211 protein-coding genes, 2 pseudogenes and 1 riboswitch (2 of these 214 running past the window's edge) are annotated in these 226,870 nt (G+C 64.8%); of the genes and pseudogenes, 116 read left to right on the forward strand and 97 right to left on the reverse strand.

Annotated features, from left to right (window positions below):
* The 14 genes from PQU89_RS03070 to PQU89_RS03135 form a co-directional block, all read left to right on the forward strand.
* Positions 1–187 carry the end of a protein YgfX gene (locus PQU89_RS03070; protein WP_272764558.1) on the forward strand. It extends 215 nt beyond the left edge of the window, so 187 of the gene's 402 nt are visible here — the last part of the coding sequence; its start codon lies beyond the left edge, outside the window; it ends in the stop codon at positions 185–187.
* Between the two features lie 6 nt (positions 188–193).
* Positions 194–1,462: a bifunctional tetrahydrofolate synthase/dihydrofolate synthase gene (gene folC / locus PQU89_RS03075; protein WP_272764559.1), complete on the forward strand. Its 1,269-nt coding sequence runs from the start codon at positions 194–196 to the stop codon at positions 1,460–1,462.
* Positions 1,463–1,471: 9 nt separating this feature from the next.
* Positions 1,472–2,230, forward strand: coding sequence for an SPOR domain-containing protein (locus tag PQU89_RS03080; protein ID WP_272764560.1), 759 nt, complete (start codon positions 1,472–1,474; stop codon positions 2,228–2,230).
* Positions 2,227–2,718 carry a CvpA family protein gene (locus PQU89_RS03085; protein ID WP_272764561.1) on the forward strand — a complete coding sequence of 164 codons (492 nt, stop codon included), beginning with the start codon at positions 2,227–2,229 and terminating at the stop codon, positions 2,716–2,718. Before PQU89_RS03080 ends, PQU89_RS03085 begins: the two co-directional genes overlap by 4 nt.
* A gap of 72 nt (positions 2,719–2,790) precedes the next feature.
* A complete protein-coding gene (purF, locus tag PQU89_RS03090; protein WP_272764562.1) occupies positions 2,791–4,335 on the forward strand; it encodes an amidophosphoribosyltransferase in 1,545 nt (514 codons plus the stop codon).
* Positions 4,336–4,424: 89 nt separating this feature from the next.
* On the forward strand, positions 4,425–5,606 hold the full coding sequence (locus tag PQU89_RS03095) for an O-succinylhomoserine sulfhydrylase (protein WP_272764563.1): 1,182 nt from the start codon (positions 4,425–4,427) through the stop codon (positions 5,604–5,606).
* 192 nt (positions 5,607–5,798) lie between these two features.
* Positions 5,799–6,434 carry a TetR/AcrR family transcriptional regulator gene (locus tag PQU89_RS03100; RefSeq protein WP_047966096.1) on the forward strand — a complete coding sequence of 212 codons (636 nt, stop codon included), beginning with the start codon at positions 5,799–5,801 and terminating at the stop codon, positions 6,432–6,434.
* Positions 6,435–6,546: 112 nt separating this feature from the next.
* Entirely contained in the window at positions 6,547–8,922 is a 2,376-nt protein-coding gene (locus tag PQU89_RS03105; protein ID WP_272764564.1) for an acyl-CoA dehydrogenase, read from the forward strand.
* 84 nt (positions 8,923–9,006) lie between these two features.
* Entirely contained in the window at positions 9,007–9,396 is a 390-nt protein-coding gene (locus PQU89_RS03110) for an acyl-CoA thioesterase (protein ID WP_272764565.1), read from the forward strand.
* Positions 9,397–9,551: 155 nt separating this feature from the next.
* On the forward strand, positions 9,552–10,934 hold the full coding sequence (locus PQU89_RS03115) for an OmpP1/FadL family transporter (protein ID WP_272764566.1): 1,383 nt from the start codon (positions 9,552–9,554) through the stop codon (positions 10,932–10,934).
* A gap of 198 nt (positions 10,935–11,132) precedes the next feature.
* Positions 11,133–13,508 carry a 3-hydroxyacyl-CoA dehydrogenase/enoyl-CoA hydratase family protein gene (locus PQU89_RS03120; protein WP_272764567.1) on the forward strand — a complete coding sequence of 792 codons (2,376 nt, stop codon included), beginning with the start codon at positions 11,133–11,135 and terminating at the stop codon, positions 13,506–13,508.
* Positions 13,509–13,575: 67 nt separating this feature from the next.
* A complete protein-coding gene (locus PQU89_RS03125) occupies positions 13,576–14,778 on the forward strand; it encodes an acetyl-CoA C-acyltransferase (RefSeq protein ID WP_272764568.1) in 1,203 nt (400 codons plus the stop codon).
* Positions 14,779–15,049: 271 nt separating this feature from the next.
* Complete coding sequence (locus PQU89_RS03130; RefSeq protein WP_272764569.1) at positions 15,050–17,872, forward strand: valine--tRNA ligase; 2,823 nt, start codon at positions 15,050–15,052, stop codon at positions 17,870–17,872.
* Positions 17,873–17,956: 84 nt separating this feature from the next.
* A complete protein-coding gene (locus tag PQU89_RS03135; RefSeq protein ID WP_272764570.1) occupies positions 17,957–19,621 on the forward strand; it encodes a cytidine/deoxycytidylate deaminase family protein in 1,665 nt (554 codons plus the stop codon).
* A 488-nt stretch (positions 19,622–20,109) separates the two neighbouring features.
* Here the strand turns inward: PQU89_RS03135 and PQU89_RS03140 are convergent, their stop codons facing one another.
* From PQU89_RS03140 to PQU89_RS03160, 5 genes are all read right to left on the reverse strand, one after another.
* Positions 20,110–20,337, reverse strand: coding sequence for a hypothetical protein (locus PQU89_RS03140; RefSeq protein ID WP_272764571.1), 228 nt, complete (start codon positions 20,335–20,337; stop codon positions 20,110–20,112).
* Between the two features lie 240 nt (positions 20,338–20,577).
* Entirely contained in the window at positions 20,578–21,345 is a 768-nt protein-coding gene (locus tag PQU89_RS03145; RefSeq protein WP_272764572.1) for a slipin family protein, read from the reverse strand.
* Entirely contained in the window at positions 21,342–22,700 is a 1,359-nt protein-coding gene (locus PQU89_RS03150) for an NfeD family protein (protein WP_272764573.1), read from the reverse strand. The genes PQU89_RS03145 and PQU89_RS03150 overlap by 4 nt, the downstream gene beginning before the upstream one ends.
* A gap of 453 nt (positions 22,701–23,153) precedes the next feature.
* Positions 23,154–23,282, reverse strand: coding sequence for a hypothetical protein (locus PQU89_RS03155; RefSeq protein ID WP_255348020.1), 129 nt, complete (start codon positions 23,280–23,282; stop codon positions 23,154–23,156).
* A gap of 301 nt (positions 23,283–23,583) precedes the next feature.
* A complete protein-coding gene (locus tag PQU89_RS03160) occupies positions 23,584–23,793 on the reverse strand; it encodes a YMGG-like glycine zipper-containing protein (protein WP_272764574.1) in 210 nt (69 codons plus the stop codon).
* Between the two features lie 223 nt (positions 23,794–24,016).
* On the opposite strand from PQU89_RS03160, the gene PQU89_RS03165 reads away from it, so the two are divergent.
* Positions 24,017–25,048, forward strand: a complete 1,032-nt coding sequence (locus tag PQU89_RS03165) for an META domain-containing protein (protein WP_272764575.1) — start codon at positions 24,017–24,019, stop codon at positions 25,046–25,048.
* Positions 25,049–25,159: 111 nt separating this feature from the next.
* Complete coding sequence (locus tag PQU89_RS03170; protein ID WP_272764576.1) at positions 25,160–25,654, forward strand: hypothetical protein; 495 nt, start codon at positions 25,160–25,162, stop codon at positions 25,652–25,654.
* Positions 25,655–25,771: 117 nt separating this feature from the next.
* On the opposite strand, the gene PQU89_RS03175 is transcribed toward PQU89_RS03170, so the two are convergent.
* The 3 genes from PQU89_RS03175 to corA all read right to left on the reverse strand — a co-directional run bounded on the left by PQU89_RS03175 (position 25,772) and on the right by corA (position 29,594).
* Positions 25,772–26,185 (reverse strand): helix-hairpin-helix domain-containing protein, encoded by a 414-nt coding sequence (locus PQU89_RS03175; protein ID WP_272764577.1) that lies wholly within the window; start codon positions 26,183–26,185, stop codon positions 25,772–25,774.
* Between the two features lie 144 nt (positions 26,186–26,329).
* Positions 26,330–28,489, reverse strand: a complete 2,160-nt coding sequence (locus PQU89_RS03180; protein WP_272764578.1) for a malate synthase G — start codon at positions 28,487–28,489, stop codon at positions 26,330–26,332.
* A gap of 133 nt (positions 28,490–28,622) precedes the next feature.
* Positions 28,623–29,594, reverse strand: coding sequence for a magnesium/cobalt transporter CorA (gene corA, locus PQU89_RS03185; protein WP_272764579.1), 972 nt, complete (start codon positions 29,592–29,594; stop codon positions 28,623–28,625).
* 141 nt (positions 29,595–29,735) lie between these two features.
* Between corA and PQU89_RS03190 the strand changes: the two genes are divergently transcribed.
* The gene (locus tag PQU89_RS03190) at positions 29,736–31,499 is read left to right on the forward strand and encodes an ABC transporter transmembrane domain-containing protein (RefSeq protein WP_272764580.1); all 1,764 of its coding nucleotides are present in this window, start codon (positions 29,736–29,738) and stop codon (positions 31,497–31,499) included.
* Between the two features lie 74 nt (positions 31,500–31,573).
* Positions 31,574–32,581 carry a nucleoid-associated protein gene (locus PQU89_RS03195; RefSeq protein WP_272764581.1) on the forward strand — a complete coding sequence of 336 codons (1,008 nt, stop codon included), beginning with the start codon at positions 31,574–31,576 and terminating at the stop codon, positions 32,579–32,581.
* Between the two features lie 78 nt (positions 32,582–32,659).
* Here PQU89_RS03195 and PQU89_RS03200 read toward each other — a convergent pair whose 3' ends face one another.
* Positions 32,660–33,292, reverse strand: coding sequence for a helix-turn-helix transcriptional regulator (locus PQU89_RS03200; RefSeq protein WP_272764582.1), 633 nt, complete (start codon positions 33,290–33,292; stop codon positions 32,660–32,662).
* Between the two features lie 104 nt (positions 33,293–33,396).
* Entirely contained in the window at positions 33,397–34,365 is a 969-nt protein-coding gene (locus tag PQU89_RS03205; RefSeq protein ID WP_272764583.1) for an ornithine cyclodeaminase family protein, read from the reverse strand.
* 427 nt (positions 34,366–34,792) lie between these two features.
* Here PQU89_RS03205 and PQU89_RS03210 point away from each other — a divergent pair, with 427 nt between their 5' ends.
* A complete protein-coding gene (locus tag PQU89_RS03210; RefSeq protein WP_272757674.1) occupies positions 34,793–35,572 on the forward strand; it encodes a transporter substrate-binding domain-containing protein in 780 nt (259 codons plus the stop codon).
* Positions 35,573–35,676: 104 nt separating this feature from the next.
* Entirely contained in the window at positions 35,677–36,918 is a 1,242-nt protein-coding gene (locus tag PQU89_RS03215; RefSeq protein ID WP_272764584.1) for an NAD(P)/FAD-dependent oxidoreductase, read from the forward strand.
* Between the two features lie 101 nt (positions 36,919–37,019).
* On the opposite strand, the gene PQU89_RS03220 is transcribed toward PQU89_RS03215, so the two are convergent.
* From PQU89_RS03220 to PQU89_RS03230, 3 genes are all read right to left on the reverse strand, one after another.
* Positions 37,020–38,420 (reverse strand): L-serine ammonia-lyase, encoded by a 1,401-nt coding sequence (locus tag PQU89_RS03220; protein WP_272764585.1) that lies wholly within the window; start codon positions 38,418–38,420, stop codon positions 37,020–37,022.
* An 86-nt stretch (positions 38,421–38,506) separates the two neighbouring features.
* Positions 38,507–39,760: a serine hydroxymethyltransferase gene (gene glyA, locus PQU89_RS03225; protein WP_272764586.1), complete on the reverse strand. Its 1,254-nt coding sequence runs from the start codon at positions 39,758–39,760 to the stop codon at positions 38,507–38,509.
* Between the two features lie 249 nt (positions 39,761–40,009).
* Positions 40,010–40,099: riboswitch (glycine riboswitch) on the reverse strand.
* Between the two features lie 181 nt (positions 40,100–40,280).
* Positions 40,281–40,925: an NAD(P)-dependent oxidoreductase gene (locus tag PQU89_RS03230; RefSeq protein ID WP_272764587.1), complete on the reverse strand. Its 645-nt coding sequence runs from the start codon at positions 40,923–40,925 to the stop codon at positions 40,281–40,283.
* A 115-nt stretch (positions 40,926–41,040) separates the two neighbouring features.
* On the opposite strand from PQU89_RS03230, the gene PQU89_RS03235 reads away from it, so the two are divergent.
* The 3 genes from PQU89_RS03235 (at position 41,041) to mmuM (ending at position 45,016) form a co-directional block, all read left to right on the forward strand.
* A complete protein-coding gene (locus PQU89_RS03235) occupies positions 41,041–41,937 on the forward strand; it encodes a LysR family transcriptional regulator (protein WP_272764588.1) in 897 nt (298 codons plus the stop codon).
* 205 nt (positions 41,938–42,142) lie between these two features.
* Positions 42,143–44,014, forward strand: coding sequence for a methyl-accepting chemotaxis protein (locus PQU89_RS03240; RefSeq protein ID WP_272764589.1), 1,872 nt, complete (start codon positions 42,143–42,145; stop codon positions 44,012–44,014).
* Positions 44,015–44,077: 63 nt separating this feature from the next.
* The gene (gene mmuM / locus PQU89_RS03245) at positions 44,078–45,016 is read left to right on the forward strand and encodes a homocysteine S-methyltransferase (RefSeq protein WP_272764590.1); all 939 of its coding nucleotides are present in this window, start codon (positions 44,078–44,080) and stop codon (positions 45,014–45,016) included.
* Positions 45,017–45,267: 251 nt separating this feature from the next.
* Here mmuM and PQU89_RS03250 read toward each other — a convergent pair.
* Positions 45,268–45,453: pseudogene (locus PQU89_RS03250) on the reverse strand (IS3 family transposase); the annotation flags it as partial.
* Positions 45,454–45,929: 476 nt separating this feature from the next.
* Between PQU89_RS03250 and PQU89_RS03255 the strand changes: the two are divergent.
* Positions 45,930–46,286 carry a cupin domain-containing protein gene (locus PQU89_RS03255; RefSeq protein WP_272764591.1) on the forward strand — a complete coding sequence of 119 codons (357 nt, stop codon included), beginning with the start codon at positions 45,930–45,932 and terminating at the stop codon, positions 46,284–46,286.
* Positions 46,287–46,459: 173 nt separating this feature from the next.
* Here PQU89_RS03255 and PQU89_RS03260 read toward each other — a convergent pair whose 3' ends face one another.
* The 13 genes from PQU89_RS03260 to PQU89_RS03320 all read right to left on the reverse strand — a co-directional run bounded on the left by PQU89_RS03260 (position 46,460) and on the right by PQU89_RS03320 (position 59,273).
* Positions 46,460–47,386 (reverse strand): sensor domain-containing diguanylate cyclase, encoded by a 927-nt coding sequence (locus tag PQU89_RS03260; protein ID WP_272757144.1) that lies wholly within the window; start codon positions 47,384–47,386, stop codon positions 46,460–46,462.
* A 213-nt stretch (positions 47,387–47,599) separates the two neighbouring features.
* Entirely contained in the window at positions 47,600–48,208 is a 609-nt protein-coding gene (locus tag PQU89_RS03265; protein ID WP_272764592.1) for an SAM-dependent methyltransferase, read from the reverse strand.
* Between the two features lie 755 nt (positions 48,209–48,963).
* A complete protein-coding gene (locus tag PQU89_RS03270; protein WP_272764593.1) occupies positions 48,964–49,791 on the reverse strand; it encodes a hypothetical protein in 828 nt (275 codons plus the stop codon).
* Between the two features lie 53 nt (positions 49,792–49,844).
* Entirely contained in the window at positions 49,845–51,341 is a 1,497-nt protein-coding gene (locus tag PQU89_RS03275) for a cobyric acid synthase (RefSeq protein ID WP_272764594.1), read from the reverse strand.
* Positions 51,338–52,171, reverse strand: coding sequence for an ABC transporter substrate-binding protein (locus PQU89_RS03280; RefSeq protein WP_272764595.1), 834 nt, complete (start codon positions 52,169–52,171; stop codon positions 51,338–51,340). The genes PQU89_RS03275 and PQU89_RS03280 overlap by 4 nt, the downstream gene beginning before the upstream one ends.
* A 25-nt stretch (positions 52,172–52,196) precedes the next feature.
* A complete protein-coding gene (locus PQU89_RS03285) occupies positions 52,197–53,054 on the reverse strand; it encodes a cobalamin-binding protein (protein WP_272764596.1) in 858 nt (285 codons plus the stop codon).
* Complete coding sequence (gene cobD / locus PQU89_RS03290) at positions 53,051–54,064, reverse strand: threonine-phosphate decarboxylase CobD (RefSeq protein WP_272764597.1); 1,014 nt, start codon at positions 54,062–54,064, stop codon at positions 53,051–53,053. The genes PQU89_RS03285 and cobD overlap by 4 nt, the downstream gene beginning before the upstream one ends.
* Positions 54,061–54,537 (reverse strand): GNAT family N-acetyltransferase, encoded by a 477-nt coding sequence (locus tag PQU89_RS03295; RefSeq protein ID WP_272764598.1) that lies wholly within the window; start codon positions 54,535–54,537, stop codon positions 54,061–54,063. Before PQU89_RS03295 ends, cobD begins: the two co-directional genes overlap by 4 nt.
* Positions 54,534–55,436, reverse strand: a complete 903-nt coding sequence (gene cbiB / locus PQU89_RS03300) for an adenosylcobinamide-phosphate synthase CbiB (RefSeq protein WP_272764599.1) — start codon at positions 55,434–55,436, stop codon at positions 54,534–54,536. Before cbiB ends, PQU89_RS03295 begins: the two co-directional genes overlap by 4 nt.
* Positions 55,430–56,734 carry a cobyrinic acid a,c-diamide synthase CobB gene (locus PQU89_RS03305; protein WP_272764600.1) on the reverse strand — a complete coding sequence of 435 codons (1,305 nt, stop codon included), beginning with the start codon at positions 56,732–56,734 and terminating at the stop codon, positions 55,430–55,432. Before PQU89_RS03305 ends, cbiB begins: the two co-directional genes overlap by 7 nt.
* A 147-nt stretch (positions 56,735–56,881) precedes the next feature.
* Entirely contained in the window at positions 56,882–57,499 is a 618-nt protein-coding gene (gene cobO / locus PQU89_RS03310) for a cob(I)yrinic acid a,c-diamide adenosyltransferase (protein ID WP_272764601.1), read from the reverse strand.
* Complete coding sequence (locus PQU89_RS03315; RefSeq protein ID WP_272764602.1) at positions 57,496–58,245, reverse strand: ABC transporter ATP-binding protein; 750 nt, start codon at positions 58,243–58,245, stop codon at positions 57,496–57,498. The genes cobO and PQU89_RS03315 overlap by 4 nt, the downstream gene beginning before the upstream one ends.
* Positions 58,245–59,273, reverse strand: a complete 1,029-nt coding sequence (locus PQU89_RS03320) for a FecCD family ABC transporter permease (protein ID WP_272764603.1) — start codon at positions 59,271–59,273, stop codon at positions 58,245–58,247. The genes PQU89_RS03315 and PQU89_RS03320 overlap by 1 nt, the downstream gene beginning before the upstream one ends.
* Positions 59,274–59,882: 609 nt before the next feature.
* Here PQU89_RS03320 and PQU89_RS03325 point away from each other — a divergent pair.
* From PQU89_RS03325 to PQU89_RS03335, 3 genes are all read left to right on the forward strand, one after another.
* Positions 59,883–60,467 carry an RBBP9/YdeN family alpha/beta hydrolase gene (locus PQU89_RS03325; protein WP_272764604.1) on the forward strand — a complete coding sequence of 195 codons (585 nt, stop codon included), beginning with the start codon at positions 59,883–59,885 and terminating at the stop codon, positions 60,465–60,467.
* A 122-nt stretch (positions 60,468–60,589) separates the two neighbouring features.
* Complete coding sequence (locus PQU89_RS03330) at positions 60,590–61,699, forward strand: Card1-like endonuclease domain-containing protein (protein WP_272764605.1); 1,110 nt, start codon at positions 60,590–60,592, stop codon at positions 61,697–61,699.
* 215 nt (positions 61,700–61,914) lie between these two features.
* Positions 61,915–62,649: a substrate-binding periplasmic protein gene (locus tag PQU89_RS03335; RefSeq protein ID WP_272764606.1), complete on the forward strand. Its 735-nt coding sequence runs from the start codon at positions 61,915–61,917 to the stop codon at positions 62,647–62,649.
* 58 nt (positions 62,650–62,707) lie between these two features.
* Here PQU89_RS03335 and trpE read toward each other — a convergent pair whose 3' ends face one another.
* Both trpE and PQU89_RS03345 read right to left on the reverse strand, forming a co-directional pair.
* Positions 62,708–64,171 (reverse strand): anthranilate synthase component I, encoded by a 1,464-nt coding sequence (gene trpE / locus PQU89_RS03340; protein WP_272764607.1) that lies wholly within the window; start codon positions 64,169–64,171, stop codon positions 62,708–62,710.
* A 185-nt stretch (positions 64,172–64,356) separates the two neighbouring features.
* Positions 64,357–65,052, reverse strand: coding sequence for a phosphoglycolate phosphatase (locus PQU89_RS03345; protein WP_272764608.1), 696 nt, complete (start codon positions 65,050–65,052; stop codon positions 64,357–64,359).
* 194 nt (positions 65,053–65,246) lie between these two features.
* Between PQU89_RS03345 and PQU89_RS03350 the strand changes: the two genes are divergently transcribed.
* Positions 65,247–66,428, forward strand: coding sequence for a hypothetical protein (locus PQU89_RS03350; RefSeq protein WP_272764609.1), 1,182 nt, complete (start codon positions 65,247–65,249; stop codon positions 66,426–66,428).
* A 336-nt stretch (positions 66,429–66,764) separates the two neighbouring features.
* Here the strand turns inward: PQU89_RS03350 and PQU89_RS03355 are convergent, their stop codons facing one another.
* A complete protein-coding gene (locus tag PQU89_RS03355) occupies positions 66,765–67,493 on the reverse strand; it encodes an SDR family NAD(P)-dependent oxidoreductase (RefSeq protein WP_272764610.1) in 729 nt (242 codons plus the stop codon).
* A complete protein-coding gene (gene rpe / locus PQU89_RS03360) occupies positions 67,490–68,176 on the reverse strand; it encodes a ribulose-phosphate 3-epimerase (protein ID WP_272764611.1) in 687 nt (228 codons plus the stop codon). Before rpe ends, PQU89_RS03355 begins: the two co-directional genes overlap by 4 nt.
* Before the next feature lie 141 nt (positions 68,177–68,317).
* On the opposite strand from rpe, the gene apaG reads away from it, so the two are divergent.
* The 3 genes from apaG to PQU89_RS03375 all read left to right on the forward strand — a co-directional run bounded on the left by apaG (position 68,318) and on the right by PQU89_RS03375 (position 71,388).
* Positions 68,318–68,695, forward strand: coding sequence for a Co2+/Mg2+ efflux facilitator ApaG/CorD (gene apaG / locus PQU89_RS03365; RefSeq protein WP_272764612.1), 378 nt, complete (start codon positions 68,318–68,320; stop codon positions 68,693–68,695).
* A gap of 47 nt (positions 68,696–68,742) precedes the next feature.
* Positions 68,743–70,536, forward strand: coding sequence for an ABCB family ABC transporter ATP-binding protein/permease (locus PQU89_RS03370; protein WP_272764613.1), 1,794 nt, complete (start codon positions 68,743–68,745; stop codon positions 70,534–70,536).
* 87 nt (positions 70,537–70,623) lie between these two features.
* Complete coding sequence (locus tag PQU89_RS03375) at positions 70,624–71,388, forward strand: substrate-binding periplasmic protein (protein ID WP_272764614.1); 765 nt, start codon at positions 70,624–70,626, stop codon at positions 71,386–71,388.
* Positions 71,389–71,422: 34 nt separating this feature from the next.
* On the opposite strand, the gene PQU89_RS03380 is transcribed toward PQU89_RS03375, so the two are convergent.
* The 5 genes from PQU89_RS03380 to PQU89_RS03400 all read right to left on the reverse strand — a co-directional run bounded on the left by PQU89_RS03380 (position 71,423) and on the right by PQU89_RS03400 (position 77,719).
* Positions 71,423–72,136, reverse strand: a complete 714-nt coding sequence (locus PQU89_RS03380) for a 3'-5' exonuclease (protein WP_272764615.1) — start codon at positions 72,134–72,136, stop codon at positions 71,423–71,425.
* The gene (locus PQU89_RS03385; RefSeq protein ID WP_272764616.1) at positions 72,133–74,034 is read right to left on the reverse strand and encodes a DUF294 nucleotidyltransferase-like domain-containing protein; all 1,902 of its coding nucleotides are present in this window, start codon (positions 74,032–74,034) and stop codon (positions 72,133–72,135) included. The genes PQU89_RS03380 and PQU89_RS03385 overlap by 4 nt, the downstream gene beginning before the upstream one ends.
* Positions 74,035–74,106: 72 nt before the next feature.
* Complete coding sequence (gene acs, locus PQU89_RS03390; RefSeq protein ID WP_272764617.1) at positions 74,107–76,068, reverse strand: acetate--CoA ligase; 1,962 nt, start codon at positions 76,066–76,068, stop codon at positions 74,107–74,109.
* 559 nt (positions 76,069–76,627) lie between these two features.
* Entirely contained in the window at positions 76,628–77,242 is a 615-nt protein-coding gene (locus tag PQU89_RS03395) for a UPF0149 family protein (RefSeq protein WP_272764618.1), read from the reverse strand.
* 63 nt (positions 77,243–77,305) lie between these two features.
* On the reverse strand, positions 77,306–77,719 hold the full coding sequence (locus tag PQU89_RS03400; protein WP_272764619.1) for a hypothetical protein: 414 nt from the start codon (positions 77,717–77,719) through the stop codon (positions 77,306–77,308).
* 83 nt (positions 77,720–77,802) lie between these two features.
* Here PQU89_RS03400 and PQU89_RS03405 point away from each other — a divergent pair, with 83 nt between their 5' ends.
* Entirely contained in the window at positions 77,803–78,714 is a 912-nt protein-coding gene (locus tag PQU89_RS03405; protein ID WP_272764620.1) for a pseudouridine synthase, read from the forward strand.
* An 82-nt stretch (positions 78,715–78,796) separates the two neighbouring features.
* On the opposite strand, the gene PQU89_RS03410 is transcribed toward PQU89_RS03405, so the two are convergent.
* The gene (locus PQU89_RS03410; protein WP_272764621.1) at positions 78,797–79,651 is read right to left on the reverse strand and encodes a 23S rRNA (adenine(2030)-N(6))-methyltransferase RlmJ; all 855 of its coding nucleotides are present in this window, start codon (positions 79,649–79,651) and stop codon (positions 78,797–78,799) included.
* 98 nt (positions 79,652–79,749) lie between these two features.
* Positions 79,750–80,511, reverse strand: a complete 762-nt coding sequence (locus PQU89_RS03415) for a pseudouridine synthase (protein WP_272764622.1) — start codon at positions 80,509–80,511, stop codon at positions 79,750–79,752.
* A gap of 148 nt (positions 80,512–80,659) precedes the next feature.
* On the opposite strand from PQU89_RS03415, the gene PQU89_RS03420 reads away from it, so the two are divergent.
* Positions 80,660–82,480, forward strand: coding sequence for a gamma-glutamyltransferase family protein (locus PQU89_RS03420; RefSeq protein ID WP_272764623.1), 1,821 nt, complete (start codon positions 80,660–80,662; stop codon positions 82,478–82,480).
* A 750-nt stretch (positions 82,481–83,230) separates the two neighbouring features.
* Here PQU89_RS03420 and PQU89_RS03425 read toward each other — a convergent pair.
* A complete protein-coding gene (locus tag PQU89_RS03425) occupies positions 83,231–83,608 on the reverse strand; it encodes a hypothetical protein (protein ID WP_272764624.1) in 378 nt (125 codons plus the stop codon).
* 117 nt (positions 83,609–83,725) lie between these two features.
* Between PQU89_RS03425 and PQU89_RS03430 the strand changes: the two genes are divergently transcribed.
* Positions 83,726–83,965 carry a phage integrase N-terminal SAM-like domain-containing protein gene (locus PQU89_RS03430; protein WP_272764625.1) on the forward strand — a complete coding sequence of 80 codons (240 nt, stop codon included), beginning with the start codon at positions 83,726–83,728 and terminating at the stop codon, positions 83,963–83,965.
* Between the two features lie 3 nt (positions 83,966–83,968).
* Positions 83,969–84,715 (forward strand): integron integrase, encoded by a 747-nt coding sequence (locus PQU89_RS03435; RefSeq protein ID WP_272764626.1) that lies wholly within the window; start codon positions 83,969–83,971, stop codon positions 84,713–84,715.
* 280 nt (positions 84,716–84,995) lie between these two features.
* Here the strand turns inward: PQU89_RS03435 and PQU89_RS03440 are convergent, their stop codons facing one another.
* Positions 84,996–86,036: a zinc-dependent alcohol dehydrogenase family protein gene (locus tag PQU89_RS03440; RefSeq protein ID WP_272764627.1), complete on the reverse strand. Its 1,041-nt coding sequence runs from the start codon at positions 86,034–86,036 to the stop codon at positions 84,996–84,998.
* Positions 86,037–86,170: 134 nt separating this feature from the next.
* Here PQU89_RS03440 and PQU89_RS03445 point away from each other — a divergent pair, with 134 nt between their 5' ends.
* Complete coding sequence (locus PQU89_RS03445; RefSeq protein WP_272764628.1) at positions 86,171–86,650, forward strand: Lrp/AsnC family transcriptional regulator; 480 nt, start codon at positions 86,171–86,173, stop codon at positions 86,648–86,650.
* Positions 86,651–87,066: 416 nt separating this feature from the next.
* On the opposite strand, the gene PQU89_RS03450 is transcribed toward PQU89_RS03445, so the two are convergent.
* Positions 87,067–87,441: a hypothetical protein gene (locus PQU89_RS03450; protein WP_272764629.1), complete on the reverse strand. Its 375-nt coding sequence runs from the start codon at positions 87,439–87,441 to the stop codon at positions 87,067–87,069.
* A gap of 619 nt (positions 87,442–88,060) precedes the next feature.
* On the opposite strand from PQU89_RS03450, the gene PQU89_RS03455 reads away from it, so the two are divergent.
* Both PQU89_RS03455 and PQU89_RS03460 read left to right on the forward strand, forming a co-directional pair.
* Positions 88,061–88,354 carry a transposase gene (locus PQU89_RS03455; RefSeq protein WP_272764630.1) on the forward strand — a complete coding sequence of 98 codons (294 nt, stop codon included), beginning with the start codon at positions 88,061–88,063 and terminating at the stop codon, positions 88,352–88,354.
* Entirely contained in the window at positions 88,351–89,217 is an 867-nt protein-coding gene (locus PQU89_RS03460) for an IS3 family transposase (protein ID WP_272764631.1), read from the forward strand. The genes PQU89_RS03455 and PQU89_RS03460 overlap by 4 nt, the downstream gene beginning before the upstream one ends.
* Positions 89,218–89,935: 718 nt before the next feature.
* Here PQU89_RS03460 and PQU89_RS03465 read toward each other — a convergent pair.
* The 4 genes from PQU89_RS03465 to PQU89_RS03480 all read right to left on the reverse strand — a co-directional run bounded on the left by PQU89_RS03465 (position 89,936) and on the right by PQU89_RS03480 (position 94,602).
* Positions 89,936–90,490 (reverse strand): hypothetical protein, encoded by a 555-nt coding sequence (locus PQU89_RS03465; protein WP_272764632.1) that lies wholly within the window; start codon positions 90,488–90,490, stop codon positions 89,936–89,938.
* A 100-nt stretch (positions 90,491–90,590) separates the two neighbouring features.
* On the reverse strand, positions 90,591–92,174 hold the full coding sequence (locus PQU89_RS03470) for an ABC transporter substrate-binding protein (RefSeq protein WP_272764633.1): 1,584 nt from the start codon (positions 92,172–92,174) through the stop codon (positions 90,591–90,593).
* 113 nt (positions 92,175–92,287) lie between these two features.
* Positions 92,288–93,388 carry a GNAT family N-acetyltransferase gene (locus tag PQU89_RS03475; RefSeq protein WP_272764634.1) on the reverse strand — a complete coding sequence of 367 codons (1,101 nt, stop codon included), beginning with the start codon at positions 93,386–93,388 and terminating at the stop codon, positions 92,288–92,290.
* Entirely contained in the window at positions 93,385–94,602 is a 1,218-nt protein-coding gene (locus tag PQU89_RS03480; protein ID WP_272764635.1) for a BtaA family protein, read from the reverse strand. The genes PQU89_RS03475 and PQU89_RS03480 overlap by 4 nt, the downstream gene beginning before the upstream one ends.
* Positions 94,603–94,754: 152 nt before the next feature.
* Here PQU89_RS03480 and zigA point away from each other — a divergent pair, with 152 nt between their 5' ends.
* The gene (zigA, locus tag PQU89_RS03485; protein ID WP_272764636.1) at positions 94,755–95,990 is read left to right on the forward strand and encodes a zinc metallochaperone GTPase ZigA; all 1,236 of its coding nucleotides are present in this window, start codon (positions 94,755–94,757) and stop codon (positions 95,988–95,990) included.
* An 11-nt stretch (positions 95,991–96,001) separates the two neighbouring features.
* Here the strand turns inward: zigA and PQU89_RS03490 are convergent, their stop codons facing one another.
* On the reverse strand, positions 96,002–96,892 hold the full coding sequence (locus tag PQU89_RS03490; RefSeq protein WP_272764637.1) for a LysR family transcriptional regulator: 891 nt from the start codon (positions 96,890–96,892) through the stop codon (positions 96,002–96,004).
* Positions 96,893–97,011: 119 nt separating this feature from the next.
* On the opposite strand from PQU89_RS03490, the gene PQU89_RS03495 reads away from it, so the two are divergent.
* Positions 97,012–97,875 (forward strand): MBL fold metallo-hydrolase, encoded by an 864-nt coding sequence (locus PQU89_RS03495; RefSeq protein WP_272764638.1) that lies wholly within the window; start codon positions 97,012–97,014, stop codon positions 97,873–97,875.
* On the forward strand, positions 97,869–98,564 hold the full coding sequence (locus tag PQU89_RS03500) for a DsbA family protein (RefSeq protein ID WP_272764639.1): 696 nt from the start codon (positions 97,869–97,871) through the stop codon (positions 98,562–98,564). The genes PQU89_RS03495 and PQU89_RS03500 overlap by 7 nt, the downstream gene beginning before the upstream one ends.
* Positions 98,565–98,744: 180 nt before the next feature.
* Here PQU89_RS03500 and PQU89_RS03505 read toward each other — a convergent pair whose 3' ends face one another.
* Positions 98,745–99,923, reverse strand: a complete 1,179-nt coding sequence (locus PQU89_RS03505; protein ID WP_272764640.1) for a branched-chain amino acid ABC transporter substrate-binding protein — start codon at positions 99,921–99,923, stop codon at positions 98,745–98,747.
* Positions 99,924–100,101: 178 nt separating this feature from the next.
* Positions 100,102–101,133: a histone deacetylase family protein gene (locus PQU89_RS03510; RefSeq protein ID WP_272764641.1), complete on the reverse strand. Its 1,032-nt coding sequence runs from the start codon at positions 101,131–101,133 to the stop codon at positions 100,102–100,104.
* Positions 101,134–101,257: 124 nt separating this feature from the next.
* Between PQU89_RS03510 and PQU89_RS03515 the strand changes: the two genes are divergently transcribed.
* Entirely contained in the window at positions 101,258–101,737 is a 480-nt protein-coding gene (locus tag PQU89_RS03515) for an Lrp/AsnC family transcriptional regulator (RefSeq protein WP_272757203.1), read from the forward strand.
* A gap of 98 nt (positions 101,738–101,835) precedes the next feature.
* Here the strand turns inward: PQU89_RS03515 and PQU89_RS03520 are convergent, their stop codons facing one another.
* From PQU89_RS03520 to PQU89_RS03535, 4 genes are read right to left on the reverse strand one after another with little or no spacing between them, the layout of a single operon-like run.
* The gene (locus PQU89_RS03520) at positions 101,836–102,903 is read right to left on the reverse strand and encodes an alkene reductase (protein ID WP_272764642.1); all 1,068 of its coding nucleotides are present in this window, start codon (positions 102,901–102,903) and stop codon (positions 101,836–101,838) included.
* Between the two features lie 28 nt (positions 102,904–102,931).
* A complete protein-coding gene (locus PQU89_RS03525) occupies positions 102,932–103,726 on the reverse strand; it encodes an SDR family NAD(P)-dependent oxidoreductase (protein ID WP_272764643.1) in 795 nt (264 codons plus the stop codon).
* Between the two features lie 53 nt (positions 103,727–103,779).
* Positions 103,780–104,796, reverse strand: coding sequence for an NADP-dependent oxidoreductase (locus tag PQU89_RS03530; protein WP_272764644.1), 1,017 nt, complete (start codon positions 104,794–104,796; stop codon positions 103,780–103,782).
* Between the two features lie 29 nt (positions 104,797–104,825).
* On the reverse strand, positions 104,826–105,743 hold the full coding sequence (locus PQU89_RS03535) for an alpha/beta fold hydrolase (RefSeq protein WP_272764645.1): 918 nt from the start codon (positions 105,741–105,743) through the stop codon (positions 104,826–104,828).
* Positions 105,744–105,846: 103 nt separating this feature from the next.
* Between PQU89_RS03535 and PQU89_RS03540 the strand changes: the two genes are divergently transcribed.
* The 4 genes from PQU89_RS03540 (at position 105,847) to PQU89_RS03555 (ending at position 107,453) form a co-directional block, all read left to right on the forward strand.
* Complete coding sequence (locus PQU89_RS03540; protein ID WP_272764646.1) at positions 105,847–106,290, forward strand: winged helix-turn-helix transcriptional regulator; 444 nt, start codon at positions 105,847–105,849, stop codon at positions 106,288–106,290.
* Between the two features lie 28 nt (positions 106,291–106,318).
* Positions 106,319–106,444 carry an Lrp/AsnC ligand binding domain-containing protein gene (locus PQU89_RS03545; protein WP_272764647.1) on the forward strand — a complete coding sequence of 42 codons (126 nt, stop codon included), beginning with the start codon at positions 106,319–106,321 and terminating at the stop codon, positions 106,442–106,444.
* The gene (locus PQU89_RS03550; protein ID WP_272764648.1) at positions 106,390–106,599 is read left to right on the forward strand and encodes a hypothetical protein; all 210 of its coding nucleotides are present in this window, start codon (positions 106,390–106,392) and stop codon (positions 106,597–106,599) included. Before PQU89_RS03545 ends, PQU89_RS03550 begins: the two co-directional genes overlap by 55 nt.
* 302 nt (positions 106,600–106,901) lie before the next feature.
* The gene (locus PQU89_RS03555) at positions 106,902–107,453 is read left to right on the forward strand and encodes a hypothetical protein (protein WP_272764649.1); all 552 of its coding nucleotides are present in this window, start codon (positions 106,902–106,904) and stop codon (positions 107,451–107,453) included.
* 482 nt (positions 107,454–107,935) lie between these two features.
* On the opposite strand, the gene PQU89_RS03560 is transcribed toward PQU89_RS03555, so the two are convergent.
* Together PQU89_RS03560 and PQU89_RS03565 are read right to left on the reverse strand one after the other, a co-directional pair.
* On the reverse strand, positions 107,936–108,364 hold the full coding sequence (locus PQU89_RS03560; RefSeq protein ID WP_047966329.1) for an Hsp20/alpha crystallin family protein: 429 nt from the start codon (positions 108,362–108,364) through the stop codon (positions 107,936–107,938).
* A 147-nt stretch (positions 108,365–108,511) separates the two neighbouring features.
* Positions 108,512–109,165 carry a GntR family transcriptional regulator gene (locus PQU89_RS03565; protein ID WP_272764650.1) on the reverse strand — a complete coding sequence of 218 codons (654 nt, stop codon included), beginning with the start codon at positions 109,163–109,165 and terminating at the stop codon, positions 108,512–108,514.
* Positions 109,166–109,526: 361 nt separating this feature from the next.
* On the opposite strand from PQU89_RS03565, the gene PQU89_RS03570 reads away from it, so the two are divergent.
* The gene (locus PQU89_RS03570; RefSeq protein WP_272764651.1) at positions 109,527–110,864 is read left to right on the forward strand and encodes a glutamine synthetase family protein; all 1,338 of its coding nucleotides are present in this window, start codon (positions 109,527–109,529) and stop codon (positions 110,862–110,864) included.
* 207 nt (positions 110,865–111,071) lie between these two features.
* A complete protein-coding gene (locus tag PQU89_RS03575) occupies positions 111,072–112,430 on the forward strand; it encodes an aspartate aminotransferase family protein (RefSeq protein ID WP_272764652.1) in 1,359 nt (452 codons plus the stop codon).
* Positions 112,431–112,556: 126 nt separating this feature from the next.
* On the opposite strand, the gene PQU89_RS03580 is transcribed toward PQU89_RS03575, so the two are convergent.
* Complete coding sequence (locus PQU89_RS03580; protein WP_272764653.1) at positions 112,557–113,300, reverse strand: hypothetical protein; 744 nt, start codon at positions 113,298–113,300, stop codon at positions 112,557–112,559.
* 143 nt (positions 113,301–113,443) lie between these two features.
* Between PQU89_RS03580 and PQU89_RS03585 the strand changes: the two genes are divergently transcribed.
* The 12 genes from PQU89_RS03585 (at position 113,444) to PQU89_RS03640 (ending at position 125,198) form a co-directional block, all read left to right on the forward strand.
* The gene (locus PQU89_RS03585; protein WP_272764654.1) at positions 113,444–114,259 is read left to right on the forward strand and encodes a basic amino acid ABC transporter substrate-binding protein; all 816 of its coding nucleotides are present in this window, start codon (positions 113,444–113,446) and stop codon (positions 114,257–114,259) included.
* A gap of 67 nt (positions 114,260–114,326) precedes the next feature.
* Positions 114,327–115,070 carry an amino acid ABC transporter permease gene (locus PQU89_RS03590; protein ID WP_272764655.1) on the forward strand — a complete coding sequence of 248 codons (744 nt, stop codon included), beginning with the start codon at positions 114,327–114,329 and terminating at the stop codon, positions 115,068–115,070.
* A gap of 117 nt (positions 115,071–115,187) precedes the next feature.
* On the forward strand, positions 115,188–117,848 hold the full coding sequence (gyrA, locus tag PQU89_RS03595; protein WP_272764656.1) for a DNA gyrase subunit A: 2,661 nt from the start codon (positions 115,188–115,190) through the stop codon (positions 117,846–117,848).
* Positions 117,845–118,315: a PaaI family thioesterase gene (locus PQU89_RS03600; RefSeq protein ID WP_272764657.1), complete on the forward strand. Its 471-nt coding sequence runs from the start codon at positions 117,845–117,847 to the stop codon at positions 118,313–118,315. The genes gyrA and PQU89_RS03600 overlap by 4 nt, the downstream gene beginning before the upstream one ends.
* Positions 118,312–118,758, forward strand: a complete 447-nt coding sequence (locus tag PQU89_RS03605) for a PaaI family thioesterase (RefSeq protein WP_272764658.1) — start codon at positions 118,312–118,314, stop codon at positions 118,756–118,758. The genes PQU89_RS03600 and PQU89_RS03605 overlap by 4 nt, the downstream gene beginning before the upstream one ends.
* A gap of 25 nt (positions 118,759–118,783) precedes the next feature.
* The gene (gene serC / locus PQU89_RS03610; RefSeq protein ID WP_272764659.1) at positions 118,784–119,869 is read left to right on the forward strand and encodes a 3-phosphoserine/phosphohydroxythreonine transaminase; all 1,086 of its coding nucleotides are present in this window, start codon (positions 118,784–118,786) and stop codon (positions 119,867–119,869) included.
* 141 nt (positions 119,870–120,010) lie between these two features.
* Positions 120,011–121,228 carry an MFS transporter gene (locus tag PQU89_RS03615; RefSeq protein WP_272764660.1) on the forward strand — a complete coding sequence of 406 codons (1,218 nt, stop codon included), beginning with the start codon at positions 120,011–120,013 and terminating at the stop codon, positions 121,226–121,228.
* Positions 121,229–121,354: 126 nt separating this feature from the next.
* Entirely contained in the window at positions 121,355–121,945 is a 591-nt protein-coding gene (locus tag PQU89_RS03620; protein WP_272764661.1) for an O-methyltransferase, read from the forward strand.
* Between the two features lie 3 nt (positions 121,946–121,948).
* Positions 121,949–123,022 (forward strand): prephenate dehydratase, encoded by a 1,074-nt coding sequence (gene pheA, locus PQU89_RS03625; RefSeq protein ID WP_272764662.1) that lies wholly within the window; start codon positions 121,949–121,951, stop codon positions 123,020–123,022.
* 47 nt (positions 123,023–123,069) lie between these two features.
* The gene (locus PQU89_RS03630; RefSeq protein WP_272764663.1) at positions 123,070–123,657 is read left to right on the forward strand and encodes an LOG family protein; all 588 of its coding nucleotides are present in this window, start codon (positions 123,070–123,072) and stop codon (positions 123,655–123,657) included.
* Between the two features lie 49 nt (positions 123,658–123,706).
* The gene (gene aroF / locus PQU89_RS03635; RefSeq protein WP_272764664.1) at positions 123,707–124,726 is read left to right on the forward strand and encodes a 3-deoxy-7-phosphoheptulonate synthase; all 1,020 of its coding nucleotides are present in this window, start codon (positions 123,707–123,709) and stop codon (positions 124,724–124,726) included.
* A gap of 10 nt (positions 124,727–124,736) precedes the next feature.
* Positions 124,737–125,198, forward strand: coding sequence for an OsmC family protein (locus tag PQU89_RS03640; RefSeq protein WP_272764665.1), 462 nt, complete (start codon positions 124,737–124,739; stop codon positions 125,196–125,198).
* 59 nt (positions 125,199–125,257) lie between these two features.
* Here the strand turns inward: PQU89_RS03640 and PQU89_RS03645 are convergent, their stop codons facing one another.
* The 3 genes from PQU89_RS03645 to dapF are packed head-to-tail and all read right to left on the reverse strand — an operon-like array spanning position 125,258 to position 127,307.
* On the reverse strand, positions 125,258–125,821 hold the full coding sequence (locus PQU89_RS03645) for a hypothetical protein (protein WP_272764666.1): 564 nt from the start codon (positions 125,819–125,821) through the stop codon (positions 125,258–125,260).
* A complete protein-coding gene (locus PQU89_RS03650; protein ID WP_272764667.1) occupies positions 125,818–126,456 on the reverse strand; it encodes a DUF484 family protein in 639 nt (212 codons plus the stop codon). Before PQU89_RS03650 ends, PQU89_RS03645 begins: the two co-directional genes overlap by 4 nt.
* 20 nt (positions 126,457–126,476) lie before the next feature.
* Positions 126,477–127,307 carry a diaminopimelate epimerase gene (gene dapF / locus PQU89_RS03655; protein ID WP_272764668.1) on the reverse strand — a complete coding sequence of 277 codons (831 nt, stop codon included), beginning with the start codon at positions 127,305–127,307 and terminating at the stop codon, positions 126,477–126,479.
* A gap of 122 nt (positions 127,308–127,429) precedes the next feature.
* On the opposite strand from dapF, the gene PQU89_RS03660 reads away from it, so the two are divergent.
* From PQU89_RS03660 to PQU89_RS03670, 3 genes are read left to right on the forward strand one after another with little or no spacing between them, the layout of a single operon-like run.
* Complete coding sequence (locus PQU89_RS03660; RefSeq protein ID WP_272757230.1) at positions 127,430–128,008, forward strand: TetR/AcrR family transcriptional regulator; 579 nt, start codon at positions 127,430–127,432, stop codon at positions 128,006–128,008.
* Positions 128,009–128,059: 51 nt separating this feature from the next.
* Entirely contained in the window at positions 128,060–128,557 is a 498-nt protein-coding gene (locus PQU89_RS03665) for a DUF4442 domain-containing protein (protein WP_272757231.1), read from the forward strand.
* 10 nt (positions 128,558–128,567) lie between these two features.
* Positions 128,568–129,380, forward strand: a complete 813-nt coding sequence (locus tag PQU89_RS03670) for a crotonase/enoyl-CoA hydratase family protein (RefSeq protein ID WP_272764669.1) — start codon at positions 128,568–128,570, stop codon at positions 129,378–129,380.
* A gap of 187 nt (positions 129,381–129,567) precedes the next feature.
* Here the strand turns inward: PQU89_RS03670 and PQU89_RS03675 are convergent, their stop codons facing one another.
* Positions 129,568–131,055 carry an aldehyde dehydrogenase gene (locus tag PQU89_RS03675; protein WP_272764670.1) on the reverse strand — a complete coding sequence of 496 codons (1,488 nt, stop codon included), beginning with the start codon at positions 131,053–131,055 and terminating at the stop codon, positions 129,568–129,570.
* A gap of 48 nt (positions 131,056–131,103) precedes the next feature.
* Positions 131,104–131,649 carry a cupin domain-containing protein gene (locus PQU89_RS03680; RefSeq protein WP_047966306.1) on the reverse strand — a complete coding sequence of 182 codons (546 nt, stop codon included), beginning with the start codon at positions 131,647–131,649 and terminating at the stop codon, positions 131,104–131,106.
* A 211-nt stretch (positions 131,650–131,860) separates the two neighbouring features.
* On the opposite strand from PQU89_RS03680, the gene ald reads away from it, so the two are divergent.
* The 10 genes from ald to PQU89_RS03730 all read left to right on the forward strand — a co-directional run bounded on the left by ald (position 131,861) and on the right by PQU89_RS03730 (position 142,454).
* A complete protein-coding gene (gene ald, locus PQU89_RS03685; RefSeq protein ID WP_272764671.1) occupies positions 131,861–132,985 on the forward strand; it encodes an alanine dehydrogenase in 1,125 nt (374 codons plus the stop codon).
* Between the two features lie 17 nt (positions 132,986–133,002).
* The gene (locus PQU89_RS03690) at positions 133,003–133,755 is read left to right on the forward strand and encodes a gamma-glutamyl-gamma-aminobutyrate hydrolase family protein (RefSeq protein ID WP_272764672.1); all 753 of its coding nucleotides are present in this window, start codon (positions 133,003–133,005) and stop codon (positions 133,753–133,755) included.
* 51 nt (positions 133,756–133,806) lie between these two features.
* On the forward strand, positions 133,807–135,141 hold the full coding sequence (locus tag PQU89_RS03695; protein WP_047966303.1) for a glutamine synthetase family protein: 1,335 nt from the start codon (positions 133,807–133,809) through the stop codon (positions 135,139–135,141).
* A 55-nt stretch (positions 135,142–135,196) separates the two neighbouring features.
* Positions 135,197–136,576 (forward strand): aspartate aminotransferase family protein, encoded by a 1,380-nt coding sequence (locus PQU89_RS03700; RefSeq protein ID WP_272764673.1) that lies wholly within the window; start codon positions 135,197–135,199, stop codon positions 136,574–136,576.
* 214 nt (positions 136,577–136,790) lie between these two features.
* Positions 136,791–137,687 (forward strand): flagellar motor protein MotB, encoded by an 897-nt coding sequence (gene motB, locus PQU89_RS03705; RefSeq protein ID WP_272764674.1) that lies wholly within the window; start codon positions 136,791–136,793, stop codon positions 137,685–137,687.
* Positions 137,684–138,436: a class I SAM-dependent methyltransferase gene (locus PQU89_RS03710; protein WP_272764675.1), complete on the forward strand. Its 753-nt coding sequence runs from the start codon at positions 137,684–137,686 to the stop codon at positions 138,434–138,436. The genes motB and PQU89_RS03710 overlap by 4 nt, the downstream gene beginning before the upstream one ends.
* Positions 138,423–139,751 carry a histidine kinase gene (locus PQU89_RS03715; protein ID WP_272764676.1) on the forward strand — a complete coding sequence of 443 codons (1,329 nt, stop codon included), beginning with the start codon at positions 138,423–138,425 and terminating at the stop codon, positions 139,749–139,751. Before PQU89_RS03710 ends, PQU89_RS03715 begins: the two co-directional genes overlap by 14 nt.
* A gap of 2 nt (positions 139,752–139,753) precedes the next feature.
* Positions 139,754–140,557 carry a TrmH family RNA methyltransferase gene (locus PQU89_RS03720; protein WP_272764677.1) on the forward strand — a complete coding sequence of 268 codons (804 nt, stop codon included), beginning with the start codon at positions 139,754–139,756 and terminating at the stop codon, positions 140,555–140,557.
* Positions 140,558–140,654: 97 nt separating this feature from the next.
* Positions 140,655–141,386, forward strand: coding sequence for a pseudouridine synthase (locus PQU89_RS03725; RefSeq protein ID WP_272764678.1), 732 nt, complete (start codon positions 140,655–140,657; stop codon positions 141,384–141,386).
* Between the two features lie 81 nt (positions 141,387–141,467).
* Positions 141,468–142,454: a hypothetical protein gene (locus PQU89_RS03730; protein WP_272764679.1), complete on the forward strand. Its 987-nt coding sequence runs from the start codon at positions 141,468–141,470 to the stop codon at positions 142,452–142,454.
* Positions 142,455–142,579: 125 nt separating this feature from the next.
* Here the strand turns inward: PQU89_RS03730 and PQU89_RS03735 are convergent, their stop codons facing one another.
* On the reverse strand, positions 142,580–143,044 hold the full coding sequence (locus tag PQU89_RS03735; protein ID WP_272757241.1) for a GNAT family N-acetyltransferase: 465 nt from the start codon (positions 143,042–143,044) through the stop codon (positions 142,580–142,582).
* Complete coding sequence (locus PQU89_RS03740; RefSeq protein ID WP_272764680.1) at positions 143,037–144,251, reverse strand: alkaline phosphatase family protein; 1,215 nt, start codon at positions 144,249–144,251, stop codon at positions 143,037–143,039. The genes PQU89_RS03735 and PQU89_RS03740 overlap by 8 nt, the downstream gene beginning before the upstream one ends.
* A 67-nt stretch (positions 144,252–144,318) precedes the next feature.
* Here PQU89_RS03740 and PQU89_RS03745 point away from each other — a divergent pair, with 67 nt between their 5' ends.
* Positions 144,319–144,666, forward strand: a complete 348-nt coding sequence (locus PQU89_RS03745) for a YkgJ family cysteine cluster protein (protein ID WP_272764681.1) — start codon at positions 144,319–144,321, stop codon at positions 144,664–144,666.
* A gap of 40 nt (positions 144,667–144,706) precedes the next feature.
* On the opposite strand, the gene PQU89_RS03750 is transcribed toward PQU89_RS03745, so the two are convergent.
* The 4 genes from PQU89_RS03750 to PQU89_RS03765 form a co-directional block, all read right to left on the reverse strand.
* Positions 144,707–145,777 carry a DUF1513 domain-containing protein gene (locus PQU89_RS03750; protein WP_272764682.1) on the reverse strand — a complete coding sequence of 357 codons (1,071 nt, stop codon included), beginning with the start codon at positions 145,775–145,777 and terminating at the stop codon, positions 144,707–144,709.
* The gene (locus PQU89_RS03755; protein ID WP_272764683.1) at positions 145,767–146,798 is read right to left on the reverse strand and encodes an imelysin family protein; all 1,032 of its coding nucleotides are present in this window, start codon (positions 146,796–146,798) and stop codon (positions 145,767–145,769) included. The genes PQU89_RS03750 and PQU89_RS03755 overlap by 11 nt, the downstream gene beginning before the upstream one ends.
* 47 nt (positions 146,799–146,845) lie before the next feature.
* Complete coding sequence (locus PQU89_RS03760) at positions 146,846–148,258, reverse strand: di-heme oxidoreductase family protein (protein WP_272764684.1); 1,413 nt, start codon at positions 148,256–148,258, stop codon at positions 146,846–146,848.
* Between the two features lie 73 nt (positions 148,259–148,331).
* Positions 148,332–149,516 (reverse strand): imelysin family protein, encoded by a 1,185-nt coding sequence (locus tag PQU89_RS03765; RefSeq protein WP_272764685.1) that lies wholly within the window; start codon positions 149,514–149,516, stop codon positions 148,332–148,334.
* Between the two features lie 142 nt (positions 149,517–149,658).
* Between PQU89_RS03765 and PQU89_RS03770 the strand changes: the two genes are divergently transcribed.
* Both PQU89_RS03770 and PQU89_RS03775 read left to right on the forward strand, forming a co-directional pair.
* On the forward strand, positions 149,659–150,009 hold the full coding sequence (locus tag PQU89_RS03770; RefSeq protein ID WP_272757248.1) for a hypothetical protein: 351 nt from the start codon (positions 149,659–149,661) through the stop codon (positions 150,007–150,009).
* A gap of 292 nt (positions 150,010–150,301) precedes the next feature.
* Entirely contained in the window at positions 150,302–151,429 is a 1,128-nt protein-coding gene (locus PQU89_RS03775) for an HD-GYP domain-containing protein (RefSeq protein WP_272764686.1), read from the forward strand.
* Positions 151,430–151,545: 116 nt separating this feature from the next.
* Here the strand turns inward: PQU89_RS03775 and PQU89_RS03780 are convergent, their stop codons facing one another.
* The 8 genes from PQU89_RS03780 to prpB form a co-directional block, all read right to left on the reverse strand.
* Positions 151,546–152,127 (reverse strand): HD domain-containing protein, encoded by a 582-nt coding sequence (locus PQU89_RS03780; RefSeq protein WP_272764687.1) that lies wholly within the window; start codon positions 152,125–152,127, stop codon positions 151,546–151,548.
* 149 nt (positions 152,128–152,276) lie between these two features.
* The gene (locus PQU89_RS03785; protein WP_272764688.1) at positions 152,277–152,999 is read right to left on the reverse strand and encodes a substrate-binding periplasmic protein; all 723 of its coding nucleotides are present in this window, start codon (positions 152,997–152,999) and stop codon (positions 152,277–152,279) included.
* 206 nt (positions 153,000–153,205) lie between these two features.
* Complete coding sequence (gene prpF / locus PQU89_RS03790) at positions 153,206–154,393, reverse strand: 2-methylaconitate cis-trans isomerase PrpF (RefSeq protein ID WP_272764689.1); 1,188 nt, start codon at positions 154,391–154,393, stop codon at positions 153,206–153,208.
* Between the two features lie 82 nt (positions 154,394–154,475).
* Complete coding sequence (locus PQU89_RS03795; protein WP_272764690.1) at positions 154,476–155,042, reverse strand: 2'-5' RNA ligase family protein; 567 nt, start codon at positions 155,040–155,042, stop codon at positions 154,476–154,478.
* A gap of 7 nt (positions 155,043–155,049) precedes the next feature.
* Entirely contained in the window at positions 155,050–157,653 is a 2,604-nt protein-coding gene (gene acnD, locus PQU89_RS03800) for a Fe/S-dependent 2-methylisocitrate dehydratase AcnD (RefSeq protein ID WP_272764691.1), read from the reverse strand.
* Positions 157,654–157,760: 107 nt separating this feature from the next.
* Entirely contained in the window at positions 157,761–158,912 is a 1,152-nt protein-coding gene (gene prpC, locus PQU89_RS03805; protein WP_272764692.1) for a bifunctional 2-methylcitrate synthase/citrate synthase, read from the reverse strand.
* A 48-nt stretch (positions 158,913–158,960) separates the two neighbouring features.
* Entirely contained in the window at positions 158,961–159,287 is a 327-nt protein-coding gene (locus PQU89_RS03810) for a cupin domain-containing protein (RefSeq protein ID WP_272764693.1), read from the reverse strand.
* A 32-nt stretch (positions 159,288–159,319) separates the two neighbouring features.
* Positions 159,320–160,192, reverse strand: coding sequence for a methylisocitrate lyase (gene prpB / locus PQU89_RS03815; protein WP_272764694.1), 873 nt, complete (start codon positions 160,190–160,192; stop codon positions 159,320–159,322).
* Positions 160,193–160,458: 266 nt separating this feature from the next.
* Here prpB and rpoE point away from each other — a divergent pair, with 266 nt between their 5' ends.
* The 16 genes from rpoE to nagZ all read left to right on the forward strand — a co-directional run bounded on the left by rpoE (position 160,459) and on the right by nagZ (position 172,791).
* A complete protein-coding gene (gene rpoE, locus PQU89_RS03820) occupies positions 160,459–161,058 on the forward strand; it encodes an RNA polymerase sigma factor RpoE (RefSeq protein ID WP_047966280.1) in 600 nt (199 codons plus the stop codon).
* 7 nt (positions 161,059–161,065) lie between these two features.
* A complete protein-coding gene (locus tag PQU89_RS03825; protein ID WP_272764695.1) occupies positions 161,066–161,560 on the forward strand; it encodes a sigma-E factor negative regulatory protein in 495 nt (164 codons plus the stop codon).
* Positions 161,560–162,507: a MucB/RseB C-terminal domain-containing protein gene (locus PQU89_RS03830; protein WP_272764696.1), complete on the forward strand. Its 948-nt coding sequence runs from the start codon at positions 161,560–161,562 to the stop codon at positions 162,505–162,507. Before PQU89_RS03825 ends, PQU89_RS03830 begins: the two co-directional genes overlap by 1 nt.
* A 2-nt stretch (positions 162,508–162,509) precedes the next feature.
* A complete protein-coding gene (locus PQU89_RS03835; protein ID WP_272764697.1) occupies positions 162,510–162,983 on the forward strand; it encodes a SoxR reducing system RseC family protein in 474 nt (157 codons plus the stop codon).
* Positions 162,965–164,380: a DegQ family serine endoprotease gene (locus PQU89_RS03840; RefSeq protein ID WP_272764698.1), complete on the forward strand. Its 1,416-nt coding sequence runs from the start codon at positions 162,965–162,967 to the stop codon at positions 164,378–164,380. Before PQU89_RS03835 ends, PQU89_RS03840 begins: the two co-directional genes overlap by 19 nt.
* Positions 164,377–164,631, forward strand: coding sequence for a glutaredoxin family protein (locus PQU89_RS03845; RefSeq protein WP_272764699.1), 255 nt, complete (start codon positions 164,377–164,379; stop codon positions 164,629–164,631). Before PQU89_RS03840 ends, PQU89_RS03845 begins: the two co-directional genes overlap by 4 nt.
* Positions 164,632–164,694: 63 nt before the next feature.
* Positions 164,695–166,488 (forward strand): translation elongation factor 4, encoded by a 1,794-nt coding sequence (lepA, locus tag PQU89_RS03850; RefSeq protein ID WP_272764700.1) that lies wholly within the window; start codon positions 164,695–164,697, stop codon positions 166,486–166,488.
* On the forward strand, positions 166,489–167,451 hold the full coding sequence (lepB, locus tag PQU89_RS03855) for a signal peptidase I (RefSeq protein WP_272764701.1): 963 nt from the start codon (positions 166,489–166,491) through the stop codon (positions 167,449–167,451).
* Between the two features lie 20 nt (positions 167,452–167,471).
* Positions 167,472–167,840, forward strand: coding sequence for a DUF4845 domain-containing protein (locus PQU89_RS03860; RefSeq protein ID WP_272764702.1), 369 nt, complete (start codon positions 167,472–167,474; stop codon positions 167,838–167,840).
* A 5-nt stretch (positions 167,841–167,845) separates the two neighbouring features.
* Positions 167,846–168,550 carry a ribonuclease III gene (rnc, locus tag PQU89_RS03865; protein ID WP_053068071.1) on the forward strand — a complete coding sequence of 235 codons (705 nt, stop codon included), beginning with the start codon at positions 167,846–167,848 and terminating at the stop codon, positions 168,548–168,550.
* A 3-nt stretch (positions 168,551–168,553) separates the two neighbouring features.
* A complete protein-coding gene (era, locus tag PQU89_RS03870) occupies positions 168,554–169,444 on the forward strand; it encodes a GTPase Era (protein WP_272764703.1) in 891 nt (296 codons plus the stop codon).
* A 21-nt stretch (positions 169,445–169,465) separates the two neighbouring features.
* Positions 169,466–169,822: an antibiotic biosynthesis monooxygenase family protein gene (locus PQU89_RS03875; protein WP_272764704.1), complete on the forward strand. Its 357-nt coding sequence runs from the start codon at positions 169,466–169,468 to the stop codon at positions 169,820–169,822.
* The gene (recO, locus tag PQU89_RS03880) at positions 169,803–170,531 is read left to right on the forward strand and encodes a DNA repair protein RecO (protein WP_272764705.1); all 729 of its coding nucleotides are present in this window, start codon (positions 169,803–169,805) and stop codon (positions 170,529–170,531) included. The genes PQU89_RS03875 and recO overlap by 20 nt, the downstream gene beginning before the upstream one ends.
* Before the next feature lie 25 nt (positions 170,532–170,556).
* Complete coding sequence (gene pdxJ / locus PQU89_RS03885) at positions 170,557–171,291, forward strand: pyridoxine 5'-phosphate synthase (RefSeq protein ID WP_272764706.1); 735 nt, start codon at positions 170,557–170,559, stop codon at positions 171,289–171,291.
* Entirely contained in the window at positions 171,291–171,686 is a 396-nt protein-coding gene (gene acpS, locus PQU89_RS03890) for a holo-ACP synthase (RefSeq protein WP_272764707.1), read from the forward strand. The genes pdxJ and acpS overlap by 1 nt, the downstream gene beginning before the upstream one ends.
* 13 nt (positions 171,687–171,699) lie before the next feature.
* On the forward strand, positions 171,700–172,791 hold the full coding sequence (nagZ, locus tag PQU89_RS03895; RefSeq protein ID WP_272764708.1) for a beta-N-acetylhexosaminidase: 1,092 nt from the start codon (positions 171,700–171,702) through the stop codon (positions 172,789–172,791).
* A gap of 120 nt (positions 172,792–172,911) precedes the next feature.
* Here nagZ and PQU89_RS03900 read toward each other — a convergent pair whose 3' ends face one another.
* From PQU89_RS03900 to dinG, 5 genes and pseudogenes are all read right to left on the reverse strand, one after another.
* The gene (locus tag PQU89_RS03900) at positions 172,912–174,579 is read right to left on the reverse strand and encodes a SulP family inorganic anion transporter (protein ID WP_272764709.1); all 1,668 of its coding nucleotides are present in this window, start codon (positions 174,577–174,579) and stop codon (positions 172,912–172,914) included.
* Between the two features lie 114 nt (positions 174,580–174,693).
* Positions 174,694–176,160: a cyclic-di-GMP receptor FimW-related protein gene (locus PQU89_RS03905; RefSeq protein ID WP_272764710.1), complete on the reverse strand. Its 1,467-nt coding sequence runs from the start codon at positions 176,158–176,160 to the stop codon at positions 174,694–174,696.
* Between the two features lie 176 nt (positions 176,161–176,336).
* Entirely contained in the window at positions 176,337–177,134 is a 798-nt protein-coding gene (map, locus tag PQU89_RS03910; protein WP_047966263.1) for a type I methionyl aminopeptidase, read from the reverse strand.
* A 118-nt stretch (positions 177,135–177,252) separates the two neighbouring features.
* Positions 177,253–177,540 (reverse strand): annotated as a pseudogene (locus PQU89_RS03915) (DUF3579 domain-containing protein); the annotation flags it as partial.
* A 178-nt stretch (positions 177,541–177,718) separates the two neighbouring features.
* Positions 177,719–179,851 carry an ATP-dependent DNA helicase DinG gene (gene dinG, locus PQU89_RS03920; protein ID WP_272764711.1) on the reverse strand — a complete coding sequence of 711 codons (2,133 nt, stop codon included), beginning with the start codon at positions 179,849–179,851 and terminating at the stop codon, positions 177,719–177,721.
* 143 nt (positions 179,852–179,994) lie between these two features.
* On the opposite strand from dinG, the gene PQU89_RS03925 reads away from it, so the two are divergent.
* From PQU89_RS03925 to PQU89_RS03950, 6 genes are all read left to right on the forward strand, one after another.
* Positions 179,995–181,962, forward strand: a complete 1,968-nt coding sequence (locus PQU89_RS03925; protein WP_272764712.1) for an aminotransferase class I/II-fold pyridoxal phosphate-dependent enzyme — start codon at positions 179,995–179,997, stop codon at positions 181,960–181,962.
* 303 nt (positions 181,963–182,265) lie between these two features.
* Complete coding sequence (argF, locus tag PQU89_RS03930; protein ID WP_272764713.1) at positions 182,266–183,189, forward strand: ornithine carbamoyltransferase; 924 nt, start codon at positions 182,266–182,268, stop codon at positions 183,187–183,189.
* A 37-nt stretch (positions 183,190–183,226) separates the two neighbouring features.
* Positions 183,227–184,447 carry an argininosuccinate synthase gene (locus PQU89_RS03935; protein WP_047966258.1) on the forward strand — a complete coding sequence of 407 codons (1,221 nt, stop codon included), beginning with the start codon at positions 183,227–183,229 and terminating at the stop codon, positions 184,445–184,447.
* 105 nt (positions 184,448–184,552) lie between these two features.
* Positions 184,553–184,756, forward strand: a complete 204-nt coding sequence (locus PQU89_RS03940; protein WP_120810039.1) for a DUF2788 domain-containing protein — start codon at positions 184,553–184,555, stop codon at positions 184,754–184,756.
* On the forward strand, positions 184,753–185,373 hold the full coding sequence (locus tag PQU89_RS03945) for a DUF1294 domain-containing protein (protein ID WP_272764714.1): 621 nt from the start codon (positions 184,753–184,755) through the stop codon (positions 185,371–185,373). The genes PQU89_RS03940 and PQU89_RS03945 overlap by 4 nt, the downstream gene beginning before the upstream one ends.
* A 53-nt stretch (positions 185,374–185,426) precedes the next feature.
* Positions 185,427–185,912, forward strand: coding sequence for a YajQ family cyclic di-GMP-binding protein (locus tag PQU89_RS03950; protein WP_047967524.1), 486 nt, complete (start codon positions 185,427–185,429; stop codon positions 185,910–185,912).
* A gap of 135 nt (positions 185,913–186,047) precedes the next feature.
* Here the strand turns inward: PQU89_RS03950 and PQU89_RS03955 are convergent, their stop codons facing one another.
* The 5 genes from PQU89_RS03955 to mnmH all read right to left on the reverse strand — a co-directional run bounded on the left by PQU89_RS03955 (position 186,048) and on the right by mnmH (position 190,554).
* Complete coding sequence (locus PQU89_RS03955; RefSeq protein WP_272764715.1) at positions 186,048–186,326, reverse strand: glutathione S-transferase family protein; 279 nt, start codon at positions 186,324–186,326, stop codon at positions 186,048–186,050.
* Complete coding sequence (locus PQU89_RS17195; protein WP_441372850.1) at positions 186,311–186,415, reverse strand: DUF3309 family protein; 105 nt, start codon at positions 186,413–186,415, stop codon at positions 186,311–186,313. The genes PQU89_RS03955 and PQU89_RS17195 overlap by 16 nt, the downstream gene beginning before the upstream one ends.
* 1 nt (position 186,416) lies before the next feature.
* Complete coding sequence (locus PQU89_RS03960; RefSeq protein WP_272764716.1) at positions 186,417–187,601, reverse strand: DesA family fatty acid desaturase; 1,185 nt, start codon at positions 187,599–187,601, stop codon at positions 186,417–186,419.
* A 631-nt stretch (positions 187,602–188,232) separates the two neighbouring features.
* Entirely contained in the window at positions 188,233–189,381 is a 1,149-nt protein-coding gene (locus PQU89_RS03965; protein WP_272764717.1) for a GGDEF domain-containing protein, read from the reverse strand.
* 138 nt (positions 189,382–189,519) lie between these two features.
* Entirely contained in the window at positions 189,520–190,554 is a 1,035-nt protein-coding gene (mnmH, locus tag PQU89_RS03970) for a tRNA 2-selenouridine(34) synthase MnmH (RefSeq protein WP_272764718.1), read from the reverse strand.
* Between the two features lie 18 nt (positions 190,555–190,572).
* On the opposite strand from mnmH, the gene selD reads away from it, so the two are divergent.
* Positions 190,573–191,613, forward strand: coding sequence for a selenide, water dikinase SelD (gene selD, locus PQU89_RS03975; protein WP_272764719.1), 1,041 nt, complete (start codon positions 190,573–190,575; stop codon positions 191,611–191,613).
* Between the two features lie 74 nt (positions 191,614–191,687).
* Here selD and lysA read toward each other — a convergent pair whose 3' ends face one another.
* A complete protein-coding gene (gene lysA / locus PQU89_RS03980) occupies positions 191,688–192,926 on the reverse strand; it encodes a diaminopimelate decarboxylase (protein WP_272764720.1) in 1,239 nt (412 codons plus the stop codon).
* 289 nt (positions 192,927–193,215) lie between these two features.
* Between lysA and PQU89_RS03985 the strand changes: the two genes are divergently transcribed.
* The 4 genes from PQU89_RS03985 to PQU89_RS04000 all read left to right on the forward strand — a co-directional run bounded on the left by PQU89_RS03985 (position 193,216) and on the right by PQU89_RS04000 (position 197,695).
* Positions 193,216–194,133, forward strand: a complete 918-nt coding sequence (locus PQU89_RS03985; protein ID WP_047967555.1) for a LysR family transcriptional regulator — start codon at positions 193,216–193,218, stop codon at positions 194,131–194,133.
* Between the two features lie 254 nt (positions 194,134–194,387).
* Positions 194,388–196,394: a site-specific recombinase gene (locus tag PQU89_RS03990; protein ID WP_272764721.1), complete on the forward strand. Its 2,007-nt coding sequence runs from the start codon at positions 194,388–194,390 to the stop codon at positions 196,392–196,394.
* 174 nt (positions 196,395–196,568) lie between these two features.
* On the forward strand, positions 196,569–197,327 hold the full coding sequence (locus tag PQU89_RS03995) for a ferredoxin--NADP reductase (RefSeq protein WP_272764722.1): 759 nt from the start codon (positions 196,569–196,571) through the stop codon (positions 197,325–197,327).
* Positions 197,324–197,695, forward strand: a complete 372-nt coding sequence (locus PQU89_RS04000) for a group III truncated hemoglobin (protein WP_272764723.1) — start codon at positions 197,324–197,326, stop codon at positions 197,693–197,695. The genes PQU89_RS03995 and PQU89_RS04000 overlap by 4 nt, the downstream gene beginning before the upstream one ends.
* Before the next feature lie 117 nt (positions 197,696–197,812).
* On the opposite strand, the gene PQU89_RS04005 is transcribed toward PQU89_RS04000, so the two are convergent.
* Positions 197,813–198,133 (reverse strand): cupin domain-containing protein, encoded by a 321-nt coding sequence (locus PQU89_RS04005; RefSeq protein ID WP_272764724.1) that lies wholly within the window; start codon positions 198,131–198,133, stop codon positions 197,813–197,815.
* Between the two features lie 463 nt (positions 198,134–198,596).
* On the opposite strand from PQU89_RS04005, the gene kdpA reads away from it, so the two are divergent.
* The 6 genes from kdpA to PQU89_RS04040 all read left to right on the forward strand — a co-directional run bounded on the left by kdpA (position 198,597) and on the right by PQU89_RS04040 (position 207,805).
* Positions 198,597–200,288, forward strand: a complete 1,692-nt coding sequence (gene kdpA / locus PQU89_RS04015) for a potassium-transporting ATPase subunit KdpA (protein ID WP_272764725.1) — start codon at positions 198,597–198,599, stop codon at positions 200,286–200,288.
* Positions 200,289–200,297: 9 nt separating this feature from the next.
* Positions 200,298–202,424 (forward strand): potassium-transporting ATPase subunit KdpB, encoded by a 2,127-nt coding sequence (gene kdpB, locus PQU89_RS04020; protein WP_272764726.1) that lies wholly within the window; start codon positions 200,298–200,300, stop codon positions 202,422–202,424.
* Positions 202,425–202,476: 52 nt separating this feature from the next.
* Positions 202,477–203,103: a potassium-transporting ATPase subunit KdpC gene (gene kdpC / locus PQU89_RS04025; RefSeq protein ID WP_272764727.1), complete on the forward strand. Its 627-nt coding sequence runs from the start codon at positions 202,477–202,479 to the stop codon at positions 203,101–203,103.
* 94 nt (positions 203,104–203,197) lie between these two features.
* Positions 203,198–205,849 carry a DUF4118 domain-containing protein gene (locus tag PQU89_RS04030; protein WP_308446586.1) on the forward strand — a complete coding sequence of 884 codons (2,652 nt, stop codon included), beginning with the start codon at positions 203,198–203,200 and terminating at the stop codon, positions 205,847–205,849.
* Entirely contained in the window at positions 205,849–206,538 is a 690-nt protein-coding gene (kdpE, locus tag PQU89_RS04035) for a two-component system response regulator KdpE (RefSeq protein WP_189353272.1), read from the forward strand. Before PQU89_RS04030 ends, kdpE begins: the two co-directional genes overlap by 1 nt.
* A 154-nt stretch (positions 206,539–206,692) precedes the next feature.
* A complete protein-coding gene (locus tag PQU89_RS04040; RefSeq protein ID WP_272764728.1) occupies positions 206,693–207,805 on the forward strand; it encodes a PQQ-dependent sugar dehydrogenase in 1,113 nt (370 codons plus the stop codon).
* Positions 207,806–207,887: 82 nt separating this feature from the next.
* Here the strand turns inward: PQU89_RS04040 and PQU89_RS04045 are convergent, their stop codons facing one another.
* Together PQU89_RS04045 and PQU89_RS04050 are read right to left on the reverse strand one after the other, a co-directional pair.
* Positions 207,888–208,241: a TFIIB-type zinc ribbon-containing protein gene (locus tag PQU89_RS04045; RefSeq protein WP_272764729.1), complete on the reverse strand. Its 354-nt coding sequence runs from the start codon at positions 208,239–208,241 to the stop codon at positions 207,888–207,890.
* A gap of 105 nt (positions 208,242–208,346) precedes the next feature.
* Positions 208,347–208,817 carry a MarR family winged helix-turn-helix transcriptional regulator gene (locus PQU89_RS04050; protein ID WP_272764730.1) on the reverse strand — a complete coding sequence of 157 codons (471 nt, stop codon included), beginning with the start codon at positions 208,815–208,817 and terminating at the stop codon, positions 208,347–208,349.
* A 129-nt stretch (positions 208,818–208,946) separates the two neighbouring features.
* Between PQU89_RS04050 and PQU89_RS04055 the strand changes: the two genes are divergently transcribed.
* Both PQU89_RS04055 and PQU89_RS04060 read left to right on the forward strand, forming a co-directional pair.
* A complete protein-coding gene (locus PQU89_RS04055; RefSeq protein WP_272764731.1) occupies positions 208,947–210,284 on the forward strand; it encodes a ferredoxin reductase family protein in 1,338 nt (445 codons plus the stop codon).
* Positions 210,285–210,450: 166 nt separating this feature from the next.
* Positions 210,451–210,750, forward strand: a complete 300-nt coding sequence (locus PQU89_RS04060) for a DUF3861 domain-containing protein (protein WP_272764732.1) — start codon at positions 210,451–210,453, stop codon at positions 210,748–210,750.
* A gap of 135 nt (positions 210,751–210,885) precedes the next feature.
* On the opposite strand, the gene PQU89_RS04065 is transcribed toward PQU89_RS04060, so the two are convergent.
* Entirely contained in the window at positions 210,886–212,040 is a 1,155-nt protein-coding gene (locus PQU89_RS04065; RefSeq protein WP_272764733.1) for a GGDEF domain-containing protein, read from the reverse strand.
* Between the two features lie 453 nt (positions 212,041–212,493).
* On the opposite strand from PQU89_RS04065, the gene PQU89_RS04070 reads away from it, so the two are divergent.
* Entirely contained in the window at positions 212,494–213,054 is a 561-nt protein-coding gene (locus PQU89_RS04070; protein WP_272764734.1) for a hypothetical protein, read from the forward strand.
* A gap of 161 nt (positions 213,055–213,215) precedes the next feature.
* Here the strand turns inward: PQU89_RS04070 and PQU89_RS04075 are convergent, their stop codons facing one another.
* From PQU89_RS04075 to norV, 4 genes are all read right to left on the reverse strand, one after another.
* Positions 213,216–213,740 carry an NUDIX hydrolase gene (locus PQU89_RS04075; RefSeq protein ID WP_272764735.1) on the reverse strand — a complete coding sequence of 175 codons (525 nt, stop codon included), beginning with the start codon at positions 213,738–213,740 and terminating at the stop codon, positions 213,216–213,218.
* A 125-nt stretch (positions 213,741–213,865) separates the two neighbouring features.
* Positions 213,866–214,642: a DUF5602 domain-containing protein gene (locus tag PQU89_RS04080; RefSeq protein WP_272764736.1), complete on the reverse strand. Its 777-nt coding sequence runs from the start codon at positions 214,640–214,642 to the stop codon at positions 213,866–213,868.
* Positions 214,643–214,910: 268 nt separating this feature from the next.
* Entirely contained in the window at positions 214,911–216,026 is a 1,116-nt protein-coding gene (locus tag PQU89_RS04085) for an FAD-dependent oxidoreductase (RefSeq protein WP_272764737.1), read from the reverse strand.
* 23 nt (positions 216,027–216,049) lie between these two features.
* Positions 216,050–217,441, reverse strand: a complete 1,392-nt coding sequence (norV, locus tag PQU89_RS04090; RefSeq protein WP_272764738.1) for an anaerobic nitric oxide reductase flavorubredoxin — start codon at positions 217,439–217,441, stop codon at positions 216,050–216,052.
* Positions 217,442–217,704: 263 nt separating this feature from the next.
* Here norV and PQU89_RS04095 point away from each other — a divergent pair, with 263 nt between their 5' ends.
* Positions 217,705–218,157: an RrF2 family transcriptional regulator gene (locus tag PQU89_RS04095; RefSeq protein WP_272764739.1), complete on the forward strand. Its 453-nt coding sequence runs from the start codon at positions 217,705–217,707 to the stop codon at positions 218,155–218,157.
* Positions 218,158–218,198: 41 nt separating this feature from the next.
* Here PQU89_RS04095 and PQU89_RS04100 read toward each other — a convergent pair whose 3' ends face one another.
* The gene (locus PQU89_RS04100; protein ID WP_272764740.1) at positions 218,199–218,639 is read right to left on the reverse strand and encodes an Lrp/AsnC family transcriptional regulator; all 441 of its coding nucleotides are present in this window, start codon (positions 218,637–218,639) and stop codon (positions 218,199–218,201) included.
* Between the two features lie 128 nt (positions 218,640–218,767).
* Here PQU89_RS04100 and PQU89_RS04105 point away from each other — a divergent pair, with 128 nt between their 5' ends.
* The 3 genes from PQU89_RS04105 to PQU89_RS04115 all read left to right on the forward strand — a co-directional run bounded on the left by PQU89_RS04105 (position 218,768) and on the right by PQU89_RS04115 (position 224,433).
* Positions 218,768–219,664, forward strand: a complete 897-nt coding sequence (locus PQU89_RS04105) for a DMT family transporter (RefSeq protein ID WP_272764741.1) — start codon at positions 218,768–218,770, stop codon at positions 219,662–219,664.
* Positions 219,665–219,778: 114 nt separating this feature from the next.
* Entirely contained in the window at positions 219,779–220,999 is a 1,221-nt protein-coding gene (sbcD, locus tag PQU89_RS04110; RefSeq protein ID WP_272764742.1) for an exonuclease subunit SbcD, read from the forward strand.
* Positions 220,996–224,433, forward strand: a complete 3,438-nt coding sequence (locus PQU89_RS04115) for an AAA family ATPase (protein ID WP_272764743.1) — start codon at positions 220,996–220,998, stop codon at positions 224,431–224,433. Before sbcD ends, PQU89_RS04115 begins: the two co-directional genes overlap by 4 nt.
* A gap of 75 nt (positions 224,434–224,508) precedes the next feature.
* On the opposite strand, the gene PQU89_RS04120 is transcribed toward PQU89_RS04115, so the two are convergent.
* From PQU89_RS04120 to PQU89_RS04130, 3 genes are all read right to left on the reverse strand, one after another.
* Complete coding sequence (locus PQU89_RS04120; RefSeq protein ID WP_272764744.1) at positions 224,509–225,387, reverse strand: transporter substrate-binding domain-containing protein; 879 nt, start codon at positions 225,385–225,387, stop codon at positions 224,509–224,511.
* A 68-nt stretch (positions 225,388–225,455) separates the two neighbouring features.
* Entirely contained in the window at positions 225,456–226,520 is a 1,065-nt protein-coding gene (locus tag PQU89_RS04125; RefSeq protein WP_272764745.1) for an RNA methyltransferase, read from the reverse strand.
* A gap of 189 nt (positions 226,521–226,709) precedes the next feature.
* Positions 226,710–226,870 carry the final stretch of an NADP-dependent malic enzyme gene (locus PQU89_RS04130; RefSeq protein ID WP_272764746.1) on the reverse strand. It continues 2,128 nt past the right edge of the window, so the window shows 161 of its 2,289 coding nt (coding positions 2,129–2,289); the start codon falls outside the window, past its right edge; it ends in the stop codon at positions 226,710–226,712.

Raw genomic sequence — 226,870 nt, forward strand, 5'->3', positions numbered from 1 at the left:
TGTCAGCCTGCAGCCGGCCAGTGTCGCATTGCCGCTGCTGGTGGCGCTGTGCGTGAGCGACGACAACGGCCGCCGCCACCGGCTGCTGGTGTGGCCGGACGCGGTGCCGGCCGATACCCACCGCGCGTTGCGCGTCTATGTGCGCTGGTGCCGTGGCGCCGGCAACCCTGAAACCGAACGGATGTAATCAAGCATGGCAAGTTTTGACACTCTGAACGACTGGCTCTCCCATCTGGAATCGATCCACCCCGCCGCCATCGACATGGGCCTGGCGCGGGTCAGCGCGGTGCGCGAAGCGATGGGCTTGCGGCCAACGTTCCCGGTGGTGCTGGTCGGTGGCACCAACGGCAAGGGCTCGGTCTGCGCCATGCTGTCCACCATACTGGAGCGCGCCGGCTTCAAGGTCGGCACCTACTCCTCGCCGCACATCCTGCGCTACAACGAGCGCGTTGCCATCAATATGCAGCCGGTCAGCGACGAGCGCATCGTGCACAGCTTTGCCGCCATCGAGGCGGCGCGGGGCGACACCACGCTGACCTATTTCGAGTTCGGCACCCTGGCGGCGATGCACACCTTCATCGACGAACAGGTCGATGTCGCGGTGCTGGAGGTCGGCCTCGGCGGCCGTCTCGACGCGGTCAACATCTTCGAGCCGGAAGTGTCGGTGGTGGTCAGCGTCGATCTCGACCACCAGGGCTATCTCGGCGACACCCGCGAGCTGGTCGGCTTCGAGAAGGCCGGCATCTTCCGCGCTGGCAAGCTGGCGATCTGCGCCGACCCCAATCCGCCGCAAAGCCTGCTGCAGCATGCGGCCAACCTTGGCGCCGATCTCAAGCTGGTCGGCAAGGATTTCGGCATCACCCGTCTCGATCACCAGTGGTCGTTCCACATGGGCGAGGTGCACCGCCACGCCTTGCCGGTACCGGCGCTGCGCGGCGAGTACCAGATGATCAACGCCGCGGCGGCACTGGCGGCGCTGGAAGGACTGCGGCCGCTGCTGCCGGTCGGCATCGGCGCCATCAAGCGCGGCCTGCTGGAAGTCGACTGGCCGGGCCGCTTCCAGGTGCTGCCGGGACGGCCGCTGACCATACTCGACGTCGGTCACAATCCGCACGCCGCACGCGCGCTGGCCGACAGCCTGAAGCGCATGGCCTACGCGCAGAACCGCTTTGCGGTGTTCTCGATGCTGTCGGACAAGGACCTGCCGGCGGTGGTGGCGGCGCTGAAGGACGAGTTCGACGAGTGGTTCGTCGGCGGTCTGGATATGCCGCGTGGCCAAACTGCCGCGGCATTGGCAAGCCAGCTGCATGCGCAGGGCGTGGCCAAGGTGAAACCGTTCGCCAGCGTCGCCGATGCGTGGCACGCGGCTTTATCGGCGGCAGGGGAGAATGATAGAATCGTGGTCTTTGGATCATTCCATACCGTCGCCGAAGTGATGGCCGCGAAATCCACTCACGCCTGAGGACGCCAGATGTCTCTTTCCGCACACGATGAACTGCTGATGCTGCGCAAACGGGCGCGTCGCCGCCTGGTCGGCGCCATCGTGCTGGTGCTGGTGGCCACCACCGTGTTGTGGAATGTGCTGGATGCGCTGCCGGAGCAGGAAATGAAGCCCGAGCAGGTAGAGATCTCCGGCCTGCCGGCCTCGGCACCGACGCCGGCCCCGGTCGCACTGCCGCCGGTGGCGGCCTCGGCGCCGCTGGAAACCGACATTCTCGCCACGCTGCCGCCGGAAGACAGCGTGCTGGCACCACCGCCCGCCGCCGAGGCCAGTCGTCCGCCGGCTGTCGTGCCGGCGGCCCCGGTTGCAGCGGTGACACCACCCGTAGTGCCGAAAGCGGCAGAACCGAAGCCGGCCGAGCCGAAACCGGTGGTGCCGAAAGTGGCCGACAAGAAGGCCGAGCCGGTAGCCGCGGAGAAGAAGGCGGCGCCGGACCCTGCGGCGATTCTGGAAGGGCGCGAGGCGGAGGCACCGCGCGCCGTCACGCCAGCGGCGACTGCCGAAAAATACCAGGTACAGCTGGCCGCGCTGTCCGATGCGGACAAGATCAGCGCGCTGAAGCAGCGCCTGTCCGCCGTCGGCGTTGCCGCCCGTTTCAGCAAGGTGCAGACCAGCAAGGGCGAGGTGACACGGGTGCGTGTCGGCCCGTTCGGCAGCCGTGCCGAAGCCGATGCTGCGTTGCGTAAACTGGAACGAGCCGGCGTGTCGGGAATTATCGTCACCAAATGATGCTGACGGCTCTTGACTGGCTGATTCTTGCCATCATCTTTGGTTCCATGGCCGTAGCGCTGTTCCGCGGTCTGGCCGCCGAGCTGCTGTCGCTGTGTTCGTGGCTGCTGGCGTTCTGGGTGGCACGCAGTTTCGCCCCGGATCTGGCCGGCTTCATGCCTTTGGGTGGGCAGGGTATACAGTTGATTGCGGCCTTTGTGGTTTTGCTGTTGCTGACCTGGTTGGCAACAGCGCTGTTTCGCGTGACCCTGACCGCGCTGATTGATGCGGTCGGTCTGGGTGGCGTCAACCGTTTTCTTGGTGTCGTGTTCGGCCTGGCCCGTGGCCTGCTGCTGGTCACGGTGCTGGTGATGCTGGGTGGGATGAGTACCATGCCGCAACAGAGTTTTTGGCACGATGCCTTGCTGGTACAGCCTTTCGAGACGGTGGCGATGGCTGCCCGACCGTGGCTGCCGGATACGCTGGCGCAAGCGGTGCACTTTTTTTAGCAGTACCAAGAGGGGTGATGGCGCGATCCGCTGTCACCCCTTGTTTTTACTCGTGTAGTCTGGGGATGAGCTATGTGTGGAATTTTGGGGGTGGTGGGTCAGTCACCCGTAAACCAGCTGTTGTATGACGGTTTGCAATTGTTGCAGCACCGTGGTCAGGACGCAGCCGGGATTGTTACGGCCAATGGCAAGACCTTTCACATGCACAAGGGCAGCGGCCTGGTGCGGGACGTGTTCCGCACCCGCAACATGCGGTCGCTGTTCGGTAATGCAGGCATTGGTCATGTGCGCTACCCCACAGCCGGCTCGGCATCCAGCCTGGCCGAGGCGCAGCCGTTCTATGTCAACTCGCCGTTCGGTATCGTGCTGGCGCACAACGGCAACCTGACCAATACCGACGAACTGAAGCAGGACATGTACCGCAATGACCTGCGCCATATCAACACCAACTCCGACTCGGAAGTGCTGCTCAACGTGTTCGCGCACGAGATCGCGGCCCGCGTCGAGAACGCGACGCTGACCGCGGATGCGGTATTCGGGGCGGTGGAGGCGGTGCATCGTCGCGTCAAGGGCGCCTACGCTGTGGTGGCGATGATCGCCGGTTACGGCCTGGTGGCGTTCCGCGATCCGCATGGCATCCGTCCGATGGTGATGGGTGCCACCGAGGTCGACGGCAAGGCCGAGTACATGTTCGCCTCCGAATCGGTGGCGCTGGACTGTTCCGGCTTCAAGGTGCTGCGCGACGTGCAGCCGGGCGAGTGCGTGTACGTCACCTTTGACGGCGACATGCAGGCGCGCATCTGTGCCGAGAACACCCAGCTCGCACCGTGCCTGTTCGAGTACGTGTACTTTGCGCGTCCGGATTCGGTGATCGACGGCGTGTCGGTGTACCAGTCGCGTCTGGTGATGGGTGAGATGCTGGCCGAGAAAATCCGTCGCCAGTACGCAGACATCGATATCGACGTGGTGATCCCGATTCCGGATTCCAGCCGCCAGAGCGCGATGCAGCTGGCCAATGCGCTGGGTCTGCCGTACCGCGAAGGCTTCATCAAGAACCGCTATATCGGACGTACCTTCATCATGCCGGGGCAGGCGGTACGCAAGAAGTCGGTACGCCAGAAGCTGAACCCGGTGCCGCTGGAATTCGCTGGCCGCAACGTGCTGCTGGTGGACGATTCCATCGTGCGCGGCACCACCTCCAAGGAAATCGTGCAGATGGCGCGCGACTCCGGCGCCAAGAAGGTGTACTTCGCCTCGGCGGCACCGGCGGTGCGCTTCCCCAACGTCTACGGTATCGACATGCCGACCCGTGCCGAACTGCTGGCCACCGGGCGCAACGACGCGCAGATCGCCGCCGAAATCGGCGCCGATGCGGTGATCTACCAGGAGCTGGAAGCGCTGGAACAGGCGGTACAGAGCCTGAACGGCGAACTGAACGTGTTCGAGGCCTCCTGCTTCAGCGGTTGCTACATCACCGGTGACATCAACGAAGCCTATCTCGATGCCATCGAGGCTGCACGCAAGAAGGGCAAGACGGCCAGCGAGCAGAAAGAGGAAGACAGCAGCAACCAGATGGTCGATCTCAACCTGAATGTTGCCGAACAAAACCTGATCTGAATTTCTATATAACGACAAGGGTTGGCTGTTGCGGCCAACCCTTGTTATTGTTGAAAGTCTTTCAGCCATACGCCGTACGAGAGCCCACCATGTCGCGCGAAGACACCTGTCCCCCCTTGCATCCCGAGACGCTGGCCATCCGCGCCGGCCGCGAAACCAGCGAATACCGCGAACACAGCCAGAGCCTGCACCTGACCTCCAGCTTCACCTTTGATACGGCCGCACAAGCCGCCGCCATGTTCATGGGCGAGATCGAAGGCTACACCTATTCCCGTTTTACCAATCCGACCGTCAGCGCTTTCCAGCAAAGGTTGGCCGCAATGGAAGGCGGCGAGCGCGCGATTGCCACCGCCAGCGGCATGGCCGCGATCCAGGCCACCATGCTGACCCTGCTCAAGGCCGGTGACCACGTGGTGTCGTCGCAGAGCCTGTTCGGCTCCACCATCAACCTGTTCAACGGCATTCTCGGCAAGTTCAATATCGAGACCAGTTATGTCGACGCCTCCGATCCTGAGGCGTGGCGGGCGGCGGTGAAGCCCAATACCAAGCTGTTCTTCCTGGAAACGCCGTCCAACCCGCTCACCGAGCTGGCCGACATCGCCGCCGTCGCCGACATCGCGCATGAAGCCGGTGCCTTGCTGGTGGTCGACAACTGCTTCTGTTCGCCGGCACTGCAGCAGCCGCTGCAGCTGGGCGCCGATCTGGTGGTGCACTCCGCCACCAAGTACCTCGATGGTCACGGCCGGGTGCTGGGCGGGGCGGTGGTCGGCAACGACAAGCTGATCGAACAGATCTACCTGCACGTGCGCACCGCCGGTCCGACCCTGGCCGCCTTCAATGCCTGGGTGCTGCTGTCCGGTCTGGAAACGCTGCACCTGCGCATGGAAAAGCACTCCGCCAATGCGCTGCAACTGGCTCGCTGGCTGGAACAGCAGCCGTCTGTGGCGCGCGTGTTCTACCCGGGGCTGGAAAGCCATCCGCAGTTCGCGCTGGCACAAAAGCAGCAGCGCAGCGGCGGTGCGGTGGTGTCGTTCGAAGTCAAGGGCGGCCGCGAGGCAGCCTGGCGGGTGGTGGACGCGGTGCAGGTCATTTCTCGCACCGCGAACCTCGGCGACGTCAAGACCACGCTGACCCATCCGGCATCGACCACTCACGCACGCATCACGCCGGAGGCGCGGGCGCGGGCCGGCATCAGCGAGGGACTGTTGCGGGTTGCCGTCGGTCTGGAGCATGTCGACGACCTGCAGGCGGATCTCGCTAGAGGCTTGTAATAAAAAACGTTTGTTTCAATCGAACGGCAGTCTAGACTAAGGGCTGCCGTTTTACTTGTGTTTACCGCGGGAGGCTTCAGGAATGCATTTCTTGACAGGCATCAAATTAAAACGTAAGTTTCAAACGCTTGTTCTAAAATCATGATGGACAAGGCGACGCAATTACTCAATCCGATGAAAGTGCAAGACGACATGGAAGTGAACAAACCCGATACCGCAACTCGGATACTCGATGTTGCCGAACGGCTGTTTGTCGAACATGGCTTCGAGGCCACCTCACTTCGCATGATCACACAGCAGGCTGAAGTCAACCTGGCCGCTGTGAACTACCACTTCGGTTCAAAGGATGCGCTGTTCGAGTCGGTATTCATGCGCAGGATCGGTCCGTTTGTGGCTGCCTGTCTGGCCGAACTCGACGCGCTGGAACAATCCGGACAAGCCCTGACCGCCGAGGCACTGGTACTGACCTTCATCAAGCCCTGCCTGATGTTGTCAAAAGACCCAACCAAGGGCGGGGCACTGTTTGTCCGCTTGATGTCGCGCACGCTGGTGGAAAATCACCGCCTGCTGCGCGAGGCACTGAACCAGCAGTACAGCGTGTTTGTACAGCGCTATACCAGTGCCTTCCAGGCAGCTTTGCCGCAGTTTGAAACCGAAGATATTGCCTGGCGCATGCATTTTGCCTTTGGCGTGATGTTCAATGCCTTCGCCGGTAATGATGTGCTGAAGATCTTTGTCCGCAGTCAGGTGGTTTCCGCCCGTGACCCGGACATGGTGGTCAAGCACCTGGTGCCTTTCGTCGTAGCGGGGTTGACGGCGCCCGTCTGATTGACTCCACGAGGTCAACACGAGGGTAACCATAATGACATCTGCTATTGTTCTGATCCTGCTGCTCGGGGCGCTCGCGTATTTCCGCGCTCCCGTTGTGGCATGGACTGTCGTGATCGCGGGCTGGCTTGCCAGCCTGCAGCCGGTTTGGGGCTGCCAGGTCCCGCTTGCGGTGTGGGCGCTGTTTGCCGTCATCGCGCTGGTGCTGAATCTGGTACCACTGCGCCGCGCCGTATTCACCGGTCCGGTGTTCTCCGTCTTCAAGAAAATCACCCCTGCCATGTCGCAGACCGAGCAGGAAGCGATCAACGCCGGTACCGTGTGGTGGGATCGCGACCTGTTCTCCGGCAAGCCGGACTGGAACCGCCTGCTGTCCTTCCCGGACCCGAAACTGACTGCCGAAGAGCAGGCGTTTCTGGATGGTCCGACCGAGCAGCTGTGCAAGATGGTCGACGACTGGAAAATCACCCACGAGCTGAAGGACCTGCCTGAGGACGTGTGGCAGTTCATCAAGGACAACGGCTTCCTGGGCATGATCGTCAAGAAGAAGTACGGCGGTCTGGAGTTCTCCAACTACGCGCACGCCAAGGTGGTGACCAAGATCGCCACCCGCGGCGGCACTGCCGCGGTGTCGGTGATGGTGCCGAACTCGCTCGGCCCTGGCGAACTGCTGCAGCACTACGGTACCGAGGCGCAGAAAGACTACTACCTACCGCGTCTGGCCAGGGGTGTGGAAGTGCCGTGCTTCGCGCTGACCAGTCCTTACGCTGGTTCCGATGCCGGCGCCATTCCCGACTACGGCATCGTTTGCCGCGGCAGCTACACCGATCCGCGCAGCGGCCAACGTTTTGACGACGTGCTCGGCCTGCGCGTGAGCTGGGAAAAGCGCTGGATCACGCTGGCGCCGGTGGCCACCATTCTCGGCCTCGCATTCAAGATGTACGACCCGGATCACCTGCTGGGTGACAAGGAAGAACTGGGCATCACCTGCGCGCTGGTGCCGACCGAGCACGAGGGCGTCTGCATTGGCCGTCGCCACTTCCCCGGTGGCGCCGCGTTCATGAACGGCCCGACCTGGGGCAAGGACGTGTTCATCCCGCTAGAGTGGATCATCGGCGGCCGCGAGTATGCCGGTCAGGGCTGGCGCATGCTGGTCGAGTGTCTGTCGGTAGGTCGCTGCATCTCGCTGCCGGCGATGTCGGTTGCCTCCGGCAAGGTGGCGTCCTACACCACCGGCGCCTACGCCCGCATCCGTGACCAGTTCGGCCTCTCCATCGGCAAGTTCGAAGGCGTGGACGAGGCGATGGCGCGCATCGGCGGCTTTACCTATCAGATGGAAGCATCGCAGGATCTGGCGCTGACCGGCCTCGATATCGGCGAAAAACCTTCGGTGCTGTCCGCGGTGCTGAAGTATCACAACACCGAGCGCATGCGCAAAACGCTGAACGACGCGATGGACATCCATGGCGGCAAGGCGGTAGTGCTGGGGCCGCGCAACTATCTGGCGCGTGCCTACCAGGCGATCCCGATCGCGATCACGGTGGAAGGCGCCAACATCCTGACCCGCTCGATGATCATCTACGGCCAGGGCGCCATCCGTTGCCATCCGTTCGTGCTGCGCGAGATGAAGGCGGCGATGAGCAATGACGCCACCGAGTTCGACAAGGCCATCACCGGCCACATTAACTTCGTGATCAGCAACGTGTTCCGCTCGCTGTGGATGGGCCTGACCGGCGCCAGGCTGGTTGGCAGCCCGAAAGGCGGCGAAGTGGCCGCCTACTACAAGCAGCTGACCCGTTTCTCCAGCGCCTTTGCGCTGCTGTCCGACATGGCGATGTTCAGCCTCGGCGGCTCGCTGAAATTCCGCGAGAAGCTGTCGGCGCGCCTGGGCGACATGCTGTCCAACCTGTATATCGCCTCTGCCTGCCTGAAGCGCTTCGAACGTGATGGCGCGCCGAAGGAAGACCTGCCGGTGCTGCAGTGGGCGGTGGAGAATGCGCTGTACGACCTGCAGCAGGCGATGGATGGCTTCCTGGCCAACTTGCCGAGCCGAACGTTGGCCGCAATCCTGCGCAAGGTGATCTTCCCGTGGGGACTGACCATGAAGCCGGCTAGCGACCACACCGGCACCAGGGTGGCACGGCTGCTGATGGAGCTGGGTCCGACCCGCGAACGGCTGACCCGTGGTATCTTCGCGCCGAGCGATGAATCTGATCCGCTCGGCGTGCTGGAGCCGGCGCTGAAAGCGATGCTGGAGACCGAGCCGCTGGAACAAAAGTTGCGCAAACTGGGGCGTGATGGCAAGTTCAAGACTGTCACCGCGCGTGAGCGGCTGGCGGAAGCGTTGCAGTCCGGCCAGATTACGCAGCAGGAATTTGACGCCGTGACGCGTGCGCGCAAGCTGAAGCGTGACGTGATCATGGTCGATGATTTCGACATGAAACTTGAGCAGCATGATGACAAAATGCTGCAGCGGCTGATCTTCTGATCGGCTAAACAATAAGGAGTCGGGCGGCCACGCCCGTCTCTGTCGATAGCACTCTGTCGACAGAGTGCCATCGAGAGAGACAACATGACCCCATCCCCGCAGCAACAACCCGAAGTTGTTCGCGTGCCGGTGCTGCGCCTGCGCGCTGAGCCGCGCAGTACCAATGCCCACGGTCGCGTCCACGCCGGCTGGCTGATGTTCCAGATCGATACCGCCGGTGCCATCTGCGCCGAAAAGCTGGCCAAGGGACCGGTGACGACGGTCGCGGTCAATGCCTTCCAGCTGACCAGCCCCATCCATGTCGGTGACGTGGTGTCACTGTATGCCGAGTGTTTCCGTCTCGGGCAGAAGTCAGTCACGTTGAAGGTGACGGTGGAGGCGGAGCGCCTTGGCGGCGAAGTGGTGTCGATTACCGAGGTGATTGCCACCTACGTCGCCATCGATACCGATGGCAAATCCAGAATCATTTCCTGAGTGCATTTGATGTGTTGTTTCATTGAAACGAATGTTTGGAACGAATGCTCGAAAAAGCTGGATAACAGCTTCGTCTCTAGGTAGTATCGGGCCAGATCGTCAATCAAACAGGCGTTCGGAACAGCATGAATAACAATGCACAGAGGGAATAACACATGAAACTGAAACACGTCAGCTTGTCCGTCATGATGATGGGTGCAACCACTGTTGCAATGGCTTCCGGCTACCACTTCGGTACCCAGTCGGTCAGCGCCCAATCCACCGCCAATGCCAGTGCCGCCGAAGCGGCCAATGCATCCACTATCTTCTATAACGCGGCGGGCATGACCAAGCTGGAGGGGACCAACTTTTCCGGTGCCTTGAACCTGGTGGCACCGAATGCCAGATACAGTGAAGCCAGCGCCACCTATCCGACGCAGGCGGTAACGCCGGTCAACTCGACGGTCAAAGGCTCGACTAGCGGCAAGATCACGGAAGATCTGGTGGTGGTGCCTCAGCTGTATATGACGCACCAACTGAACGACCAGGTGACGGTCGGCTTGGGTATTTATGTCCCATTTGCCTCTTCCACCGAATATCAGCGTGATTCGGTGTTGCGTTACAACCTGAACTCTACCGAACTGACCACCATTGATATCAACCCAACCGTGGCCTTCAAGCTCAATGACCAGCATTCGGTCGCGGTCGGTGTCATTGCCCAGCACGCCGAAGCGACCCTGCGCCAATACGCCAACTTCGGCTATGCGCTGGCCGGTGGCAACCTGGCGCTACCGGGGTCGGTTGCCGGTAACGGGGCCGCCGACGGCTATGCCGACGTCGAGGGCGATGACTGGGGCTTTGGTTACAACCTGGCCTGGATGTGGGATATCAATGACAACACCCGCGTCGGTGTGAACTATCGTTCGGAAATCGAGCACACGCTGGAAGGCTCGGCCAAGTGGACCAAGCCTGCCGCTGGCTATGCCGCTTTGAATGCCGCTGGTTTCAAAGATTCGGAAGGCGCCAAGGTCGACATCACCACTCCGGAAGCCCTGTCCCTGCACGGCATGCACAAGCTGAACAGCAAAACCAATCTGTTCGCGGACGTAACCTGGACCAAGCACTCTCGCTTTGATAAAGCGTTGCTGGTTTATGAAAATGCAAAAACCGGGCAGGGCAACACGACTTACCTGACCCCGGCCTGGAAAGACACCTACAAGCTCTCGCTGGGTGGCTCCTATCAGTACACCGAGCCGCTGCAGCTGCGTGCCGGTATCGCCTATGACAAGTCGCCGGTGCCGAACGATGATCGCCGTCTGGCGACCCTGCCGGACAACGACCGTATCTGGCTGTCCTTCGGTGGCAAGTACGACCTGAACAAGCAGTCCTCGATCGATTTTGCTTACAGCTACATCAAGATCAAGGATGCCAAGGCCAATGTGAACGGCACCTGCGTGGCTCAGGGGCAAACTGTCTGCGTCTCCAGCCAGACCAAGGGTACCGTCAACTACAAATCCAGCGCCCAGATTCTGGGGGTGCAGTACAACCACCGTTTCTAAGCCGCGAGGCTTTGCGGCCAACGTTTGACGTTGGCCGCAACAGGCACGGCGACTCTGTTGCCGTGTTTTTTTCGGGAAGTGCTGAACCATTATTCAGATACTGTGATTCAGCTGATCTTTCCCGTTGGATGGCTTACCCGGAATCTATAATCCGTGAAGCCGCAACCATGTTTGTTCGTTAAGACAACCGAGGAAACCATGTCTCAGACCAAGTTTATCGTACGCAAGGTCGCCGTTCTCGGCGCCGGCGTGATGGGGGCGCAGATCGCCGCTCATCTGGTTAATGCCAAGGTGCCGACCGTGCTGTTCGACCTGCCGGCAAAAGACGGCAACAAGAACGGGATCGCACTGAAAGCCATCGACGGCCTGAAAAAGCTGAAGCCGTCGCCACTGTCCAACAAGGATGCGGTCAACTACATCCAGCCGGCCAACTACGAAGACCACCTGCACCTACTGAAAGAGTGCGATCTGGTGATCGAGGCCATCGCCGAGCGCATGGACTGGAAAACCGACCTCTACGCCAAGGTGGCGCCGCATCTGGGCGAGCACACCATCTTCGCGACCAACACCTCCGGGCTGTCGATCAACCAGCTGGCCGCCGGCGTACCGGCCGAGCTGGCGCCACGCTTCTGCGGCGTGCACTTCTTCAACCCGCCGCGCTACATGCACCTAGTTGAGATCATCCCGTGCGTGGGCTCCGACGCCGGCATGCTGGACAACCTGGAACGCTTCCTGGTGACCACGCTGGGCAAGGGCGTGATCCGTGCCAAGGACACCCCGAACTTCGTCGCCAACCGCATCGGCGTGTTCTCGATGCTGGCCACCATCGCCAACGCCGACAAATTCGGTATCCGCTTCGACGTGGTCGACGACCTGACCGGCCCGCGCCTCGGTCGTCCGAAGTCTGCCACCTTCCGCACCGCCGACGTGGTCGGGCTGGACACCTTCGCCCACGTGGTGAAAACCATGGACGACACGCTGCCGAACGACCCGTGGCACGCCTACTTCAAGTCGCCGCAGTGGCTACAGCAGCTGATCGCCGACGGTAGCTTGGGCGCCAAGACCAAGCGCGGCATCTACAAGAAGGAAGGCAAGCAGATGTTTGTCTTCGACGCCGCCAAGGGCGAGTACGTGGGCGCCGGCGAGAAGGGCGACGAGGCGGTCAAGGCCATCCTCAAGATCGAGAACCCGGCCGAGAAGTTCAAGCAGCTGCGCACCAGCAGCCATCCGCAGGCACAGTTCCTGTGGGCCTGCTTCCGTGACGTGTTCCACTACATTTCCTACCATCTCGGCGATATCGCCAACTGCGCGCGCGATGTCGACTTCGCCATCCGCTGGGGCTTCGGCTGGTCGGTCGGCCCGTTCGAGACCTGGCAGGCTGCCGGCTGGCAGCAGGTCGCCGGCTGGATCGATGAAGACATCAAGGCCGGCAAAACGTTGGCCGCAGCGGCGCTGCCGGCCTGGGCGCTGGAAGCCGACCGTGCCGGCGTGCACTTTGCCGATGGCTCCTTCGATGCCACCGCCGGCAAACTGGTCGGCCGCTCCACGCTGGACGTGTACCAGCGTCAGCTGGCCCCGGCCAAGGTGCTGGGCGAAACCGCCGGCCTGCTGGGCGAGACCGTGTTCGAGAACGAGGGCGTGCGCGCCTTCACTACCGGTGACGACGTGCTGGTGGTGTCGTTCAAGTCCAAGGCCCACGCCATCGGCCCGGACGTGATCGACGGCGTCAACACCGCCATCGACATCGCCGAAGCCCGCTTCAAGGGCCTGGTGATCTGGCAGACCGAAGAGCCGTTCTCGGTCGGCGCCGACCTGCAGTCGATGCTGCCGGCGTTCATGATGGGCGACTGGGACGCGATCGACACCATGGTGCGCCGCTTCCAGACCACGTCGATGCGCCTGCGCTACAGCCACATCCCGACCGTCGCCGCGACGCAGGGCTATGTATTCGGCGGTGGCTGCGAGTTCGCGATGCACTGCGACAAGGTCGTTGCCGCGCTGGAATCCTACGTTGGTCTGGTGGAGGTTGGTGTCGGCCTGCTACCGGGCGGCGGTGGTTGCAAGGAGTTTGCGCTGCGTGCGGCGCAGAACGCACAGGGCGACGTGCTGGCGGCACTGAAGGACTACTTCATGGCCATCGCCACCGCCAAGGTCGCCACCAGCGGCCACGAGGCGCAGGAAATCGGCTTCTTCCGCAACAGCGACAGCGTGGTGTTCAACGCCTACGAGCTGCTGTACGTCGCCAAGCAGCAAGCGCTGGCGCTGTATGAGACCGGCTACCGTCCGCCGCTCAAGGTCGCCGGCTTCCCGGTTGCCGGCCGCGCCGGTGCTGCCTCGATCAAGGGCCAGCTGGTCAATATGCTGGAAGGTCACTTCATCAGCCAGCACGACTTCACCATCGCCGCGCTGATCGCCGACGTGATGACCGGTGGCGACGTGGAGCAGGGCACGCTGGTCAACGAGCAGTGGATTCTGGATCTGGAACGCAAGGCGTTCATGACCCTGCTCAAGTCCAGCAAGACCCAGGACCGTATCGCCAACATGCTCACTACCGGCAAGCCGCTGCGTAACTGATACCGCCGAACAGCGGCCGGAGGGCAGCGTATGCGCTGCCGCTCCGGCCTGAAGGAGATTGCAAAAAATGGTTAAACAAGTACAGGAAGCTTACATCGTCGCCGTGACCCGCACGCCGGTGGGCAAGGCGCCGCGCGGCATGATGCGCAACGTGCGTCCGGACGACATGCTGGCGCACGTGATCAGCGGCGCGCTGGCACAGGTGCCGACGCTGGACCCGAAACTGATTTCCGACTGCGTGGTCGGCTGCGCCTTCCCGGAAGCGGAACAGGGCCTGAACATGGCGCGTATCGGCGTGTTGCTGGCCGGGCTGCCGAACACCGTCAGCGGCATCACCATCAACCGCTACTGCTCCTCCGGCATCAACGCGGTGCAGATGGCCGCCGACCGCATTCGCCTGGGCGAGGCCGACGTGGTGATCGCCGCCGGTTCCGAATCGATGTCCATGGTGCCGATGATGGGCAACAAGGTGTCGCTGAACCCGGCGATCTTCGCCAAGGACGAGAACTACGCCATCGCCTACGGCATGGGTCTGACCGCCGAGAAAGTGGCGCAGCAGTGGGGCGTGTCGCGTGAAGATCAGGATGCGTTCGCGGTCGAATCGCACCGCCGCGCCATCGCGGCCATCGACGGCGGCAAGTTCAAGAGCGAGATCACGCCGCTGGAAGTGACCTACCGCACGCCGAACCTGGAAACAGGCGAAGTGATCAGCACCACCCGCGTGCTGGACACCGACGAAGGCCCGCGCCGCGAGACCACGCTGGAAGGCCTGGCCAAGCTGAAGACGGTGTTCGATGCCAAGGGCAGCGTCACCGCCGGCAACTCGTCGCAGATGTCCGACGGCGCCGGTGCCGTGATCCTGGTGTCCGAGAAGATCCTGAAGCAGTTCAACCTGACGCCGCTGGCGCGCTACGTGACCTTCGCGGTGAAGGGCGTGCCGCCGGAAATCATGGGTATCGGCCCGAAGGAAGCGATTCCGGAAGCCTGCCGCAACGCCGGCATCACCCAGGATCAGCTGAAGTGGATCGAGCTGAACGAAGCCTTCGCCGCGCAGGGTCTGGCGGTGGCGCGTGATCTGGAACTGGACATGAGCCTGGTCAACCCGCACGGCGGTGCCATCGCGCTGGGTCACCCGCTGGGCGCTACCGGTGCCATCCGTACCGCCACGCTGGTGCACGGCATGCGCAATGCCGGCATGCAGGGCTACGGCATGGTGACGATGTGCATCGGTACCGGCATGGGTGCCGCCGGCATCATCGAAGTGCTGTAAGTCCGCGTTGTGGCCAACGTTGGCCGCAGAGCACCGTGAATGCCCCGCCCTTGGCGGGGCATTTTTCATGGTCGCGTGGGTGATAGCAGTCACCCGTGCCTAGTTGCATCCGGCTGGCCGGCGCGCTGTGTAGCCGTCTGGTACTGGTTGTTGGCTGCCGCTTGCCACCCGATTGTCGCCCGACTGGTGCAACGGATGCTGACGACGCTGTAGCCGATTCGGTTTATAATCGACGACATTTTTCTGCATCGATAAAGACCGAATTCACACCATGACCACTGAACTTGCCAAAAGCTACGAGCCGGGCGACATCGAACGTCGCTGGTACGATCAATGGGAACAGTCCGGCTACTTCAAGCCGCACATGGACACCAGCAAACCCGCCTTCTGCATCCAGCTGCCGCCACCGAACGTGACCGGCACCCTGCACATGGGCCACGCCTTCAACCAGACCATCATGGATGGCCTGACGCGCTACTACCGCATGAAGGGCGACAACACGGTGTGGATTCCGGGCACCGACCACGCCGGTATCGCCACCCAGATCGTGGTCGAGCGCCAGCTGGCCGAGCAGGGCATCAACCGCCACGACCTCGGCCGCGACGCGTTCACCAGCAAGGTGTGGGAGTGGAAGGAACAGTCCGGTGGCACCATCACCAGCCAGATGCGCCGCGTCGGCTGCTCGGTGGACTGGGACCGTGAATACTTCACCATGGACGACGTGCGTGCCGATACCGTCACCGAAGTATTCGTGCGCCTGTTCGAACAGGGCCTGATCTACCGCGGCAAGCGCCTGTCCAACTGGGACCCGAAACTGGGCACCGCCATCTCCGACCTCGAAGTGGTCTCCGAGGAAGAAGACGGCTTCATGTGGCACATCAAGTACCCGGTAGTCGGTAGCGACGAATTCGTGACCGTCGCCACCACCCGTCCGGAGACCCTGCTTGGCGACGTGGCCGTGGCCATCAACCCGACCGACGAGCGCTACCAGCACCTGCCGGGCAAGATGCTGGAGCTGCCGCTCACCGGCCGCCAGATCCCGGTGATCGCCGACGACTACGTCGATGCCGCCTTCGGCACCGGCTTTGTCAAGATCACCCCGGCACACGATTTCAACGACTACCAAGTCGGCAAGCGCCACAACACCCAGCTCATCAACGTGATGTCGCTGCAGGCCACCATCCTCGCCAAGGCGCAGCTGTTCGGCTTCGACGGCACCGCTCAGGGCACCATCGACCTGCCGGCCGCCTACGCCGGCCTGTCCACCGCCGACGCGCGCAAGGCGATGCTGGCCGACCTCACCGCGCAGGGCCTGCTGCTGGAAGCCAAGCCGCACAAGCTGATGGTGCCGCGCGGCGACCGTACCGGTTCGGTGATCGAGCCGCTGTTGACCGACCAGTGGTTCGTGGCGATGAGCAAGGTCGGCGACGACGACGCCACCGGCAAATCCATCGCCCAGAAAGCCATCGACGCCGTCGAATCCGGCGAAGTGCGCTTCATCCCGGAAAACTGGGTCAACACCTACAACCAGTGGATGAACAACATCCAGGACTGGTGCATCAGCCGCCAGCTGTGGTGGGGCCACCAGATCCCGGCCTGGTACGACGAAGACGGCAACATCTATGTTGGCCGCAACGAAGCCGAGGCGCAGGCCAAGGCACCGGGCAAGACGCTGCGCCGCGAACAGGACGTGCTTGACACCTGGTTCAGCTCGGCGCTGGTGCCGTTCTCCACCATGGGCTGGCCGGAAGACACCCCGGAACTGCGTGCCTTCGTACCGTCGCAGGTACTGGTCACCGGTTACGAGATCATCTTCTTCTGGGTGGCACGCATGATCATGATGACCACCCACTTCACCGGCAAGGTGCCGTTCAAGGACGTGTACATCCATGGCATGGTGCGCGACCACGAAGGCAAGAAGATGTCGAAGTCGGAAGGCAACGTCATCGACCCGGTCGACCTGATCGACGGCATCGCGCTGGCGCCGCTGGTCGACAAGCGCACCACCGGCCTGCGCCGCCCGGAAAAGGCACCGCAGATCGCCAAGGCCACCGAAAAACTGTTCCCGGACGGTATCCCAGCCTACGGCACCGACGCGCTGCGCTTCACCATGGCCAGCTACGCGACGCTGGGCCGCTCGGTCAACTTCGACTTCAAGCGCGCCGAAGGCTACCGCAACTTCTGCAACAAGCTGTGGAACGCCACCCGCTTCGTGATGATGAACGTGGAAGGCAAGGACTGCGGCCAGGACGAAAGCCTGCCGCTGGAGTTCAGCTTCGTCGACAAGTGGATCATCGGCCGCCTGCAACAGGCCGAGCTGGACGTCACCGAAGCGCTGGAAACCTACCGCTTCGACCTCGCCGCGCAGACCGTGTACGAGTTCATCTGGAACGAGTACTGCGACTGGTACGTCGAGCTGGCCAAGGTACAGCTGCAGACCGGCAACGAGGCACAGCAACGTGCCACCCGCTGCACCATCGTGCGCGTGCTGGAAGTGGCGCTGCGCCTGACCCATCCGCTGATGCCGTTCATCACCGAAGAGCTGTGGCAGACCGTCGCCCCGCTGGCCAACGCCAAGCACACCGACTCCATCATGGTTGCCGCCTGGCCGGTGGCCGTGCCGGAGAAGATCGACGCCGCCGCCAACGCGCGTATGGACGCCTTCAAGGACCTGGTCAACGCGGTGCGCAACCTGCGCGGTGAAATGGGCGTCGGCCCTGCGGTGAAGGCACCGCTGTTCATCGAAACCGCCGACGCCTCCATCGCCGAGTTCATCCCCTACCTGAAGCTGCTGGCTCGCCTGACCGAAGGCAGCATCGTCACCAAGCTGCCGGAAGACGACTCCCCGGTCGCCATCAGCGGCGACGCTCGCCTGATGCTGAAGGTGGAAGTGGACAAGGCGGCGGAAACAGCGCGCCTGACCAAGGAAATCGGCAAGGTCAGCGCCGAGCTGGAGAAGCTGACGGCGAAACTGGAAAAACCGGGCTACGTCGACAAGGCGCCGGCGCATCTGGTGGAGCGCGACAAGGCGCAGCTGGCGGAGCTGAATGACAAGCTGGAGAAGGTGAAGGGGCAGTTGGCGAAGCTGCAGTAATTGTTTAGAAAAAAGAGCATCCGAATGGATGCTCTTTTTTTGATATTATTATCATGCAAATAACATTATTGGGGTGTAATAAAAATGCTATCTAACTCATCTGGTATTTACCAAGAGCGTGATGATTTTATTTTGATTGGCTTGACTGGTTGGACGGGTAGTGGGTGTTCAACAGCGGCTAATATATTGAGGAATGAGAAATTCCCAAAAATACGTATGCCTGATATTAATTTGCTTGATGGGAACGAGAAACGAAAAGCGTTAATTGTACATAATTACATTAGTAAAAACTGGACGCCATTTTTTTGCATAAAAGTCAGTGCGATTTTGACGGTTATTATGCTGGAAATGGAGCGAGATGTTTTATTGAATTTTTTGAATGGTTTTGGTTTTGAAAATTATCAGCATCTAAATGAACTTTTCCATGAGCATGATGCTATTGTCTATTCTGAAATGGATGTTTTGGATTTTTATGAAGAGGCGGCTAGGGTTAATGCCAAAATTCAGAGTGCTATTGGGCTAGATGATTATACTGTGCTTTATCAGTGTGTTGGTAATTTGGTTCGTTCAGGTGCTGTGCCTTTTGAGAAGAGTGATTGCGTACCTATTCAAATAATACCAAGAAAAATTGTATCAATTGTTGAGTGCCATAAAAAATTAAAGCCGGGTAAAAATTACTATGTGATTGATGCTATTAGAAATCCATTTGAGGCGGTTTATTTGAAGGATAGGTTCTCCGCATTCTATCTTGTTGGAGTGACTGTTGATAACGATGTTCGTAGGGCGCGACTTTTTAAGAAAGGTATGGAATACTTTGATGTTGCTGTAATGGATGTTAAGGAGGGGGTGTCATTAAAGGATATTGATATTTCTCAGGATGAGAAGTTAAGAATAAGTAATCTTGTAAAGGATGATCGAGATAATAAAATCTGTTTGCAAAACATTAGTGCCTGTCTTGAGAAGTGTGATATTTATTTAGAAAATCCAGATGATCCCATATTTTCGCCTGATTACGATAATCCAGCGGAGTTGGCAAAGGGTTTGGCTACTTATGTTTCACTCATGCAGCGGCCTGGACTTATTACGCCAACTGCTATCGAAAGGGTTATGCAGATTGCAGTTACGGCGAAACTAAATTCTGGTTGTCTTTCTAGACAGGTTGGGGCGGTTGTTACTGATGAAGATTATGCTGTTCTGTCTATTGGGTGGAATGATGTGGCAAAAGGGCAGGTTTCATGTCTGTTGAGAAATGCCCAGTACTATGTTAGAGGAAATGATCCTGAGGCATTTAGTGACTATGAGTTGCGTAATGTTGCATTCAGAGAGGCGGTTAAGATAAAGGTTGATGTGGTTTCCGCAAATAAAACTAATGGGCGTGTTTTTTCTTATTGCTTTAAAGATGTTTATAACGATCTGACTAAGCAAAAAAATCAAGTCCACACTAGAGCATTGCATGCTGAAGAAAATGCTTTTCTTCAGTTGGCTAAAAGAGGTGGGGCTGTATCTGGTGGTTATTTGTTTACGACAGCAAGTCCTTGTGAGTTGTGCTCAAAGAAGTCATATCAAATGGGTGTGAGAAAAATTTATTATGTAGATCCGTATCCGGGAATTGCAACATCCAATATATTGGAGAGTGGTGCGGCTAGGCCTGAGTTGGAATTGTTTAAAGGTGCAATTGGTCGAGCATATCATCAGCTTTATCATTCGGTAATGCCCTATAAAGATGAAATGGAACTGCTTCTTAAGTAGATTTATGACTTTCAGATGGGGTACGTTTTTCTGTGAATGACTTCTAAAGGTTGGTCGTAATTCGTTATGGATTTGTAGTTAACCTTGTTTGGAGATGTGGTATCCGCTGCGGGGATGTTTTTTATCTGCCGCTTTCCGCGCGGCGGCGGCTTACTTTCTTTTGCTTCGCCAAAAAGAAAGTAAGCAAAGAAAAGGCGACCCGAAGGGGCAAGAATTCCCGTGCAAACTGCCACCAGCCCGGCGCCGCCCATACGCTGCGCTCAAAAGAGGGCGGCTTGTTTCCGGGCTGGCGGCAGTTTGCACGGCTTGCCCCAACGGGAGGGGTGCGACGGTTCGATTCTGACTGCCGTTTGCCGCGTGCCGTTTCAGGTCTGTAGGGTGCCGTCACCTGGCTTGCCGGGCGACGCACCGTTGATGTTCAAACGTTGGCCGCAAACCGTTTCCGGTTTGCGGCCAACGTTGTTTTGCGATTGATCACATCGCCATGCTCAGGCCAGCAGGCGGGAATGCCATTGCTTCAGATCGGCGGGGATGCCGAGGTCGCGTGGGTTGCCGAAGGGTGGCCACGGGCTGTGTCCTTCGGCCAGCGCCTTGGCGGCTTCTTCCGGGGTCGGGTAGGCGGCGAGTGCCTCGCCCTCGTGCATGATGTGGTAGCTGCCATCGAGCGGCACGATCTCGAAGGGGCCGTAGCGGGTGTCGTAGGTCCAGCATTTCATGATGATGCCCTCCTTATTCTTGATGGTAGTCGACACGGCGCGGCGCGGCAGCCTGCTGCCAAGCGCTGCGATGTCATACTGATCAGGTTTGGGCATCAAGGTTGGCCGCAAGCGCTGGTTTGCTTGCGGCCAAGCTTTTTTTTGCTGCCGCGGTGTTGGCGTTGTGATCGTGGTCTGCCCGCCGGCGTTGCGCCGGTTAGCGGCGGTAGGCTTGGTGTCTTGTCGTCGCTGAACCACGCCTCACTCCGGCGGGGTTTTGCTGCCGCGCAGCGCCTGCAGGATGTCCATCGGGAATACGATGGTGGAGCTCTTGTCGCCGGCGATCTGCGTCAGCGTCTGCATGTAGCGCAGCTGCATCGCTTCCGGTTGCTGCGCCAGCATTTGTGCTGCTTCCAGCAGTTTTACCGAGGCCTGCAGTTCGCCTTCGGCGTGGATGATCTTGGCGCGCCGTTCGCGTTCGGCCTCGGCCTGGCGGGCGATGGCGCGGATCATCGACTCGTTGAGGTCAACGTGCTTGATCTCGACATTGGACACCTTGATGCCCCAGCCGTCGGTCTGCACGTCGAGTGCCTTCTGGATGTCCAGATTCAGCCGTTCGCGCTCGGCCAGCATCTCGTCCAGCTCGTGCTTGCCCAGCACCGAACGCAGCGTGGTCTGCGCCAGCTGGCTGGTGGCCTCCAGAAAGTTGGCGACCTGGATGATGGCGCGTTCCGGATCGACCACGCGGAAGTAGAGCACCGCGTTGACCTTCACCGATACGTTGTCGTGCGAGATCACGTCCTGCGTCGGCACGTCCATCACCACGGTGCGCAGGTCGACGCGCACCATCTGCTGCACGCCGGGGATCACCAGGATCAGCCCCGGTCCTTTCACCCGCCAGAAGCGGCCGAGCATGAACACCACGCCGCGCTGGTATTCACGCAGGATGCGGAACGAGGACGCGATCAGCAGCAGCCCCAGCAGCACCAGTATCAGCATTAGCAAGCCACTGCCCGTTTCGTAAGTCATGATGCTGCTCCTTTGTCGTTATCGTCGCTGGGGCTTACTTCCAGCAGCAGCCCTTGCCGTGCGGTCACCCGCACCGGCTGGCCGCGTTTCAGCGGCGTCGCGCTGTGCACGCGCCAGCATTCACCGCGGATGCTGGCCCAGCCTTCGCCGTTCAGATCGTCGAGCATTTCGCCGCGGCTGCCGATCAGCGCCACCTCGCCGCCGACCTGCGGCCGGCGCCGGGCCTTGAGCGCCATGCCGCTGACCAGAAACACGAACAGGCCGGAGGTGGCGGCCAGCGCCAGGATCAGCCCCAGCGGCACGCCGAGGCCGGGTTGTTCGGTATCGACCAGCATCACCCCACCGATGACGAAGGCGACGATGCCGCCCAGCCCCAGCGTGCCGAAGCTGGGCAGGAAGGCCTCGGCGATCATGCAGCCCACCCCCAGCAGCAGCAGCGCCAGCCCGGCGTAGTTGACCGGCAGCATTTGCAGCGCGTACAGCCCCAGCAGCAGGCAGATGGCGCCGACCACGCCGGGTAGCACGAAGCCGGGGTTGGAGAATTCAAACAGCAGGCCGTAGATGCCCAGCAGCATCAGGATCATCGCCACGCTGGGGTCGGTGATCACGCCGAGGAAGCGGCTGCGCCAGTCCGGTGACAGGGTGATGACTGCGGCGTCGGCGGTGTGCAGCACCCGTGCGCCGCTGGCCATCGGCACGCTGCGGCCGTCCAGCCGCTGCAGCAGGTCGGGGATGTCGCGCGCGGTCAGGTCCACCACCCGCTGTGCCAGCGCATCGCCGGCCGACAGGCTGACGGCCTCGCGCACCGCGCGCTCGGCCCAGGCCTCGTTGCGGCCGCGCAGTTGCGCCAGGCCGCGGATGTAGGCGGCGGCGTCGTTCACCTGTTTGCGGCTCAGCGCATCCTGGTTGCTGCTGGCCGGGGCGCTGCTGTCGGGTTTGCCGGCCTTGTCCGGCGGGCCGCTCATGCCGATCTGCACCGGGGTGGCGGCGCCGAGGTTGGTGCCCGGGGCCATCGCGGCGATGTGGCTGGCGTAGAGGATATAGGTGCCGGCGCTGGCGGCGCGGGCGCCGCTGGGAGCGACGAAGCTGGCGACCGGCACCGGCGAGGCGAGGATGGTCTTGATGATCTGCCGCATCGAGGTGTCCAGCCCGCCGGGGGTGTCCATCTGCAGCACCGCGAGCTGCGCGCCCTCGCGGTGCGCGCGCGCCAGGCTGCGGCCAACATGGTCGGCGCTGGCCGGGCCGATGGCACCGCTGAGCGGGATGACGACGACCGGGGCCGGCGTGGCTGCCGCCGTCAGGCCCGGCAGCAGGCCGAGCCAGATCACGGCGATGAACTGCCACAGCTTGCTCATTGCAGGACTCCGCGCCATGGGGGCGCTGCTTTCAGTCTAGACCATGGCGCCGGCCGCCATGCGCGGGCGCGCGCGCTCTGCCGCGTGGCTTGTGGCCGAGGCTGGGCCAGTTGGGGAGCGGGTGTGCGGTCTGCACGATGCGTTCGTGTTTGTCGGTTGCGCAGGCGCGCAGCGCCCGTTGGCTGGCGGCGTAATCTGCATGGTGTGGTGGGTGACGGACGCGCACGCTCAGCCGTGTGGCCCGGCGGCTTGGGTCGGGTCAGTTCGGGTGTGAGGTTGGCACGATGTGTTCGTGCTTGCCGGTTGCGCAGGCGCGCAGCGCCCGTTGGCTGGCAGCGTAATCTGCATGGCGTGGTGGGTGCGGGTGGCTCGCCTGCGGCTGCCTGGCGCGGGAGTCGTGACCAGGCAGCGTAGGGGCTCGTTACTGGTGGACGGGGTAAAAGCGGGCGGGGTTCAGTGCGGGGGTAGCAGAGGAGGGGTGTCGCCAGCGTGTTTCTTCAGCTGCTTGGCGGCGCGTTTCTCCTTCGGCGTGTGCTGTGCCTGCTTTTTCGCTTCCTTGGTGCTGTGTCGGATTTTGCCCATGATGCTGCTCCTTGGCGAAGTCGCGGCGGGAGGTCGCGGCTCATAACGCAGTATAGCCGCTGATCGCCGGCTGACCATGTGCCGATGCGGTGGCCTGGCGTGCCGGTGGCGTGCTTAATGGTCTGTTCTGTAACGGTTTTCCGGCGCGGCGGCTTGTCGCTTGCCGGCTGTGCCGTGCGTTGCCGCCGTCTGCGGCCAACGTTGGCCGCCATAAACAAAACCGCCGTCACGGCAGCGTGACGGCGGTTTTGTGGCCAGGCACACAACGTGCGCCCGGTGATCGCTTGTACGGCGCGGGTGCTTACTTGATGCCGCCGTTGCCGATGACGCCGCCGACGGCCGCGCCGCCAATGGTGCCGAGGGTGTCACCGCCGGTCAGAACCGAGCCGGCTACGCCGCCGATGGCAGCGCCGATGGCGGCATTTTTCTGGTTCTGGGTCATGCCGGCGCAGCCGGTCAGTGCCGCGATGGCGGCCAGCAGGATCAGCGAACGGGTCAGGGTTTGTTGCATGGTGTACTCCTTGATGGGGCTGGTGGGTGATGGACCAGCTGATGCTGTTCACCGGCTTTAGAAAGCATATTGGCGGCCAAGTTCCGCGCCGCTGGCGAATGGCGGTACTTTTCGCGTCTGCCGGACGCTTGCGCGTGGCCGGAGCGCTGCGGAACGCTCCGCCGCACGGCCGGTCCTAGCCTGTCTCCTGCCATCCCTTTTCATTCCGAACAAGGAGTCTGCGTTGCTGAAATCCTCCCTCCTGCGCGGCCTGCTGCTGTTGCTGCCGTTCACGCCACAGCCGGCGCTGGCGCAGTCGCTGCCCGACTATCCGGCCACCTATCGCGGCGAGCTGCCGTGTGGCGATTGCGCCGGCGTCAGCTGGCAGCTGGACCTGTGGGACGAGCGCTATTACACCCTGCGCCAGGTTTATCGCGGCAAGCCGCAGCCGCTGCAGCACGACCAGATGGGCGTCTGGCGCATGGAGGACGGCCGGCTGCATCTCAGCGCCGCCAACGAGGCGCCGCTGCTGTTTGCGGTGCGCAACAAGCGGCTGACCAAGCTCGACAACGACGGCCGCCTGATCGTGTCGCGCTTCAACTATTCGCTGCGCCGTGAGCGCCAGTTTGCGCCGATCGAACCGCGGCTGCAGCTGAGCGGCCTGTACCAGTACATGGCCGATGCCGGCACCATCGAGCTGTGCGAGCTGGGCATGCGCCTGCCGGTGGTGGCGGAGGGCGACAACGCCGCGCTGGAGCGCGCCTATCTGGCCACGCGGCAGCGGCCGGGCGAGCGCCTGCTGGTGCGGATGGAGGCGACACTGGCGCCACGCCACGACGAGGCTGGCTACCGGCTGAGCGTGATTCCGCAGCGCTTTGGCAGCATCAGCCAGCGTCAGCGCTGTGATGGCGCCGCCGTGCCGGATACCACCATGCAACGGCTGCAGCAGGAACGCTGGCACTTGCGCACGCTGGCGGGCAAGCCGCTCGCCCCCAATGTGGCGCGACCGTATTTCGAGCTGGATGCCGCCACGCAGCGGGTGAGCGGCGTGGCCGGCTGCAACCGCTTCGACGGCAGTTACCGGCTGTCGCCGGCCAAGTTGCGCTTCCGCCAGCTGAGCAGTACGCGGCAGGCCTGCCAGCAGCACCGCGAGATCGCGCCGGCGTTCCTTGCGGCACTGTCGTCGGCGCGGCGCTGGCAATGGCAGGGCGGCGACTTGCTGTTGCTGGACGATCACGGCCAGCAGCTGGCGAGCCTGATGCCGCTGCTGCGCTAGGGTTGGCCGCGGCGGCTGACGCAGGTCATTTCACTGGCATGGTGCTGATGGTATGTTGTGTGCTCGCGCGTCGCGGCCGAGCGGCGCGTGCTTTGCACAAGGGGAGAGAAGATGAGATACCGCTCAATGCTGCTGCTGGCCTTGCTGGCACCGCTGCTGGCACAGGCCGGCGAGCCCAGCCCGGTGGACAATGCCGTGGATGCCAAAATCAAGACCTGCATGGCACCGCTGAAGAAGGTGGCCAGTTTTATCGTCAAGGACGGCGGCCATGCCTCGCACGATATCTGGAATGACAAAGACGCCGACCGCCGGCCGTTTTCCAGTCTGATCGCCAAGAAGTACTCGGATGGTGACAGTCACGTGTCGATGAGCGTCGGCCCGGACAAGTCGGGCAGGTGTTCGGCGGAATACAACGAAACGGCGTACTGGCCGAAGGCCTGCTCCGTGCTGCGCGAGGAAATCTACGGCGAGTTCAAGTATCACGCGTCGCTGAACGAGAGCACCACCATCCTGCGCAACGACGACAAGTCGGTGTACGTGTACCTGACGCCGCAGATGCAGGGCAACGGTTGTCTCAGCACCCGCCGCGAGGTGATTTACTACTGAGCGGCCGGTGCAAGGTTGGCCGCAGCGTTGCGGCCAACCTTGGGCACGCCATGAAAAAACGCGCCATCCCCGGATGGCGCGTTGTCGTTGCTGGACGGCGTGGTGTGGGTGCCCGGCTCAGTTGCCCTTACCACCACCATTGCCGCCGCCGCCGCCGTTGCCCCCGCGCTGGCTGCCGCCGTTTTTGCCCTTGCTGCCGGGGCTGCCCAGATCAACTGTGCTGCTCTTGCTGGCCGGGATGGCGGCCCGCACGCCGGGTATGGCCGGCGCGGTACCGGAACGGGTGGTGACCGGCTCGCCATTGATGGTCAGTGACGAGCGCACGCGGTTGAGATCGCCCTGGGTGATGCCCTTGATCGTCAGCAGGTCACGGCTGCTGCTAAAGGTGGTGGTCAACTGCGCGTCGACGATGCGCTGCGCATCGGCAGTGCTGAAGCCGGCGGCGACCAGTTCGTCGTAGCTGGCGTCGTTGATGTCCAGCGCCATGGCCGGCGCCGCCAGCAGGCTGAGCAGGATGATCAGTTGCTTCATGGTGTCCTCCCGGATAAGCGACAGTGCAGTATAGTTCGCGCCGCCGCGGGCGCACGCCTCGTTGCGCCGTTGCCGCCGCCGGCGCGGCCATGAAAAAACGCGCCATCGGTGATGGCGCGTTTGCGGGGCGGCTGGCAGTGGTGCTTACTGCGCCTTGGCCACCAGGCGCCAGGCGTGCAGCAGCGGCTCGGTGTAGCCGGATGGCTGCGCGCAGCCCTTGAACACCAGGTCGCAGGCGGCCTTGAAGGCAACCGAAGTCTCGAAATTGCCGGCCATGTTCTGGTACAGCGGGTCGCCGGCGTTCTGCTGGTCCACCACCGCGGCCATGCGCTTGAGCGTTTCCATCACCTGTGCCTCGCTGGTGATGCCGTGGCGCAGCCAGTTGGCGATGTGCTGGCTGGAGATGCGCAGCGTGGCGCGGTCTTCCATCAGGCCGACGTTGTGGATGTCCGGCACCTTGGAGCAGCCGACGCCCTGGTCGATCCAGCGCACCACGTAGCCGAGGATGCCCTGCGCGTTGTTGTCCAGCTCCTGCTGGATCTCGGCGGCGGTCCACTGCGGGTTGGCCGCCACCGGGATGGTCAGCAGCTCGTCCAGCACGTCGATGGCCTGGCCTTCAAGCCCTTGTTGCACCTGCTGCACGTTGACCTGGTGGTAGTGCAGCGCGTGCAGCACGGCGGCAGTCGGCGACGGCACCCAGGCGGTGTTGGCGCCGGCTTTTGGGTGGCCGATCTTCTGCTTCAGCATCTCGGCCATCAGGTCCGGCATCGCCCACATGCCCTTGCCGATCTGCGCATGGCCGCGCAGGCCGCAATCGAGGCCGACCTGCACATTGCTGCGCTCGTAGGCGGTGATCCACTTGCTGGTCTTCATGTCGCCCTTGCGGATCATCGGGCCGGCTTCCATCGCGGTGTGCATCTCGTCACCGGTACGGTCGAGGAAGCCGGTGTTGATGAAGGCAACGCGGTGGCGGGCGGCGGCGATGCAGGCCTTGAGGTTGACGCTGGTGCGGCGCTCCTCGTCCATGATGCCCAGCTTCACGGTGTACTGCGGCAGGCCGAGCAGTGCTTCCACCGCGCCGAACAGCTCGTTGGCGAACGCCACTTCGTCCGGGCCGTGCATCTTCGGCTTCACGATGTAGATCGAGCCTGCGCGCGAGTTGCCGCGGCGCTGCTGGTCGTGCAGCGCGATCAGGGTGGTGACCACCGCGTCCATGATGCCTTCCGGAATCTCGCGGCCGTCGCCGTCGAGGATGGCCGGGTTGCTCATCAGGTGGCCGACGTTGCGGATGAACATCAGGCTACGCCCATGCAGGTTCAGCGTGTCGCCAGTCGGCGTCTGGTACTGGCGGTCGGCATTCAGGCGGCGGGTGATGGTTTTATCGCCCTTGCTGACTTCCTCGACCAGATCGCCCTTCATCAGACCCAGCCAGTTGCGATAAACGATCACCTTGTCGTCGGCATCGACGGCGGCGACGGAATCCTCGCAGTCCATGATGGTGCTGATCGCCGCTTCCATCACGATGTCCTTGACCCCGGCAGCGTCCTGCGCACCGATGGCGCTGGCCTTGTCGATCTGGATCTCGAAGTGCAGGCCGTTCTGCTTCAGCAGGATGGCGGTTGGCGCGGCGGCGTCGCCGTTGAAGCCGATGAACTGGTCTGGCTGTTTCAGGCCGCTGCGGCTGCCGTTGTCCAGTTGAACCTGCAGCTGGCCGGCTACCACGGCATAGGCGGTGGCAGCGTGGTGCGAGCCGTTTTCCAGTGCTGCCGCCTGGTCGAGGAAATCACGACCAAAGGCGATCACCTTGCCGCCGCGCACCGCGTTGTAGCCGCCGGCACGGCTGGCGCCGTCGTCTTCGCTGATGGCGTCGGTGCCGTACAGCGCGTCGTACAGGCTGCCCCAGCGCGCGTTGGCGGCGTTCAGTGCGTAGCGCGCGTTCATCACCGGTACCACCAGCTGCGGGCCGGCCTGTTCCGCGATCTCGCTGTCGATGTTGCTGGTGCTGATCTGCGCGTCGGCCGGTACCGGTTTCAGGTAGCCGATGCCGGCGAGGAAGGCCTTGTAGGCGGCCATGTCGGCGATCGGGCCGGGGTGGGCGCGGTGCCAGGCGTCGATCTCGCTTTGCAGGCGGTCGCGCTCGGCCAGCAGCGCACGGTTTTTCGGCGCCAGCGTGTGCACCAGCGCATCAAAACCCTGCCAGAAGGCGGCGGCATCGACGCCGGTGCCGGGCAGCGCTTCCTGTTCGACGAAGTGGTAGAGGTTGGCCGCAACGTGCAGGCGGTGGCTCTGGATGCGCGTAGTCATGAAGTTTCTCTCTGTGTTGTCGTGCGCCGGATGAGGACGCTTTGCTTTAGCGGATGATCCGAGTGTACTGATGTCAGGGTGAGGGTAAAAGCGCCAATAATCGATAACATCTTTTACTTTTAGTTGTGTAATGCTACAGCCAGCCGGCGCGGCGGAAGCGGCGCCACAGCAACACATCAAGCACCACCATGCTCAGCAGTGACAGCGGGTAGCCCAGCGGCGTGCGCAGCTCCGGCATGTAGTCGAAGTTCATGCCGTAGATGCCGGCGATCATGGTCGGCACCGCGAACAGCGCGGCGTAGGCGGCCAGCTTCTTGCTGATGCTGCTTTCGTCCAGTGAGATCATTGCGATATTGACCTGGATGGCGGTGGCCAGCAGGTCGCGCTGCGATTCCACGGTATGCAGGATGCGCGACAGGTGATCGTCCACGTCACGGAAATACTCCGGCAGGTCGTGGCACGGTGGTGGCACGCGGCCGCCGTACAGCCGCGCGGTGGCCTCGTGCAGCGGCGCGGCGGCGTGGTTGACGGTGATCAACTTGCGCTTGAGCGCGTACAGCGCCGCGATATTGCGCCGCGCCGAGCTGCCCTTGAGAAACAGCCGGCCTTCGATGCTGTCCAGCTCGTCTTCCAGCTGGTGGATCACGGTCAGGTAGCGGTCGACCACCGCATCCATCAGCGCGTACAGCACAAAACCGCTGCCGTGCGCCAGCAGATGCGGCTCGCGCTCGCAGCGCGCCCGCACGTCTTGAAAACCCTTGCGCGTCTGGTTGCGGATCGACAGCAGGAAGTTGCGGCCAACGAACAGGTCGACCTCGCCGACGTGGATGCCGTTCTCGCTGTCCGGCTCCAGCGTCTTCATCACCAGAAACAGGGTGTCGCCGAACTCCTCCAGCTTCGGGCGTTGGTGACCGTGCAGCGCGTCCTCCACCGCCAGCGGGTGTAGCGCGAACTGGCGGCCGAAGTGGCTGATTTCGTCCGGGGTCGGCTCTTGCAGCGCGACCCACACCAGGCAGTCCGGTCGTGCCAGGTGTTCGGGAATGGCGTCTACCGAGATGTCGCCTAGTTTTTGGCCTTGATGGTAGGCAACGCAGTTGATCAGCATGACGGGCCTTGTGATGGTCGGCGCCGACCGCCGGCAGGGCAGGCGGCGCCGGGTGGGGAGGGCAATTGCGGTGCCGCTCTTGAAAAAAGCTTACCGTTGCGGCACTTGTTACCCATCGTATGCTAATTGTGGAGTGCTGCCGTGGCTAGCCCAGGTTTATTGCAACGTCTTACCCCGCTGTCCGGGCTGTGGCCGTTTTTGCGGCCGTATCGTGGCCGCGCACTGCTGGCCGCGCTGGCGCTGCTGGTGGCGGCCGCGGCCACGCTGTTGCTGCCGGTGGCGTTCCGCTACCTGATCGACCACGCCTTCGTGCAGCGCGAGGCGGTCGACGGCTACTTTCTGGCGCTGTTGGCGCTGGCGCTGGTCCTGGCGCTGTTCACCGCGCTGCGCTTCTATCTGGTGTCGTGGCTGGGCGAGCGCGTCACCGCCGACGTGCGCAGCGCGGTGTACCGCCACGTAATCCGTATGAGCCCGGAATACTTCGAGACGCTGCAAACCGGCGAGGTGCTGTCGCGGCTGACCACCGACACCACACTGGTGCAGACCGTGATCGGCACCAGCCTGTCGATGGGGCTGCGCAACCTGCTGCTGATGCTGGGCGGGCTGGTAATGCTGGCGGTGACCAGCCCCAGCCTGACCGGCTACATCCTGGTGACGCTGTTGCTGGTGATCCTGCCGATCCTGATCTTCGGCCGCCGCGTGCGCGCCTTGTCGCGCTCCAGCCAGGACCGCATCGCCGATTCCAGCGCCATGGCCGGCGAGACGCTGAACGCGGTGCAGACGGTGCAGGCCTTCGCGCAGGAGGCGCGCGAAACCGTGCGTTTCGACGGCTCGGTGGCGCTCAGCTTCGACACCGCGCTGGCGCGCATCCGTGCCCGTTCGCAGCTGACGGCGGTAGTGATCATGCTGGTGTTCGGCGCCGTGGTGTTCGTGCTGTGGCTGGGCGCACGCGCGGTGCTGGCCGGGCAGATGAGCAGTGGCCTGCTGGCGCAGTTCATCCTCTACGCGGTGGTGACCGCCGGCGCCATCGGCGCGGTGGCCGAGGTATGGGGCGACCTGCAGCGCGCCGCCGGCGCCACCGAACGGCTGATGGCACTGCTGGCGCAGCGCTCGCCGGTCCAGCCGCCGGCGCAGCCGCTGCCCTTGCCGGCCATGGGCGACGGTCTGCAACTGCACGACGTCGGCTTTGCCTACCCGTCGCGACCGGGGCAGCCGTCGCTGTCCGGCATCAGCCTCGCCATCCGCCCCGGCGAGCAGGTGGCGCTGGTCGGGCCGTCCGGTGCCGGCAAGACCACGCTGTTCCAGCTGTTGCTGCGCTTTTACGATCCGCAAGTTGGCCGCATCACCCTCAACGGCGTCGATGTCGCGCGGCTGGACCCGCAGGCGCTGCGCCGCCACATCGGCATCGTGCTGCAGGACACGGTGATTTTCGGCGCCAGTGCGCTGGAGAACATCCGCTACGGCCGGCCTGATGCCACGGACGAGGAGGTGTTCGCCGCCGCCCGCGTCGCCGCCGCGCACGAGTTCATCGAACGCCTGCCGGAGGGCTATCACAGCTATCTGGGCGAGCGCGGTGTGCGCCTGTCCGGTGGCCAGCGCCAGCGCATCGCCATCGCGCGCGCCATCCTGAAAAACCCGCCCATCCTGCTGCTGGACGAGGCCACCAGCGCGCTGGACGCCGAATCGGAACAGCTGGTACAGCAGGCGCTGGAACGTGCCGCCGCCGGGCGCACCACCATCGTCATCGCCCACCGCCTGGCGACGGTGAAGCAGGCCGACCGCATCGTGGTGCTGGAGCAGGGGCGCATCGTGGCGGAGGGCACCCACGCCGAGCTGCTGCAGCGCTCGCCGTTGTACGCCAGGCTGGCTGCCTTGCAGTTCGGGCTGGCCGAGGTGGCGGCCTGAGTTGCGGCCAACCTTGTTGTGGCGGGAAAGGGCGGCGATAATCGCGCCTTGATTGAATGAGGACAGATCCGAGCATGCTGATTAGCGAATCCAGGGTAGAGCGTTTGGTGGTACACCGTGTCGGCAATCCGGCGCGCGGTGAGCCGTTGCAGCTGTCGCACAAGGCCATCGGCGTGGACGAGGCGGTGTCGGCGCTGATTCTGGACGGCTACCTGAAGGGCATCGTCTCCGACAAGAAGAAGTACCAGTTCTTCCACGAGACCGATCTCAACCTCAACGAGCTGTACCACTACACGCGGCAGTTTTTCCGCGGCGACGTCGATCTGCTGGAGGTGTCGCAGCGCATCGCCAAGCACCTGTTCGCGCGCTCGCAGCACCCGAACATCGCCGCCGGCGACCTGCTGGTGATCCTGTTCTCCGGCCTGGGCGAGGCGGACAGCCCGCAGCGCGCGCTGGGCGTGTTCAAGGCGGAAATCCAGGAGGACTTTCTGACCATCGTCGAAAGCGGCGAGGTGTTCGACATCAGCCACGCCAGCGGCATCAACCCGCGCCTGATCGACAAGGGCGCGCTGATCCTGGAAAACGGCCCGCTGCTGTACGCGGTCGACCGCCAGGGCCACGAGGCCAAGTTCTGGCTCGACGACTTCCTGCAGGCGATGCGGGTGCCGGATACCAGCAGCAGCAGCAAGCTGGTGGCCGAAGTGATGGAGCAGATTTCGGAAGAGATCGAAGACCCGCTGGCGCAGGTGCGCTTCAAGGACGAGGTGATGACGCTGTGCAAGACGGTGCCGGAGGTGTCGCCACGGCAGATGGGCAGCATGGCGGAGCGCTACGTCGAGCCGGAGCAGATCGGGCGCCTGTTCGACAGCGCCGCCGAGAATTACGGCTTTGCGCTGGAGAGCGACGTGCGGCTGCCGGCACAGGGCATGGCGCGGCGGCTGGAAAAGAGCTGGAGCAAGGTCGGCGTCGGCCACGGCATCAGCCTGCTGCTGCCGTCCGATCTCAGCCTGCAGAACGTGCAGACGGTGAAGGGCGACGACGGCGAGCTGCAGGTTACGCTGCGCCTGCTGCAGAAACAGTAAGGCGCCGGCCCGCGCGGGCCGCAGACAATAAAAGGTTGGCCGCATCGCTGCGGCCAACCTTTTGCGTTTGACGGGTGTCTATTTCAGCGTTTGCAGATACTTGTACACCGTGGCGCGGCCGAGGCCGAGCACATTGGCGATGTAGTGGGTGGCGCTCTTGCCGTTGAAGGCGCCCTCGGCGTACAGCGCCTCGACCAGCTCCTTGCGATGCTGGCGCGACAGGGTATTGAGCGCCAGCTGCCGCTCCTGCAGCCAGCGGTGCATGAAGGTGTTGATGCGCTCCTGCCAGTCGTCGCGGAACAGCTCCGCCGGCTGTTCCACCAGCCCGGCACCCTTCAGCAGCATACCGAGCATGCCGTGCATGTCCTCGAACACCGCGATGTTGAAGTTGATGCACATCACCCCCAGCGCCACGCCTGCGTCGTCGAACAGCACCGAGCTGACGCAGCGCATCTTGCGGCCGTCCCAGTTCACCTTTTCGTACGGTCCGACGTAGCGTTCGGCGATGGTGCGCTCGATTTCCTCCAGCGCCGATTCGTCGCCAATCTCGCGTCGCGACAGGTTGTTGGCGAGGTAGAGCACGCGCTGCTGCGCCAGGTCGTGGATCACCGCCTCGGCGTAGGGAAAGAACAGCTTGGCGATGCTGTCGGCGAGGTGGCTGTAGCGCGACAACAGCAATTGCTGCGGCGTGGGGCTGGGCGTGGGCGTCATGGTCGGGTCGGGCGCAACGGCAGGGACAGCGATAGTGCCTGATGCGACGGGCAGGGCACAAGCACTGTGCCCGCCGGTCGCCGCCAGATAGTCCGCGGTTGGACTCATTGCGCGGCCTGCGCCTGTTGCAGCAGCGCGCAGGCGATGGCGATGTCCTGAAGCCCCATGCCGATGGAGCGGAAGAACACCGGGCGTTGGTAGTCCGGCAGCGCGCAGCGCTGGCTGACCAGATCGGCCAGATCGCCGACGATGCGTTCGCGCTGCCAGCTGCCCTGCTGGCTGGCGAGCACCATCTCGCCGGCGCTGTCCGGCGTGCTGTGCTTGTGGTCGCAGTACACGTCCATCGCGGCGAGGCGGGCCGGTGGTACCTCGTGCGCGTTGACGGCATTGGTGCTGATCGAGGTGATCAGCGCCGCTTTGCTGAGCGTTGCCGGGTCCAGCACCGCCGCAGCCGAGGAGGTGCACAGCATGATCACGTCGGCGTTGTCACAGGCGGCCGCTACGCTGCCGCTGATCTGGATGCGCGGGTCCAGCGCCTGCAGTTGCTGCTGCAGTTCCGGCTTGCTGGTGAGATCCGGCGCGTACACGCGGATGCGCTGCCAGTCGCGCAGCGGCAGCACGTGGCGCAGGTGTGCCTGGCCCAGTGCGCCGCAACCGATCAGCGTCAGCTGGCGGCTGTCCTGCCGCGCCAGCAGGTCGATGGCCAGCGCGCTGGTGCCGGCGGTACGCTCCGCCGTCAGCAGGCCGGAATCGCAGAACAGCAGCGGCTGGCCGGTGTGCATCGACATCAGGCTGGTCCAGGCGCTGATCACCGGGCGGCCATCGGTGACGATGTACGGCGACAGCTTGGCGCCGAACACGCCGGCATCGGCCAGCACGCCCTGATAGGTGATGACGTCGCCGGCGCCCTGCGGAAACAGGGTCAGCGTCTGCGCCGGCTGCACCGCGCACTCGTGCGCCAGTGCCTGGAACAGCGCGCTCAGCGCGGCCCGTACCGGCAGCGCCGGCAGGTAGTCGCGCACCTGTTGCTGGTTTAGGAGCAGGGGGGCGGCGTGGTGGTCGATGTGGTTCATGCTGGGCTCTCGTGATGGCTGTGGTCGGGCGCTGCCGGGCTGTAGGCCGCGGCGGGCAGGCTTGTTTGTTGTATTAAATTCCATTGTGGAAAAAAAGTCCACAAATTGTGCGGAGACCATTTTCCCGGGGTTTTGCTTGCTTCTTGGTTGATGGCTTGAAAGCAAGTTATTGTTATTCAAGTGATAAATTGTAACTTGCGACATGGTTTTGTCATGGCGTAGCCTGCGTTGGTCGCCGTGCACTGAGGCTGGTGGCCAGGTTTTTTATAAATTAATTGTCTCAAATGGAAATATTGTCTATCTTGTGACCGAGCCAAAGCAAGACGTGAACGCAGCCCCGCCGGCTGCCCAACCACGCAGGCGCCATGGCCTGGCCATGGGCAACGGGACGGGACGTTACCCGCTACAGGAACAAAGGAGACATTTCATGATCAGCAAACGCGTTCGCAATGCCGTTTTCCCCTTGCTGGCCTGCCTCGCCGGTACCGCCATGGCGCAGGGTGCGCCGCTGCGCATGGGGCTGGAGCCGTTCTACCCGCCGTTCGAGAGCAAGCAGGCCGACGGCCAGCTGGTCGGCTTCGACATCGATGTCGGCAAGGCCGTCTGCGAGCGCATGGCCGCCAAGTGCAGCTGGGTGGAAACCTCGTTTGAGGGCTTGATCCCCGGCCTGAAAGCGAAGAAATTCGACGCCATCAACTCGGCGATGAACATCACCGCCAAGCGCCGCGAGTCGATCGACTTCACCGTCCCGATCTACATCGTGCCGATCCAGATGGTGGCACGTCGCGACAGCAAGCTGACACCGACCGTGGCCAGCCTGAAGGGCAAGACCGTCGGCGTGCTGCAGGGCGCCACCCAGGAAGACTTCGTGCGCAAGCACTGGGAGAAGCACGGCGTGAAGGTGGTTGCCTACCGCGACCAGGCGCAGATTTTCCTCGATCTCGCCGCCGGCCGACTGGATGCCGGGGTGCAGGAAGCGCAGACTGCGATGGAAGGCTTCCTCAGCAAGCCGCAGGGCAAGGACTTTGACTTTGCCGGCGGGGTGCTCAGCGATTTCGCCACCCTCGGCGAGGGCACCGGCATGGGCGTGCGCAAGGGCGACCCGCGCAAGGCCGAGCTGGACAAGGCGATTGCCAGCCTGAAGCAGGATGGCACCCTGAGCCGCATTTCGATGAAATACTTCCACCGCGACATCATCGCCAAGTAAGCGGTGTGCAAGCTTGGCCGCAGGCTGCGGCCAAGCTTGCAGATCCCGTTGCCATGGCCGCTGCCCGCAGCGCCCATGGCAACTGCATCTGAAAGAAGCACAACATGGATTTCGACATCATCGTCCTCGGCGCCGGCATGATCGGCGTCTCCAGCGCCATCGCCCTGCAACAACGCGGCCTGCGCGTGGCGCTGCTGGATCGCCGCGCCCCCGGCGAGGAAACCAGCCACGGCAACGCCGGCCTGCTGGAACGCGCCGCCGTGGTGCCTTACGGCTTCCCTCGCGATCTTGCCAGCGTGCTGCGCATCGGCCGCAACCGCTCCACCGACGTGCGCTACCAACCGTCCAGCCTGCTGCAGAGCACGCCGTGGCTGTGGCGCTACTTCCGCGCCTCCGCCCCGCACCGGCTCGCTGCCGCCGCGCGCGACATGCTGCCCCTGATCAGCCGCAGCCTGGACGAACACGCCACGCTGATCGCCGCGGCCAATATGCAGCAGCTGTGCAGCGACGACGGCCTGTACGAGGCCTACCGCACCGAGGCCGGCTTTGCCGCCGAGGCCGTCAACGCGCGCCGCATCGCCGCCGAACACGGCCTGCAACTGCAGATCCTGGACGCGGCGCAGCTGCGCGCCGCCGAGCCGGGACTGGGTGAGGGCTTCGCCGGCGCGGTGCACTGGCGCGACCCGCAGCGCATCAGCGATCCGGGCGCGCTGACCCGCGGCTATGCCCGCTATTTCGAAAGCCTGGGCGGCACGCTGCTGCAACAGGAAGCCACGTCGCTGGTCCCGGATGGCAGCGGCTGGCAGGTACACACCGCCGCCGGGGTACTGCACGCCGCACAGGTGGTGGTGGCGATGGGGCCGTGGTCCGACGACATCTTCCAGCCGCTGGGTTACCGCATCCCGCTGCAGACCAAGCGCGGCTACCACATGCACTACCAGCCACTGGGGCCGGGCCTGAGCTACACCGTGGCCGACGTGGAAGGCGGCTTCGTGGTGTCGCCGATGCAGCGCGGCCTGCGCATCGCCACCGGGGTGGAGCTGGCGCGACGCGATGCCGCCCCCAACTACGCGCAGCTGGAGCAGGCCGAGGCGTTGGCGCGCGGGCTGTTCCCGCTGGGTGAGCGGCTGGACGCCACGCCGTGGATGGGCAGCCGGCCGTGCCTGCCGGACATGCGCCCGGCGCTGGGCGCCGCGCCGCGCCATCGCGGTCTGTGGTTCAACTTCGGCCACGCCCACCACGGCCTGACGCTGGGGCCGGTGTGCGGCCAACTGCTGGCGCAGGTGATCTGCGGCGAGACGCCGTTTACCGACCCGGCGCCGTACGCGCCGGCGCGCTTCCTGTAACGGTTGCCGGACTCGCAATAAAAAAGCCCGCCTATCATGGCGGGCTTTTTGTTGCGGCCAACCTTGCGCAAGGTTGGCCGCAGCTGTTGCGAAAGGCTGGCTCAGCACTCGACGATGTTGACCGGTACCTCGATCACGTTGATCGCCAGCCCGCCGCGCGCGGTTTCCTTGTACTTGGTGCTCATATCGCGGCCGGTGTCGCGCATGGTTTTGATCACGCGGTCCAGCGACACGAAGTGCTGGCCGTCGCCGCGCAGCGACATCCGCGCCGCGTTGATGGCCTTGATCGACGCCATCGCGTTGCGCTCGATGCACGGCACCTGCACCAGGCCGCCGACCGGGTCACAGGTCAGCCCCAGATTGTGTTCCATGCCGATCTCGGCGGCGTTTTCCACCTGCTCCGGGCTGCCACCCAGCACTTCGGCCAGGCCGCCGGCGGCCATCGAACAGGCGGAGCCGACTTCGCCCTGGCAGCCGACTTCGGCGCCGGAAATGGAGGCGTTGAGCTTGAACAGGATGCCGATGGCGCCGGCGGTGAGCAGGAAGCGCACGATGCCGTCATCGCTGGCGCCGGGGATGAAGCGCGCGTAGTAGTGCAGTACCGCCGGGATGATGCCGGCGGCGCCGTTGGTCGGCGCGGTGACCACGCGGCCGCCGGCGGCGTTTTCCTCGTTCACCGCCAGTGCGTACAGGTTGACCCAGTCCAGCACCGTCAGCGGATCGCGCAGTGCGGCCTCCGGCGACGACAGCAGCTTGCGGTGCATGTCGGCGGCGCGGCGCTTGACCTTCATGCCGCCGGGCAGGATGCCTTCACGCTCGCAGCCGCGCTTCACGCAGGCCTGCATCACGTGCCAGATGTTGAGCAGGCCGCTGCGGATCTCGTCCTCGCTGCGCCACGCCAGCTCGTTCTCCAGCATGATCTGGCTGATGCTCTTGCCGTGGCGCTGGCACAGTGCCAGCAGCTCGGCGCCGCTCTTGAACGGGTGCTTCAGCTCGGTGACGCCGGGCGGCACGAAGCCGGCGTCGATCGCCGCCTCGTCGACCACGAAACCACCGCCGACCGAGTAGTAGGCGCGCTTGGACAGGCTGCTGCCGTCGGCGGCAAACGCCTCAAAAATCATGCCGTTAGGATGGTAGGGCAGCGCCTTGCGCTTGTGCAGGATCAGGTGTTCGGCTTCGATGAAGTCGATCTCGTGCGTGCCCAAGAGCGCGATGCGCTTGTTGTTGCGGATGGCGGCCAGCATGCCGTCGACGGCATCGGTATCGACCAGGTCAGGGTGTTCGCCCTGCAGGCCAAGCAGCACCGCCACATCGCTGCCGTGGCCTTTACCGGTGGCACCGAGAGAACCGAACATTTCGGACTTGACCGCGGCGGTCTGCGTCAACAGGCCGTCCTTTTCCAGTCGGGCGACAAATTGCCGCGCCGCGCGCATCGGGCCGACGGTGTGGGAACTGGAGGGGCCGATGCCGATCTTGAACAAATCAAAAACACTGATTGCCATGTTGCTTCTCTTGAGGTGGTGCCTGCGGAGCAGGGCCTGTTTTAACTATAGTCGGGCGCCGTCGGAATGACGGCGCCCGCTGCTGCTTAGCGGTAAACCGGGAAGGCGGCGCACAGCTCCGCCACCTGGCGTTTCACGCGGGCGGCGACATCGGCGTTGTCGATATCGTCGAGGATGTCGCATACCCAGTGCGCCACCTGGCCGGCTTCCGCTTCCTTGAAGCCGCGGCTGGTGATGGCCGGGCTGCCGATGCGGATGCCGCTGGTGACGAACGGGCTTTGCGGGTCGTTCGGGACGGCGTTCTTGTTGACGGTGATGCAGGCGGCGCCCAGCGCGGCGTCGGCAGCCTTGCCGGTGAGGCCCTTGTCGATCAGGCTCAGCAGGAACAGGTGGTCATCGGTCTTGCCGGACACCACGCTGTAACCGCGCTGCTGGACCACCGCCACCATGGCACGGGCGTTGGCCAGCACCTGTTTCTGGTAGTCGACAAATTCCGGCTGCAGTGCTTCGAGGAAGGCTACCGCCTTGGCGGCGATCACGTGCATCAGCGGGCCGCCCTGGATGCCGGGGAACACCAGCGACTGCAGTTTCTTTTCCAGCTCCGGGTTGGATGCAGCGAGGATCAGGCCGCCGCGCGGGCCGCGCAGCGTCTTGTGGGTGGTGGTGGTCACCACGTGCGCGTGCGGCACCGGGTTCGGGTACAGCCCGGCTGCCACCAGGCCGGCGACGTGCGCCATGTCGACAAAGAACCAGGCACCGACGCTGTCGGCGATCTGGCGCATGCGCTTCCAGTCCACCACCAGCGAGTAGGCGGAGAAGCCGGCGACCAGCATCTTTGGCTGGTGTTCTGTGGCCAACCTTTGTACTTCGTCGTAGTCGATCTCGCCGGTCTCCACGTTGATGCCGTACTGCACCGCGTTGTAGATCTTGCCGGAGAAGTTGACCTTGGCACCATGGGTGAGGTGGCCACCGTGCGCGAGGCTCATGCCCAGCACGGTGTCGCCCGGCTGCAGCAAGGCCATGTACACCGCGGCGTTCGCCTGGCTGCCGGAGTGCGGCTGCACGTTGGCGTAGTCGGCGCCAAACAGCTCTTTGGCGCGGTCGATGGCCAGCTGCTCGGCGACATCGACGTGTTCGCAGCCGCCGTAGTAGCGCTTGCCGGGGTAGCCCTCGGCATACTTGTTGGTGAGCTGGCTGCCCTGCGCCTGCATCACGCGCGGGCTGGTGTAGTTCTCGGAGGCAATCAGCTCGATGTGGTCTTCTTGGCGTTGTGCCTCGGCCTGCATCGCGGCCCACAGTGCGTCGTCGAAACCGGCAATCTCCATCTCTTTGGTAAACATCGTGCATTCCTTTTTCTTGGCGCGAACGGCAAAGGTTGGCCGCAACCGCGCTGGTAGTGGCGGCAGGGTCGGGCAGGGCGTTGACGCATGGATGTGCGGCGTAAAGGACAATGGCGCCCGCCCGGCGTCTGCCGGACGATGCCCCCTCTGTCCCTTTGCCTGAGAGATTGCGGCGCACGGTGTCATCACCGGGCCATGCTTCCTTCGGCGAGATCCCGCCTTGCGGCTGATCTACTCTCCAGAGTGCCAGACGTCGCTGCAGTTCTTTTGCCTGAGAGTTTCCGGGGCGATTCCCCTTCGGCGCTGTCAGCGAATGACAGTCTCTCCTGCAGCGGCTTGATTGGCTGGTCGCAATCTAGTGAAGCGGCGCGCGGCTGTCAACGCATCGACGACAGTATTCAATGTGCTATTGCAACAAAAAACCCTGCCGCAAACGCGCTGATCCAGTCGGATCGGGCGTTCGGCAGGGTTTGCACTGCAAAACCGCACACCTATATAAGGTGTGCTGTCGCGGCGTGAATCAGACGCTGGCGGCGGTAAAGCGCTGGCGATGGTGCTGCGGCTGCAGCGCCTCGTCCACCACCGCCACGGCGAGGTCGGCGCCGCTGATGCCGGCCGGTGCCTCGCCTGCCATCAGCAGCTCGTTGCCGCCGAGACGGTACTGTCCGCTGCGTGCGCCCGGTGCCAGCAGCGCCGGAGGCGACACGAACACCCAGTCCAGCAAGGTTTCCTGTTGCAGCAGGTTCAGCGCCTGGCGCGCGCCCTCGGCGCCTTCTTTGTATTCCGCCGGGAAGTGCGGGGTGTCGATCAGCTGCACGCCGGGGGCAACGAACAGGCTGCCAGCGCCGCCGATCTCGATGAAGCGCGGCACGCCGGCGGCCTTGACCCCGGCGACGATGGCCTGGTGGCCGGCGAGGAACAGTTCGCGGATGTCGGCCTTGTCCCAGCCGGGGTTGAAGGCGCTGATCACCACGTCGTGGCCGGCGACGGCACGGGCCACCGCATCGGCGTCGTAGGCATCGGCGGCCACCACGTCAAGGTTGGCCGCAGCGCCGATGCGCTCAGGACGACTGGCGATGGCGGTGACGGCGACATTGCGCGACAGCAGTTCTTTCAGGATGGCCGAGCCGACAAAGCCGCTGGCGCCGATCAGTGCGATTTTCATGAGTGCTCCTTGCTGCCCGCTGACGGGCGGTGATTGATGAGGACAGTGTAATTGCCGATTCACATTCCGATAATCCGGCGTAAAATTGATTGATTGTTAATCTGAAATAATGAATATGGACGAATTGCGCAGTATGGCGGTGTTTGCCCGGGTGATTGAGAAAGGCTCGATGAACGCGGCGGCGCAGAGCCTGGGCATCACGCCATCGGCGGTCAGCCAGCATCTGCGGCGGCTGGAGCAGCGCCACGGTGTCACCCTGCTGCAGCGCACTACGCGCAAGCTGACGCTGACCGAGGCCGGGCAGCTGTTCTACCAGGGTTGTGCCGCGATGCTGGCGGCAGCGCGGCAGGCGGAGCAGCAGCTGTCGGCACTGCGCGATGCGCCGGTGGGCGAGCTGCGCATCTCCGCCCCCAGCGGCCTGGCCGGCGGCGTGCTCAGCAGCGCGCTGGCACCCTTGCTTGAGGCCAACCCCGGCCTCAGCCTGCGGCTGTTCTTTCACGACGAGATGGTGGACCTGCTGGAGTTGCAGATTGATCTGGCGATCCGTGCCGGCAAGCTGAAGGATTCGTCGCTGGTGGCGCGTCATCTGGCCGACTGGCACTTTGTCATTTGTGCGTCGCCCGTCTATGTTGCAAAGCATGGTCTGCCACAAACGCCGGCCGAACTGTTGCAGCACGACTGGGTCGGGGTGGCCGCGCACGAAGGCTTGAGCCGGCTGCAGTTGACGCGCGGCGCGGAAACGGTGACTTTATCGATGCCGCCGCGCATCAGCAGCAACAATATCCTGTCGGCGCGTGCCTTTGTGCTGGAAGGCCTAGGCCTGTCCTTGCAGCCGGAACCGGAAGTGCGCAAGGAGCTGGCCTCCGGTCTGCTGCAGCCGGTGCTGGGCGAGTGGAGCCTGCCGGAGTTGCCGTTGTGGATGGTGACACCGCGGCGCGAGGGGCAACCTGCAAAAGTGCGACATGCAATGTCGGCATTGCAGGCGGCCTTGGGTGGCGAACGCCGTCTTTGACATTGGCAAGGGCGGTTTGTTGCCGGATTATTGCAATATTGTTATGCAAAAATGCCGTGTAATGGAGATTGTACGCAGAATACAAAATTTCGTTGTTAACGAAATGCCATGAAATGGCTTTGTGAATATAAACAAATAATCACATGTGTGCTTAGTAGTACTATGCCGCACCATAACTTACAAAATACAGTGGGGAATACACATCATGATGTCATTGCGTACTCGCCTGATGGCCTTCGTACTGCTGGTACTGACGGTACTTGCTGTCATGTTCTGTGCCGTCGCGTACTGGAAAATGAGCGACGCCCTGTCCAGTGCGATCCGTAACGAAATCAATCAGGCCGCCAACAGCAAGGCGAGCTTTGTTGCCGAGTGGGTCTCCACCCGCCAGAAGATCGTTGCTGCGGCGTTGCCGCGTTTCGGTACTGGTGAATTGCAGCCGGTGCTGGACCAGGCGCGTGATGCCGGCGGTTTTGACGACATGTATATCGGTCAGCCCGACAAGACCATGACCCAGTTCACCGGTGCCGCCAAGGTGCCGGAAGGCTATGACCCGACCGGGCGGCCATGGTATCTGGCGGCCAAGGATGCGACCGGCCCGATCGCCTCGCCCCCTTATATTGATGCCGCCACCAAGCGTCCGATCATCACCTTCGCCCAGGCGCGCAAGGATGGCGGCCAGCTGGTGGCCGTGGCCGGTGGTGACGTGACGCTGCAGCGCGTGGTGGACGAAGTGGTTGCCGCCAAGCTGCCGGGTGACGGCTATGCCTTCCTGGTGACGGGCGACGGTACCGTGATTGCACACCCGGAAAAAGACTCCGGCCTGAAAAAGATCGGCGAGGTAGTGTCCGGCTACGACATGAACGCGGTGAACAAGGATGGCCAGATCATGGACGTGTCGATCAACGGTGACGCCACCCTGACCGCGCTGTATCCGGTGGGCAAGACCGGCTGGTTCCTCGGCGTGATGGTGCCGGTAGCCGCGGCGATGGCACCGGTGACACAGCTGCTGATGGTGATGGTTGGCCTGCTGGTGATCGGCCTGGTGGTGTCCGGCATCTTCGCCTACGTTGGCGTGGCACGCATGCTGTCCGGCCTGTCGGTGCTGCGCAATGCGATGCGTGAAGTGGCCAGCGGCCACGGCGACCTGACTAAGACACTGCCGGTCGGCAACCGTGACGAAGTCGGCCAGATTGCCGAAGCCTTCAACCAGTTCGTGGCCAAGCTGCGCGAGATGTTCCTCACCGTGCGCGACGAGTCCGATTCGTTGGCGCGCGACGCCGCCGACCTGAACCGCGTGGCCGAGCAGATCGCCCAGGATTCGCGTGTGCAGTCGTCGGAACTGTCGTCGACTGCCGCCACCATCGAGCAGATCACTGTCAGCATCAACCACATTGCCGATCACGTTGGCGAAACCGAAGTGCTGGTGTCGCGTTCGCGTGACAACTCGCTGGATTCGCACCGCGCGATGGCGGAAGTGGCGCGTGAGGTGGAGTCCATCGTCGGTGCGGTGTCGTCGCTGCAGAACGTGATGTCCAACCTGTCTGGCCAGTCCGAGCAGATCAAGGGCATTGTCGGCGTGATCCGCGACATCGCCGACCAGACCAATATGCTGGCGCTGAATGCGGCGATCGAAGCGGCGCGTGCCGGTGAGCAGGGCCGCGGCTTTGCCGTGGTGGCCGACGAAGTGCGCAAGCTGGCCGAGCGTACCGCCAGCGCCACGGTACAGATCGCCGAGCTGATCGATACCGTGATCCAGAAAACCGGCGAGGCGATCAACCACGCCGATGCCACCAACGCGAAAGTGGAAACCGGTGTCACCCTGTCACGTGAAGCAGCCAGCAAGGTGGAGCTGATCAAGGGCAACGCCGAAGAGATCTCGACCCGCATGGGCGAAATCACTTCCTCCACCGCCGAGCAGGGCATCGCCACCAACGAAATGGCGCGCAGCGCCGAACGTGTCAACTCGATGGCGCAGCAGACCGACAGCAGCCTGCAGGAAGCGCTGGCGACGATCCAGGTACTGGCCAGCCGAGGCGACCAGCTGAAGGCACTGGTGTCGCAATTCCGTCTGTGATACATCTTGCATGCAGCAAGCCCCGGCCTGTGCCGGGGTTTTTCTTTTTGTGGAGCCTGTTCAATGTTTGCCAATCCTTTTGCCCGCTTTCAGGATGCCCCGGTCGTGCTGGACGGCGCGATGGCGTCCGAGCTGGAACGTCGCGGTTGTGACCTGAATGACGCGTTGTGGTCGGCGCGGGTGCTGATCGAGCAGCCGGAGCTGATCCGCCAGGTGCATTTTGACTACTTCGTCGCCGGTGCCGATGTTGCCACCACCGCCAGCTACCAGGCATCGTTCAGCGGCTTTGCCAAACGCAGCCTGGACGAAGCCGCCGCCGCGGAACTGATGCAGCGCTCGGTGCAGCTGGCGCAGCTGGCGCGCGACGAGTTCTGGGCCGATGCGGCCAACCATGCCGGTCGCCAGCGGCCGCTGGTGGCGGCCTCGGTGGGGCCGTACGGCGCGATGCTGGCCGACGGTTCCGAGTACCGTGGCCACTACGGCCGCAGCGAAACCGAGCTGATGGACTTCCATCGCCCGCGCATTGCCGCCTTGCTGGCCGCCGCGCCGGATCTGCTGGCGTGCGAGACCATCCCCTGCACGGTGGAAGCGCGCGCCATCGCCCGCGTGCTGCAGCAGGACTTTCCGCAGGCGGCGGCATGGATCAGCTTCTCCTGCCGCGATGATGCCAACCTGAGCGACGGCACGCCGTTGCTGGTGGCGGTGACCGAGCTGGAAGCCTATCCGCAGATTGTGGCGGTGGGCGTCAATTGCACCGCACCGCGCCATATCGTGCCGCTGCTGCAAACGTTGGCCGCACAGACCGGCAAGCGACTGCTGACCTATCCCAATTCCGGCGAAGCCTACGACGCGGTGACCAAGACCTGGCACGGCAGCAGCGATCCTATGGCCTTCGCCGAGGCTGCGCGGCAGTGGCGGCTGGCCGGCGCCAGCTGCATCGGCGGCTGCTGCCGCACGTCGCCGGACGATATCCGGGCGCTGGCCGGCTGGCTGCGCGGCTAAGACGGCACGGTGGCAAGCTCGTCTACGGCGATCTGCGGTTATATGGAGTCGGTTACCTATAATAATTAGGGTTCAAAACTGCCGCTTCTGAACCAAGAGGCGGTAGTTTTTTGTCTGTTAGTCATATTGGTATGGAGTGCTATAATTCTCAATATGACTACTGTTCACATTCTCCGTGCCTTGCTGCATCAGGTTGGTGTGGGGACTTGGTCTGTCCCGCTCCCCGTGGACAGCGGGTTAAGCACTAAGCACTAAGCACTAAGCACTGAACGACGGCGTTCGAATTCAACCGGGGTCAAATACCCCAGGGTCGAATGACGTCGTTGGTGATTGTAAAAGCGGATGTAATCAAACACATCTGTACGTGCCTCCTCGTAGCTTCGGTAGTGGGTCAAATAAACCCGCTCTGACTTCAGCGAACGGAAGAAGCTTTCCATAAATACTCAATTGCCACTGGGGGTGGCGCACCCTACACCATTAATTTGTTTGAGGGTACCAATTTTGCAGATGGCAACCAATCTGCTAAAGAGAGCCCCATTGTGCCGTTAACCTAGACAGCTCCTGCAGGAAGGTGGCTAAGAGAAGCTCATTATATGCATGTATATGCGTTATGTATATTTCGCTGCTGAGGTTCGCATTGCTGCCCACATTCCTGATTTAGCTCATTCATGTTGTCGCTCTCACTTCACGCATGCGCTGCATGAAGAGCGTGCCGTCGGTACAGGTGTGAGCGCTGCGACCAACCTTGGCCGCCGTCGCGGCACTCGCAAACCGGTGGCTGCGCGTGCACGGCAGACGGTGCGGGCGGCTGGAGTCCGCGCCCTGGATCTGCTTGAATAGCGCCTTTGCGCCAGGCCGGCGCGCCCCGTGCGGCGCCGCGCCGGTCTGGCATCACCCATCACGGAGCAAGCACATGATCGTCAGAGTGGACGGGCAGCACCTCAGCGCCCAGATCGACTACCCCAATCCGCAGCGGCTGGTGCGCGGCAACCCGCAGCGGCGCACCTGGCCCGCCTACGAAAGTGGCGACGGCGTGTGCGCCGCCGGTATCTGGGCTTGCGAGCCGGGTGCCTGGCGCATCGCCTTTGCCGACAACAAGGAAGAGTTCTTCTGCATCCGCCACGGCCGGGTGCAGCTGATCGACGAAAACGGCCATGCCGAAGCCTTTGGCCCCGGCGACGCCGCAGTGATCCCGGCCGGATTCCGCGGCGTGTTCGAGGTGCTGGAAGCGGTGGAGAAGTACTATGTGATCGTGACGCGGCCGGGCTGAGTGCCTGTTCACTAGCGGGGCGGCTGATCGCGATGGGGCGGTGCGGTATTAAGAAGGCGCTGTGCCTGCTGTAAACGCCGCGGTCGCGGCTGTTTTCGCCGTGTGTCGCGCGAGCGGACGAAACCGTGAAGACGTTCGGGCGCCGGCGGCCAGGGTTGGCCGCAGCGCGGCGCTCAGCTCAGGCTGACGATGGTATTGCGCCCGGTCAGGCGGGCCTTGGCCAACGCCGCTTCCAGCCGGATCTGCAGCTGGCGGGCGTTCTGGTCGGTTTCGTGCCAAGTGCTCAGGCCGATGCAGGTGCTGGTCTCGCAATTGGCGCCATCCGGCCAGAAGGTAAAGCTGCCCAGCCGCTGCTGCAGCCGCTTGGCGACCTTGACCGCATCCAGCAGTGTGGTCTGCCGCAACAGCATCACCAGCGTGCCGTTCTCGTGGCGGCCGACCAGATCGCCGTCGCGGCTGCTCTGCACACACAGATAGCTCACCATGCGGCGGAAATGGGCGCGGTTGTAGGCGCCCAACGGCTCCCGGTTGCGGATCGGCACCACCTCGGCGTGGATCTGCAGCGCCGCCAGCGGATCGTGGTAGCGGCGCGCGTGGCCGACCTCGATGCCGGCGCGCTCCAGCAGCTGGCCGGCGGACAGCACGCCGCTGATGTAGTCGTCCGGATCTTCCGCCATGCCCTCGTCGCTGGCCGGCATCAGCTGCCGCACCCGCTCGAACAGCTCGTCCTTCTTCTTCAGCAGCTCGTTCATCAGCATGTGCTGGCTGTGATCGGAAAAGGTGAAGATCAGCGTCGGGTACGACCAGGCCACCACCCGCGCCGACAGCAGCACCGGGAAGCAGCGGCCGCGAGCCGAACACAGCTCGCCTTCGAGGTTGTAGACCAGATCCTGGCGCTGGATGTCGCGCAGGATGTCGTCCAGCGGCGGCTTGCTGACAAAGCGCGCCAGCGGCTGGCCCAGCAGCTCGGACAGCGGCAGCCCGAGCTGGATCGACGCCAGCTGGTTGGCGGCCATCACCGTCATGTCGGCGCTGTCCGCCATGATAAAGGCACCCTGCAAGGTGTCGATCATGTACTGGAAATTCAGCTCGTCCGGCATAGACCTCTCCCCCTGCCATCGCTTGCCTGCCGGCCACACTCTGGCTGCACCCCATAAAATGGCCGGCTGATTCTTAACATTAGTACATGAGGTGCGACGTGGCGTGCCGCTTGCCACGCGGCGACATGATATTACCGGGGCATGGCGCGGGCGCTGCGGCGGGGCAGGCAAGGGAAGGGCAACGGGGCTGCGGCCAGGGTTGGCCGCAACGGTTTACGGCTTGCGTGCTACCACCTGCAGCACGCTGGCGGTGCCGGTGTGGTAGCTGCCCTCGATCACCTCGCGCTCCAGCTCGACGAAGTGCAGCAGCGCCAGCCCGGCCAGCTCGCCGCGCACGATCTCGGCCTCCAGCAGCATGTCCGCGTCCTTTGGCCCGCCGGTGGCGAACGCCAGCTGGCGCGGAGTGTAGCCTTCCATGATCAGCAGCCCGCCCGGCTTCAGCGCCGCAATCGCGCGCGCCATCACCGTGCGGCGCAAGGCCGACGGCAGGTGGCAGAACACCGACACCACCGCGTCGAACTGCGCCTCACCCGGCTGGTAACGCGCCAGATCGGTCAGCACCGCGGTGATGTCCACCCCGGCCGCCGACGCGCGCGCCAGCAACTTGGCCAGCCCCTCGTGCGAGGCATCCACCGCCGTCAGCGCATGGCCCTGTTTGGCCAAAAACAGCGCATTACGGCCTTCGCCTTCGCCCAGACTCAGCACGCGGCTGCCCGGCGTCAGGCGTGGCGCCTGCTCGCGCAGAAAATCATTCGGCGCCTCGCCGTAGATGAATTCGCTGACGGCAAAACGGGTATTCCAGAAATCGGCGGTATCGCTCATCGGGGTTCCTTGGGGTAATGGGAGGGCGTGGTGGCGTTACGGTAGCGGGGAGGGAGAAGTGAAGCAAGGCTTGCGGCCAACCTTGTGGCAGCAAAGCGTTTTGATTTTTTGCCACGGAAGCACACGGAAGGCACGGACAAAGGCTAAGCGGCGTCGGTCACGAAAAACACGAAAAACACGAAAGCAAAAAGCGCCAAGGTTGGCCGCAGGCATGTCGGGTTACGCTGCGCTAACCCGACCTACGGTGACGTGCGGTTAAGGTTGGCTGCAGCGAGACGCTAGTCGGCAGCCAGCATGTAATCGTCGTGACCACACCCGTTGGCGTAAGCCGTGGAAACTGTCGCCAGCCCGGAAGCAAGCCGCCCTCTTTTGAGCGCAGCGTATGGGCGGCGCCGGGATGGCGACAGTTTCCACGGGAATTCTTGCGCTTTCGGGAAGAGCGGGGATTGGAAAGGGGGATGCGGTATCCCCCTTCCTCGTTCATTCCTTCGCGACGCTACGCTTGCCTCGCTCAGTCACCGGCGAAACCGGCAAAGCAAACAATCATCCGCGCAGCGGAATCCGCAGACTAAACAAAGGTTGGCCGCAAACAGTCATCAGCTTGCAGCCAACCTTCGTGATGCAATCGCGGTAAACGTTGGGCTTCGCAGGCTCAGCCCAACCTACCGTGCTGTCGTAGGGTACGTCACCCCGAAGGGGCGACGTACCGGTGTGGCATAGATTGATGGGTCTAGGGGGAGCGTCGTACAGACGTTTTACGGCGTCCCTCTCGATTGCCGGGTTAGATTTTGTTCTGTCGATGGTTGATTTTCTTTCTCAACAGTCATGAAGAGAGCTGCGCTTAGAGGGAATACTGTAATTTTACGTTCACTATTAACGCGGATGTAAGCATATTCCGGCGAAAGCAGAACTAATTCCCCCTTTGCTGGTGGTGATAGCTTCCCCTCTCGATCTTGAATGGTCACCGTTATACCGCCTCCCACCCCAAAATATCGAAGCCCGAGTTTTAGTGCTGTAGCAAACTGTGTCGAGACAACAGTCGACAGGGAGAAAACAACGAGAATAAGAGCTAGAAATGAGCGGATTTGCTTGCTCGGAGACTTCCACATCAGAAATGAAATGTGAAGGCATATAAAGAAAGCCACGGCGATAATCGTAAGAACTGAAAACCATTCGTCGTTCTTGGATGAAATGGCGGTTACCGTCAAAATGCTCAGGAACAACACATTCATCAAACCGAACATCACAAATAGAAACCAATCGGCTTCCCCTGTGCTTTGTTTTTGCACTATCGGGAGAACTATCCCAAACATTGCAAGTGATGAGGCTACGAGCATTAGTTCGCTTGCAGAGAAAAATACCCTTAATCCGAATTGGCCATGCTCAAAAAAATCGTACGAGAAAAAACCTTCATTTCCCATGTAAATGAGAAATAGGAGTTTTGGGAAAAGCCAAATGAAAATAATACTTAGCAACCAAAGCAAGAGCTTCAGAACCGTTTCTTTTGTCCATCCTGTCAGGTTGATTATTTTTGTGAGCATTGAAAGTATAAAGTGTGATGTACACACCATCGTTGAGTACATCTAGTTTGTGGATGTGCATATCCACGCAGCGTCATGGATATCTTCTTTTCTTTTCAGATACTTAGTGTGTTGTTTGCGCTCGGAGACAAATCCAGCCGGGTATTTGTCTCTGCCAGCCTCTGATACAACCCCTCACTCGCCTCCGCCAACCTCACAATGCTCGCCTCGCGCAGCGCAGCCAAGTCTACCCCCGTGGCATTGTCCATGCCAGCCCAATGTAATAGCGTTTGACATGCATCAGGATGGTCGAACAGCCCGTGCAAATAGCTGCCCATGATCTGGCCGTCGGGGCTGACGGCGCCGTCGACGCTGCCGTCGTCGAGCATGAATACCGGCCGCTCGCAGTCCGCGCCGTGGCTGATGCCCATGTGGATTTCGTAGCCGCTCACCGCGGCGTCGGCGTTGACGAAGCGGCCTTCGCGGCGGGTGAGGGTCTTGGCGGCGGCCAGCGTGGTGTCGATGGCGAGGTAGCTGAGGCCCGTGCTGCTGCCGGGCTTGCCTTCCACCCCCAGCGGGTCGTGGATGTGCTGGCCCAGCATCTGGTAGCCGCCGCAGATGCCGAGCAGCTTGCCGCCGTAGCGCAGGTGGCGCTGCAGGTATTGCGGCCAACCTTGTGCCTGCAAAAAGGCCATGTCGGCGCGGGTGTTCTTGCTGCCGGGCAGGATCACCAGGTCGGCCGGCGGCTTCGGCGCGTCGGGGCCGACGAAGTGCAGGTTGACGCCGGGGTGGGCGCGCAGCGCGTCGAAGTCGGTGTGGTTGCTGATGCGCGGCAGCACCGGCACCACGATGTTGAAGTCGCCTTTTTGCTGCTGCGTCTGCACCGCGTCTTCGGCGTCCAGCATCAGGCCGTGCAGGTAGGGCAGCACCGCCAGCACCGGCTTGCCGGTCTTGGCTTCCAGCCAGTCGAGGCCACCTTGCAGCAGGCTGATGTCGCCGCGGAAGCGGTTGATGACGAAGCCGATCACGCGGTCGCGTTCGGACTGGCTCAGGCAGTCCAGCGTGCCGGTGAGGTGGGCGAACACGCCGCCGCGGTCGATGTCGGCGACGAGGATCACCGGGCAGTCCACCGCCTCGGCAAAGCCCATGTTGGCGATGTCGCGCTCGCGCAGGTTGATCTCGGCCGGACTGCCGGCACCTTCCACCATCACCGCGTCGTACTGCTGGCTCAGACGGCCGTAGGATTCCAGCACCGCCTGCATCGCGGTGGTCTTGTAGTGGTGGTAGTCGCGCGCGTTCATGTCGGCGCGCACCTGGCCGTGGATGATGACCTGCGCGCCGGTGTCGGAGCTGGGCTTGAGCAGCACCGGGTTCATGTCGCTGTGCGGCGCCACGCGCGCGGCGACGGCCTGCAGCGCCTGCGCGCGGCCGATCTCGCCGCCGTCGACGGTGACGGCGCTGTTGAGCGCCATGTTCTGCGGCTTGAACGGGGCGACGCGCAGGCCACGGTCGGCCAGCAGCCGGCACAGCGCGGCGACCACGGTGCTCTTGCCGGCGTCCGAGGTGCAGCCTTGCACCATCAGCGTGGGGTAGGGCCAGGGTTGGGTGCTCATGCCAGCGCTCCGGCGGCGCGGTCGGCGTGCCACTGCCGGATCAGCGCCTGCAGTTGCGGCAGGCCGCGGGTGATCAGGGTCGGGCCGGGGGCGAGGATGTCGGCGGACTTGATCTCGATGATGTGGCCGCGCGCGGCATTCTTGACGGCGGGTACGTCCTGCCAGCCGTCTCGTTCCAGCACCGTTTCCGGGCGGAAACGTTTGCCGCACCAGCTGCCGACGATCAGGTCCGGCGCGCGCGCGGCGACGCTCAGCGGGTCGGCGACGATGCGCTGTTTGGCGCGCACGAACGGTGCGTGCTCGGCGTAGGCGTCGCGGCCGCCGGCCAGCTCGATCAGCTCGCCGACCCAGCCGATGCCGGTGATGATCGGGTCCGGCCACTCCTCGAAGTACACCAGCGGCCGCGGCAGGCCGGCGGCATCGTTGGCCGCGCTCTCGGCTGCGGCGTCGTCGATGGTGGCCTGCAGTGTTGCGGCCAACGTTTGCGCCGCCGCCTCCTTGCCGGTCAGGCTGCCCAGCACCCGCACCATGCGCAGCACGCCGGCGATGTCACGGTGGTTGAAGTGCTGCACGTCGACGCCGGCGTCGACCACTTCCTTGACGATGTCGCTCTGCAGGCTGGAAAACGCCACCACCAGATCGGGATCGACGGCGAGGATCTTCTCCAGCTTGCCGCTGGAAAAGCCGCTGATCTTCGGCTTGTCCTGGCGCGCCTCGGGCGGGTAGACGGTAAAGCCGGAGATGCCGGCGATCAGGTCCTGCGCGCCGAGCAGGTACAGCGTTTCGACGGCTTCGGTGCACAGGCAGGCAATGCGTTGGTAGTGGCTCATGGCGGACTCGGAGGGCGGTTACGGGTTAGCGGCGGGCGAGGTCGAGCTTGGCACACAGCTGGCGCGTGCCTTCGATCATGCGCGGTGTCGGGCGGTTGAGCAGGTCACCGTTGACCTGGTGCAGCTGGCGGTTTTGCACCGCGGCGATACCGGGCATGCGCTGCCAGCGCTTGAGCAGATCGTCGTTGTGGCGCATGGCGGCGGACAGGATCACCTGCGGGTTGGCGGCGATCACCGCCTCGTCGGTGACCACCGGCGCGGTGACCGGCAGCCGGGCGAAGATGTTGATGCCGCCGCACAGCGCGATGGCGTCGCTGACGATGTGCTGGCCGTTGAGGGTGTATAGCGGCTTGTCCCACACCTGGTAGAACACGCTGAGCTTGCTCTTGCCCTGCTGCTGCTGGCGCAGCGCGGCCAGATCCTGTTCGAAGCGGCGCGCCGCCTGTTCCGCCTGCGCGCTGCTGCCCAGCAGCTGGCCGATGCGGCGCAGGTTGGACGGGATGTCGGCAAAGCGCTTCGGCTGGCTGTAGAACAGCGGGATGCCGAGCTGGCGCAGCGGCTCCAGCTGCCGCGCCGACGGGCCGTGCAACCATACCAGCAGCAGGTCGGGCTTGGCGGCGACGATGCGCTCCAGGTCGATGGCGCGGAAGCTGCCGGCCTTGGGCAGCGCCTTGGCGGCCTCGGGGTAGTCGCTGTTGTCGTCGACGGCGATCAGGCGGGCACCGCCACCGGCGGCAAAGGCCAGCTCGGTGACGTGCGGCGCCAGGCTGATCACGCGCTGCGCCGGTGCCGGCAGCGTGACGCGGCTGCCTTGGTCGTCGATGACGCTGACCGGTGCGGCCAGTGCCGGCAGGCAGGCCAGCAGCGGGAGGAGTCGTTTCATGTAGTGAAATCCTTGTCACGAAAGCTGGCCAGCGCGGCGGCCAGCCGTTGCCAGTGGGGTTCGTCGGCCGGCAGGCCGAGGCGGAAGCGCGGCTGCGGCTCGGTAAACAGCCGGCACCAGATGTGTTGTGTCGCTAGATGCTGCTGCAGCGCGGCGGCGGGCGCGTACTCGCCGCCGGCGAACAGGTCGCAGCCGGCGTGCGGCAGTTGCTGCGCGGCCAGCAGTGCGGCCAACCTGGCGCGGCGCGCGGCGAGATCGGCCCGCGCCTGCTGCTGCCAGGCGCCATCGCGCAGCGCGGCGGTGGCGATGTGCTGCACCGCGCCGGGGATGGTCCACGGCCCCAGCTCCTCGTCCAGCTGCTGCAGGATGGCGGCCTCGGCGGCGACAAAGCCCAGGCGCAGGCCGGCGAGACCGAAGAACTTGCCCGGCGAGCGCAGCACGATCAGGCCGGGCAGGCGGCCGGCGTGAGCGGTGACCGACAGCTCGGGGCAGACATCGGCAAACGCCTCGTCCACCAGCAGCCAGCCGCCGCGCGCGGCCTGTTGCTCCGCCCACCGCAGCACGCTGGCCGCCGGGTAGTGCGCACCGGACGGGTTGTCCGGATTGCACAGGATCAGCACGTCGACGTGGCCGGCCAACTCGCCGATGTCGGCGTGGGCATGGCGGCTGACGGCGTGGCCGTGCCGCGCCCAGCGCCAGCCGTGTTCGCCGTAGCTGGGGTGGGCGACGGCGACGCTGCCGGGCGGTCGCAGCCGCGGTAGCGCCTGGATCGCCGCCTGGCTGCCGGCGACGGGCAGAAGGTTGGCCGCACCGTAATAGGCGCAGGCGGCGGCGGGGAAACCGGCATCCGGCTGCGGCAGCGTGTGCCACAGCGCGCTCGGCACGGCCGGCACCGGGTAGGGCCGCGGGTTGAGCGCGGCGGACAGGTCGATCCAGTCGGCAGGCTCGCCGCCGTAAGTGGCGATGGCAGCGTGCAGATTGCCGCCGTGCAGCGGGCGCAGCTTGTTCATGGCAGGAGCCTTTGCATCAGGCAGTTTTCCAGTTGCTGGCCACGCAGGGTGACGATGCGGCGCTGCTGCACGCTGAAACCGTGGCGCAGGAAAAACGCTTCCGCCGCCAGGCTGACACGGGCGTGCAGCGCCGGCAGCCCCAGGCGCTGCGCCTCGTGCAGCAGGTGCTGCATCAGCTGCGTGCCGGCGCCCTGGCCGCCAGCAGCGGGGTGGACAAAGAACAGGTCGATCAGCCCGTCCGGCTGCAGGTCGGCAAAGCCGATGATGCGCGTGCCGTCACACAGCAGCCACGGCTGGCGGGCTTGCAAATGCTGCTGCCAGGCGGTGTGATCGTAGCTTGCCGGCGCCCATGCCGCACACTGCGCCGCGCTGTAATGCCGCGCCGCACGCTGGTGCACGGCGGCATGAAAGATGTTGCGCAACACCGCGCTGTCTGCCGGCTGGTAGCGGCGTAGCGAGTACGGTTGCTTCATAGCGCGATTGCTCCCAGCAGCCACAGCAGCAACGCCCGGTCCAGCAGCTGCGCGGCGCGGGCGATGTCGGCGGCGGCGGCGGGCGTGGCGCCGTCGCCCAGGGTTGGCCGCATTTCCAGCTGGCCGTGGTAGCTGGCGGCGCCGCCCAGGCGGATCGCCAGCGCGCCGGCGCCGGCGGCCATCACGGGGCCGGCGTTGGGGCTGTCCCACTGCGGCGCTTGTGTGCGCCAGCAGCGCAGCGCGAGGCGGGTGTGGCCGGCCAGCGCGTAGGCCAGCGCGGTCAGCCGTGCCGGCACGAAGCCCAGCACGTCGTCGGCGCGGGCGGCGACCTTGCCGAAGCGTTCGAAACGCGGGTTGCGGTAGCCCCACATCGCGTCCAGGGTGTTGGCGAGGCGGAACGCCAGCGCGGCCGGGGCACCGCCGACGGCAAACCAGAACAGCGCGCCGAACACCGCGTCGTGACCGTTTTCCAGCAGCGATTCGGCGGCGGCGAGGGTGACGGCGGCCTCGTCGGCGTGGCGCAGGTCGCGGCTGACGATGCGGCTGGTCAGCGCGCGCGCCTGCGGCAGGTCGCCGGCCAGCAGCGCCGCGCCGATGGGGCGGGTGTGCTCGAGCAGGCTTTGCCGGCCGAGGGTGAAGTACAGCACCGCCACGCTGAGGGCGGTGGCCGCCGGCACCGGCAGTTGCGCCAGCAGCCAGGTCAGGGCCAGTGGCAGCGGCAGCACCAGCAGCAGCCAGGCGAGCAGGCCGCGCGCGATGCGGGCGCGGCCGCGGTTCAGCCGCGTCTCGACCAGGTTGGCCGCATTGCCGAAGCCGACCAGCGGGTGGTAGCGGCGCGGCTCGCCCAGCAGGCGATCGAGCAGCAGCGCTGCCACCATCAGCGCGGCGCCGCTCAGCACGGTGCTGCTCCGCATGGCGGCAGGAGCAGCGCGGCGGCGGCGGCCGGATTGCTGGCGAAGTAGGCGTGGAAGTACGACGCCTGCACGCTGCCGTGGCGGTACACCGCCTCACCACCGGCACGGCCGTCCTTGCGCTGGCAGTGGGCCAGCGGCGCCAGCGGCGTGTCGAAGCTGGAGTAGTGGAAGGTGTGGCCGCGCAGTTCGCCAGCGGCGTGCGGCCAACCCTGGCTACCCAACGCCGCCAGTTTCTTGCCCATGCACACGCTGCCGGGCAGCACGCCGGCCATAGTGTGGCTGTGACCGTCGGTGTCGGTGAGGCTTTCCGTCAGCGCCATCATGCCGCCACACTCCGCCCACAGCGGTTTGCCGCTGGCCGCGAAGGCCTGCACGCTGTGTTGCCAGCGCTGGTTGCCAGCCAGCGTCGCCGCGTGCAGCTCCGGGTAGCCGCCGGGCAGCCAGACGGCGTCGGCGCCGGCCGGAATGGCCTCGTCGGCCAGCGGCGAGAAGAAGGCGAGCGTCGCGCCCATGCCGGTCAGCGTGCGCAGGTTGGCCGCGTAGAGGAAGGCAAACGCCGCGTCGCGGGCGATGGCGATGGTTTTGCCGGCCAGCAGCGGCGGCAATGCCGGCTGCGTTTGCGGCGCTGGCGCAAATTCGGGCAGCGACGCCAGTACCGCGTCGTCCAGCTGCAGTGCGTCGGCCAGCGCGTCCAGCCGCGCGGCGAGATCGGGCAGCTCGGACGGTAGGTGCAGGCCGAGGTGGCGCTCGGGATGCGACTCGGCCTGCCGTGGCAGGTGGCCGACCACCGGCAGTTCTGCCGTGCCGCAGGCGCGGATCATGTCGGCGTGGCCGGGGCTGGCGACGCGGTTGGCCAGCATCCCCGCCCACGGCAGCTGGCCATGGTCGCGCAGACCGCGGGCGATGGCCAGCGCGGTGCCGACCATCGCCGAGCAGTCCAGTACCGCCAGCACCGGCACGCCGAAGTGGCGGGCGAGGTCGGCGCTGGACGGCTGGCCGTCGTACAGCCCCATCACGCCCTCGATCAGCAGGTAGTCGCACTCCCGCGCCGCCTCGGCCAGCAGCGCGTGGCACTGCGCCTCGGTGCACATCCACAGGTCCAGCACGTCGACGCAGCTACCGCTGGCGGCAGCCAGTAGCATCGGGTCGATGAAATCGGGGCCGGTCTTGAACACCCGCACCCGCTGGCCGGCACGCGCGAGCTTGCGGGCTAGGGCGGCGGTGACGGTGGTCTTGCCTTGGCCGGAGGCGATGGCGGAGAGAAGGAGGGCTTTGCAGCTCATGGGCTCGCTTTCATTTCGATGGGCGGGGCAGGTCACGCATTGGTGTGCCGTTGCCGGCGCGATGGTGATGGCCGGCAAGGTTGGCCGCAATGCGGTTGCGGCCAACCTTGCGCCGGAACCGGGCCGGCGTGATGGTGTATCGGGGTGTTACCACTCGATGCCGGGCTGGGCGGCGATGCCGGCGGCGAAGGCGTGCTTCACCAGCGTCATTTCAGTGACGGTGTCGGCGGCGTCGATGATGGCCTGCGGCGCACCGCGGCCGGTGACGATCACGTGCTGCTGCGGCGGGCGGGCGGCGATGTCGGCCAGTACCTGTTCCACGTTGATGTATTTGTACTTCAGCGCGATGTTCAGCTCGTCGAGCAGCACCAGGCCGATGGCCGGGTCCTGCAGCATCTGGCGCGCTATTTCCCACGCTTCGCCGGCGCGGGCGACGTCGCGCTCGCGGTCCTGGGTGTTCCAGGTGTAGCCCTCGCCCATGGCGTGGAACTGCACCTCGTCGGGGAAGCGGCGCAGGAAGCGTTCTTCGCCGGTGGACATCGCGCCCTTGATGAACTGCACCACGCCGACCTGCATCTCGTGGCCCAGGCCGCGCATCACCATGCCGAAGCCGCTGGAGCTTTTGCCCTTGCCGTTGCCGCAGTTGACGATGAACACGCCGCGATTTTCGCTGGCAGCGGCGATCTTGGCATCCATGATTTCTTTTTTGCGCGCCATGCGCTCGTTGTGGCGCTCGGTGCGGCCGTGGTCTTCGGTGTGGCTCATGATGGGTGTCCGGGTAAGAAGCAGGGGTGGCCTGCGTGGTGGAGACGGGTTAGCGGATAGCCGAGCACGGCGGCAAGGTGCTCGGCGCCGAGTTCGGCCAGCGGGTACTGGCGGTGCGTGCCGTGTTCGTCGAGCAGCAGCGCGTGGCTGGCGCAGGCCGGGGCCAGCTGCAGGTCGTGGCTGACCAGCAGCACCGCCTTGCCCTGTGCGCGCCAGCGGCCGATCTGCTGTTGCAGCGCGGCCTGGTGCGCGAGATCGAGCGAATTGGACGGCTCGTCGAGCAGGATCAGCGGCGCGTCCTGCGCCATCACGCTGGCCAGCGCCACGCGCTGGCGCTCGCCGCCGGACAATGCCTGCAGCGGCCGCGTCGCCAGGCGGCCGAGGTCGAAGGCGTCCAGTGCTGCGGCGACGCGCTGCGGCTGGTCACCGGTGTCCGGCCAGGCAAAGCGCGCGGCGGCGACGGCATCCTGCACCGCGTAGTCGAAGGCGTCGTGGCTGGCCTGCGGCAGCAGGGCGAGGCGTTGCGCGCGCTGGCGCGGCGTCAGCTGCGGCAAAGGTTGGCCGCAGAGGTGGATGTGGCCGCCGTCAGCGCGGCGCAGCGCCGCCAGCGTGGCCAGCAGCGTGCTCTTGCCGCAGCCGTTGCGGCCGGCGATCCACCAGCATTCGCCGGCGCGAACTTTCCAATCCAGTGGCTGCAGCAGCGTGCGGCGCCCCTGGCGGAGGGTGAGCTGGTCACAGTGCAGCATCAGGCTAGCCTCCGGCGGGTGCGTTGCAGCTGCCAGAACAGCACCGGCACGCCCAAGAGCGCGGTCAGCACGCCGACCGGCAGCTGCATCGGCGCGACGACGGTGCGCGCCAGGGTGTCGGCCAGCACCAGCAGCGCGGCGCCGCTGAGCACGGCGGCGGGGATCAGCCGGCGCAGGTCCGGGCCGCACAGCAGGCGGCAGGCGTGCGGCACCATCAGGCCGACGAAGCCGATGCTGCCACCCTGGCTGACGGCACTGGCGGTGAGGATGGCTGCCAGCACCAGCAGCAGGCGGCGCAACATGGCCACCGGCACGCCCAGCGTCAGCGCGTGATCGCCGTGCAGCGCCAGCAGGTTGATCGCCGGCGCCTGCCACCACGCCAAGAGCGCGGCCGGTAGCAGCGCCAGCCACGGCCACGGCCGCAGCGGCGTGCCGGCGATGTCGCCGACCAGCCAGAACACCATGCCGCGCAATTGCGCGTCCGGTGCGATGGTGAGCAGCAGCGAGATCAGCGCACCGCAGGCGGCGGACAGCAGCACGCCGGTGAGCAGCAGCAGCACCGTGCCGCTGCTGCGTGCGAAATCGCGGCGCGCCAGCAGGAACAGCAGCGCCGACAGCGTCAGCGCGCCGGCGACCGCGGCGCTGTCCACCTGCCACAGCGCCAGCCCCAGCCACAACGCCAGCAAGGCGCCGACCGAGGCGCCGCCGGAGACGCCCATTACGTAAGGATCGGCTAGCGGATTGCGCAGCAGCGACTGCATCAGCACGCCGGCCAGCGCCAGCGAGCCGCCGGTGACCCAGGCGGTCAGCGCCCGTTCCAGCCGCAGGCTGAGCAGGGTGTCGGCCAACTGGCTGCCGTGGCCGCTGGCGGCCAGCCACAACTCGCCGGCGCCCAAAGAGATGGAGCCGCTGCTGCAGGCCAGCAGCAGGCTGCCGCCACTGAGCAGTGTCAGCAGCGTCAACAGGGGCAGGGTGGGTAAGCGCAGGGCACCGCGCAGCGGGCGGTCCAGCGTCAGGCTGTGGGACATGGGCGCGATATCGGAATCGCGGAAGGGGCAGGCGTCAGGCGCACGGATCAGCAATCTGACCGGATGCCGCCCTCCGCAGCATGTGTCGGGACGCACTGACTGGCAGTGCGCGCGTTCGCCGTGGCCGGTATCCGGGCTGGTTTCGCCGTCTGCCCGCCTTCCCGTGATGACTCACAGTGGCGATGGGCAGGGCGGTCGTGACGGCAGGGCCGGCAGACCTTAGAACCTGTTCAAATCCTCGCGAACTCACGCGAGACAAGGCAAAAACGACTGAGAAAGTGGCATTTGTTACTAATATAAACAAGCATGCCGAAGTCGTTTTTAACGCCGTATCGCCCCATTGAGAGCAGTCGCAGCAGACATTGAACAGGTTCTTGAAGAAACGCACCGTTGCGGGGGCAGCACAGGTTTCACCTGTTTCCCGTTTAACTTGCCGGCGTGGGCCGGCGAAGCACCAAGGCAGTCGGCGATTTTAGCAGATCGGCAGCCCATGCTGCCGGCTTTTATATTTTCAAAAGGAATAACAAAACAAAAAATAATTATTTTTGGAAATATAAAGGCGCAGTTATGGTGACGGCAGAATTTATCCATACCTTGAGGGGCAGCAGCATGGCGCACGATTTTTCCGGTTTCGACTACATCATCCAGCCGGGCTGGAACAATTCCGGCCCCGAGCACTGGCAGAGCCACTGGCAGCAAACGTTGGCCGCAACGCGGGTGGCCAACCACGACTGGCAGACGCCGCAGCTGGACGACTGGCTGGCGGCGCTGGACGCGGCGGTGGCCGCCGCCACGCAGCCGGTGATCGTGATCGCGCACAGCCTCGGTTGCGCCACTGTGGCGCACTACTCGGCGCGCTACGGCAACAAGCTTGCCGGCGCGCTGCTGGTGGCGCCGGCTGACGTCGAGCGCGCCAGCGCCCCGGCCGCGCTACAGCCGTTCGCGCCGCTGCCGGAGCTGGCGCTGCCGTTCCCGGCGCGGGTGGTGGCCAGCGACAGCGACCCGTTCAGCCTGCCGCTGCGCAGCGCGCGGATGGCGGCGCTGTGGCAAAGCCCGCTGCACTGGCTGCGCGACGCCGGCCATATCAATGTCGCGTCCGGTCATAAGCAGTGGCAGGACGGCTTCGCCCAGCTGGCGGCGCTGGTGGCCGATATCCGCCAGCAAGCGCGGCCGCGCGCCGCGGCGTGCGCCTGAGCCGGCGGCCAGCCCTGTCGGGCAAGCACTTGTACTGACGCGCGTGGCGCGGCAATCGGCGTGGCATTTGGGGCGGGCTTGGGCATAGAATTCAGTCATGCCCTGTCCCGCTGGAGCGCGTCATGCACCTGTTGGCCTTTGTTGACCATGTGGTCAGCGACATCATTACCCCGGCGCTGGACCCGCGTTTCGACATCGACCGGGTCACGCTGCTGTGCCACCGCGCCCACCTTGATCTCGCCTTCGACATCCTCGGCGTCTGCCAAAAGCTGCACCTGACCGCGGCGGTGGAGACGCTGCCGGCGGACAGCCAGCCGCTGGCGCTGCGGCAGCGGCTGCAGGAGCTGGTGCAGGGCGGCGTCTGCTTCAATATCAGCGCCGCGTCGCCGGTACAGGCGGCGCTGGCCTACGATCTGGCGCGCGAATACCGGTTGCCGCTGATGGCGGTGGAGCACGACAACGATCGCCTGATCTGGCTGCTCGGCGGCGAGAGCAGCCGCCTGCACAGCGGCACCGAGATCGCCGAAGGGCTGTCGCTGGAGGCCTATTTCGCGCTCTACGGCAGCCGCATCCTCGCCATCCATTACCGGCTGGAGCGGCGCAGCCCGCGTCACGAGCAGCTGGCGCGCGATCTGGCCGAACACGCCGCGCTGCGCCCGAAGTCGTTGTCGCTGCTCAACCGGCTGTGCAACGACCTGGACGAGCAGCAGTTCAGCCAGCATCCGCTGTCCAGTGGCGAACACGTGCTGTACGACTGGCTGCTGGCCAGCGGCATGGTGGAGTTCCGCGACAGCGGCCACATGCGCTGCCTCGATGCGCGGGCGCGCTTCTTTCTCGCCGGCGGCTGGCTGGAGGTGTGGCTGCTGTCGCAGGTGGCCGAGCTGGCGCAGATCCTGCCGATCAGCGATGCCGCGGTCGGCGTCAAGATCAGCCATCACAATGTCGAGAACGAGTACGACGTGGCGATCCTGTGCAACAACCACCTTTACCTGATCGAGTGCAAGACCGCCGCGCCCACCAGCTTTCAGCAGCGCGGCGTGGGGCTGGAGAACCTGTTCAAGCTCAACAGCGTCGCCGGTCTGGGCGGCCTGCACGCCAAGGCGATGCTGGCCAGCCTGTACGTGCCGACCGAAAGCGAGGTTGGCCGCGCCGAATCGCAGCGCATCACGCTGCTGGCCGGGCCGCAGCTGCGCCAGGCACGCGAGTACCTGCGCGAGTGGCTGATGAGCTGAGCAGCCGGGCGGGGGCTCGCGGCAAGGCCGCGCCCTGGCGCATGCGCGGCCGCGCACGTGTCTGCATCCGGCATCCCGCGACGGCCACTGCGGTGCTCGCGGTGGCGGCCGTGCCACAGTGGCGGAATATGTCACTGTGTTTATGATAAAAAGAATTTTTTGTGGCAGGCTTTCTGCTATCTTTGCCGCCGATCCCATTTCACCGGACGGTTGCCATGCGCCTGATCCTGATGCTGCTGCTGGCCGCGGCCAACCTTGCCGGCGCCGACAGCCTGCTGCTTGCCACCGAACACTTCCCGCCGTACCAGATCGAACGCGACCAGCGCGTCAGCGGCTTTGTCGCCGACAAGGTGATCGCGATGCTGCGCCAGGCCAATCTGCCGTACCGGCTGCGTGCCTATCCGTGGCAGCGTGCCTACAACACGGTGCTGGCGACGCCGCAGTCCTGCCTGTTCTCGGTGACGCGCACGCCGGAGCGCGAGGCGTCGTTCCAGTGGATCGGGCCGCTGACGCACAGCGAGTGGACGCTGTACGCGCTGCGCGGCCGCTTCATCTCATTTCGCAGCCTCGACGAGGTGCGCCACCTGCGCATCGGCACCTATTACGGCGACGTGCGCGACAGCTACCTGCGCCAGCATCAGATGAAGGTCGATGCCGCGCCGCAGGACCGCGACAACATCGACAAGCTGCTGCAGCACCGCATCGACCTGTGGGCCAGCGACCGCTTCACCGCCAATGGCCTGCTGCTGCAACGGCAGCTGGATACGCGCATCGAGCCGGTGCTGGCCTTCAACCGCGTCGACTTGTACCTCGCCTGCAACCGCAAGCTGGATGCCGGCGTGGTGCGGCAGCTGCAACAGGCGCTGCGCATGCTCAAGCGTGACGGCAACTGGCGCGGCATTGAGCAGCGCTACGCCCGCTGGCCGGACATGCCGCAACCGAAGCCCTGAAACGCATTACGGCCAACCTTCTTCAAGGTTGGCCGTAATGTTTTTCAGCGGGTGAGACTCAGGCGTCGAGGCCGTGCTGCACCAGCTCGGCGGCCCGGATCACCGCGCGCGCCTTGTTCTGCGTTTCCAGCCATTCCGATTCCGGCACCGAGTCGGCGACCACGCCGGCGCCGGACTGCACGTACAGCACCTCGTTCTTGATTACCGCGGTGCGGATCGCGATCGCCAGGTCCATGTCGCCGGTAAAACCGAGGTAGCCGACGGCGCCGCCGTATACGCCGCGCTTGGTCGGTTCGAACTCGTCGATGATCTCCATCGCGCGCACTTTCGGCGCGCCGGACAGGGTGCCGGCGGGGAAGGTGGCCTTCAGGATGTCGATGTTGGACACCTGCGGCTGCACCTTGCCCTCGACACTGGACACGATGTGCATCACGTGCGAGTAGCGCTCGATGATCATGTTCTCGGTGATCGCCACGCTGCCGGTGTCGGCGACGTGGCCAACGTCGTTGCGGCCGAGGTCCATCAGCATCACGTGCTCGGCGATTTCCTTCGGATCGGCCAGCAGGTCTTCCGCCAGTGCCAGATCCTCTTCGCGCGTCTTGCCGCGCGGGCGGGTGCCGGCGATCGGGCGCACGGTGACGGTGTCGTTCTCGCGGCGCACCAGGATTTCCGGCGAGGCGCCGACGACGTGGAAGTCGTCGAAGTGGTAGAAGAACATGTACGGCGACGGATTCAGGCTGCGCAGCGCGCGGTACAGCGCCAGCGGCGATTCGGCGAACGGCATGCTCAGCCGCTGCGCCAGCACCACCTGCATGATGTCGCCGTCGAGGATGTAGTTCTTGGCGTCGCTGACCGCCTGCTTGAACGCGGCCTCGCCGTATTCCGACACCGCCTCGGTGGCGACCGACGGCAGCGACAGCGGGATGGCCACCGGCTCGCGCAGCTTGGCGCGCAGCTGCGCGAGGCGGGCGTTGGCCTTCTGCAGCGCGTTGGGCACCGCCGGATCGGCGTACACCACCAGGTACAGCTTGCCGGACAGGTTGTCGACCACCGCCAGCTCTTCCGACAGCATCAGCAGGATGTCGGGGGTGCCGACCGGGTCCGGCTTTTGCGTTGCGGCCAACCTTTTCTCGACGTAGCGCACGGTGTCGTAGCCGAAGTAGCCGACCAGGCCGCCGGTGAAGCGCGGTAGTCCGGCGACGGGCGGGGTGTGGAAGCGCTGGCTGAAGGCCTCGATGAAGGCGAGCGGGTCGCCTTCGTGGCGCTCGATCACCTTGTCACCGTATTCCACCTGCACGCTTAAGCCCTGCACCCGCAGCCGGGTGGTGGCCGGCAGGCCGATGAAGGAGTAGCGGCCGGAGCGTTCGCCGCCGACCACCGATTCCAGCAGGTAGGAGTAGGGCTGGTTGGCCAGCTTCAGGTACACCGACAGCGGGGTGTCGAGGTCGGCGAACAGTTCGAGGGTGACGGGGATGCGGTTGTAGCCGGCGCTGGCCAGTTCGGCGAATTGTTGCGGTGTCATGGTCGTTCCAGGGTGTCAGGTCAAAAGGAGCGGGGCGGGGCGGCGTTTAGCGTCGCCATCGCCAACTGGCACGATCGGGCTGGAATCTCATGATGCAGGCTTTATCAAGTGTTGATGCGGAAACAGAACGGCTATTCTTACGCAAAAACGCCTGCGCCGTACAGAGGCAGCAGGCGTGGCGGCGCTTATACGCGCAGGTTTTGCGGCAGTTCGGCGGATTTTTTCAGCAGCGCGAACAGCTCGACCAGACTATCGATCACCAGGTCGGCGTGCAGGTTGCCCGCATCGCGGTAACCGTAGCTGACCGCCACCGGCAGCGCGCCGGCCGCGCGGGCGCACAGCACGTCGTTTTCCGAGTCGCCGACCATCACGATCTGTTGCGGCGTGATGCCCAGCACCTCGGCGACATGCTGCAGCGGCAGCGGCGACGGTTTTTTCTCGGTCAGACTGTCGCCGCCGAGAATCAGGCTGAAGGCGCTGTCGATGCCCAGTTGCGCCAGCAGCGGCACCGCCAGCCGTTCCGACTTGTTGGTAACCACCACCAGCGGCAGGCCGAAGCCGTGCAGCAGGTTGAGGCCCTCGGCAACGCCGGGATACATCTTGGTGTGCACGGTGAGATGACGGTGGTAGTGCTGGATGAAGAAGGTGAAGCCTTTTTCCCACAGCGCCGCGTCGGCCTGGCCGTCGCGGCTGTCGGTCAGCGCGCGGTGTACCAGGCTGGCGACGCCGTCGCCAACGTGGGACTGGATGCGCTCGGCGGCCAGCGGGGCGAGGCCGAGTTCGGCGCGCATGGCGTTGGCGCTGGCGGCGAGGTCGGCGATGGAGTCAACCAGGGTGCCGTCGAGGTCAAAGGCGACGGCTTTGATGTGTGTCAGATTCATGATTCGGCGTGGGCGGACGGTGTCGTGACGGCGGGCGCCACGGGTTGAAGATGGGGGCCGATTATACCGGAAGCCGAGCCTGCCACCGCCATGTGTTGCTTGCAGCGGAAATGACAAATCAGTAGCATGCCCGGTTTTGCCACGTACCTGACGCTCGCGCCGGCGTGGCTGGCTGTTTCTATCGAAAGGACATCATGAAACCTCGTGCACTGGCTGTCGCCGTGACGCTATCCGGCCTGCTGCTGGGCGGCTGCGCCTCGCCGCTGGCCAACAAGACCGCCGATGCGGCGGCGATCCACACCATCGAACAGAACGCGCGGCAGGCGCGCTACAACTTCGACGGTGAAGTGCGCATCAAGGCCATCCGCCTGCCGGGCAAGGTGGAAAGCCTGGTGGAAGGCGATGTGGTCAGCGAAGTGGCGAAGTCGTTCAGCCTCGAGCTGCGCGGCGCGGTGGACATGAGCAAGAGCCGTGTTGAGATGACACCGACCTTCCGCTTCAGCCGGCCGAATGCCGAAACCTGGCTGCGCCTGCCGATGCTGGCCGAGCTGAACACCCTGACGCTGTGGGTGGATGCCTCGGTGCTGGATCTGGCGTTCCCGGTGCTGCGCGGCGAGCACAAGGGCAAGTACGTGATGTTCCAGGCGCCGCAGGACAAGGTGAAGAAGCTGCCGCTGGACGCGGTGTTGGCGGAATTGCCGCAGGTGGCGAAGAACATCTACGCCGCCGTCGACAGCAAGGCCTACACTTTCCAGCCACTGGACGAGGCGGCACGCAAGGTCGGTGCCAGCTATCGCATCCGCCTGACGCTGGACCCGCTGGCCGAGGCGAAAATGAGCAAGCAGGCGGTGCAGGAATTGCTGCAGCTGGCACGCCGTCATGCCGGCGAGCACCAGAAGGAAGTGGAGGAGTTCGCCACCGCCGTCGGCCCGCTGCTGGACGCGTCGCAGGAAGAGTTGCAGACCAGCTCGCAGACCGATCTGCTGGTCAGCCGCAGCGGCAAGCTGCTGGGCATCAGCGAGCTGCGCGAGTTCTCGGTGCCGAAGGAGAAGGAACTGGCGGTGACAGTGGCGTCCACCGTACGCCTGAGCAACCACGAGCAGCCGGTGTTCAGCATGCAGCCGACGGCGAACAATGTGGTCAGCTTTACCGAGCTGCAGCCGCCGTCGTGGCTGGGTGGCAAGCGCCCGAGCGATGACGAGGAAGAAGCGGTCGAGGGTGACGACGAGGCGCCGCTGGACGAGGCCGCCTTGGCGGCGGAAGCGGCCGAGGAAGCCGCTGCCGCGGCACCGGTCGTCAAGAAACCGGCGAAGGCCGCCAAAGCGGTCAAGCCGGCCGCGAAGCGCAAACCGAAACCGGTCGTCCGCGCCCAGTAACACGGCAACAGCAAAACAGCCCGTCACCATGGTGACGGGCTGTTTTGCATTGCGGCCAACCTTGTGTGCTATGACGGCGTAGCGCCGCTAAGAATCTGTTCAATGTCTGCTGCGCTTCGGCGATACGGCGTTAAAAACGCCTTCGGAATGCTCATTTACTGCTTGTAAATTCCGCTTCCTCAGTCGTTTTTGCCTTGTCTCGCTCTAGCTCGCGAGACCTTGAACAGGTTCTAAGAAAACCTCGCAGAGCACCTGAGCCAAGGCGCGCCGACGCAGACAGTACACGTAGTACGGCAAGGAGGCGCAACGCAGGATCAGGGGTTTTGTTAGCGGCGCCTACAGCTGGCGGATGTCCAGCACCGGCACGCTGCCGAACGCCGCGCTGTGCAGGTAGGTGACAATCGCGGCGGCGGCTGCGGCGGGCGAAGTCAGCTGGCCGTCGGCTTTCAGCGCGTCGAAACGTGGCTTACCGGGGAACTGCGCCGGATCGGCGGCGCGGATCTCGCCCTGCATGCCGGTGTCGATCACGCCGGGATACAGCGACACCGCCAGCAGCGGGCGGGCGGCGCTTTGCTGCTCGGCGGCCAGGGTACGGGTGAAGTGGTCTATGCCGGCCTTGGTGGCGCAGTACACACTCCAGCCGGGGTAGGGGTTGGCCGCGGCGCCGGAGGAGATGTTCAGCACGCGGCGGACGCCGCCGTGGCCGGCGCTGTGCGCGACAAAGGCGTCGCACAGCAGTAGCGGCGCGGTCAGGTTCAGCGCGATCGCCTGTTCCGTCGCGCCGGGCGGATAGGCGCCGACCTGCGCGATCGGTTGCACCGTGCCGGCGTTGTTGATCAGCGTCAGGCTGTCGCAGTCGCCCAGTGCCGCCAGCGCCCGTTCCATGACTAGCGGCAGCAGGCTGCTGTCGGCCAGGTCGGCGTCCAGCGTGATCAGCTGCGGGTGTTCCGGCAGCGCGCTGCAGTCGCGCGCGACGGCGACCACGCGGCCACCGTCACGCAACAGCTGCGCGACCAGCGCCGCGCCCAGCCCGCGCGAGGCGCCGGTGACGACGTAGCCGTTCACTTGCGGCCAACCTTGGCCAGTTCGGCGCGCATCGCGTCGATCACCGCCTTGTAGTCCGGCTGGCCGTAGATGGCGCTGCCGGCGACAAAGGTGTCGGCACCGGCGGCGGCGATCTCGGCGATGTTGTCGACCTTGACGCCACCGTCCACCTCCAGCCAGATCTCGCCGCCGTGCTTGGCGGTGTACTCGTCGATGCGCTGGCGTACCGCGCGCACCTTGTCCAGCGTCTGCGGAATGAAGCGCTGGCCGCCGAAGCCGGGGTTGACCGACATCAGCAGGATCATGTCCAGCTTGTCCATCACGTGGTCGAGGTGCGACAGCGAGGTGGCCGGGTTCAGCACCAGGCCGGCCTTGCAGCCGGCGTCCTTGATCAGGCCGAGGGTGCGGTCGATGTGGTGCGACGCTTCCGGATGGAAGGTGATGATGTCGGCGCCGGCCTTGGCGAAGCTGGCGGCCAGCGCGTCGACCGGGGTCACCATCAGGTGCACGTCGATCGGGGCGGTGGTGTGCGGACGGATCGCCTCGCACACCAGCGGGCCGATGGTCAGGTTCGGCACATAGTGGTTGTCCATCACGTCGAAGTGGATGATGTCGGCGCCGGCGGCGATCACGTTGCGGACTTCCTCGCCCAGACGGGCAAAATCGGCGGACAGCAGGGACGGGGCAATTCGGAATTGGCTCATGGCTTTATACGGGGCGGGGCTGGAAATGCCCGTCATTGTACGACATTGCTCCGCCGGACGGCGACGCGTGCGCCGGATCGGCGCTACAATCGGGCTTTGCTGCCGGGCGTGTTGCCCTGCACCATGCCGGAACCGCCACCCATGAACGACGACTACCAGATCACGGTCGAGGCCGAAGCCTTCTACCAGCAGCAATACTCCAACGCCGAAGCCGGCCAGTACGTGTTTGCCTACCGCATCACGCTGCGCAACACCGGGCGCCAGCCGGCCAAGCTGCTGTCGCGGCACTGGATCATCACCGACGCCAACAACGACGTGCAGGAAGTGCGCGGCATGGGCGTGGTCGGCGAGCATCCGCACCTGGAGCCGGGCGAGAGCTACAGCTATACCAGCGGCTCCACGCTGCGCACTCCCTACGGCAGCATGCAGGGCAGCTATCAGATGCAGGCCGACGACGGTACACGCTTCGAGGCGCCGATTCCGGAGTTCCACCTGATCGCGCCGCGCACCCTGCACTGAGACACCGCCACTCCCGTACCTACCCTGTATCTACCAAGACCAGCCGAATGCGACCAGCCGCCCATAGCAATACCCCGCCCCCGACCGACCGGGATGACCTGAAAACGCTGAAAACCCTGCTGCCCTATCTGTGGAGCTTCAAGTGGCGGGTGCTGTTCGCGCTGTCCTGCCTGGTGTCGGCCAAGATCGCCGGCGTGATCACGCCGCTGTTCCTGAAGGACATCGTCGACCAGCTGTCGATCCCGGCCACGCTGCTGGCGGTACCGGTGCTGGCCCTGGTCGGCTACGGTTTCGCGCGGCTGGTGTCCAGCGTGCTGGGCGAATTGCGCGACGCGATCTTTGCGCGGGTGATCCAGGGCGCGGTGCGCTCGGTGGCGCGTTCGGTATTCGCGCACCTGTTCCGGCTGTCGCTGCGCTTCCACCTGGAGCGCCAGACCGGCGGCATGAGCCGCGACATCGAGCGCGGCACCAAGGGTATCGGTTTTCTGCTCAATTTCACCGTGTTCAACATCCTGCCGACGCTGGTGGAGATCGCACTGGTACTGGGCATCCTGCTGTACCGCTACAACGTGTGGTTCGCGGTGGTGACGCTGTCCACCATCGCCATCTACATCGCCTTTACGCTGACCATCACCGAGTGGCGCACCGTGTTCCGCCGCACCATGAACGACCTCGACTCCAAGGCCAACAGCAAGGCGGTGGACGCGCTGATCAACTACGAGACGGTGAAGTACTTCGGCAACGAGCGCTACGAGACCGAGCGCTACGACGGCAATCTGGCGTCGTGGGAGCGCTCCGCGATCAAGAACCAGGTGTCGCTGTCGATGCTCAACGCCGGCCAGGGCGTGATCATCGCCACCGGCGTGACGCTGATCATGTGGCTGGCGGCGCGCGGCGTGGTCAGCCGCGAGATGACCGTCGGCGACGTGGTGCTGGTGGCCACCTTCATTACCCAGCTGTGGGCGCCGCTGCACTTCCTCGGCTTCGTCTACCGCGAGATCAAGCACTCGCTGGCCGACATGGAGCGCATGTTCACGCTGCTGAACGTCGGCGCCGAGGTCGATGACCATCCCGCCGCGCAAACGTTGGCCGCAAAGCAGGTGGCGATCCGCTTCGACAGTATCGGCTTCGGCTACGACGCCAAGCGCCAGATCCTGCACGACGTCAGCTTCGACATTCCCGCCGGCCACACCGTGGCGGTGGTCGGTGCCAGCGGCGCCGGCAAGTCGACGCTGTCGCGGCTGCTGTTCCGCTTTTACGATGTCGGCAGCGGCGCGATCCGCTTCAACGGCACCGACATCCGCGAGCTGACGCAGGACAGCCTGCGCGCACACATCGGCATCGTGCCGCAGGACACGGTGCTGTTCAACGACAGCATCTACTACAACATCGCCTACGGCCGCCCCGGCGCCAGCCGCGAGGAGGTGATCGAGGCGGCGAAATCGGCGCACATCCACGACTTCGTGATGAGCCTGCCGGACGGCTACGATACCACCGTCGGCGAGCGCGGCCTGAAGCTGTCCGGCGGCGAGAAGCAGCGGGTGGCGATTGCGCGCACCATCCTGAAAAATCCGCCGGTGCTGATCTTCGACGAGGCCACCAGCGCGCTGGATTCACGCACGGAGAAGGCGATCCAGACCGAGCTGTTCGACATCGCGGCCAACCGCACCACGCTGATCATCGCGCACCGGCTGTCCACCATCGCCGATGCCGACACCATCATCGTGATGGAGGGCGGCCGCATCATCGAGCGCGGCCACCATCGTCAGCTGCTGGCTGCCGGCGGCCGTTACGCCGAAATGTGGCGTCTACAGCAGGAAAGCGAGCTGGTGGAAGGCTGAGGTGGGGGCGCCGATAGGCGGACCGGCGACGAGGTTGTGTTGTATAATACGAATGGAATAAAAACTTAAACAATCCAGGCTATTGTCATGAATCGACTGCGAATGGCGGTATGGATGTTGCTGGCCGGGGCGCCCGCCCTGGTCGTGGCCAAGAGTTCGACACCAATCGAGCTGCTGTTCGCCGCCGAGGACGACTGGTATCCCTATTCCGGCGTCCGCGATGGCCAGGCTGCCGGCCTGACCATCGACATCATGCGTGCCATCTACCAGCAAAAAGGCGTGGTGGTGCGCTTCCAGCCGCTGTCCTACAGCCGCTGCATGGAAGTGGCGCGCACGGCCCGCTATGCCGGCTGCTTCACCACCTCGCGCAACGACTTCTACGAACCCTACTACCGCTACGCGCAGCTGCCGCTGCTGGAAGGGCAGATCCGCATCTACAGCCGCAGCAACCGTCCGGAGCACGATCTCGACATGAAGTCGCTGGAAGGGCAGGAAGTCGGCGTGGTGCTCAGCTACGGCTACGGCAAGGAGTTCGATGCCAATGCCGCGATCCGCAAGGAGTACTCCACCCGCGAGGTCAACGCCTTCCGCAAGCTGAAAGCGGGGCGTATCCCCTACGTGGTGGCGTGGGAGGGCACCGTCAACCACATGCTGCGGCAGAACCCTGAGCTGCGCGGCTGGGTGAAGCCGGTGGGCCAGCTGGCGCCGGGGCCAGTGTACGTGTCGTTCTCCAGGGCGCACCCCGATGTCGAGCGCCTGGTCAGCCGCTTTGACGAAGGCATGGCGCAGCTGCGCAAGAGCGGCCAGTTGCGACAGCTGGAAAGCCGCTGGCAGACCAATAGCGGCGAGTAGGGCCCGCACCACGATTAAATAACAGGCTCTGGCCCTACCAGCTGTTGCGGCGGCGCAGGCTCTCGCTGGCGGCCAGCGCCTGCGGCGTGTCGATACCGCGTTCTGCCGCCCGTTGCAGCGCCACCTGCAGCAATTGCGCCGTCGCCAGACAGTCCGAGATCGCGTTGTGGCGCTGGAAGTTCTCGATGCCAAAAGTATCCAGCCACTCGTCCAGCGCCACCGTGTTGCAGTAGCGGTCCGGAAACAGCGCCGGCATCAACCACGCCAGATCCAGCCACTTCGGCTGGTAGCGGATCCCCAGAAAGCGGCGCATCGCCTGCGCGATCATCGCCTGGTCGAAATAGGCGTGGTAGGCCACCAGCGGCGTGCGGCCGCTGTATTCCAGAAAGCGCAGCAGCGCCTCCGCCGGCTCCAGTCCTTCTCGCTGTTCCGAGCCGCTGATGCCGTGGATCAGGATGTTCTCGGTGGAGGACACCGTGTCCTGGCGCAGCACCGTCTCGAAGGCGTCGGCGGGATTGATCACGCCGCGATCGAGTGCCACCGCGCCGATGGAGATCAGGTGGTCGCGGCGTATCTGCAGGCCGCTGGCCTCGACATCGACCACCAGATAGCGCGTGCTGCGGCTGTCCTGCTGCCAGTCGTGTGCCGGCAGCGCCTGCCAGTGCCGCAGCCGCTGTTGCTGCTCGTCGCTGAGCCGCGGCTTGCTGTCAGGGCGGAAACGGTCCAGCCAGCCACTCAGCCAGTTCATAGTTGGTACATCACCTTCAGTTTCTGCTGCAGTTTGCGCGCCTGGCGGAACGACTCCTTCAGGATGCGGCGGTCGAGCGGGTTCAGCTTGTCCGGCTGGATCAGGTTGTCGCCGGGGCGGCCGTGCTCGTCTTCCAGATGCTGGTGACGCAGGCGCAGCATCTGGATGAAGTTGAAGGCGTCGATGATGGCGGCGGTTTCCTCCGGCGCCGAGCCGGTCTGTTTCGCCGCGCGCTCCAGCCGCTTGATGGTGCTGCTGGCGGCGATGCCCTTGGCCAGCGCCAGCACGCGCGCGGCGTCGACGAACAGCCGCGCCGCCGATTTTTTCAGGTCGATGTAGCCGCCCTGGCCGTGGTACTCCTCGGTGCTGAAGTCGCGCAGCAGGCCCAGCGGCGGTGCCACCGCCAGCGCGTTGCCGGCCAGCATGCGCTGGAACACGCTGTTGTCCTGGCTCAGCGCGAGCAGGCGCTTGTGCAGCTGGTTGGCGAGGTAGCGCTTGCCGTACAGCGGGCGGAAATCGAAGAAGATCGACGCGTTGAGCAGCGCCACCGGGTCCGGGGCGCGGATCCAGCGCGCGAACTTTTCCTGCCACTCTTCCAGCGTCAGGCACCACTCCGGATTGCCGGCCATGATGTTGCCCTTGCACAACGGGAAGCCACAGCGGTCGAGGTCGGCGTTCACGTCGCGGGCAAAATCCAGCAGCCGCATGCTGAGCTGGTCCTTGTCCATCGCCTCCGGGCACAGGTAGATGATGCCGTTATCCTGATCGGTGCTGAAGGTCTGCTCCTCGCGTCCTTCGGAGCCGAACGACAGCCACGCCCAGTCGACGCCGTACAGGTCGTGCTGCTGCAGGTTTAGCTCGATCACGCGGCGGGTGATGCCGTCGTTGAGCGCGGAGATGAACTGCGTCAGCTGCTCGGCACCGACGCCCTGGCCCAGCATGTTCATGGTGAACTGGCGCAGGTCGCGGCCAACCTGTTGCAGGGTGGCGATGTCGGCGGCGGTTTCCACCGCGTAGCGCAGCTGGCGCAGGCCGACACGCTGCATGGCAAACAGGTCGCGCTCCGAAATCACGCCCAGTACCAGATTGTCGTCGTCGACCGCCAGCACGTGGCGGATGCCGTGCATCGCCATCGCCAGCGCCGCGTCGTAGGCGGTGGCATCCTGCGGCAGGGTGTGCGGCTTGCGCGACATCACCTGCGAGATCGGGCAGTCCAGCGCCAGCTTCGGCAGCACCACCCGTTTCAGCACGTCGGACTGGGTGAAGATGCCCTGTGCGACACCGCTCTCGCTGACGATGACGATGGAGCCGACGCCGGTTTCGCCCATCAGCGTCAGCACCGCTTCCAGCGGGTCGTCGGCGCGGGCGGTGACTGGTGGCCGCTTGCACAGTTCGTGCAGCTTGGTCGCCATCGACTGCTGTTCCAGCGCCCGTTGCGAGAACTGCGCCTGCATCTGCTTGCGCGACTGGCTGAGCAGGGTGGAAATATGGCTGGCGCAGAAGCGGTTGAACACCGGGCTGATCAGCAGCAGCTGCTGGAAGTCCTGGTTGTCCAGCTGGTAGCAGAACACGTCATCCACGGCGCTGTAGGTGCAGATGGTGGCGCGCTGGCCGCTGGCGGCGCCGATCGGGAAACACTCGCCGCTGCTGATGATCACGTTGCCGGAGGCGCTCTCGCCGTCCTCGCGCGACAGCACCTTGCCGCGCTGCACCACGTAGAAATGCGGCGGCGGCCCCATGTCGGGGGTCAGGATCAGGCTGTCTTTCGGGTAGTAGGCGAGCTTGGCGTGCTGGCCGAGGAAGGCCAGTGCCGCGTCTTCCATGCGGTCGAACGGCGAGTGCTTGCGCAGGAATTCAACGGTGGCGCTGACCAGTGTCGCGTTGGCGGTACGGCTCATGGGACGGTTCCCGTCTGGCGTAAAAACGCCCCGGCAGGGCCGGGGCGACTTCAGTTGCGCAGGGTGCGAGGCTTACTGCGGTTCTTGCAGCTGTTGCAGGATCTGCGGGTTTTCCAGCGTCGACACGTCCTGGGTGATTTCCTCGCCCTTGGCGATCGAGCGCAGCAGACGGCGCATGATCTTGCCGGAGCGGGTCTTCGGCAGGTTCTCCCCGAAGCGGATGTCGTCCGGCTGTGCGATCTTGCCGATCTCGTGGGCTACCCAGGCCTTCAGCTCGGCGGCGACTTTCTTCGCCTCTTCGCCGACCGGGCGCTCGCCCTTCAGGACCACGAAGGCCACCACTGCTTCGCCCTTCACCTCGTGCGGTTTGCCGACCACCGCGGCTTCCGCCACCAGCGGGTTGGCCACCAGCGCCGATTCGATTTCCATGGTGCCCAGACGGTGACCGGACACGTTCAGCACGTCATCGACGCGGCCCATGATCCAGAAGTAACCGTCCTGGTCGCGGTTGGCGGAGTCGCCGGCGAGGTAGTACTGGCCGTTGAATTCTTCAGGGAAGTAGGTCTTCTTGAAGCGGTCGGCGTCGTTCCAGATGGTGCGTACCAGCGATGGGAACGGCTTCTTGATTACCAGGAAACCGCCCTTGCCGGCATCGACCGGGCCGCCGGCTTCATCGACGATGTCGGCGATGATGCCTGGCAGCGGCAGGGTGCACGAACCCGGCTTGGTGGCCACCGCGCCCGGCATCGGAGCGATCATATGGCTGCCGGTTTCGGTCTGCCACCAGGTGTCGACGATAGGGCAACGGCCGCCGCCAACCACTTCGTGGTACCACATCCACGCTTCCGGGTTGATCGGTTCGCCCACGGTACCAAGCAGGCGCAGGCTGGACAGGTCGAACTGTTTCGGCAGGTCAGCACCCAGCTTGATCAGCGAGCGGATCGCGGTCGGCGCGGTGTAGAAAATGCTGACCTTGTGCGCTTCGATCATGCGCCAGAAGCGGGCGGCATCTGGGTAGGTCGGCACGCCTTCAAAGATGATCTGGGTGGCGCCGAAGGCCAGCGGGCCGTAGGCGACATAGCTGTGACCGGTGATCCAGCCCACGTCGGCGGTGCACCAGAACACGTCGTCGTCCTTGGCGTCGAAGGTCCAACGGTAGCTGTTCAGTGCGCCCAGCAGGTAGCCGGCGCTGCTGTGCTGGATGCCCTTCGGTTTGCCGGTGGAGCCGGAGGTGTACAGGATGAACAGCGGGTCTTCCGCGTTCATGGTCACCGGCGGGCAGTCGGTGGACTGGCTGGCGGTCAGCTCGTGCCACCAGATGTCGCGCTCGCCCCAGGCTACCTGGCCGTTGGTGCGCTGCAGGACCACCACTTTTTCCACCGATTCGCAGCCGCCCAGCGTCAGCGCCTCGTCGACGGTGGCTTTCAGTGGGATCTGCTTGCCGCCGCGCACGCTTTCGTTGGCGGTGATCACGATCTTGGCACCGGCATCCTGGATGCGGTCGCGCACGGCGCCGGCGGAGAAGCCGCCGAACACCACCGAGTGGATGGCGCCGATACGGGCGCAGGCCTGCATCGCCACCACCGCGTCCGCCACCATCGGCATGTACACCACCACGCGGTCACCCTTGGTGACGCCCAGCGATTTCAGGCCGTTGGCGAAGCGCGACACGCGCTCGTGCAGCTGCTGGTAAGTGATGTTTTCGACGTTGCCGTCATCGGCTTCGAAGATGATCGCGGTCTTGTTGCCCTTGGTGGCCAGGTGACGGTCGATGCAGTTGTAGGAAACGTTCAGCTCGCCATCGGCAAACCACTTGAAGAACGGCGCATTGCTGTCATCCAGCACGGTGGTGAACGGCTTGCTCCAGGTCAGCAGCTCGCGTGCCAGATTGCCCCAGAAGCCGGCGTAGTCCGCTTCGGCAAGTGCGGCTTGGGCGTTGTAGGCTTCCATGCCGGACAGGGTGGCCTTGGTACGGAAAGCGTCGGAAGGAGGGAAGCTGCGGGTTTCTTTGAGCACGGATTCGATTGCTGACATCGTTGGTTTCCTTTTGCTTTGCAGAGTGAGGTCGAGCGGGTGAGGCTGTTTGTTCGACGCGTCGGGTCAGTCGTACTTGTTATGGCCCTGAAAACAGTGTGGGCTTGTCATGGCTTCAGAATGTACGAAAGCGGACGGCGGCTGACCAATCGCAAATTCTGATAGCAAAAATCAACCCGAGCGATGTTGCACTGCAAAAAACGATATTTATCAGTAGCTTGCGTTAGAGTTTTTGCTATTTTCCCACTGTCGGCGTGGCGTGAAAATAGTGCGCGGCGGGTGCTGGCGGGCTGTTGTTTTTGTGGGGTGCTGGCGTGGTGCGGTGGCGAACGTGCCGGTAACGGGGCGGCTGCGGGGCAAAAATGGCGGTGTCGAGCCAGGGTTGGCCGCACGGCGCTGCGGCGGCCACCATCGCGGCGGCATGTGGCAGGGTGCCGCCGGCCGGCGCGGAGCGATGATGCGCTGCAGCGGTGGCCGGCGTATGGGGCAGGGGCGGGACAGCATGAAAACGGCCGCGGCGGCGGGTGCCGGGCGGCCTGGATGGTAGCGGCGGGCGTGCTCAGTCGTCGTTGGCGTCGCTTTCCGCGTCTTCCATTTCCTGGCGCAGGGCGGCGAAAAAGCGGTAGATCTGCGCCACCGAGGCCGAGATCTCGCCCAGCCATTCCGCTTTCTGCTCGGCGCTGGCGCCGTCGAGGAAGGGGCGCATTTCCGGGTCGGGATGGTGCTCGAACGCCAGCGCCATGATCGGCGCCAGCGCGCCGGCGGCCTCGGCATCGTCAAACAGCAGCGTCCAGTCGTCGTACAGGATCTGCATGCCTTCGCTGAAGCCCTCGGCCCAGTCGTTGCCGTGCACCACGCCGTGTTCGTCGGCGTCCAGCCACGGGTAGAAGTCTTCGCCGTTGGCCAGTGTGCGCGCGATTTCCAGCCAGTGGCCCATCACCTGTGTCACGAACTTCTCCAGCACCTTGGGAGAGGCGAAGGCGGCCTCGTCATCGAAGGCGGCGCCGAGGATGGTCGGCAGGCAGTCGACCGGCTTGATCGCCTCCGGCCCGGCGTGCAGCGCCGCGAAAAAGCCGTCCAGCTTTTCCAGCGACATCGCGCCCTGTGGTGCCAGCCGGCTCAGGGTTTCGCCCAGGCGCTGGTAGTCTTGTTCGGTCATCGGTTTGAATTTCATGGTCTGGCCTTGGCGGTAAGCGGTAGGGGCGGCGTGCGGCCAACGTTGGCCGCAGGACAGCGATCAGGGCGGCAGCGGCCGGCCCGGCTTGGTGGACAAGTGGTAGTGTTCCATCAGCACCTGGTGCGCCTGCTCGGCGACGTTGCGCAGCGCTTCGCCGCGCGGGTGGTCGGCGAACTGCAGGCTATCGTCCAAGCTGCGTAGCGCACGGCGGGCGGCGGTGCACAGGTCGACGGCGATGGCGTAGTCGGTGAGGCTCAGTACGCGGCCGTTGCGGATCTTGCGGAAATAGACGCCGCTCATCTGCGCGTATTTCTCGGCCAGCGGCTGCGCGGCGAGGCCGTCGTCGGCCAGCAAGCTGTCCAGTAGCGACCACACCGCGTTGACGGTGACATCGGCACGCGCCAGGCGTTTGGCCAGCTGCGCGTTTTCTTCCTTGTTCGGCTTGGCGGCGGCCGGTTTCTTCTTTACAGCCATGTTTCTGCGCTTTCGCGATGCGGTGAAGCCGGCATTTTAACGCGCCTGCTGCCAACTGGCGCGCATCGCCTTACAATCGCGCGATGAATCAACGTGTTTCCCCCATTTCCGAGCGCGCCGGCGTGGCGCCGAGCTTCCTGCAGCTGCCGGCCGGCGCCTGGCCGGACCTGCTCAGTTTCTTGGTCGCACACTTCGCGCACATCCCCGCCGCGGTGTGGCGCGCGCGGCTGCAGAACGGCGAGGTGTTCGATCACCAGGGCCGCCCGCACCGCCTCGACAGCCCGTATCCGGCCAACCGCCGCATCTGGTATTACCGCGAGGTGCCGGACGAGGTGGCGGTGCCGTTTGCGGCCAAGGTACTGTACCGCGACGAACGCTTGCTGGTCGCCGACAAGCCGCACTTTCTCGCCTGCATTCCCGGCGGCCGCCACCTGCGCGAGACGCTGCTCGGCCGCCTGCGCCGCGAGCTGGACTTGCCGCAGCTGACGCCGATCCACCGTCTCGACCGTGAAACCGCCGGCGTGATGCTGTTCTGCATCGATCCGGCGCACCGCGCCGCCTACCAGGGCCTGTTCCAGACGCGCGAGGTGCGCAAGACCTACGAGGCGATCGCGCCGTGGCGCGACGATCTCGCGCTGCCGCTGGTACACCGCAGCCGCCTGCTGGAGCGCGACAACTGCTTCCGGATGCACGAGGTGGCGGGCGAGGCCAACAGCGAGACGCGCGTTGAGCTGATCGCCCGTGCCGGCGCACTGGCGCACTACCGGCTGTCGCCGCTGACCGGGCGAAAGCACCAGCTGCGCGCGCACCTGACCGCGCTGAGCATCCCCATCGTCAACGACCCGTGGTATCCGGCGCTGCTGCCGGACAAGGCGGTGGACGATTTCAGCCAGCCGCTGCAATTGCTGGCGCGCAGCATCGCCTTCACCGACCCAGTGAGCGGCGAAGCGCGTCAGTTCAGCAGCGAACGCCGGCTGTTGCTGGCGCCGGACTGAGGTCGCGCCGTCTGGCCGTCAAAGGTTGGCCGCAAGCAAATGGCCCTGCGTGTGCAGGGCCATTTTTATGCCAGCCGGAGGATTAACCCTGGCTGTTCTCGCGGTATTCCACGCTGTGCCACGCCCCCTTGTCCACCGCCAGCGCCGCGGTCAGCCACGGCAGTGTGTCGTTCAGCGTCGCTTGCAGTGTCCACGGCGGGTTGACGATGAACATGCCGCTGCCGTGCATGCCGAAGCCTTCCTTCGACGGCGTGCGCACCGTCAGCGTCACGTCCAGCCAGCTCTGGCACGGCAGCGCCTTCAGCTGCGCCACCATGTCCTTGATCTCCGGCCGCTGCAGCAGCGGGTACCAGATGGCGTAGGCGCCGGTGGCGAAGCGCTTCAGCGATTCCTGCATCGCGTTCACCACTCGCTGGTAGTCGCCCTTGTCCTCGTACGGCGGATCGATCAGCACCAGCGCGCGGCGCGGCGGCGGCGGCAGGATGGATTTCAGCGCCTCGAAGCCGTTGTTTTTCTCCACCTTGATGCGGCGACCGGCGTCGGCGAAGCACTCGCCCAGCAGCTGGAAATCGCTGGGGTGCAGCTCGAACAGGCGCAGCTTCTCGCTGCGGTTCATGGTCTCGGCGGCGAACCACGGCGAGCCGGGATAGTGGCGCAACTCACCGTCCGGGTTGATGCTGCGCACCACCTCCAGATAGCGCGCCACCGCCGGCGGCAGATCGTCGCGCTGCCACAGCCGCGCTACGCCATCGACGTATTCGGCGGTCTTGGTGGCGTAGCCCTCGGTCAGGCTGTAGGCACCGGCACCGGCGTGGGTGTCGATGTACCAGAACGGCTTATCCTTCTGGCCGAGGTAGTCGATGATCTGCACCTGGATCAGGTGTTTCAGCACGTCGGCGTGGTTGCCGGCGTGAAAGGCGTGGCGATAGCTAAGCATGGCGGTCGTTCGGACAAAATAGCCGCACATTGTAGCGCAAATCGCCGCCGATCCCGCGGCCTTGCGGCCAGGGTTGGCCGCAAGACTGTCCCGTGGCGTCAGTCACTGCCAGCGCTGGCGTCGCCCAGCCACGCCGCCGACAGTGCCTCGGCCCAGCCCAGCTCGTGCACTAGCCGCGCAAAGTCACCGCTAACGGGCGCGGTGATGGTCAGCGCCTCGCCGCTGTGCGGATGGCGGATGCTCAGCTCCACCGCGTGCAGCAGCATGCGGCCAACGTTGAATTGCTGCTGGAAGAAGCGGTTGTGCACGCCCTTGCCATGGGTGGCATCGCCGATGATCGGGTGCGCGATGTGCTTTAGGTGACGGCGCAGCTGGTGGCGGCGGCCGGTTTCCGGCATCAGCTGCAGCAGCGCGTAGCGGCTTTGTGGATAGCGGTCCACGGCGTAGGGCAGGGTGCAGTGCGCCAGCGTGCGGTAGCGGGTGAACGCTGGCTGCGCATTCAGCTGCGCGTTGCCGTGCACGTACTCGCGCTCGTCCGGCTGGCGGGTGATGGCGTGGTCGATGTCGCCGCTGTCGGCCGGGTGGCCGCGCACCACCGCGAGGTAGGTCTTGGCCGGCTGTTTGGCGGCGAAATCCTGGTTCAGCAGCCGCGCGCTGTCGCTGTCCAGCGCGAACAGCAGCACGCCGCTGGTGCCGCGATCCAGCCGGTGCACCGGAAACACCTGCTGCCCGATCTGGTCGCGCAGCAATTGCACTGCGAAGCGGGTTTCGCGACGGTCGATCTCGCTGCGGTGCACCAGCAGGCCGGACGGCTTGTCGATGGCGATCAGGTGCTGGTCACGATAGAGGATGGTGAGCATGGGCGGGGCCGGCGGCAAAAGCGCGCATTCTAACAGCGCCGCCGCGGCCACGCCGTGCCGATTGGCCGCCACGCCGTGCACGCCGGTTTTCCATTTGGCATGGCATGTGCTATGGCTATAGTTCCCGCCGCCTGACAAGGACCCCACCATGAGCGCCCGTCTGTCCACCGTTGCCCTGTCGCTGCTGCTGGCCGCCTGTGCCGCCACGCCGCCATCGTTCACCTACAGCCCGCTGCCACCGCAGCCGGAAGCCGCCTCCGGCTATCAGGACAAGCCGGGCTGGGCCACCAGACAGTACGCGGTGGCCGCCGCCAACCCGCTGGCCACCGACGCCGGCCGCCAGGTGCTGGCCGCCGGCGGCAGCGCGCTGGATGCTGCCATCGCGGTGCAGATGGTGCTGGGGCTGGTGGAGCCGCAAAGCAGCGGCATCGGCGGCGGCGCCTTCCTGCTGTACTACGACGGCAAGCAGGTCAGCGCCTATGACGGTCGCGAGACCGCACCGGCCGCCGCCGACGAGACGCTGTTCCTCGGCGCCGACGGCAAGCCGCTGGCATTCAACGATGCGGTGGTCGGCGGCCGCTCGGTCGGCGTGCCCGGCGTGGTGGCGATGCTGGAGCTGGCGCACCGCGAGCAGGGCAAGTTGCCGTGGACGGACCTGTTCCAGCCGGCGATCCGCCTCGCCGAGCAGGGCTTCGCCATCAGCCCGCGGCTGCATACGCTGCTGAAGTCCGACGCCTTCCTGAAGCAGGACCCGGTGGCCGCCGCCTACTTCTATCAGGCCAGCGGCGAGCCGTATCCGGTCGGCCACCGGCTGCGCAACCAGCCCTATGCCGATGTGCTGCGCCAGATCGCCGAGCGCGGCAGCAAGGCGCTGCTGCAGGGCACGGTGGCGCAGGCCATCGTCGCCAAAGTGCAGGGACACGCGGCCAACCCCGGCAAGCTGACGCTGGCCGATCTCGCCGCCTACCGGCCGAAGAAGCGTGACGCGCTGTGCAGCGACTACCGCGCCGCCAGCCGCGACTACCGCCTGTGCGGCTTCCCGCCACCGAGCAGCGGCGCCATCGCTATCAGCCAGATCCTCGGCATATTGAACAACACCGCCGCCGCCGGCCTGCCGCTGTCCGCCGGCGCAGACGGCAAGCCGCTGCCATCGCCGCAGTGGCTGCACCTGTACAGCGAAGCGTCGCGGCTGGCGTTTGCCGATCGTGCCAAGTACGTCGGCGATCCGGACTTCGTGCCAGCGCCCGGCGGCAGCTGGCAGACCATGCTGGCGCCCGGCTACCTAGCGGCGCGGGCCAGGCTGATCGGCGACAACAGCATGAAGACGGCGCAACCGGGCCAGCCCGGCGCCATAGCGCTGGCGCTGGGCATCGCCGCGCCGCAGCCGGAGTACGGCACCAGCCACATCAGCATCGTCGATGCCGACGGCCACGCGCTGAGCATGACCACCACCATCGAGGCGCAGTTCGGCGCGCGGCAGATGGTGAACCCGTCTGGCAAGGGTAGTGGCGGCTTCCTGCTCAATAACGAGCTGACCGACTTCAACTTCGCCCCCAACGACGCCGCCGGCCTGCCCACCGCCAACCGCGTGCAGCCGGGCAAGCGCCCGCGCAGCTCGATGAGCCCGACGCTGGTGTTCGACAAGGCCAGCGGCCAGTTGCTGATCAGCGGCGGCAGCCCCGGCGGCGCGCTGATCATCCACTACACCGCCAAGACGCTGTACGGCATGCTCAACTGGGGGCTGAACGCGCAGCAGGCGATCAACCTGCCCAACTTCGGCGCCACCGGCGCACCGACGCTGCTGGAAGAAAAACGCTTCCCGGCCGACACCGTGCAGTGGCTGCAGGCGCACGGGCATGAAGTGCGCGAAACCGACATGACCAGCGGCCTGCAGGCCATCGGCCGCACGGCGGATGGCTACTTCGGCGGCGCCGACCCGCGCCGCGAAGGCGTGGTGATGGGGGAGTAGGGCGCAATCCCCGGAAAACTCAGCCAAACAAGCGGCCAACCCTAGGCAAGGTTGGCCGCTTTTTTTGGGGGGTTGTTTTATGCGCTTGAAACCGGCGGGGGAGCATTTGTCGCCCGGATAAGGCGAAGCCGCATCCGGGGATTCACCAACGTTGGCCGCAAGGAAAAACGTGAGCGAAGGCGATGACCTCAATGCGCCACGGGATTGATTCTTGTGCGGTGGGCAAATCCCCGGATGCGCTTAGGCTTATCCGGGCTACTTGCTGCAAAAACCAAAACCGCACCAACGCGCCCATTCCTGTTGGCGCAAGCCGTGCACACTGTCGCCAGCCCGGAAACAAGCCGCCCTCTTTTGAGCGCAGCGGATGGGCGGCGCCGGGATGGCGGCGGTTTGCACGGGAATTCTTGCGCCTTCGGGAGAGCGGGGATTGAAAAGGGGGATGCGGTATCCCCCTTTCCCGCCGCCGCGCGGAAAGCGGCAGATAAAAAATATCCGCGTAGCGGATGCCCCAGACAAAACAAGGTTGGCCGCAAACCTGTTACGGCTTGCGGCCAACCTTTTCATTCAATCGCGGTAACCGTTGGGCCTCGCAGGCTCAGCCCAACCTACTGTGCTTCCGATATCGACCCAAAGCAGTCGATGCCTTCATGAAAAAGCGGATACTAACGTTGGAGGTAACGTGCAGCCGGAATGCCGCAGACATGGAGGGAACCCAAAGCGCAGCTTTGGGCCGTCACGTTGACCGAAAGGTTATGCACCTGCGTCGATGGAGACAGTTTCTTTATTTGCATACGACCCCTCGTGCGTAATCAGATTAGGAATTGCCGAGATTTTAAGTGCCAAATTTTCAGTAATTGCGCACGATGGAATGGCTAAGCGCCTATAGCAGCGACTACTTTCATTCCAATCAAATACATAAAGCCCTTGAGCTGCAAAGTCATCCCAGACGGTGAAGGTGCCAAAATTTGAGGACTCTAGTGAATCTGAAATTGCATCGTACGCCATGTGGTTCTCAATCACTATTTTTGGAATATCACCAAAGCCTGCCGTAGAGAACAACGCAATTGCGCCAAATTCATCTTTGGCGAACCAATCAAACTCTCGTCCTGTGAGATCAGCGTGTGACATGAAGTGGTGCATAACGTGAAATATACACCTTTGCAGGTGTATATTTGGTTTGTCTGTGTGTATAACTATGTATGATATGCGCATTTATCATTGTTTTACAAGCCATTGGGGTTGCCAATGCCTGAAAGTACACAGCCGGATGGGACTGCCGCGCCACTCTTGCTCGATGTGTTGCGCGAGACGCTGCGAGTCAGGCATTACAGCCTGCGCACCGAGCAGCAATACGTCAATTGGGTACGGCGCTTTTTGCGCTTTCACCATCATCGGCACCCTCGCGAGATGGGGGCTGCGGAGGTCAGTAGCTTTCTCACCCATCTGGCTGTTGAAGGTCAGGTGTCTGCATCCACGCAAAATTAAGCATTGTCTGCGCTTCTGTTCCTCTATCGTGATGTGCTGATGCTGAACTTGCCCTGGCTAGATGAGGTTGTTCGGGCCAGACCGTCCAGGCATCTGCCAGTCGTTCTGACGCGACAGGAGGCCACGGCACTGTTGGCGCAGGTCGATGGGCTGTACGCGCTGCAGCTGCGTTTGCTATACGGCACCGGCATGCGGCTGATGGAGTGCATGCGCCTGCGGGTCAAAGACATCGACTTCGGGCGTGGCGAAATTCTGATCCGCGATGGCAAGGGGGCGAAAGACAGAGTGACAATGTTGCCTCAGAGCCTGGTGGCACCACTACAGGCCCATCTGCAGCGGCGGCGCGCCATCCACGAGGCAGACTTGCAGGCCGGAATGGCTGATGTGTTTTTACCCGATGCGCTGGCACGAAAATACCCGCATGCCGGGCAGGAATGGGGCTGGCAATATGTGTTTGTCACCACTGGTTATGTGCGCGACCCGCGCTCTGGCGCACAACGGCGGCACCATCAGGATGAAAAGCTACTGCAGCGAGCGATGAAGCGGGCGGTAACTGCTGCCGGGATTGCCAAGCTGGCCACACCGCATACGCTACGCCACAGCTTTGCCACCCATCTGCTTGAATCCGGCTACGATATTCGCACGGTGCAGGAGCTACTGGGCCACGCGGATGTCAGCACCACGATGATTTATACCCATGTACTGAACAAGGGAGGCTGGGGCGTGAGCAGTCCGCTGGATAGCCTGTGAGCGCATTATTTGTCGTGCCGGAAGGCACGCGACGATATTCTAATGTCGGCTTTGCTGCAGCTAGCTGCCAATGACATCGATGTTATCGACAGGCAGCTTTGGCCGAGGATCTGCCGGAATACCCACCAGACCGGTAGTAGTGTCGCCTGAGCTGTCTCGGAAGCCCATCATGAGCAATGGCTGCTTTCATACTGGAAAGCAGCCATTGCTGTCGCGGGCAAACAAGGGCGATTCAAAACGCAGTTACGAGCACCCTTCGCGTTGATGTATCGCACGCATCTCAGAACTCCGTGACGACTGTCACGCCTGCAACTTCGAATTTGTCCATATTCATCAGCACATCAATCGACTGCTCAAGATTGATCGTCCGACCGATGAGCTTTTCCGGTGCCAACTTGCCCGATTTCATCATTGCAAACATGGCGTCATAGCGGTGTGCCTGCATGCCATGGCTGCCCAGGATTTCAAGTTCGTGCGCGATGACCTTGCTCATCGGAATGGCCGGGGTGCTGTGCTCTCCCAGCATGAGGCCGACCTGGACATGCTTGCCGCGTTTGCGCAAGTTGCTGACCGAATTGAAACAGGTGACAGGGTGCCCGAGTGCATCCAGGGACACATGCGCACCGCCCCGGGTGATTTCCAGCACGGCTTCGACCACGTTGGTCACTTTTGCGGCGTTGACCGTGGCAACCGCACCGAGGGCGCGGGCGAGATCGAGCTTGTCTTCCGAAATATCAATGGCGATGACATTCGCGCCAATGGCATGGGCAATCATGATGGCGGACAGGCCGACGCCACCGCAGCCATGCACCGCTACCCACTGGCCGGCCGAGGTCTTGCCCTGATCCACCACCGCGCGGAATGAGGTGACAAAGCGGCACCCCAGGCTGGCCGCGGTGGCGAAGTCCAGCGTTTCCGGCAAGGACACCAGATTGATGTCCGCCTGATGAATCGACACGAACTCGGCAAATGATCCCCAGTGGGTGAAGCCGGGCTGAAACTGATGGTCGCAGACCTGATGGTTGCCGGAGTGGCATTCGGGGCAATGACCGCATCCGGCCACAAACGGAACGGTGACCCGGTCGCCCACCCGCCATTTTGTCACCTGCTTGTCCACCGCCTCCACGACGCCCGAGAACTCATGCCCCGGTACATGGGGCAGGCGAATGTCCGGGTCATGACCGACCCAGCCATGCCAGTCGCTGCGGCAAACACCGGTCGCCATGACCTTGATGACCACCCCGCCGGATTCCGGCGTCGGGTCAGGGACAGTCGTTAGTTGCGGCGGGGCAGCAAAGGATTCATAGACAACAGCTTTCATGAGCGGCTCCTGTGTTGAAGTATCCCTTCATTGTGAAGCATTACCGTGAATTTACCTTTCTATTTGCTATTGGAATAACAGGGAATATGAAATAGCATTTCACCAGTGAAAACGGATTGAAAGGTTGTTTCGCCATGACCGCGCTCGACAAAGTGGACATTGCCATTGCCGACCGGCTGCAACAGGATGGCCGGCTGTCCAATGCCCGGCTTGCCGAACAGCTCGCCCTAAGCGAAGCCTCCTGCTGGCGGCGCCAAAAGCGGCTGGAAGAGATGGGGGTGATCGAAGGCTATAAAGCGATACTGAACCGACGCAAGCTCGGGATCGGTGTGATGGCCTTTGTACAGATCGTCTGTACGCAGCACAGCGAGGAGGTCACTGCCGCGTTCGAGAGGATCATCCAGGCCAGCCCCAATGTGCTCGCTTGTCACAACACAACCGGCGAGGCCGACTTTCTGTTGCAGGTAGTTGCCAGGGATCTCGATGATTACAGCCGTTTTGTCGAGAAAGTGCTGAGGAAATTGCCGGGTGTATTGAGTATCCGTACGAATATTTCATTGAGGGAAATGAAAGTGATGAACAAGCTACCGATTACGGATATTGAACTAGGCTAGATACACTCAGAATTTTACCGACAGGATTATGGTAAATCGCTCCTGGACTGCTGGTTGCGTTAATGATTGCTTTAGCAGCGGAAGCAGCTATTTCTCGCCAAAAGTCCGGGTGACTGCTTTGGCCGACGACCAGCCACTACTCCAGGTGGGAAGGCAGTTGGTCGGCCTTAGCGGTTACTGGGATGCGCCCTGAGAAACGTCAGCAATCTGCCTGCTAGCAGCCCGTGGCGAAACAACCAGCCTGAATGACTACTTTCCTCCGCGGCATATGGCCGAACTCGACCCTGAGCGGAAGTAGCCTACGTTGGAATGCCGCCGGTCAGGAGCTTAGAGCTAACGGGTAGCAGTGCTGCAGAGCAGTCACTGAAGAGTACAGTGAGGCAGAAACTCGTAAGCGTGACCGTTTGGATAAATTGCTAGTCGGCAGCAGCAAGATAAAATAGCACCTTGCGTGCGACTACTAGGACGTCTCCAAAGTCACCGACAATGCGACATCCACTAGGCTGCACGACTGAAATACTATCGATGCAGCCATAATCAACGCTACCTTCTGCGTCTATTGCAGGTTTTACTGCATCTTGCCGTAGCAAACCTTGAACAGAAGACACACCTGAAAACTGGATAATACCTGGTCTATAGCAAGCCCAGTCCCCATGAGTAGGTGTAGATGCAGCTGAGTGAGTTCGTTGAAGGCTAGCCAAAACATAAAAGGTTAGCGACTCATGACCACGATGCCAAGCAAGAACAAACGTGTCCTCAAGAAGAATGTTGGAAAGCACGTCAATGTTCATCGGATGGCCTTGACGACACGACAATCACCAGTGAACGTGAGTCAATATCGATGCAAGAATCCCCAGGGAAGTAATCGAAATGATTGTGAGAACCTGATGCTGCATCTGAGTCAAAGTCGAACCACGAAGCAAAATTTTGAAGATTTTCGTCAGCAGCAGATATAACCAGAGTATGGTTCTCTACCGACACCTTCGTCGGGCCGCTACCCCGAATAATGTGTAGTTCGCGTAACGCTCTTGTGTATGGACTAGGGTCACACTCAGAATTTGCCAAATGAGTAAGCGTAGTTTCATTACCACCGACCAAGGCGTGGATTGCTTCAAAAATTTGCTGTAGCTCTGCTATAGAGCCTGAAAGTTCAAGCTCAAGGTCAGACTCTAAAATTTTAATCAATCTGACAACCTATTCTTATGACATGCATGTCAAAGTGGCTGTCACTGGCTGTTTACTTGTACATGACTGTACGTTCCAGTGACTGCATTATGGCGAAGCTGGCGAGTGACTGTTCTTGGCCGTCAGCTATCATGCTAGCACAATAGCATGATAGCATGACTGGTCTGTCCCGCCCCCTGTGGACACTAACTTAAGGTGGATAATCACCACCAAGGAGCAGTGTTCATGACCAAGACCAGACGTACTTTTCCGGAGTCCCTCAAGCGCGAAGCGGTTGAGCAGGTGCACGCCGGGACACCTTTACGGCATGTTGCCCAAGCCTTCGACATTACCGAGTCACTGCTGGGTAAGTGGAAACGTCAGTTCCAAGATGCCGGACCTGATGCTTTCCCGGGCCGAGGCAAACAGAGCGGCGAAACCGCCGAGCTGAAACGACTGCGTGACGAACTGGCTCGCGTCACCATGGAGCGCGATGTCCTAAAAAAGGCGCTCGTCATCTTCTCGCAACCCACGAAGTGAGATTACGCGCGATTCAGGCACTGTCGGGCCGCTACCCGGTGGCACCGATGTGCCAACTGTTTCGCGTGTCCTGCAGTGGCTACTACGCATGGCTACACCGCACCCCTTCGGCGCGAGAGATGGCAAACCGACAACTACTGCGTGAGATTCGCTTGGTTCATGCTGAGGTCAATGGCATCTATGGCCATCGGCGCATTCATGCCGAACTACTAGCGCAGGGTTTCGCCTGCGGGCGGCATCGCATCGCGGGCTTGATGCGGCGAAACGGTATCCGAGTCAGAACCCGTAAACGTTGGCGACCCGTGAGTGGCGGCCAACATCTTCTCCCCGTAGCGCCCAATCTGTTACAGCGACAATTCGCTGCTGGTGACGTCAATCAGCGTTGGGTGTCGGATATGACCTATATCCGGACCGGTGAAGGGTGGCTGTACCTGGCGGTGGTACTCGACTTGTACTCCCGGGCAATCGTCGGCTGGGCCATGCATCACCGAATGCAGCAAGAACTGGTGCATGCCGCCCTGACGATGGCGGTGGCGCGTCGCAAGCCTGCTGGGGAGGTGATTCTGCATTCGGACCGGGGGAGTCAGTACTGTGCCTTTGACTACCAGGCACTACTGAAACGGCATGGGATGGTACCGAGTCACTCCCGCGCCGGGAACTGCTGGGATAATGCGGCGATGGAAAGCTTCTTCCGTTCGCTGAAGTCAGAGCGGGTTTATTTGACCCACTACCGAAGCTACGAGGAGGCACGTACAGATGTGTTTGATTACATCCGCTTTTACAATCACCAACGACGTCATTCGACCCTGGGGTATTTGACCCCGGTTGAATTCGAACGCCGTCGTTCAGTGCTTAGTGCTTAACCCGCTGTCCACGGGGAGCGGGACAGACCAGACAACGTGCTTCGGTTGAGCCACTCGCGTAGGGCCTACGCCCCAAGGCGGCCAATCACGCTTTTGGTCAGAGGGCATTCAGGAGCGCCGGAATTCACCGGATTGGCACGACTTGGCTCGACAGGTCCGGTGGAATGATGAGTTAGGAGGCGGCGTCCTCTAGGCATCAGTAGGGGCTGTAGTAAAATATGCGATGAAGACCAAATAGTCGTTCACTGGAACACTCCGTGCCTTTTTCTCCTTTAGGTACTGCCATTTCTCTGCTTCGGCATCAAAGTCGGTAGTGCACAGCAGGAGCTCAAAGCCTTCCGCGACTTCTGCTGCGGTGCGCTGGACGTAAACAGCCCAAGATTCTCCAAGTTGCCTGGGTCTCGCATCGGCATTCAGCCAGTAGGGTTCGCACCTTCCATCAGGTAGCACCCACTGAAACTGCCCACCCAGGCACGCAAAGCCTTCAGCCGCAGCGCCCCGTAGAACTGCCGGAAAATCGCTGCACTTCCACCCAACCTCATTTCCGGATGGAACCGCTCGTGCTAACAAATGGGAGGGAAGCTCACTGGAAGTCATGATGATTAATGCTTGATGCAACCTAATGGATTAACAAGACTGCCAATGTCAGCTATGCGGCCAGCTCAACGAACGGCAGGTTATGGCCGAAAGCTGCCCCTGAGCGAAAGTTGGTTACTAGCTATGGCAGCAATGATACTACCCACCTATTAGGTATACCCGCCACATGATCTTGCAATCTATCCTGCAGATGTAATGCCGACCATACAGCAGCCGACTCAAGTCCAATGCATTGCTCTTTTGTAGCTGGACTTTCGACACCATCTATGTAAATTGTGTACTGACCCGAAATTTTATCCTTTTTGAAGCGAGGAGTTGCCTGCAGGAGATTTTTAGGAATGTCTGTCACTACCGCTATAGGCTGCCAGCCCGGCTCTTTTGACACATGTTTCATGACCCATAGCCGCCACAATACACCTGATTTCAATATCTCTTGGATGGTGGCATCTGGATTAAAGCAATTGAAAAATGCGAACTCGGGAAACTCTAAAGCCAAAGCAAAGGCAGCTCCCCCATTGCTCAATTTAATTTTGAACAGCCTTCCTGTTTTCCATCGCATCTCAAAGAATCCCGTGTTAAATAGCCAGAGCCAAACTGTTGGTTTAACGGCCGCTTTGCGGTGATGTTTCCAAGTGTCGGCTCCTGGCCGATTGCTGCCACTGTAATGCCAAGGCATAACCGGCCCACATTCACTCCTTCCCAAAACCCCATAAAACCCTGCGGCCAACCTCGTCACCAAGGTTGGCCGCATTTGCTTCAGGCGCCGGATAAAACGCTTACTTCAGCACCACCTTGCTGAAATCCACGCGCCCGAACGGACTGACCTGGTAACCGCTGACCTTGTTGCTGGTGATCACCGCGGCGGTCGGGTGTGCCAGCGGCAGCCACAGCGCCTGCTCCTTGATGATCTGCTGCGCGCGGGCGTAGTTGGCGGCGCGCAGTTTCGGGCTGGCGTCGCGGCGGGCGTCGGTGATCAGCTTGTCCAGCTTCGGGTCGCAGTAGCGGGCGAAGTTGGTGCCGGATTGCACCGCGGCGCAGCTGAATTGCGGGGTGAGGAAGTTGTCCGCGTCGCCGTTGTCGCCGGCCCAGCCCATGAACAGCAGGTCGTGCTCGCCGGCCTTGCCGCGCTTGATCAGCTCGCCCCATTCGATGACCTTGATCTCGGCGCGGATGCCGATCTTGGCGAGGTCGGCCTGCAGCAGTTCGGCGCCGGCTTTCGGGTTCGGGTTCAGCGTGCTGCCGGTGGGGCGGATCCAGATGCTGGTGTCGAAGCCGTTGGCGAGGCCGGCCTCGGCCAGCAGTTTTTTGGCCCGGACGATGTCCTGCGGGTAGTCCTTGATCGCCTTGTTGTAGCCGAAAGTGGACGGCGGGAACGGGTTGCTGGCGGCGATGGCGCTGCCGCCGAATACCGCCTTCAGGTAGCTGGCCTTGTCGAAGGCGAGGTTCACCGCCTGGCGCACGCGCTTGTCGTCAAACGGCTTGTGCTGGCTGTTGAGCGCCACGAAGCCGGTCATGAACGCCGGGGTGGTCAGCACGCTCAGGCGGTTGTCGGCGCTGGCTTCCTGCACATCCTGCGGTTTCGGGCCGATGGCGATCTGGCATTCGCCGGCCTTCAGCTTTTGCACGCGCACATTGCTGTCGGTCGTGATGGCGTAGGTCAGCCGTTCCGCCGCCGGCTTGCCGCCGAAGTAGGTGGGGTTGGCCGCGTAGCGCACCGCGCTGTCCTTGGCGAAGCTCTGCAGCTGGAACGGGCCGGTGCCGACCGGCTGGCTGTTCAGCAGCTCCGGGGTGCCGGCGCGCGCCAGTTGCGCCGCGTATTCGGCGGAGTAGATCGAGGCAAAGCCCATCGACAGGGTCGGCAGTAGGGTGGCGTCCGGCTGGTTCAGCTCGAAGCGCACGGTGCGGGCATCGACGCGCACCACGGCCTTGATCAGCTTGTCGAGCTGGAACGATTTGGCGTGCGGGTAGCCGGTGGGCGCGGTCTTGTGCCACGGGTGGTTGCTGTCCAGCATGCGCTGGAAGCTGAACACCACGTCGTCGGCATCCAGCGCGCGGGTGGGGTTGAACCAGGCGGTGCGGTGGAAGGCGACCTTGTCACGCAGGGTGAAGGTGATGGACAGGCCGTCCGGCGCCACCGTCCAGCGCGTGGCCAGCGACGGCACCAGCTTGCCCTGGCGGGCGTCGTATTCCACCAGCCGGTTGAACAGCACGTCGGCGCTGGCGTTGGTGGTGGTCAGCGAGTTGTAGCGCACCACGTCGAAGCCTTCCGGGCTGGCGTCGGTGCAGACGGTGAGCGGTTTGGCCAGCGCGGTGGCGGACAGGGCGAGCAGGGACAAGGGCAGCAGGGTGCGCAATTGCATGGTGGGTTCCTTTGTACATAACGGTCATGCCAATGGCGCAGCATAACGCCATCAGCATGTTTTATGCCAATCACCATTTCAGCTAAGCAAAGTCCCGATCCGGCTCGCCGTGCTCAGCCGTGGCGGCTGAGGATGGGCCCGGCCATGCGCTGCAGGATGCCGGCCAGCGTGCTCAGCGCCAGCCGCTGCCGCCCCGGTAGGTGGGCGCTGAACACCGCGCTGTACTCCAGCGCCGGCACGCCGCCGCGATGCTGCTTGAAGGCGCCGGCCCCGGAGCTGTAGTGCAGGCGCAGGCCGCGCGCCTGTGCCTCGCGCAGCAGCAGCGCCATCAGCCGCCGGTACAGCCCCAGCTCCGGCGGCAGCGTGGTGTCGTAGCCCAGCAGCGGCGTGGTCAGCCAGCCGTAGCGCTGATACAGGCCGATGACGCCGACGATGCGGCCGTCCAGCCGCAGTGCGTGCAGCTCCAGGAAGCGCTTGTCGAGGCACAGCGCGAAGAATTCGTCGGTGAAATCCGGGTTCAGTACCGAGTGCTTGTCGATGAACAGCGCGCGAAAGCAACGCCGCAACGCCGGCAGCTCGTCGGCGGTCAGCGAGTCCGGGCCGCACAGTTGCAGCTCGGGCTGCGCCAGCAGCTTCTGGTCGCGCTTGACGTTGGGGCTTTGCCACACCGCCGGGTCTTGCGGATCGCAGGTGTAGATCTGCCGCGCCGGCAGCAGCGTCCAGCCCTGTGCGGCCAACCTTTGCGCGAGACCGGGGTTGACCGCGTCGCTGACATTGCGCAGCAGCAGCGGGCTGTCGCAGTGGCGCGCCATCACGGACTCGGTCAGCAGCGACAGGTCGCTGTCCTGCCAGTCCGGGTGCAGGTTGGTGGAGATCAGCCAGTTGTTGATCACCGCCGCCTCGTCCAGCCGCGCGGCGGTGATCAGGCCGGACAGCGGCAGGCCGGCGACCTGCGCCAGCGTGCCCAGCGAGCGGCTCTTGCGCTGCGCTTCGTCCTGCGCGTAGCGCAGCCATGCCGAGCGCGCGCTGGCGACGTAGCTGTCCTGCGCGCTGAAGGTGTGCAGCCGGGTGACCGGGATCGGCGGATTGCCGGCGTCGCTGCAGCAGACGTCGCAGGCGGCATTGCGCACCCAGTGCTGGCCGCCGCTGAGCCGGGCCTGGCTCAGCCAGCTGGCGTGGCCGTCCAGCAGCAGCGCGGGTTTGAGTCGGTTCATGTTTGCTTGATATAGAGGTGGACGCCGCCGTAGATGGCGGCGCGGTCGCGACGGTGCAGCTCGCGGTTGTGGTCGGGGTCGGTGCGCCAGGCGGCGCGCACCTGCGGCGCCAGCCGCGTTTCCAGCGGCGAGGCGCTGCCGCCGGTGCGGAACACCACCCGCGCGCCGCTGGCGGCGGTACGGGTCACTTCGCGCCATAGCGCGTTGAGCTGGGTGTCGTCCATCCAGTCCTGCGCGTCGAGGAATAGGTAGGTGTCCAGCGAGTGCGACGGGCGGTTGACGAGAAAATCGGTCAGCGAACAGTGGTGGCTGTGCAGGCGCGGGCTGTGCTCGCGGATGGCGGCGTAGTGCTGCTGCTGCAGGTACATCGGCAGCGCGCTCTGGCGGCCGGTATCGTAGCGGCGGGCAAACGCCTGCTGCGCGTAGGGGTTGTCCGCCAGCGGAAAATCGCAGGCCAGGCGGCGCATGCGCTCGCGGAACAGCGCCGGCAGGTCGCCGTCGGCGTCGTGCAGCAGCGCGGCGAACTGCGCGGGCGGAATGCCCATGCTGTACAGCATTGCCGGGCGGCGGACGAGGAAGCGCAACAGCGGGTGGTCGAACAGCGGCGCCAGGTGGCGATCGAACAGCGCCTGCTGCTCGTCAAGGTTGGCCGCGGAGGCCAGCCGCGACAGGTTGCCGCCCAGCAGCCGCCCCAGGCCGTGCGCGGCGCCGATGAAGCGGCCGAGCAGGCCGTGGCGGTAGGCGTGGCGCGCGAACAGGCTGTAGCGCGGGCGGCCGCGCCAGTCGGTCTGTTCCCAGTACTGGCGCGCGGCCGGCGGCAGCTGCGGCGCCAGATGCTGGCGGTAGCGCTGCAGGTTGGCCGCATCGTCGGCGCCGCCGAGAAAGGCCAGCAGCGTCGGGTAGTCCGGCAGGCTCTGGAACGCGGCGCGCTTCAGCGCCAGCATCGCCAGATGGCTGGCGTTGAGGTCCACCGCGTGTACCTCCTGTGGCGCGCAGGCGAGGTAGGCCAGCGCATTGCAGCCGCCGGAGGAGATGGTCAGCACCCGCGCGCCGGGCTGCAGCTGCAGCGCGTCGATGTCGACCAGCGGGTCTTCCCAGATCTGCGCGTAGACCAGCTGGCTGAACCAGCGCGCGAACAGTCGGTCGCCCAGCGCGCGCGTGCCGGTGCTGCGGCTGTTGTGTACCGCCTTGTTGATCAGGGTATGGGTATGCATATCGCCTCCGGGGTTGGGCATCCGGGCATTGTGGTGGCGGCGGGTGGCAGGCGTGTGACGGACTGATGTCAGTCGCGTGACGCAGGGCAGGGCTTGACATGTGTGTTATAACGTAATTTTATTGATTGTTACGTTATAACGAAAGGAATGCAGTGTCCCAACCCCAAGATCATCGCCTGCCCGTCACCGTGCTGTCCGGCTTTCTCGGCGCCGGCAAGACCACCTTGCTCAACCACATCCTCAACAACCGCGACGGCCGCCGCGTGGCGGTGATCGTCAACGACATGTCCGAGGTCAACATCGACGCGCAGCTGGTGCGCGACGGCGGCGCGGCACTGAGTCGCGCCGAGGAAAAACTGGTGGAGATGAGCAACGGCTGCATCTGCTGCACGCTGCGCGAGGACCTGCTGGTGGAGATCCGCCAGTTGGCCGCCGCCGGTCGCTTCGACTATCTGCTGATCGAATCCACCGGCATTGCCGAGCCGCTGCCGGTGGCGGAGACCTTTACCTTCCGCGACGACGACGGCCACAGCCTGGCCGACATCGCGCGGCTGGACACCATGGTGACGGTGGTGGACGGCTTCAACTTCCTGCGCGACTACGGCTCGCGCGACAGCCTGACGCAGCGCGGCGAGGCGGCCGGTGCGGACGACGAGCGCACGGTGGTGGACCTGCTGGTGGAGCAGGTGGAGTTCTGCGACGTGATCGTGCTCAACAAGACCGACCTGATGAGCGCCGCCGACATCCGCCACCTGCAGGCGATCCTGGCCACGCTCAATCCGCGCGCGCGCATCGTCAGCAGCCACTTCGGCCGCGTGCCGCTGAACACGGTGCTGGATACCGGGCTGTTCGATTTTGACGCCGCCGCCGAGGCGCCGGGCTGGCTGCAGGAGCTGCGCGGCGAGCACGTGCCGGAAACCGAAGCCTACGGCATCGGCAGCTTTGTCTACCGTGCGCGCAAGCCGTTTCATCCGCAGCGCCTGTATCACTGGCTGCAGCAGGAATGGCCGGGCGTGGTGCGCTCCAAGGGCCACTTCTGGCTGGCGACACGGCCGCTGCTGGTCGGCAGCTGGTCGCAAGCCGGCGCCATGTCGCGTCACGGCCTGGGCGGGCTGTGGTGGGATGCGGTCGATCGCGCCGACTGGCCGGACGACGCGGAAAGCCGCGCGCTGATCGCCAGCCGCTGGCAGGAACCGTGGGGCGACCGCCAGCAGGAGCTGGTGCTGATCGGCATCGACATGGACGCGGCGGCGCTGACGGCGGCCTTCGACGCCTGCCTGCTAACCGACGACGAACTGGCTGCCGGGGCGCCAAGCTGGGCCGGCCTGGCAGACCCGTTCCCGAGCTGGGCAGAAGAGGATGACGGCGTGGACGTGGCTGGCAACTAGCTGTCGCGCGGCTACCAGCGCAGCGTGGTAAAGCGCGCGACCAGAAAATCCAGCAGCGCGCGTACCGCCGGCGACAGGTGGCGGCGCGACGGGTACAGCGCGTAGATGGTCATCGCTGGCGGCTGCCACTCCGGCAGCACCGCCAGCAGCTCGCCGCTATGCAGCAGCCGGTTGGCGAGATAGCTCGGTTGCAGGCTGATGCCGCCGCCGGCCAGCGCCGCGTACAGCAGCACGGTGGCGTCGTTGGCGGTGAAGTGGGTGGCCACGTTGACGGTGTCGGTCTGCGCGGCGCGCTGGAAGCGCCAGCTGCTGCGGCCAACATTGCTGTGCCCCAGGCAGCGGTGGCCGGCCAGCTCGGCCGGCGTCTGCGGCGTGCCGGCGCTGGCCAGATAGCCGGGGCTGGCCACCAGCACCGAATCACACACCGCCAGCGGCCGCGCGATCAGCGCCGGGTCCGGCTCGCTGCTGATGCGGATCGCCAGATCGATGCGTGCCTCCACCAGGTTCAGCGTCGCATCGCCGACGTTGAGGTCGATCTTCAATTGCGGGTGCTGCGCCAGAAAATCGGCCAGCGCCGCCGCCAGGTGGGCATGGCCGAAGGACATGCTGCTGGTCAGCCGCAGCTGGCCGCGCAGCCCGGCATCGGCCGGCGCCACCTCGTCCTCCACCTCCGCCACCAGCGCCAGCATTTGCAGGCAGCGGCGCAGCGCCTGTTCGCCGGCGTCGGTCAGCGTCACTCGGCGGGTAGTGCGCTGCAGCAGCCGCGCGCCCAGCCATTGCTCCATCTCTGCCACATAGCGGGTGACCATCGCGCGCGACATCTGCAGCCGCTCGGCGCTGGCACTGAAGCTGCCGCTGGCGGCGACATCGGCGAATACCCGCATTGCGGTGACTCGGTCCATATTATTTGCCCGATTTGTGCAACAAATATGCGCAGTTTATCCGGTTTATCTGCGCGGATAGAGAAATTATAGTGACGTCCATCAAGCACGCGGCCGTCGCCGCCATGAAAGGACACGCCATGTTTCGAACCACACTGATCGCTGCCTCCCTTGCCCTGAGCGCCACCGCCGCCCACGCCGCCCAGCCGCTGCAGCTGAAGGTCTACAACGCCGGCGAGGGCAGCTTTCACGCCAATGCCGTGGTGGTGAGCGGCGAGCGCGAGGCGATGGTGATCGACAGCGGCTTTACCCGCGCCGACGGCTACCGCATTGCGGCCAACGTGCTGGACAGCGGCAAGACGCTGAAGACCATCCTGATCAGCAATGCCGACCCGGACTACTACTTTGGCGCCGAGGTGCTGAAGCAACTGTTCCCGCAGGCGCAAGTAGTGGCCACCCCGGCGGTGGCCGGCAAGATCCAGGCCAAGCTGGCCGGCAAGCTGGCGTTCTGGGGGCCGAAGATGGGCGCCAACGCACCGCAACAGCCCATCGTGCCCACTGCCCTGAAAACAGACAGCCTGAGCGTGGACGGTGAAAAGATCGAGCTGCGCGGCACCCGTGGCGTGCTGGCGCAGCGCCCGTATGTGTGGATTCCGTCGCTGCGCGCCATCGCCGGCAACGTGGCGCTGTTCAGCGGCCTGCACGTGTGGACCGCCGACACCCAGCAGCCGGCCGAGCGCCAGGCGTGGCTGGCGCAGCTGGACGAGATGGCGGCGCTCAAGCCCGCCATCGTGGTGCCCGGCCACATGGCCGCCGGCAGCGCGCTGGACGCCAGCGCCATCAGCTATACCCGCACCTACCTGCAGCGTTTTGACAGCGAGGCGGGCAAGGCCAACAATGCCGCCGAACTGATTGCCGCCATGCAGCGCGCTTACCCGCAGGCCGGCATGGGGCTGGCGCTGGACATCGGCGCCAAGGTAAACAAAGGGGAAATGAAATGGTAAATGGCGTTCTGCACTACTACTACGACCCGCTGTGCGGCTGGTGTTACGGCGCGGCGCCGCTGCTGGCCGCCGCGGCCAACGTTGCCGACCTCGCCATCGCACTGCACGCCGGCGCGATGATGAGCGGCGCCAATCGCCAGCAGGTAAGCCCGCAGCTGCGCCAGTACGTGATGGGCCACGATGCGCGCATCCAGCAACTGACCGGCCAGCCGTTTGGCGATGCCTACTTTAATGGCCTGCTGCTGGATAACAGCGCGGTATTCGACAGCACGCCGCCGACGCTGGCGATCCTCGCCGCCGAGGCACTGGGCGTGGACGGGCTGGCGATGCTGCACCGCCTGCAGCAGGCGCACTACGTGGACGGGCAGCGCCTTGCCGAGCCGGCGGTGCTGCAGCAGCTGGCGCAGGAAATGGGGCTGGACGGCGCCGCCTTTGCCGCCGAATACCAGCGCCAGCAGGGAGAATTCGCCGCCCACGTTGGCCGCAGCCACCGCGACATGGCCGCGCACGGCCTGCGCGGCTTCCCGTCGCTGCTGCTGGAACTGAACGGCCAGCTGCAGCGGCTGGAGCTGTCGCCGTATCTGGGCAAGCCGCAGGCGTTTGCCGCTTATCTGCGAGGTTTGCTGGGCGGTGCGACCAGCCATGGCGCGACCGATGCGGCGTTCTGCACGCCGGATGGCTGCCACTAGCACCGCCGAACGCCAGACCGCTGCGCCCGTTACCGGACGCAGCGGTTTTTTTTGCGGCCAACGTTGGCCGCAACCAGCCTCGCGCGCGCAAAAAAAGCCAGCACAAGGCTGGCTAAAGTACTTCTTTCAGAGGAAATCAATCTTGTTGCCGGCGTGCACGCCGGCTTCGGGCGTGGCCGCTCAGGCACCGCCGACGGTGGACACCACCTGCCACTTGCCGTTCTTGACCTGGTATACCGTTACCGCGCCGTTGTTGATGTCGCCCTTGGCGTCAAACGACACCTTGCCGGTGACACCGGTGTAGTTGGTTTTGCCGACTTCGGCCAGATACTGCTTCGGATCGCTGGAGCCGGCGCGCTGCATCGCGTCGACTAGCACGCGCACGGCGTCGTATTCATACGGCGAGAACACCTGGATCTCGGTGTTGAACTTGCTCTGGAACTTGGTGTTGAAGGCGGCAAAGCCCGGCATCTTGTCGCGCGGCAGGCCGCAGGCGGAGGCATACAGGCTTTCGGCGGCGTCGCCCGCCAGCTTGATGAATTCCGGGGTCTGCATGCTGTCGCCGCCCATCAGCTTGGCCTTGATCCCCAGCCGCTTCATCTGTTTTGCCATTGGCCCGGCCTGGGCGTCCATGCCGCCGTAGAACACCACGTCCGGCTGAGCGCCCTTGATCGCGGTCAGGATGGCGTTGAAGTCGGTGGCGGTATTGGTGGTGAACTCGCGCTTCACCACCGTGCCGCCTTTGGCGGTGACGGCCTTGGCGAATTCATCGGCCAGGCCCTGGCCGTAGGCGGTGCGGTCATCGACCACCGCCACCGTTTTCGCCTTCAGCGTGTCGATGGCGAACTGCCCCAGCGCCGTGCCTTGCTGCACGTCGTTGGCGATCATGCGGAAGGTGGTCTTGTAGCCTTGCCGGGTGTAATCGGGGTTGGTGGCGGAGGGCGAAATCTGCGGGATGCCGGCATCGGCATAGATGCGCGAGGCCGGGATGGTGGTGCCGGAGTTCAGGTGTCCGACCACGCCGACCACGCCGGCGTCGATCAGGCGCTGCGCCACCTGGGTGCCGATCTTGGGATCGCCCTGATCGTCCTCGGACACCAGCTCGAAGCGCACCTTCTTGCCGCCGATCTCCACGCCTTCGACATTGAGGTCCTCGATCGCCAGCTTGGCGCCGAACTCGACATCCTTGCCCAGATGCGAGATCGGGCCGGTCAGCGGCGATACCTGGCCGATCTTGATGGTCTCGACGCCGGCTGCGGCGGTATGGTCCGGCGCGGTGGCGGCCGTCTCCTGCTTGCCGCAGGCGGTGAGCGACAGGGCCGTAGCAGCAAACAGACTCAGTTTTGCAAAGTTTCTCATGTGTTTTCCTGAATGTAGATCGGGGTTGCCGTGATGCCGGGGCAGGCTGCGTCTATGCGCAGTGTTTTCTCCCGCCGCCCGGTGCTGGGTGGAACGCTTTATTGCAAAACGGGGGGCCGAGCGGAGGCCAGCCGGCTATCCGGGCTGGCCGGGCCGTCTGCCGCCCTTGGCGGTCGTATCAGCGCTGGCCCTCGAAGCCGCGCAGCACGTTCACCGCGTTGACGCCGATGTCGTCGACCATGTAGCCGCCTTCCATCACGAACAGGGTCGGGCGGCCGATGCCGGCGATGGTCTGGCCGATCTTGAGGAAGTCTTCGCTTTCGAGGCGGAAGTGGCTGATCGGGTCGTCCTTGAAGGTGTCCACCCCCAGCGAGATCACCACCGCGTCCGGGGCATAGGCGGCGATGGCGTCGCAGGCGTGGCTGAGTGCCGCGCCGTAGCCGTCCCAGCCGGTGCCGTGCGGCAGCGGGTAGTTGTGATTGAAGCCCAGCCCGGCGCCGGTGCCGGTTTCGTCGCGATGGCCGAGGAAGTAGGGGTAGGAGTGGCGCGGGTCGCCGTGCAGCGAGGTGAACATCACGTCGGCGCGGTCATAGAAGATGCTCTGCGTGCCGTTGCCGTGGTGGTAGTCGACATCCAGCACCGCCACGCGGCGGGCACCGCCGTCGAGGCAGGCCTGCGCGGCGATGGCGGCATTGTTGAGATAGCAGTAGCCGCCCATGTATTCGGCGGCGGCGTGGTGGCCGGGCGGACGGCACAGCGCAAAGGCGCTGTACTCGCCCTGCGCCAGCGCGGCCATGCCGGTCAGCGCAAGATTGGCGCTGCTGCGCACCGCATCCCAGGTGCCGGCGGTAATCGCCACGCCGGCGTCCATCGCGTAAAAGCCCAGCTTGCCGTCGATATGCACCGGCTCGATATCGCTGCGCAGATCGCGCACCGGCCAGATCAGCGGCAGCGCGTCATGCTGGCGGCCCAGCGCCTGCCATTCGCGCCACGCCTGTTCCAGAAAGCGCACATAGCGCTCGCTGTGCACGCGGGCATAACTGGCGCTGCCGAATTCACGCGGTGCGATGACCTCGCCCAGGCCAACCGCCTGTACCCGCGCCAGAATGGTGTCGGCGCGGCTCGGCATCTCGAAACAGGGCTTCAGGACGCCGTCCTTGAGTTCGGTGGCGTGGTGCAGACGATGGGCATTGCTGTAGATGGTAAGCATGACGGTGTGCCGTACAGGGGAAGGTGACGGCAACCAGTATGTGGCGGCGGCCCGGGATTTACTTTGCTTTAAGCGCCCGCCATTCGCTATCCTGCGATATGAATAGACTCTCTTAATGGCAATAATGAGTACGAACAAACCAAGAAACGAACTGGATGCCGCAGACCGGACTATTCTGCGTCTGCTGCAGCAGGACGGCACGCTGTCCAATCCCCGGCTGGCGGAGCAGCTGTCGCTGAGCGTGACGCCGTGCTGGCGGCGGCTGAAACGGCTGGAAGACGACGGCTATATCAAGGACTACCAGGCCAATCTCGACCGCCGCAAGCTGGGGCTGGACGTGCTGGCCTTCGTGCAGATCCGCTTCAGCGCGCACGGCGGCAACGAGCCGAACGCGTTCGAGGCGGCGATGTGCGCGCAGCCGCAGGTGCTGTCCTGTCACAAGATCACCGGTGACGCCGACTATCTGCTGCAGGTGGTGGCCACGTCATTGGACGCCTACAGCGAGTTTGTCGAGAACGTGCTGCGGCAGATGCCGGGGGTGGCGTCCATCCACTCCAGCCTGGCGCTGCGCGAGGTGAAGGCCGGCAGCCGCCTGCCGGTGTAGTTGCATTACGGTGAAAGGTTGGCCGCAAGCGGGTGCAGTGCTTGCGGCCAACCTTGTGGCTTGCCGGCGGGTGAATGGGAGTTGCCCGGGCCGGCGTCTCAGTAGTCGGTGTAACCCTTTTCGCCCGGCGTGTAGAAGGTCGCAAAATCCGGCGCCACCAGCTCCTGGCCCGACTTCAGCTTGGCGACCAGATCCGGATTCGAGATGAACGGACGACCGAACGCCACCAGGTCGCCACGCTGCGCGTCGAGATCGGCCTCGGCGCGGGCGACATCGTAGCCGCCGGAGAGTATGTATTGCCCGTTGAACGCGGCACGCAGCCTGGCTTTCAATTTGGGGCTGACTTCCGGCGCGCCCATCGCGCTGTGATCCACGACGTGGATATAGAGCAGGCCAAGCGCGTTCAACTCGTCGATCAGACGCAGGTACACATCATCCATCTCGGCATCCGGCATCTGGGCATTGAAGACGCCATACGGCGAGATCCGCATGCCGACGCGCCCGGCGCCAATGGCGGCGACGGTCGCCCTGGCGACTTCGACTGCGAAGCGGATGCGGTTTTCGACCGAGCCGCCCCAGCGATCTTGACGCTGATTGGACGCCGTATTCAGGAACTGGTCGATCAGGTAACCGTTGGCCGCATGCAGTTCGACGCCATCGAAACCGGCCTGTATCGCCAGTTTGGCCGACGCCGCATATTCGGCGATGCTCTGCGCAATGTCCACCTCGCTCATTTCGCGTGGTACAGGATGCGGCTGCATGCCGTCGCTGTCAGTCCACATCTCGCCGGGAACGGCGACCGCCGAGGGCGCCAGGACGCTGGCGCCGGGCGGCATGTTCGCGGGATGGCTTACCCGCCCGGTGTGCATCAATTGCACAAAAATCCTGCCGCCGGCCTGATGGACGCCATCGGTCACCCGTTGCCAGCCCTGCACCTGTTCTGCGTTGAACAGTCCGGGGATACGTGCGTAACCCAGGCCGTTGGGTGAGGGCGAGGTGCCTTCGGTAATGATCAGTCCGGCCTCCGCCCGCAGGCGGTAGTACTGCGCCATCAGTTCATTGGGCAGGTTGCCGGGTGCGCGGCTGCGCGTCAGCGGTGCCATGACGATGCGGTTCTTCAGCGTCAGGCGGCCAAGCTCGGTGGGGGTGAAGAGCGTGCTGCTCATGAAAATCTCCAGGGGATGTCGTTCGGTGTCAGAGGGCAAGCAGTCGCGGCGCGGGCTGGCCGGTCTGCATCGTGGTGAACAGCTCGGCGCGTGCCGTGTCGTATCGCTCCCAGAGGCCGGTATCGGCCATGGACGGCAACGTGACCGACTCGCCCTGGTCGAAACCGGCCAAGGCGGCGTCGACCAGATGCTCGGCAGACATCACCGTGTCTGGCGCCAGTGCGGCCAGCGGCACCCCGGAGATGTCCCAAAGATCGGTGGCGGTGGCGGCAGGCAGCACCACCTGGACCCGGACGCCGGTATTCGCCAGTTCCTGCTGCAGGCCGCGGCTGAAATTGAGCACGAAAGCCTTGGTGCCGCTGTAGACGGCGCTGACCGGCAGCGCATGCAGCGCTAGTGCCGAGGCAATGTTGATGATGACGCCATCGTTGCGTGCCTTGAATGCGGGCAGCACAGCATGCGTCAAGCGCGTCAGGGTGGTGATGTTCAATGCGATCTGCGACAGCGAGTCTTGCAGCGGTGCGTCGGCAGCCGGGCTCAGCCTGGCGATGCCGGCGTTGTTCACCAGCACCCGGATGGCGGGATTGCTTGCGAGCACGGTTTCCAGCTGCGTGAGGCCGGCTTCTTGCTCCAGGTCGGCCACCAGCGTTTCGGCCTTGATGTCGTAAGTCTGCTCAAGCTTGGTGGCGAGCGTCTGCAGGCGGTCACCTCGGCGGGCAACGAGCAAGAGGTCATAGCCGCGCCGGGCAAGACGATCGGCGTAGACGGCGCCAATGCCGGATGAAGCGCCGGTGACAACTGCGATTTTTCTGGATGCGTTCATGGTTTTCTTCTGTCGGTCTGGTGGGTAAAAACGGGGGGCTTGATGGAGACGGTTCACAACATCTTGACGACCACTTTGCCCTTGGATCGCCCTTGGGCAAGGTACTCAAGCGCCTCCTTGGCCTGCTCGAACGGAAACACCTTGTCGATCACGGGCTTGATGCGCTGGGTTTCGAGCAGCTTGCCGATTTCGGTGAGTTGGGCGCCGTCGGGGTGCATGAACAGAAACGAGTAGCTGACGTCCCGCTGCTTCGCGAGACGCATGATCTTGCGGCTCATCAACCCGAACACGAACCGCAGCACGAAGTTCAAGCGCTTGGCACGCGCGAAGGCGGCGTCCAGCGGCCCGATCAGCGAGATGATCCTGCTTCCCGGTTTGAGGATGGCGATGGACTTCTCGATCGCGTCGCCCCTGACGGTGCCAAGTACCGCGTCGTAGTCGCGCAGCACGTTCTCGAATGCCTGCTGCTTGTAGTCGACCACCTCGTCTGCGCCCAGGCTGCGCACCAGTTCGACGTTACCGGTACTGGTGGTGGTGCCCACCGTGGCGCCAAGGTGCTTGGCCAGCTGGATCGCAAAGGTGCCGATCCCGCCGGCACCTGCAGGGATGAACACCTTCTGGCTGGCCTGAAGACTGGCGCGTTCCTTCAGCGCTTGCCACGAGGTGAGGCCGACCATCGGGATAGCCGCGGCCTGCACGAAGTCCAGGTTGGCCGGCTTCAGCGCGGCGGCGCGCTCCGGCACCACCGCGAACTCGGCAATGGCCCCTGTGCCGAGGTCGAAGATGCTGGCGAAGACGGCGTCGCCCGGCTTGAAACGGGTCACGTTGCGGCCAACCTCGGTCACCACGCCGGCCAGATCGCTGCCCAGCGTGGCCGGCAGCTGGAAGTGCAGCACCGGTTTGAACATCCCGGTCGGAATCATGTTGTCGATCGGGTTCACGCTGGCAGCGTGGACTTGCACCAGCAGTTCGTCGCCCTTCAGCGTGGGGCGGGGTACCTCGGCGAGCCCGATCCCGGGCGACTTGCCATAGCGTTTGAAGGTGAGGGCTTTCATGGTTTGATTGTTCATCCCTGGTTTTTCATTCTGGTCGGATCAGATCAGTCTGCGAGGAAGTCCAGCACCGCCGGCACAAAGGCCCGGTAGTGCTGGAAGACGCCGCCGTGGCCGGAATCGGGATAGATCGTGAGTCGGGCATTCGGCAGGCGGCGAGCCATGTCGGCCGAATGGCTGCTGTCGACCATCAGGTCACGGTCGCCGTTGGCGACGAAAACCGGTTGCGTGATCACCGACAGGTCGTCGGGCGCACTCAGCCCCGCCGCTCTGATGGCTTGCAGCTGGGCACGCCGGGCCTGCAGGGAAATGGGCTTGTCACGGTTTTGGATGCGTTCCTTCAGCCGGGCGAAATAGTCTTTCGCCGCGCGCTTGCCCTCCGGGGTGCGGGGGAAGAACAGGAAATTCCTCGGATCGCTCCAGGTCAACGCCGCCTTGAGGTAGGCGGTGACGGCAATTCTGGTGATCTTGTCGATACCGCCGCCGCCACGTGGCCCCGTGCCGGCAAGCACGATCCGGCGCACGAGGTCGGGCGCCTGCAAGGCCACCATTTGCGCGACGCCGCCACCCAGGGAGAAGCCGAGCAGATCGACCTTCTGGAGTCCCAAGGCGCGGATGAAGGCGATGGCATCGCGCCCCATCTCCTCGATGGTGTGCGGTACCGATCCGCCCGAGGCGCCGACCCCGCGATTGTCGAAGGTGATCACCCGGCGCTGCGCGGCGATGCCGTCGATCACGCGCGGGTCCCAGTCGTCGAGCACGGCCATCAGGTGGTGCAGGAAGATCACCGGCACGCCGGCGTCGGGGCCGAGCTCACGGTAGGCGAAAGCCACCCCGCCAACGGCTAGCGTGCGGGTCGGGACATCCTTCCATGTCACCTTGCCCATCGGCCGCGCCGCAGTGGCGGCGCCGATGCCTGACGATGCCCCGCTTGCCGGAGCGATACCTGTATTGTTCGTGCCCATCGATGAAATCTCCGTGCGGGTGGATTGCTGGTCGTCGAAGTGTTAGTATCAAACTGATACGAACAATACTACCAATCTGAAAGTAAGTCACTATCAAAATAGTATGGACAATGAAAATAGTTGCGATAACCCGTGCCCGATCGCGCGCAGCCTGGCTGTCGCCGGTGACGCGTGGAGCATATTGATCCTGCGGGACGCCCACGCCGGCCTCACGCGCTTTGACCAATTCCGGAAAAGCTTAGGCATTGCACCGACGATGCTGACCCGCCGGCTGGCGGCACTGACCGAGGAGGGCTTGCTGGAGAAGCGGCGCTACTCGGAACACCCGCCGCGCGAGGAGTATCTGCTGACCGCTGCCGGCCGCGATTTTCTGCCGGTGCTGTTCATGATTGGCGCCTGGGGGCGCCAATACCGGGGCGGCGGCAAGCTGACGCGTTTCTTCGACGCGGAAACCGGCACCGAAATCAAGGCCGTCGCCGTGGATGAGGTCACCGGGGCGAAGATCGGGACCCGCCCCATGCGCATGGTCACGCCGGACGAAAGCTGACCCCGCCCGCCGCAAGCCGGGGCTGGATATGCTGGCCTTCGTGCCGATCCGCTTTGACGCGCACGGCGGCAACGAGCCGAACGCGTTCGAGGCGGCGATGTGCGCGCAGCCGCAGGTACTGTCCTGTCACAAGATCACCGGCGACGCCGATTAGCTGCCGCAGGTGGCGGCCTGTCGCCGGATGTCGACATCGAGTTTGTCGAGAACGTGCTGCGGCAGATGCCGGAGGTGGCATCCATCCACGCCCGCCGGGCGCTGCGCGAGGTGAAGGCCGGCAGCCGCCTGCTGGTGTCGCCGCCGCGGGCGTGAAAAGGTTGGCCGCAAGCGGGGCAGGCTTGCGGCCAACCTTGTTGCTTGCTGGGGGCAGCCGCCTAGCGTGGCGGTGCAGGACTGCAGGTCGGTCAAAGTGGCTTGCCGCAGCGTCGTGACGCAAAAGACAAACAGCCCTTAACCATCAGGCTTTCTTGTGCGGATGTTCTCTCAGAAACTCGCAGAGAGAGGCCGTAGTCCGAGTGCTTGGATTGAGCTATATCTTGGTCAATAGCCAAAGAATCATCCGCTTGCGCGGACCTTCCTTGACACGATGAACCAGATTGGGAGGGCATGGGATCATGTTCAACAAGGATCGTTTTATCCAGGATTGTTTGGGCGCGCTTTCCGGGGGCCATGAGGCGATTAGTGAGCTGGTGGCCGAAGTGGTTTCGGATGGCACGGGTATCATGGCCGAGCTTGGCGAGCCGGAACATGCCGGACTTACGCCGCTATTCAGATCGCCCGACCTTACCGTCATCAGCTTTGTCTGGGCGCCGTGCATGAGCCTGATGCCGCACAATCACCAAATGTTTTCGGTGGTCGGTATCTATACAGGGCGCGAGGACAACGTCTTCTGGAAGCGGACGGGCACGACGATCGCGGCAGTCGGTGCCAAGTCGCTGGGTGCTGGAGATGTTGCCACGCTCGACCGCGACGTCATCCACTCAGTGCTGAATCCGATAGGGAAGATGACTTGTGCGCTACACGTTTATGGCGGTGATTTCTTCGCGCCCCCCGTACCGCGTAGTGAGTGGGACCACGAAACGCTCATCGAACAGCCATGGAACGTTGAGCACGCAAAGTCGCTATTTCGGGAGGCTGAGGCGCGCTTTCGTGCACACCCCGGGTAGCCAGGTGAGCTGGCTACTCCAGGCACCTCGAAATGCGCAACATGCCGTTTTCCCGCGGATTCCATTTATGGCACTGACACGACTACAAGGTCTTCAACACTTGGGCTCTTGAGGCCTCTGCAACGAAGGGTCGGGTCTCGTATCGGCCCATCGCAATGAAGAATTCGCGGCTTCCCAAGAGTCAAAAAGGCGAGCGACACGGCACGCACTCCCTGTCCGGCAGGTCGCTCAAGCAGCCATCCAGATGGCTGTCCTGTCTATCTCCAGAAGGCTGGTTCCCGGCCGATCTCCTTCACTCACTTTCCCGTCGCCCACTATTTCAACGCAGCATGCAAATGCTAACCGTCCGCTGTGCAATTGGCTGCCCAGCGGCGCATGACCCGCGCACCAGCCACCTGCGGCCAACCTTGGCCACTTTTCACCAGCACCACACATGATAAAGCCCGGCCGCCGGGGCCGGGCTTGCTGCGGCCCGCGACTGTCTATTCCACGATCAGGCGCTTGCCGTTGCCGCTGCTGTGCTTCTTCGGCAGCGTCAGTGTCAGCACGCCGTTTTCGTACTTGGCGCTGGCGCCGTCGCGGTCCAGATCGGACGGTAGCTGCAGGCTGCGCGACACCATGCCGTAGTAGCGTTCGCTGCGCAGGTTCTGTTCATCCTTGCTCTGTTTGTCGAACTGTTTCACTTCGGCCTTGATGGTGAGCTGGGCGCCCTCGATCTCGACGTGGATGTCGTCCTTGGATACGCCGGGTAGCTCGGCCAGTACCGTGAAACCGGTGTCGGTTTCCTTGACGTCGAGCTTGATCTGCGATGGCAGCGCATCGCCGTGCAGGGGCTTGATGAAGAAGCCGTGGCCGCTGAAATCGCGGAACAGGTCGTCAAACAGGGTGCTGCGGGAAGGAAGCAGGCTCATCGTACTCTCCTTGGATAATCAGATGCTTAGGGCGGCCGTGGTGGCTGCTCACCCCCGGTATAGTGCCCGTTGGCGCAAACGACAAGGAGGGCTGGTCGGCCGGCTTGATCTGGCGCAAGCGCCGCCGGCCGCGGCAAAGCGCGGCGATCAGCCGGGGCGGCAGCTGAGGCGCAGGTAGCTGCCGGCGGTGCGCAAATCCTGCTCGATGGCGCGGCGCACCGCGTCGGCGTCGCCGGCCTGCAGCGCGTCCAGCAGCGCGTGGTGGGCGTCGTTCATGGTCTTCCACACCGTCAGGTCCTGGTGCAGCTGGTTGGAGATCGGGCCGACATGCAGCCATACCGTCTCGATCAGCGACAGCAGCAGCGGCGAACCGCTGGCGCGGTACAGCTGCAGGTGGAACAGCTCGTTGGCGTCGAGGTAGCCCTTGATGTCGTCCGCAGCGATGGCGCTGTCCATGGCGCGGCACAGCTGCAGCAGCCGCTCGCGCTCCGTTGCGGCCAGCCTTTTCGCGCCGCGGAAGGCGGCTTCGCCTTCCAGCAGGATGCGGTTTTCCAGGATGTCGTCGAACTGTGTCTCGCTAAGCTGCGGCACCTGCACGCCACAGTTGGGGATGTTCAGCAGCGCCTTTTCGGCGGCCAACCGTTGCAGCGCGGCGCGTACCGGCATCTGGCTGACGCCCAGCTCCTCGGCCAGCTGGCGGATCTTCAGCCGCTCGCCAGGCAGCCAGCGCCCCAGCATCAGCCAGTGGCGCAGCGTGTCGTAGGTCTCGTCTTGCAGGGTGGAGGCGGTGCTGGTTTTCATGGTACGCAGTCAGGACAAATTGGCGGCAAGCATAGCAGAAGCCTGCCGCAGTCTGGGCGGTGCACCGGCCTGCGCGATGGTGGTGCCGGGGTGGCGGTGCCGGCTGGCGACGTGCGCGGCTAGTCGGGCGGTGTGTGTGGTCGCCGTTCAGGCGCAAGGTTGGCCGCAATGGTGCGGCCATTTTTGTGGTCATTGCAAATATTTGATCAAATATTGACATGAGTATTTGATCAAATTTACGATGCGCGGCATGACCTGCGTTTTGCAGCGGCGTTCCGAGCTGTCACGGCGATGAGCAAAGCGGGCAAGAACGGTGGGCGACAGGCTACAAATAATCGAGACAGCCCGCAGGAGAACGACCATGAACGAGCAACTGGCCGCGTTTTTACGCGAGCACAACATCCATGAAGTGGAGTGCGTGATACCGGACATGACCGGCATGGCGCGCGGCAAGATCGTGCCCAAGGGGCTGTTTCTGGCCGAGGACACCATGAAAATGTCCAAGGCGGTGCTGACCATCACCGTCAACGGCGAGTTTGCCGAGTTCGAGCGCTTTGCCGGCGCCAACGACCCGGACATGGTGTGCCGGCCGGACCCGTCCACCATCCGCCTGGTGCCGTGGGCAATCGAGCCGGTGGCGGTAGTGATCCACGATTGCGAGGATTTCGACGGCACCCCGGTCGGCATCTCGCCGCGCGCGGTGCTGCGCAAGGTGCTGCAACTGTACGAGGCACGTGGCTGGCGGCCGGTGGTGGCGCCGGAGATGGAGTTCTACCTGATCCGCCAGAACACCAATCCGCACGAGCCGCTACGCCCACCCTCCGGCCGCGCCGGCCGCTCCGAGGTGGGGCGGCAGTCGTTCTCCATCGACGCGGTCAACGACTTCGATCCCTTCTTCCAGGAACTGTCGGCGTTCTGCGAGGCGGCGCAGCTGAAGGTGGAAACGCTGATCCACGAGGTCGGCGCCTGCCAGATGGAGATCAACTTCAGCCACGGCGACGCGATGGCGCTGGCCGACCAGGTGTTCCTGTTCAAGCGCGCGGTGCGCGAGACCGCCTACCGTCACAATATCTTCGCCACCTTCATGGCCAAGCCGATGGAAGGCGAGCCGGGCAGCGCGATGCACATCCACCAGAGCATCGTGGCCTGCGATAGCGGCGAGAATATCTTCTCGCTGCCGGACGGCAGCGCCAGCGAGCTTTTCTTCCACCACATCGGCGGCATGCAGCGCTACCTGCCGCGGGCGATGCCCATGTTCGCGCCGTACGTGAACAGCTACCGTCGCCTCAGCCGCCACACCGCGGCGCCGATCAATGTGCGTTGGGGCTACGACAACCGCACCTGCGGTATCCGCATCCCGCCGTCCAGCCCGGTGGCGCGGCGGGTGGAAAACCGCGTGCCCGGCGTCGACGTGAATCCGTATCTGGCGATGGCGGCGACACTGGCCTGCGGCTACCTCGGCATGGTGAACCGGATCGAGCCGTCGGCACCGATGAATGACAGCGCCTACAACCTGGACTACGAGCTGCCGCGCAGCCTGGAAGACGCGGTGGAGCTGATGCAGGACTGCCCGGAGCTGGCGACGATCCTCGGCGAGGAGTTCGTGCAGGCGTTCTGCGCGGTGAAGGAGAAGGAGTTCGAGACCTTCAACCGCGCCATCACCGCCTGGGAGCGCGAGCACTTGCAGCTGCATGTGTAAGCGCTTTCTGACGATCTGCGGCGCTACGGCGCCAGGTTCGAGCTGGGCGGGCGCCTTGACGACGGCTCAGCGTCGCCGCCCTCGGTCTTTGCCTTGCCGCGCGCTGGCTCGCGAGAGCGTCAACCGCGGCTCCGCGTGGCACCGGATGCATTCACCGCCTGCGGCCAACGTTGGCCGCAGCCGATACAACAATTCAAGGAGACACCCATGATCATCCGCCACGGCATCAACTGGGACAAGGCGCAGGCGTTGCAGATCGCCGAGCGCAACGCCTTCATCGGCCGCATGCCGCGTTCGCGCGAGCTATCGGCGCAAGCCGCCGGCCACCTGCTGTTCGGTGTGCCGCTGCACTGGATGAACGACTGGTCGACGCCGTTCTCGCTGTACGTGGCAGCGGCGCAGGGCGCACGCTTCCAGGACGTGGACGGCCACGACTACGTGGATTTCTGCCTCGGCGACACCGGCGCCATGTTCGGCCACAGTCCCAAACCGGTGGCCGACGCCATCGCCCGCCAGGCGCAGCGCGGCTACACCGCCATGCTGCCCAGCGAGGACGGCGTGTGGGTGGCGCAGGAACTGGCGCGCCGCTTCGGCCTGCCGTACTGGCAGTTCGCGCTATCGGCGTCGGACGCCAACCGTTTTGCCATCCGCTGGGCGCGGGCGATCACCGGCCGCAGCCAGGTGCTGATCTTCAACGGCTGCTACCACGGCACGGTGGATGACGTGTTCGTCGACCTGGTGGCCGGCCAGCCGCAGACCCGCGACAGTCTGCTGGGTCAGGTGTACGACATTACGCAGCATACCCGCAGCGTGGAATTCAACGACCTGGTCGCGCTGGAAGCCGCGCTGCAGGACGGCCAGGTGGCCTGCCTGCTGGCCGAGCCGGCAATGACCAATATCGGCATGGTGCTGCCGCAGCCGGGTTTCTGGCAGGCGGCGCAGACGCTGTGCCAGCGCTACGGCACGCTGCTGCTGATCGACGAAACCCACACCATCAGCAGCGGCCCCGGCGGCTACACCCGCGCCCATGGCCTGCAGCCTGACCTGCTGGTGGTCGGCAAGCCGGTGGCCGGCGGCGTGCCGTGTGCAGTGTACGGCTTCAGCGAGCAGACCGCGCGGCGTGCCGAGGAGGCCAAGCGAACGGCACCACCGGGGCATAGCGGCATCGGCACCACGCTCACCGCCAACCTGTTGGCGATGGCGGCGATGCGCGCGAATCTGGCCGAGGTGATGACCGACGAAGCCTACCAGTACATGTTCGGCCTAGCCGAAAGGTTGGCCGCAGGGCTGCGCGGCGTTATCGCGCAACATCAGTTGCCGTGGTGCGTGACGCAGATCGGCGCGCGCACCGAGTTCCAGTTCTCCGTCACATCGCCGCAGAACGGCAGCGAGGCCGACAAGATTCTGGATAGCGAGCTGGAGCACATCGTGCACCTGTTCCTGCTCAACCGCGGCCTGCTGATCACCCCGTTCCACAACATGATCCTGGTATGCCCGGACACCACCGCGGCGGATGTCGACCGGCTGGTGGTGGCGTTCGGCGACTTCGTGCGGCAGGTGCGTTGAGCGCGTGGCACGCTGCTGTTGGGGTAGGGGTGGCAAGCTGGAATGGCCAAGCTGAAATGGCCAAGTTGCAATAAATACGGCCCGCCAGTTGGCGGGCCGTGTGCTTGCCGTTGTCGGACGAGCGGCTTAGTGCGCCTGACGCCGCGGCTGCTGGTGGCGTCGTGCCTTGGCGCGGGTCTTGCGCGTGGCTTTGCTAACGCTGCTACGCTTGCCGCTGGCGTTCAGCGCGGCTTTGCGTGTCTTGCGCTGTTTGAGGGTTTGCTTGCTGCCGGTGCGGCTGGCCTTGGCCTTTACGTGGGTGCTGCGCTTTGCGGTGTTCGCTGCCGCGTTCTGGCGCTTGCGGGCGGCGAGGCTGCGCTGCCCGGCGCCGGCCTTGCGGCTGGCGACCACTTTGCCATTTTTGGTGCGCTTGCCCACCGTGCGCTGACGAACTGCGGCTTTTTTGCCGACTCGTACCGCCTTGTTGCTGCGCACGCTCTGCTTGCCGTTGCGCAGCTGCTTGCGCGCCTTGCCGGCGCGTTGCGCCGTGGCCGCCTGCTTCAGTTGGCGTGACGATTTCCGGGCGGCCGGCTGGCCTTGGCTGCGCTTGCTGCGGCGCGTTTCTGTCTGGTCGCGGCGCGACTGTACTCGCGGGCTGCTGGTTTTATCTTGAGTGCCGGCCACTGTTGCGGGCTGAATATTGCGCGCAGGTACGTCGTTTGCTTTATTACTGCCGCTACTGGCGGGAGCCGGCTTGCTGACGGTCTTGCTTTGGCGTGGCGGCTGGAAGTCGCCCGGCAGCGGGGCGTCTTCACCGGTGGCAAAGCTGTTGCCGGCGCAGCTCAGAATGAGGGCGCCAAGTGCTGCAGCGCAAAAACGGGACAATGGCATGGTCGGTAATGTCGTTGGCTAAATAATGTAGGTATAAATATCCGGCTGCGGTGCGTTGTGGCACCGTAACGGGCTTGTTATATTAGCACGCGCGCCGTTTCGGGGACGAACGGTCAATACGAGAATCGACGGAGATTACAAGTATGAAGAACACGAGAAGAACGCTGCTGGCGGGGATGTTGTTATCGGTTTTTGCCGTGGCAGGTTGCGGCAAGAAGGCGGAAGAACCGGCAGCATCGGCAGCCAGTGATGCGGCGCCGGCGGTGGCGCAGGTGGCCGAGTACGTGGTGGGTACCGATGCCAGCTATGCACCATTCGAGTTCCAGAACGACCAGAGCCAGATCGTCGGCTTCGACATCGAGGTGTTGAGCGCGGTGGCAGACAAGGGCGGTTTCAAGGTCAAGTTCGTCAATACGCCGTGGGAGGGCATGTTCGCCACCCTGGGTCAGGGCGACCGCGACATCCTGTCTTCGGCGATCACCATCACCGACGAGCGCAAGCAGAGCATGGACTTCTCCGAGCCATACTTTGAAGCGCGCCAGCTGATCGCGGTGGGTAAGGGCGTCACCGACGTGAAGACCTTCCAGGATCTGAAGAACAAGAAGGTGGCGGTACAGACCGGCACCACCGGCGACGAAGTGGTGCAGAAGCTGCTGGGCAAGACCAGCTCCAGCATCAAGCGGTTCGAGAGCATGCCGCTGGCGCTGAAAGAGCTGGAAACCGGCGGTGTTGACGCGGCGGTGGGTGACAATGGCGTGGTGATCAACTACGTGAAGAATAACCCGCAGCACGGCATGACCACGGTGGAAGACCTGCAGAGCTTCGCACCGGAGTATTATGGCTTCGCGGTGAAGAAGGGCAATCAGGAGCTGCTGGCCAAGGTCAACGCCGGTATCAAGGCGATCAAGGCTGACGGCACCTACGACCAGATCTTCAACAAGTATTTTGGCACCAAGTAATCAATTAGCTGCATGAAGAACCGGGCCAGCCTTGAGCCGGCCCGGTTTTTTTGCAGGGGGAAGCAATATGGATTTTCGCTGGGGAATGATCGCCGACTACGCACCACTGTTTGTGGAGGGCGTGCAAATGACGATCATCATTACGCTGGTGGCGGTGGTGTTCGGCACTCTGATCGGCCTGTTCATGGGCATGGCGCGGCTGGCGGATGCGCCGCACGGCCTGAGCCGTTATCTGGTGCGCTATCTGGTGCGCATGCCGGCCGGTGCCTACGTGACCTTTTTTCGCGGCACGCCCTTGTTCGTACAAATCCTGCTGGTGCACTTTGCGCTGATGCCGCTGCTGATCCATCCGGTGGATGGCCTGGTGGTCAATGGCGATATCGCCCGTGACATCCGCCAGAATTACGGTGCCTTCATTTCCGGCCTGCTGGCGCTGACGCTGAACGCCGGTGCCTACATCACCGAGATCTTCCGTGCTGGTATCCAGTCCATCGACAAGGGGCAGATGGAGGCCGCGCGTTCGCTGGGGCTCTCCTACGGCCAGACCATGAAGTTCGTGATCGTGCCGCAGGCGTTCCGCCGCATGCTGCCGCCGCTGGGCAACGAGGCGATCATGCTGCTGAAAGACAGCTCGCTGGTGTCGGCGATCGGTCTGGCCGAGCTGGCCTTCGCCGCGCGCACCGTGGCCGGGGTGTACTCGCGCTACTGGGAGCCGTACCTGACCATTTCCTTCATCTATCTGGCATTGACGATGTTGATGGCGTGGGGGATTTCCCGTCTGGAGAAAAAGCTGCAGATCGGCGCGCGCTGAGCGTTCCCTGCTGCTTGGTAAAAAGGCCGCGACAGCGGCCTTTTTGCTTGTCTGGCGGGCGTCTTGGTGTCATTTCGTGTTAGAATATCGAATATTTTGCCATGATTACGGATTTCCATGACCGACCAGCTTTTTGCCAAGGAAACACTCCCGATTAGCCTGGAAGAGGAGATGCGCCGTTCCTATCTCGATTACGCAATGAGCGTGATCGTCGGCCGCGCCCTTCCTGATGTCCGAGATGGCCTCAAGCCCGTGCATCGCCGGGTGCTGTACGCCATGCATGAGCTTTCCAACGACTGGAACCGTGCCTACAAGAAATCGGCGCGTATTGTCGGCGACGTGATCGGTAAGTATCACCCGCACGGCGATACCGCGGTGTACGACACCATCGTGCGTCTGGCACAGAATTTCAGCCTGCGCTACCCGCTGGTGGACGGTCAGGGCAACTTCGGCTCCATCGACGGCGATAACGCCGCCGCGATGCGATACACCGAAATCCGCATGGCGCGCATCGCGCACGAACTGCTGGCCGACCTCGACAAGGAAACCGTCGACTTCGGTCCCAACTACGACGGCTCCGAGCAAGAGCCGCTGATCATGCCGACGCGCATCCCGAACCTGCTGATCAACGGCAGCTCCGGTATCGCGGTGGGCATGGCCACCAATATTCCGCCGCACAACCTGAACGAAGTGGTCGATGCCTGCTTGGCGCTGCTGGACAACAGCGAGCTGACCATCGACGAGCTGATCGACATCATCCCTGCGCCGGACTTCCCGACCGCCGGCATCATCTACGGTACCGCCGGCATCAAGGAGGCGTACCGCACCGGTCGCGGCCGCGCCATCATGCGCGCCCGTGTCCACTTCGAGGACATCGGCAAGGGCGACCGTCAGGCGATCATCGTCGACGAGATCCCGTACCAGGTGAACAAGTCGCGGCTGCTGGAACGCATCAGCGAGCTGGTGCGCGAGAAGCTGATCGAGGGCATTTCCGACCTGCGCGACGAGTCGGACAAGTCTGGCATGCGCGTGGTGATCGAGCTCAAGCGCGGTGAAATGCCGGAAGTGGTGCTCAACCACCTGTACAAGCTGACCCAGCTGCAGGACAGTTTCGGCATCAACATGGTGGCACTGGTCGACGGCCAGCCGCGCCTGTTGAACCTGAAGCAGATCATCGACGAATTCCTGCGCCACCGCCGCGAGGTGGTGACGCGTCGTACCATTTTCGAACTGCGCAAGGCGCGCGAACGCGGCCACATCCTCGAAGGTCTGGCGGTGGCGCTGTCCAACGTCGACGAGATCATCGCGTTGATCAAGGCTTCCGAAGCCCCGCCACAGGCCAAGGCCGCGCTGATGGGCCGCGCCTGGCGCTCGGAGCTGGTGGAAGGCATGCTGTCGCGCGTCGACCAGAGCTATGCCCGCCCGGATGGCCTAGCGGCCGAGTACGGTCTGCACGGCGACGGCTACCGCCTATCCGAAGTGCAGGCCCAGGCGATTCTGGACCTGCGCCTGCAGCGCCTGACCGGGCTGGAGCAGGACAAGATCGTCGGCGAATACCGCGAGATCATGGACACCATCCTGGACCTGATCGACATCCTGGCGCGTCCGGAGCGCATTAATCAGATCATCCATGACGAGCTGACCGCAGTGAAGCTGCAGTACGGCGACAAGCGCCGCTCCGAGATCGAGCCGTTTGGCGGCGACATCAACATTGAAGACCTGATCACGCCGCAGGAGATGGTGGTGACCCTGTCGCACACCGGCTACCTGAAGGCGCAGCCGGTCGACGACTACCAGTCGCAGCGCCGTGGCGGCCGCGGCAAGCAGGCGGCGGCGACCAAGGACGACGACTTCATCAACACGCTGTTCGTGGCCAATACCCACGACTACGTGCTGTGCTACTCCTCGTTCGGTCGTTGCTACTGGATCAAGGTCTACGACATGCCTCAGGGCGGTCGTACCAGCCGCGGCAAGCCGATTGTCAACGTGCTGCCGCTGGCGGAAGGCGAGAAGATCAACGCCATGCTGCCGGTGAAGGCGTTTACCGGCAACGACAGTGCCGAGCTGGACGACGATATCGAAGTCAGCGACAAGGTCAAGGGCCCGTTCGTGTTCATGTGTACCGCCAACGGCACTGTGAAGAAGACACCGCTGGAAGCGTTCTCGCGGCCGCGCAGCGCCGGCATCATCGCCGTCAAGCTGGACGAGGGCGACAAGCTGGTCGGCGTGGCGCTGACCAGCGGCAACGACCAGATCATGCTGTTCTCCAATGCCGGCAAGGCGGTGCGCTTCGATGAAAGCGGCGTGCGTGCCATGGGCCGTAACGCCACCGGCGTGCGCGGCATGGCGCTGGGTGAAGGCCAGCAGGTGATTTCGCTGCTGGTGGCCAACAGCAACGAGCAGCAGGTGCTGACCGCCAGCGATGGCGGCTATGGCAAGCGTACCCGTGTCGGCGAGTTCCGCCACACCAGTCGCGGCACCCAGGGTGTGATCGCCATGGACCTGACCGACAAGACCGGCTTCGCGCTGGTGACCGCCAGCCTGGTGGAAGACAGCGACGACGTGATGCTGATCACCACCGGTGGCGTACTGATCCGTACCAAGGTCGACCAGGTGCGCGAGACCGGCCGTGCGGCGCAGGGTGTGCGCCTGATCAACCTGGACGACGGCGAGAAGCTGATCTGCCTGGTGAAGGTCGCCGAAAGCGAAGACGACGCCGCGGAAGAGGGCGACGAGGCTGCGGCCAACCTTGAGGCGGGCGAGGGCGCGGCAGAATGACGGAGCAGGCACCGGCCAATGAAAAGCTGCTGGCGACGGCTGGCGCGTTGTTCGTGTCCTTCCCGCACTGCGTGACGCTGGGCATGCAATACCTCGGCAGCGTTGGCCGCAAGCCGACGCTGAAGGTGGAGTGGCGCGACGATCTGGTCGGCAATCCGGCCAGCGGCGTGCTGCATGGAGGGGTGATCACCTCCATCGTCGACACCACCAGCGCCATCGCGGTGACCGCGCACATGACCGAGCTGGAAACCATCGCCACGCTGGACCTGCGCATCGACTACCTGAAGGCGGCCACACCGGGCAAGACCATCTACTGCACCGCCGAGTGCTACCGCATGGCCAGCCAGATCGCGTTCACCCGTGCCGTGTGCTACCACGACAGCCCGGATGACCCGATCGCCCATGGCGTCGCCACCTTCATGCGCGACTCCAATCCGAAACCGATGCTGGTGGAGGGCACGGCATGAGCCAGTTCATGGAAACCTTCCTCGCGCTGCGCGACGAGAAGCGCTTCGCCGACATCATCGCCGCGGTGCCATACGCCCGGCTGATGGGCGTGGAGTGCGGCGAAGACGCCGCCGGCGAGCTGCTGTTCTCGCTGCCTTTTGCCGAGCGCAATGTCGGCAACACCACGCTGCCGGCGCTGCATGGCGGCCTGATCGGCGGCTTTCTGGAAAATGCGGCCTTGCTGCACCTGATGTGGAACCGCGAGTCGCTGGAAGCGCCTAAGATCGTGGACTTCTCGCTGGATTATCTGCGCTCCGGCAGGGCCACCACGCTGTATGCGCAGTGCGAAATCACCAAGCAGGGCAAGCGCGTGGCGCACGTGCTGATCGAGGCCTGGCAGGAAGACCGCCGCAAGCCGGTCGCTGTCGCTCGTGCGCACTTCCTGCTCAGCACTCCTTCCTGATTTTGACGAGAAATAGAGGATAGTCATGGCCAAGGTGTACAACTTCTCAGCCGGTCCTGCCGTATTGCCCCACGAAGTGCTGGCAACCGCCCAGGCGGAAATGCTGGACTGGCACGGCTCCGGCATGTGCGTGATGGAAATGAGCCATCGCGGCAAGGAGTTCATGGAGATCATCCACGATGCCGAGCAGGATCTGCGCGCATTGATGGCGATCCCGGCCGGTTACAAGGTGCTGTTCCTGCAAGGCGGCGCCTCGCAGCAGTTCTCCATGGTGCCGCTGAACCTGGCACCGGTGGACGGCCATATCGACGTGCTGGATACCGGCCACTGGTCGAAGCTGGCGGTCAAGGAGGCGCGCCGCTACACCGGCGTCAACGTGGTGGCCAGCAGTAGCGACAGCAACTACGCCGTGGTGCCGGATGTGGCCAGCTGGCAGCGTACGCCGGATGCCGCCTACTTCCACTACACCTCCAACGAGACCATCGGCGGCCTGCAGTGCCCGTTCGTGCCGGACGTCGGCGATACCCCTTTGGTGTGCGACATGTCATCCGACTTCCTGTCACGCGAAGTGGACGTGTCCAAGTTCGGTCTGATCTACGCCGGCGCGCAGAAGAACATCGGCCCGTCCGGCCTGACCGTGGTCATCGTGCGCGAAGACCTGCTCGGCCATGCCCAGGCGCAGACGCCGACCATGCTCGACTACCGCGTGCACGCAGACGCCGACTCGATGTACAACACCCCGGCCACCTATCCGATTTATATCGCCGGCCTGGTGTTCAAGTGGTTGAAGACGCAGGGCGGCATCAAGGGCATGCAGGCGCGCAACGACGAGAAAGCCGGCCTGCTCTACCACATGATCGACAGCAGCAACGGCTTCTACTTCAGTCATGTGCAGGCGCCGTACCGCTCGAAGATGAACGTGGTGTTCCGCCTGAAGGACGAGGCACTGGAAGACGTGTTCCTTTCCGAAGCGAAAAAGAACGGCCTGATGCAACTCAAGGGTCATCGCTCGGTCGGTGGCATGCGCGCCTCGATCTACAACGCGATGCCGATCGAAGGCGTAAAGGCGCTGGTGCACTTCATGGAAGACTTCGCCCGCCAGCACGGCTGAGCGACAAGGTTGGCCGCAACGCAAAACCCGTCCATGGACGGGTTTTTTCATTGTTCGCAATCCGAATCAGTGTTTTTGCCGTGGCGACTGGTCGTCGGCACATTAAGCAAGCATCATGTCGCTCTTGCTCCGGAGTTTTCCATGACAGCCAATCGCCCCCTGATGTTCTTGTTGCTTGCCGCCGGTACCGTGGTCACCCTCAGCATGGGTATCCGCCACGGCTTCGGTTTTTTCCTGCCGCCGATGACGCAGTCGTTCGGCTGGACCCGTGAAACCTTTGCCTTTGCTCTGGGATTGCAGAATCTGGTGTGGGGATTGGCGCAGCCGTTTTCCGGGGCGCTGGCCGACCGGCACGGCCCCGGGCGCGTGCTGCTGGCCGGTGGCGTGCTCTACGTCGCCGGGCTGGCGCTGATGACGCTGTCCAGTAGCGGGGTGCTGCTTTCTGGCTCCGCCGGCTTGCTGATCGGCCTTGCCCTGTCGTGCACCACTTATAGCGTGGTGTTCTCGGTGATCGTGCGCGCGGTGTCGCCGGAATTCCGTTCCCGCGCCATGGGGCTGACGGCGGCGGCCGGCTCTTTCGGCCAGTTCATCATGGTGCCGATCGAGCGCGGCCTGATCGATGGCCTGGGCTGGATGCCGGCGCTGTTGGTGCTGGCGATTACCGCCGCCTTGCTGCTGCCGCTGGCGGCGCCGCTGGAAAAAGCCTACCGCCAGGCGCCGGCGCTGCCGGTAATGCAGGGCAGCATGCTGCGCGGCATGAGCGACACCTTTGCCATGGCCTGGCAACAGCGTTCGTTCCGCCTGCTGATGATCGGCTATTTTGTCTGCGGCTTCCAGGTGGTGTTCGTTGGTGTGCACCTGCCTGCCTATCTGCGCGATCACGGTCTGTCCGGCGAGGTGGCCAGTCTGGCGCTGGCGCTGATCGGCTTGTTCAATATCGCCGGCACCTACGTCGCCGGTCACCTCGGCAGCAGTCGGCCGAAGCCGATGCTGCTGGCCGGGATCTACTTCCTGCGCAGCATCGTGGTCACCGTCTTCATTCTGGCGCCGCTGACGCCGTGGTCGGTGGCGCTGTTTGCCGCGGCCATGGGCTTCTTGTGGCTGTCGACGGTGCCGCTGACCAATGGCGTGCTGGTCAGCCTGTTCGGCGTGCGCCACCTGGGCATGCTGTCGGGCGCGGTATTTTTCTCGCACCAGGTCGGCAGTTTCCTCGGGGTGTGGCTGGGCGGGCTGCTGTACGATCGTACTGGCAGCTACGACGTGGTGTGGTGGCTGACGGTGTTGCTGGGGCTGCTGGCCACTGCGGCCAACCTGCCGGTGCGCGAGCAGCCGGTGCCGGCGGTGGCTGCGCAATCATGAGCTGGCTGGCGGCGGCGTGCGGTGTGCTGGTGCTGGTGCTGGCGGCGGGTGTGTGGGCGTACCTGCGCCCGGATTTCGTGGTCGATGCGGCAAACCTGATTGCCGCCTGTTTCTGAAGGGGATGGCATGTTGACTGGAGAGCGGCTGGCACGGTTGCAGCAATTGTGGGAAGACAACGAGGCGCACGACCGCCATGCGGCCGCGCGTGCCGAGAAGCGGCTGACCATTACGCCGCAGACCGGGCGCTTCCTGTACCAGCTATCACGCACCCGCCGTGCTCGCATCACCCTCGAAATCGGCACCTCCAGCGGCTATTCCACGCTGTGGCTGGCGCTGGCGGCGCAGGCGCACAAGGGGCGGGTGGTGTCGGTCGATCATTCTGCGCACAAGATCGCGCTGGCGCACGCCAACCTGCAGGCGTTCGCGCTGGAGCCGGTGGTAACGCTGCATACCGACGACGCGTTCGCGGTGCTGGCCAATACCGCCGACGAATCGGTCGATCTGCTGTTTCTCGACGCCGACCGGCAGCGTTATCCCGGTTACTGGCCGGAGATCACGCGCATCCTGGCACCCGGCGCCTTGCTGGTGATGGACAATGCCTTGTCCCATGTCGAAGAATGTGCGCCTTTTGTACAAGCAGTGCTTGCTACGCGTGGCTATCTCGCGGAAACTTACCCCATCGGAAAAGGCCAGTTTGTCATACTGAAAGACTTGTAAATCGTGTCGGAACAACAGCTCAAGCAACACCGCGATGCCATCGACCGCATCGACATCGAGATTCTCCATCTTCTCAACCAGCGCGCCCAGCACGCCCGTGAAATCGGCGAGATCAAGGGAGGCGGTATCATTTATCGTCCTGAGCGCGAGGCACAGGTGCTGCGTCGCATCAAGGAGCAGAATCCCGGGCCGCTGCCCGGCGAATCCGTGGCGCGCCTGTTCCGCGAGATCATGTCGGAATGCCTGGCGCTGGAAAAGCCGCTGTCCATTGCCTATCTCGGCCCGGAGGGCACCTTCAGCCAGTTGGCGACGCTGAAGCACTTCGGCCATGCCGCACGCACCATTGCCTGTTCCTCCATCGACGAAGCCTTCCGGCTGGTGGAGGCGCGGGCGCTGGATTACGTGGTGGCACCGGTGGAAAATTCCACCGAGGGCGCGGTTGGCCGCACGCTGGACCTGATGGTCAGCACGCCGCTGAAAGTGTGTGGCGAAGTGGTGCTGCGCATTCACCACCACCTGCTGCGCAATAGCGCCGGCACCGACGGCATTCGCCGCGTCTATGCCCACGCCCAGGCGCTGGCACAGTGTCACGAGTGGCTGAACAAGAACCTGCCAGCCGATGTCGAGCGGGTATCGGTGGCCAGCAATGCCGAGGCGGCAAGGTTGGCCGCAGAGGATGGCAGCTGCGCCGCGATCGCCGGCCAGGCGGCGGCGGAACGTTTCAATCTGCTGAAGCTGGCGGAAAACATCGAGGACGAGCCGAACAACACCACCCGCTTCCTGGTGCTGGGGCATCAGGATGTCGGCCAGACCGGCCAGGACAAGACCTCGCTGATCGTGTCGGCGCCGAACCGTCCGGGCGCAGTGCACTACCTGCTGGCACCGATTGCCGACAACGGCGTGTCGATGACCAAGTTCGAATCGCGCCCATCGCGTGCCGGGCTGTGGGACTACGTGTTCTTCATCGACGTCGAAGGTCACCACGACGACCCGAATGTCGCCAAGGCGCTGCAAGGGCTGATGGAGCGCACCTCCTTCGTGAAGGTGCTCGGCGCCTACCCGCAAGCCGTTCTCTGAAATATTGCCAGGCCGGCATTGCGCCGGCCGTTGATGGATGACCTCCCATGACTATCCAGTCTATTTGCCTGTTTTGTGGTTCCAACAAGGGCACGCGCGCCGCTTACGAGCAGGCGGCGTGCGAGCTGGGCCGGACGCTGGCACAGCGTGATATCGCCCTGGTGTACGGCGGCGGCAATGTCGGCCTGATGGGCATCGCCGCAGATGCGGCGCTGGCTGCCGGCGGCCGAGTGATCGGCGTGATTCCGGGCTTTTTGCGCGAGAAAGAACTGGCGCATCAGGGCCTGTCCGAACTGCATGTCACGCAAACCATGCACGAGCGCAAGGCGCTGATGGAAGACCTGTCCGGCGGCTTTGTCGCCTTGCCTGGTGGCTTCGGCACCTATGACGAACTGTTCGAGATGCTGACCTGGGGCCAGCTATCGGTGCACAGCAAGTCGATCGGGCTGCTGAATGTGGACGGCTTCTTCGACCCGCTGCTGGCGATGATCCGCCACGGCGTGGCCGAGGGCTTTGTCGCGGAAAGCAATCTGCAGCTGTTCGTGGTGGCGGCAACCATCGACGAGCTGCTGGCCAAGATGAACGCCTACCGGCCGGCACCGGTCAACAAGTGGTTGTCGCACGACCGCATCTAAGTTTGTCGCCGGCCTCGCCGGCTTTTCTGTTTATACGGGGACGGTTTTCATGATTATCGTGATGACGCCAGCCGCCAGTGCGCAAAGCATTGAAGACGTGATCGGCAAGATTCGTGCGGCGGGCTTGAGCGAGCACGTGTCGCGCGGCACAGAGCGCACCATTATCGGCGCCGTCGGCGACGAGCGCTCGTTGCAGCCGAGCATGTTCGAGATGATGCCGGGGGTGGAGCGGGCGCTGCGGGTGCTGAAGGACTACCGCATCGTGTCGCGCGAGGTGCAGCCGGACAATACGGTGGTACACGTCCGCGGGCTGGCCCTCGGTGGTGCCGCGGTGCAGGTGATCGCCGGGCCGTGCGCGGTGGAAACTGCGCCGCAGATGCAGCAGGCGGCCAGGCTGGTGCGCGAGGGCGGCGCCCGCTTGCTGCGCGGTGGCGCCTTCAAGCCGCGTACCAGTCCGTACAGCTTCCAGGGACTGGGTGTGGTCGGGCTGGACTATCTGCAGGAGGCGGCGCGGCAGCAGGGGCTGCCGGTGGTGTCGGAGCTGATGGACATCCGCCTGCTGGATACCTTCCTCGAATACGACATCGACGTGATCGAGATCGGCGCGCGCAATATGCAGAACACCGACCTGCTGAAAGAGGTTGGCCGCATCAACAAGCCGGTGATCCTCAAGCGCGGCTTGTCGGCGACGGTCAGCGAGTGGCTGATGGCCGCCGAGTACATCGCCATCGGCGGCAATCACAACATCATCTTTTGCGAGCGCGGTGTGCGCAGCTTTGATCCGGCCGAACGCAATACGCTGGACGTGACTGCGATTCCGCTGCTGAAGCGTGAGACGCACCTGCCGGTGATCGTCGATCCCAGTCATGCCGGCGGCAAGGCGTGGCTGGTGCCGGCGCTGTCGTGCGCGGCGCTGGCGGCGGGCGCCGACGGCCTGATGCTGGAGGTGCACCCTGATCCGGCGCAGGCGTGGTGTGATGGTGATCAGGCGCTGGATGGTGCGGCGTTTGGCAGTCTGATGGCGCAACTGCGCCCGTTGGCCCAGGTGCTGGGCCGCAGCTTGGCATAAGGGGAGCGTGATGAGTGACCAAGAGCAGGAAATCGTAAGACTGACCCAGATCGACAACTACCGCTTTGACAATCGTTTTGAAGGCGGGGATTACCGGCTACTGACCGACGAACCGGCGCCGCTGGGCGACAATAGCGGGCCGTCACCGTCGCAGCTGCTGGTGGCCGCGGCGGCCAACTGTCTGTGCGCCAGCCTGTTGTTCTCGTCGCGCAAGTACCACCTCGATGTCGCGCCGCTGTCGTGCGAGGCGGTGGCCACCATCAGCCGCAACGAACGCAAGCGACTGCGGGTGACGCGCATCGATGTCGCGTTGCAGTGTGGTAAGCCGGTGCAGGGTCAGCCCAATCTGGAACGGTTGCTGACCAGCTTCGAGGATTTTTGCACCGTGTCGCAGAGCATCGGCCAGGGCATTACCATTGCGCTGACGGTGCTGGATCCGGACGGCACGGTATTGAAGTCGCCCGCCGCCTGAGCCACCTGAGCGCAGCACCAACAAGAAACCGGATGGGGTGACCATCCGGTTTTTTGCATTTACAGGTAGCGCAAGAACAGCGGCACCAGGATCTCGGCGATCCAGCCCAGCAGCAGTGGCGGTACCAGCAGGGCGAACAGGATGGCCCACCATGGCGTGCGCTGTTGCGGGCGGCTGATGGCGAGCAGGGTGCGGTACAGCGCGTAACCGGTGAGCGCGACAAACGGCGGCAGCGTGGCCAGCGCCTGCAGCGGGCGTCCGGCCAGTAGCGGGTTGAGCAGCAGCATGCCGGCCAGCAGGCAGGCCTGGCTGAGGAAGTAGCTGCCCATCTTCAGCGACAGTCCTCGCAGCAGTACGCCGGAGCGGCGGTATTCGCCGCAGCCGAGTAGCGCCAGTGCGCCGGCCAGCCCCAGCCACAGGTAGGCATAGAACAGTGGCAGCCACACCGGCACCAGCGCCAGCGACGGCAGGTACAGGCGAAAGAAGACGGCGCTGACGACATAGGCCGACACCACGGCCAGTACGGCGGTCACGCTGTCGCTGGCGATCAGCCGCCACAGTGCGTGCAGCACATAGAGCAGCAGTGGCGACAGCAGGATCAGGCTGGAGAGGGAGGGCGTCATGCCGCGGCCAGTACCCGTTGCAGCGCCACGGCGATCAGCTCGCCCATCTGCGCCAGATAATGGGTCTGCATGTCCTGCGAGAAGCGTTGGCTGTCCTCGCTGCCCAGTACCAGCAGGCCGAAGGCATCGCCCTGCTGGCGTAGCGCGATGGTGGCGAAGGATTGCAGTACCGGCTGGGTCGGGAACCAGCTCAGGATCTCATCGTTGACGTAAGGGCCGCAGTACGGTGCGCACAGGTTGCCGGCCAGTAGGCGGATATCCTGCTTGGCGTTGTAGAACGGGCTGGGGTTGGCCGCATCGTGCCATAGCCGCAGCGCCACGCGCTGCAGGCCGAACTGCTTGTCGAAGGTGCGCACGATGGCGTCAACCGCCTGTTCCAGGGTGTCGGCCTGCATCAGCGCCAGGCTCAGCTGGTGACAGCGCGACAGGATCAGGTCGTTCTGCTCGCCGTGCCGGACCAGCTGTACCAGTCTGGCTTCCAGCTGGCGGTTCTGGTCTTTCATTTCCAGCAGCTGGCGCTCGGCGAAGGACACCACCACGCGATCGTGGCTGCTTTTCAGGCCGAAGCGCGGCGCGTGCTGGTTGAGGAAGTCCGGGTGGGCATCAAGAAAGGCAAGAACATCATCATTTTGCACGCTGCGACTCCGCTGTCAGGTCAGATTTCAATTTCACCGGTAAATACGGTCACCGCCGGGCCGGTCATCTTCACCGGCTGGCCGGGACCACCCCATTCGATATTCAGGTCGCCACCACGGGTATGCACCAGCACGCGGCTGTCGAGCTGGCCGCGCTGGATGCCGGCCACTACCGCGGCACAGGCGCCGGTGCCGCAGGCCAGGGTTTCGCCCGCGCCGCGTTCGTAGACGCGCAGGCGGATTTCGCCGCGGTTCACGATCTGCATGAAACCGGCGTTCACCTTCTCCGGGAAGCGCGGGTGCGACTCCACCAGCGGGCCCTGCTGGGCCACCGGTGCGCTGTCCACGTTATTGACGACGCAAACCGCGTGCGGGTTCCCCATCGACACCACGGTGACGTCGATCGAGTCGTCGCCGATGGCCAGCGGGTGGGTGATGGCGTCGCCGTCGGCGATGAACGGTATCTCCAGCGACTTCAGTCGCGGCACGCCCATGTCCACCGTGATCAGGCCGTTGCCGTGGTATTCCGGCACGATCACGCCCTTGGCGGTCTCGACGCGGATGGCGCGCTTGTTGGTCAGCTTCTGCTCGGTGACGAACTTCACGAAACAGCGGGCGCCGTTGCCGCACTGTTCCACTTCGCTGCCGTCGTTGTTGAAGATGCGGTAGCGGAAGTCGTTTGTGCCGTCGTGCGGAGCTTCCACCAGCAGCAACTGGTCGAAGCCGATGCCCAGGTGGCGGTCGCCAAGCTGACGCAGGCGTTCCGGCGTCAGGCCTACCGTCTGGCGGATGCCATCCACCACCACAAAGTCGTTGCCGAGGCCGTGCATTTTGCTGAACTTGAGTTTCATGGGAGGTACGCGTGTGAGGTACGGCAAAGTAAAAGGCCATCATAACCGAATAATTTGGCGGCAAACAGCATCGCGACATGGCGTGCATTGACACCTTACTGACCAGTAAGTAGAGTCGCGGAATGAAGCCTGAAACCGACGCCCGTATTACCGATACGCGCAAAAAAATCCTCGACCTGGCGGAAGCGCTGATGCTCTCGCGCGGGTTCAATGCCTTCAGCTACCAGCACATCAGTGCCGAGCTGGGGGTGCGCAATGCCGCCATCCACTATCACTTCCCGAAAAAGAGCGATCTGGGCGTGGCGCTGATCGAGCGCTACTGCCGCCGCTTCGAGCGCTTCACCCAGGCGCAGGCCGAGCTGGCGCCGGGCGAGCAGCTGGAAAAGTATTTCGAGCTGGCCGACCGCTATTTCGGACAGCAGCAGATCTGCCCGAGCGGCATCCTGTCGGCCGAGCTGCAAACCCTGCCCGACGACATGCGGCTACAAACGCAGGCCTTTGTCGCGCTGATGCGCGGCTGGGCGGCGGACATCGTGCGCCGTGGCCGCGACGCCGGGGTGATGCACTATCCCGGCAGCGCCGAGGGCATGGGCGACGTGGTCTTCGCCGCCATGCAGGGCGCGCTGCAGCTGGCACGTTTCGACCAACAGGCGCTGCAATCGGTCAAGCTGCAGATACGGCAGCTGCTGGGCTGCCAGTAGTCATTCAAATAACAAGCAAATAACAACACGACAACACGAGAAGAGGGTTTGATGGAACAACAAAAAAACAGCATGTGCCGCATGGTGGACAAGACCGCGGCGCTGCCGGGCGGGTTGCGCTCCTGGGCGATTACCAAGCTATTCGGCAACTTCGTCCCGTTCCTGGGGACCGCAGGCCTGCGTTTCGACGAGGTCAGCCGCGAGCGCATGGTGGTCAGCATCCGTAACCGCAAGAAGGTGCAGAACCACATCAAGGGCCTGCACGCGGCGGCGATGGCGCTGCTGGCGGAGACGGCGACCGGCTTCGTGGTCGGCATGAACGTGCCGGACGACAAGCTGATGCTGCTGAAATCGATGAAGGTCGAGTACCTGAAGCGGGCGCAGGGCGACATGAAGGCGGTGGCGACGCTGGACCGTGCCCAGGTTGGCCGCATGGCGACGGAAGAGAAGGGCGACGTGCTGGTGGCGGTGGTGGTGACCGACGAATCCGGCGAATCCCCGATCCGCTGCGAGATGGTGTGGGCGTGGGTGCCCAAGAAACGCAACTGAGGGCGACACGATGAGCTATGACACGATCACCGTCGAGGTGCGGCAGCAGGTCGCCCACGTGGCGCTGAACCGCCCGGACAAGGCCAACTCGCTGAACGAGGCAATGTGGCAGGAGTTGCAGCAGGCGATGGAGTGGTGCGACGCCGAGCCGCAGGTGCGCGCCGTGGTGCTATCCGGCAACGGCAGGCATTTCTGCGCCGGCATCGACCTGGCGATGCTGATGAACATGCAGCGTGCCATCGAGGACAGCTGCGAGGCGCGCAAGCGCGACAAGCTGCGACGGCTGATCGTCGGCCTGCAGGCCAATGTCAGCAGCCTGGAGCTGTGCCGCAAGCCGGTGATCGCCGCCATCCACGGTGCCTGTGTGGGTGGCGCGCTGGACATCGTGCTGGCCGCCGACATCCGCCTGGCCGCCGAGGGCGCAGTGTTCAGCGTGCGCGAGGTCGATGTCGGCATGGTCGCCGATGTCGGCAGCCTGCAGCGCTTGGCGCGGGTGGTGGGCGAGGGCAATGCCCGCGAGCTGGCGCTGACCGCGCGCGACGTGCCGGCGGACGAGGCGAAGGAGATGCAGCTGGTCAATCGCGTGTTGCCGGATCGCGAGGCGCTGTTGCAGGCGGCGGAGGCGATGGCGCTGCAGATCGCGGCCAAGTCGCCGCTGGCGGTGCGCGGCACCAAGGAAATCCTCAACTACAGCCGCGACCATAGCGTGGCCGAAGGGCTGAACTACGTGGCGACCTGGAACGCGGCGATGCTGATGTCGGAAGACATCCAGGTGGCGGTGATGGCGGCGGTCAGCGGCGAGCGGCCGGTGTTTCGCGACTAGCTGCACACGGTAGCGTCTGGCAGTAGCGCGCAGAAAGTTGTGCGCCGCGGCCGGCGCCGTTTACGGCTTGCGGCCAACCTTGTAGCCAAGGTTGGCCGCAGTGCTTTTGGAGGTGTGATCGCGGCAAGCGGCCGGGCAATGAAAAACGGGCCACGAAGGCCCGTTGTTGTTGCTGCGGTGAGCAGGCTTACAGCTTGATCAGCGTCGACTTCAGCTCGGTGTACTTTTCCAGCGCGTGCAGCGACTTGTCGCGGCCGTTGCCGGACTGCTTGAAGCCGCCGAACGGGAAGTTCATGTCGCCGCCCTCGTCGTAGCAGTTGACCCACACCGTGCCGGCGCGCAGGCGGCGCGACACCTTGTGCGCGGTGCTCAGGTCGCTGGTCCACACCGCGGCGGCGAGGCCGTACTCGCTATCGTTGGCGATGCGGATCGCCTCGTCCACGTCCTTGAAGGTGATGATGGACAGCACCGGCCCGAAGATCTCCTCGCGGCAGATGGTCATGTCCGGGCCGGTGCAGACAAAGGCGGTCGGTTCGATGAACAGGCCGGTGTCGGTATGTGCGGCCTTGCCGCCGCACACCAGTTCTGCACCCTCGGTCAGGCCCTTGTCGATGTAGGACAGCACCTTGTCGTACTGCACGCGGTCGACGATGGCGCCCATGCTGGTGGCCGGATCCAGCGGGTCGGCCGGCTGGTAGTGTGCGGCCGCCTTCTTGAACTCGGTGATGAAGGCATCCTTGATGTCGTGGTGCACCAGCAGGCGCGAGCCGGCGGTGCACATCTCGCCCATATTGTAGAATATGGCGCCGGCGGCGGTGCGCGCGGCCTTGGCCAGATCCGGGCAGTCCGGCAGCACGATGTTGGGCGACTTGCCGCCCAGCTCCAGCCAGGCGCGCTTGAGGTTGGATTGCGCCGCAGCGGTGGCGATCAGCTTGCCGACACCGGTGGAGCCGGTAAAGGCGATGCAGTCGATGTCCATGTGCTCCGCCAGCGCCTTGCCGACGTCGCCGGCACCCGGCAGCACCTGGAACACGCCGTCCGGCATGCCGGCTTCCTTGGCCAGTGCCGCCAGGCGGATGGCGGTCAGCGGCGATTTTTCCGACGGCTTGACGATCACGGCGTTGCCGGCGGCCAGCGCCGGGCCGAATTTCCAGCTCGCCATCAGGATGGGGAAGTTCCACGGCACCACGGCGGCGACCACGCCGATGGCTTCGCGGGTGACCAGGCCGACGATTTTCGGGTCCACCGGGGCGACTTCGCCGCCGATCTTGTCGATGGCCTCGGCGAACCACTCCACGCAGTAGGCGGCACCGGGTACGTCTACACTGGTGGTGTCGCCGATAGGCTTGCCGGCGTCCAGGGTTTCCAGGATTGCCAGTTCGTCACCATGCTCGCGGATCAGCGCGGCGAAGCGCTTCAGGATGCGGCCGCGGGCCAGCGGCGCCAGTTCCGACCATTTGCCGCTGTCGAAGGCGCGGCGCGCGGCCTTGACCGCCTGTTCCACTTCCGGCGCACCGGCCCAGCTGATGCTGGCCAGGTGCTGGCCGTTGGCCGGGTTGATGCAGTCGAAGGTGCGCCCGTCTGCTGCTGCAACATACTGGCCGTCGATGAAGGCGCGGCCTTCGATGGTGAGCGTGCTGGCAAAAGCTTGCCATTCTGCATGGGTGCGAGCCATGGTGTTTCTCCTTTGTTGTGTCGGGTCCGCCCCGTAGCAGGAGGCGGTTCAGAACGTCGGCGGAGAGCTGGCGCTGACGATCTCGCAGCACTCGTCGCTGACGTTGCGGAAGCGGTGCGGCTGGCGACTGTCGAAGTAATAGGCGTCGCCGGGGCCGAGGATGCGGGCTTCGTTATTGACGGTGATCTCGATCTGGCCGCGAATGATCACGCCTCCCTCCTGGCCGTCATGGGTGAGCATGTCCGGCCCGGTGTCGGCAAACGGTTCGTACACTTCGCGCAGGATGGCGATGTCGCGCCGCTCGTGCGAGGTGCCGACCAGCAACAGCTGGATCTGGTCGTTGCCGAGGTTGGGCAGTTCGTCCTTGTTGTAGAACACGCGTGGTGCTTGCGGGTCTGCGTCGAAGGTGAAAAAGTCGGAAAGAGTCATCGGCAGACCCTCCAGTACTTTTCGCAGTGAACTGATCGACGGGCTGACGCGGTTTTGCTCGATCAGCGAGATCGTACCGTTGGTGACGCCCGCTCTTTTGGCCAGTTCACGCTGCGAAAGACCCATGCGTTCGCGAACCATCCTTAATCGTGCTCCAACATCCATGCTTCCTGTCCAATCTGTATGTTAATAATTTTAGACGTACAACGATGAGGATTTTGACCACTTTAAGCCCGTCTGTTGCGCCGCAATAACGAAATTTCTTTGCAACCCGTGCATTTTATAGTCAAAATCAGTGTGTGAATGCAAGTTTGTTGTATATTTTTTTAAACAACTGTGGCTCGAGGCTTCACGACATCACCCAAAGGAGAGTGCTATGTTAATCGGCGTTCCGAAGGAGATCAAAAATCATGAGTACCGTGTCGGTCTGACACCGTCCGGTGCGCGTGAACTGGTGGCTCATGGCCACAAGGTACTGGTGCAAAGTCAGGCCGGGCTCGGCATCGGCTTTGCCGACGAGCAGTATCTGCAGGCCGGCGCCACCATCGTGTCGCGGCCGGAAGAAATCTTTGCCAAGGCCGAGATGATCATCAAGGTCAAGGAGCCGCAGCCGGCCGAGTGTCGCATGTTGCGACCGGGGCAGCTGCTGTTCACCTATCTGCATCTGGCGCCGGACCCTGAGCAGGCGCAGTTGTTGCTGGAATCCGGTGCCGTGGCCATCGCCTACGAGACGGTGACCGACGAGCGCGGCGGCCTGCCGCTGCTGGCACCGATGTCAGAAGTGGCCGGTCGCATGGCGGTACAGGCCGGTGCCCACGCACTGGAAAAGGCACAGGGTGGCCGTGGCGTGCTGCTCGGTGGCGTGCCCGGCGTGGCGCCGGCGCGGGTGGTGGTGCTGGGTGGCGGGGTGGTCGGCCTCAATGCGGCGCGGATGGCGCTGGGACTGGGCGCCGACGTGACCCTGCTGGACAAGTCGCTGGCGCGGCTGAAAGAGATCGACATGTTGTTCGGCAGCGGCATCAAGACGCTGATGTCCAACAGCAGCAATATAGAGGAAGCGGTGCGCGACGCGGACCTGATCATCGGCGCGGTGCTGGTACCGGGCGCGGCGGCGCCGAAACTGCTCAACCGCGCGATGCTGAAGCAGCTACGCGCCGGGGCGGTGCTGGTGGATGTCGCCATCGACCAGGGCGGCTGCTTCGAAACCAGCCGGCCGACCACGCACCAGCACCCGACCTATATCGTTGACGGCATCGTGCACTACTGCGTTGCCAACATGCCCGGTGGTGTCGCCAGAACCGCCACCATGGCGCTGACCAATGCCACGCTGCCGTACGCACTGGAGCTGGCGGACAAAGGTTGGCCGCAGGCCCTGCAGGACAACGCGCACCTGCGTCATGGCCTGAACATCTGTTGTGGCAAAGTGACTTATGCGGCGGTCGCGCGCGATCTCGGTTACGACTACGTCGATCCGCTGACCGCGCTGAAGACGGCGCTGTAAAACCAACCGAGGTAACCATGCAAGCGATTATCGGCATCCCTTGTGATGTCAAAACCATAGGCCTGTTCCCCTTTCACGCGGTGGGCGAGAAGTACATCACCGCGGCGGTGGGTGCGGCCGGCGGCGTGGCCGTGCTGATCCCGTCGCTGGGTGACGCGGCGCAGCTGGACACGATTATTAATCTGGTGGACGGCATCCTGCTGCCGGGTTCGCCGTCCAATATCGAGCCGCACCACTATCAGGGCGTGCCCAGCCGTCCCGGCACCCTGCACGACAAGGCGCGCGACGCCACCACGCTGCCGCTGGTGCGGCGGGTGATCGACGCCGGCATCCCGCTGTTGGGCATCTGTCGCGGCTTTCAGGAGATCAACGTGGTGCTGGGCGGCGAGCTGCACCAGCACGTGCAGGAGCAGCCGGGGCTGAATGACCACCGCGAGCCGCAGACCGAGGACCTGGACCTGATGTACGGCCCGGCGCACAGCGTGCAGTTCACTGCAGGCAGCTGGCTGCAGTTCTGGCTTGGTCGCGACAGCGCCAGGGTCAACTCCATCCATCAGCAGGGCATCAAGCGGCTGGCCGACGGCCTGATCGCCGAGGCGGTGGCAGAGGACGGGCTGATCGAGGCCTACCGTGTCGGCAGCGCCAGCAACTTTGCCTATGCCGTGCAGTGGCATCCAGAATGGAAGTACTGGGAGAACGACGTGTCCCAGGCAATTTTCGAGGCTTTCGGCGCAGCTTGCCGGGAGCGCCGTATGCGTCGCAACCAATAGACGTACTCGGCAAAACCGCCGGCAAGACCGGTAAAAAAGAGGAAATGCATCATGAATCACCAATTGTTTGAATGGCTGCGCGACAACCGTATCACCGAGATGGAATGTATCGTTCCGGACATGACCGGCGTCGCCCGCGGCAAGATCGTCCCGAAAGACAAGTTTGTTTCCGATCAGGAAATGCGCCTGCCGGAAGCCGTGCTGATCCAGACCGTCACCGGCGACTATCCCGACGACAGCATGCTGGACCTGACCGACCCGGACATGGTGCTGATGCCGGATCCGAACACCATGCGCTTCGTGCCGTGGGCCACCGATCCGACCGCGCAGCTGATCTACGATGCGCTGCGTCCGGATGGCTCGATGGTGGAAGTCGCCCCGCGCAACGTGCTCAAGCGCGTGCTGGCGTTGTATGAGGCCCAAGGTTGGGAGCCGGTGGTGGCACCGGAGATGGAGTTTTACCTGCTGTCGCCCAACCCTGATCCTGATATTCCACTGGCGCCGCCTATCGGTCGTACCGGCCGTGCCGAATTCGGCCGTCGCTCCTACGCCATCGACGCGGTCAACGAGTTCGATCCGCTGTTCGAGGACATCTACGACTACTGCCACGCGCAGAATCTGGAAGTCGACACGCTGATTCACGAAATCGGCACCGCGCAGATGGAAATCAACTTCATGCACGGCAATGCGCTGGACCTGTCCGATCAGGTGTTCCTGTTCAAGCGCACCGTGCGCGAGGCTGCCTTCCGCCACGGCATGTACGCCACCTTCATGGCCAAGCCGATGGAAGCAGAGCCGGGCAGCGCGATGCACATTCACCAGAGCGTGCTGAACAAGCACACCGGCAAGAACCTGTTCTCCGGTGAAGACGGCAAGCCGACCGAGCACTTCTTCCACTTCATCGGCGGTCTGCAGCACTACCTGCCGGAGTGCATGCCGTTCTTCGCGCCGTACGTGAACTCCTTCCGTCGCCTGTCGCCGTACACCGCGGCACCGACCAACGTGGAGTGGGGCTACGACAACCGTACCGTCGGCCTGCGCGTGCCGCACTCGTCGCCGGCCGCGCGCCGTGTGGAAAACCGGGTGCCGGGCGTGGACGTCAACCCGTACATCGCCATGGCCGCCACCCTGGCCTGCGGCTACCTCGGCATGATGAACAAGATCAAGCCGCGCGACCCGCTGGCCAGCGACGCCTACGAGCTGCCGTTCCAGTTCCCGCACGGCACCGAGGAGGCACTGGTGCGCCTCAAGGCCTGCACCGACGTGGCCGAGGTGATGGGGCCGCGCTTCGTCGAGATGTATGTCGGCATGAAGGAGAAGGAATTTGCCGAATACTTCCGCGTCATCAGCCCGTGGGAACGCAAGTTCCTGCTGCTGCACGTGTAATTGAGTAGCAAGCGGGAGGCGCAGACCTCCCGTTATTCAAACCAGGAGAGATTTCATGAAGCATCAGCGCAGCACAGCCCAATGGCGGGAAATGGACGCCGCACATCACCTGCACCCGTTTACCGACACCGCCTCCCTGAACGAACAGGGGGTACGCATGATTACCCATGCGGACGGCATTTACCTGTGGGATAGCGAAGGCAACAAGATTCTCGACGGCATGGCCGGCCTGTGGTGTGTCAACATCGGCTACGGCCGCAAGGACCTGCCGGAAGTCGCCAAGCACCAGATGGAAGAACTGGCTTATTACAATACCTTCTTCAAGACCTCGCACCCGGCGGTGGTCGAACTGTCGCACCTGCTGGCAGAAGTGGCGCCCAAGGGCTTTGACCACGTGTTCTACACCAACTCCGGCTCGGAGTCGGTGGATACCATGATCCGCATGGTGCGCCGCTACTGGGACGTGAAGGGCAAGCCTCAGAAGAAAACCCTGATCGGGCGCTGGAACGGCTACCACGGCTCCACCATCGGCGGCGCCAGCCTGGGCGGCATGAGCTATATGCACGAGCAGGGTGACCTGCCGATTCCGGGCATCGTGCACGTGCAGCAGCCGTGGCACTACAAGTACGGCAAGGGCATGAGTGCCGACGAGTTCGGTCTGCTTGCCGCCAGCTGGATTGAGGACAAGATTCTGGAAGTGGGCGCCGACAAGGTGGCTGCCTTCGTCGGCGAGCCGATCCAGGGTGCCGGCGGCGTGATCATCCCGCCAGCCAGCTACTGGCCGGAAGTGCAGCGCATCTGCCGCAAGTACGACATCCTGCTAGTTGCCGACGAGGTGATCTGCGGCTTCGGCCGTACCGGCCACTGGTTCGGGCAGCAGCAATTCGGCTTCACCCCGGACATCTTCACCACCGCCAAGGGCCTGTCGTCCGGCTACATGCCGATCGGTGCCGTGTTCGTCAACAACGAGGTGGCGGCAACGTTGGCCGCAGGCGGCGATTTCAATCACGGTTTTACCTACTCCGGTCACCCGGTGGCGGCAGCGGTGGCACACGCCAACGTCAAGGCGCTGCGTGATGAGGGTATCGTCGCCGCCGTGCACGAGGACACCGGTCCGTACATGCAAAAACGCTGGCGCGAGGCGTTCTCCCGCTTCGAACATGTCGACGACGTGCGCGGTGTCGGCCTGATCCAGGCGTTCACCCTGGTCAAGGACAAGGCCAGCCAGACGCTGTTCGACAACTGGGGCGAGATCGGCCTGATGTGTCGCGACATCTTCTTCAAGCACGGCCTGATCATGCGTGCCTGCGGCGATCACATCGTGTCGGCACCGCCGCTGATCATCAGCAAGGACCAGATCGACGAACTGATCACCACCGCGGTCAAGTGCATGGAAATCTTTGAGCAGCAGCTGAAGGAACGCGGTCTGGCCTGAGCCTGAGGCCGTGACGACGCGGCTTTTACGAGCAGCAAAGCGGGTTTGATTATACAATCGACCCGCTTTTTTCATTGCCGGACGGCTAGCGCGCGGCCGGCGGCCATGCCAGTGACGTGACTGCGCGGCTGGCAAGCATCGGCGGCTTTGGTTATGCTGATATGGCATGCTGCTATCCTGATACTCCAGACTCAAAACGAGGCCACGGCTGACAATGGCTGACGAATCGCAACGCCCCATCATCGTAAAACGCATCAAGAAAGGCCACGGCGGCCACCACGGCGGCGCCTGGAAGATCGCCTACGCCGACTTCGTGACCGCGATGATGGCTTTTTTCCTGTTGATGTGGCTGCTGGGCTCGACCTCGGCCGGCGCCCTCAGCGGCATCTCGCAGTACTTCCAGATGCCGCTGAAGCTGGCGCTGCAGGGCGGCGAGGGCGCCGGCGACGCCACCGCGGTGATCCCCGGCGGCGGTACCGACCTGACCCGGCAGTCCGGCCAGGTCAAGCGCGGCAATCCGGACCCGACCAGCGGGCAAAAGCGGGCAGAACTGAGCAAGCTGCAGCAGCGCATCCAGCAAAAGCTGCAGCAGAAGATGGAGCAGAGCGCGGTACTGAAGTCGTTCAAGGATCAGGTCAAGCTGGAGATGACGCCCGAAGGGCTGCGCATCCAGCTGATCGACGAGCAGAACCGGCCGATGTTCCAGTCCGGCGGCGCGCTGCCGATGGAACACACCCGGGTGCTGCTGCAGGAAATCGGCCGCGAGCTGAACGAGGTGACCAACAAGATCAGCATCTCCGGCCATACCGACGCCACCCGCTTTGCCGGGGCGGCCACCGGCTATACCAACTGGGAGCTGTCGGCCGACCGGGCCAATGCCGCGCGCCGCGAGCTGATCGCCGGCGGCATGCTGGATGAGAAGGTGTTGCGGGTGGTCGGGCTGGCGTCGGCGGATCCGCTGAACAAGCAGAACGTGTTCAGCTCGGAAAACCGCCGTATCGCCATCGTGATATTGAACGAGGAAACCGAGAGCCAGATTCGTGGCCAGGGGCCGGTCGCGGAAGCGGCGTCGGTGGCAGCTGCGGTTGCAGGAGCACCGGCAGCGCCATGATGCGGCTGGCTGCCTTGCTGCGCCATGCCGGCATCCAGCTGCTGGCGGTGCTGCTGGCCTGGGTGTTCTGGGCGCCGCTGCTCACGCCGCTGCCATGGTTGGCGGCGCAGTGTCTGCTGGCGCTGCTGCTGGCCAGCGTGCTGCGCTGCTCGCTGCCGCAGCGCCTGCTGCATCTGCTGTTCATGCCGCTGGTGGTGCTGGCGCTGTGGCAGCAATGGGCGCCGTGGCTGTATCTGTGCGGTTTTGTGCTGCTGTTTGCGCTCAGCCGCAACGCGCTGACCGAACGGGTGCCCTTGTATCTGTCGTCGCAGGAAAGCATCGCCACGCTGGCGCACTGGCTGCCGCCGGGAGCGGCGGTGCTGGATCTGGGCAGTGGCGATGGCCGGGTGGTGCTGCAGCTGGCGCGGCAACGCGCCGACCTGCAGCTGTGTGGCGTGGAAAACGCGCTGCTGCCGTGGCTGTGGTCGCGCTGGCGCTACCTGCGCGCAGGGCGGCCGGCCAATGTCAGCCTGCGCTACGGCAATTTCTGGGATCTGGACTGGTCACGTTTCGACGTGATCCATGCCTTCCTGTCGCCGGCGCCGATGGCGCGGGTGTGGGCGCACTTCCAGCAGCATGCGGCCAACCATGCGCAGCTGGTGAGCAACAGCTTCGGGATCGCGGCGGTGCCGCCGCAGCAACGGCTGCCACTGAACGGGCCATTACAAAAAGAACTTCTCATCTGGCGACACAATCATGGACATCGCTAACTGGCTGTCATCCCTGTCGGAAAACCGCTGGCCGATCCTGCCGGCCACCGCGGTCGAGGTGCGGCAGATGCTGTCGCTGCCCGGCGATCGCATCGTGTTTTCCGAGCTGGCCAACCTGACCCTGTCCGATCCCTTCTTGCTGCTGGACCTGATGCGGCTGGTTGGTGCGTCGCGCGCCTTGCAGCGCAGCGAGGCGCATCCCACCGTCGAGCAGATGCTGATGATGCTGGGGCTGGAGGTGATCACCGCGCGCTATCGCCAGATTCCGGCACTCTCCACGGTGCACGGCAAGCTGGACCAGGAAGTGGTCGATGCCGTCGGTGACTGGCTGGGGCGTTCGCGGGTCGCCGCCTTTATCATCAAGGAGTGGCTGGCGATCACCGGCGAATACAAGGTCGAAGACTGCTTCATCGCGGCGCTGGTGTACAACCTGCCAGCCTGTCTGTACCTGATCTACCGCAACCGCATTCCGGGCGGGCCGTTGCTGCACGAGGTGTCGGATGTGTTCGCGCTGGATTACCCCAAGATCGTCGAGCAGTTTATCCAGTGCATGCCGTTGCCGTCCGGCCTGCTGAATACCCTCGGCACCGGGCCGGTTAACCGCCGCAAGCAGCTGCTGAAGCTGGCGATTGCCACCGCCAACGCGGTGGACCAGGGCTGGTGGCGGCCGCAGTGGAATATCGGCATCGAGGCCGCGGCCAAGCTGATCGGCTGCCGGGTCGACGACGCGCAGCAGGTGGTGCAGCAGGCGATCCTGCAAGTGGCGCGTCACCCGCGCGCGTTGGGCTACACCTACCCGGCACGGGCCTACCTGTACATTCCCGGCCCGTTTCCGCAGCACAACAAGCAGGACGAGGTTGCCACTCTTACCGGCGAACAGCAGCTGGAAAAGGCGCTGCTGGAGTCGCTGCGCCATCTCGCCAACGACATCCAGTTCGAACGCATCATGTTCCTGCGCTACGACCAGCCTAGCCATTCGCTGAAAATGCGCTACCAGATCGGGCTGGAGGACAACCACCCACTGCGCAAGCACATTGTGGCGCTGGAGCCGGGCTCGTTCTTCGCACTGCTCACCAGCCGGCCGCAGAGCTTCCATGCGCCGGCCTCGACGCGCGCGCAACTGGCGCGCAAATACCAGGACGAATTCTTCACCCATCTCGGCGAAGGCCACTTCGCCTGCATGTCGGTGTTCTCCGGCCACAAGCTGGCCGGTGTCTTCTTTGTTGACAACTATCGCAGCAACAAGGCGATCGACGACGATACCTACCACCGCTTCAAGGAAACGGTATTCCGGGTGTCGCAACTCACTTTCTAGGCATGACATTCCATAAAATCATTACCTCGGCCGCCAATGACGAGATGAAATCGCTGGCGCGGCTGCTGGACAACGCCCGTGAGCGGCGCAAGCAACAACTGCTGGTGCTGGAAGGGCTGCACCTGCTGCAGGCCGCGCTGGACGCCGGGCTGCCGCTGCACGCGGTGTACGTCAACGAGGCGGCGCAGCAGCATCCGGAATGGCTGGCGCTGCACAGCCGCATCGACCGTGCCGTGCCGTGTAGCCTGGTCAGTACCGCGGTGCTGGCCAAGGTCACCGCGCTGGCAACGCCGGCGGAGGTGCTGGTGCTGTGCCCGCGGCCACAGGGCAGCGCCGCCCATCAGGAAGCGGCGGTAATGCTGGACGACGTGCAGGACCCGGGCAATATGGGCACCATCCTGCGCTGCGCCGCAGCGGCCAACGTGCGCCAGGTGTACCTGTCCAAGGGCTGCGTCGACGTCTATTCCCCCAAGGTGTTGCGCGCCGGCATGGGCGCCCACTTTGTGTTGCAGATCCACGAGCAGGCGGATCTCGCCGCCGAGCTGGCGCGCTGGCCCGGCCCGCGGCTGGCGACGCACCTGGAAGGCAGCGTGTCGCTGTACAGCGAAGACCTGCGCGGCGCGGTGGCCTTCGTGTTCGGCAACGAGGGCAAGGGTGTGTCGGCGCAGGTGCTGGCCGCCTGCGACCGCCGCGTGCGCATCCCGATGCCCGGCCACGCCGAGTCGCTGAACGTGGCGATGGCGGCCACCGTCTGCCTGTTCGAGCGCGTGCGGCAGGGCGAGGTCGCGGCCCCCGGCGCCGTGTAATCAGCGCTTTGCCAATCGGGCGGCGCTCACTACAATACGCGGCCTGTTATTACACGCGCGGTGCCGCCAGCGGCCTGACGCTACTCCGGAGTGAAGAATGGAACCCGTACGACTTTCAAAACGCATGGCTGAAATGGGGCTTTGTTCTCGCCGCGAGGCCGACAGCTATATCGAGCAGGGCTGGGTCAAGGTCAACGGCAGCGTGGCGGTGCTGGGGCAGAAGGTGGTGACCGGCGACGACATCCAGCTCGACAAGAAAATGACCCAGGCGCAGGAGCGCCGCGTCACCATCCTGATCAACAAACCGATGGGCTACGTCTCCGGCCAGGCCGAGATGGGCTACCTGCCGGCGGCGGCGCTGATCACGCCGGACAACCACTGGGAAGAAGACAAGTCCGGGCTGCGCTTCTCGCGCGACCACATGAAAGGGCTGGCGCCGGCCGGCCGCCTCGACATCGACTCGGTCGGCCTGCTGGTGCTGACCCAGGACGGCCGCGTGGCGAAAGAGCTGATCGGCGAAAACTCCGACGTGGAAAAGGAATACCTGGTGCGCGTCGAGGGCGAGCTGTCCGACGAAGGCCTGCGCCTGCTCAACCACGGGCTATCGCTGGACGGCAAGGCGCTGATCCCGGCCAAGGTGTGGTGGCAGAACGACGACCAGCTGCGCTTCATCCTGAAGGAAGGCAAGAAGCGCCAGATCCGCCGCATGTGCGAGGCCGTCGGCCTGCACGTGGTCGGCCTGAAGCGCATCCGCATCGGCAAGGTGATGCTGGGCGACCTGCCGACCGGCAAGTGGCGCTATCTGGCAGCGGACGAGCAGTTCTCCTGATTCCTGGCCATGCGGCCAACCTTGTTGGCCGCAATTTCATGCAGCCGGCAGGGATACAGTCACGATAAAGCGGGCAGGGCGATGAGCTTCTTTTTGCAGCGGTGGTTGGGCGGCGGCGGCCCCTGGGGGCGGCAGGAGGTGTCGCAGGCGGTGGAGCGGCTGATCGACGAGGTTGATCCCAAGGTGCGGCTACTGCCGCGCAGCCAGCAACAGCTGCAGCGTGGCGTGCGCGACACCCTGCGCTACGCCAGCGAGCTGATCGAGCACCTGCCGGCGCCGCTGGACCTCAGCCCCGCCGGCTACACCACCGACCGCCGCGTCGGCCTGTTGTTCGCGTCGCCGGAAAGCCTGTGCCGCGTGCTGCAGGGCAGCGAGGCGCTGCAGCAGTACTTTTCCCATCCTTCCAATCCCGACACCGCCTATCTGCTATTGGTGATGCAGCCGCAGGCGCGCCAGCGCCTCGGCAGCCAGCTGCTGCCCGATGGTCAGGTGCAGAACGACGTACCGCAGCAGGTGATCAGCTTCGAGCAGCACCGGGTGGTGGCGGCCTACGACAGCCTGAAAAACCTGCGGCAACTGGCCGGCATGGAGGCATTCAACGCCTTGTGCCGTGACCTGGCGCGGCGGGTGGCGCTGTGCGATGCCCGCCGCCAGCAGCTGGAGGCCGAGCGCCAGCGTGTGCTGTTGCGGCTGGCGGCCGGTGGTCAGACGCTGATCAACGCCGCCGCGCTGCGCGGCCGCGACGACGTCAAGGATGACGAGCTGCCGCGCCGCTTGCAGCAGCTGAACGCGGAGCTGGCGGTGATGGGCAAGCAGCTGTCGCTGCCGGGCAAGCTGGACTACCTGCGCCAGGTGCTACGCCAGCCGCAGCAGTACTTCAAGGCCGGGCTGGAATCGACATGGCTGGATCGCATGGGGGTGGTGACGCCACCGGATCTCGGTGGCGCGCAACTGGATTTCGGCCTGATGAAGCTGGGCGAGGCCGAGGACAGCGTGCGCGAGCGGGTGGTGTTCCCCGGCAGCATCACGCGCCGCGACCTGAAGCAGTGGCGCGAACGTTGGCCGTAATGAGGCGGCCAACGGCGGCCGTCAGGCCGGTCTAGAGCCGCCTGGACCAAGGCGCGCCGACGCAGGCAGTACAGGTAGTCCGGTAAGGCGGCGCCACGCAGGGTCAGGGGTTCTGTTAGTGGCGCTTATTCCTGCGGCAGGGTTGCCTTGCCGTAGTGCAGGAACACCTCGTCGCGCACCCAGCCGCTATTGTGGTACAGCTTTTGCGCGGCCTGGTTGTCGCGGGCGGTGGATAGCTCCAGCCGCACGAAGCCGTTGTCGCGGGCGTAGCGTTCGATGTGGCCAAGCAGGCCGCTGGCAATGCCGCGCTGGCGGTCCTGCGGCCGGGTGAACAGGTCGTACAGCACGTAGATCGGCGCCGCCGCCAGCGAGCAGAACGACGGGTACAGCTGGCAGAAGCCGAGCACCTCGCCGTCACTGTGTTCCGCCAGGAAAATCACCGATTCGTTCTTGGTCATGCGCGCCTGCAGGAAACGTCGTGCCAGCTCACGGTCGCTGCTTTCGCCGTAAAACTGGCGGTATTCGTCAAACAGCACGGCCAGTGCGGTCAGGTCGTTGTGTCCGGCGCGGCGTATCGTCGGGTCACTCATCACTTGCTACTCCTTCTTTTCCGTCAATCACGATCAGCGGCACCATCATCTCGGCGGCGGACAACCCGCCGTGGTTGCCCAGCAGCTTGGGCAGCGGGGCGTCGGCCGGCGAATCCAGCAGCCCCCAGTCCTCTTTCATTAGCAGCACATAGTCGCCGACGCGTGCGGCCAACCTTGGATCATTGGTATCGGCGCCGGGGCCGAACCAGGTCTCGTCCAGCAGCTGCGCCGCCGGTAGGCACCAGGCGGCATGGCCGAGCAGGCGTGCGGCCAGCTGCGGAAACTCCGCCAGCCGTTCCGGCTTGACGTGGCAGAACGCCACCCGTGGCTCGCCGGACAGCGGCTGGCGCAGGCAGGCGGCCAGCTCCGGGAAATCGCGCAGCTGCAGCAGGCGCGGCGGCGGGATGTCCATCTGGCCGTGATCGGCGCTGATGCACAGCACGGCGTCGCGGCCGGGCAGCGCGGCGGCAAAGGCGGCGCAGTGCGCCTCGATACGCTGCAACAGCTGGCGGCAACGCGGGTGCGTGGTGCCCTTGTGGTGCATGATCGAATCCAGGTCCGGGATGTAGGCGTAGACGAACTGCGGCGCGCTCGCCTCGCGCAGCAGCGTGTCCAGCTGGCGGAACAGGTCTTCGTAGGAGCTCCAGCCGTGGCGCTCTGCGCTGCCGCCGTGGTGCAGGCTGTAGGCGGAGTCCAGAATGTAGTTCGGCTGCAGCACGATCTGGCGCCGCGGCCCGGTGAGCGCCGAGGGCGTCTGGTACACGCGGCGTGCCAGTTCGGCCGGGTCGTCCGGGGTGTGGCTGCCGCGGTGGCGCACCGTCAGCGGCAAGGGCGTGACCACGGCGTCGACCTCCGGCGCCGCCAGATGCCAGCCGGTGAGGGTGTGCACGCTGGGTGGCAACCCGGTGAGGTAAGTGGTGATGGCGCTGGTGGTGGTGCTGGGGAACACCGACGTCAGTGCCAGCGTTTGCTGCTGCCGCAACCAGCCGCCGGGCGACAGCTCGGCCAATTGCCGACAGCCCATGCCGTCGATGACCAGCAGGATGATGGTTTGCGCCTGCTCCAGCCGTGCCAGCGACGGGTGCTGTAGCGGCGGGCAGGGGCTGGGGCTGCCGTGCAGGCGGGCGGCGAGGTTGGCGATGCCGTGTTCCGGGTGCGGGAACACCAGGCCGGCGGTACTCAGCTGTGGTCGGGTCGGTTGCGTCACTTGCGGCGATGGCCAGGTTGCGGTAATACCTGTACTTTTACCATTTTCACCGCATTCCAGATAGCTGATGGCTGCTTATCCTGTTTCCTGTACCAGCTGCGGCGCCTGTTGCGCCGCGTTCCGGGTGTCGTTTCACCGCGCCGAACTGGCCGGCCCCGAGCGCCGCGGCGTGCCGCCGGCCATGGCGGTGGTCGAGGTCGGCAACACCATGCGCATGTGCGGCACCGACGAGCACACCCTGCGCTGCGTCGCGCTGCAGGGCACCGTCGGCGAGTCGGTCAGCTGCAGCATCTACGCCGACCGGCCGTCGCCGTGCCGCGAATTCGGCGCGCTGGCCGATGTCGGCATCTACGAGCGTGCCTGCAACCGCGCGCGCGCGCGCCACGGCCTGCCGGCGCTGCCGGTGGACGACTAGGGTCGGCGCCACGGTTAAATCCGTGTTGACCGGCCCCGAATCACAGCAGCACCAGATGGTTGTCCCACTTCACCGGGAAGTGCTGGCTGCGCGCGGCGACGATCTGCAGTTGCTGGCTGTCGATCCACACGATGTCGCCCAGCTCGTTACTGACGATGAAGTGGCGCTGGTCCGGTGTCGCAGCGATGCCGGCCGGCTTGCTCAGCGCCACCGACCCCAGGAATTCGCCGGCACCTGACCAGAACACCACCTGGTCGCCCTTGGTGGCGGTGCAGGCGATGCGGGTCGCCGTCGCAGCCACGCTGGCGGCGTAGCCGTTGCAGGCGCTTGCCAGTTCCGGCGGCAGCGGCAGGCTGCGCAGCCCACTGCTTTCGTGCCACAGGCTGGCCAGCGGTGCGCTGCCTTCGCCCTCGTACTGCAGGGCCACCGCGTAGTGGCCGTCGGCCACCACCGCCAGATGACGCAGCGACAGCTTGTTGTCCGGCAGGCGGAAGCTGGCCACGCTGCGGCCAACCTTGAGATCGACGATGTCCAGGCTGGGCTGCATGCTGTGCACGTTGAGCTTGATTCGGCCGCTTTCCGGCAGCGTCAGGATGCCACCGTTGGCGACCAGGATGCGGCCGCCTTGCAGCGGCAGCAGCTGGTGCGGGCCGATGCCGCCGGACGGTAGCTCGCGTTGCGGTGCCAGCGTCAGCGCGTCGCGCAGGGTCAGCAGGCCGTCGCCGCTGTCGATGTTGCTATCGGTGGTGACCAGCACGCCGCCGGGCAGCACGATGCCGTGGCCGAAGCCGTGACGGTCGTCCGGATAGTCGTACCACGCCAGCGTCTCGCCGCTGTGCCAGTCGAGCCGCGCGATGAAGCTGCCGGGGCGGCGCGCGAACACCAGACACTCGTGCGGCCGGCCGGGTAGCAGCGCGATGTGGTGGCCGCGCTGCGGCAGGGTGCCGGCTGTGCTGCGGCCGGCAGCGCCGACGCGGTGCTCGTTGCGGCCAACGTCGTAGGCCGACAGCAGCTGCAGCGGTGTTTCGCCGGCCAGGCTGCGCAGCGGCCACGCCAGCAGCGCGGCGGCCACGCCCTGCAACAGGCGGCGGCGTTGCGGATCAGTCGCCATCGGATTCATTGAAGCTGAGCGTGATGTCCAAGCTGTCGGCGACCGGGCCTTCCAGCAGGGTCAGCAGCGCGGCCAACGCCTGCACCGCCGCCTTTTCCTTGCCGCTGCGGCCAACCTGTACCAAGTTGTCCGGCAGCTGCGCCAGCCCCTTGCCCACCGCCGCCACCCGCTGGCGCAGCTGCTGCGCCAACGCCGGTTGCGGGCCTTGCGCCAGCAGCTGTGCCAGCGCGAAATCCTTGCCGTTACCGCCGACCAACAACTGTTGCAGCAGGTCGAACTGCGCCTGTAGTAGCCGCTTGCCGCTGTGGCTGCGCTGGCCGCTGACCAGCTCCGGCTTCTGGCTGGAAAGGCGCGACAATTCCTTGTGCAGCTCGTTATTGCCGGCCAGCGTCAGGTTGATGATTTCCTCCAGCGCCTGCTGGCTGGACGGCAGGTCGTCGGCACTTTCGCCGGCAGCAATACGCGCGGCAAAGCGCTGCCACTGGCGCTGCAGTTCGGTGCTGTGTTCGCCGATGTCGTCGGCGTTGCGTTGCAGCCAGGCGCAGACGCCGGGCGTGGCCAGGCTGGCGGCGGGGCGGTACAGCAGGTACTCGATGGCGGTGTAGCCCTTGGCCGCGGTGCCGGTGGTGTCGAAGACGTCGGCCTCGTGTGCGGCGCTGCGGTTGACCGCACTGTCGACCAGCGTGGTACGCGTCGGCTTGAAGGCGATGGTGCGCTGGCTGCGCAGCTGCGCCGTCGGCCCCCAGTTCAGCGCCGCGACGCGCATCCAGCTGCCGTAGGCCTGTTGCCACTGCTGGCGTACCGCCGCCAGGCCCGCATCATCCGGCCGGGCGCAGCTGTGCTGCAGCTGGCTGGCTAGCGCGCGGTTGGCGGCGGCTAGCTGCTGGTAGCGCGGCAGCAGGGTGTCGTTGAGTACGTACTGCACATAGCGCGACGTCGCATCGCGCGGTGCGGCGGTGTCGGCGTGGGCCGCGCCTGCGAGCAGCAGTGCCGACAGGGTCAAAACGGATTTCAGTTGCATGGTCGCTCCGCTGTCGCCGGCACCAGGGCAGGGTGCCGGCTTCGGGGTCAAAGGGATTCGAGGAAGCGCAGCAGGGCGGCGCGGTCGGTCTTGTTGAAAGCCATGAAGCGCTGCTTGGCGGCCTCAGCCTCGCCGCCGTGCCACAGGATGGCTTCGCTCAGGTTGCGCGCGCGGCCGTCGTGCAGATAGCGGGTGTGGCCGTTGACGTCGGCAAACAGTCCGATGCCCCACAGCGGCGGCGTTTTCCACTCCTGGCCGTTGGCCAGCCCGTCGGGGCGGCCGTCGGCCAGGCCCGGGCCCATGTCATGCAGCAGCAGATCGGTGTAGGGGCTGATCTTCTGGCCGGACACTTCCGGCAGACCGCGCAGCGGGCCGGTGGTGTAGCCGGCCACGTGGCAGTTGCTGCACTGTGCCTGGCTGAACAGCCACTTGCCGCGGCGCACCTCGGCGCTGTCGGCCTCGCGCTGCGCCGGCACCGCCAGCGTGCGGCTGTAGAAGATCACCGCGTCCAGCTTGTCCTTCGGGATTTCCGGCTTGCCACCGCGCGTGGCCTGGCGGCAGTCACGCTGCGCGGGCAGGCACTCTTCCTGCGGGAAATGGCGCGAGGTGATGCCGATGTCGCCGTTGAAGGCGCCGGCAGACTGGTGGGCGATGGTGGCGACATTGGCCTTCCAGCCGAAGCGGCCGAGCATGGCCTTGCCGGCATAGGCGTCGGGCACGTAATTGGCGCGGCCGGACACGCCAAGGTTGGCCGCAGCCTGCGCGCGGGCGTTGGCGAGGATGTCCTGCTCGCGGATCGCCTCCAGCAGGCCGAGGCCGATCATCTGCGGCGCGATGCGCGGCGACACCTGCACTTGCGGATGGAGCGGGCCGTAGCCCAGCTCGGTAAAGCGGTACTGCGGCTGCAGCAGCTCGAACGGCTCGCCATCGGGGAAGCTGCCCGTTTGCGGCTGGTAGCTGATCTGCACCTTGCCTTCCGGTTTGACGCCGGGAATGGCGTCGTTGTTGAACTGGCCGCCGTAGTTCGGCTCCGGCTGCGGGCCGTTGCCTCCGGGGACGGACAGGCGGAACAGCAGCGCCATCGGCTGCTCGGCCTGCAGCTGCTTGTCGAACTGCGGCGGTGCGCCACGGCCGTCCAGCGCGTGACAGGCGCCGCAGGAGCGGGCGATGAAGTGCGGCCCCAGCCCGTCGCGGGCGGTGGTCGACGACGGCGCCTCGACCCAGGCCTTCTTGAAGAAGGAGTTGCCGACAAAGAAACGTGTCTGTCGCTCGGACGCCATATTGGCGGCCGACAGCGAGAACGCGTTGCGGCCGGTCTCGTACACGGTGGTGTCGCCGCCCAGCTTTTCATCGCCGTCGTGATACGGCGCCAGCTCCGGCAGCGAGGTAAAGCCGACCAGCCCGCCGAGGATCAGGCCGGCGCAGAGCCACGAGGCGGGGCGCAAAAAAAGTTTTGTCATGGTGCGTTCCGAATAGGCAAAAACCCGCTCGGCGAACCGAGCGGGGGCGGTGTTGGCTGCTGACGGCAGGGGCCTAGCCGTTGACGTTCAGCTTCTTGATGCCGATGGTCTTGGCGGCTTCCACCAGGCTGCTAGCCTGTTTCTTCAGCGCGGCGACAGTGGCCTGCACCCGGCTGCGGCCGTCCTTGTTGACGATTTCCTGGTCGAACGGCGCCTTGATCGCCTCGGCACGGGCCTGGGTGGCGGCCATGTCGGCGGTCACGCGCTCGGCGGCCTTGGCATTGCTGGCGGCGACCAGATCACGCAGGCTGGCGCCCTTGAGCAGGCTGCCGTCCACGCGAGTGTACTCGCCCAGCCACACGTTCTGGATGCCACGGGCGTTGGTGGCGATATCGCGGTGGGTGTTGTCGGAGAAGCAGGAGTGCTCGTCTTCCTGGTTGCGGCTGTCCAGCGCCACTTCGATGCGCTCGCCGGCCAGCTCCGCCCGCGACAGCACGCCGATGCCGACCAGCATCTGGCGCAGCGCGTCCGGTTTCTTCTCGAACTTGGCGCGGAAGTTGTTGCTGTTCGGTTGCCAGGCGGCAACCAGATAGCCCAGGTCGTCGACCAGCAGCTCGGCGGCGGTTTTCAGGTACTCGCGGCGGCGGTCGGCGTTGTTGCCCTGGCCGTCGACAAAGTCGGTGTAGCTGCGCTTGCCGGCGCCGTTGCTGTCGAAGTCCTGGCCCCACAGCAGGAATTCGATGGCGTGGTAACCGGTGGAGATGTTTTCCTCACCGCCGCGCTCGTTCAGCGAGCTGAGCAGCTTCTTGCTGATCACCACCTTGCGGTTGTTGACCACGCCTGCGCTTGGCTTGCCCTTGACGCCATCGATATAGGCTTCGTCCAGCGGCCAGGCGTTGATCTGGCCTTCCGGGCCGCGGGCGTCGTCGATCGGGCCGCCGTAGAAGCGGAAGGCTTCGGTCTGGCCGTACGGCTCGCGTGCGGCCAACCAGGCCTGGCGTGCCTGCTTCAGGCCGGCTTCGCTCGGGGCGGCGACAAAGGCGTTGATCGCGGTTTGCAGAGCCTTGGCGGTGAGCAGCGAATCTTCGTAGCTGGCGAACACGATCTGGCTGTACTGCTGTACTACCGCCTCGCGGCTGATCTCGGCGGCCGAGGCGTGGACAGGAGAGAGCAGGGCGCCGAGCAAGGCGGCCGCGAGCAGGGTTTTGCGCATGATGGAATCCGGCTTGATGAATGGGTGATGAAACGAAGAATTCATGATAATCACTCGCAGTTATCGCGGTCAACTTAATCGAGAATCGTTCTTGTTTTTGTGCCATTTTGTCATATTGCGCGGGCGTTCGCGCCGTGGGCTGGCTTCGTGGTATCCTTGCGCCCCTTTCAAATTACCCCGCCCCGGCATGCGAGACCCCTGCGACCACTACACCATGGACCTAATCGGCGGCAGCCGCGCCAAACCCGGGCGCAAGCCGCTGGGTGAACGCGCGATGACGGCTGCCGAGCGCAAGCGTCGTTCGCGCGAGTTGCGTCGCAACCGCCTGCAGGAACTGTCGGTGACGGTGGAGCTGTCGCGCGACGCGCAAAAGGCGCTCGACAAGATGATCGAGTGGTGGGGTGTCAGCAAGAAAGAGGCGATCAACCGCGCGATGCTGATCGCCTGCCAGTCGCAGACCGGGCGCACCGGCATGCTGTTCGACCTTGATCCTGCCTTTTTGCTGACCGAACGCGGCAGCAAGCGCCGCCAGCGCTGAGGCGGCGGGCGGAAGCATCGTTCGCCCTGACCTGCCGGTCAGACCGTATTGCCCGCTGCCGTTTGCCTGTCTTCGTTTCCGCCTGCCATCGCGGCAAGGTTGGCCGCCGGTCGTTGCACCCGGAAAACCGGATGGCCGTCACGCTGCTGACACCCGCCCCCGTACCCGTTACGCCGCAGTGCCCATGACGTCGCTATATCGCGACAGCCCTCTCCCGTGCTTGACGCAGATCAAGCGAGCCATGCCATTTGGAATTAATAATGGCCGATTGTTTCAATAGGAAGTGGCTGCCATGGCACTCAAACAGCTTTCGCCCGCCGATGTCATGCTGGGCAAACCGCTGGAGCAGGCGGTGTACAACGCGGATGGCCATCTGCTGCTGAACAAGGGCTCGGTGCTGCGCGACCCCGGCGCCAAGCAGAAATTGCTGGCCATGGGCCACAAGGAAGTGGTGCCCGGTGCCGCGCCGGTGGCGCCGGTTGCCAGCACGCCGCGGGCGGAGCAGCTGCGCGAGCCGGTGTTCGCGCTGGTGCAGCACGCGGCGGTGACGCTGAACGCGATGCTGGTCGACCAGCAGGCCGATGTCCACCGCGACCAGTTCATCACCCGAATCCGCTCGCTGGCCGGCCGCCTGCAGGCCGCCTGCCTGCAGGACCCGGAAGCCGCCATCGCCGCTATCCACCTGTTTCACGAAGGCGAGTACGCACTGCGCCACCACCTGTCGGTGGGCGTGGTCAGCGCGCTGCTGGCCGAAGCCGACGGTCGTCTGGACAAGGCACAGCAGCATTCGCTGATCTGCGCCGCGCTCACCCACGATATCGGCATCTACAGCCTGGCCAACCACAGCGGCGGGCTGACCGAGGAAAAACGCCGCGAGATCAACCAGCACCCGATCACCAGCTGCGCCATTCTCAAGGACATCGGCGTCGACGACGAGCTGTGGCTGGAAGCGGTGCTGCAGCACCACGAACGCCAGGACGGCAGCGGCTACCCGCTGTGCCTGTCCGGCGGCGCCATCTCGCTGCACGGCAGCCTGCTGGCGGTGGCCGATGTCTACTGCGCGATGACGCGGCCACGGCCGTACCGGCCCAAGGCCTACTTCCCGATGGCGGCGATGCGCGATTTGTATGTCGGGCAGAGCCAGCAGCTGGACAATGCGCTGATCCAGAAGCTGATCAAGGCGCTGGGGCTGATCCCGCCCGGCACCATCGTCAAACTGAAAAACGGTGAAATCGCGGTGGTGAAGAAGCGCAGCACCAATAACGCGCCGCAGGCGTTCTGCCTGTACAACCGCCAGGGCATGCCGATGGCGTCGCCGGACGCGCGCAATACCGCGCTGCCGGACTACGCCATCCAGGGGCGGGTCGACTACGACGACTGCCGCAATGTCGAGGCCGCGATGCGCCGCATCTGGGCCTGAGTGGATCGGCTTGTTGCGGCCAACGTTGGTCGCAAGCGGAGCCGGCAACAGCAGGCGGCTCACAGACAAACAAGCCCGGCGCAACTACGCCGGGCTTGTCTGTTTTCGGGTTGTGCTCAGTCCGCGCCGAACCAGCCCTGTCGCTGCGCGTGCGCCAGCTGCTCGACCAGATAGTCCCACAGCGCCGGACAGCCGCTCTGGATCGGCGGGCCGATGCGCTGCACCACGCGTGCGTGGCTGATGCCGTTCTCGCGCCAGCTCTGGCCGTTGTTAGCCAGGTTCAGCAGCACCGGCATCGCGCGGTCGGCGGCGTGGGCAAAGCGCGCCTCGGCGGTCTCGCCGTCCTCGAATTCCTGCCACAGCGCCATGAAGCGTTGCGCCTGCGCCGCCGGCAGCAGGCCGAAAATCCGCGTCACCGCCGCCAGCTCCGCCGCCTTGCGCTCTTCCCAGCCGTCCTCGGCGTAGACGATGGTGTCGCCGGTGTCGATCTCGCCGATGTCGTGCACCAGCAGCATCGCTACCACGCGGCTGACGTCGACCGGCTCCGTCGCGTACGGTGCCAGCGACGCCGCCAGCATCGCGATCTGCCAGCTGTGCTCTGCGGAATTTTCCTGCCGCGCCAGCCCCAGCGGTCGCGTCTTGCGGGTGACGCCCTTCAGTTTGTCCAGTTCCAGGATGAAATCGATGATCTGCTGCATGGTACTTTCCTCGTGAACAGTCCGCGATTCTAGCGCCGCGCGGCGTTGCGGTCGAACCGCAGGCGTGCTGTTGCGGCGAGACAAGGGGGTGTTGCCGGGAGTCGCTGTGATGGTGAGCGATGCCGACGGCGTTACCGGGCAGTCGCCGTCTAGCGGTATTTTGCCAAAATGCGTGGCACGGTGTTGTCGTGCTGCAGCCGGGCGATGGCGCGATTGAGTTGCGGCAGGCTGATCTGGCTGAGCCGGGATAGCGCACAGCCGGCACGGTAGCTGTTGAGTACCAGCGGCGGGTGCAGTGCGACCGGTAGCTGCCCCAGTTTCTGCTGGTAGCGCAGGTAGAGCTGGTTGACGGCGGCGTGGTGGGTGCGGCCGGCTTCCAGCTTTTTCAGGTTACTGCTGGCGTTGGGGGCGTCGTCGCGGACAAGGTTGCCGCCGAGGCGGGCTTCCAGTTCCGGGTAGCTGAAGCCGTGAATGGTGCCGATGCTTTGTCCGGCCAGCGCGGCGATGCTGTCGGGGCGTGGCTGGTCGCGGCGGGTGACCAGCAGGTCGGCATTGGGCAGAAACGGACGGGACCAGCGGAACGGGCCGGGCAGCCACTCGGGCAGATACAGGCACACCAGGTCGGCATCGCCATTTTGCAGGCTGCTGCTGATCCGCTTGCGCGGCAACACCCGGAAGCTGGCCTGCTTGCCAAGCTCGCTGGCCAGCGCCTGGCCCAGGTCAAGATGAATGCCGGCCAGCAGCGTGGCGCCTTGCCGGTTGGCCAGTGGCATCTCGGTACTGTCGTCGAGCAGGATCACCAGTTCACCAGGACTGGCGAGGGCCAGTGGTGCGGCCAGCAGCCAGCCGGCCATCCGTAGATATTTTTTCATGGGTAATCGCTGCAGTTGTGCGCTGAGGTGCCGAATCTAACACGCCCGGATCGGCACGAGAATGCTGCTGGCGTGGTATGCGCCGGTGGTCGTCGCGAACAAGACAAAGGCCGGCCCACCTGTGGTGAGTCGGCCTGTTTCAGTCTTGCACTATCGGCAAAGTTGGCCGCAACGGTGCCGGCCGAGGCGTGACGGTTTGCCGCGGCTTACAGGATGTCGCCCGGCACCCGCACCCAGCCTTCCATCAGTACGCGCGCGCTGCGGCTCATGATCGCCTTGGTCACTGCCCACTGGCCATCGACCAGTTTGGCTTCGGCGCCCACGCGCAGGCTGCCGGACGGGTGGCCGAAGCGCACCGCGCTGCGCTCGCCGCCACCGGCGGCCAGGTTCACCAGCGTGCCGGGGATGGCGGCCGCGGTGCCGATGGCTACCGCGGCGGTGCCCATCATGGCGTGGTGCAGTTTACCCATGGACAGCGCGCGTACCAGTAGGTCGATGTCGGCCGCCTTGATTTGCTTGCCGCTGGAGGCGGTGTAGTCGGCCGGCGGCGCCACGAAGGCAATCTTCGGCGTGTGCTGGCGGGTGGCGGCTTCTTCCGCGCTCTTGATTAGCCCCATGCGCAGTGCACCGGCCACGCGGATGGTCTCGAAGCGGGCCAGTGCTGCCGGGTCGCTGTTGATGGCCTCACGCAGCTCGGTGCCGCTGTAGCCGATGTCGGCGGCATTGACGAAGATGGTGGGGATGCCGGCGCTGATCATGGTGGCCGGGAAGGTGCCGACGCCCGGCACTTCCAGCTCGTCCACCAGATTGCCGGTGGGGAACATGGCGCCACCATCGTCGCCGTCATCCGACGGGTCCATGAATTCCAGCACGATCTCTGCCGCCGGGAAGGTGACTCCATCCAGCTCGAAATCACCGGTTTCCTGCACCTGGCCAGCGCTTACTGGCACATGGGCGATGATGGTCTTCTGGATATTGGCCTGCCAGATGCGCACCACGCACACGCCGTTGTCCGGAATGCGCGCCGGGTCCACCAGGCCGGCGTGGAGGGCGAAGGCGCCGGCGGCGGTAGACAGGTTGCCGCAGTTGCCGCTCCAGTCCACAAAGGCCTTGTCGATGGCCACCTGGCCGTACAGGTAGTCCACGTCGTGATCCGGCTGCGTGCTTTTCGATAGGATCACGCACTTGCTGGTGCTGGAGGTGGCGCCGCCCATGCCGTCGATATGGGCGGAGTAGGGGTCGGGGCTGCCGATCACGCGCATGAACAGCGCATCGCGCGCCGCGCCGGGCTGCTGGCAGCTGGCGGGCAGGTCCTGCAGGCGGAAGAACACGCCCTTGCTGGTGCCGCCACGGATATAGGTGGCGGGGATTTTGATCTGTGGAAGATGGGACATGTCTGGCCTTTTCCTGGTTGGGTTTCCCTGCTTGCGGCAAGGGACGACTGTCTGTTTTACGGGTGCGGCGGCGACGATATCGCTACAGCAGGCGCAGTTGCGCATACGGGGATCTGGGCGTCGCCAGCGCCCAGCGCCCAAGCGTCTGGTAGCGGTAAGGCTCGCTGTCGCCGGCCAGCACCAACTGGATTTCATCGATGGTCCAGTCGATGGGGGCGATCACCCGTGACGATAACGACGTTGGTGCCCGGTAGCTGATGGTGACGTGCGGGCGGTGGCTCTGTCTTTCATCCACGCCCTGGGCAATCAGCGCGGACCGAACGGCGCTCAACAACGCCGGAAATCCCTTGGGTTGGCCGCGCGCCCGGAACGCCCAGTGTATTCCCGCCGCCGCCGCATGCTGGCTGCTGATGCGGTTGAGTGTCACCACGCAGCAGTCAGCGGTGATCAGGCTGCCGGCAAGCAGCAGGCGCTCACACAAGCCCGCTTCGTAACGGTAAGGGCGGGACAGCGACTGGTGCCAGTTTTCTGGGGCAAACAGGGCGGCCCCCAGCAGGGTGTGCAGCTGGTGCTTGGTGACTTCCTGCACCATGGCTGACAACACCCCCGGCTGGGGTTTGGCTATCAACAATAGCCGCCGCTCGCTCATGGCTGCCTCAAGCCGTCTGTGCCGACTCCAGGAAGTCCTTGGCAAAGCGCTGCAACACGCCGCCGGCTTCGTATACCGATACTTCTTCGGAGGAATCCAGACGGCAGGTCACCGGTACTTGTACGCTTTCACCGTTGCGACGATGGATCAGCAGCGTCAGCTCGGCACGCGGGGTGAGCTTGCCCTGCACATCGTAGGTCTCGGTACCGTCCAGCTGCAGCGTCTTGCGGGTGGTGCCCGGCTGGAACTCCAGCGGCAGCACGCCCATGCCGATCAGGTTGGTGCGGTGGATGCGCTCGAAGCCTTCGGCCACTATGGCTTCCACCCCGGCTAGGCGTACGCCCTTGGCGGCCCAGTCACGCGAGCTGCCCTGGCCGTAGTCGGCGCCGGCAATGATGATCAGCGGCTGTTTGCGGTTCATATAGGTTTCGATGGCTTCCCACATGCGCATTACCTTGCCTTCCGGTTCCACGCGCGCCAGCGAGCCTTTCTGCACTTCGCCGTCCACCACCGCCATCTCGTTCACCAGCTGCGGATTGGCGAAGGTGGCGCGTTGCGCGGTGAGGTGGTCGCCGCGGTGGGTGGCGTAGGAGTTGAAGTCCTCCTCCGGCAGGCCCATCTTGTGCAGGTACTCGCCGGCTGCCGAGTTCATCAGGATGGCGTTGGACGGCGACAGGTGGTCGGTGGTGATGTTGTCCGGCAGCAGTGCCAGCGGACGCATGCCGCGCAGGGTGCGCTCACCGGCCAGCGCGCCCTCCCAGTACGGCGGGCGGCGGATGTAGGTGGACTGCGGGCGCCAGTCGTACAGCGGCGAGGCGGCCTTCTCGGCGGCACGCTTCTCGAACATCGGGATGTAGATCTGGTTGAACTGCTCCGGCTTCACCGCGCGGGCCACGATGGCGTCGATTTCCTCATCGCTCGGCCAGATATCCTTGAGGCGAATTTCCTTGCCATCCACCACGGTCAGCACGTCCTGCTCGATGTCGAAGCGCACGGTACCGGCGATGGCGTAGGCCACCACCAGCGGCGGGGAGGCCAGGAAGGCCTGCTTGGCATACGGGTGGATGCGGCCATCGAAGTTGCGGTTGCCGGACAGCACGGCGGTGGCATACAGGTCGCGGTCAATGATTTCCTGCTGGATTTTCGGTTCCAGTGCGCCGGACATGCCGTTACAGGAGGTGCAGGCGTAGGCGACGATGCCGAAGCCCAGCGCTTCCAGATCATCCAGCAGGCCGGCTTCTTCCAGGTACAGCTTCACTACCTTGGAGCCTGGGGCCAGCGAGGTCTTTACCCACGGCTTGCGTACCAGGCCGAGCTTGCGGGCATTGCGTGCCAGCAGTCCGGCGGCGATCACGTTGCGTGGGTTGCTGGTGTTGGTGCAACTGGTGATGGCGGCGATGATCACCGCGCCATCCGGCATCAGGCCCTGGGCTTCCTGCTCGCGGGCGGCGGCCAGGTTGGCCGCAATGCCGCGCTCGGCCAGTGCGGAGGTCGGTAGGCGCTTGTGCGGGTTGGACGGGCCGGCCATGTTGCGAACCACGCTGGACAGGTCGAAGCGCAGCACGCGCTCGTATTGTACCTTGCGCAGGCTGTCGGCCCACAGGCCGGCTTCCCTGGCGTAGGTTTCCACCAGCTTTACCTGTTCGTCGCTGCGGCCGGTCAGGCGCAGGTAGTCCAGCGTCTGGCCGTCGATAGCGAACATGGCGGCGGTGGCGCCGTATTCCGGGGCCATGTTGGAGATGGTGGCGCGGTCGCCAATGGTCAGGCTGGCGGCACCTTCGCCGTAGAATTCCAGGTAGGCACCCACCACTTTTTCGCGGCGCAGGAATTCGGTCAGCGCCAGCACCACGTCGGTGGCGGTGATGCCGGGCTGGCGGCGGCCGCTCAGCTCCACGCCGACGATATCCGGTAGCCGCATCCACGAGGCGCGGCCCAGCATCACGTTTTCGGCTTCCAGGCCGCCCACGCCCACCGCGATCACGCCCAGCGCATCCACGTGCGGGGTGTGGCTGTCGGTGCCGACGCAGGTATCCGGGAAGGCCACGCCGTTGTCGGCGTGAATCACCGGCGACATTTTCTCCAGGTTGATCTGGTGCATGATGCCGTTGCCGGCCGGGATCACGTCCACGTTGTCGAATGCGGTCTTGGTCCACTCGATGAAGTGGAAGCGGTCTTCGTTGCGACGATCTTCGATGTCACGGTTCTTCTGGAACGCATCCGGGTCGAAACCGCCGCATTCCACTGCCAGCGAGTGGTCGACGATCAGTTGCACCGGCACCACCGGGTTGACCTTGGCCGGGTCGCCGCCCTGGTCGGCAATGGCGTCACGCAGGCCGGCCAGGTCCACCAGCGCGGTCTGACCGAGGATGTCGTGGCATACCACGCGCGCCGGGAACCACGGGAAATCGCGCTCGCGCTTGCGTTCGATCAGCTGCGTCAGGCAGTCATTGATGATGGCTGGGTCGGCGCGGCGCACGATGTTCTCGGCGTGCACGCGGGCGGTGTAGGGCAGTCCGGCCCAGGCGCCGGGTTTGAGGGCGTCAACGGCGGCACGGGCGTCGAAGTAGTCGAGGGCGGTGCCGGGCAGGGGTTTGCGGTATTGGCTGTTCATGGCATGGGCACGAGGGTGAGGTTGCTGATCACCTTGCGGCCAACGTTGGCCGCAAGGTGCCGGTGCTAATTATTGTATTGAGGTCGCGCCGGGCGCGACCTGCCGGCTTATCGCTTCGCCAGCGGTACGAAGGCCTGGTCTTCCGGGCCGATGTAGTTGGCGCTCGGGCGGATGATCTTGCCGTCGATGCGCTGTTCGATCACGTGCGCGCTCCAGCCGCTGGTACGGGCGATCACGAACAGCGGGGTGAACATGGCGGTCGGCACGCCCATCATGTGATAGCTCACGGCGCTGAACCAGTCCAAGTTGGGGAACATCTTCTTGATGTCCCACATCACGCTTTCCAGGCGTTCGGCGATATCGAACATCTTGCTGTCGCCGGCAGCCTGCGACAGCTCGCGCGCCACTTCCTTGATCACCTTGTTGCGCGGGTCGCTGATGGTGTACACCGGGTGGCCGAAGCCGATCACCACTTCCTTGCGCTCGACGCGGGCCTTGATGTCGGCCTCGGCTTCGTCCGGATTCTCGTAGCGCTTCTGCACCTCGAACGCCACCTCGTTGGCGCCGCCGTGTTTCGGGCCGCGCAGCGCGCCGATGGCGCCGGTGATGGCGCTGTACATGTCGGAGCCGGTGCCGGCGATGACGCGGGCGGTGAAGGTGGAAGCGTTGAACTCGTGTTCGGCGTACAGGTTGAGCGAGGTGTGCATCGCGCGGACCCACTGCTCGGACGGCTTCTGGCCGTGCAGCAGGTGCAGGAAGTGGCCGCCGATGGAATCGTCGTCGGTTTCCACCTCGATGCGCTTGCCGTTGTGGCTGAAGTGGTACCAGTACAGCAGCATGGAGCCCAGGCTGGCCATCAGGCGGTCGGCGATGTCACGCGCGCCCGGCACGTTGTGATCGTCCTTTTCCGGCAGGGTGCAGCCCAATGCCGACACGCCGCTGCGCATCACGTCCATCGGGTGCGAGGCGGCCGGCAGCGCTTCCAGCACTGCTTTCACCGACGCTGGCAGGCCGCGCAGCGATTTCAGCTTCTTCTTGTAGCCGGTCAGCTCGGCCTGGTTCGGCAGTTTGCCGTGTACCAGCAGGTAGGCCACTTCCTCGAATTCGGTATCGGCGGCCAGGTCCAGAATGTCGTAGCCGCGGTAGTGCAGGTCGTTGCCGCTGCGGCCAACGGTGCACAGCTCGGTATTGCCGGCGGCGACGCCGGAGAGTGCGACAGATTTCTTGGCTTTGGGAAGCACTTGGAGTGATTCGGTCATTTCTTCCTTCTCCTGCTGCTGGTATTGACTGGGTTGTGCGTTGTCGAATTATTTTTCGCTGAAAAAAACGGCCAGCCAGACGCTGTCCTGCGCTGGCGTGGTCCAGGCCACGCGGTGCCGGCAATGGGCCGGGATCATCACCGCATCGCCGGGCGCCAGCCGCTGGCGGCGGGGTGGATCGGCGTACGCCAGTTCTGCGGCGCCAGCCAGCAGTAGCACCCACTCGTGTTCGTCCTGGTCGTACCAGAAGTCCTCGAGCGAGGCGTGCCCGCGCGACACGATGCGTTCCACGCGAAAACCGGTGCTGCCGGAGAACAGCGTCTGGAACAGCTCTTGCGGCAGGCTGGCCGGAATGTCCGCGAACAGATTGGGCATGGTGTGCACCGTCGCGCCACTTGCTTGGCCGCTTACTTGCCCTGGCTGAACAGTGCGTCCAGCTTCTGCTCGTAGGCGTGGTAATCAAGGTGTTCGTACAGTTCCATGCGCGTCTGCATGGTGTCGACCACGTTCTGCTGCGTGCCGTCGCGGCGGATGGCGCCGTAGACGTTGAGCGCCGCCTGGCTCATGGCGCGGAACGCCGACAGCGGGTACAGCACCAGCCCGACACCGTTGGCGCCCAGCTGTTCGGTGGTGTACAGCGGGGTGGCGCCGAACTCGGTGATGTTGGCGAGCACCGGCACTTTCACCGCCTCGGCAAACTGCTTGTACATCGCCAGGTCGGTGATCGCTTCCGGGAAAATCATGTCGGCACCGGCTTCGACGCAGGCAACCGCGCGCTCAATCGCCGCTTCCAGTCCCTCGACCGCCAGAGCGTCGGTACGGGCCATGATCACCATGCCGTGCTTGCGCGCATCTACCGCTGCCTTCACGCGATCCACCATTTCTTCCTGGCTGACGATGGCCTTGTTCGGGCGGTGGCCGCAGCGCTTCTGCTGCACCTGGTCTTCGATGTGTACCGCGGCGGCACCGGCTTTTTCCAGGTTGCGCACCGCGCGGGCGATGTTGAAGGCGCCGCCCCAGCCGGTGTCGATGTCCACCAGCAGCGGCAGCTCGGTGACGTCGGTGATGCGGCGCACGTCGATCAGTACGTCTTCCAGCGTGGTGATGCCGAGGTCGGGGATGCCGCAGGAGCAGGCGGCGACACCGCCACCGGACAGGTACAGTGCCTTGAAGCCGCTGTGCTCGGCCAGACGGGCAGCGTAGGCATTCACCGCGCCGACGACTTGCAAGGGTTTTTCGTTGGCAACTGCATCGCGGAAACGTTGGCCGGGTGTCGTCATCGGGTTTCTCCAGTCTTCGGGTTCGGGTGTGAGGTTCTGGTGTTTTGTGTTCTAGAGTGGTTATTCATATTCTAGCAAGTGCTTGGTAAATTGGTAAACGAATTTCTGCGCGCGCTTTTGCTAGATGTGAATAGCTTTGTTATAAGTGCAACGGCTTGTACGGTGAACTTATCCCGGATACGGCAGGTCACAGTTTCTGTCCTGTGTTGGCCCAGCGTTGGCCACAACAAAAACAAGCAGGACGAATCAGGGAGATAACGGCAACGATGAGTGATCGTGATATCGATCAGCAATTGGTCGAGCGTGCGCAGCGTGGTGAGAAACGCGCGTTCGATCTGTTGGTGGCAAAGTACCAGCGACGGCTTTCCCGCCTGTTGTCACGCTTTATCCGCGATTCGGCGGATATCGAGGACGTGACGCAAGAAGCGTTTGTAAAGGCCTATCGTGCACTGCCTTCGTTTCGCGGTGAAAGTGCGTTTTATACCTGGCTATATCGTATTGGCATCAATACGGCCAAGAATTTTTTGACTTCCGCCGGCCGCCGGCCGGTAATCAGCGCCGAGTTCGAGGACGAGGATGGCGAAAGCCTGGACATGGCCTCGCAGGTGCCGGATTACCACACACCGGAAGCCGAGATGATGAACCAGCAGATACTCGCCGCGGTCAATGCCGCGGTGGAGCGACTGCCGGAAGAATTGCGCACGGCCATTTCGCTGCGTGAGATGGAAGGTCTCAGCTACGACGAAATTGCCAGTGCCATGAACTGTCCAATCGGTACCGTGCGGTCGCGGATCTTCCGTGCCCGTGAAGCGATCGCGGCAGAGTTGCGTCCCTTGCTGGATACGGCAAAAAACAAAAGATGGTGAACCGATTATGAAACAAAACCTTTCTTCCTTGATGGATGGGGAGCTGGACGATGCGGCTTCCACTCAGTGTATTCGTGCGCTGGATACTGATCCGGAGTTGAAAGCGGCATGGAATGAATACCATCTGATTGGTGATGCAATTCGCGGCTCTGCGCTGTTGTCGGTCGATGTGCGTGCCGAAGTCGGGCAGGCGCTGCAGCAGGAGCCGACGGTGCTGGCGCCCAAGCCCAAGCGCGGGTCATCGGGCCTGATGCGTTACGCCATGGCGGCGTCCTTCGCGCTGGCGGGGGTGGTCGGCTGGGCGGTGTGGCAGAGCCAGCCGGAACCGGTGCCGGGCCTGATGGCGCAGGCGGTGTCGACGCCGCAGGGCGGCGCGGTGCAGGTGTCGGCCGAGCTGAACTCCTCGCGCAATTCTTATTTGCAGGCCCATCGTGACATGATGGCCGCCGAGGGGCTGGAACGTGTCAATCTGGCGGAACCGGTGTCGGGGGTGGCGCGCTGATGGTCAAGTTTGCCGGTTATCTGTTGCTGGGCATTCCATTGTTGGCGGCCGCGGAGTCGGATTGGGATCTGTTGCAAAAAGCCGCGCAGGCGGGCCGTCACCAGGCGCTGAGCGGTAGCTATACCCACCACGTCGATGACGAGCTGGAAACCTTCCGCCTGTATCGCGCGCAGGAAGGCGGCGTGGTGCGCGAGCGGCGCGAGTCGATGGACGGCATGCCGCGCGAACTGGTGCGCGACGACAACGAGCTGACCTGCTACGCGCCGGACACCAAGGCGCTGAGTGCGGCCAAGGTCAATGCCATCAAGCTGTTTCCGGCGATCCTGCCGGAGCGTTCGCAAGACCTGAAGTCGGCCTACGTGCTGAGCCGCGGCAAGCTGGACCGTGTCGCGCGGCGCGATTGCCAGTGGCTGTTGCTGACACCGAAAGAGGCCAACCTGCGCTACGGCCTGAAGGTGTGCGTGGACCCGGCCAGCGCCTTGCCGCTGAAGACGGTGACCCACGATGCCAAGGGTGCGGTGATCGAGCAGTTTGCCTTCAGCGACCTGACACTGGGCAACCCGAAGGAGCGCGCCCTGCTGCGGCCGCGCTTCAAGTACAGCCTGGCGCTGGGCGCCGCGGTCAGTGCGCCGCAGGAAGTGGTGCCGGCCGATTTCGAGATACGCGGCATGCCGACCGGCTTCCGTCTGTTGCGCTACGCGACTCGCCAGTTGCCGGGACACGACTCCCCGGTGTCACATTTTGTCTATACCGATGGTCTGGCCAAGCTGTCGCTGTTTGTCGAAACCGGCAAGGGAGAGGCGGACTCGCATCCGGCGGTGATTGGTCCCGGCGGGCTGGGGCTGGCGTCGCGCCGGCTGGGTAACCAGGTGCTGACCGTGGTCGGTGACCTGCCGGAGCAGGGACTGGAAAACGTGATCAACACCGTGCGCGTGATCAAGAAATAAGCATGCTGGAAACCGAAGCCCAGGTGGTGTCCATCCATGGCGGCGAAGCCATTGTGCGGCCAGCGCCGCATTCCCCGTGCGGGCAGTGCGACCCGGTGCACGGCTGCCGTTCGCTGTCGCTGGCGCGGATGTTCGTGCTGCGCGAGCCGCTGTTCCGCGTGCGCAATCCGTCCGCAGCCGGCGTCGGCGACAAGGTGATTGTCGCCGTGCACGAGCGCGCGCTGCTGGTGTCGACCGGCCTGTTGTACTGCCTGCCCTTGCTGGCACTGCTGGCGGGCGCGGTGCTGGGGCGGGCGCTGGGCGAGTTGCCATCGGTGCTCTTGGCTTTTTCCCTGTTTGCCCTGACCTTGTGGTGGGTCAAACGCTATGCCGCAGTCGTGACCACCCGGCAGTTCTTCATGCCCAGCATCGTGCGCCGGGTCGATCCGTCTCTGATCATTCAGGAGAAAACAGAAACATGCCGTTCAAGAAACTGATCCTGTGTTCTGCCATGTTGGCCGCACTGGGCGCCACGGCGCCCGCGCTGGCGGCGCCACAGGTGTTGCCCGACTTTACCCAGCTGGTCGAACAGCACGGGCGCGCGGTGGTGAACATCCGTACCGTGCAGACGGTGCGCGAGATGGTGCGCCAGATCCCGGAGGGGATGCAAAACGATCCGTTTGCCGAGTTCTTCCGCCGTTTTGCCCCGCCGCAACTACGTGAATACCGCACCGGCGGCCTCGGCTCCGGCTTCATCCTGTCGGCCGATGGCTACATCCTGACCAATGCCCACGTGGTGGCCGAGGCGGACGAGATGATCGTCACCCTCAGTGACAAGCGCGAGCTGAAGGCGCGCCTGATCGGCTCCGATGCGCGTACCGATGTCGCACTGCTGAAGGTCGATGCGGCCAACCTGCCGACGGTAAAACTCGGCAAGTCGGAAAAGCTGAAGGTCGGTGAGTGGGTGCTGGCGATCGGCTCGCCATTCGGTTTCGAGAGTACGGTGACCTCCGGTATTGTCTCGGCCAAGGGACGTCAGCTGCCGGACGAGAGCTATGTGCCGTTCATCCAGACCGATGCCGCGATCAATCCGGGCAACTCCGGTGGGCCGCTGTTCAATCTGGACGGCGAAGTGGTCGGCATCAATTCGCAGATCTACAGCCGCTCCGGCGGTTTCATGGGTATCTCCTTCGCCATTCCGATCGATGTCGCGCTGAATATCGCCGAGCAGCTGAAAAAGGATGGCAAGGTCAACCGCAGCCGCCTTGGGGTCAGCATTCAGGAGCTGACGCGCGAACTGGCCGCGTCGTTCGGCTTGAAAGAGCCGCAGGGCGCGTTGATCAATTCAGTGGAGAAGGGCGGTCCGGCGGAGCTGGCCGGCCTGCGTGCCGGCGACGTGGTGTTGAGCGTCAGCCGCGAGAATGTGCAGGCTTCGACTGATCTGCCGCGGCTGATCGGCGCGATCAAGCCGGGCTCGCGCGTGGAGCTGGGGGTGTGGCGCAACCGTGCGCTGTCACGGGTGACGGTGTTGACCGTCGCGCTGCAGGAAGAGGATCCGCGTACCGTCGAGCGTGCCTATCACGGCCACCAGCAGCAGGACGGTGACGCGATGAACCGTACCGGCCTGTCGGTGCAGTTGCTGGCGCCGCAGCTGGCACAGCAGCTGGGCGTCAGGTTCGGCCTGCAGGTGCGCAAGGTCGAGGGGCCGGCGCAGCGGGCCGGCATCGTGGTCGGTGACGTGATCATCGGTGTTGCCGGTGCCGAGCTGGGCAGCGTCAAGCAGCTGCAGGATGCCATCGCGGCGACGCCGGCGGGACAGGCGCTGCCGATGCGGCTGTTGCGACAGGGTAATCCGCTGTTCGTGGCACTGATGCCGGAGAAAAAAGCGCAATGAGGCAGCTGACACTCTATTTCCGCGAATACTGCAGCCTGTGCCACGACATGCTGGCGCAGCTGCAGCCGCTGCAGCAGCAACATGGCTTTACGCTGGACGTCGTCGATGTCGATGCCGACCCGCTGCTGGAAGAGAAGTACAACGAGCTGGTGCCGGTATTGATGGAAGGGGCGACCGAAATCTGCCACTGGCATCTCGACCTGCCGCGACTGCTTGCACGATTGGCTGCACAGCCAGGCGAAATCGGCTAAAATCCGCGCCAGTGTGAGTTATCAAGGGCACAAACCAGTGCCCTTAATTTTTGCTGGATTCTGATGAAAAATATCCGAAATTTCTCGATCATTGCCCATATTGACCATGGCAAATCGACCTTGGCTGACCGCTTTATCCAGTATTGCGGTGGCTTGGACATGCGTGAAATGAGCGCGCAGGTGCTCGATTCGATGGACATCGAAAAAGAGCGCGGCATTACCATCAAGGCGCAAACCGCCGCGCTGACCTACAAGGCGCGTGACGGCCAGGTCTACAACCTGAACCTGATCGACACGCCGGGACACGTCGACTTCAGCTACGAAGTCAGCCGTTCGCTGTCGGCGTGCGAAGGCGCGCTGCTGGTGGTCGATGCCTCGCAAGGCGTCGAGGCCCAGACCGTGGCCAACTGCTATACCGCCATCGAGCTGGGTGTGGAAGTGGTGCCGGTACTGAACAAGATCGACCTGCCGGCGGCCGATCCCGACCGCATTGCGCAGGAAATCGAGGACATCATCGGCATTGAGGCGGTAGACGCGGTGCGCGCCTCGGCCAAGTCCGGCATCGGTATCGAGGACATCCTCGAAACCGTGGTCAGCAAGATCCCGCCGCCGGAAGGCAATCCGGATGGCCCGCTGAAGGCGCTGATCATCGACTCGTGGTTCGACAACTACGTCGGCGTGGTGATGCTGGTGCGCGTGATTGACGGCCAGCTGAAGCCGAAGGACAAGATCAAGTTCATGGCCACCCAGGCCGAGCACCTGTGCGAACAGGTCGGCGTGTTCACACCGAAGTCGGTACAGCGTCAGAGCCTGAACGCGGGCGAAGTGGGCTTTGTCATCGCCGGTATCAAGGAGCTGAAATCGGCCAAGGTGGGCGACACCATCACCCTGGTGAACAGACCGGCAGATGCGCCGTTGCCGGGCTTCAAGGAAGTACAGTCGCAGGTGTTTGCCGGCCTGTATCCGGTGGAAAGCCACGACTACGAGTCGCTGCGCGATGCGCTGGAAAAACTGCAGCTGAACGATGCCTCGCTCAAGTACGAGCCGGAAGTGTCGCAGGCGCTGGGCTTCGGCTTCCGTTGCGGCTTCCTCGGCCTGCTGCACCTGGAAATCGTGCAGGAACGTCTTGAGCGCGAGTTCGACATGGACCTGATCACCACCGCGCCGACGGTGATCTACGAAGTGGTAATGAAGGACGGCACCATCAGCGAGGTATCCAATCCGTCGAAGATGCCGGAAGCGGGAAAGTACGAAGAACTGCGCGAGCCGATCATCACCGCCACCATTCTGGTGCCGCAGGATTATGTCGGCTCGGTGATGACATTGTGCAACCAGAAGCGCGGTGTGCAGCGCAATATGCAGTACATGGGCCGCCAGGTGATGCTGACCTACGACCTGCCGATGAATGAAGTGGTGATGGACTTCTTCGACAAGCTGAAGTCCACCAGCCGCGGCTATGCCTCGTTGGACTACGAGTTCAAGGAGTTCCAGGCCTCCGATCTGGTGAAGCTGGATGTGCTGGTCAACAGCGAAAAAGTCGATGCGCTGAGCCTGATCGTGCACCGTGCCACCAGCGTGTACCGAGGTCGCGAACTGGTGTCGAAGATGCGCGAACTGATTCCGCGCCAGATGTTCGACATTGCAGTGCAGGCGGCGATCGGCGGCCACATCATCTCCCGTGAGACGGTGAAGGCGCTGCGCAAAAACGTGCTGGCCAAGTGCTACGGTGGCGACATTACCCGTAAGAAAAAGCTGCTGGAAAAGCAGAAGGCCGGTAAGAAGCGGATGAAGCAGGTCGGCAACGTGGAGATTCCACAGGAAGCCTTCCTCGCGATCTTGCAAGTTGGGGACAAATAAATGGGGGCAAACCTGTTCTGGGTGTGGATGGTGCTGCTGGCGGTCGGTGTGATGCTGATCGCGTTTGGCGGCAAGCGTGATGACGGTACGCACGCTTCGTCCATCGAGTGGGGGTATCTGGCGATTCTGGGCGGGGCTTTCGGTCTGCTCTCCGACCACATGAGTTTCACCGCGGTGATGCTGCTGGTGGTGGTGGTGACCGGTGGCGTGTGGCTGTTCGACAAGCTGGTGCTGGCCAAGCGCCGGCAGCCGGGCGTGGTAGTGCCGCACTACATCGACTTCCCGCGCGGCTTCTTCCCGGTGATCGCGGTGGTGTTCCTGCTGCGAGCCTTCGTGGTCGAGCCGTTCCAGATTCCTTCTAGCTCGATGCGCCCGGGACTGGTGGTTGGTGACTTCATCCTGGTCAACAAGTTCGGCTACGGCCTGCGCGTGCCGGTGCTGAACAAGGTGTTCGTGCCGGTCGGCACGGTCGAGCATGGCGACGTGGTGGTGTTTACCTATCCTGAAAACGAGAAGGTCAGCTTCATCAAGCGCGCCATCGGTTTGCCGGGCGACACGGTGGAATACCGCAACAAGCAGCTGTCGGTGAATGGCAAGCCGCTACCGCGCCTGAGCGTCGGCGAGCACAGCTATCTGGAACAGGGCTTGATGTTGGTGCAGAACCAGCGCTATACCGAAACCCTGGGCAAGGTCAGCTACGATACGCTGGTCATTCCTGAGGCGCCGGTTTATAACCCGGCAGGTGTGCGTTCCTTCGCGCTGCGCGAAAATTGTGAATACCTTGCTGACGGCTTCAGCTGCAAGGTACCGCAGGGACACTATTTCATGATGGGTGACAACCGCGACAATAGCGAAGACAGCCGCTACTGGGGCTTTGTCGAGGACCGCTTGCTGGTGGGCAAGGCGTTCCTGATCTGGCTGAACCTTGGTGACTTCTCGCGTATTGGCAAATCCATCCATTAATCCGGGTGCAGGAGCATGATATGAAGCAGCAACGTGGTTTTTCCCTGTTGGTGGTGCTGGCGCTGGCCATCGTGTTGTCGGTGGTGCTGCTGGCCTTCTTCAAGCTGCTGCCGGCGTATACCGAATATTTTGCGATCAAGAAGACGATCGACGAAATGGTGGTGACCCCGGGTAAAACCGAAGGTGAATTGCGCCGCGAATTCAGGGACCGTACCACGGTGCACGGCATCGTCTCGATCAAGCCGGAAGACCTGCTGATCCTGACGACACCGACCGCGGTCGGCATCGGCGTGCGTTATCGCCGCGAAGTGCCCCTGGTCGACCATCTTGGCCTGATCCTTTCTTTTGAACATGAGGCAGGTACCCCTGTCCTGGAATCGAATCCCTAAACATAGTGAATCAGTCTGATCAACGCTTCCGGCGCCTGTGTACGGCGCTGGATTATTCTTTTAGCCGCTTCGAATTGCTGCGTCAGGCGGTGACCCATCGCAGCTTTGGCGCGCCGAACAACGAACGTTTCGAGTTCGTTGGCGACAGCATTCTCAACTACACCGTCGCCAAGATGCTGTTCGATCACTTTCCGAAACTGTCGGAAGGTGAACTGTCGCGCTTGCGGGCCAACCTGGTGAACCAGAGCACGCTGGCCGAGATCGCGCAGCAGCTGAAGCTGGGTGACTACCTGTACCTGGGAGAGGGCGAGCTGAAGAGCGGTGGTTTCAACCGGCCGTCTATCCTGGCCGATGCGGTAGAGGCCATCTTTGCCGCCATCAGCTTCGATACCGACTTCATGGCGGCGGAGCGTGTGGTGCGCCGCCTGTACCAGGAGCGCGTGGTCGCCATCGACCCCAGCAAGCACGCCAAGGACGCCAAGACCCGGCTGCAGGAGGCGCTGCAGGCGCGCCGGCTGTCTCTGCCGCGCTACAGCATCCTGTCGCAGAGCGGCGAAGCGCACGAGCAGAGCTTTCGCGTGCAGTGCGATCTGGCCGAGCTGAGCATCATTACCACCGGCGACGGCATCAGCCGTCGCGGGGCAGAGCAGCAGGCGGCCGATGCTGCGCTGCTGCTGCTTGAACAACACTTTGCCGCAGGCAAGAAATAAGCCATGACCGATACCGATTTCCGCTGTGGCTTTGTCGCCATCGTTGGCCGCCCCAATGTGGGCAAATCCACGCTGATGAACCATCTCATCGGCCAGAAGATCAGCATTACCTCGAAAAAGGCGCAGACCACGCGCCACCGCGTCAACGGTATCCATACCGAGCCGAACGCGCAGTTCGTGTTCGTCGATACCCCGGGCTTCCAGACCTTCCACAAGGGCGCGCTCAATGCCACGCTGAACCAGTCGGTGAAGGACACCCTGGGTAGCGTCGATTGCGTGCTGTTCGTGCTGGAGGCGATGCGGCTGTCCAACGCCGACCGCGAGGTGATGGCGCTGCTGCCGAAGAACACGCCGGTGATCCTGGTGCTGAACAAGGTCGACAAGGCCAAGGACAGCCTGATGTTGAGCATGTTTATCGACCAGGTTCGCGCCGAGTTCGAATTCGCCGACGCCGAAGTGGTCAGCGCCAAGCACGGCCAGCGTCTGGCCGAGCTGCTGGACAAGGTGCGTCCGCACCTGCCAGTCTCGGTGCCGCTGTACCCTGAGGACATGATCACCGACAAGAGCCAGCGCTTCCTCGCCGCCGAGATCGTGCGCGAGAAGCTGTTCCGCTACCTGGGTGAAGAGCTGCCGTACGAGATGAACGTGGAAGTCGAAGCGTTCGAGGTCGACGGCCACATGTTCCGCATCCACGTCGCCATCCTGGTGGACAAGGAAGGGCAGAAGCCGATCGTGATCGGCCGTGGCGGCGAGAAACTGAAGAAAATTTCCACCGAGGCCCGCCTCGACATGGAGCAGCTGTTCGACTGCAAGGTGTTCCTCGAGGTGTGGGTGAAGGTGAAATCCGGCTGGGCCGACGACGTGCGCTTCCTGCGCGATTTCGGCCTGAACTGAGACTGAGCAAAGGTTGGCCGCATGTTTGCCCGTACCCCGACACCGCCCTACTGGGCGGTGATTTTTAGCAGCCAGCGCAGCGCTGTCGAACAAGGCTACGCCGACATGGGCGAGCGCATGGTCGAACTGGCGGCGCAGCAGCCCGGTTTTCTCGGCGTGGAAAGCGTGCGCGATGCCGACGGCTTCGGCATCACCGTGTCGTACTGGGACAGCGAAGCGGCCATCGCGGCGTGGAAGGCCAATAGCGAGCACCAGCTGGCGCAGCGGCAGGGCTTTGCGCAGTGGTATGCCGGCTTCGAGCTGCGCGTGGCGCAGGTTGGTCGCGTGCACAGCTGGCGCAAGCCGCAGGCAGGGACGGATGCAGCAGGGCAGGGTTGATCGCCAGCCGGCCTATGTGCTGCACACCCAGCCCTACCGCGAGACCAGCCTGCTGGTGGAAGTGCTGACCCGTGATTACGGCCGTTTCACGCTGGTGGCACGTGGCGCGCGGCGGCCACGCTCCGACTTGCGCGGGCTGTTGCTGCCGTTCCAGCCCTTGCAGCTGGCCTGGTTTGGCAAGGGCGAATTGCGCACCTTGCACACCGCCGACTGGCGCGGTGGCGTGCCGCAGTTTGCCGGTGCACGGCTGGTGATCGGTTTCTATCTCAACGAGCTGGTGCTGCGCCTCGCGGCCCGCGACGATCCGTCGCCGGCGCTGTTCAAGCTGTACGATCGCGCGGTGCGCAGCCTGGTCGACCATGCGCTGACCGCCACCGTGCTGCGCCGCTTCGAGCTGGCGCTGCTGGACGAGCTGGGCTACGCGCCGGCGCTGACACAGGATCAGCTGGCGCAGGCCATTGCGCCGCAGGCGCGCTACCTGTGCCGCTTCGGCGCCGCGCCGGCGCTGACTGACGGCGAACAGGCGCCGCGCGGTGCGGCCAACGTCAGTGGCGCCACCTTGCTGGCGCTGGCCGCCGCCGATTTCGAGCAGCCGCAAACCCGGCGCGAAGCGCGCCTGTTGTTACGGCTGTTGCTGGATGAATTGCTGGGCCCGGAGCCGCTGGCTTCGCGCGAACTGCTGACTACCCTCTACGCGCTGTCCGACTGACGGCGCGCCTTGCCGGAGATACAGAATGATACTGCTAGGTGTAAACATCGATCATGTGGCGACGCTGCGCCAGGCACGCGGCACCCGTTTCCCCAGCCCGATCGAAGCGGCGCTGGTGGCCGAATCCAGCGGTGCCGACCTGATCACGCTGCATCTGCGTGAAGACCGTCGTCATATCCAGGACCACGATGTCGATACCATGCGCCGTGTGATCAAGACACGCATGAACCTGGAAATGGCGCTGACCGACGAGATGCTGGCCAACGCGCTGCGCGTGCAGCCGGAAGACGTGTGCCTGGTGCCGGAAAAGCGCGAGGAAGTGACCACCGAGGGCGGTCTCGACGTGATCCGCTACTTTGACCAGGTGCGCGACTTCACCCGTCAGCTGACGGCCGCAGGCAGCCGGGTGTCGATCTTCATCGACCCCGACCGCGAGCAGATCCAGGCGGCGTTCGACGCCGGTGCCCGCGTGATCGAGCTGCACACCGGCGCCTACGCCCACGTCGATTTCAAGCATGACGAGCAGCAGGCAGAGCTGGCCCGCATCCGCGAGGCGGCGGTTTTCGGCAGCCACCTCGGCATGGTGGTCAACGCCGGTCACGGCCTCAACTACCACAACGTCAAGCCGATCGCCGCGATCGAGGAGATCGCCGAGCTGAACATCGGTCACGCGCTGGTCAGTCATGCGCTATTTGTCGGCTTTGCCGAGGCGGTGCGCCAGATGAAGGCGCTGATGATCGAAGGTCGTCAGGGGCTGTAATGATTTACGGCATCGGCACCGACATGGCGCGCATCGAGCGCTTCGATGCGCTGCTGGCACGGCACGGTTTGCGTTGTGGCCAACGTTTGCTGGCCGAGTCCGAGCTGACCGAACTGGCGCAGGCGAAACAGCCGGCGCGCTTTCTCGCCAAGCGCTTCGCCGCCAAGGAGGCACTGGGCAAGGCGCTGGGTACCGGCGTGCGCGCGCCGGTGCTGCTGACCGCGATCGCCGTGGTGCACGATGCGTTGGGCAAGCCGATGTTTGCCTTTTCCGATCCGCTGCAGGCCTTCCTGCACCAGCGTGGCATCTGCGCGGTGCACCTGTCGATCAGCGATGAACAACAACACGCGTTCGCTTTCGTGGTCTGCGAAAGCGCGCTTGCGGCCAACCTTTGATGGCGTCCACTCCATGAACAAGCTTCCCCTGCAATTGCCCCGCGGCCCGGTGATGATCGACGTCGCGGCCTTTACCCTGACCGCTGCCGAGCGCGAGCGCCTGTCCCACCCGCTGGTCGGCGGCGTGATCCTGTTCCGCCGCAATTTCCAGAATATCGAACAGCTGCAGGCGCTGACCGCCGAGATCCGCGCGTTGCGCGAGCCGCAGCTGCTGATCGCCGTCGATCACGAAGGCGGCCGCGTGCAGCGCTTCATCGACGGTTTCACCCGTCTGCCGCCGATGCGGGTGCTGGGCGAGGCGTGGGAGCATGAGGGTGTCTCGGTCGGCCGTGTGGCGACCGAGAACGTGGGCTACGTGCTGGCCGCCGAGCTGCGTGCCTGCGGCATCGACCTCAGCTTCACCCCAGTGCTGGATCTGGACTGGGGGCAGTGCGCGGTGATCGGTAATCGCAGTTTCCATCGCGCCCCAGCAGTGGTGTCGGATCTGGCGCTGGCGCTGCAACATGGCCTGCAGCGTGGCGGCATGGGCAGTTGCGGCAAGCACTTTCCAGGGCACGGTTTCGTCGAGGGTGACAGCCATCACGTGATTCCGGTAGATCAGCGCAGTCTGGCGCAATTGCAGGCCGATGATCTGCAACCGTTCGCCGCGCTGGCGGCGGCCGGCATGGCCTCGGTGATGCCGGCACACGTGGTGTATCCGGCGGTGGACGCGCAGCCGGCCGGCTTCTCGCGGCGCTGGTTGCAGGACATCCTGCGTGGCGAGCTGGGCTTCGATGGCGTGATCTTCTCCGACGACCTGACCATGGAAGGCGCCGCCGGTGTCGGCAACATCGTCGAGCGCGCCCGTGCCGCCTTCGACGCCGGCTGCGATATGGCACTGGTGTGCAACCGTCCGGATCTGGCCGACCAGCTGCTGGCCGAACTGGCCGATCCGCAGTTGCCAGGGTTGGCCGCACGACTGGAGAAGATGGCCGGGCAGGGCGTACAGGCGGACTGGCAGGCGCTGCTGGCTACCGACAGCTTCGCGCAGGCGCGCGCGGCGGTGCAGCAGCTGAGCATGCCCAAGGATGCGCTGGCCGGGCCGGCGGTAGGCGAAGCCTGCTGAGCCCAGACGGGCTTAACCCGTCCGCGGCAAGCGACAAGGGCAGCCAGCTGGCTGCCCTTTTTCACGTCCGCGCTGCAAGAGGCACGGTATACGATGAGTCATCGAACCATCGCGGCGGGCTCAGGCCCACACCACGCCGGCGGTGAGCACTTCCTCCGCGTGCTGTAGCGCGGTGGTCAGATCGGGCTGGATGTTGCGGTTGCCCATCTCGCGGGCGAGGCGTGCCTGCTTCAGCATCTGCATCACCTCGGTGCCGGCGCCGCACAGGATCAGGGTGCGCCCCTGCGCCTTCAGGTGCCGGTTCAGCGCCGACAGCGCCAGCAGGCCGGTGGTGTCCAGCATCACCAGCCGGTGCAGTTGCAGGATGATGACCCGCGCCTCGGGATGGGCATTGGCGATGGCTTCGACGCGGTCGGTGGCGCCGAAGAACAGCGCACCCTCGATGCGGTAGGCGATGCAGCCGTCCGGAATGCGCTTGCCGGCGATGGAGTGACGTTCGTACAGCTGCTGATGTTCGGCTTTCAGCTCCTGCACGCTGGTGCTGCCGGCCATGCGCTGGATGAAGAACACCGCCGCCATCATCAGCCCGATCTGCACCGCGATGGTGAGGTCGAAGATGACCGTCAGCGCGAAGGTCACCACCAGCACCAGCGTGTCGCGCTTCGGAAACTGCGCCGCCTTGCGGATATCCCAGTCGCCCATCTTGACAGCGACCGCGATCAGGATGGCGGCCAGCACCGCCAGCGGAATGTAGGCCGCCAGCGGTGCCGCGATCAGGATCACCAGCAGCAGGAACAGCGCGTGCACGATGCCGGAGACCGGCGTCTTGCCGCCGTTGTTGATGTTGGTGGCGGTGCGGGCGATGGCGCCGGTGGCCGGGATGCCGCCGAAGAACGGCACCACCATGTTGGCGATGCCCTGCGCGATCAGCTCCTGGTTGGCGTCGTGCTTGTCGCCGGTCAGGTTGTCGGCGACCACGGCGCAGAGCAGCGATTCGATGGCACCGAGCAGCGCGATGGTGAAGGCCGGGGCCAGCAGGTCGGACAGGTGCTCCGGGTCGAAGGCCAGGCCGTGCAGCTCGGGCAGCCCTTGCGGAATACCGCCGAACTTGCTGCCGATGGTGGCCAGCGGCAGCGAGAACAGGCTGACGGTCAGCGTGGCCAGCACCAGCGCCACAAACGGTCCCGGCAGTTTCTGGTTCAGTGATTTCGGCCACAGCAGGATCAGCAGCAGCGAGGCGGCGGAGACGGCCAGTGTCAGCGGGTCGAGCTGATTGATGGTGTGGCGCAGGATGTCGACGACGGCGAAGAAGCCGCTGGGCATGCTGCCGATCGGCAGGCCGAAGAAATCCTTCAGCTGGGTGAGCAGGATCAGCACTGCGATGCCGTTGGTGAAGCCGGTAATCAGCGGCATCGGGAAGAACTTGATCACCTGCCCCAGGCGCAGCAGCCCCATCAGCACCAGCATCGCCCCGGCCATGAAGGTACAGATGATCAGGTTGGCGATACCGTATTTGACCACGATGCCGTAGATGATGACGATGAAGGCGCCGGTCGGGCCGCTGACCGAGGTCTTGCTGCCACCCAGTAGCGAGGTCAGGAAGCCGGCGATGACGGCGGTAAAGATGCCGGCCTGTGGCGGCACGCCGCTGGCAATAGCGAACGCCATCGCCAGTGGCAGCGCGACGATGCCGACGGTGATGCCGGCCATCAGGTCCTGGCGCAGGGTGGCCTTGTCGTAGCGGCGCAGGGTGTGCAGCAGGGCGGGGTGGAAGCGGACGGTGGCCATGGGGCGCTCTGGGCGGCAATTGGAGAGCTACAGACTAGTAAAATCCCCATTGCTGCTCAAGGGTTTTATGCAAACACGACGCCGAAAGCGGCAAGGTCTTGCCGCCGGAATGGCTCAGTGGCGTTCGGCGCGGACGTTGATCAGCTGGTAGTAGGCAGTCTGCAACAGCAGGCGGGTAGCCTTGACCGGCAGCACGCCCTGCGGCTGGTGGATCTCGAACTGGCGCAATGCCTGGTACGGCTTGCCGTACATCACCAGCACGTCCTGCGGGTTGAGGCGGGCATTGGCGGCCAGCCGGATCGCGTTTTGTGCCGGCTCGGTGGCGTGGGTGACGACCGGTTTCACCTGGATTGCTTCCGGGTTCTTGCCGACGATCTCGATGCCGCACTCGGTGTCGCCGCACGGACTGTGGCGGTTGATCCAGCGCACCACGCCGAGGAAAGGGTCGCGACCGGGGCGGCGGATCAGCACCAGTTCGCCGCTGCGCAGCGGCATAGTCGGTAGTTGGCCGCGCAGCAGGTAGCCGCTGGCGCTCATATTGCACACCTGCATGTGCGCCACCGGTGGTGGTGTGTCGTCGCTGGCGGCTTGCAATGCCTGCCAGCAGTGGTCGAGGGTGGCGTGCAGCTGAACGAACTCTTCGCTCTTGCTGTGCAGGCGCAGGTAGCGCCGCTGCGGCGGATAGACCAGCTCCTGGCGCAGTTTCAGGATAAGCTGCTGTTCCAGCTGTGCCGCGGCATCCAGTTGCGGGGTGGCCTGGCTTTTTTCTTCCCAGCTCTGCAGCACGCGATGCACACCGAGTAGCAGCTGGGCGTGTTCCTGCCCCGGTTTGCTACGGATGCTGCTGTGGCGCGGTGCGGCGTCACGCTCCAGGTCGACGATGAAGCCGTTGCCGTCGACTGCCGACGCCAGCGGCAGTAGCTGGGCGTGCTTGCCGCCTTCGCGCACCAGTCGCACCAGGCATTCGATGCGGGCCGGGTCCAGCCGGTTGCTGGCGGCGACGCCGAGCAGCAGCAGCTGGCGGTACAGCGCGCCGAGGGTGTCGTTCTTGCCGGCGGCAGTTTTGTTTTCCCAGCCGCCATCGAGCAGGTAGCGGTACAGGCGGTGGCAATCCTGCCAGAAGCCGGGAGGCAGGCTGCTGTAGCCGAGCGCATGGGTGCGCAGCACCTCGATGGCACAGGCGAGACAGTCGGCGCAGGCGTCAATCTTGCTTTTGTTGCTGCTGAAAAAGCCGCTGCGGCCAGCCTCTTGCAGCAGTACCCGTTTTGCCTGGTGCAGCAGGCTGCTGGCGAGAGCCTGGGCCAGTACCATGGCGAACAGCGCCTGCTGTGGCTGCGATGCGTCCAGACGGCGGGCCAGCTCCAGCAACGCCGGCAGCAGGCTGTCGGCCTGGGCTCGCTGTGCCGGCAGCAGGGGCGTGCTGTTGCTGGTCAATGCGGCATGCAGCTCACGCAGCAGGGTCTCGGCGGCGGCAAGGGTCTGCCGCGCGCCTTGCTCGCGGGCGTGCTCGCCACTGGCGCGCATCAGGTCGGCAAATTCGACTGCTTCGGCCAGATCGATGGCCATGACGAGGGTCAGCACATTCAGGGCACTAGCTTGGGAAGTGGGGGGGTGGCGTGCTCTGGGCGCGCCGGCTGCTGGGCATTGTGCCTGCTTAGTGGCGGAAGAAAAGGGGTGTTGGCCGCATTTTGGCGGGAATGTGCATATTCACGCAAAAGGCCGGACATTCAGTCCGGCCTCGTTAACGCTGCTGCGGCTTATTTCCACACCGGTTTCGGCGGGGTGCCGTCGGAGGTGGTCATGATTTCGTAACCGGTTTCGGTGACCAGTACGGTGTGTTCCCACTGCGCCGACAGGCTGCGGTCCTTGGTGACCACGGTCCAGCCATCGGCCAGCAGGCGCAGGTGGCGCTTGCCCTGGTTGATCATCGGCTCGATGGTGAAGATCATGCCGGCTTTCAGTTCCATGCCGGTGCCCGGCTGGCCGTAGTGCAGCACTTGTGGCTCTTCGTGGAACTTGGTGCCGATGCCGTGGCCGCAGAATTCCTGTACCACGCTGTAGCCGGCGCCTTCGGCGTGGCGCTGGATGGCGTTGCCGATGTCGCCGAGGCGGGCGCCCGGCTTGACCTTCTCGATGCCCTTCCACATGCACTCGTAGGTGACCTTGCACAGCCGGCGCGCAAAGTCGCTGACCTGGCCGACGTAGTACATGCGGCTGTTGTCGCCGTGGTAGCCATCCTTGATCACGGTGATGTCCATGTTGAGGATGTCGCCGCTTTTCAGTGGCTTGTCGTCGGGGATGCCGTGGCAGATCACGTGGTTGATCGAGGTGCAGATCGATTTCGGATACGGAATGCCACCATCCGGCGCGTAGTTCAGCGGCGCCGGGATGGTGCCCTGCACATTGACCATGTAGTCGTGGCAGAGCTGGTTCAGTTCGTTGGTGGTGACGCCGGGTTTGACGAAGGGCGTAATGTAGTCGAGCACTTCCGCGGCGAGCCGTCCGGCAACGCGCATTTTTTCGATATCTTGCTGGCTTTTGATCAGAGTGGACATGCGTTCATCGCTTGATGGGTTCAAGCCGTCATGATAGCAAACATCACGTTAGCGGACGACCCGCGCCGTCTGCCTGCGTGCTGCCAGCATGTCAGGCCAGAAACTGGTTCGGGTAGATTTCGTCGATCAGGGTGCGGCAATCCACGATGCGCAGATCGTTGTCCTTGGCAAAATCCATCAGGAAGCGGAATACCTGCGGCTGGTTTTTTTCCAGCTTCTTGTCCACTGCGACGCAGCGGACATTGTCCAGCATCATCGGGCGTACAAACTGGTGATAGGCCAGCTTCTGGTCGTCACCAAACGACGAGAGGATGCCGGCGAGGCGTTCGGCCCAGTCGCTGGGACGGAACGTGCGGCCTTCGGATGTCAGGCCTTGGATAACGATTTCGTATGGATTACAGATCATGGCTTAACCGGGCGCGTTCTTGAGTGGGTGTGGTCTCTTGCCCTGTGCTGAATTGTTATATGGCAGAGCAAACTGTTCTGCGATGTCAGTCACGGTTCGGGTTTACCCTCCATTCTACCGTAAAACCGGGTGGGCATCATCCTGCGCGGGGGTGGCAGGATGGCGGCTTTCCCCAATATCAAATCCGGCGGAATGGTGGCAGGGCGGCCAGCAGGCGTTTGCCATAGTTCTGACGCACGATGCGAGTGTCAAGAATGGTGACGCGGCCATAGTCCTGTTCGGTACGGATCAGGCGGCCGACGGCCTGGATCAGCTTGATCGACGCCTCCGGCACCGTCAGCTCCACGAAGGGGTTGCCGCCGCGTTTCTCTATCCAGCGCGACAGGGTGCGGCCGACCGGGTCATCCGGCATCGCGAACGGCAGCTTGGCGATGATCACATGCACGCAGGCCTCGCCCGGCAGGTCCAGCCCCTCGGAGAACGAGTCCAGCCCGAACAGCACGCTGGCGCGGCCGGCCTGCAGCGCGTCACGGTGATTCTGCAGCAGCACCGCCTTGGGCAGCTCGCCCTGCATCTGCACCCGTTCGCGCAGGTTGGCCGCAAGCCCTTCCGCTACTTCCTGCATCTGCTTGCGCGAGGTGAACAGCACCAGCGTGCCGACCGCCTCGTTGAGGTCGACCAGCTTGGGCAGCCAGTCGATGATTTCGCGGGTGTGGCCGGCCGGGTCTTTCGGGGTGCTGAGCAGCGGCGGCACGTACAGTTCGCCCTGTTCGCTGAAGTTGAACGGCGAATCCAGCGCCACGGTCTGCACCTGCTCCAGCCACTTGAGACCGGTCTGCGACAGCAGCAGGTCAAAGCTGCCCAGAGAGCGCAGCGTGGCCGAGGTCAGTACCGCACCGGCGGCACGGCGCCACAGCGTGGCGGCGAGGCTGCCGGCCGCGCTTACCGGCGAGGCGGAGAACAGGTAGTCGCCCTTGCCGTCGGCGCGGCGGGTCACCCACTTGGCGATCGGCGGCGCGTTTTCTTCCGGTTCCTTCTCGAACAGGTCCCACAACGCCATCAGCTGTTCGCACTTGCCGACCATGAAGCCGACATCGGAGCTGGTCTTGTCGATCAGCAGCGTCTCCTGCTGCTTGTCCTTGCGCAACTGGCCAAGGCCGTCGCTCATGCCGGTCAGGTTCTTGTAGAGCATGCGCGCCGACAGCGCCATGTTGGCCGCAGGGATCTTCATCGATTCCGGCAGCACGCCGTCCTCGACTAGCCACGACGGCTCCAGATTGTCGCTGCTGGCTTCCAGCGACGGCTCGGTCTGCAGCAGCCATAGCCATTCGGTGAGGCTTTCCATGCAGGCTGCCGCCGCCTCGCAGGCGTTGCTGGCCAGCTCCGGCTTGTCGATCAGGCTTTCGACGCGGGTCGCCAGCGGCGTGACCTTGTCCAGCCACTGCATCGCCTGCGCCAGGCTGTGTTCGGCGGCGAACTGGTTGACGGCCTTCTTGGCGAGGTGGTGCGCCTCGTCGATGCAGTAGAAGCTGTTTTCCGGCGCCGGCAGGATCACGCCGCCGCCCATCGCCACGTCGGCCAGCATCAGGTCGTGGTTGGCGACCACGATGTCGACGGTTTCCAGCGTTTCGCGCGCCAGATAGAACGGGCACTCCGGGCGGTTGGGACAGCCGGCTTTCAGGCAGCCGTGGCGGTCGTTGGTGACGCGGCGCCACAGCTCGTCGTTGATCATTTCCGGCCAGCTGTCGCGGTCGCCGTTCCACTTGCGGTAGTAGAAGGCGTCGGCCAGCTGGCGCAGCGCCTCGATCTCGCCCTGTTCCGGCTTGCGCTCCCATAGCGCCAGTGCCGGGTCCTGCGCGATCAGCTCGCCCTGCGCGTTGTCGGCGGTGAGCTGGTACAGACGGTACGGGCACAGGTAACGGCCGCGGCCCTTGGCCAGCGCGAAGGTGGCCGGCAGGCCGCTTTTCTCGATGGCGAACGGCAGGTCGCGATTGACCAGCTGTTCCTGCAGCGCGATGGTGGCGCTGGTGACCACCAGCTTCTTGCCGCGCGACTTGGCCATCACGCCGCCCGCCAGCAGGTAGGCCAGGCTCTTGCCGACGCCGGTCGGGCCTTCGATCACGGCGATGCTCTCGCCGTTGCGCTCCGGCGCGTCGTCGCTGTCCTCGGTCTTGCACAGGGTGTTGCCGAAGGCGTTGGCGACGGTGGCCAGCATCTGACGCTGGGCGGCGCGGGGGCGGAAGCCCGGCAGGTTGTCGGCAATGGCGCGATAGTACTCGCGCAGGGAATCTTTTTCGGCGTCGGTCAGCATCCGCGCATTGTAGCGGATTGGCTGCACGCCTGCTTTGCCGCGTCGCCGGCCGGGGCGGGCTGGCATCGCCGCTGCGCGCCGCTTAGCGGCCTGTCATCGGGGCGGCTAGACTGGGAACACGGCTGGCGCCGCAGGAGGAAACCATGACACCAGTGAGCCGGGTCTTGATCGTCAGCAACGACGCACGCTGGCAGGCCGCCGTGCTGGCGGGGCTGAACGCGGCCGCCGCTAGGCTGCACAATCCGCTGGGCCTGTGTTTTGCCAGTGTCGCCTGCAGCAGCGACGCGCTGGCGCAGGTGGCACACGACGGTGAGTTGCAGTTCGTGCTGCTGGACAAGGGCATGAAGGAGCAGGGGCAGACGCAGCCGGCGGTGGAGCTTGCCAACCAGATCTCCGCGTTGCGGCCGGAGTTGTCGCTGTACATCCTGCTGCAGGACGACGACGAGAAGGTGCTGATGGAGACGCTGGCCAGCCACGCGGTGGACGGTTATTTCTACCGCGACGAGCAGGATTTTCACGGCTGGTTCCGCATCCTCGCCGCCGAGCTGGCGGAGAAGTCGGCGACGCCGTTCTACGACCGCCTCAAGCTGTATGTCAGCATGGCCAAGGACTCGTGGCATACCCCGGGCCACTCCGGTGGCGACTCGTTCAAGAACAGCCCGTGGGTGGGCGATTTCTACGATTTCGTCGGTGAGGAAATGCTGCGTGCCGACCTGTCGGTGTCGGTGCCGATGCTGGACTCGCTGCTGCACCCGACCGGGGTGATCGCCGACGCGCAAACGTTGGCCGCAAAGGCATTCGGCGCGCGCAAGACCTATTTTGCCACCAACGGTACCTCCACCTCCAACAAGGTGATCTTCCAGACGCTGCTGGCGCCGGGCGACAAGCTGCTGCTGGACCGCAATTGTCACAAATCGGTGCACCACGGCGTAATCCTGTCCGGCGCGCTGCCGCTGTATCTCGACTCCTCGGTCAACCGCCACTATGGCATCTTCGGGCCGGTACCCAAGCAGGTGATCTTCGACGCCATTGCGGCCAACCCCGACGCGCGGGTACTGATCCTGACCTCCTGCACCTACGACGGCCTGCGCTACGACCTGCCGCCGATCATCGCCGCCGCCCACGCCGCCGGCATCAAGGTGGTGGTCGACGAGGCCTGGTATGGTCACGCCCGCTTTCACCACGCGTTGCGGCCAACGGCGCTGGAATCCGGTGCCGACTATGTCACGCAAAGCACGCACAAGGTGCTGTCGGCGTTCTCGCAGGCGAGCATGATTCACGTCAACGACCCGGCGTTCGACGAGCACCTGTTCCGCGAAAACTTCAATATGCACGCCTCGACCAGCCCGCAGTACAACCTGATCGCCAGCCTCGACGTGGCGCGCAAGCAGGCGGTGACCGAGGGCTTTCGCCTGCTCGATCGCGCGCTGAAGCTGGCGCAGGAATTGCGGCAGAAGATCAACTCCACCGGCGCCTTTCGCGTGCTGGAGCTGGAAGACCTGCTGCCGCAGAGCGTGTGTGACGACGGCATCCGCCTCGATCCGACCAAGCTGACGGTAGACATCTCGCAAGCCGGCTATAGCGCCGACGAGTTGCAGCGCGCGCTGTTCGAGCGCTTCAACATCCAGTTCGAGAAATCTACGTTCAATACCATCACCCTGTTGCTGACGGTGGGCACCACGCGCAGCAAGGTGTCGCGGCTGTTTGATGCGCTGTTGCGGCTGGCCAAGGAACAGCGCCCACCGCGGCTGCTGGGACGGATGCCGGAGATCCCCGGCTTTACCCGTCTGGCCTGCCTGCCGCGCGATGCCTTCTACGAAACGGGTGAACGCCTGCCGCTGTTCGACGACGAGGGACGCGCTAATCCGCAACTGAGCGGCCGTGTCTGTTGCGACCAGATCGTGCCCTATCCGCCGGGCATCCCGGTGCTGGTGCCGGGTCAGCTGATCGACGACGGCATCATCGCCTACCTGGCGCGGCTGTTGAAAACGCAGAAGCGCATCGAGATGCACGGTCTGGACGAGGAGGGCGGCGAGTACCGGGTACGAGTGCTGACACCGGCGGAACTGGCGGCGTTGCCGGGGCAGGCCGGCGCGGCGGTACGGGAATGAGCACCCGTGCCGCAGTGTTGATTATGCTAAACACCGGAAATTGCCTAGCCGGCTGATTCATATCGGTTTTTTTGAAAAAATGCGTGCGGGCACTGGCGCGCAAATGCCACACAGACTTGTCACCAGATTGGATTTCGGATACATATAACCATGTCGCAATTCTGTAAAACATGAAATGGACATGGGCAGATATTGCGACAATCCGAGCCAGGCAACGCCAGTTTGCGTGTAGTAATGTGCCACTGCGCATGAAAACGCCACGTTTTCACGCTGCCGTGGCATTCATTTTTTCCGGAATTCAACATGACCAAAACCAGACATTTTTTACAATTCAGCGACCTGACAGCCGAAGAGTGCCAGCACATCTTCCACCGAGCACAGGTCCTGAAGCGACGACATGTCTCTGGCGAGCTGTACCGTCCGCTGCTGGGCAAGGTCATGACCATGATTTTCGAGAAGAATTCCACGCGCACCCGCGTGTCGTTCGAGGCTGGCATGTCGCAGCTGGGCGGCCACGCGATGTTTCTCGATGGCAAGAGCTCGCAGATCGGGCGCGGCGAGCCGGTGGAAGACACCGCGCGCGTGCTGTCGCGCATGAGCGACATCATCATGATCCGCACCTTCGAGCAGAGCATGGTGGAAACGCTGGCCGCCAACTCGCGCGTGCCGGTGATCAACGGCCTGACCAACGAATATCATCCGTGCCAGATTCTGGCCGACATCCTGACCTATATTGAACACCGTGGTGACATCCGCGGCAAAACCGTGGCCTGGATCGGTGATGGCAACAACATGAGCCGCACCTGGCTGCAGGCGGCCAAGCTGCTGGGCTTCAAGCTGCAGATCGCCACCCCGGCCGGTTACGAGCTGACGGTGCTGGACGGCCAGGACTACGGTGCGGATTGCTTCGCGGCGTCGCACGACCCGCTGGCTGCCGCGCGCGGCGCCGATCTGGTGACCACCGACGTGTTCACCAGCATGGGCTACGAGGGCGAGGCCGAGGCGCGACGCCAGGCATTTGACGGTTTCATGGTCACCAGCGAGCTGATGGCTGCGGCCAACCCTGACGCGCTGTTCATGCACTGCCTGCCGGCGCACCGCGGCGAAGAAGTGGCTGCCGCTGTCATTGACGGCCCGCAAAGCGTAGTATGGGACGAGGCAGAAAACCGCATGCACGCACAAAAAGCCCTGATTGAATACTTGATGCTGGGTCGTATTGACGACTGATCCGGCGGCAACCCAAGCGTATCTGAAAGAGAAAACGATGTCTGATATCAACAAAGTCGTACTTGCCTATTCCGGCGGCCTCGATACTTCGGTGATCCTGAAGTGGCTGCAAGACACCTACCAGTGCGAAGTGGTGACCTTCACCGCTGACCTAGGCCAGGGCGAAGAACTGGAACCGGCACGCCAGAAGGCGCTGCAGTTCGGCATCAAGCCGGAAAACATCTTCATCGACGACCTGCGCGAAGAGTTCGTGCGCGACTTCGTGTTCCCGATGTTCCGTGCCAACACCGTGTACGAAGGCGAGTACCTGCTGGGTACCTCCATCGCCCGTCCGCTGATCGCCAAACGCCAGATCGAGATCGCCAACCTGACCGGTGCCGACGCGGTATCGCACGGTGCTACCGGCAAGGGTAACGACCAGGTGCGTTTCGAGCTGGGCTACTACGGCCTGAAGCCGGACGTGAAAGTGATCGCGCCGTGGCGCGAGTGGGACCTGCTGTCCCGCGAAAAACTGCTGGCCTACGCCGAGAAGAACGGCATTCCGGTCGACATGAAGCACAAGAACGGTGGCGCGCCATACTCGATGGACGCCAACCTGCTGCACATCTCCTTCGAAGGCCGTCACCTGGAAAACCCGTCGGCCGAGGCCGAGGAATCGATGTGGCGCTGGAGCGTGTCGCCGGAAGCGGCACCGGATGCACCGGAATACCTGGACGTCGAATTCGAGCGCGGCGACATCGTGGCGCTGAACGGCGTGCGCCTGAAGGCCCACGAAGTGCTGGCCAAGCTGAACGAGCTGGGCGGCAAGCACGGTATCGGCCGTCTTGACCTGGTGGAAAACCGCTACGTCGGCATGAAGTCGCGTGGCTGCTACGAAACCCCGGGTGGCACCATCATCCTCAAGGCGCACCGTGCCATCGAGTCCATCACCCTGGACCGCGAAGTGGCGCACCTGAAGGACGACCTGATGCCACGCTACGCCAGCATGATCTACAACGGCTACTGGTGGGCACCGGAGCGCAAGGCACTGCAGACCCTGATCGACTACACCCAGCAGAGCGTCAACGGCTGGGTGCGCCTGAAGCTGTACAAGGGCAACGTGATCGTGGTCAGCCGCGACTCGAAGACCAACTCGCTGTTCGACATGAACATCGCGACCTTCGACGACGACGGCGGTGCCTACAACCAGGCCGACGCCGGTGGCTTCATCAAGCTGAACGCACTGCGCATGCGCATTGCCGGCCGCATGAACAAGTAAGCCGGACTGATCTGGCTCATGAAACCGCACCTCATCGGGTGCGGTTTTTTATTGCCGCTTTTATAATCTGCGGCCAACCTTACCGATCCGTATGCAGGGGACAGCATGAGCGAAGAAGAATTCACCAACTGGTCGATGGGCATCCTGCTCACCGGCCTGATCATTTTCATGGGCTTCATCATCTGGGATCTGGGCAAGAAATCCGGCGCCGGCAAGACCGGCATGATCGCGCTGTTCGTGGTGCTGGGCTTTGGCGTGATGGGCTTCGTGTTCAAGAACATCCTGGTTGAATTCCTGGTGATGAAATGAGCGGCGGCGCGCGACAGGAAAAGGGCGTCATCAGCCGCTGGCAGGAAGAGCGCGGCTTTGGCTTCATCCAGCCGGAGCAGGGCGCGGCGCTGTTTGTGCACGTCAGCGCCTTTGCCGCCACGCCGCGCCGGCCGGCGGTGGGCGACGCGGTGTATTTCCTGCGCGCGCGGGACGACAAGGGCAAGCCGCGCGCCAGCTGGGCCGCGTTCGCCGGTGTGCCGCAGCAGGCGGTGACGGCAAAGGCACTGCCGGACAACACGCCGCGGCCGTGGCTGGCGGTGCTGTTCGTGATCGCGCTGTGTGCGCTGTACGTGCGCGGCCTGCTACCACGCGACGTGCTGATGCTGTACGCGGTGATCAGCGTACTGACGGTGCTGGTCTACCACCGCGACAAGGCGGCGGCGCTGCGCAATCGCTGGCGCACGCCGGAGCGCACGTTGCACTGGCTGGCGCTGCTCGGCGGCTGGCCGGGCGCGATGCTGGCGCAATACTGGTTCCGCCACAAGTCGACCAAGCCGGCCTTTCGCCGCTGGTTCTGGGCGACGGTGCTGGGCAATGGCGCGCTGCTGGGCTGCGGCCTGTACCAGGGCGAGCGGCTGCTGGCGTTGCTGCGCTGACAATTGCCGGGCACGGCGCTAGAATAAGCGGCAATTTTGATAAGGAAGATGTGATGCCGTCATTTGATACCGTTTCCGAAGTGGATACCGTTGAAGTTCGCAACGCGGTCGACCAGACCAGCAAGGAAGTGGCGACCCGCTACGATTTCAAGGGCACCAGCGCCAGCCTGGAGCTGAAGGAAAAAGTGATTACCCTGCACGGTGACGCCGAATTCCAGATCCAGCAGATCATGGACATCCTGCTGGGCAAGCTGGCCAAGCGCGGCATCGACGTGCGTTGCCTGGAGTACGGCGACGTGAAGCAGGTCGGTGGCAACAAGGCCACCCAGACCGTGACCGTCAAGGAGGGCATCGAGACAGAGCTGGCGAAGAAGATCGTCAAGCTGATCAAGGACGCCAAGCTCAAGGTGCAGGCCAGCATCCAGGGCGAAGCGGTACGCGTGACCGGCGCCAAGCGCGACGACCTGCAGGCGGTGATGGCGCTGCTGCGCAAGGAAGTGACCGATTTCCCGCTGCAATTCAACAACTTCCGCGACTGATTGCCGCGCGTTGTCACAAAAAAGGCTGCCCATCGGGCAGCCTTTTTTCATGGTGGCGGCAGTTCAGCGCCGCGCCCGCCGGTGCTGCCGGCAGAGGCAGGTCTGGCCCGCGCGGCAGTCCTGTTGTCGCCGTGCTCAGTGCAGCAGGCTGTACGGCCCGCCTTGTGCCTGCGCGCGCTGGTGGGCCGGGTGGGCGTGGATTGCCAGCAGCCAGGCCAGCAGCCGTGGTTGCCGCGCATCGATAAAGCCGCGTGCTTGCGCAGCCTCCATGAACGCCACGTGCTGACGAATCTGCGGCCCGAGGTAGCTTTTCTGCACCCCCTTGGCGATGGCGCCGGCGAGCGGTCGCAGCAGCCACTGCATCGGCGGCAGGGACAGGCGGCTGAACACCAGATGCATCAGCAGCGGCGGCATTGCCGAGCCAAGCCTGCCGCCGGGGCGTAACCCCTGCTTCGGCTGTGCAGCCAACCGGGGATGGCGCCGAGCTGCAGGATGGTGCCCAGCTCATTTGGTCTCTCCTAACGGCAAGTCGTAGCTTTGCAGCGCGCGTGAGAATTCCCGCAGCGCGTCAATGCCGCTGCCCTCGGCGCGGCGGCACCAGTCTTCCAGCTGGGCGAGCAGCTGCTCCTTCGAGGTGCCGGAGCGGCGCCACAGCGCGGTGAGATCCTGTCGCATCAGTTCTATGGTGTTCAGCTTGCAGTTGTGGCGCAGCGCCTGTTCCAGCGCGGTGCGCTGCGGCAGCGGCAGGACGCGGCTGCCGCGTTGCAGCCACTGGCGCACCGCCGCGTGCGGCAGTGGCGGTAGCAGTGCCGCACCGCGGCCGAGCTCGGACACGGCGACAGGGTGCAGCAGGCGGGCAAAGCGCGCCAGCACGTGATGGCGGTGCACGATCACCGCCTGCAGCGTGTCGGCATCGCACGCCGTCTTGGCGCGGTTGTAGCGCAGCGGCGGCGCCAGCTTGTGCACCGTGGCCAGTCGCAGCGCGGCCAGCAGGCGGATGTACAGCCAGCCGATATCGAACTCCCAGCGCCGGCTGGACAGCCGGGCAGAGCTGGCATAGGCGTGGTGATTGTTGTGCAGCTCTTCACCGCCGATCAGGATGCCCCACGGTACGACATTGCGCGAACAGTCGTCGGGCGCGAAATTGCGGTAGCCCCAGTAGTGGCCGACGCCGTTGATGACGCCGGCGGCAAAGAACGGGATCCACAGCATCTGCACCGCCCACACGCTGAGACCGAGCGGGCCGAATAGCAGCAGGTCGATGAGCAGCATCAGGCTGACGCCCAGCGCGCTGTAGCGGGCGTACAGCCGGCGTTCGATCCAGTCGTCGGGGGTGTGGTGGCCGTATTTTTCCAGCATCGCCGGGTCGGTGGCCGCGCGGCGGTACAGCTCGGCGCCCTGCAGCAGCACCGTGCGCAGGCCGTACACCTGCGGGCTGTGCGGATCGTCCGCGTTTTCGCAGACGGCGTGGTGCTTGCGGTGGATCGCCACCCACTCGCGGGTGACCATACCGGTGGTCAGCCACAGCCAGAAACGGAACAGGTGGCTGACGACCGGGTGCAGCGCCAGCGCGTGGTGCGCCTGGTGGCGGTGCAAAAAGATGGTCACCGCGGCAATGGTGACGTGGGTCAGCCCCAGCGTGACCAGCAGCGTGCCCCACCAGGGCAGATCAAGCAGACCGAGTTGCATCTTCCGCTCCTTTGTAGCCGGGCACGGCATGCGGCCAGTGTCTGCGGCCAACCTTGGACGTGCCATCTGATACTACGACAACGGGCGCCACTGTCTGTTCGCCAGCGCACCGACAAGACCGTGACACTGACCATCCTTGAAACAGTATTCGCCTCGCCGGCGCGTCCTCTTTGCGTACAGCCGGCGACATGAGCAACCGCCCTTGCTGATACCACATGCGGCCGGAACGATGCGGGACGGGAACCGGGCGACCGTGTACCGGCGGGTTCCCGACGCGATAGGGCAAGGCGCCGCGCCCTGCGCCGGGGCGGCAACTTGCCAATGGCTGTAGCGAGCCGCTGCGGGTGGAGGACATCCTGGTGTTCATTCCGCCCCGTTCAACCCCTATGGCCATGTCGCCATCGTGGCGGAGGTGAATGCCCGCGTGGTGATCGTGGTGCAGCAGAACGCTGGGCCGCTGCTGTCGTCGCGAGAGGCGTTTCCGTCCCGGCGTCCCGGCGTCACGGCGCGCGGCTGTGGCTGGCTGATGAGCGGGTGCTGGGCTGGTTGCGGCTGCCGCCGCCCGCGGTGCTGGCCTCGGCCCCGCTGGCACTGGCGCCGGCCGCGCCATTGTCCGCCGCAGCACTCAGCGTTACAGCGCGCTGATGCAAACCCGGTTGCGGCCCTGTTCCTTGGCCGCATACAGCTGCAGGTCGGCCTGCTGGAACAGCTCGCGCAGCGGGGTGCGGCCGCGCGCGGCGACCACCAGCCCGGTGCTCACCGTCTGCTGCAGCGTGTTGCCGTCGCTGGTGGTGATCGGCGCGGCAGCCAGGGTCTGGCGCAGCGTTTCCGCCAGCACCGGTGCGTGCGGCACCGCGCTGCCGCTGAGCAGCACCGAGAATTCCTCGCCGCCGTTGCGGCCGTACACCGCATCGAAATGGCCGAAGTGGCGATCCAGCAGCGTGGCAAAGTGCACCAGCACCTCGTCGCCGGCGAGGTGGCCGTGGCTGTCGTTGACGCGCTTGAACCAGTCCAGATCCATCACCAGCAGCGCCACCGGCGCATCGGGATTGGCCGCCAGCCGCTGCTCGGCCTGCTCGTGAAAGGCGCGGCGGTTGGCCAGCCCGGTCAGGCTGTCCAGCATCGCCTGCTGGTAGAGGCGGATTTCCAGTCGCTCGAAGCAGATGAAGATGAAGCACAGCAGCTTGGCGTACTCCAGCCACATCGCCTGGTAGTCGAGGTAGGCAAACAGCGCTGAATTGGCCAGCCAGCCGCTGCTGACGGCGCTGGAGTACAGCAGGCGCACGCTGTAGGTCAGCATCAGCAGCAGTACGATCAGCCGGCCGAGACGGTAGCCCAGCCGCGCCTGGTGCGGGCTGCGGCGCAGGCTGCGCCACAACAGCGCGTGGAACAGCAGGTAGGCGGCGCTGAACAGCAGGATGCGCCAGGCGAAGGCCTCGGCCCCGAACGGCAGCAGCAGGAACACGCCGCTGACCGCGCCCGCCAGCAGCAGCCCCGGCCGCCACGGCAGCCGCGCGTGCTCCAGCGCCACGCCGCCGATCCAGGTCAGCATCAGCGAGAAAAACAGCAGGCAGTTGGCGAGGCCGACGCCCAACCACGGCGACAGGTAGGGGCGCAGCGCGATCAGCGCGATGCCGGCGCAGGCCAGCACGCCAGCCACGCCCCAGATGCGCAGCGCCTGCTCCTGGCGATAGCGCAGGCCGATCAGTAGCAGGATGGTGGTCATCAGCACAAAGGTGGTGACGTGTCCGACGTACAGGGTGTAGAGATCAAGTTTCATGCGGCCGTTTGCCAGGGCGGGATGAGGTGATGGTAAGGGGTGACGCTGGCGGTGTGCAGACGGGATGGTTGGCGACCAAGCCAGCCAGGGTTGGCCGCAAGCGTGATGCGCTGCGGCCAACCTTGCGACCGGGCGGCCTCAGCCGGCCAGCTGGCTGGCCACCTGCTGCAGCGTGGCGTCGTCCAGTGCCGGTACCGCCAGCGGCTGCACCGCCTGGGTGTAGTGTTTGCCCTGCGAGCGCAGGTACAGCGGGTCGTAGTGACTGGTCAGCAGCTCGCCGACCAGGGTGTCGAAATCGCCGCTGCGCGCCATCGCCGCCCACGCCTCCAGCTGCGCCTTGCCGTGCACATTGCGCAGGAAGCCGAGCTGGGTCACCAGCCGTTCCGGCTCGCGCAGGTAAAAGTCGTAGTCGCGCTTGAGGAAATCCACCCGCGCCGCCAGCGGCACCTCCAGCTGCAGGCAGGCGCTGTCGTGCATGCGGCTGTACAGCGCGTCCGGCAGCGACACGAAGCCGATCTTCTTGCTTTCCGCCTCCACGAACACCGGCCGCGTCGGGTCGAAACCCTGCAGCGCGCTGTCCAGCAGGCTGTCGAAGCGCTTTTGCGACGGCTGCGCCACGTCCGGCAGCCGCCCCAGCACCGAGCCGCGGTGCGCGGCGAGGCCTTCCAGATCCAGCACCTGCGCGCCCTGTGCCGCCAGCGCCGCCAGCAGCCGGCTCTTGCCGCTGCCGGTGGGGCCGCTGATCACGCGGAAGCGGAACTGCTGCGGCAGGGTAGCGAGATCGGCCAGCACCTGGTGGCGATAGGCCTTGTAGCCGCCTTCCAGCTGGTGCGCCGCCCAGCCGATCTGCGCCAGGATGATCGCCATCGAGCCGGAGCGCTGTCCGCCGCGCCAGCAGTACACCAGCGGCCGCCACGACTTGGGGTGACGTGCGAACTGTTCGTCGAGGTGGCGCGCGATATTGCGCGCGACGATGGCGGCACCGACCTTGCGCGCCTCGAACGGCGACACCTGCTTGTACAGGGTGCCGACGCGCACGCGCTCCTCGTCGCTCATCACCGGGCAGTTGATGGCGCCGGGGATGTGGTCTTCGGCAAATTCCGCCGGGGTGCGCACGTCGATGATCTCGTCAAATTGGTGGCGCTGTGCTACGGTCGCGAGCTTGAAAAACATAGTAGGGAGGCGTGGGCCATGACAGGAATCAGATTGACGCAATTGTCGCACGGTGGCGGATGCGGCTGCAAAATTGCGCCGTCGGTATTGCAGGCGATCCTGTCCGGCGCCCGTGACAAGCTGCCGTACCCGGACTTGCTGGTCGGCGCCGAAACCAGCGACGACGCGGCGGTGTACCGTCTCAACGACAGCCAGGCGCTGGTGGCAACCACCGACTTCTTCCTGCCGATTGTCGATGACGCGCGCGACTTCGGCCGCATCGCTGCCACCAACGCCATCTCCGACATCTACGCGATGGGCGCCACGCCCATCATGGCGCTGGCCATCGTCGGCATGCCGGTGAACACGCTGCCGGTGGAAACCATCCGCGACATCCTGCAGGGTGGCGAATCGGTGTGCCGCGAGGCCGGCATTCCCATTGCCGGCGGCCACTCCATCGACGCGCCGGAGCCGATCTACGGCCTGGTGGTGATGGGGCTGATGCATCCCGAGCAGATCAAGCGCAACTGCGACGCCCGTGACGGCGACGTGCTGATCCTCGGCAAGGGCCTGGGCGTCGGCATCCTGGCGCAGGCGATGAAGAAGGGCGAGCTGGACGACGCAGGCTATCAGGCGCTGATTGCCTCCACCACGCAGCTGAACAAGGTCGGCAGCCAGCTTGCTGCCATGGGTCAGGTTCACGCGCTGACCGACGTCACCGGCTTCGGTCTGCTCGGCCACCTGCTGGAAATCTGCCGCGGCTCGCAACTGGCCGCGCATCTGGAGATGGCGCAGGTGCCGGTGATCCGCGAGGCGCAGGCGTGGGCGGAGAAGGGCTACGGCCCCGGTGCCATTGAGCGCAACCTAGCCAGCTTCGGCGAGGACGTGCACACCGCTGACAGTGTTGCCGACTGGCAGCTGCGGGTGCTGGCCGATGCGCAGACCAGCGGCGGCCTGCTGGTGGCGGTAGCGCCGGAGGCGGCCGACAGCGTGCTGGCGCAGTTCCATGCCGCCGGCTTCGGCTACGCCAGCATCATTGGCACGCTGCAGCAGGGCGAGGCGAAAATCCACGTGCGCTGAGCGAGCGCTCCCGAAACGACAAAAGGTTGGCCGCAGCGATGCGGCCAACCTTTTTCATTTGCTTGCTACGGGATTTACAGCAGTTCCAGCGCCAGCAGTTCCTCCACCGTCTGGCGGCGGCGGATCAGGCGGTCGGACTCGCCGTCCACCAGCACCTCAGCGATCAGCGGGCGGGTGTTGTAGTTGCTGGACATCGACGCGCCGTAGGCGCCGGTGTCGTGGAACACCAGCAGGTCGCCGACGCTGGCCGCCGGCAGGCTGCGCGGCAGTACCACGCCGCCGTCGCCCTGGGTGAACACGTCACCGGATTCGCACAGCGGGCCGCCGACCACGGTGTCTTTTTCCGGCTTCTGCACGCCGTCCTGCGGCACCACGGTGATGTGGTGGTAGCTGCCGTACATCGACGGGCGCATCAGCTCGTTGAAACCGGCGTCGACCAGCACGAAGTGGTTGTTGCCGGCGTCCTTGGCGGCGCGCACCTCGGCCAGCAGGTTGCCGGATTCGGCCACCAGGTAGCGGCCCGGCTCGATCTCCAGCGCCAGCGGATGGCCGATCACGGCGGCGGCGTCCTGCCGCGCGGCATCCCACAGCGTGAAGTAGTGCGCGGTGTCGATGCTGGCGTCACCGTCGCGGTAGGGGATGGACAGCCCGCCGCCGGCGGAGATGGCGTGCAGGTCGTGGCCGTGGGCTTTCACCTGTTGCACCAGCTCCACCATGGTGCCGCACACCTGTTGCAGGTGGCTGTAGTCGACGCCGGAGCCGATGTGCATGTGCAGGCCGACCAGCTGCAGGCCGTGCTGGCGGATCACGTCCAGTGCCGCCGGCAGGTCGCTGTGCCAGATGCCGTGCTTGCTGTGTTCGCCGCCGGTGTTGGTCTTGTTGCTGTGGCCGTGGCCGAAGCCGGGATTGATGCGCAGCCACACGCGGTGGCCGGGCGAGGCCTCGCCCAGCTGGTGCAGCATGTCGATGGAGCCGGCGTTCACCGGGATGCGGTGCTCGATCACCGTCGCCAGCGTGTCGCGGTCGATCAGGTCGGCGGTGAACACGATGCCGGACGGCTCGCCGGCGGCGTCATAGCCGGCGGCCAGCGCGCGCAGGATCTCGCCGCGCGACACCGCGTCCACCTTCACCCCCTGTTCGCGCATCAGGCGCAGGATGTGGGTGTTGCTGCACGCCTTCTGTGCAAAACGGATGGTGTCGAACTGGCGCAGCGCGGCGATGCGCTGGCGGATGGTGTCGGCGTCGTACACCCACAGCGGGGTGCCGTAGTGCTGGGCGAGGGCGGCGAGGCGGGCGGTGTCGGGGGTCTGCATCTCGGTGAGTCCTTGGTGGTCTGGTGGCCGGCCCGTGCGGTGCGGGGCGGCGATATCGGGTGCCTAGCGGTGGCAAATTGCGGGTGCGTCCCGCCAGGCTGAGGGTGCCTTCTGTCTCGTCGGCGTTTTGCGGCCTGTTGCGCTTGCGCCAGGGTTGGCCGCAAGGGAGCACGATTGCGGTCTGTGCCGCGTGGCGTGCTCCACCGTTAGCGGCATCATGCCCTTGGTGGGTGATTCAGTAAAATGCTAATATTTTGGCTGGTAATTCATTTTTGATATGGAGTGCGCCGTGAGCATCAGCCATCGTCACATCGAAGTGTTCCGCGCGGTGATGACCAGCGGCAGCGTCACCGGCGCCGCCAGCCTGCTGTACACCTCGCAGCCGACGGTCAGTCGCGAGCTGGCGCGACTGGAGCAGCTGCTGGGCTTTGCGCTGTTCGAGCGCCAGCGCGGCCGGCTGCAGCCGACGGCGCCGGCGCTGGCGCTGTTCGACGAGGTGCAGCGCTCCTATATCGGGCTGGAACGCATCGCCGGCGTGGCGGCCAACCTTGGCCGCCAGGATCGCGGGCAGTTGTCGCTGCTGTGCCTGCCGGCCTTCGCGCATGCCTTGCTGCCGGCGGTATGCCGCCGCTTTGCCGCCGGCCACCACGGTGTCGGCATCGCCATCACGCCGCAGGAGTCGCCGCTGCTGGAAGAATGGCTGTCGGCGCAGCGCTACGATCTGGGACTGACCGAGCACGAGGCCGCGCCGCCGGGCACCCGGCTGCAGGCGCAATGGCTGGCCGACGAGGTGTGCGTGCTGCCGGACGGGCACCCGCTGCTGGCACGCACGGTGCTGGCGCCGCAGGATTTTGCCGGCCAGGCCTTCGTCAGCCTGTCGCCGGACGACCCCTACCGCGTGCAGCTGGATCGCGTTTTTGCCGATGCCGGTGTGGCGCGGCAGATGCTGCTGGAGACGCACAGCGCGGTGGCGGTGTGCGCGATGGTGGCCGCCGGGCTGGGGGTGGCCATCGTCAACCCGCTGACCGCCTTGTCGCTGGCCGGGCAGGGGGTGCAGCTGCGCCGCTTCGCGGTGTCGGTGCCGTTCCGCGTCAGCCTGGTGCTGCCGGAGTTCCGCCCGTCGACGCCGCTGACCGGTGCCTTTGCCGACGCGGTGGTCGCCGAGCTGGCGCACGCCACCGCCGCGCTGGCTGAGGCGTTGGCTTGAGCCTGATGGAGGCGGGTAGCGATTGGTGCTGCATTGCAAAAAATGTTGCGCCACGCTATGTAGTTGATTAAAAAGTAAAAATCCTGATTTTGGTCGGTGCCGTCTGCTGGCCGCCCGCTATCCTGACGGAATTTTCTGGCGCGACGCGCGGTCAGACCCTGTTATACCCTGCAGTTCGTGCCGCCATTGCCCACCGCGGCATGCTCCCATCGCAACGTGTCAAACGTGACGCAAACTGTCCAACGGATGACTGAATGGATCAAATACTTTCCCAATTGGCCAACCGCCAAAGTGATACCCCACCGGTGCCGTATCTGGCACGCCTGGTCGCTCAGGTCCGCCCCGACGACGCCGGCGATTTCGTGCAGGCCACCAGCAATCTGCGCGCGCTGACCTATCTGCTGTCGCGCCACGCGAGCTACCGCGCCGGCCTGCGCCAGGCGCTGGTCGACCTGCTCGGCTCCACCCGCCAGGTGCAGCTGTATACCGACACCGGCACGCTGTCCAACGAGACCTTTGCCCAGGCGCTGCGCCGTCGCATCGGCGAGCGCTTGCTGCCGCCGGCGCGCTCCGGCGCCCACCTGGCCGACCAGTTCGGCGTGATCTTCTGCCAACGCGAGGATTACCGTTGGGTGGCCGCGCTGTCGCAGGAAGTGTGGCAGGAGCTGTGGCAGGCGCTGGCGTGGGACGAGGAGCGGCAGATGGTCGCCAACCCGACACGTCTGCAGCTCTTGGAGGCCGTGCAGGTGCTGACCGCGCGCATCACCGCCATCGGGCTGGAGCCGGAGCTGGTGAAGACCTATCCCGACATCGAACGCTTCGAGTCGCCGTTCCTGCACCTGTCCGCCGAGGCGCAGCGCTATGTTGCCTCGGCGCGCGCGGCGATGGTGGACGAGACCTGCCCCGACGAGGACGACCGCCAGGTGCTGGTGCTGCTGGAGCAGTGCGAGGACGTGATCGCCCGCCTGCGCAAGGCGGCGGCCAACCGTGGCGTGTCGGTAAGCCTGACCTACCACGTCACCCGCCTGCGCCAGCACATCCAGCGCCTGCGCACGTTGCTGGCATTGCTGGACCCGGAGCGCAGCCCGGCGCGCGACGCCACGCTGTTTAGCCTGCTGGCCGAGCTGGTGCGCGCGGAAAACCGCAAGTACAGCCTGCGCGACGTGTTCGCCAGCAATACCGAGCTGCTGGCGCGGCAGGTCACCGAACACGCCGGCCGCCACGGCGAGCACTACATCGCGGAAAACCGCAGCCAGTGGCTGGCGATGGGCAAGGCGGCGATGGGCGCCGGCGTCATCGTCGGCTTCATGGCGCTGTTCAAGCTGCTGATCGCCACGCTGCACCTGCCGCTGATCTGGGAGGCGCTGGCCTTCGGCCTCAACTACTCGCTGGGTTTCATGCTGGTGCACGTGTTGCACTTCACCATCGCCACCAAGCAGCCGGCGATGACGGCGGCGCGCATCGCCGCCGCCATCCACGAGGCCGGCGGCAAGGCCGACATGGCGGAGCTGGCCGAGCTGGTGGTCAAGGTGATGCGCACCCAGTTCGTGGCCATTCTCGGCAACGTGCTGCTGGCGATCCCGGTGGCGTGGGCGATCGCCGAAGCCTGGCTGTGGCTGGCCGGCACGCCGGTGATCGACGAGGCCAAGGCGGCGCACCTGCTGCACGACCTGCATCCGCTCACCAGCCTGGCGCTGTTCCACGCCGCCATTGCCGGTGTGTACCTGTTCCTGTCCGGCCTGATCGCCGGCTACTACGACAACAAGGCGATCTACCGCCAGATCCCGCAGCGGCTGGCCGCGGTGCCGTGGCTGAACCGGCTGCTGGGCGAGGCGCGCACCCGCCGCTTTGCCCACTACGTCGAGCACAACCTCGGCGGCCTGGCCGGCAACTTCTACTTCGGCATGTTCCTCGGTATCACCGGCACCATCGGCTTTTTGCTCGGCCTGCCGCTGGACATCCGCCACATCACCTTCTCCTCCGCCTATCTGTCCTACGCCGCGGTCACCTACGACTACGCGCTGCCACTGGCGACGGTGCTGTGGTCGGTGGCCGGGGTGGCGCTGATCGGCATGACCAACCTGCTGGTCAGCTTCAGCCTGGCGCTGTGGGTGGCGCTGCGCTCGCGCAAGCTGCGCGGCAGCGACGCCTTGCCGCTGCTGCCGGCGGTGCTCAAGCGCTTCCTGCGCGGGCCGAAGGCGTTCTTCATTCCGCCGCGAGAACGGGCGGAAGAGCCGGAGGAGGCCGCGCCACCGGCCTGAGGCTTTGCCGTTTGATGCCGTGTTTGCCGTCACGCCCCGCCTTGAGCGGGGCGTTTTGCTGCCGGCAGCAAGCGGGGCGGGCGGCTTGTCCCTGCTCATGTCAGCGTTTTTATTGTGATGACTAAGGTGTATATTTTAAACATCTTCAATCGTCCGCTTGCGACAGGGAACAAGATGAGCATCGTAGAAACGGAAGTGATCCGCGTGCAGCACTGCTCCGCGCGCGGTGTCAGTCTGCTGACCAGCAAGCCGGAAGGCTTTGCTTTCCAGGCCGGGCATTACGCGCGGCTGTCGGTGCCGGCGCTGGTCGACCCGGTGTGGCGCGCCTATTCCATCGTGTCGGCGCCGCACGAGCCGTGGCTGGAATACTTTTTTACCGTCATCCCCGGCGGTGCGCTGTCACCGCATCTGGGCGCGCTGCAGTCGGGCGACACGGTGCTGATGGCCAAGGCGGCGATGGGTTTCTTCCTGGCCGATAGCCTGGCCGACGGCGAGGTGCTGTGGCTGCTGGCCACCGGCACTGGCATCGGCCCCTATCTGTCGATGCTGCGCCAGCAGGGTGTGCTGCAGCGCTTTGCCCGCGTCAACCTGGTGTGCAGCGTGCGCGAGGCGGCGGATCTGGCCTACGACGCCGAATGCCGCGCCTGGGCGGCGCAGCACGCGCACTGCCACTACGTGCCGGTGGTGACGCGCGGCGAGGTGGCCGGCGGTCTGCACGAGCGCATCCCGACACTGTTGCGCAGCGGCGCGCTGGAGCAGCATCTGGCGATGACGCCGCTTGATCCGCAGCGTGACCGGGTGATGGTGTGTGGCAACCCCGATTTCACCGCCGACATGCGCGCGCTGCTCAACGAGCGCGGCTTCACCCCGTGCCGCCGCGGCCTGAGCGGCAACATGCTGTTCGAAAACTACTGGCAGAAGGCGACGCCATGAGCAGCATCGCCCAGCGCCTCGGCCGCGAGGTGATCGACACCGTCAGCCGCCAGTTTTACGCGCAGATCCGCGTCCATCCGCGGCTGGCGCCGATCTTCGCCGTGGTGCACGACTGGCCGCGGCACGAGACGCACATCAGCCACTTCTGGTGGACGGTACTCGGCGGCGATGTCTACCTCGACAACCAGTACAACGTCGCGCGCAAGCACCTCGACATCGGCGTCACCCCGGCGCTGGTCGACGAATGGCTGGCGCTGTTCGAACCCATCGTGCGCCGCCATGTCGCCTCGCCGGACGCCGACGAATGGCTGCGCAAGGCACGCATGATCGGGCAGTCGATCGCGCTGATGAACACGCCGCTGGACTGAAGCGGTGACTGAAACCGGTGACTGAAACGGGCTTGCGGCCAACCTTGGTCGCAAGCCCGTTCGCCGTGTGAGCGTGGCGGCAGGCTGTCAAACCCTGCGTCCGCCACACCGCCACGTCTAGATACTACCTTCCTGTTCGATCACCAGCATGCGTGCCTCGCCGTGCGGATGGGCGACGTGCTCGCAGCCGGCGCCGGCGTAGAAAATGTCGCCGCACTGCAGCGCGATCACCCGCACGCTGCCGTCCGCGTCGCGCACATGCATGTCCACCGCACCGTCCAGCAGCACGAACACTTCCTCGCCGTCGTTGACATGCCAGCGGTAGGGCTGGTCGGTCCAGTGCAGGCGGGTGCTGATGCCGTTCATGCAGGCGATGGTGCGCGCGCCCCAGGCGCGCTCGGCGGTAAAGCTGGCGGGGCGGATGTGCTGCGTGTTCATGGTGCTCTCCTGTGCTGGCTGACGAATGCCGCCATTGTCCGCGCAGCCGTGGTGCTTGCCACTGGCTGGCTGCGCCAGGATGCGGACCGATCCGGCCGATTTGTGTCACCGTTGTCCCTTGCCTCGCGCCTGCCGTCACCCCCTCCGTCACCACGCCGGTTACGCCAAAAGCATCACATTTTTATATCCCGTTTATATTCCTGCCCGGCCTTTTAACCGCTTTTTTGCACCGCAAAACCTACAGTGGCAGTGTCTGTGACCAACAAGGGGAATGTGATGCAAGACCTGATCTGGCTGGCAGGGTTGGCCGCACTGTATCTGGCAGTGCGCGGCCTGCTGCGTGTGTATGCGACACAGTCGCAGGGGGTGGCGCGATGAGCGTGCTGTCCGGTTTGTGTGGGCTAGTGGCGCTGCTGCTGGCGATATGGCTGCTGTACGCGCTGCTGCACGCGGAGGAGATGTGATGATGACCGCTTTTTTCTGGTTGCTGGCGCTGTTCATGCTGCTGCTGACGCTGAGCGTGCGGCCGATGGGCGCCTGGCTGGCACCGCTGGCCAGCGGCACGCTGCCCGGCCGCTGGCGCGCGTTCGATGCCGCCCTGCTGCGCCGGCTGGGGCTGAACGATGCCGGCATGGGCTGGCACGACTACACGCTGGCGCTGCTGGCGTTCAATGTGCTGGGCGCGGTGCTGCTGTACGCGCTGCAGCGGCTGCAGGGTGACTTGCCGCTGAATCCGGCGGCGCTGAGCGCGGTGGAGGCCGGCTCGGCGTTCAATACCGCGGTGAGCTTTGTCGCCAATACCAACTGGCAGGGCTATGCCGGCGAAACGACCATGAGCCATCTCACGCAGATGGCCGGCCTCGCGATGCAGAACTTTCTGTCCGCGGCCACCGGCATCGCGGTGGCGTTCGCGCTGATGCGCGGCTTTGCGCGGCGCGAGAGCGGCGACATCGGCAATTTCTGGGCCGACGTGCTGCGCATCGCGCTATACCTGCTGCTGCCGCTGTCCGTCGTGCTGGCGCTGCTGCTGGTCAGCCAGGGCGTGCTGCAGAACCTGTCCGGCTACCTGGGCTTCGATGCGCTGGCCGGCCACGGGCAGACGCTGGCGATGGGGCCGGTGGCGTCGCAGGAGGCGATCAAGCTGCTGGGCACCAACGGCGGCGGCTTCTTCAATGCCAACTCCGCGCACCCGTTCGAGAACCCCACCGAGCTGTCCAACCTGCTGCAGATGCTGGCCATCTTTTTGATCCCGGCCGGGCTGTGTCACGTCTTCGGCCACGTGGTCGGTGACCGCCGCCAGGGCTGGGCGATCTATATCGCGATGAGCGTGCTGTTCGTCGTCGCCGCCAGCGCCATCGCCTGGTTCGAGGCGCAGGGCAACCCGCTGTTGGCCGCACTGGGCGCCGATGGCGGCAGCGGCAATCTGGAAGGCAAGGACATGCGCTTCGGCATCGCCGGCAGCAGCCTGTTTGCCGCCGTCACTACCGCCGCCAGCTGCGGCGCGGTCAACGCGATGCACGATTCGTTCATCGCGCTGGGCGGCCTGGTGCCGATGCTGCTGATGCAGCTGGGCGAGGTGGTGTTCGGCGGGGTCGGCTCCGGCCTGTACGGCATGCTGGTGTTCGCGGTGCTGGCGGTGTTCGTCGCCGGGCTGATGGTTGGCCGCACTCCGGAGTACCTGGGCAAGAAGATCGAGCCGTTCGAGATGAAGATGGTGGCGCTGACCATCCTGGTCACCCCGCTGCTGGTGCTGGCTGGCACCGCCGTGGCGGTGGTGGTGGCACCGGGGCTGGCTGGCCTCGCCAATCCGGGCGCGCACGGTTTTTCCGAGGTGCTGTACGCGTTTTCGTCGGCGGCCAACAACAATGGCAGCGCCTTCGCCGGGCTGTCGGCCAATACCCCGTTCTATAACGCCATGCTGGGCATCGCGATGTGGCTGGGCCGCTTCGCGGTGATCGTGCCGGTGCTGGCACTGGCCGGCTCGCTGGCGGCGAAAAAACGGCTGTCGCCGACCTTGGGCTCGATGCCGACCCACGACGGGCTGTTCATCGGCCTGTTGATCGGCAGCGTGCTGCTGGTCGGCGCGCTGACCTACCTGCCAGCGCTGGCGCTGGGGCCGGTGGTCGAACATCTGGCGATCTGGGCGACCCACTAGGAGAACAACATGTCCCATAAAAAAATGGTCTTGCCGCTGCTGGACAGCGCGCTGCTGCGCCCGGCGCTGCGCGACACCTTTCTCAAGCTTGGGCTGCGTGCACAGCTGAAAAACCCGGTGATGTTCGTGGTGTATCTGGGCAGCATGCTGTGCAGCGTGCTGTGGGTGCAGGCGCTGCTGGGGCACGGCCAGGCGCCGGCGTGGCTGACCGGCAGCATCGCGGTGTGGCTGTGGTTCACCGTGCTGTTCGCCAACTTTGCCGAGGCGCTGGCCGAGGGCCGCAGCAAGGCACAGGCGGCCAGCCTGAAGGGCCTGCAGAAGTCGACGTGGGCGAAGAAACTGGCCGCGCCGCAGCGCTACGGTGCCGAATTCGCCATGGTGGAGTCGTTCGACCTGCGCCGTGACGACGTGGTGCTGGTGCAGCACGGTGACGTGGTCCCCTGCGACGGCGAGGTGATCGAGGGCATCGCCAGCGTCGACGAATCAGCGATCACCGGCGAGTCTGCACCGGTGATCCGCGAATCCGGCGGCGATTTCAGCTCGGTCACCGGCGGCACCCGCGTGCTGTCGGACTGGATCGTGGTGCGCATCAGCGTCAATCCCGGCGAGACCTTCATCGACCGCATGATCGCGATGGTGGAGGGCGCCAAGCGCCGCAAGACGCCGAACGAGATCGCGCTGACCATCCTGCTGCTGGCGCTGACGCTGATCTTTTTGCTGGTCACCGTCACGCTGCTGCCGTTTTCCGCCTACAGCGTGAACGCGGCCGGTAGCGGCGAGGTGGTGTCGCTGCCGGTGCTGATCGCGCTGCTGGTGTGCCTGATCCCGACCACCATCGGCGGCCTGCTGTCGGCGATCGGCGTCGCTGGCATGAGCCGGCTGATGGCGGCCAACGTGATCGCCACCTCCGGCCGCGCGGTGGAGGCCGCCGGCGACGTGGACGTGCTGCTCTTGGACAAGACCGGCACCATCACCTTCGGCAACCGCCAGGCGTCCGCCTTTGTCGCTGCAGCTGGCGTCAGCCAGGCACAGCTTGCCGAGGCGGCGTGGCTGGCCTCGCTGGCCGACGACACGCCGGAGGGCAAGAGCATCGTGGTGCTGGCGCAGCGGCTGAGCGCCGGCGCCGGCGGGCATCTCGATGACGACAAGGTTGGCCGCACGCCGCTGGCCGACCTGCACGCCGGGCTGACCCCGGCTGGCGCCAGCTTCGTGCCGTTCACCGCGCAAACGCGCATGTCCGGCATCAACCTCGACGGCCGCCACATCCGCAAGGGCGCCGCCGACGCCATCCGCCGCCATGTCGAGGCGCTGGGCGGCAGCCTGCCGCGCGGCCTGCTGCAGCAGGTCGACACCATCGCCAGCCGCGGCAGCACGCCGCTGGTGGTGGCCGAGGGCGCGCAGGTGCTGGGCGTGGTCGAGCTGAAGGACGTGGTCAAGCCCGGCATCCGCGAGCGCTTCGCCCAGCTGCGGCAGATGGGCATCAAGACGGTGATGATCACCGGCGACAACCGCCTGACCGCCGCCGCCATCGCCGCCGAGGCCGGGGTGGACGACTTCCTGGCCGAGGCGACGCCGGAGAACAAGCTGGCGATGATCCGCGACTACCAGGCGCGCGGCCAGCTGGTGGCGATGACCGGCGACGGCACCAACGACGCGCCGGCGCTGGCGCAGGCCGACGTGGCGGTGGCGATGAACAGCGGCACCCAGGCGGCGCGCGAGGCGGCCAATATGGTGGATCTGGATTCCAGCCCCACCAAGCTGATCGAGGTGGTGGAGATCGGCAAGCAGATGCTGATGACGCGCGGCGCGCTGACCACCTTCAGCCTGGCCAACGACGTGGCCAAGTACTTCGCCATCATCCCGGCCGCGTTTGCCGTCACCTATCCGCAGCTGGGCCTGCTCAACGTGATGCAGCTGGCCAGCCCGGCCTCGGCGCTTCTGTCGGCGGTGATCTTCAACGCGCTGATCATCATCGCGCTGATCCCGCTGGCGCTGAAGGGCGTGCGCTACCGTGCGCTGGGCGCGGCCGAGCTGCTGCGCCGCAACCTGCTGCTGTACGGCGTCGGCGGCCTGTTGCTGCCGTTCGCCGGCATCAAGCTGATCGACATGCTGCTGTCCCTGCTGGGACTGGTCTGACCCCGTTGCCGGGCGCCAGCCGCGCCCGGCGCACCAAACAAGGAGTGCCACCATGGCCACCACGACTTATCATCCCGCAGCCGCCATCACGCTGCCGCGCGCGGCAGTGCTGCGCCCGGCGTTGACGCTGCTGCTGTTTCTCACCCTGTTGCTGGGGCTGCTGTACCCGCTGGCGGTCACCGGCCTTGCGCAGCTGCTGCTGCCGGCGCAGGCCAACGGCTCGCTGCTGCGCGACAGCAACGGCAAGGTGATCGGCTCGGCGCTGATCGGCCAGGCCTTCCACGGCCGCGGCGAGTTCTGGAGCCGGCCGTCGGCCACCGCCGGCAGCGCCTACAATGGCGCCGCTTCCGGCGGCAGCAACCTGGGGCCGAGCAATCCGGCGCTGCAACAGGCGGTCGCCGCGCGCATCGCCGCGCTGCGCGCCGCCCACCCCGGCCAGCACGGCCCGGTGCCGCTGGACCTCGTCACCGCCTCGGCCAGCGGGCTGGACCCGCACATCAGCCTGGCCGCTGCGCTGTACCAGGCGCCGCGCGTGGCGCGCGAACTGGGGCGATCGCTGCCGCAGGTCGAGGCGCTGATCGCCGCGCAGCGCGAGCAGGGCTGGTTCGGCAACGCGCAGCAGGCGCGCGTCAATGTGCTACAGCTGAATCTGGCGCTGCGCCGGCTGGCGGCGGGCTGATGCCGCGGCCGCCGCTGCCGGCGACCGCAACTCTTTGAGCGCCCAAGGTTGGCCGCAACGATTGCGGCCAACCTTGGGCCACGGTGGACGATGAATGATGGATGACGATTTGCGGCCCGATCCGGACGCGCTGCTGGCGACGCTACCGGCGCCGCGCGGCAAGCTGAAGCTGTTCTTCGGCGCCGCGCCGGGGGTGGGCAAGACCTACGCGATGCTGGCCGAGGCGCAGGAGAAGCGCGCCGCCGGGCTGGACGTGGTGGTGGGCTGGGTCGATACCCACGGACGCGCCGAAACCGAGGCGCTGCTGGCTGGGCTGGAGCTGCTGCCGCGCAAGCAGATCAGCTACCGCGGCAAACAGGTGGCGGAGTTCGACCTCGACGCGGTGCTGGCGCGGCGGCCGGCGCTGGTGGTGGTGGACGAGCTGCCGCACAGCAACGCGCCGGGCAGCCGCCACCCCAAGCGCTGGCAGGATGTCGACGAGCTGCTGGCCGCCGGCATCGACGTGTACAGCGCGATGAACGTGCAGCACCTGGACAGCCTCAACGACGTGGTCAGCGGCGTGACCGGCGTGGCGGTGGCGGAGACGGTGCCGGACCACGTGTTCGACCGCGCCAGCGAAGTGCGGCTGGTGGACCTGCCGCCGGACGACCTGCTGCTGCGCCTGGCCGCCGGCAAGGTCTACCTGCCGGAGGTGGCGGAACGCGCCGCCGGGCATTTTTTCCGCAAGGGCAACCTGATCGCGCTGCGCGAGCTGGCGCTGCGCCGGCTGGCCGACCGCGTGGACGGCCAGATGCGCGCGCAGCGCGAGGTGCAAAGCCGCGCGCCAGTGTGGGCGACCTCGCTGGGCGTGCTGCTGGTGCTGGGCCAGGGCGACGAGGACAGCGCGGTGCGGCAGGCGGCGCGGCTGGCGCGCGCGCTGTCGGCACCGTGGCACGCGGTGTGGGTCGATCGCGGCCACGCCAGCGCGGCGGCGCGCAGTCGCGCGCTGTCGGCGCTGGCGCAGGCGGAGGAGCAGGGTGCGCACACGCTGGTGCTGGCCGGGCCGGTGCCGGCCAGCCTGATCGCCGACTACGCGCGGCGCCACAACCTGTCGCTGCTGGCGCTCAGCCAGCGCGGCAACCAGCCGCGCGGGTTCTGGCGCGCCAGCCTGCAGCAGCAGCTGGCGCAACGCGCGCCGGAGCTGAACTGCCTGATCCTGGCTGCCGGCGAGCGCACTCCCGTGGCCGCCGCCGGCTGGCGCTGGCCGCGGGCAGAGGCCGGCGGCTGGTGGCAGAGCACGCTGGCCTGCCTCGCGCTCACCGCCGCCATGTTGCCGCTGCGCGGCGTGCTGGATGCGGCCAACCTGGTGATGCTCTACCTGCTGCTGGTGCTGCTGGCGGCGGTGCGTTACGGGCGCACGCCGGCGGCGTGGGCGGCGGTGCTGTCGGTGGCGCTGTTCGATTTTTTCTTTATCGAGCCGCACCTGTCGTTCGCGGTGTCGGACATCCAGTACCTGATCACCTTCGCCGTGATGCTGACGGTGGGACTGGTCGCCGGCCAGCTGGTGGCCAGCCAGCGGCAGTCGGCGGCGCAGGCCGGCAGGCGCGAGGCACACACCCGCTACCTGTACGAGATGGCGCGCGAGCTGGGCAGCGCGCTCATGCCGGAGCAGGTCGGCGAGATCACCGGCCGCTTCCTGCAGGCCAGCCTCAACGCGCAGATCAGCCTGTGGCTGCCGGACGCCGAGGAACAGCTGGCGGCGCTGCCGGATACGCCGCTGGCGGTGGACGCGGCGCTGGTGCGCTGGAGCTTCGACCACCAGCAGGCGGCCGGGCAGGGTACGCACACGCTGCCGGATGCGGCGCAGCTGTACCTGCCGCTGCAGGCGCCGATGCGCACCCGCGGCGTGCTGGTGGTGGCGGTGCCGGATGCGCTGGCGCTTGCGGACCCGGACAACCGCCGCCTGTGCGAGGCGGTGGCGGCGCTGGCGGCGCAGACGCTGGAGCGGCTGCACTATATTGAAGTGGCGCAGCAGACGCTGCTGTCGATGGAATCGGAACGGCTGCGCCATTCGCTGTTGGCCGCGCTGTCGCACGACCTGCGCACGCCGCTGACCGCGCTGTCCGGCAACGCCGAGACCCTGCTGCTGGCCTTGCAGCGCGGCGGGCGCGCCGAGCAGGAACAGGCGGCGCTGCTGCTCGCGCAGTCGCAGCGCATCACGCGGCTGGTGACCAATCTGCTGGAAATGGCGCGGCTGCAGGCGGGCGGTGTCACCCTGCACCAGGACTGGCTGCCGGCGGACGAGGTGATCGGCAGCGCCATCGCGGCGCTGGGCAGCGTGCTGGACACGCACTCGCTGCAGCTGGACATCGATCCGGCCTGCCCGATGCTGTACGGCGACGCCATCCTGCTGGAGCGGCTGCTGGTCAACCTGCTGGAGAACGCGGCCAAGTACAGCCCGCCCGGCAGCCCCATCCGCGTCAGCGCCGCCGCCGAGGACGGACGCATCCTGCTTCGCGTCGCCGACCGCGGCCCCGGCCTGCCGCCGGGCGATCCGGCGCGGCTGTTCGACGCCTTCAGCCGCGGCGAGCGCGAGTCGGCGATCAGCGGCGTCGGGCTGGGGCTGGCGATTTGCCGTACCATTGCCGATGTCCACGGCGCGCGCCTGAGCGCGGCCAACCGCCACGACGGCGGTGCCTGTTTTACCCTGTCCCTGCCGCAGCGTCCGCCGCCGGCACTGGATTTTGACCCGGAGAACCTGCCCTGATGCACGCCCTGACGGCACTGATCATCGAGGACGAAGCCGCCATCCGCCGCTTCGTCAGAAGCGCGCTGGAAGACGAGGGCTACCGCGTGTTCGAGGCCGACTCCGTGGCGCGCGGCCTGATCGAGGCCGGCACCCGCAAGCCGGACGTGCTGGTGCTGGACCTCGGCCTGCCCGATGGCGACGGCGTCAGCCTGCTGCTGGACCTGCGCAGCTGGAGCAAGGTGCCGGTGATCGTGCTGTCGGCGCGCGTGGACGAGGTCGACAAGATCGCGGCGCTGGACGCCGGCGCCGACGACTACCTGACCAAGCCGTTCGGCGTCGGCGAGCTGCAGGCGAGAGTGCGCGCGCTGCAGCGGCGGCGCAGCGGCGACGGCAGCGAGAGCAACGGCAGTCTGGTGCGCCTGGGCGAGGCGGTGACGGTGGACCTGGCTAACCGCAGCGTCAGCCGCGACGGCGAGCCGGTGCACCTGACGCAGCTGGAATACCGGCTGCTGGCCACGCTGCTCGCGCATCGCGGCAAGGTGCTGACCCACCGCCAGCTGCTGCAGGAGGTGTGGGGGCCGGGCTACGTGGAACACAGCCACTATCTGCGCATCTATATGGCCCACCTGCGGCAAAAGCTGGAGGCCGATCCGGCGCAGCCGCGCTTTTTGCGCACCGAAACTGGCGTCGGCTACCGCCTGCTGTAAGAGCCGCTAACAAAACCCCTGATCCTGCGTTGCGCCTCCTTGCCGTACTATTTGTACTGTCTGCGTGGGCGCGCCTAGTCTCAGGTGCTCTGCGAGGTTTTGTTAGCGGCGCTAACTGGCCGCCGCGGCGCGGCGTCAACGAAGGGAGACAGACATGAGCAATCAAGCACGATGGTCAGCGTGGCCGCTGATACTGCTGGCGCTGGGCAGTCCGGCGCAGGCCGCACCGCGCGCGGAGGTGGTCGCCTCCGGGCTGGAACACCCGTGGGCGGTGGCGTTCATCGATGGCGGGCGCATGCTGGTCACCGAGCGCCCCGGCCGCCTGCGGCTGGTGGGCGCTAACGGCCAGCTGGGCAAGCCGCTGGCAGGGCTGCCGCGCATCGACGCCGCCGGGCAGGGCGGCCTGCTGGACCTGATCACCGACCGCGACTTCGCCCGCAACCGCACGCTGTACTTCTGCTACGCCGAGCCGGCCGCCAGCGGCTACGGCAACTCCACCGCGCTGGCCAGCGCCCGGCTGGCGGACGACGCCAGCCGCCTGGAACAGGTGAAGGTGCTGTTCAGCCAGCAGCCGAAATTCAGCAGCCGCGCCCACTTCGGCTGCCGCATCGTCGAGGCCGCCGACGGCACGCTGTTCCTGACGCTGGGCGACCGCTTTCAGCGCATGGCCGACGCGCAGACGCTGGATAATCACCACGGCAAGGTGGTGCGCGTGCGCAAGGATGGCGGCATTCCGCCGGACAACCCCTTCGTCGGCCGTGCCGGTGCGCGTCCGGAAATCTGGAGCCTCGGCCACCGCAATGTGCAGGGCGCCGCGCTGGGGCCGGACGGCCGGCTGTGGACGCACGAGCACGGGCCGCAGGGCGGCGACGAGCTGAACCGCCCCGAGGCCGGCAAGAACTACGGCTGGCCGGTAATCACCTACGGTGAAAACTACGGCGGCGGCCCGGTCGGCGCCGGCCTCACCCGCAAACCGGGTATGGAGCAGCCGCTGTGGCAGTGGACGCCGTCGATCGCGCCATCCGGCATGGCCTTCGTGCGCGGCACCCGCTACGGCAAGGGCTGGCAGGGCAGCCTGCTGCTCGGCTCGCTGAAATTCCGCCACCTGCTGCGCCTGGAGCTGGCCGGCACGCGCGTGCTGCGCGAGGAAAAGCTGCTCACCGGCCTTGGCCAGCGCGTGCGCGACGTGCGCGAAGGCCCGGACGGCTTCATCTACCTGCTGACCGACGAGGACAACGGCCAGCTGCTGCGGCTGCTGCCGGGCTGAATCCGGGCCGGCGCGGGCGGCAGGCGCAAAAACAAAGCGGCCAACCGACTAGGGTTGGCCGCTTTGTTTCCGATTTCGCTATTTAATCGAACAGTTCTTCCCAGAAGCTCTTCTTGCGCTTGTAGTGGCGGTTGTCGCCGTACTTGTCGTGCTGCGGGTAAGGCTGCTGCTGGTGGGGCTGTTGTTGCTGCTGTTGGTAAGGCTGCTGCTGCGGCTGGCGCGGCGGGTAGCCGGGCTGTGCGGCCTGCGGCGCGACCGGCTGCGCTGCCTGTGGCGCGGCCGTGGCGGCGGCCATATTGCCCAGCGAGTGCTGGATGATCTTGTCCAGCTCGCCGCGATCCAGCCACACCCCGCGGCACTGCGGACAGTAGTCGATCTCGATCCCCTGGCGCTCGCTCATCACCAGCGTCGTATCCTTGCAAACCGGGCAATGCATGGCTGTTCTCCTTTGTTGAGGGTGCCGGCCGCCACTTTGGCGCCGGTGTGTCACAGACCGCGGCGGCCGGGGATGGTTCCGCCGCGGCCAACGTTGGCCGCCGCGCTACTGCGCCAGCTTGGCCAGCAGCGTGGTGAGCTGGCTGATTTCCGTCGCATCCAACCGCTGGCGCAGCCAGTGCCCGGTGTCGGCCACCGTTTCGGCCATTGCCTGCTCCACCAGCGCCGCGCCGGCGGCGGTGAGACACACCGGTTTGATGCGCAGGTCGTCAGCCAGCTGGCGGCGCGTCACCAGCGCACGCGTTTCCAGCTGCAGCAGCACCTTGGTCAGCCCGCCGGAACTGATTACCACCGCGTCCTGAATCATCGACGGGGTCATCTGGTGTGGGGCCGGCGCATTGCGCAACGTGGCCAGCACGTCGAACTTCACCGCGCTGAGTGCGAATTTCTCCAGCATTGGGCGCATGGTTTGCAGCGACTGCGCCTGCGCCCACTGCAGCTGCAAAAACAGCGGTACCGTCTGCGGGTCGAAGCCGCTGTCCCATTGGTGGCTGTCCATCCGGTTCTTGATGCGCATGGTGGGCTTTCTGTCAGGCAATTGTTAACGGCTACGGCAAGATGTTAACGGATGTATAGTTATCTTGCGAGAAAGATATGTGCCGTTTACGCTGGCCGTATCTGAATCCGAACTCGCAAGGTGACACCGATGCGCAAGATTATGTGGTACTTCTGGGGTGGCCTCGCGCTGCTGTCGCTGCTGTGGCTGGCCAGCAACCCGGCGGTGCTGGCCGGACAGCCCAATTTCATCGCCTGGCGCAATGTGCTGAACCAGTACAGCGGCGTGCTGGGCATGGCGGTGATGAGCGTGGCCATGCTGCTGGCGATGCGGCCAACCCTGGCGGAACGCCCGCTGGGCGGGCTGGACAAGATGTACCGGCTGCACAAATGGCTGGGCATCGCCGCGCTGGTGCTGTCGCTCAGCCACTGGCTGCTGGCGCAGGCGCCGAAATGGCTGTCGGCGCTGGGCCTGCTCAGCGGCGGACGCCCGCGCCGCGCACCGTTGCAGCTGCCGGAGGGCAGTCTGCAGCAAACCTTCATGGGCTTGCGCCATACCGCGGAAGGCGTCGGCGAGTGGGCGTTCTACGCCGCCGCGGTGCTGATGGTGCTGGCGTTGCTGAAGCGGCTGCCGTACCGCCGCTTTGTCCAGCTGCATCGCCTGCTGCCGCTGGCCTATCTGGCGCTGGTCTTCCACTCGGTGCTGCTGCTCAAGTTCGACAACTGGGCCACGCCCAGCGGCTGGTTGCTGGCGCTGCTGATGGCCGGTGGCAGCGTCGCCGCCATTCTGTCGCTGTGCCTCCGGCATGGTGGCCAGCCACGCACCGATGGCCGCATCGTGGCGCTGGACTACCAGCCGGCGCTGAAGGTGCTGGCGGTGGACGTGCAGCTGGACCCGGCGTGGCCGGGGCACAAGGCCGGCCAGTTTGCCTTTGTCACCTTTCACCCCGGCGAGGGCGCGCACCCGTTCACGCTGGCCTCCGCGTGGCAGGGCGACGGCCGTGTGCGGCTGCTGATCAAGGCGCTGGGCGACTACACCGCCGCGCTGCCGGCACGGCTCAAGACGGGCGATCGCATCCAGCTGGAAGGCCCGTACGGCTGCTTTACCTTTGACGGCGCGCGTCCGCGCCAGATCTGGATCAGTGGCGGCATCGGCGTGACACCGTTCGTGGCGCGGATGCAGGCACTGGCTGCCGCGCCGGCGGGGCAGAGCATCGACTTCTTTCACGCCACCAGCGACTACGACGCCGGTGTGATGCAGCGACTGAGTCAGGACGCCGCCGCCGCCGGGGTGGACCTGCACCTGCTGTGGCAGCCGCGCGACGGCCGGCTGGATGCCGAGCGGCTGACCCGCAGCGTGCCGGACTGGCGCGATGCCGACATCTGGTTCTGCGGCCCGGCCGCATTTGGCCGCCAGCTGCGCGAACGCCTGCTCGCCCTCGGCCTGCCGGCGGCGCGTTTCCACCAGGAGCTGTTCCAGATGCGCTAATAGCCGCTAACCAACCCCCTGATTCTGCGTGGCGCCTCCTTGCCGTACTGCTGGTACGGTCTGCGGCGGTGCGCCTTGGCTCAGGTGTGCTGCGAGGTTTGGTTAGCGGCGCCAAGCCGTGCCGCCAGCCGGCGGCCACGTTGTCCACTTTTACCGGACTACCCCCATGAAACAACACCAGTACCGCATTACCGTCGAACACCTGGCCCGCGCCGACGGCGGCCCATCCCCGTACGCCGCGCCGTTGCAGTTTGCGGTCGGCAATCACGACGATCTGCTGCTGATCGCGCAGCGCCTGCGCCAGCGCGACGATCTGGCCGACATCAACAGTGACGCCTTCGCCATCGGCCTGAAACTGTTCGGCGAAGTGCTGCTGGAGCACAAGCAGCACCCGCTGTTTGCCGAGTTGCGGCCGCACTTCGCGGCGTTCATGCAGCAGCTGAAAAAGGGTGCGGCGGCGCAATAGCACCGCGCTGCCTACGGATGCGCGATGTCCACCAGCCGGCGCCTGACCGGCAACAACAATAAGGCCCTGCATGCAGGGCCTTGTTTGATTGTGGGGGCGGGCTTGCGGCCAACGTTGGCCGCAAGCGGCAACAGCTCACGGCAGTGCCGGTGCCGTTGTGCTGTCGGTGGATGGCGGAGTGCTTGCCGCCAGTTCGATGCGGTTGCGGCCCTTGTGCTTGGCCAGATACATCGCCTCGTCCGCGCGATGCAGCAGCGCGTGCGGCGCTTCCTGCGGCTGGCGTTGCGCCACACCGATGCTGGCGGTCAGCGCGATGGCGGCCTCGCCGTGGCGCAGCGGCTGCATTTCCAGCGCGCCGCGCAGGCGGCTGGCGATGGCTTCGGCCTGTGTCAGCCGGGCGTTGGGCAGGAAGATCGCAAACTCTTCGCCGCCGAGACGACCGATCACGTCGCCGTCGCGCAGGCAGGCTTGCGCCACCGTCACGAAATGGCGCAGCGCGCGGTCGCCGAACTGGTGGCCCCAGCTGTCGTTGACCTTCTTGAAGTGGTCCAGGTCGATCAGCAGCACCGACAGCGGAAACGTCATGCGCTCGGCGTAGTGGCTGCCCTTGTCCAGTAGGGCCAGGAAGGCGCGGCGGTTGAACACGCCGGTCAGCGGGTCGCGGTCGGCGATGCGGCGCAACTCCAGCGTCACCTGTTCGTTGGCCAGCATCACGATGCCGAACGCCATCAGCACGATGGCGACGATGGATTCCACCACCACCAGGTGGGATACCGCGATGGCTTGCTGCGCGTCGAACAGGCCGTGGTTGTCAACGCGGAACAGCCACGGGCGCAGCAGCAGGAACAGCCCGTGCCCGCCGCTGGCCAGCGCATACAGGTAGCGGGCCGGGTGATCCTGCAGCCGGCCTTGGGCGATGGTGCGCGCGCACAGCAGGAACAGCACACCCACCGCCAGGCTCATCAGCGTGAAGCGTGTCGCCTGCTCGGGCTGCACCACGGTAAACCAGGCCGCGGCCGCCAGCAGCAGGGCGGCGCCCAGCACGCCGTAGCGCCGTGGCACCGGTGCGGCGCCGACATAGGCACGGGTGCCCACCCAGTTCAGCCACGCCATCAGGTAGGCCGACAGCTGCGCCAGCAGCACCAGCAGCAGCTCCGGCGCCACCGCGCGCAACAACAGGTTGACGCAGACCAGCAGCCCGAAGAAATAGGATAGAGTCCAGGCACCCAGCCCGGCGATGCGCGGATTGAAACGCCAGGCAGCGGTCAGCATCAGGGTCATCACGACCATGAGGATTGCGGCAATGGCGACAAGCGTGGGACTGTGCACGTGCGGGGGTTCCTGACAAAGCGGTAGGGCAAGCGGACAGTCACCCAGCATAGCATCGCAATGGTGCACGCATGGCCTTAATCAACGTCATTTTGCCCGGTGTCAAACAATACTATTTGCATATGTGGTACCGGCTGCGCGCCGTGCTGCGGTGCACCCGCCGTGCCAGCGCCACGGGTGCTTGCGGCCAAGCCTGGCGGGTGGCGTGTCCGGCACCGCTGGCCGGTTGCGGTTGCCGGGCCGTCTCCTACACTTAGGGCACACTGGCTGTGCTGCCCGCCTTGTGTTTGCCCGCTCCCGGCTGTCAGCGGGCGACAGTGACAGCTTGCCCCCGTTGTTCCCACCCGCCAGGTGTCATCCGCAGCGCTTGCGGCAGCCGGGTAGACACCCGTTGCATTGCAAGAAGGAGTGATCATGTCGACATCGACCTTGACACACCGTTGTCTGACCATCGCCATGGCGCTTGCCGTCATCGGCCAGGTGCCGGCGGTTGTCGCCGCCAGTGATACACAAATGATCAAGAGCGCGATGAGCGCCGCCCCGAAAAAGGTCAGCGCCGGGGCGACCGTCGTCGCCATGGAGGCCGACGGCAAGATGCGCACCCTGCGCCAGGGCAGTAACGGCTTCACCTGTATGCCGGACAACCCGGCCACCCCCGGCCCGGACCCGATGTGCATGGACAAGGCGGCGATGGCGTGGGCGATGGCCTGGATTGGCCACACCACACCGGTCGTCGGCCAGATCGGTTTCATGTACATGCTGTCGGGGGGCACCGACGCCAGCAATACCGACCCGTACGCGGCGAAGCCGGATGCCGGCAACCACTGGGTGAAGACCGGGCCGCACGTGATGATCGTCGGCGCGGAGCCGGGGTTCTATGACATGTATCCCAAGGATGCCACGCCGGATACCAGCGTTCCGTACGTGATGTGGCCGGGCACGCCTTACCAGCACCTGATGATTCCGGTGGATTAGGCGCCGCGCTGTGTAGTGAGTGATGGCAGGCGGGCAGGCAGTGGCCGCGCTGGCGTGTTGCTGCGTGCCCGCCTTGTCGTCGGCGCTTCAATCCGGCAACTCAACCCGGCAACGGTGGCTCGCCCCGGTGCGGGGCGGGCTGGCGCGGCCGTGCCGTGCGCTTACAGCTCGCCGGCGTCCAGCGCCTGCGCGATGCGCCGCAATAGCGCCGTCTCGCGCACAATCGACAAGCCCATGCCGGCCGCGCCGCGCGCCAGCACCGCCTCGTTGTGGGCAATGGCGGCGTCCACGCCCAGCCAGCGTGGCTGCATGCGGTTGTTGATCTCGTAGGCTTCCATCTGCGGTGCGGCCAACGTTGCCGCGATACGGCACACATAGCAGTAGGACAGCATGTGCAGCACGTCGTAATCGCCGCGCGGCGGACGGAACTCGTCGATCAGACCGAACGGCCGCAGGATGCGGACATCGCGGGCGCCGGTTTCCTCCGCCAGCTCGCGCGCCAGCGCCAGCGCGTGGTCCTCGTTTGCCTCCACCCCGCCGCCCGGCAGGCTGTAGTCGTCGTAGCGGCCGGTATACAGCAGCAACAGCTCGCGTCCGCGTGCCACGATGCCGCGCACCGCCAGTCGTTGCTGCACCCGCGCCGCCGGCGTCGGCTGCAGGTGGTAAATGGTTTGCAGATGGTTCATCTGTCGCCTCTCAAGCAAGGCGCTGTTTGTGCCGCAGCAAGCAGGGCGGCGTCAAGTGGCGGACAAAAGAAAAGCGGCCAGGGTTGGCCGCGTCAGGTATCGTCCGCCGCCCGCCAGGGGCGTCGTCATTGAAATTCGGTCAGTGTCACCTCGTACGATTGGCTGTCGGGGTGGTAGCTCACGCGATAGCTGCCCGGATAGCTGCCCGCCTTGCTGTAGCGGGCCGGGCGCGCCAGCGGTGCGGAGAACACCGGTTTCGACTGCAGGAAAGACAGTGCCACCATCGGCTCGATGAAGGTCTGCTTTTGGTTGTGGTAGCCGTAGATCAGCGTCGCGGTGAATGGCTGTTGCTGGAATTCCGCCGACTGGGTGTTGATGGCGTGCACACCCATCTTCGGGACGGCCGTGCCCGGCGGCAGGATGTAGCCGGCGGGTAGCAGCTCGGCCGGTGGCTGCTGGCTCGGATCGGCCGATTCGTTTTCGTTCTTGAAGTTGATCTTCAGTGTTTCAGCGCGCTTCGCCAGATAGAAGTGAAAGTCGAAGTGCGGCACGTCATAGACCTTGGGCGGCGGGTGGCCGGCGGCCTCCCAGTTGATGACCACGTGGTCGACCACCGTGCGCGGCCCCCTGGCCGGCATGCGCAGCACATAGGCCGGCGCCATGGCGGCGCCCGGCAGCCCGGCGAGCGCCTGTTCACTGAACACGATACTGACGGCGACCGCCTTGCCGGCGGTGTCGGTGCGGACTTCGGTGTGCGCCCGGCCCTGGCCGAAGGGCACCGGCTTGCCGCGGTAAGTGGCGGACAGATCACCGGCGCTGGCCAGCAGCGGGCTGGCGGCCATCACCACGACGGCCAGCCAGGCCCATGGCACCGGCCTGGCGGATGCTTGCAGTGTCTTCATATTGCGTGCCTCTTGCGGGTGAGAGAGAGGAATGCGGAGCGTGGCACCAGCAGCTGGTGTGTTTGCATCTTAGTGAATGGGCCTGCTTTTGCCAGTGCCGGGTGGGCGTAGCGTGACGGTGGCGGCCGGCGGGTGTGCATTGCGGCAAACCTTTGGGTTTGCCAAGGGGCCGGCCTTGGCCTGCTGGTGCGTATCAGCAGGTGCACGGAGGGATGCCGGCCGGCGCACAGTCGGCCCCGGCCGTGCCGGCGCACCCGGTTCAGCCGGTTCAGCCGGCCAGGCTGGGCAGCAGGCTGAAGCCGTTGCGGCTGCCGGTGGTGACGTAGCCGACCAGCTTGCTGTCGCGATGGGCGAGCGCGGTGAGACCGTCGTCGCCCTCGCTGATCTGCCAGTCCAGCGCCTGCCCGTGGGTGACGCCCGCCAGCTGGATCGGATAGTGCGGCGTTTTCACCGCCACCGGCAGCGGGCCGAAGCGCACCGGCTGCGGCGCACCGGCCAGGGTGCTGGCCAGCGCCCGCGCCGACAGCGTGATCGGTTGCAGGAAGGGCAGGATCTGGCCCTCGATCTCTGCACAGTCGCCCAGCGCATAGACATTGGCTTGCGAGGTGCGCAGGTAGCGGTCGACGGTGATGCCGCGTGCGGTGGCCAGCCCGCCGGCCAGCTCCAGCCGCGGTTTCAGCCCCGCCGCGCAGATCACCGCATCCACGTTAAGGGTTTCGCCATTGCTGAGCTTCACGTGGTAGCCCGTCGCCGCGCGGTCGACGCGGTCCACCGCGGTGCCGAAACGCAGCGTTACCTGTTCCATGGCACGGTGCAGGCGCTGGCTGACCACCTCCGGCACCAGTCGCTCCAGCAGCCGGCTGCCGATGTCCACCAGCGTCACCTGCTTGTGGCGCGCGATGTCGTGGGCGATCTCGGTGCCGATCAGGCCGCCGCCGATGACCAGCACGCGCTCGCTGCGCCCAAGCTGCGCGAAATAGCGGCGGTACTGCTCCAGGTTGTTCAGGGTCAGGATGTCCTGTGTCGCGTCGCCGCGTATGGCCGGCACGAATGGCGCGGCACCCACCGCCAGCACCAGGTCGCTGTAGGGGATCTGCGCCGCGCCGGCATGGACGAGTTTGGCGTCGAAGTCGATCGCGGTGACGAGGGTGTTGGGCCGCACCATGATTTTCAGCTCGGCGGCGATGGCGGTGGCGTGCTGCTGCACCAGCTGCTCGGCCGCCATTTGCTGGCCGAAGCCATGGCTCAGCTGCGGCTTGGGATACTGCTCGCCGCCGTCCTGGGTCAGGATGATGACGGGAGTGCTGGTATCAAGCTGGCGGAATGCCCGGGCCAGCGTGTAGCCGGCGTGGCCGCTACCGATGATGACGAGGGGTTTTTTCATCAGGAATCTCCGGGAATGCCCGCTTAGGCGGGAACAAAGTCGCTTTTGCCCATGAAGCACACCGGGCACAGGAAGCTTTCCGCGACATCCGGCCAGGCGGTGCCGGCGGCCACGCCTTGCGAGGCTTCTCCCTGCTCCGGGTCGTAGGCCCACGAGCAGGTCTTGCAGCGCATCTTGCCGCTGCCACAGCTGCCGCTGTCACTCGCCGCGAGTGGTTCGCGCCGGCCCAGTTGCTCGATGATGGCCTCGCCAAAGCGCACCGCCTGGGAAAGCGCGTCGTCGGTCGGCCGCCATTCCGCGGCGATGCCCTGGTTGAGTACACGGAAGCCGGCATCGTCCAGGCGCTTGGCGATGCGTTCCACCGCGCCGCCGCTCCAGCCGTGGGTGCCGAAGGCCGCCGCCGCCTTGTTCTTGAAGCGCAGGCCGGTCATTTCCTCCAGCAGGGCGGCGACGTGCGGCAGCATTACGTTGTTGACGGTCGGGCTGCCGACCAGGATGGCCTTGGACTTGAACACGTGGGTGAGGACGTCGTTCTTGTCGCTGTTGGACAGGTTGAACAGCTTGATCACCACATCCCGGTCGGCATTGCGGATGCCCTCGGCAATCGCCTCCGCCATCATGCGGGTGCCGTTCCACATGGTGTCGTAGACCAGGGTGATCTGGTTTTCCTGGTAGTCGTCGGCCCATTTCAGGTATTGCTCGACGATCTGGGTCGGCTTGTCGCGCCAGATGATGCCGTGGCTGGTGGCGATCATGTCGATCGGCAGGTTCAAGGCCAGCACTTCATGGATTTTCTGGGTCACCAGCGCGCTGAACGGGGTCAGGATGTTGGCGTAGTACTTGATGCACTCTTCCTGCAATTCGACCGGGTCGCACTGGTCGTTGAACATCTGCGCGCTGGCGTAGTGCTGGCCAAAGGCGTCGTTGCTGAACAGTACGGCGTCGTCGGTCATATAGGTGGCCATGCTGTCCGGCCAGTGCAGCATCGGCATTTCGACAAATACCAGCTGCTTGCCATTGCCGAGATCAAGGCTGTCGCCGGTCTTGACGATCTTGAAGTTCCAGTCCTGGTGGTAGTGGCCACGCAGCGACTTGGCGCCGTTGGCTGTGCAGTAGATCGGGGTGTCCGGGATGCGCGCCATCAGCGCCGGCAAGGCTCCGCTGTGGTCGATCTCGCCGTGGTTGGCGATGATGTAGTCGATGGCACCGAGGTCGACTTCTTTGGCCAGGTTGGCGACGAACTCTTCGGCGTACGGCGCCCAGACGGTGTCGATCAGCGCGATCTTTTCTTCCTTGATCAGGTAGCTGTTGTAGCTGGAGCCGCGGTGGGTGCTGTATTCGCTGCCGTGAAATTCGCGCAGCTCCCAGTCCTGTTTGCCGACCCAACGGATATTGTTTTTGACGGTGAAAGCCATGGTGGTGCTCCTTGAGGGGGTATAAGATTCGTCTGAGATGAATCTTATACCCTATAACATTCATAGAAAATGAATGTTATGAAGCAAAGCGCATTCGCTTGAGGCGCATCAAGAACGCGCGTTTCCGGCCTGCTTTTACCGCAACGGCAGGCCGGCGTGACGCAAACCGCCGCAACCGGGCGCTGGCCGGCAGGGTAGAATGGCGGCCCGAGTCCGGCTGCATAAGCTGCCGGATTGAACAACACTATGGAATGGTCCCGATCGTGCGATTGACCGCCTTTACCGACTACTGCCTGCGGGTAATGATGTACAGCGCGCTAGCGGGCGAGCGCCTGGTGACCATCAACGAGATCGCCCACGCCTACGACATCTCCGCCAGCCACCTGACCAAGGTGGTGCACTTTCTGGGACAGCAGGGCTATCTCACCACGGTGCGCGGCAAGGGTGGCGGCATGCGGCTGACGCACGCGCCGCAGCAGGTCAACCTCGGCCAGCTGGTGCGGGCGGCGGAGGCCGATAACGTGCTGGTCGAGTGTTTCGATGCGCAGCACTCGCACTGCCGCATCGCCGCGTGCTGCCGCCTGTACCGCGTGCTGCATGCGGCGCAAGAGGCCTTCTACGGCGAGCTGTCACACCACACCCTAGCCGATCTGCTGATCCAGCCGGCGGGGCTGGGGCGCGCACTCGGCATCGAGATCCATCCCGTCTCCGGCTGAGCGGCACGGCTTGCGGCCAACCTTGCCCGGCCGCTGTTCTGTTACGGCAGCAGCGGCGGCAGCCGGCGCAGCACCGGGCTGGCCTTGACGATGCTGGTGGCGGTGGTGGCCAGCTCGGCAAAGCCGTCCAGTATCTCGTCCAGCTGGCCGATATCGCGCAGCAGCAGGCGGGCGATGTAGCAGTCTTCGCCGGTGACCTTGTCGCACTCGGTGAACTGCGGCGTGGCGACGAGGCGCGCCTCCAGCGCCTTGAGCTGCCCCGGCAGCGGGCGCAGCCGCACGATGGCCTGCAGGGTGTAGCCCCACTGCTGCCAGTCCAGCTCCGGGGTGTAGCCGCGAATCGCCCCTTGCTCCTCCAGCCGCTTCAGCCGCTCCGACACGCTGGGTCCGGACATCTTCAGCTGCCGCGCCAGCTCGGCGATGCTCTGCCGCGCGTCCTGTTGCAGCAGCCCCACCAGCTGCACGTCGATCCAGTCTTTCATTGCAGGCAATCCTGTCGATTTGGCGATATTTACAAGGTAGCAAGCCGATTCTGCCTTGCAAAGTCCATTCAACCGGCTGCGCAGGCTGCGTATGCTGTTGCACACTAGCCTGCAAGGAGAGCTTGATCATGACACAACAGAATTTACGTACCGGCGTGCTGCAGATGCTGGCCGCCATGGCGCTGTCCGGCACCATCGGCTGGTTCGTGCTGCAATCCGGCCAATCGGTATGGAACGTGGTATTCGTGCGCTGCGTGCTGGGCGCGCTGGGGCTGGGCTTGTACGCCTGGTGGCGCGGGCTGTGGCAGACGTGGCCGTTTACCCGTGCCAGCCTGCTGTGGTGCATCGCCGGCGGTGTGGCGCTGGTGGGCAACTGGCTGCTGCTGTTCAATGCCTACCACTACAGCTCGATCGGCATTGCCACCGTGGTGTATCACACCCAGCCGTTCTGGCTGCTGTTGCTGGGCCGGCTGCTGCTGGGCGAGGCGCTGACGGTGCGCAAGTTGGCCGCGGTGGCGGTGGCGTTTGCCGGCATGCTGCTGATCGTGCAGCCGGGGCAGGGTGGCGGCGGGGCGCTGCTAGGCATCCTGCTGGCGCTGGGCGCCGCCATGCTGTACGCGGTGGTGACGCTGATCAGCAAGCAGTTGCCGAAGACGCTGGCGCCCACCCACATCGCCAGCGTGCAGACGCTGACCGGCGTGCTGCTGCTGTGGCCGCTGCTGGACAACGCCAGCCTGTGGGTGGCCGGCAGCCACTGGGGCTATCTGGCCACGCTGGGGCTGGTGCACACCACGCTGATGTACATCATCATGTACGCCGCCTTCCGCCAGCTGCCCACCCACTGGATCGGCCTGCTCGGTTTCAGCTACCCGGTGGTGGCGCTGCTGGTGGATTACCTGGCCTACGGCCATCTGCTGGATGGCTGGCAGCTGCTGGGGGTGCTGCTGATTGTTGCGGCCAACGTGTGGGGGCTGCAGCGGGTGCCCACCGTGGTCGCCCCGCAAGCGGCAAAGGCCGGCGCCTGATCCCGGGCTAATCACGTCGCAGCGTGGCGGCAGGCGGGCAATCCGTCCGCCGCCATGCTGCCGGCACGGCGGGCTTGCTACAATTGGCCACATTGCCAACGCCCCCGTATCCTCATGCGCATCCTCCACACCTCGGACTGGCACCTCGGCCAGCACTTCATGGGCAAGACCCGCCAGGCAGAGCATCAGGCCTTCATCGACTGGCTGCTGCGGCAAGTGCGCGAGCACGCCGTCGACGCCGTCATCGTTGCCGGCGATCTGTTCGATACCGGCGCGCCGCCCAGCTATGCGCGCGAGCTGTACAACCGTCTGGTGGTGGACCTGCACGGCAGCGGCACCGCGCTCGTGCTGCTGGGTGGTAACCACGACTCGGTGGCCACCCTGGGCGAGAGCCGGCCGCTGCTGACCTGCCTGGGTACCAGCGTCATCCCTGCGGTGGAAGCCGATCTCGAACAGCAGGTGCTGGTGTTGCCGCAGCGCGATGGCACGCCCGGCGCCATCGTCTGCGCCATCCCCTTCATCCGCCCGCGCGACGTGATGCAAAGCCAGGCCGGGCAGAGCGCCGAGGAAAAGCAGCTCACGCTGCAAGAAGCCATCCACCGGCACTATCAGGCGCTGTACCGGCTGGCCTGCGCCAAACGCGACGCGCTGCGGTTGCCGCTGCCCATCATCGCCACCGGTCACCTCACCACCGTCGGTGCCAGCGCCAGCGAATCGGTGCGCGAGATCTACGTCGGCGCGCTGGAGGCGTTTCCGACCAGCGCCTTTCCGCCGGCCGACTACATCGCGCTGGGCCATATCCATCGCCCGCAGCAGGTGGGTGGACTGGAGCACATCCGCTACAGCGGCTCGCCGATTCCGCTGAGCTTCGACGAGGCCGGCCAGCAAAAACAGGTGCTGCTGGTGGATGTCGACGCCATCGGCCTGCTGGGGGTGACGCCGCTGCCGGTGCCGCGCTTCCAGCAGCTGGTGTCGGTGAGGGGGGATCTGGCTACGTTGGCCGCCGCCATTCGTGATGCCGCCACGCTGGGCACTGCCGAGCAGCCAGTGTGGCTGGAGGTGCTGGTGCAGGGCGACGACTACCTGTCCGATCTGCAGGCGCGCATCCAGGGCATGGTCGCCGAGCTGCCGGTAGAGGTGCTGCGCATCCGCCGCGAGCGCGGCAACGCCGTGGCCACCCTGCAGGCCGCGGCGCGCGAGACGCTGGACGAGCTGACGCCGTTCGACGTGTTCGCCAAGCGGCTGCAGCAGGAAACACTGGACGAAACGTTGGCCGCACAGCTGCAGGCGCGCTACCGCGACATCGTTGCCAGCCTGCAGGAGGGCGAGGCATGAAGATCCTGACCCTGCGCCTGAAGAACCTCAACTCGCTGCAAGGCGAGTGGAAGATCGACTTCACCGCGCCGCCGTTCAAAGACAATGGCCTGTTCGCCATCACCGGCCCCACCGGCGCCGGCAAATCCACGCTGCTGGACGCCATTTGCCTCGCGCTGTACCACGAAACGCCGCGGCTGAAGACCATCTCCGCCAGCAGCAACGAGATCATGAGCCGCCACACCGCCGATTGTCTGGCCGAGGTGGAGTTCGAGGTGAAAGGCCAGCTGTACCGCGCGTTCTGGAGCCAGCGCCGCGCGCGCGACAAGGCCGACGGCCAGCTGCAGGCGCCCAAGGTGGAGCTTGCCGACGCCAGCGGCACCATCCTCACCACCCACATCAACGACAAGCTCAAGCGCATCGAGGCGATCACCGGGCTGGATTTCGCGCGCTTTACCAAGTCGATGCTGCTGGCGCAGGGCGGTTTTGCCGCCTTCCTCAATGCCAGCGCCAACGAGCGCGCCGAGCTGCTGGAAGAGTTGACCGGCAGCGACATCTACGGCCAGATTTCGCAACGGGTGTTCGAACAGGCGCGCGACGCCAAGCAGGCGCTGGAGCAGTTGCAGGCGCGCGCCGACGGCGTGGAGCTGCTGCCGGCAGAACAGCGGCAGACGATGCAAGAGCAGCTGGCGGATTTCGATCGCCAGCTGGCCGTGCAGCAGGCCGAGCGCGCGCACAGCCAGCAGCTGCGGCAGTGGCGCCACGAGCTGACCCAGGCCGAGCAGGCCGAACAGGCTGCCGCGGTTGCCGAGCAGGCGGCGCAGCAGGCCATCGCGCAGGCGCGGCCAACGTTGCAGCGCCTGCAGCTCAGCGCGCCGGCCGAGGTGCTGCGCCCATTGCAACAGGCGTGGCAGCAAGCGGCCGAGCGCCTGCAGCACACCCGCAGCGCAACGGCACAAGTCCAGCAGCAGCTACAGGCTCGCCAGCAGCAAGCCACGGCCGCGCACTGGCAGGCCACGCGCATTGCCGCCGGCCTGGCCGCCGGCGAGCAACAGCAGTGGCAGCAGCTGCAGACCGCGCAGCAGCAGTTGCAGCACTGGCTGGCGCAGCACCAGCACTTTGCTGGGCTGGGCGAGCAGCTCAGTGGCTGGCATGGCGCCTATCAGCAGATCTGCCAGCGGCACGATACGCAGCGGCAGCAGCAGGTGCAGGCCGTCAGCCAGGCGGAGGCGTTGACGGCGGTCGCCAGCCGGCTGGCGCAGCAGCAACAGCAGATGCAGGCGGCGCAGGCCGCACAGCAGCAGGCCAGCGCCGCGAGTGCGCAAGCCGCCGCCGCGCTGGCGGTGCTGCTGCAAGGCCAATTGCTGCCGGCGCTGCGTACGGAATGGCTGCACAGCCAGGAAGCGCTGCAGCGCTGGCGGCAGCTGCAACAACACGCCGCGCAACTGCGGCAGCAGTCGGCGCAGCAGGCACAGCTGGAACAGGCACTGGCCGATGGCAACACACAACTGGCAGCCCAGCACCACGCGCTGGCCGCGCTGCGCCACGACTACAAACAGCTGAAAGAGCAGGTAGCCGACAAGCGGGCGCTGCTGGCGCAGGAGCAGCGCATCCAGAGCCTGGAAGCGCACCGCGCCGCGCTGCAGCCGGGCGAAGCCTGCCCGCTGTGCGGCTCACAGCAGCACCCGGCGATACAGGCGTATCAGGCGCTGGACGTATCGGCCACCGCGCTGGCGCTGCAACAGAAGGAAGCCGCGCTGCAGCAGCTGGAGGATAGCGGCAACCTGGCCAAGAACCGGCTGGCGGCGCTGGAGGCGACGCGCGAGCAACAGCAGCAGACGCTGCACACGGTGCGCCAGGCATGCCTGCAGGCGGTGGCCGACTGGCAGCAGCTGGCGCACGGCCTGCCGCTGGACGATGGCGACTGGCAGCAGTCGGCGACGTTGCAGCAGCACGCGGCGGCGGCCGAGGCGCAGGAAGCCGGCCTGAAACACACCCTGCAGCAAGCCGAAGCCGCCGAGCAAACGTTGGCCGCAACCCGGCAACAGGAGGCCGCGCAGGCCAGCCTGCTGCAACAGGCCAGCCAGCAAGGCGCGCTGCTGCAACAGGAGCACGCGCATCTGCAGCAGGCGACGGCCGAACTGCAGCGCCAGCTGGATGCCACCAGGCAAGCCATCGCGCAGGCCGAGCAGGCGCTGGCCGCTGCCATCGCTACTGCCGGTTTCGGCACCGCCGGGCCTGCCTTGGATCACGATATGGCGCGGTGGCTGGCCGCGCGCCAGCACGACTGGCAGCACTGGCAGGCGCAGCAGCAGGCGCAACAGCAGCAACAGGGCGAGCTGCTGCAACAGCAGGCGCGCAGCGAGCAGGCCGCCAGCGTGGCGCAGACGTGGCAGGCGCGCTGGCAGGCGCTGGAGGTTGAGCACGAGCCAGCGGACGAAGAAGTGGCGATCAACGCGCAGGCACTGGCGCAGTGCGCGGAGCAGGTCGATAGCCTGACGCGGCAGATTGCCGGCCTGCAGGGCCAGCAGGCGCAGCTGGCGGCCGAGCTGCAGGCGCAGCAACAGCAGCACGCGCAGGCCGAACAGACATGGTTGGCCGCACTGGCCGCCAGCCCGTTTGCCGATCCGGCCGCCTTCCTGCAGGCGCTGTTGCCGGCAGAGGAACGCCAGCAGCTACAGGCGCAGCAGCAACAGCTGGAGCAGGCGCTGCAACGCAGCCAGGCGGTGCGGCAGACCGCGGCGGCGGCGCGGCAAGCGCTGCAGCAACAGGCACTTAGCCCGCTGTCGCTGGCCGAGCTGGATGCCGCGCTGGCGGCGCTGGATGCGCAGCGCCAGGCGCTATCCGGCCAGCAGGGCGCGTTGCAGGCACTGCTGCACGACGACGCGCAGCGCCGCGACAAGCAGCAAGCGCTGTGGCTGCAGATCGAACAGCAGGGCGCCGATGTCGATATCTGGCAGCGGCTCAACAGCCTGATCGGCTCGAAAGAGGGCGACAAATACCGCAAGTTTGCCCAGGGGCTGACGCTGGACCACCTGATGCACCTCGCCAACCGCCATCTGGCACGCCTGCACGGCCGCTACCTGCTGCAGCGCAAGGCCAGCGGCGAGCTGGAGCTGGAAATCGTCGATACCTGGCAGGGCGATGTGGCGCGCGATACCCGCACCCTGTCCGGCGGCGAAAGCTTCCTGGTGAGCCTGGCGCTGGCACTGGCGCTGTCCGATCTGGTGAGCCACAAGACCTCCATCGACTCGCTGTTCCTCGACGAGGGCTTCGGCACGCTGGATGGCGACACGCTGGAAGTGGCGCTGGACGCGCTGGATGCCATCAACTCGACCGGCAAATCCATCGGCGTCATCAGCCACGTGGCCGGCATGCAGGAGCGCATCGCCGTGCAGATCGCCATCCGTAAGGCCAGCGGGCTGGGTGCGTCGCGCATCGAGATCAGCTGCTGAGCGGCTGGATATGAGAAACCGCCTGCCGGTAAGGGCGGGCGGTTTTTTGTCGTCTGCGTCCGCCGCGAGAGCGGCTTAGTTAGCCGGTGTCTTGCCGGGTGTGGGCAGCGGGCGGTACCACCACGGCGAATCGGCCGGCAGCAGGTTGGCCGCATCGAGCATCGGGTTGGGCAGTTCGATGACGCGCCGTTGCGACAGTCTGGCACGGCGCAGCAGTGGGTCGAAGTGGGCATGGAACAGGCGGTCGAAACTGCCGTCAGCCTGGGCGCGCAGCAGGCCCTGCCAGATGTGTTCGGCCAGATAAGGCTTGCGCGGCGTGACAAAAAAGTATTCGGCGGCCGGGTAGTGCAGCACGATGAAACGGTCTACCGTCAGGCCCAGTCCGGGGCGGGCATCCACCTCGCCCCAGGCCTCGGCCACCCCGCGCGGGAAGTAGTCGAAACGTTTGGCCACCAGCATCCTGAACAGCGACTCGTACTGGCCGGCGCTCATCACCGGCAGGCCGCTTTCCCGCAGGATGCGGGTGTCCGGCCAGTCGTGCTCCTGGCCGGCGGTGAAGTAGCGCAAGTCCTGCACCGAGCGCACATTGGCAAATTGCTCCGCCTTGTCCTGGCGCACGATGGCGATCCGCCAGCCGAGCAGGCCCTTGTCCACGGGGAAGCGCACCGGCAGCAGCAAGGCTTCGCGTTCGCGGGTGGTCATGGTCCACAACACATCGATGTCGCCGTCAGAACCCATGGCGCGCGCAATCGAGCGCCCTTGCAGCATCTCCGGCAACACGGGCGTCAGCTCGTAGTCCTGGCCGCTTTTATCCAGTGCCAGTTGCAGCGCGGCACGGAAGAAGTGCTTGTTCGGGTCCGGATAGTCGGGAAAGCGCACGATTTCCGTCGCCGGTGCGGTGGCTGCCCAGCAAACGGCCAGTATCCATAGCACCCGGTGAACAAGCTTGCGCATGGCGAGGCATTCCGATCAGAGTCTGCTTCATCATATGGCGATAGCAACCATACCGCCAGGCGGGTTGCTCAGTCCGCTTGCCCGGCCTGCCCGCTGCGCTGGCGGCGCAGCAGACGGCTGTGGTCGATCACGTCGGCGGCACGGGCGCGTAGTTGGCCGCAGCCGCCGTCGATGTCCTGTCCGGCGGAATCGCGCACCTTGGTCAGCACGCCGTTATCGTGCAGGTAGCGCTTGATCTGCTGGATGCGCTCGGCGGACGGGCGCTGGTAGTGGTCGCCGTCCACGCTGTTGTACGGGATGATATTCAGCACGCCGTACTTGCCGCGCAGCAGCTGCACCGCGGCGTCCATTTCCTCGTCCGTGTCGTTGACGTCGGCCAGCAGCGTCCACTGGTACTGGATCGGGTAGCCGACGCGGCGCGCGTAGTCCTCGCCCAGCGCCACCAGCTCGGCCGGCTGGTAGCGCGGCGCGCGCGGCAGCAATTGCGCGCGCAGCTCGGCATTGGTGGTGTGCAGCGACAGCGCCAGCGCCGGCTTCACCCGTTGCTGCGGCAGGCGCTCGAACACGCGCGGATCGCCCACGGTGGAGAACACCAGGTTCTTGTGGCCGATATTGCCGTCGGTGCCCAACAGCTGGATGGCGTCCAGTACGTTGTCGATATTGTGCGCCGGCTCGCCCATGCCCATGAACACCACCTTCTTCACCGGACGGATACGCTGCGCCAGCGCCACCTGCGCCACGATCTCCGCGCTGCCCAGCTGGCGCAGCAGCCCGCTCTTGCCGGTCATGCAGAAGGTACAGCCCACCGCGCAGCCCACCTGGCTGGACACGCACAGCCCGTCGCGCGGCAGTAGCACGCTTTCCACCATCTGGCCGTCGTTGAGCGCTACCAAGAGCCGCAGCGAACCATCCTCAGCTGGATGCTGCGATTCGATGCGCGCCAGCGCGTCCAGCTGAGCCACCAGCGGCGGCAGGCCGTTGCGTACCGACAGCGGAAAGTAGTGCTCGCCCTTCTGGTGACGGGTGCCGGCGTCCAGCGGCTGGCCTTTCAGCCACGCGCGGTTGATACGGCCGATATGGCAGGGGCGGGCGCCGAGCTCGGCGAGGGCTTGGTGAAAATCCGGAATACGCATGGCAAGAGGGCAGGCAGGGCGGCGAAGGCCGCCGGGTTGATCGCAAGGCGCACAGGGTACAGCAAGCAGCCGGGCGACGGAACGGCGTTGCGGCCAACGTTGGCCGCAACGTGTCGGGGCACACGGGCCACACGCAAAAACGGCTGCCCCCGTAGCGGGAGCAGCCGTTGTGGTGGCGCGAGGCGTGGCTCAGCCCTGGCGGTTGGCTTCCATCACCGTCAGCGCCGCCATGTTGATGATGCGGCGCACGGTGGCGCTGGAGGTCAGGATGTTGACCGGTGCATTGGCGCCCAGCAGGAAGGGGCCGACCGCCACATTGCTGCCGGCTGCGGTTTTCAGCAGGTTGTAGG

Source organism: Vogesella indigofera (assembly GCF_028548395.1).
GTDB lineage: Bacteria > Pseudomonadota > Gammaproteobacteria > Burkholderiales > Chromobacteriaceae > Vogesella > Vogesella indigofera_A.

Coding starts and splice junctions, on each gene's coding strand:
- folC (WP_272764559.1), top strand. CDS start 194: ATGGCAAGTTTTGACACTCTGAACGACTGGCTCTCCCATCTGGAATCG.
- PQU89_RS03080 (WP_272764560.1), top strand. CDS start 1,472: ATGTCTCTTTCCGCACACGATGAACTGCTGATGCTGCGCAAACGGGCG.
- PQU89_RS03085 (WP_272764561.1), top strand. CDS start 2,227: ATGATGCTGACGGCTCTTGACTGGCTGATTCTTGCCATCATCTTTGGT.
- purF (WP_272764562.1), top strand. CDS start 2,791: ATGTGTGGAATTTTGGGGGTGGTGGGTCAGTCACCCGTAAACCAGCTG.
- PQU89_RS03095 (WP_272764563.1), top strand. CDS start 4,425: ATGTCGCGCGAAGACACCTGTCCCCCCTTGCATCCCGAGACGCTGGCC.
- PQU89_RS03100 (WP_047966096.1), top strand. CDS start 5,799: ATGGAAGTGAACAAACCCGATACCGCAACTCGGATACTCGATGTTGCC.
- PQU89_RS03110 (WP_272764565.1), top strand. CDS start 9,007: ATGACCCCATCCCCGCAGCAACAACCCGAAGTTGTTCGCGTGCCGGTG.
- PQU89_RS03115 (WP_272764566.1), top strand. CDS start 9,552: ATGAAACTGAAACACGTCAGCTTGTCCGTCATGATGATGGGTGCAACC.
- PQU89_RS03120 (WP_272764567.1), top strand. CDS start 11,133: ATGTCTCAGACCAAGTTTATCGTACGCAAGGTCGCCGTTCTCGGCGCC.
- PQU89_RS03125 (WP_272764568.1), top strand. CDS start 13,576: ATGGTTAAACAAGTACAGGAAGCTTACATCGTCGCCGTGACCCGCACG.
- PQU89_RS03130 (WP_272764569.1), top strand. CDS start 15,050: ATGACCACTGAACTTGCCAAAAGCTACGAGCCGGGCGACATCGAACGT.
- PQU89_RS03135 (WP_272764570.1), top strand. CDS start 17,957: ATGCTATCTAACTCATCTGGTATTTACCAAGAGCGTGATGATTTTATT.
- PQU89_RS03140 (WP_272764571.1), bottom strand. CDS start 20,337: ATGAAATGCTGGACCTACGACACCCGCTACGGCCCCTTCGAGATCGTG.
- PQU89_RS03145 (WP_272764572.1), bottom strand. CDS start 21,345: ATGACTTACGAAACGGGCAGTGGCTTGCTAATGCTGATACTGGTGCTG.
- PQU89_RS03150 (WP_272764573.1), bottom strand. CDS start 22,700: ATGAGCAAGCTGTGGCAGTTCATCGCCGTGATCTGGCTCGGCCTGCTG.
- PQU89_RS03155 (WP_255348020.1), bottom strand. CDS start 23,282: ATGGGCAAAATCCGACACAGCACCAAGGAAGCGAAAAAGCAGGCACAG.
- PQU89_RS03160 (WP_272764574.1), bottom strand. CDS start 23,793: ATGCAACAAACCCTGACCCGTTCGCTGATCCTGCTGGCCGCCATCGCG.
- PQU89_RS03170 (WP_272764576.1), top strand. CDS start 25,160: ATGAGATACCGCTCAATGCTGCTGCTGGCCTTGCTGGCACCGCTGCTG.
- PQU89_RS03175 (WP_272764577.1), bottom strand. CDS start 26,185: ATGAAGCAACTGATCATCCTGCTCAGCCTGCTGGCGGCGCCGGCCATG.
- PQU89_RS03180 (WP_272764578.1), bottom strand. CDS start 28,489: ATGACTACGCGCATCCAGAGCCACCGCCTGCACGTTGCGGCCAACCTC.
- corA (WP_272764579.1), bottom strand. CDS start 29,594: ATGCTGATCAACTGCGTTGCCTACCATCAAGGCCAAAAACTAGGCGAC.
- PQU89_RS03195 (WP_272764581.1), top strand. CDS start 31,574: ATGCTGATTAGCGAATCCAGGGTAGAGCGTTTGGTGGTACACCGTGTC.
- PQU89_RS03200 (WP_272764582.1), bottom strand. CDS start 33,292: ATGACGCCCACGCCCAGCCCCACGCCGCAGCAATTGCTGTTGTCGCGC.
- PQU89_RS03205 (WP_272764583.1), bottom strand. CDS start 34,365: ATGAACCACATCGACCACCACGCCGCCCCCCTGCTCCTAAACCAGCAA.
- PQU89_RS03210 (WP_272757674.1), top strand. CDS start 34,793: ATGATCAGCAAACGCGTTCGCAATGCCGTTTTCCCCTTGCTGGCCTGC.
- PQU89_RS03215 (WP_272764584.1), top strand. CDS start 35,677: ATGGATTTCGACATCATCGTCCTCGGCGCCGGCATGATCGGCGTCTCC.
- PQU89_RS03220 (WP_272764585.1), bottom strand. CDS start 38,420: ATGGCAATCAGTGTTTTTGATTTGTTCAAGATCGGCATCGGCCCCTCC.
- glyA (WP_272764586.1), bottom strand. CDS start 39,760: ATGTTTACCAAAGAGATGGAGATTGCCGGTTTCGACGACGCACTGTGG.
- PQU89_RS03230 (WP_272764587.1), bottom strand. CDS start 40,925: ATGAAAATCGCACTGATCGGCGCCAGCGGCTTTGTCGGCTCGGCCATC.
- PQU89_RS03235 (WP_272764588.1), top strand. CDS start 41,041: ATGGACGAATTGCGCAGTATGGCGGTGTTTGCCCGGGTGATTGAGAAA.
- PQU89_RS03240 (WP_272764589.1), top strand. CDS start 42,143: ATGATGTCATTGCGTACTCGCCTGATGGCCTTCGTACTGCTGGTACTG.
- mmuM (WP_272764590.1), top strand. CDS start 44,078: ATGTTTGCCAATCCTTTTGCCCGCTTTCAGGATGCCCCGGTCGTGCTG.
- PQU89_RS03255 (WP_272764591.1), top strand. CDS start 45,930: ATGATCGTCAGAGTGGACGGGCAGCACCTCAGCGCCCAGATCGACTAC.
- PQU89_RS03260 (WP_272757144.1), bottom strand. CDS start 47,386: ATGCCGGACGAGCTGAATTTCCAGTACATGATCGACACCTTGCAGGGT.
- PQU89_RS03265 (WP_272764592.1), bottom strand. CDS start 48,208: ATGAGCGATACCGCCGATTTCTGGAATACCCGTTTTGCCGTCAGCGAA.
- PQU89_RS03270 (WP_272764593.1), bottom strand. CDS start 49,791: ATGTACTCAACGATGGTGTGTACATCACACTTTATACTTTCAATGCTC.
- PQU89_RS03275 (WP_272764594.1), bottom strand. CDS start 51,341: ATGAGCACCCAACCCTGGCCCTACCCCACGCTGATGGTGCAAGGCTGC.
- PQU89_RS03280 (WP_272764595.1), bottom strand. CDS start 52,171: ATGAGCCACTACCAACGCATTGCCTGCCTGTGCACCGAAGCCGTCGAA.
- PQU89_RS03285 (WP_272764596.1), bottom strand. CDS start 53,054: ATGAAACGACTCCTCCCGCTGCTGGCCTGCCTGCCGGCACTGGCCGCA.
- cobD (WP_272764597.1), bottom strand. CDS start 54,064: ATGAACAAGCTGCGCCCGCTGCACGGCGGCAATCTGCACGCTGCCATC.
- PQU89_RS03295 (WP_272764598.1), bottom strand. CDS start 54,537: ATGAAGCAACCGTACTCGCTACGCCGCTACCAGCCGGCAGACAGCGCG.
- PQU89_RS03305 (WP_272764600.1), bottom strand. CDS start 56,734: ATGAGCTGCAAAGCCCTCCTTCTCTCCGCCATCGCCTCCGGCCAAGGC.
- cobO (WP_272764601.1), bottom strand. CDS start 57,499: ATGAGCCACACCGAAGACCACGGCCGCACCGAGCGCCACAACGAGCGC.
- PQU89_RS03315 (WP_272764602.1), bottom strand. CDS start 58,245: ATGCTGCACTGTGACCAGCTCACCCTCCGCCAGGGGCGCCGCACGCTG.
- PQU89_RS03320 (WP_272764603.1), bottom strand. CDS start 59,273: ATGTCCCACAGCCTGACGCTGGACCGCCCGCTGCGCGGTGCCCTGCGC.
- PQU89_RS03325 (WP_272764604.1), top strand. CDS start 59,883: ATGGCGCACGATTTTTCCGGTTTCGACTACATCATCCAGCCGGGCTGG.
- PQU89_RS03330 (WP_272764605.1), top strand. CDS start 60,590: ATGCACCTGTTGGCCTTTGTTGACCATGTGGTCAGCGACATCATTACC.
- PQU89_RS03335 (WP_272764606.1), top strand. CDS start 61,915: ATGCGCCTGATCCTGATGCTGCTGCTGGCCGCGGCCAACCTTGCCGGC.
- trpE (WP_272764607.1), bottom strand. CDS start 64,171: ATGACACCGCAACAATTCGCCGAACTGGCCAGCGCCGGCTACAACCGC.
- PQU89_RS03345 (WP_272764608.1), bottom strand. CDS start 65,052: ATGAATCTGACACACATCAAAGCCGTCGCCTTTGACCTCGACGGCACC.
- PQU89_RS03350 (WP_272764609.1), top strand. CDS start 65,247: ATGAAACCTCGTGCACTGGCTGTCGCCGTGACGCTATCCGGCCTGCTG.
- rpe (WP_272764611.1), bottom strand. CDS start 68,176: ATGAGCCAATTCCGAATTGCCCCGTCCCTGCTGTCCGCCGATTTTGCC.
- apaG (WP_272764612.1), top strand. CDS start 68,318: ATGAACGACGACTACCAGATCACGGTCGAGGCCGAAGCCTTCTACCAG.
- PQU89_RS03370 (WP_272764613.1), top strand. CDS start 68,743: ATGCGACCAGCCGCCCATAGCAATACCCCGCCCCCGACCGACCGGGAT.
- PQU89_RS03375 (WP_272764614.1), top strand. CDS start 70,624: ATGAATCGACTGCGAATGGCGGTATGGATGTTGCTGGCCGGGGCGCCC.
- PQU89_RS03380 (WP_272764615.1), bottom strand. CDS start 72,136: ATGAACTGGCTGAGTGGCTGGCTGGACCGTTTCCGCCCTGACAGCAAG.
- PQU89_RS03385 (WP_272764616.1), bottom strand. CDS start 74,034: ATGAGCCGTACCGCCAACGCGACACTGGTCAGCGCCACCGTTGAATTC.
- acs (WP_272764617.1), bottom strand. CDS start 76,068: ATGTCAGCAATCGAATCCGTGCTCAAAGAAACCCGCAGCTTCCCTCCT.
- PQU89_RS03395 (WP_272764618.1), bottom strand. CDS start 77,242: ATGAAATTCAAACCGATGACCGAACAAGACTACCAGCGCCTGGGCGAA.
- PQU89_RS03400 (WP_272764619.1), bottom strand. CDS start 77,719: ATGGCTGTAAAGAAGAAACCGGCCGCCGCCAAGCCGAACAAGGAAGAA.
- PQU89_RS03405 (WP_272764620.1), top strand. CDS start 77,803: ATGAATCAACGTGTTTCCCCCATTTCCGAGCGCGCCGGCGTGGCGCCG.
- PQU89_RS03410 (WP_272764621.1), bottom strand. CDS start 79,651: ATGCTTAGCTATCGCCACGCCTTTCACGCCGGCAACCACGCCGACGTG.
- PQU89_RS03415 (WP_272764622.1), bottom strand. CDS start 80,511: ATGCTCACCATCCTCTATCGTGACCAGCACCTGATCGCCATCGACAAG.
- PQU89_RS03420 (WP_272764623.1), top strand. CDS start 80,660: ATGAGCGCCCGTCTGTCCACCGTTGCCCTGTCGCTGCTGCTGGCCGCC.
- PQU89_RS03425 (WP_272764624.1), bottom strand. CDS start 83,608: ATGTCACACGCTGATCTCACAGGACGAGAGTTTGATTGGTTCGCCAAA.
- PQU89_RS03430 (WP_272764625.1), top strand. CDS start 83,726: ATGCCTGAAAGTACACAGCCGGATGGGACTGCCGCGCCACTCTTGCTC.
- PQU89_RS03440 (WP_272764627.1), bottom strand. CDS start 86,036: ATGAAAGCTGTTGTCTATGAATCCTTTGCTGCCCCGCCGCAACTAACG.
- PQU89_RS03445 (WP_272764628.1), top strand. CDS start 86,171: ATGACCGCGCTCGACAAAGTGGACATTGCCATTGCCGACCGGCTGCAA.
- PQU89_RS03450 (WP_272764629.1), bottom strand. CDS start 87,441: ATGAACATTGACGTGCTTTCCAACATTCTTCTTGAGGACACGTTTGTT.
- PQU89_RS03455 (WP_272764630.1), top strand. CDS start 88,061: ATGACCAAGACCAGACGTACTTTTCCGGAGTCCCTCAAGCGCGAAGCG.
- PQU89_RS03465 (WP_272764632.1), bottom strand. CDS start 90,490: ATGCCTTGGCATTACAGTGGCAGCAATCGGCCAGGAGCCGACACTTGG.
- PQU89_RS03470 (WP_272764633.1), bottom strand. CDS start 92,174: ATGCAATTGCGCACCCTGCTGCCCTTGTCCCTGCTCGCCCTGTCCGCC.
- PQU89_RS03475 (WP_272764634.1), bottom strand. CDS start 93,388: ATGAACCGACTCAAACCCGCGCTGCTGCTGGACGGCCACGCCAGCTGG.
- PQU89_RS03480 (WP_272764635.1), bottom strand. CDS start 94,602: ATGCATACCCATACCCTGATCAACAAGGCGGTACACAACAGCCGCAGC.
- PQU89_RS03490 (WP_272764637.1), bottom strand. CDS start 96,892: ATGGACCGAGTCACCGCAATGCGGGTATTCGCCGATGTCGCCGCCAGC.
- PQU89_RS03495 (WP_272764638.1), top strand. CDS start 97,012: ATGTTTCGAACCACACTGATCGCTGCCTCCCTTGCCCTGAGCGCCACC.
- PQU89_RS03500 (WP_272764639.1), top strand. CDS start 97,869: ATGGTAAATGGCGTTCTGCACTACTACTACGACCCGCTGTGCGGCTGG.
- PQU89_RS03505 (WP_272764640.1), bottom strand. CDS start 99,923: ATGAGAAACTTTGCAAAACTGAGTCTGTTTGCTGCTACGGCCCTGTCG.
- PQU89_RS03510 (WP_272764641.1), bottom strand. CDS start 101,133: ATGCTTACCATCTACAGCAATGCCCATCGTCTGCACCACGCCACCGAA.
- PQU89_RS03515 (WP_272757203.1), top strand. CDS start 101,258: ATGAGTACGAACAAACCAAGAAACGAACTGGATGCCGCAGACCGGACT.
- PQU89_RS03520 (WP_272764642.1), bottom strand. CDS start 102,903: ATGAGCAGCACGCTCTTCACCCCCACCGAGCTTGGCCGCCTGACGCTG.
- PQU89_RS03525 (WP_272764643.1), bottom strand. CDS start 103,726: ATGAACGCATCCAGAAAAATCGCAGTTGTCACCGGCGCTTCATCCGGC.
- PQU89_RS03530 (WP_272764644.1), bottom strand. CDS start 104,796: ATGAACAATCAAACCATGAAAGCCCTCACCTTCAAACGCTATGGCAAG.
- PQU89_RS03535 (WP_272764645.1), bottom strand. CDS start 105,743: ATGGGCACGAACAATACAGGTATCGCTCCGGCAAGCGGGGCATCGTCA.
- PQU89_RS03540 (WP_272764646.1), top strand. CDS start 105,847: ATGGACAATGAAAATAGTTGCGATAACCCGTGCCCGATCGCGCGCAGC.
- PQU89_RS03545 (WP_272764647.1), top strand. CDS start 106,319: ATGCTGGCCTTCGTGCCGATCCGCTTTGACGCGCACGGCGGCAACGAG.
- PQU89_RS03555 (WP_272764649.1), top strand. CDS start 106,902: ATGTTCAACAAGGATCGTTTTATCCAGGATTGTTTGGGCGCGCTTTCC.
- PQU89_RS03560 (WP_047966329.1), bottom strand. CDS start 108,364: ATGAGCCTGCTTCCTTCCCGCAGCACCCTGTTTGACGACCTGTTCCGC.
- PQU89_RS03565 (WP_272764650.1), bottom strand. CDS start 109,165: ATGAAAACCAGCACCGCCTCCACCCTGCAAGACGAGACCTACGACACG.
- PQU89_RS03570 (WP_272764651.1), top strand. CDS start 109,527: ATGAACGAGCAACTGGCCGCGTTTTTACGCGAGCACAACATCCATGAA.
- PQU89_RS03575 (WP_272764652.1), top strand. CDS start 111,072: ATGATCATCCGCCACGGCATCAACTGGGACAAGGCGCAGGCGTTGCAG.
- PQU89_RS03580 (WP_272764653.1), bottom strand. CDS start 113,300: ATGCCATTGTCCCGTTTTTGCGCTGCAGCACTTGGCGCCCTCATTCTG.
- PQU89_RS03585 (WP_272764654.1), top strand. CDS start 113,444: ATGAAGAACACGAGAAGAACGCTGCTGGCGGGGATGTTGTTATCGGTT.
- PQU89_RS03590 (WP_272764655.1), top strand. CDS start 114,327: ATGGATTTTCGCTGGGGAATGATCGCCGACTACGCACCACTGTTTGTG.
- gyrA (WP_272764656.1), top strand. CDS start 115,188: ATGACCGACCAGCTTTTTGCCAAGGAAACACTCCCGATTAGCCTGGAA.
- PQU89_RS03600 (WP_272764657.1), top strand. CDS start 117,845: ATGACGGAGCAGGCACCGGCCAATGAAAAGCTGCTGGCGACGGCTGGC.
- PQU89_RS03605 (WP_272764658.1), top strand. CDS start 118,312: ATGAGCCAGTTCATGGAAACCTTCCTCGCGCTGCGCGACGAGAAGCGC.
- serC (WP_272764659.1), top strand. CDS start 118,784: ATGGCCAAGGTGTACAACTTCTCAGCCGGTCCTGCCGTATTGCCCCAC.
- PQU89_RS03615 (WP_272764660.1), top strand. CDS start 120,011: ATGACAGCCAATCGCCCCCTGATGTTCTTGTTGCTTGCCGCCGGTACC.
- PQU89_RS03620 (WP_272764661.1), top strand. CDS start 121,355: ATGTTGACTGGAGAGCGGCTGGCACGGTTGCAGCAATTGTGGGAAGAC.
- PQU89_RS03630 (WP_272764663.1), top strand. CDS start 123,070: ATGACTATCCAGTCTATTTGCCTGTTTTGTGGTTCCAACAAGGGCACG.
- aroF (WP_272764664.1), top strand. CDS start 123,707: ATGATTATCGTGATGACGCCAGCCGCCAGTGCGCAAAGCATTGAAGAC.
- PQU89_RS03640 (WP_272764665.1), top strand. CDS start 124,737: ATGAGTGACCAAGAGCAGGAAATCGTAAGACTGACCCAGATCGACAAC.
- PQU89_RS03645 (WP_272764666.1), bottom strand. CDS start 125,821: ATGACGCCCTCCCTCTCCAGCCTGATCCTGCTGTCGCCACTGCTGCTC.
- dapF (WP_272764668.1), bottom strand. CDS start 127,307: ATGAAACTCAAGTTCAGCAAAATGCACGGCCTCGGCAACGACTTTGTG.
- PQU89_RS03660 (WP_272757230.1), top strand. CDS start 127,430: ATGAAGCCTGAAACCGACGCCCGTATTACCGATACGCGCAAAAAAATC.
- PQU89_RS03665 (WP_272757231.1), top strand. CDS start 128,060: ATGGAACAACAAAAAAACAGCATGTGCCGCATGGTGGACAAGACCGCG.
- PQU89_RS03670 (WP_272764669.1), top strand. CDS start 128,568: ATGAGCTATGACACGATCACCGTCGAGGTGCGGCAGCAGGTCGCCCAC.
- PQU89_RS03675 (WP_272764670.1), bottom strand. CDS start 131,055: ATGGCTCGCACCCATGCAGAATGGCAAGCTTTTGCCAGCACGCTCACC.
- PQU89_RS03680 (WP_047966306.1), bottom strand. CDS start 131,649: ATGGATGTTGGAGCACGATTAAGGATGGTTCGCGAACGCATGGGTCTT.
- ald (WP_272764671.1), top strand. CDS start 131,861: ATGTTAATCGGCGTTCCGAAGGAGATCAAAAATCATGAGTACCGTGTC.
- PQU89_RS03690 (WP_272764672.1), top strand. CDS start 133,003: ATGCAAGCGATTATCGGCATCCCTTGTGATGTCAAAACCATAGGCCTG.
- PQU89_RS03695 (WP_047966303.1), top strand. CDS start 133,807: ATGAATCACCAATTGTTTGAATGGCTGCGCGACAACCGTATCACCGAG.
- PQU89_RS03700 (WP_272764673.1), top strand. CDS start 135,197: ATGAAGCATCAGCGCAGCACAGCCCAATGGCGGGAAATGGACGCCGCA.
- motB (WP_272764674.1), top strand. CDS start 136,791: ATGGCTGACGAATCGCAACGCCCCATCATCGTAAAACGCATCAAGAAA.
- PQU89_RS03710 (WP_272764675.1), top strand. CDS start 137,684: ATGATGCGGCTGGCTGCCTTGCTGCGCCATGCCGGCATCCAGCTGCTG.
- PQU89_RS03715 (WP_272764676.1), top strand. CDS start 138,423: ATGGACATCGCTAACTGGCTGTCATCCCTGTCGGAAAACCGCTGGCCG.
- PQU89_RS03720 (WP_272764677.1), top strand. CDS start 139,754: ATGACATTCCATAAAATCATTACCTCGGCCGCCAATGACGAGATGAAA.
- PQU89_RS03725 (WP_272764678.1), top strand. CDS start 140,655: ATGGAACCCGTACGACTTTCAAAACGCATGGCTGAAATGGGGCTTTGT.
- PQU89_RS03730 (WP_272764679.1), top strand. CDS start 141,468: ATGAGCTTCTTTTTGCAGCGGTGGTTGGGCGGCGGCGGCCCCTGGGGG.
- PQU89_RS03735 (WP_272757241.1), bottom strand. CDS start 143,044: ATGAGTGACCCGACGATACGCCGCGCCGGACACAACGACCTGACCGCA.
- PQU89_RS03745 (WP_272764681.1), top strand. CDS start 144,319: ATGGCTGCTTATCCTGTTTCCTGTACCAGCTGCGGCGCCTGTTGCGCC.
- PQU89_RS03750 (WP_272764682.1), bottom strand. CDS start 145,777: ATGGCGACTGATCCGCAACGCCGCCGCCTGTTGCAGGGCGTGGCCGCC.
- PQU89_RS03755 (WP_272764683.1), bottom strand. CDS start 146,798: ATGCAACTGAAATCCGTTTTGACCCTGTCGGCACTGCTGCTCGCAGGC.
- PQU89_RS03760 (WP_272764684.1), bottom strand. CDS start 148,258: ATGACAAAACTTTTTTTGCGCCCCGCCTCGTGGCTCTGCGCCGGCCTG.
- PQU89_RS03765 (WP_272764685.1), bottom strand. CDS start 149,516: ATGAATTCTTCGTTTCATCACCCATTCATCAAGCCGGATTCCATCATG.
- PQU89_RS03770 (WP_272757248.1), top strand. CDS start 149,659: ATGCGAGACCCCTGCGACCACTACACCATGGACCTAATCGGCGGCAGC.
- PQU89_RS03775 (WP_272764686.1), top strand. CDS start 150,302: ATGGCACTCAAACAGCTTTCGCCCGCCGATGTCATGCTGGGCAAACCG.
- PQU89_RS03780 (WP_272764687.1), bottom strand. CDS start 152,127: ATGCAGCAGATCATCGATTTCATCCTGGAACTGGACAAACTGAAGGGC.
- PQU89_RS03785 (WP_272764688.1), bottom strand. CDS start 152,999: ATGAAAAAATATCTACGGATGGCCGGCTGGCTGCTGGCCGCACCACTG.
- prpF (WP_272764689.1), bottom strand. CDS start 154,393: ATGTCCCATCTTCCACAGATCAAAATCCCCGCCACCTATATCCGTGGC.
- PQU89_RS03795 (WP_272764690.1), bottom strand. CDS start 155,042: ATGAGCGAGCGGCGGCTATTGTTGATAGCCAAACCCCAGCCGGGGGTG.
- acnD (WP_272764691.1), bottom strand. CDS start 157,653: ATGAACAGCCAATACCGCAAACCCCTGCCCGGCACCGCCCTCGACTAC.
- prpC (WP_272764692.1), bottom strand. CDS start 158,912: ATGACCGAATCACTCCAAGTGCTTCCCAAAGCCAAGAAATCTGTCGCA.
- PQU89_RS03810 (WP_272764693.1), bottom strand. CDS start 159,287: ATGCCCAATCTGTTCGCGGACATTCCGGCCAGCCTGCCGCAAGAGCTG.
- prpB (WP_272764694.1), bottom strand. CDS start 160,192: ATGACGACACCCGGCCAACGTTTCCGCGATGCAGTTGCCAACGAAAAA.
- rpoE (WP_047966280.1), top strand. CDS start 160,459: ATGAGTGATCGTGATATCGATCAGCAATTGGTCGAGCGTGCGCAGCGT.
- PQU89_RS03825 (WP_272764695.1), top strand. CDS start 161,066: ATGAAACAAAACCTTTCTTCCTTGATGGATGGGGAGCTGGACGATGCG.
- PQU89_RS03830 (WP_272764696.1), top strand. CDS start 161,560: ATGGTCAAGTTTGCCGGTTATCTGTTGCTGGGCATTCCATTGTTGGCG.
- PQU89_RS03835 (WP_272764697.1), top strand. CDS start 162,510: ATGCTGGAAACCGAAGCCCAGGTGGTGTCCATCCATGGCGGCGAAGCC.
- PQU89_RS03840 (WP_272764698.1), top strand. CDS start 162,965: ATGCCGTTCAAGAAACTGATCCTGTGTTCTGCCATGTTGGCCGCACTG.
- PQU89_RS03845 (WP_272764699.1), top strand. CDS start 164,377: ATGAGGCAGCTGACACTCTATTTCCGCGAATACTGCAGCCTGTGCCAC.
- lepA (WP_272764700.1), top strand. CDS start 164,695: ATGAAAAATATCCGAAATTTCTCGATCATTGCCCATATTGACCATGGC.
- lepB (WP_272764701.1), top strand. CDS start 166,489: ATGGGGGCAAACCTGTTCTGGGTGTGGATGGTGCTGCTGGCGGTCGGT.
- PQU89_RS03860 (WP_272764702.1), top strand. CDS start 167,472: ATGAAGCAGCAACGTGGTTTTTCCCTGTTGGTGGTGCTGGCGCTGGCC.
- era (WP_272764703.1), top strand. CDS start 168,554: ATGACCGATACCGATTTCCGCTGTGGCTTTGTCGCCATCGTTGGCCGC.
- PQU89_RS03875 (WP_272764704.1), top strand. CDS start 169,466: ATGTTTGCCCGTACCCCGACACCGCCCTACTGGGCGGTGATTTTTAGC.
- recO (WP_272764705.1), top strand. CDS start 169,803: ATGCAGCAGGGCAGGGTTGATCGCCAGCCGGCCTATGTGCTGCACACC.
- pdxJ (WP_272764706.1), top strand. CDS start 170,557: ATGATACTGCTAGGTGTAAACATCGATCATGTGGCGACGCTGCGCCAG.
- acpS (WP_272764707.1), top strand. CDS start 171,291: ATGATTTACGGCATCGGCACCGACATGGCGCGCATCGAGCGCTTCGAT.
- nagZ (WP_272764708.1), top strand. CDS start 171,700: ATGAACAAGCTTCCCCTGCAATTGCCCCGCGGCCCGGTGATGATCGAC.
- PQU89_RS03900 (WP_272764709.1), bottom strand. CDS start 174,579: ATGGCCACCGTCCGCTTCCACCCCGCCCTGCTGCACACCCTGCGCCGC.
- map (WP_047966263.1), bottom strand. CDS start 177,134: ATGTCCACTCTGATCAAAAGCCAGCAAGATATCGAAAAAATGCGCGTT.
- dinG (WP_272764711.1), bottom strand. CDS start 179,851: ATGCTGACCGACGCCGAAAAAGATTCCCTGCGCGAGTACTATCGCGCC.
- PQU89_RS03925 (WP_272764712.1), top strand. CDS start 179,995: ATGACACCAGTGAGCCGGGTCTTGATCGTCAGCAACGACGCACGCTGG.
- argF (WP_272764713.1), top strand. CDS start 182,266: ATGACCAAAACCAGACATTTTTTACAATTCAGCGACCTGACAGCCGAA.
- PQU89_RS03935 (WP_047966258.1), top strand. CDS start 183,227: ATGTCTGATATCAACAAAGTCGTACTTGCCTATTCCGGCGGCCTCGAT.
- PQU89_RS03940 (WP_120810039.1), top strand. CDS start 184,553: ATGAGCGAAGAAGAATTCACCAACTGGTCGATGGGCATCCTGCTCACC.
- PQU89_RS03945 (WP_272764714.1), top strand. CDS start 184,753: ATGAGCGGCGGCGCGCGACAGGAAAAGGGCGTCATCAGCCGCTGGCAG.
- PQU89_RS03950 (WP_047967524.1), top strand. CDS start 185,427: ATGCCGTCATTTGATACCGTTTCCGAAGTGGATACCGTTGAAGTTCGC.
- PQU89_RS03955 (WP_272764715.1), bottom strand. CDS start 186,326: ATGCCGCCGCTGCTGATGCATCTGGTGTTCAGCCGCCTGTCCCTGCCG.
- PQU89_RS03960 (WP_272764716.1), bottom strand. CDS start 187,601: ATGCAACTCGGTCTGCTTGATCTGCCCTGGTGGGGCACGCTGCTGGTC.
- PQU89_RS03965 (WP_272764717.1), bottom strand. CDS start 189,381: ATGAAACTTGATCTCTACACCCTGTACGTCGGACACGTCACCACCTTT.
- mnmH (WP_272764718.1), bottom strand. CDS start 190,554: ATGTTTTTCAAGCTCGCGACCGTAGCACAGCGCCACCAATTTGACGAG.
- selD (WP_272764719.1), top strand. CDS start 190,573: ATGACAGGAATCAGATTGACGCAATTGTCGCACGGTGGCGGATGCGGC.
- lysA (WP_272764720.1), bottom strand. CDS start 192,926: ATGCAGACCCCCGACACCGCCCGCCTCGCCGCCCTCGCCCAGCACTAC.
- PQU89_RS03990 (WP_272764721.1), top strand. CDS start 194,388: ATGGATCAAATACTTTCCCAATTGGCCAACCGCCAAAGTGATACCCCA.
- PQU89_RS03995 (WP_272764722.1), top strand. CDS start 196,569: ATGAGCATCGTAGAAACGGAAGTGATCCGCGTGCAGCACTGCTCCGCG.
- PQU89_RS04000 (WP_272764723.1), top strand. CDS start 197,324: ATGAGCAGCATCGCCCAGCGCCTCGGCCGCGAGGTGATCGACACCGTC.
- PQU89_RS04005 (WP_272764724.1), bottom strand. CDS start 198,133: ATGAACACGCAGCACATCCGCCCCGCCAGCTTTACCGCCGAGCGCGCC.
- kdpA (WP_272764725.1), top strand. CDS start 198,597: ATGATGACCGCTTTTTTCTGGTTGCTGGCGCTGTTCATGCTGCTGCTG.
- kdpB (WP_272764726.1), top strand. CDS start 200,298: ATGTCCCATAAAAAAATGGTCTTGCCGCTGCTGGACAGCGCGCTGCTG.
- kdpC (WP_272764727.1), top strand. CDS start 202,477: ATGGCCACCACGACTTATCATCCCGCAGCCGCCATCACGCTGCCGCGC.
- PQU89_RS04030 (WP_308446586.1), top strand. CDS start 203,198: ATGATGGATGACGATTTGCGGCCCGATCCGGACGCGCTGCTGGCGACG.
- kdpE (WP_189353272.1), top strand. CDS start 205,849: ATGCACGCCCTGACGGCACTGATCATCGAGGACGAAGCCGCCATCCGC.
- PQU89_RS04040 (WP_272764728.1), top strand. CDS start 206,693: ATGAGCAATCAAGCACGATGGTCAGCGTGGCCGCTGATACTGCTGGCG.
- PQU89_RS04045 (WP_272764729.1), bottom strand. CDS start 208,241: ATGCATTGCCCGGTTTGCAAGGATACGACGCTGGTGATGAGCGAGCGC.
- PQU89_RS04050 (WP_272764730.1), bottom strand. CDS start 208,817: ATGCGCATCAAGAACCGGATGGACAGCCACCAATGGGACAGCGGCTTC.
- PQU89_RS04055 (WP_272764731.1), top strand. CDS start 208,947: ATGCGCAAGATTATGTGGTACTTCTGGGGTGGCCTCGCGCTGCTGTCG.
- PQU89_RS04060 (WP_272764732.1), top strand. CDS start 210,451: ATGAAACAACACCAGTACCGCATTACCGTCGAACACCTGGCCCGCGCC.
- PQU89_RS04065 (WP_272764733.1), bottom strand. CDS start 212,040: ATGGTCGTGATGACCCTGATGCTGACCGCTGCCTGGCGTTTCAATCCG.
- PQU89_RS04070 (WP_272764734.1), top strand. CDS start 212,494: ATGTCGACATCGACCTTGACACACCGTTGTCTGACCATCGCCATGGCG.
- PQU89_RS04075 (WP_272764735.1), bottom strand. CDS start 213,740: ATGAACCATCTGCAAACCATTTACCACCTGCAGCCGACGCCGGCGGCG.
- PQU89_RS04080 (WP_272764736.1), bottom strand. CDS start 214,642: ATGAAGACACTGCAAGCATCCGCCAGGCCGGTGCCATGGGCCTGGCTG.
- PQU89_RS04085 (WP_272764737.1), bottom strand. CDS start 216,026: ATGAAAAAACCCCTCGTCATCATCGGTAGCGGCCACGCCGGCTACACG.
- norV (WP_272764738.1), bottom strand. CDS start 217,441: ATGGCTTTCACCGTCAAAAACAATATCCGTTGGGTCGGCAAACAGGAC.
- PQU89_RS04100 (WP_272764740.1), bottom strand. CDS start 218,639: ATGAAAGACTGGATCGACGTGCAGCTGGTGGGGCTGCTGCAACAGGAC.
- PQU89_RS04105 (WP_272764741.1), top strand. CDS start 218,768: ATGACACAACAGAATTTACGTACCGGCGTGCTGCAGATGCTGGCCGCC.
- sbcD (WP_272764742.1), top strand. CDS start 219,779: ATGCGCATCCTCCACACCTCGGACTGGCACCTCGGCCAGCACTTCATG.
- PQU89_RS04115 (WP_272764743.1), top strand. CDS start 220,996: ATGAAGATCCTGACCCTGCGCCTGAAGAACCTCAACTCGCTGCAAGGC.
- PQU89_RS04120 (WP_272764744.1), bottom strand. CDS start 225,387: ATGCGCAAGCTTGTTCACCGGGTGCTATGGATACTGGCCGTTTGCTGG.
- PQU89_RS04125 (WP_272764745.1), bottom strand. CDS start 226,520: ATGCGTATTCCGGATTTTCACCAAGCCCTCGCCGAGCTCGGCGCCCGC.